Below are 205,751 nucleotides of genomic sequence, written 5' to 3' on the forward strand. Positions count from 1 at the left end.
CTCGTAGACACCGAGCCCCGCAAGTTCGGGGCGGTCAAGAAGGACGTCAGACATATTTACCTCTTCTGCCACCCCGGCAACCCGGATATTAGTCCGGTCATCCCGAGCCGGACTCCGTGAGGAGACCGGCTGAGAACGAGTTGTGAGGACGGCTCAGGTGCGCACCGCTGAGAGATCAAAGACAATCAGGGCCACGCCGTGCTGCGTCGCGGTCATCTGGACCGCGCGCATAAAAAAAACGGGAACACTTCACCCTAGGCTTCAGGGTTTCATCTGGCTACACTTCGGCTCGTTTTGGCGGGTCACCGGCAGGTCGTCGAGGGGTCGTCGGGGAGGCGCGGGCACGCAACGGATGCCGGCGGCAGTCTCCGGGGTTCGCAGAACGGCCGCGGGAGCTTAGAGTGTCTGAATACTCGCGCAGGCGAAACGCTCAAGCGGAGCGGTCCCGACGCGTCCATGCAGCGTGAAGTCCGAGGAGTCTCATGACCGACACCATTGCCCCCATCGCACCGGCCCACGGCGTCGGCCTGACTGACGCTGCCGCGCTGAAGGTGCGCAGCCTGCTTAGCCAGGAGGGTCGCGAAGACCTGAACCTGCGCGTAGCCGTGCAGCCCGGAGGCTGCTCCGGCCTGATCTACCAGCTCTACTTCGACGAGCGCATTCTCGAGGGCGACGTCGTCGTGGACTTCGACGGCGTCGGGGTCGTGCTCGACAAGATGAGTGTGCCGTACCTCGAGGGTGCCTCGATCGACTTCGAGGACACCATCGCGAAGCAGGGCTTCACGATCGACAACCCGAACGCCGGCAGCAGCTGCGCCTGCGGCGACTCCTTCAGCTAGAGTCGCCGCCGCCGTGCCTGGCCTTCCGGCGCCGGTCGCGGAGGCTGGCGCACGGGAGAACCTGCGCCCACTTTCCGAGCTGCGCCGCGGCCGTCAGCGCTGGGGCTGCCCCGGTGTCAGCGGGCGCCGACGACCATCCACTTCGCCGCCCGGGCGCGCAGCCCGAGCGTCACCCCGCGTGCGCCGAGGTAGCCGAACGCGAACGCCGCCATCAGCCAGGCCAGTCCCGCTGGTCCCGACGGCGCCAGCAGCAGCACCGCGACGGCCAGCGGCACGAACGCGGCCAGGTTCACCAATCCGGTCAGGGCCAGGTAGCGCGCGTCGCCGGCACCGATCAGCACTCCGTCGAGCACAAAGACCACCCCGCCGAGCGGAACGGATAGCCCGAGCACGATCAGGGCCGCCGGCAGCAGGTCGCTGACCTCGGTCGCGTTCGTGAACAGTCGGCCGAGCACGCCGCTCGCGGCGATCACCAGCAGCCCGAGCGCGGACCCGCTGAGCACGCCCCATTCGAGGCAGCGCCTGAGCACCGCGCGCACCTCGGCCAGGTTGCCGGCGCCGAGGCCCCGGCCCACCAGCGCCTGTGCCGCGATCGCCAGGGCGTCAAGGGCGAACGCGAGCGTGGCAAACAGGGTCATCGCGATCTGGAAGGCGGCCAGCTCGGGAGAACCGAGGCTCGTGGCCACGAAAACCGCGAGCAACATGGCCGCACGCAGGCTCACCGTGCGCAGGAACAGCCAGCCGCCGGATGCCGCGCCCCGCAACATCCCGACCCGATGCGGGCGCAGCGGCGCACTCTCGCGGCGGGCGTGGCGGCCGACGACGGCAAGATAGACCGCGACCATCGCCCACTGTGCCACGACTGTGCCGAGGGCGGATCCGACGATGCCGAGTCCCAGGCCGTAGATGAACACCGCATTCAGCAGGATGTTGACCGAGAACCCGATCCCGGCCACCCACAGCGGGGTGCGGGTGTCCTGCAGCCCGCGGAGCAGCCCGGTCGCCGCGAAGACGAGCAGCATGGCAGGCAGTCCGAACATCGATGGGCCCAAGTAGCTGACGGCCGCGGCGGTGACGGCGGGCTCGGCGCCGAACGCGCCGACGAGCAGGGGGGTGGCGAACCAGCCCGCAATCGCGAGCAGCACACCGAGGCCGAGGGCCAGCCAGAGTCCGTCGATGCCGACGGCGACCGCACGGCGGCGGTCACCGGCCCCCAGCCAGCGGGCCACCGCGGGCGTGGTGCTGTAGGCCAGGAAGACCATCAGGCCGATGATCGTTTGCAGCACGGCGCCGGCCAGGCCGAGTCCGGCCAGCGGAACGGCGCCGAGGTGCCCGACCATGGCGGAGTCGGCGAGCAGGAAGAGCGGTTCGGCGATGAGCGCGCCGACGGCGGGAATGGCGAGGCGCAGGATCTCGCGGTCGATGGGCTGCGGGCGGAGCACGGTGATGGTGATGCCAAAACTCTAGTTCAGCCCCTCCGCACCCGGTGTCCGCTTCCGGTGGTCGAGCCTGTCGAGACCCGGCGAGCCAATCTCCGCGCTGCCAGACAAGACTTCGAAACTAATGCTATAAAGTGTCCATAATAAGTGACAGAGACTCGACTACCTGTATGACATCAGGTACCCTCGTACCATGACGAACCTCGCGGATGACCTCAGTCGGGCGGCCGACGCCGTCGCCCTGCTGGGCTCCTCGATCAGGCCGGCATCACCGCCCGGGAGAAGCAGGCCCACGACGACCGCTCCCTGAAGGTCTACCGGCTGAGCAATGGCAACGTGCGCCTGAACGGGCTCTTCGCCCCCGAAGACGGCGAGTTCGTGCTCTCCACCTTCGACTCCATCACCAGCCCCCGCCGCGGCGGAGTGCGCTTCGTCGACCCGGAACGCGCCGCCTGGGCCCAAAAAATGCAGGACGACCCGCGCAGCACCGAGCAGATCAACGCGGACTCCCTCGTGCAGCTGCTCACAATCGCCGGCGAAGCCGACCCCGGCCGGGTCTTCGGCGGACGCCGCCCCTCGGTGCGCGTGATCGTGACCGAGAAAGCCCTCACAGCCGAACCCGCCGAGCCGGGTGCCGCCGAACCCGCCGCTCACGGGCAGATCGAAGGCAACCCGGTCCCCATCTCGCAGGAAACCATCGACCGGGTGCTCTGCGACACCGGCACCCGCGGCACCAAGTTCGACGACATCGGCCAAATCATCAACGTCGGCCGTGACGAACGACTCTTCACCGAGAAACAACGCGCCGCGATGGGAGTGCGCGACGGCGGATGCCGGTGGGTCGACTGCGACCGATCACCAGCCTGGACCGAAGCCCACCACATCAACGACTGGCTCACCGACAGCGGAGACACCAACCTCGCCGACGGAGTACTGCTCTGCCACCCGCACCATCTACTGCTGCACAACCAGCACTGGAAGATCACCCGCACCGGAACGCAACACTGGCTGCGGCCACCGGTGGAGAACGATCCGGAGCAGACACTGATCGCGCTGCCGAGCAAGGCGGTGGGGCTGTAGCTCCGGGTCTCGGCGCGCTCGACCAGCGAGCCGGGAGGTCCACCGCCATCCGTGTGCACACCCGATAGGTCTCTACCAGCTCGGCCACTGTCACAGCGAATAGGGTGGAGGCATGACTGACCAGGGGACCGCATCCGGAATCGACCGCGACGAACTTGACCTCGAGGTGCGTCCGCAGGACGACCTCTTCCGCCATGTGAACGGCAAGTGGATCGCCCGCAGCGAGATCCCGGCCGACAAGGCCCGCTGGGGCTCGTTCTACCTGCTCGCCGAGGAATCGGAGAAGGCCGTCCGGGAAATCATCCTCGAAGCCCAGACCGCCGCCCCCGGCACCGAGGAGCGCAAATTCGGCGACCTCTATGCCAGCTTCCTGGACGAGGACCGCGTCGAAGAGCTCGGAGCGACCCCGCTCGCGGCCGATCTCGCCATCGTCGACGCCGTCACCTCCATCCCCGAGCTGCTCGGCACCCTCGGCCGCCTCGAGCGCGCGGGCGTGCCCGGCGCCTTCGGTCTCTTCGTCGACAACGATCCGGGGGACCCCGAGCGCTACCTCGTCTTCGTCGAGCAGGGCGGGCTCGGCCTCCCCGACGAGTCCTACTACCGCGACGAGAAGTTCGCCGCGATCCGGGAGTCCTACCAGGCGTTCCTGACCCGGATGTTCGGCCTCGTCGGCACCCCGGATGCCGCCGGTCGCGCCGAGCGCGTGTTCCTTCTCGAAACCGAGCTCGCCACTCACCACTGGGACAAGGTGCGCTCGCGCGACAGCGAGAAGACCTACAACCTCAAGACCTGGGGTCAGGTCACCGCGTTGGCCGCCGGCGCCGACCTGCACCTTTGGCTTGACGGGCTTGACGGCCCGGCCGGTGCTCTCGACGAGGTTGTCGTGCGCCAGCCCAGCTTCGTGACCGGTCTGGCGGAGATGCTCACCGAGGACCAGCTCGAGGGCTGGAAGGACTGGCTACGGTGGCAGATCATCCGTTCCAGCGCCGCGTTCCTGTCGAGCGATTTCGTCGAGTCCAGCTTTGACTTCTACGGTCGCACCCTGACCGGCACTCCCCAGTTGCGCGAGCGCTGGAAGCGTGGCGTCTCGCTCGTCGAGGGGGCGCTCGGCGAGGCCGTCGGGCGCATCTACGTCGAGCGGCACTTCAAGCCCAGCGCGAAGGCGAGCATGGACATACTCGTGGCCAACCTGGTCGAGGCCTACCGCCGGAGCATCACCGAACTCGACTGGATGACCGCGGAGACGCGCGCCCGTGCGCTCGACAAGCTCGAGAAGTTCACCCCCAAGATCGGCTACCCGGTCAAGTGGCGGGACTACTCGACCCTTTCGGTCGACCCGGCCGACCTGATCAAGAACGTGCGCGCCACGAGCGAGTTCGAGTTTCAGCGGGAATTGGGCAAGATCGGCAACCCGCTCGACCGCGACGAGTGGTTCATGACCCCGCAGACGATCAACGCGTACTACAACCCGGGCTTCAACGAGATCGTCTTCCCGGCCGCCATCCTGCAGCCGCCGTTCTTCGACGATGCCCGCGATTCCGCCTCCAACTACGGCGCGATCGGCGCCGTCATCGGCCACGAGATCGGCCACGGCTTCGACGACCAGGGCTCGAAATACGACGGCACCGGGCTACTCACCGATTGGTGGACCGAAGATGACCGCACGGCCTTCGAAGAACGCACCGGCTCCCTGATCGAGCAGTTCAACGAGCTCGCCCCGCATCAGGTTCCCGACCACCACGTGAACGGCGCACTCACCATCGGCGAGAATATCGGCGACCTCGGCGGGCTCTCCATCGCTTGGAAGGCCTACCTGATCTCGCTGGACGGCCAGGCGCCGCCCGTGATCGACGGACTCACCGGCACCCAGCGCTTCTTCCTCTCCTGGGCACAGGCCTGGCAGCTCAAGATGCGTGACGAGGAGGCCGTCCGCCTGCTCTCGATCGACCCGCACTCGCCCAACGAATTCCGCTGCAACCAGATCGTGCGCAACATCGACGAGTTCTATACGGCGTTCGGCGTCACCCCGGACGACGCTCTCTGGCTGGACCCGGAAAAGCGCGTTACGATCTGGTGACCTCAGCGCGACCGTAAGCCCGTGTCACCGGGGTCGAGCAGCCCGAATCTACGTAAGGACCTGCCCACTGTGGCCATGCCATCCCAGGACTCAGAGCGCCGGTCTCGCCACTCCTCGGCGCGCCGCGGCAGGCACGGCGGCGTGGACGCCACGGCGAACTTCAGCCGCGGGTTCCAGGCGCTCGGTGACCTCGCGGTCGACGGGGTGCAGGTCTCGGCCCGCGCCACCGATTTGGTCACCGGCCGGGTGCTGTTCTCCGTGGACGACCACGTGGTCATGCCCACCGCCGGCATCGGCACGGTGCTTCTGCTGATCGAGGTCGCCGCCCGGCTCCGCGACGCCGACTTCGGCGCGTACACGATCCTCGATCGCACCGTGTCCGATTCGGTCGCCGGATCCGGCCTCTGGCAGCACCTGCAGGCTCCCTCGCTGCCGATCGCCGACCTCGCTGCGCTGATCGGTGCCATCAACGACAACCTGGCCACCAATGTGCTGCTCCGCGCAGTCGGCCTGGACGCGGTGCGGTCCCGCGCCGAGCAGCTCGGACTCAGCCGCACCGCCCTGCTCGACCTTGTGCGCGACCGGCGCGGTCCCGATGACGCGCCTCAGCTCTCGGTCGGCAGCGCCAAGGAGCTCACCTGGCTGTTCACGGCGCTGGCCCGGGGGGAGGTCGTCGATGCGGAGGCGAGTGAGCGCGTGCTCGGCTGGCTGTCGCTCGGCGCCGACCTGTCCATGGTCGCCAGCGCGTTCGGGCTCGACCCGCTCGCGCATCGGTCCGGAGATCACGGCCTCCTGCTGGTCAACAAGACCGGAACGGATGCCGGCGTGCGCAGTGAGATCGGCATTCTGCGCGGCCCGCGCGCCGGGGTGACCTACATGGTCTCGATGTCCTTCGCGGACACCCGCCTCTCGTCCCGGCTCGCGGTGCTCGACGGGATGCGCGCGGTCGGCCTCGACCTGCTGGAATACGTGCACTGACCGGCGCCGCCGGTGAAAACAGGAAAACAGGGCTGCCCCCGCGAAGGAATCCTTCGCGGGGGCAGCCCTGGGCGATGGTGGCGCACCCGCTCAGCAGCACCGACCCTGGGGGTTGATGTCCTGGCGGTCGGTCTGGTCGCGCCAGAATTCGCGTTCCGTCATCATCACTGGTCCGGAGCAGGCGGCGGCATCCGGGTCATGAATCGATTCGTCGTGGGCCTCATGGTGGGCCTTGTACTTGTCGTAGGCGTCTTCACCCATGACCCCCCTCATGAACCAGGCGAAGCTCTTCGCGCCGTGGCGGACACTGGCGAGCAGATTCATCGGCGGGTCGTCCTCCCTGCCTTGTCCAGCTTGGCCTGGGCGATCTGGGTGTCCCAGCGTGCGGCCAGCTTCTTCTCTTCCGGAGTGGCTACGAAGCCGGACGGGGCGAACATCTGCGACGCCACCGCGTCATCCTCGTTGGTGCCGAAGCTGCGGGACTTGTAGGACTTCCAGGTGGCTTGCACGGCGGTGACCATCACGATGATGGCCAGCACGACGAACAGGATCGAAAGGACGCCCTGCACCATCGTGTTGCGCACGACCGCCTCCATCGCCTCGACGGTCTTCGCCGTGCCGAAGCTGGTGAGTCCCTCATCCAGAGCGTTGGAGAACGCTCGATTCTGGGCGAAGTAGCCCACGGCGGGAACGGTCGAGAAGATCTTCAGGAACGACGCGTAGATGGTCACGACGGCGGCGAAGGTCAGCGGCAGCGCCACAACCCAGAGGTACGTGAACAGCCCTCGCTTGGCCACGATCGCCAGGCAGACGGCCAGGGCGATGGCCGCCAGCAGCTGGTTCGCGATTCCGAACAGCGGGAACAGGGTGTTGATGCCACCGAGCGGGTCGGTGACGCCCATCACGAGCACGGCACCCCAGGCGGCGACCATGATCCCGGTCGTGACCCAGGCGCCCGGGCGCCAGGAGGTGTTCTTGAACTTCGGGAAGAAGTTGCCGAGGCTGTCCTGCAACATGAACCGGGCCACGCGGGTTCCGGCATCGACGGCGGTCAGGATGAACAGCGCCTCGAACATGATCGCGAAGTGGTACCAGAACGCCATCATCCCCGAGCCGCCCACAAGCTGGTGCATGATGTTGGCGAGGCCGACCGACAGTGTCGGGGCGCCGCCGGTGCGGGACACGATGGTCTCCTCGCCCACGTTCTTCGCGGTCTCGGTGAGCATCTCGGGGGTCAGGTTGACACCGGTCAGTCCGAGGCTGTTCACGAATGTGACAGCACCCTCAACGGTGCCGCCGGTCAGGGCCGGAGAGGAGTTCATGGCGAAGTAGATGCCGCGGTCGATCGACAGCGCGGCGACGAGCGCCATGATGGCGACGAATGATTCCATCAGCATTCCGCCGTAACCGATGAACCGGGTCTGGCGTTCCTTCTCGATCAGCTTCGGTGTCGTGCCGGAGGCGATCAGGGCGTGAAAGCCGGACAGGGCGCCGCAGGCGATGGTGACGAAGAGGAACGGGAAGAGCGAGCCGCTCACCACGGGGCCGCCGCCGTTCACGAACTCGCTGGCGGCCGGGGCCGAGATCTCGGGGCGGACGATGATGATGGCGATTGCCAGCATCCCGATCGTGCCGATTTTCATGAAGGTGGACAGGTAGTCCCGGGGGGCCAGGAGCAGCCAGACCGGAAGGATGGCGGCCACGAAGCCGTAGACGATGATGCCGATCGCGAGGGGCAGCGGTTCAATGGCGAAGAAGGTTGAGCCCCACTCGGTGTCCGCGATCATGCCACCACCGATGATGGCGGCCAGCAGCAGGATGAAGCCGATGATCGAGACCTCGGTGACCCGGCCCGGGCGGAAGAAGCGCAGGTAGACGCCCATGAACAGGGCGATCGGAATGGTCATCGAGACCGAGAAGACGCCCCAGGGGCTGTCCGCGAGGGCGTTGACGACGACGAGGGCGAGGATGGCCACGATGATGACCATGATCGCCAGAGTCGCGACGAGGGCGGCCGTGCCGCCCACCTTGCCGAGCTCGTCCCGGGCCATCTGACCCAGGGAGCGTCCGCCGCGGCGCATTGAAAAGAACAGCACCATGTAGTCCTGCACCGCGCCGGCAAGCACGACACCGACGATGATCCAGATCGTGCCGGGCAGGTAGCCCATCTGGGCGGCCAGCACGGGGCCGACGAGCGGTCCGGCGCCGGCGATCGCGGCGAAGTGGTGACCGAAGAGAACCCGGCGGTCCGTGGCCGCGAAGTCTTTGCCATCGGCCTTGTACTCGGCCGGCGTCGCGCGCCGGTCATCGGGGTGCAGCAGGTGCTTCTGGATGTAGTTGGAGTAGAAACGGTAACCGATCAGGTACGTGCAGACGGCGGCGAAGACGAACCAGATGGCGTTGACGGTCTCGCCGCGAACGACGGCGAGCATCACCCAGCTCAGCCCGCCGAGCAGCGAGATGCCGCCCCAGATCCCGATCTTCAGGGGGGTCCAGTGGGCTTCCTCGGCGTCGTGGGTGGTCTGGTCGAGAGCAACGGGCAACAGGAGGGGATCCCGGTCCAGCTCCTCACCCCGCTTGGCTGAATCGTGTGGCGTTCGGGGCTTGGTGCCCATGATCTCTCCTTTGAGGTACCCGCAAGGACTGCGGAAATCCTTAGCAAGGCTAACAGCTTGGCGGCACCTTCCGGACGGACGCCTAAAATGGACGGAGCGCCGGGCGGCTTCTGCCTGTCCTGTGTGCTTTCCAGATCCCCCGCCCTCTCGACCATTGGAGCCCCGTGGCCGCCCTCTCCCGCCTCGATTCCGTCATCGCCCTTGCCCGCCACCGCGGGTTCGTGTTCCAGGCCGGTGAAATCTACGGTGGGTCCCGGTCTGCCTGGGACTATGGGCCGCTGGGCGTGGAGCTCAAGGAGAACATCAAGAAGCAGTGGTGGCGCTTCATGGTCACCAGCCGCGACAACGTGGTGGGCCTCGACTCCTCGGTGATCCTTCCCCGCAAGGTGTGGGAGGCATCCGGTCACGTCGAGGTCTTCAGCGACCCGCTGGTCGAGTGCACGAGCTGCCACAAGCGCTTCCGCGCAGACCACCTCGAGGAGGAATTCGAGGAGAAGAAGGGCCGCCCGCCCGAGGGCGGCATCGACGGCATCCCCTGCCCGAACTGCGGAAACCGTCATATTTGGACCGAACCGCGCGCTTTCTCCGGCCTGCTCAAGACCTACCTCGGCCCGGTCGACGACGAGGCCGGCATGCACTACCTGCGCCCCGAGACCGCGCAGGGCATCTTCGTGAACTTCGCCAACGTGCTGCAGGCTGCTCGCATGAAGCCGCCGTTCGGCATCGGCCAGATCGGCAAGAGCTTCCGCAACGAGATCACCCCGGGAAATTTCATCTTCCGTACCCGCGAGTTCGAGCAGATGGAGATGGAATTCTTCGTCGAGCCGGGCACGGATGAGACGTGGCACCAGTACTGGATCGACCAGCGCCTGAAGTGGTATACCGGCCTCGGCATCAACGTCGACAACCTGCGCCTGTTCGAACACCCGGCCGAGAAGCTCTCGCACTATTCCAAGCGCACCGTGGACATCGAGTACCGCTTCGGTTTCAGCGGCAGCGAATTCGGCGAGCTCGAGGGTGTTGCCAACCGAACCGACTTCGACCTCAGGACGCACGCGGAGGCATCCGGCAAGGATCTGTCCTACTTCGACCAGACGAAGAATGAGCGCTGGGTTCCCTACGTGATCGAGCCGGCGGCCGGACTGACCCGCTCTCTGATGGCGTTCCTGGTAGACGCGTACCACGAGGAGGAAGTGCCCAACGCGAAAGGCGGCGTCGACAAGCGCACCGTGCTGAAACTCGACCCGCGCCTGGCGCCGATCAAGGTCGCCGTGCTGCCGTTGTCCCGCAACGAGGCGCTCTCGCCGATGGCCAAGTCCCTCGCGGCGCGGCTGCGCGAGTCCTGGAACGTGGACTTCGACGACGCCGGCGCCATCGGCCGCCGCTACCGCCGCCAGGACGAGATCGGCACCCCGTACTGCGTCACGGTCGACTTCGACTCGCTCGAGGACCAGGCCGTCACCGTGCGTGACCGCGACACCATGGCGCAGGAGCGCGTGCCGCTCGACAAGCTCGACGCCTACCTGGCCGAGCGCCTCCGCGGCGCATAGCCGAGTCTGCCGGCCGCGCGCTACCGGCTGGGGCCGGGGGTACCGCTGGCGGTACCGGTGGGGTGCTGGTGCAGGGGGTACCGCTGGCGGTACCGGTGCCGGTGGGGTGCTAACTCAGGAGAAGTCCCGCGGGCGAGCTTCGGCGGTCCCGGAACGGCGGCACCGCGGCGACCGGACACACCGGTTTTCCTGAGTTGGCCCCACAGGTGGAGGGAGACGGATACCTAGCGAGCCGCCGCCGCACGAGTTCAGGGGCGGGCGAGCTCGATCAGGGTAACGCCGCCCGGCGTGGCCGGGTCACTCATGGCGGCGAGGGCGGCGGGCGCCTCGGCCAGGCTGAGGCGGCGGCCGATCAGGTCCTGCGGGCGCAGCCGGCCGGAGGTGACCAGGGCCAGCAGGGCCGGATAGTCGCCCGCGGGCATCCCGTGGCTGCCCATCACGGTCAGTTCGCGGGCGATGACGTCGCCGAGCGGAAGCCGTGGGTCTTCCGCCAGCAATCCGATCTGGACGTGGCGTCCCCGGGTTGCCAGTGAACGGATGGCGATGCCCACCGTGCTCTCCCGGCCGAGCGCCTCGACGCTGACCTGCGCACCCGCACCCGCATCCGTGCCCCTGCCTGTCACCGAGCGGATCCGCGCCACCACCTCATCGTTCGAGAGCCCGGCGGAGTCCACCGTGAAGGTCGCGCCCACTCGCGCGGCCGTCTCACGGGCCGCGGCACTGATGTCCACGGCGATCACGGTCGCACCGAGCGCCGCGCCGATCATGACCGCGGAGAGACCGACGCCGCCGCAGCCGACCACGACGAGGGTCTCGCCCGCCTGCAACCGGGCCTGATGCACGAGTCCGCGATAGGAGGTGGCGAAGCGGCAGCCGAGCAGTGCGGCGGCGCCGGCATCCAGTCCAACGGGAATCGCGATCAGGTTGACGTCGGCGTTGTGCAGGGCCACCCGCTCCGCATAGGAGCCCCAGTGGGTGAAGCCGGGCTGGGTCTGGTTGCGGCAGACCTGGCCGTTGCCGTCCCGGCACTCCGGGCAGTCGCCGCAGGCGCAGACGAACGGCACGGTGACGCGCTGGCCCACGGCGAAGCGGCGCACCTCGGGCCCCACGGCGTCGATCACGCCGACGAGCTCGTGGCCCGGAACGTGCGGCAGGGCGATGCCGGCGTCGTGCCCGAGCCAGCCGTGCCAGTCGCTGCGACAGAGGCCGGTGGCCTCCACTCGCACGACGACCCCGGACGCGGACGGCACCGGGTCAGGAACCTCCCGCAGCTCGGGTACGGCACCGAACGCGTCGAACCAGACGGCTCTCACCCGCGGATCCCGGCCGTGCTGTGCACGCTCGCACCGTGCAGGCTCGCACCGTGTGCGCTCGCACCGTGCGGGGCCAGGCCGCCCACCGTCAGGATGCCACGGGGCCGATATCGGCGACCGTGGCCGCGGTCCCGGCGGCGGGCAGCTCAACCTGGACTCCGAACAGGGCATCGAGTCCGGTCAGGAATGCGGCCTGCTCGCCCGCTCGGGCCAGCTCGCGGGATCGCACCATCGGGGTGTGCAGAAGCACGCCGGCCAAGTGGCGCAGGGCCGCCTCGGTCTGCTCGCTGTTGTCGCCGCGGTTGCGCGCCCGTTCGATCTCACCGTCGAGGAGGTCGAAGACGTAGCTGCGAAGGGCCACGACGGCCGGGGCGAGGCTCTGCTCCTCGGCAACCGCGGAGAACTTGCGGGCGGCGCGGCCCACGAGCAGTCGGGCGTCGCTGGTGGCGTTGAGCTCCTCGAGCGGCGCGTGGATGCGGATGGTCTCGAGGTCGAGCAGCTCGACGCCGGCCAGGTCGGTGACGTCCGGGTCGACGTTGCGCGGCAGACCCAGGTCGATGATGAGCCGGCGCGGGATCTCGGTCGGGGCATCCGTCATCGGGCAGGAGGGCAGTGTGCGCGCTTCGGCGGCCGGGAGCTGCAGGGAGAGTGCGCGGCCCGAGTGGAGCAGGGCCGCGTCGATCACGTGGGTGTCGGCGGTCGTGCAGGTGAGGATCAGGTCGGCCTCGGCGGCTTCGATGGCGAACGCCGACTCGGCGACGGCGGTGATCTGATGCGAGGTGGCGAACTTCTGAGCGCGGCCCGAGGGGGAGTACACCCGCACGTCCTCGGCGCCGAGGTCCCGCAGCGCGGCGAGGGAAGCCCCCGCGTAACGGCCCGTGCCGACCAGGAGCACGCGGGTCTGGGCCCAGTCCGTGATGCGGCTTTCGGCCAGTTCGAGGGCCAGGCGCACGAGTGAACGTCCCGCGGCTCCGATGCCGGTGCGGTTCTTGACGCCCCGCGAGGTCTGCGACGCACGCTGGAAGAGGCGTTCGAGTTCGGGGCTGGTGGTGCGGGAGAGCCGGGCCTGCTCGAGGGAGCGGCGCACCTGGCCGGCGATTTCGCCCTCGCCGACGACCACCGATTCGAGGCCGCTCGTCACGGCGAAGAGGTGCTCGGCGACGCCGCTGCCGTGCACCAGGTCCAGGGTGTTCCGCAGAACGTCGACGGCCACGCCGGTGCTCGCACTGACGCCGTCGATGGCGGCGTGCACGGCCGAAAGTGGGGAGGAGCCGAGCGGTTCGTCGAGGTCGAGGTAGGCCTCGAACCGGTTGCAGGTGGCCACGACCACGGCACCGACCAGGGCCGGGTGCCGCTCGAGAATGCCACCCGCCGTGTCGTTCGCACCGACAGACAATTTCTCCAGCACGTCGAAGCTGGAGTTCTTATGGCTGGCGGACAGGCAGATCAACACCAGACGAGTCTACGACCTGTGGCTGAGGGCCCGAATCGCCCGAGTGTCGGAAGTTTGACAGAATCTAGATAATGAACCTCGACGCGCAACACCCACTCGCAACCGGACTCACGGCCGATTCACGTCTCATCCGCGCCTACCAGGGCACCAGGCCAGACGTCACCCCCGTCTGGTTCATGCGCCAGGCTGGCCGTTCGCTGCCCGAATATCGCTCGCTGCGGGTCGGTACGCGCATGCTCGACGCCTGCCTCGACCCGGAGATGGCGAGCGAAATCACGCTGCAGCCGGTGCGCCGCCACAACGTCGACGCCGGCATCCTCTTCAGCGACATCGTCATTCCGCTCAAGCTCGTGGGCGTCGACGTCGAGATCGTCGCAGGCACCGGCCCCGTCCTCGGCACGGCCGTGCGCACGGCGAAGGATGTCGCGGAGCTCACTGCTCTCGACCCTGCCGTGCTTGAGGGGAACCTCGCCCCGATCACCGCGGCGGTCGCGCGCACAGTCGCCGAGCTCGGCTCGACGCCGCTGATCGGATTCGCCGGGGCCCCGTTCACGCTGGCGGCCTATCTCGTGGAGGGCGGTCCGTCGAAGGACCACATCAACGCTCGCACGCTCATGCATGCGGACCCCGACGCCTGGGCCACCCTGATGGAGTGGACGGCCGAGGTCACCGGACGATTCCTGCGCGCGCAGGTTCTGGCCGGCGCCAGCGCCGCCCAGCTATTCGACTCCTGGGCCGGCGCGCTCTCGCTGGCCGACTACACGCGCTTCGTCGCTCCTGCCTCCACCGCGGCGATCGCCCACGTGCGCGACCTCACCTATGGCGAGGGCGCCGCGGGCACAGATGCCGAGGGCGTCGCATCCGTGCGCCGCAACGTGCCCGTTGTGCACTTCGGAGTGGGCACGGGCGAGCTGCTCAGGGAGATGCACGGGGTGGGCGCCGACGTCGTCGGAGTCGACTACCGGGTGCCGCTCGATGAAGCCAACCGTCGCCTCGGCGGACTGGTCCCGGTGCAGGGCAACGTCGATCCGGCGCTCCTCGCGGCACCGTGGCCGGTGCTCGAAGCGCATGTCCTCGACGTGCTCGAGCGTGGGCGCACGGCACCGTCCCACGTGCTGAACCTGGGCCACGGCGTTCCGCCGATGACCGACCCGAACGTGCTGACTCGCCTGGTGGCCTTCGTGCACGAGGTCACCGCGGTCTCCGCCGGCCCGGCCGCCGCCGTCCCGGAAGCCCCGGCCGCCGCGCCGTCCGCGTCCTGACAATCGCACGCAGGCTCAGGGGGCGCGAATGAAAGACGTCATCGTCATCGGTGGAGGGGTGGCGGGCCTGATCGCCGCCCGAGCCTGCGCCCGGGTCGGACTCAGCGTGACCGTGCTCGAAGCCACCGGTGTGCCGGGCGGAGCACTCGGCAGCCACCAAGTGGCCGACCTCACCCTCGACAGCGGTGCCGAGAGCTTCGCCGTGCGGCGCGACGCGGTGGCCGAGTTCATCGCCGACCTCGGTCTGTCCGACGAGGTTGTCGCGCCGAACCCCGCCGGCGCGTGGCTGCACCTGCCCGACGACCGCGTGCCGAATGGTTCGGTCAGCGTTCCGCTGCCCAAGGCCGGCGTGCTCGGCATCCCCGGTTCTCCGCTCGCCGACGACGTGCGCCGCGTGATCGGCTGGAGTGGCGCCTGGCGCGCCTACGCGGACCGGCTGATGCCGGTGTTGACGATCGGCCGGGAACACAGCCTGGGTGAACTCGTGCGCAAGCGCATGGGGCGCCGCGTGCTCGAACGGCTCGTCGAACCCGTGACCGCGGGGGTGTACTCGTCCGCGGCCGACGATCTCGAGATCGACGTCGTGGCCCCGGGCCTCAACTCCGCCCTCACGGTGACGGGTTCGCTCTCCGGGGCCGTGCTGTCGTTGCGCTCCGGCGCCCCGGCCGGCTCGAACGTGGCCGGGCTCCGGGGCGGCATGTTCCGGCTCGTGACCGCTCTGGTGGCCGACCTCGTGTACTTCGGCGCCGAGATCGTGACGGATGCCCCGGTCACCGCATTGCAGCGCTCCGGCACCGAGGACGCGCCCACCTGGACGGCCACCTGCGCGGCACCGGACACGGCGGCGGACGCAGACGCGCCGGCAGCCCCGGCGCCGGAGACCACCCTCGACGCCCACTTCGTGATCATCGCGACTCCAGGCGCGCAGGCGCTCGGCCTACTGGCCGGCCTGAGCCCGGCCCATGCGGCGCTCGCCGAACTCGACTGGCCGCAGCCGACGGCGATCGAGCTGGCCACGATCGTCATCGACGCCCCGGAGCTCGACCTGCACCCGCGCGGCACCGGCGTGCTGGTCGCGGCCGCGACCCCCGGGGTCACCGCCAAGGCGCTCACCCACGTGACCGCGAAGTGGGACTGGCTGGCCGAGGCCGCCGGACCGGGCCGACACGTCATCCGTCTGTCCTACGGTCGCGCCGGCCAGGACAGCCCCACCGCCGGTCTTCGCGATGACGAGCTCCTCGCGCTGTCCCTGGCGGACGCCCGCACGATCCTGGGCGTCGACCTCGACGCGACCGCCGTGCGCGGTTTCGCGCGCACGGTCTGGGGCGATGCCCTCTCGCCCGCGACCGTCGGCGCACCCGAGCGGGTCGACCAGGTGCGCGAGGTCGTGGCCGCCACCCCGGGACTCGAACTCACGGGTGCGTGGCTCGCCGGCACCGGCCTGGCCTCGGTGATCCCGGATGCCGTCGCCGCGGCCTCCCGCACCCGGCAGGAGGCCCTCGGCATCTGATCGCCGGGTCACCGGCCGTGCCGACCTGCTCTTATCCCTAATGGGGGATACTCTGAGGGATACGTGCACCTTGAGGAATGGAGTGACAATGCGGGGAAAGCTTCTGTTCATCACGGGTGGACTCGTCGGATACGTCCTCGGCGCGCGCGCCGGGCGCAAGCGCTACGACCAGATCGTGGCCGCGGCAGACAACGTATGGAACGCGCCGCCCGTTCAGCGCCGGGTGAACGAGGCTCGCGACTTCGCGCTCGAGCGGGTCGGGGATGTGCCGTCGGCACTCCTCGAGACCGGCAAGAAGATCGCCTCGGCCCTGCAGTCCAAGGCGTCCAAGACGTCCGGGACCAGTTACACCGTGCCGACGCCGGCGACCGCAGCGCCGACCGCACCGACGACGGTCGCCGACGACACCACCACGAAATAATCACCGCGACACTCCGAACGAAGGGGAAACTGTGAGAAACAGCGAATTCAACCCGAAGAGCCGGAAATCGACGTTCGACCTTCTCGGTGAGCTGCCCGGTCAGATCATCGCCCTGGTCAAGGCCGAACTCGACGCGGCTAAGGCGGAGTTCGCCGGTAAGGCCAAGAACATCGGGCTGGGCATCGGGCTCTTCGTCGGGGCGGCCCTGTTCGCGTTCTTCGCGGCTCTGGTGCTGGTCGCCCTCGCGGTCATCGCGCTCGCCCTCGTCCTGCCGCTCTGGCTCGCGACCCTGATCGTGGCGGTCGCCCTGTTGCTGCTCGCGCTCCTGTTGGGGCTGGTCGGCAGAAACCGGCTGCAGGCTGGAACGTCATCGGATCCGGACGGCGTGACGGAAAGCATCCGTCGCGACGTCGACGCCCTCAAGGGAGTTGGCAAATATGAGCACTGAAGTGAACACGACGACACATGAGGCCGTCCGCGGGAGCGTCGCAGCTGTCACGGTTGAGGCCGTTCCGCGCACCAAGACCGAGTTGCGCGCCGAGGCCGCCCGTGCCCGCGTCGAACTCGCGCAAACGCTCGACGCGATCGAGTACAGGCTCAACGTGCCGAGGCAGTTGCGCGTACGCTCGCGCCTGGCCAACGTGCGCCTGCGCGAACTCGGCGAGAAGAATCCCCTCGCACTGGCCGGCATCGTCCTGGGCGCGGCCACGGCCGCGGTGGGCGCCATCTGGCTCGGTGTCAGGGCCGTGCAGCGCCGCTGAGGCCAACGGAAGCCGGTACCCGACCGCGCAATTTTGGCTCTCGCGGCAAAGGAGTAGAGACTAGTAGTTATGACTCACCCGGCTGCCGGAGAGGCAGTAAACCCACCTCACTCCACCACCTCTGCCGAGACCCACGGAACGACTGACGCGCCAGACGCGTCGCCGCAGGGTTTCACGCTCTTCGCTGTGCTGCGCAAAGATCCGAGCAACCCGGACGACCTCGACGGCCACGATGTGCCCCGAGCCGTCCTGGAGCTCGACGACGTCATCGGTCTGGTTGAGGCCGAGGGCGTCACCGTCCGCGGCTTCTATGACGTCTCCGGGCTCCGCGCCGACGCCGACGTGATGATCTGGACCCACGCACCGGAGGCCGAGACCCTGCAGTGGGCCCACCGCCAGCTGCGTCGTAGCCGCCTCCTCAAAAGCCTCCTGCCGACCTGGAACGCCATGGGCGTGCACCGCGACGCCGAGTTCAACAAGAGCCATGTGCCTGGGTTCCTGCGCGGAGTGGAGCCGAAGGGCTGGCTGACCCTCTACCCGTTCGTGCGCAGCTACGAGTGGTACCTGCTGCCGGAGGCCGAGCGCAGCGCCATGCTCGCCGACCACGGCCGCAAGGGCGCGGCCTTCCGCGGAGCCATCGCCAACACCGTCTCCTCGTTCGCCCTCGGCGACTACGAGTGGCTGCTGCCGATCGAAAGCGACGAGCTCACCGAGCTCGTCGACCTGATGCGCGAACTGCGCAACACCGAGGCGCGCCGCCACGTGCGCGAAGAGGTCCCGTTCTACACCGGCCGCCGCATCTCGACGGCCGAACTGGTGGAGGTTCTGCAGTAATGACTACCTACGATGCCATCCTGCTCGCCGGCTTCGGCGGCCCCGAGGGTCAGGACGATGTGATCCCGTTCCTGCGCAACGTCACCGGCGGGCGCGGCATCCCCGAGGAGCGCCTCGAAGAGGTCGCCAAGCACTACCGCCATTTCGGCGGGGTCAGCCCGATCAACGACCAGAACCGTGTGCTTCGCGCCGCGCTCCAGGCCGAACTCGAACGCCGCGGCATCAACCTGCCCGTGCTCTGGGGCAACCGCAACTGGGCACCCTACCTGCGCGACACCATCAGCGAGGCCAACGACAACGGCCAGACCCGGCTCCTGGCCATCGCCACCAGCGCCTACAGCTCCTACTCCGGCTGCCGCCAGTACCGCGAGGACTTCGCGGCCGCGCTGACCGCGACCGGGCTGGAGGGCGTGGTGCACATCGACAAGGTGCGCCAGTTCTTCGACCACCCCGGATTCGTCACCCCGTTCGTGACCGCCCTCCAGAAGGGGCTCGCGGATGTCGTGGCCCAGGTCCCCGGAATCGACCTGGCCACCGAGGTCGAAATCCTGTTCTCGACCCACTCGATCCCGATGACCGACGCCAACAAGAGCGGCCCGGCCGAGCGCGGCTTCGGCGAGGGCGGCGCCTACGCGGCGCAGCACCTCGCCGTCGCCCAGAAGGTCATGGTCGGGGTGGACACCCCGTGGCAGCTGGTCTTCCAGTCCCGCAGCGGGCCGCCCACCATGCCGTGGCTCGAGCCCGACATCAACGACGCCATCGCGTTGCTGCCGGAGCGGGGCATCCGTGCCATCGTCATCGTGCCGCTCGGCTTCGTCAGTGACCACATGGAGGTCATGTGGGACCTCGACAACGAGGCCACCGAGACCGCCGGGGACCTCGGCCTGGTGTCCGTGCGGGTGCCGACGCCCGGCGTCGACCCGGCCTTCGTGAGCGGGCTCATCGACCTGGTTGAGGAGCGCATGAACGACACCCCCGCCGACGCTCGTCCGCACGAGACCGACCTCGGACCCTGGTACGACGTCTGCCGCCCCGGTTGCTGCGAGAACGTGCGCCTGGGCTTCAAGCCGGCCGTCGCCGGGATGGCTCCGTGAGCCTGATCCGCGTCGGAACCCGTGGCAGCGCGCTCGCCCTGGCGCAGACCACTGCGATTGCGAACCGCATCGCGACCGCGTCCGGCTCCGAGGTCGAAATCGTCACGGTCACGACGCACGGCGACACCTCCCGCGAGTCTCTGTCAAGCCTGGGCGGCACGGGCGTCTTCGCCAGCGCCCTGCGGGAGTCGCTCCTGGCCGAAGAATGCGACGTCGTCGTGCATTCCTTCAAGGATCTGCCGACGGCCGCCTACCCGGGCCTCCGAATCGGCGCCACCCCGAAGCGGGCGGATGCGCGCGACGTGCTCTGCGCCCGCGAGGGGCTGAACCTGACCACGCTGCCCGAGGGCGCGCGAGTCGGCACAGGGTCACCGCGCCGGGCCGCCCAGCTGCGATCGCTGCGCCCGGACCTGGACGTCGTGGACATCCGTGGCAACGTGGAGACCCGTCTGAACCGTGTGGCCGAGGGCGACCTCGACGCCGTCGTGCTCGCCGCCGCGGGCCTCAGCCGGCTGGCGCTGCTCGAGTCCGTGGACGGCGAATACCTGGAACTGTCGGATTGGCCGACCGCTCCCGGCCAGGGCGCGCTCGCGCTCGAGGTGCGCGACGGGAAGCTCGACCGTACTCTCGCCACGGCCCTCACTGCGATCAATCACTCGACCAGCCAGACCACCGTCATGGCCGAGCGTCTGGTGCTGGAGCGGCTCGAAGCCGGCTGCGCCGCGCCCATCGGCGCCATGGCCGCGATCGACGACGGGCTCCTGTTCCTCACCGCCACGGTGTACAGCCCGGACGGCTCCCGCAGCGTCGTGAGCTCCCATGCCGCCACCCCCGACTCCCACTCCATTGCGCACCTGGCCGAAGCCGCGCAAGACGTGTCCAACCGTGTTTCGTTTGACCTGCTCGCCGGCGGCGCTGCCGACTTCGCCCCGATCAAGGTGACTTCGTGATGAACTCGCGTTACAAGACAAAAGCCAGCCTCGCCAAGCCGCTCACCGGCTGGCGGGTTCTCGTGCCGCGCGGCGGCCCGTGGGGCGACCACGTCGCCGCCGACCTGCGTTCCAAGGGCGCCCAGCCGATCGTGGCCCCCATGATCAACTTCGCCCCGACCGACGACGCCCCCGCGCTCGAGGCCGCCCTGGCACGCCTCGCGGCGGGCGACTTCGACTGGATGACCGTGACCAGCGCCACGACCGTTGACGTTCTGTCGTCGCACCGTGCCGTCGTGGCCGCGTCCACGCGCATCGCGGCGGTCGGCGAGACAACGGCCGCGGCTCTGATCGCGGCCGGTTACCGGGTCGACATCGTCCCCTCCGAAGACAACTCGGCCCGCGGACTCCTCGAGGAGTGGGAAACGGCCACCTCGGGCCAGGTGCCGCTGCGCATCCTCACTCTCCGCTCGGAAATCGCCAAGCCGCTGCTGACCGAGGGGCTGCGCCGGATCGGCCACGACGTCGAATCGGTCGTCGCATACCGCACCATCGGCGTCCCGGTCGACCAGCGCGTCGTCGCGGACGTCGCGGCCGGCACTGTCCAGGCCCTGCTCGTCACCTCCGGAAGCGTGGCGCAGCAGGTGCAGGACCAACTCGGGCCGATCCCCGAATCGACCGTGGTGGCCTGCATCGGGCCGCGCACGGCGCGGGATGCGGCGGCCATCGGCCTGCGCGTCGACGTCGTGGCCGATTCGCCCAGCGCCGAGTCCTTGATCCAGGCCCTGGTGCACGTCGCCCAATCCCGCTGACGGTTCGCGCACGCCCGGCCCGGCGACGTAGCATTGACGGGTGATAAACCCCGTCATCCGCCCGCGACGGTTGCGCACCACTCCCGCGCTCCGTCGCTTGGCCAGCGAAATCCGTCTGCACCCCTCCGAATTGGTTCTTCCGATGTTCGTGCGGGAGGGCAGCGGCGACCCGATGCCGATCCAGTCGATGCCCGGGGTGGTTCAGCACACCATTGACAGCGCCCGGCGGGCGGTGACCGAGGCCGCGGGAGCGGGCATCGGCGGCGTCATGCTCTTCGGGGTGCCGACCGTGCGCGACGCCGTCGGCTCCGGGGCGACCGATCCCGACGGCATCCTCAACGCCGCCACCCGCGCGCTGGCCGACGAGGTCGGCGACGCCCTCGTCGTGCAGACCGACCTCTGCCTCGACGAGTTCACCGACCACGGCCACTGCGGATTGGTCGGCGCAGACGGCAGCGTCGACAACGATTCCACCCTCGAGCGCTACTGCGACATGGCGCTCGTGCAGGCGGCCTCCGGCTCGCAGCTACTCGGCCTGAGCGGAATGATGGACGGCCAGGTTGCCGCCGTGCGCCAGGCGCTCGACCAGAACGGCTACGTCGATACGGCCGTGCTCGCCTACTCGGCCAAGTACGCCTCGGCCTTCTACGGTCCCTTCCGCGACGCGGTGGAGTCAACCCTCGACGGTGACCGGCGCAGCTACCAGCTCGACCCGGCGAACCGCCGGGAGGGCGTGCGCGAGGCCCGGCTCGACATCCAGGAGGGCGCCGACATCGTGATGGTGAAGCCCGCCGGCAGCTATCTCGACGTGCTCGCCGAGGTCGCCGCCGTCAGTGACGTTCCGGTCTGGGCCTACCAGGTGTCCGGTGAATACGCGATGATTGAGGCCGCAGCCGCCCACGGCTGGATCGACCGCCGCCGGGCCGTCGAGGAGTCCGTGCTCAGCATCCGTCGCGCCGGAGCGGACGCCGTGCTCACCTACTGGGCGGTCGAACTGGCCACCTGGTTCAACGAAAGACAGGCCCGATGATGTCCCGCAACGACGATCTCTTCGCCCGCGCGCAGCGAGCCATCCCCGGCGGAGTGAACTCACCCGTTCGGGCCTTCCGGTCGGTCGGGGGCACCCCGCTGTTCCTGGTGAAAGCGAAGGGCGCCTACGTCACCGACTCGGACGGGCGTGAATACGTCGACCTGGTCAGCTCCTGGGGCCCGGCCATCCTCGGCCACGCCCACCCGGAGGTCGTGCAGGCGGTGCAGGATGCCGCCGCGCTCGGCCTGTCCTTCGGTGCCTCTACGCCCGGCGAGACCATCCTGGCCGAACTGATCGAGGAACGCGTCGGCGCGGTCGAGAAGCTGCGCCTGGTCTCGACCGGCACCGAGGCCACCATGACGGCCATCCGTCTGGCCCGCGGTTTCACCGGTCGCGACCTGCTGATCAAGTTCGCCGGGCATTACCACGGTCACTCGGACGGACTGCTGGCTCAGGCAGGGTCCGGCCTGGCCACGTTGGCCCTGCCCGGCTCGGCCGGGGTCACGGCAGCGACGGCCGCGCAGACCCTCGTGCTGCCGTACAACGACCTGGATGCCGTACGAGTCGCCTTCGAGGCGCACCCGGGCCGGATCGCCGCCGTGATCACCGAGGCGGCGGCGGCGAACATGGGTGTCGTGGCTCCCGACGCCGGCTTCAACGCCGCGCTCACCGCCCTCGCGCACGAGCAAGGCGCGCTCCTCATCATCGACGAGGTCCTCACCGGCTTCCGGGTGCATCCGGCCGGCTACTGGGGACTGGACACCGTGGGCCAGGGGCAGGCGGACTACACGCCGGACCTGTTCACCTACGGCAAGGTCATCGGCGGAGGCCTGCCGGTGGCGGCCCTCGGCGGTCGCGCCGACGTGATGGACTTCCTGGCTCCGAACGGCCCGGTCTATCAGGCCGGCACGCTCTCCGGGAACCCGGTGGCGGTCGCCGCCGGCATCGCCACCTTGCGGGCCCTGGACGAGAGCGTCTACGAGCGCATCGACGCCACCGCGCTGCTGCTCTCCGAGGCCGTCTCCGCCGCCTTCTCGGCCGAGGGTGTCGCGCACAGCGTGCAGCGGGCCGGCAACCTGTTCAGCTTCGTATTCGGTGCCGAAGCCGCCGCCAGCGCGCCTCGGAACTACGCTCAGGTGCAGCGCCAGGAGACGTTCCGCTACGGTCCGTTCTTCCACTCCATGCTGGATCAGGGCGTTTCGCTGCCGCCGTCCGTGTTCGAGGCCTGGTTCGTCTCCAACGCCCACGACGAGCGCGCGGTCGGCTGGATCCTTGACGCCCTCCCTGCCGCAGCGAAGGCCGCGGCCGCCGCGACCCCGCAGGTGTGACCCGCAGGTGTGACCCGTACACCCGGGAGTTATTCCTTTGTGAGGTTCCGACAGGTGGATTTCGTCCCGGAACAGGCAGACTAGACGCATGGCTTCCCTCCGCGTTCACCCTGACCGGCTTGAGATCCACCTCACGAAAGCGGAGAAGACCCTCGCCCTGCGGCGCGAGGACATCGTCGTGCCGCGCGGGAACATCCGTTCGGTGACGATCACGGATGACCCGTGGATCTGGATCCGCGGGATCCGTTCTCCCGGGGTGGGCCTGCCCCTGGTGGTCGCGGTGGGCACCTGGAAGTTCCGCGGCGGCAAGGACTTCCTGGCGATCAAGCGCAAGCGCCAGGCGGTCGTGATCGACCTCATTGACGACGAGTTCTCCCGGGTGATCCTGACCACCAACCACGCCCCGGACCTGATCGCGTCGCTCAAGCTCGGCGGTTGACCGTCCCACTGGTCGAGCACGTCCGCTGTCGAACCGATTCGACGGAGATTCTACCGATTCCGGACTGAGACGGATGTTTAGGGCCTGTTTTGAGCAAAATCTCGGCTCCCCTGCTGTATCCGTCGAATTCGTTCGGGACGACGTTAAGCCGCAGCGGCAGCGGCAGCGGCAGCGGCAGCCGCAGCCGCAGCCTCGGAGTCGCGTGCTAGCGGCGCACGTCGACGACGGTTCGACCGTGCATGGTGCCCGCGAGGATGCCCGCGGCGGCATCGAAGCTCGCCTCCAGCGGGATCACCTGGGTGAGGTGGTCGAGCAGGCCCAGGTCGAGGTCCGAGGCGAGGCGCTGCCAGGCCTCCTCGCGCTGGGCGAGCGGAGCCTCGACCGAATTGATCCCGATCAGGCTGACGGCGCGCAGGATGAAGGGCATGACCGTGGCCGGAAGGTCGGCCCCCTGGGCCAGGCCGCAGGAGGTGACCACTCCGCCGTAGTTCGTCTGGGCGAGGACGTTGGCGAGGGTGGCGCTGCCGACCGAATCGACGGCCCCGGCCCAGCGCTGGCCCTGCAGCGGTTTGCCGGCCTCGCTGAGGGTGCGGCGATCGACGAGTTCGACGGCACCGAGCCCGCGCAGGTAGTCCCCGAGCTCATCGATGCGGCCGGTTGACGCGTGCACCTGGAAGCCGCGGGCGGCGAGCAGTGCCACGGCGACGCTGCCGACCCCGCCGGCAGCGCCGGTCACGAGCACGGCACCGGACTCCGGCGTGACCCCACCCCGTTCGAGGCCAAGCACGGACAGCATGGCGGTGAACCCGGCCGTGCCGATCGCGGCGGCCCGCACGGCGCTGATACCGTTAGGCAGCCGCACCAGGGAGCCCCCCGACACGCGGGCCCGTTCGGCCAACCCGCCGTGGTGCGTCTCGCTCAGACCGGCCCCGTTGAGGATGACCTGGTCTCCGGCCGACCAGCGCGGGTCGGCGCTCTGCTCGACCGTTCCGACCAGGTCGATCCCGGCGACCAGGGGCCAGGCGCGCACGACCCCGGGGCGGCCCATCAGGGCGAGCCCGTCCTTGTAGTTGATGCTTGAGTACTCGACCGCGATGGTGACGTCGCCGGCCATCAGGAAGCCGTCGTCAACCACGCGAATGGCCGCGCTCTGCGTCTTCCGGCCCTCGGCATTTTCGATGCGGTCGACGACGATGGCCCGGAACTCAGTCTCAATACCCATGCGTCGAGACTACGCGGGCGTTCGGGTCAGGTGGTCAGGTGACGTCGCGCTTCCAGCTGACCGCATAGCCGATCACGGTCGCGGCGAGCATGTAGGCCAGGAGGACGAGCCCGCCCTGCCACCACTCGAGCAGCGCCGCCGGGGTGCCTCCCGGCGCGGCGAGGGTGAAAAAGCTCGCGCCGACCAGGGCATCGGAGGCGGCCCCCGGCAGGTAGTTGCCGATCCCTCGCGTCACGTCGGTGAACAGGGATGCGAAGCGCAGCAGCGGTTCGACGAACTGGGTGAAGGCGAGCACGATGACGATCGACGCTACTTGGCTATGCACGAGCACGCCGAGGCCCACACCGATGGTCGACCAGATGGCCATGGCGAGCACCGTGCGGCCGATCAGCGCCCAGGTAGCGCTATCGGCCAGCAGCGGGTCGACGTCGAACGCGTTGATGACGAGCGCGCCGACGCCGACGGATGCGAGCAGCGCGACGACCCCGAAGACCGCGCCGACCACGAAGAGAGCGATCGTCTTGGCCCCGAGCACCTGGGCCCGCCTGGGATTGGCGAGGAACGTGGGGGTGAGGGTCTGGTGCCGGAATTCGCCCGTGGTGGCGAGGGCCCCGAGCAGAACCGGGAAGACATAGCCGACGGATGACGCGAAGCTGTAGATCAGGGGTGGGAGGCTGCCGAACCCGGCGAGTCCCTGGGATCCGGTACCGGCGGCATCCGGGCTGATCGCGCCGCTCTCGATCCCCGCGAACAGCGCCGAGAGGCCGCCGGCGAGCAGGGCGATATAACCGAACATGACCGCGGCGAGGACCCACCACAGGCGCGTTGTGCCGAGCTTGGCGAACTCGGCACCGAGGGCGCGGCTGAAGGACGTCATCGCGACTCGCCTCCGTTTCCGTTTGCGTGGCCGTTCACGAGGGCGAGGAATGCCTCCTCGAGCCCCTTCCTCTCCCGGTGCAAAGCGCTGAGTTCCACGCCGGCCGAGAACGCGATGTGGCCGATCAGGGCCGGGTCGGGCGCAGCGGCGAACAACCCGGTGCGCCCGGTGGAAAACTCGATGCCGGCCTGGCTGAGGGCGGCCTCAAGAGCAGTGCGGTCGGGGGAGTCGACCAGGATGCGCGGCGCCGCCTCGGTCTCGAGGCTCGACAGGGTGCCTCGGTGCACGAGGGCTCCGTCGGCGATGATGATCACGTCGTCGACGCTCTGCTGCACCTCGGAGAGCAGGTGGGAGCTGACCAGGACCGTGCGCCCCTCGTCGGCCATGGTGCGGAGGAAGCCGCGGATCCATTTGATCCCCTCCGGGTCGAGCCCGTTGATCGGCTCGTCCAACACGAGCACGCCGGGGTCGCCGAGCAGGGTGAAGGCCAGGCCGAGCCGCTGCCGCATGCCGAGCGAGAAGCCGCCGACACGCTGGGCGCCGTGTGCGCCGAGGCCGACCGTGTGCAGCACCGCGTCGATGCGGGCGGAGGGCAGCCCCGCCGCGATGGCGTAGACCGCCAGGTGGTTCCGGGCACTGCGGCCGGGATGGAAGCTGGCTGCCTCCAGGGCGGCCCCGACGGTCTGCAGCGGGCGCGGCAGGTCACGGTAGCGGATGCCGTCGATGGTGGCCGTGCCGGACGTGGGCGCGACCAGCCCGAGCAGCATGCGCAGCGTGGTGGTCTTTCCGGCGCCGTTGGGGCCGAGAAAGCCGGTGACCCGGCCGGGCTCCACGGTGAAGGACAGGTTGTCCACCGCGGTGACGTTGCCGAACGTCTTGGTGATGTTGCTGAACTCGATGACCGCGCCGACCGGCATCCGTTCCCCCTTCGTTGCTGGTAGTCCCGCGCTGATAGTCGATCTCTGGGATCTGGTTCCAGCCTAGGGGCGGAGACGACCGGGTCAGGTGACGCGGAGGAAGACGCTCAGTGCGGCGAGCAGCCGGGCCACCTCATCGACGGTGTTGTAGGGGGCGAGGCCGATCCGCAGGCCGCCACGGTCGCCGAGTCCGAGGTGCCGGGAGGCTTCGAGGGCGTAGAACGAGCCGGCGGGGGCGAGGATGCCCTGCTTGCACAGGTGGCGGGACGCATCCGCGGTGTCGTGGCCGGTGAACGTGACCAGCACGGTGGGTGTGCGCACGGCAGCCCTCGAGTGCAGTCGCGCCCCCGGCAGCTCCGCCAGGCCGGCCTCCAGTTTGCCGCGCAGGGTCTCCTCGTGGTGTTCGAGAGCCTGGGACGAGCGGATCAGGCGCTCCCGCCGAGAGGCCCCGGCCGGCGCGGCGTCGCCGAGGCCGGCGAGGAATTCGACGGCAGCCGTGACCCCCGCCATCGTCTCGTAGGGGAGCGTGCCCAGCTCGAAACGCTCGGGCACCTGGTCGCTCGAGGGCACCAGCTTGTCGGGATATATCGTTTCGAGCAGCGCGGGCGCGGAAGCGAGAATCCCGCAGTGCGGACCGAAGAACTTGTAGGCCGAGCAGACGAAGAAGTCCGCTCCCAGCGCCGCGACGTCCACCGACGCGTGCGGCGTGTAGTGCACGCCGTCGACGTAGAGGAGCGCGCCGACGGAATGTGCGAGCCGGGCGATCGCCGCCACGGGCGGGCGGGTGCCGATCAGGTTGGAGGCGGCGGTCACGGCTACCAGCCGGGTGCGCTCGCTGAGGACCGCGGCGATGTCCGGGACGCTCAGCTCACCGGTGGCCGGGTCGAAGTCCGCCCAACGCACCGTGGCGCCGGCCCGGTCGGCGGCCTGCATCCACGGGCGGATGTTCGCGTCGTGGTCGAGCCGGGTGACCACGACCTCGTCGCCCGGGCCCCATCCGGCGGACAGGGCGTTCGCCAGGTCGTAGGTCAGCTGCGTGGCGCTGCGTCCGTAGACGATTCCGCGTTCTTCGGCGCCGAGCAGATCCGCCATGGCGCTCCGGAACCCGGTGACGGCGTCCTCCGCGTTCTGCTGGGAGGTACTTCCGGTTCCCCGGATCGAGAGCGGACCGGTCAGCGTCGACGCGATCGCGGAACCGACCGCCAGAGGGGTCTGGGTGCCGCCCGGGCCGTCGAAGAAGGCCGTGCCGGTGGCGAGGGCGGGAAAGCTGGGTCGGATCGTCTGCGCATCAAAGGTCACAGTGCATCCAATCACAGCCCCGCCTCCTGCCCCGGGGAAGTAGCATGTCGGCATCTGCGAGAGGGCGCACCGCGGCCGGTCAGGCCCGGGTGTGCGCGTCAGCGTGGGCGGTGGCGTGGGCCGCGCACGCCGGGGCCTTGGCAGCGACGCAGCCCGGGCAGACGACGAGCTGTTCCCGGCAGGAGGGATCTCGGCAGTTGAGCAGATTCTTCGTCGGTTCACCGCACACCAAGCAGCGCCCGATCATGGCGGTATGGTCGCTGAAGTCCAGCGACATCCGCTGGTCGAAGACGTAGAGCGAACCGTTCCAGAGGCCGTCGTCGCCGAAGGCCTCGCCGTAGCGCACGACGCCGCCGTCAAGCTGGTAGACCTCGCCGAAGCCGCGCTCCTTCATCAGGGAACTGAGCACCTCGCAGCGGATGCCGCCGGTGCAGTAGGTGACGACGGGCTTGTCCTTGAGGTGGTCGTACGTGCCGCTCTCCAGCTCAGCCACGAACTCGCGGGTGTTGGCGACATCCGGCACGATCGCGTTCTGGAAGCGGCCGATCTCGGCCTCGAACGCGTTGCGGCCGTCAAAGAAAACGACCTCGTCGCCTCGCTCACCGACGAGGGCGTGCAGCTCGGCCGGGGAGAGCTTGGCGCCGCCGCCGACCACGCCGCCGGCGTCGACGCGCAACTCGCCGGGTGCGCCGAAGCTCACGATCTCATCCCGCACCTTCACGACCAGCCGGGGGAAGTCGAGGCTCAAACCCTGCTCATCGAGCCCGGTGCCCTCGCTCCACTTGACGTCGAGATTCTTGAACGGGGCGTAGTCCCGAGTCTTGCGCAGATAGCGCTTGATCGCGGGAAGATCGCCGCCGACGGTGCCGTTGAGGCCGTCGGTGGAGATCAGGATTCGCCCGCGCAGGCCCAGCGATTCGCACAGGTCTCGCTGCCAGAGACGCACGGCCTCGGGGTCGGCCAGCGGGGTGAAGACGTAATAGAGCAGGATCTTCGGAATAGCCACCGCGCCATTTTACCGAGTTCGCCAGCTGGTAATCGGCTGATATCCGGGTGGGTGCTTGGGTGGGGGGCGCGGGCCGGGTGGCCGGCTGGCTAAGCTTCTGGCAACCAATTGGAGGCCCAATGGCCCAGAACGATCCTCTCGCCCGGTTCGGCGCTGTACCGCTATTCACGCTGACGAGCACGGACATGACCGACGGAGTGCCCCTCACCGCGGCGCAGTACGGCACCGGCTCCGGCGGCCGGAACCTGTCCCCGCACCTGGAGTGGTCGGGATTCCCGGCCGACACGAAGAGTTTCGCGGTGACCCTGTACGACCCGGACGCTCCGACCGGGTCCGGATTCTGGCATTGGGCGGTCGTCAACCTGCCGGCCGACTGCGTGGCCCTGCCCGCAGACGCCGGCGCTCCGGGCGGCCGGCTGCTGCCGAGGGGTGCCGTGACCCTGCCCAATGAAGGCCGTCAGTCGGCTTTCGTCGGCGCGAGCCCTCCGGCCGGCACCGGCACGCACCGGTACCAGTTCATCGTGCACGCGGTCGATGTGGCCCGGCTCGACATCGACCCGGACTCCACGCCGGCCGTGCTGGGGTTCAACCTGCACTTCCACACCCTGGCGCGCGCGGTGCTCGAGGCCACGGGTGTGCACGGAGGAGCCGCCCACAACCCCTGAGCTGAGGTCTTCCGAGGTTGTCCACGGGCGACAAGGCGCCGCTGACGGAGTACGCGGCCAGCCAGGCGGTCAACGGCATGATCGTCGTCAACGCGAACTACCGGATGGCGACGCGCTTCCAGCTGAAGCACATGTTGGACGACGGCAACGAGGTGTTGCGCTGGGTGGCCCGCCACATCGAGGAGTTCGGCGGGGATCCCCACCGGATCGCGCTCGAACATCGCCGACATCTCGGTGATGTTCGAGCGCGGATTCGTGCTGAGCCTGAATCTTCTGCGGATGCTGCTGCCGGAGCGCGGCCGCGGGGTCGTGCTGCGTACCGCGGCCCGGTTCATGTCCCCGATCGAGTGGCTCGAGCGCAGGTTCCCGCCGGAGTTCGTGACCACCTCGGAGCGTGACCACTTCTACCGGGCGAACCTCAATTTCATCGCTGCGCTGCGCCGGCGCTCCATCGCGGTCGACGCGCTGATCTACGACCGGAAGCAGACCAACACGCGCCACACCTGGCAGCAGGACGCCGCACATCCGGAATCGCAAGAGGTCTACCGCCGCCTGGGTGCCTTCGTGCGCCGCGTCGCCGGGGTGCCGCTCGCGGCCGTCGCAACCGTCGCCTAGAACGTTCATGGCGCACCCTGTGGAAGCCGGCGCATGTTCTACGGTCCGCCAGCTTCCACCGGGTGCGCCGCGACGGATGCGGGCCGCAGAGAAACCTTCGGACATCGGCTCACCGGGTCCGACAGGCCCGACTTTCGGGGCCGATATCGGAACCGCGGTCGACCACCGGGGGCAAGGTCAGGCTTGGGCGCCCGTGGCGGCGAGCACGCCGCCGAGGCCGATCATCATGACGCCGCCGCCCGCGGAGAGGTGCTCCATGCGGCGGGGGGACGAGGCGAACCAATCGCGGGCCGAGCCTGCTGCGAGGGCCCACACGCTGTCGCCGAGCAGGGCAAGCAGCACGAACACAAGGCCCAGGGTCAGCAGCTGCAGCGGGACGGCCCCGGCCGAGTAGTCCACGAACTGGGGCAGCACGGCCACGAAGAACACGATCGACTTGGGGTTGCTGATCCCCACGACCGATCCCTCGGCCAGCAGGCGCCACTTCGTCTTCGGCACGCTGCTCAGACCGATGCTCCGGGCGGCCGCGTGCCGGTGCCGGATGGCCTGCACGCCGAGGTAGACGATGTACGCGGCGCCGGCGAACTTGATCGTCGTGAACACCACGATCGACCCGGTCACGATTGCGCCGAGGCCAAGCGCGACGGCCGCGACCGCCGGGATCAGCCCGAGGGCGTTGCCGAGCACGCTCAGCAGGCCGCCGAGGCGTCCGAGCGCCAGGGACCGCCCGATCACGAACAGCACGGTGGGTCCGGGCAGCACGATCAGGGCGACGGATGCCAGCGCGAACGTCAGCAGGTTGGGCAATGGGACCATATACGAAAGGTTAACCCGGCCGGGAGTCCGGGGCATCCGCTGTCGCGAGTGTGCCTGGTCCGGTCGAGAGTGACCCGCGGAACGGGCACGCTCAACCGGAGGCACTGTGGTAATCGTGCAGGTTCCGGTCGTGCGGGCCCGGATGCTTGTGGCTCGCGGCAGCAGAATGCGCCCCGGCACCGCCGGTGGCTAGCCTCTCAAGATGCACATGCTCTGGCGCACCCTCCTGCACTCCGTCCTCTCCCGCTTCGGCCCGCGCCTGGGCCACTACGACGTGGCCAGCACCCGGTTCATCACTTTGCCGACCGACCAGGACATCCTTCGGCATATGAACAACGGCGTATACCTGTCGATCATGGACATCGCCCGCTTCGACATGCTGCACCGTACCGGCATCTGGGCGATCTTCCTGAAGCGCGGCTGGTACCCGGTGGTGGTGTCGGAGACGATTAGTTTCCGCAAGTCGCTGACCCTCGGCCAGAAGTTCACGGTGGAGTCGCGCATCCTGGGCTTCGACGAGAAGGCCGTCTACGTGGAGCAGCGGTTCGTGCGGCCGGACGCCGACGGCACCCCGGAGATCTACGCGCAGGGCTTCATCCGCGGACGGTTCCTGAAGCGCAGCGGAGGGGTCGTGGGCATCGACGAGCTCGTCGACGCCGTGGGCGCGGTGCCCGAGGACGTGACGGTGCCGGCCTGGCTGCTCGAGTGGAGCGCGGATGTCGCGATGCCCGCCACCCGCGCCGCCGCCCCCAGCCACTGGACCTGAGTGGGAGCGCCACGCGCCGTGTCTGCCGTGTCAGCCGAGCCCAGGGTCCTGCGGCACCCTCGCCCGTAGCCCGAACGAATTCGACGGAGATTCTGCCCGAATCAACCCGAAACAGTACGGAAATGCAGTTTTACCCGAGAATCTCCGTCGAATTGGTTCGACGCCGGGTCTGGCGTGGCGCCTGTGCTGACCAGCGTCCACGCGGGCGACCAGCGTCCACGCGGGGCGATCAGCTCTGATCCTCCGCGAGCGACACAACCAATCGATCAGGACTAGACGGTGGGTTCGGTGGCCTTCTTGGGCGGGATGAGCTCACTGTAATACTCGACGTGGGGCTTGTAGTGGGTCCGGGCGGGTATCGGCTGGCCGGTGCGCGCCGCAACGAGACGGTCGAAGTAGTAGTCCCAGAACGGGCCGACGGTGGCGGCCTCCGCGGCGGAGTGCAGGCGCTGGCCGAAGGTGAGGGTGGTCATCCCCGCCCCCTCGACGAGGTGCAGAATCACGTGCCGGGCGGCGGCACCCTCGCCGATGTCGGCGGTGAACCGCTTCGGCGGGATGCACTTGATAATGCTCACGTACTCCCACTCGGCATCCGCTTCGTCCAACTTGAATCGCACGGCGCCGGTCTCGGGAGCGCCCGTGTAGGTTCCGATCCAGCCGTGGAGACCGGCGGACCGGCTCACGCTCGCCCACACGTCGTCCTTCGACGCGCTGAAGAGCCGGTCGAGCATGAGGTACAGACCGTCTTCGCGATAGGCAAGGCGTCCGGTTGGCTTGAATGACATGCGAACCTCCACGGTGAGTGAGGCACGGGCCTCAGTACAAAACTATGCCCTTCTCCGGGCGGGGATCAACAGCCACGCCCTCCGGCCGGGACCCGGCGCCTACCCCTCGAGCACCGCCATCGCCGCATTGTGACCGCCGATGCCGCTGACGCCGCCGCCGCGTCTGGCGCCCGCCCCACAGATCAGAATCCGCGGATGCTCCGTCGCCACCCCCCAACGCTCGGCCGCGGTGGATCGCGGCGCGTCGTCCTCGAGGAACGGCCATTCCAGAGGACCGTGGAAGATGTTGCCGCCGGGGAGGTTGAGGGCGTGCTCCAGGTCGAGCGTGGTCTTCGTCTCGATGCAGGGCCGGCCGGCGGCATCGCTCAGCAAGAGGTCCTCGATGGGTTCGGCCAGAACGGAATTCAGCGACGCCAGAACGGCGGCTTGCAGCCGGTCGCGGCTGACGTCGTTGTTCTCCTCGGTGAGCCAGCGGTGCGGGGCGTGCAGCGCGAACACCGTGAGGGTCTGCGCGCCGGCGGCGACGAGCTCGGGGGAGAGGATGCTCGGGTCGCTGAGCGAGTGGCAGTAGATCTCGCAGGGCAGCAGCTCGGGGAAGCCGTCGTGGTCGGCCTGGTCGTAGGCGCTCTCCAGCTGCGTCAGGGTCTCGTTGATGTGGAAGGTGCCGCCGAACGCGGCCTCGGGGGACACGTCCTCGTCGCGCAGCAGCGGCAGTCGGCGGAGCAGCAGGTTCACCTTGACCTGCGCGCCCTCCGGTTTGGCGTCGGGCCCCGCGCTCGGCCCGGCACTCGGGCCGGCACCCGGCTCGACGTCGGGGCGCACGGATGCCGGCGCGGCCTCGCCGAGGAGACCCCGCAGCACCCACGGGGCGACGTTGGCGAGCACGTGCCGGCCCTGAACGACCCGCAGGGCGCCGCCGTGCCGGTAGCTCACCTCGCCCTCCGGCGTGACGCCGGTGACCTCGGCCTCCGTCACGATCCGGGCGCCGGCCTGCCGGGCGGCCTTCTCCAGCTCGCCGGAGACGGCGCCCATGCCGCCGACCGGCACGTCCCAGTCCCCGGTCCCGTTGCCGATGACGTGGTACAGGAAGCAGCGGTTCGCGTCGAGCTCCGCGCTGTCCAGCGACGTGAAGGTGCCGATCAGGCCGTCGGTGGCGACCACCCCGCGCACGAGGTCGTTCTGGAAGCGATCACGGAGCGCGCCGCCGAGCGGCCGCTCGAAGAACTGCTCCCAAAGCATGTCGTCTCCGAGCAGGGTCCTGGCCTCCGAGCGCGTGGGCAGCGGCTCGCAGACGGTGGGGAAGAGCGCCCGGGCAACGCTCTCCGTGTCACGGTAGAAGGCATTCCAGGCGGAAAAATCGGCGGCCGCGCCGACCCGGTCGAAGCTGGCGCGGGTGGCCGGCTCGTCGCCGCGGTCGACCAGGAGTCCGGTTCGGGTGTCGGCCGGATCGGGGGTGTACGAGGAGTACCGGCGCCGGGCCAGCCCGATCTCGAGACCGAGCTCGTCGATGATTCGCTGCGGGAGCAGGCTGACCAGGTAGGAGTAGCGCGAGAGCCGCGCGTCGACGCCGGGGAAGGCCGGGGCGGAGATGGCCGCGCCTCCGACGTGTTCGCCTTGCTCGAGTAGGAGAACGCTTTTGCCGGCCAGGGCCAGATAGGTGGCGGCCGTCAGGCCGTTGTGTCCGCCGCCGATGATCACGACATCGTGTGTGGGTTCGCTCATGCACCGAGACTACTCAGGAACCGAGACCAGCCCGGGGCGTCGGGCCCGCGCAGCTTGCCCGCCCGGCCGGGTCAGTCGGCACGTTCGAGCGCGCCGAGCTCGTCGGCGTCGCCACTCATCGACCAGGTGCCGACGAGCCGGTTGCAGCCGTCGGTGCCGGTGGAGCATCCGGTCAGGCCCAGCGCGAGGGCGACGGCGGCGAAGGCGAGCACAGCGGTTGGCTTCGTCATGGTGGGGCTCCGTTCACGGGTGTCGACGCGAGCCGCCGGACGCGCCCGTTCAACGATCAAAGCCGGGGAAGGTCAGCCTGTCACCGGGGCGGCTACCAGTTCCACGGCGCGGGCCAGGGCGTCGCGCACGGCGAGCACGCCCGGTCGGCTGGCACTCGAGCGCCGGGCCGAGGAGAAGACGGTGCGTAGCGGCCCGCCGGGCAGCTCGACACCGCGGACGGTCGGCATCTTCCCGGCCCAGATCAGGTCCGGCAGGATGCCGACGGCATTGCCGGATTCGATCAGGCGGATGTGCGCGATCAGGTCGGCCGTCTCGAACCTCACGTCGGGCTCGAATCCCGCCGACCGGCAGAGCTGGGTCGCCCAGTGCCGTGAGGCGGTTCCCTCCGGCTCCATCACCCAGGGCAGATCGGCGGCGTCGGCGAGCGACGCTGCCGCCGCGCGGCCGCCGCGCGAGGGCGGAACGGCCAGCCGGAGCGCATCCGTCGCCAGGTTCACACGGTCCAGGTCAGGCCAGTGCACCCGGGTGTGCCCGGGATACTGTTCGGCGAGCACGAGGTCGAAATCGCGCGCAGACACCTCGAACAGGCCGCGCTCCGGCTCGCGCTCGGTGACCTCGACCCGCAGCTCGGGGAACTCCTCGGCGAGCAACGTGAGGGCCTGAGGGATGAGGGCGTGCGCCGCGGACTGGAACAGGGCCACGCGCACCGTGCCGGACACGGTCGTCAGCGACGCGGTCATCTCCGCCTCGGCCAGTTCCAGCCGTTCGAGCAGGTAGGTCGTGTGCAGCACCAGAACCTCGGCCTGCGGGGTGAGCCGCACCCGGCGCCCGACCTTCTGCAACAGGGAAACCCCGGCCTCTTTCTCCAGTAGCGCAAGCTGCTGCGACACGGCGGACGGGCTGTAAGCGAGGGCCTCAGCGACTCCCGCCAGGGTGCCGCGGATCTTGAGCTCGTGCAGCAGACGCAGTCGGCGCACATCCAGCATCCGTCACCCTCCTCGATCGTCTCAATACTGATCATAAATGCTAATCAATATCGATCATAAAGATTCGCTTTTGCTAAAGGAACGGAAACCTCACACTGAGAGCAGCCGTCCGCCGTGAACGAAAGAACTAGCCTCGTGACCATGACCAACTCCACTCCATCCGTGCAGCACGATCTCAGCGCCGATGTGGTCGCCCTCGTGCAGAAGTGGCTCGCCGAGAGCGCCACGATCCCCGCCGACCTGTCGGCCCAGCGCCTCGCCGGCGTGCTGAAAGACCCGAACGGGCTCGACTTCACCGTGGGCTTCGTCGACGGCGTCATGCGCCCGGAAGACCTCATGGTCGCCGGCTACAACCTGCAGAAGGTTGCAAAACAGGCGCCCGGCTTCCTGCCCTCCTACCTGCGCGCGGCCATCGGCCTCGGCGGCGTGCTCGGCCCGGTGGTGCCCTGGGTGGTCATCCCCGCTGCGCGAAAGGTGCTGCGCCAGATGGTCGGGCACCTGGTCGTGGACGCCACGCCCGAGAAGCTCGGTCCGGCGATCGCCCACCTGCGCGAGTCCGGCAACCGGCTCAACATCAACCTGCTCGGCGAGGCCGTGCTCGGGGAGAAGGAGGCGCTGCGCCGCCTCGAGGGAACCCGCGCCCTGCTGGCCCGCGACGACGTGGACTACGTCTCGATCAAGGTCTCCTCCATCGCCAGCCAGCTGTCGATGTGGTCCTTCGACGAGGCCGTCGACCGCGTCGTCGAACGCCTGACCCCGCTCTACGAGCTGGCGGCGGGGGGCGGTTCGACCACCGGGGGCGGCTCCACCACCGGGGCCAAGTTCATCAACCTCGACATGGAGGAGTACCGCGACCTCGACCTCACCATCGCGGTGTTCGAGCGCATCCTCGACCAGCCTCAGCTGCTGCACTTGGAGGCCGGCATCGTGCTGCAGGCCTATCTGCCCGACGCCCTCGGGGCCCTGCAGGGTCTTACCCACTGGGCGCAGGGCCGCCGGGCCGCGGGCGGAGCCCCGATCAAGGTGCGCGTCGTCAAGGGCGCCAACCTGGCGATGGAACACGTCGACTCGGCCGTGCACGACTGGCCGCTGGCGACCTACTCCACCAAGCAGGACAGTGACACGAACTACAAGCGCGTGCTCGACTGGGCCTTCACCCCGCAGAACACGGATGCCGTCAAGATCGGCGTCGCCGGCCACAACCTCTTCGACGTGGCCTGGGCCCATCTCCTGGCCACGAAGCGCGGCGTGGACGACCGGGTCGAGTTCGAGATGCTGCTGGGCATGGCCACCAGCCAGGCCGAGGCCGTGAGCCGCGACGTCGGCCGCCTCCTGCTCTACACGCCCGTCGTGAACCCGGCCGAATTCGACGTGGCCATCAGCTACCTGATCCGCCGCCTCGAGGAGAACGCCAGCCAGGACAACTTCATGTCGGCGGTGTTCGAGCTGACGAGTTCCCCGCAGCTCTTCGACCGCGAGAAGGAGCGGTTCCTGGCCTCTCTCGCGGGCCTCGACGCGGTCGTCCCACAGCCGAACCGCCGCCAGGACCGTACCCAGGTCACCCAGCTCGATGCAGCCGGCCGCGGCGAGGTACCCGCAAGCGAATCCGGCGATGACGAGGATGAATTCGGCGACGAGTCCGGCGTCGGGCTCACCGCAGCCGTGCTCGGGCTCACCCGCGGCTCGGTCGAGAGCCTGCCGCACCCCGGTTTCCACAACGAACCCGACACAGACCCGTCCCTGCCCGCGAACCGGGCCTGGGGTCGTCACATCCTGAGCCGGGTCGAGACCTCCACGCTCGGGCTGGACGCCATCCGTGACGCCCGGGTCAGCGACCCGGCCGAGCTGGACCGCCTGATTGAGGCCGCGGCGGCCTGCGGCGCCGCCTGGGGGCAGCGCACCGGAGCGGAGCGCGCCGCAGTGCTTCACCGGGCCGGGCTCGCGCTCGCCGCGAACCGCGACCGCCTGATCGAGGTGATGGCCGCCGAAACCGGTAAGACCATCGCCGAGGGTGACCCCGAGGTCAGCGAGGCGATCGACTTCGCCCACTACTACGCCGAACGGGCCCGCGACCTCGACGCCGTGCAGGGCGCGATCTTCGTGCCCTCGAAGCTGACCGTGGTCACCCCGCCGTGGAATTTCCCGGTAGCCATCTCCGCCGGCGGCGTGCTCGCCGCCCTCGCGGCCGGCTCCGGCGTCATCGTCAAGCCCGCCAAGCTCGCCCAGCGTTCCGGCGCGGTCATGGTCGAGGCGCTCTGGGAAGCCGGCGTGCCGCGCGACCTGCTCGTGCTCGTGGACCTCGCCGACCGGGAACTGGGTACCCGCCTGATCTCGCACCCGGCCGTCGACCGCGTCATCCTGACCGGGGGCTACGAGACCGCGCAGCTGTTCCGCAGCTTCCGCGAGGACCTGCCCCTCCTGGCCGAGACAAGCGGCAAGAACGCCATCATCGTCACTCCCTCCGCCGACCTCGACCTCGCCGCCGCCGATGTCATCAAAAGCGCCTTCGGGCACGCCGGGCAGAAGTGCTCGGCCGCGAGCCTGGTCATCCTGGTCGGATCGGTCGCCAAATCGGAGCGCTTCATCAGTCAGTTGACGGATGCCGCGACCTCCCTGCGCGTCGGCCGCCCCTCCGACCCGGTCACCCAGATGGGCCCCATCATCGAGCCGGCCGAGGGCAAGCTGCGCCACGCCCTCACCACGCTCGGCGTCGGCGAAAAGTGGCTGGTCGAGCCCCAGCAGCTCGACGAGTCCGGCACCCTCTGGTCGCCGGGCATCCGCACCGGGGTGCTGCCCGGCTCCTACGTGCACCTGACCGAGTTCTTCGGGCCCGTGCTCGGAGTGATGCACGCCCGCAACCTGGCGGAAGCCATCCGTTTCCAGAACGCGGTCGACTACGGCCTCACCTCGGGGCTGCACTCGCTCGACCCGGCCGAGCTGACCGAATGGCTGGACACGATCGAGGCCGGCAACCTCTACGTGAATCGTGGCATCACCGGCGCGATCGTGCAGCGCCAGCCCTTCGGCGGCTGGAAGCGCTCGGCCGTGGGACCGGGCACCAAGGCCGGCGGCCCGAACTACCTGTACGGGTTCGGCAGCTGGGTGAGCGAAGCCGGCCGCAACAGCTCGACGCTCCACCTGCGCGGCCTCGACCAAACCGTCACCGCCCTGATAGAGGCGGCGCAGACCGTGCTCGACTACGCGGACTTCGACGTGCTGCGCCGGTCGGCGCTGAGTGACGCGCTGGCCTGGCGCGACGAGTTCGGCGCGGTCAGGGACGTCTCAGACCTCGGTCTCGAACGCAACCTGTTCCGCTACCGCCCGCTGCCCGTCACCGTGCGCCTGACCGAGGCCGGCACCCTCGCCGACCTGCTGCGCGTGATCATTGCCGCGACCCTGTCGACGGCGTCGTTCGAGGTCTCCAGCGCCATCCCGGTGCCGCCGATGGTGCGCAACGTGCTCGCCGAGCGCGAGATCGCGGTCTCGGTCGAGAGCGACGACGAATGGCTGCAGCGGGCCGAGGCCGGTGGCATCCGCACCAGCCGGGTGCGCCTGATCGGCGGGGACCGCCTGACAGGGGCGCAGGCGGAGGCCTCCCGCCTGGCCCACGCGCTCGGCGGCAGCCCGGACATCGCGGTGTACGCACACCCCGTCACCCAGGCCGGCCGGGTCGAGCTGCTCCCGTTCCTGCGCGAGCAGGCGATCTCGATCACGGCGCACCGCTTCGGCAACCCGAGCACACTCTCCGAGGGGATCATCTAGGGGCCGGGCTGCGGCCCGTGCGACGGCGGTCGACCACAAGGCTAAAATAGGACTTTGGTGGCCGCAGTCTGCGGTCGACTGCACCAGCAGGAGTGCGGACAACGATCAGGCTTCTGGTGCACAATGATCGAGGCGCGGCTGACCACTGCTGCAATTCGACAGGGGATCCACAGTTGGACGGTAACGCAACGACGACGCACCGCAATGTCGCCCTGCTGTCGGTGGCGACCGAGCTCGCCCCGCAGGTCACGACCTCGGTGGACATCGATCGTCGCCTGCAGCCGGCCCTCAAACGGCTGAAGCTGCCGAGCGGCCTGCTCCAGCGGGTGGCGGGCGTGCACGAGCGCCGCAACTGGGCGCCCGGCCAGGCCTTCGACGACGCGGCCGTCGCGGCCGGCACGCGCGCCCTGGCCGCCGCCGGCATCCAACCGGGCCAGGTCGGCCTGATGATCAACACCTCGGTGACCCGCAAGCACCTCGAGCCCTCGGTGGCCGTGCGCATCCACCACGGCCTCGGCCTGCCCTCCTCGGCCACGAACTTCGACATCGCGAACGCCTGCCTCGGTTTCGTCAACGGCATGACCCTGGCCGCACAGCTGATCGACTCCGGCCAGGTGCAGTACGCCGTGATCATCGACGGGGAGGACGCCGACGAGATCCAGACCAACACGATCGAGCGCCTCGGCCGCCCGGACATCAACCGCAAGGACTTCATGAGCGAGTTCGCGAGCCTGACGCTCGGCTCCGGCGCGGCCGCGGCCGTGCTCGGTCGGGCCGACGCGCATCCGGAGGGGCACCGCATCCTCGGCGGCGTGACCCGCGCCGCCACCGAGTTCAACGGCCTCTGCGTCGGCAGCGTCGACGGCATGTTCACCGACGCCAAGGCGCTGCTCAAGGGTGGCATGGAGCTCGTCGTTTCGGCCTGGACCGAGGCCAAACGCGACTGGAACTGGTCGGGCATGGACCGGTACATCCTGCACCAGGTGTCGGATGTGCACACCGACGCGATCGTGAAGGCGACCGGGCTGGACCGCAGCCGGGTGCCGCTCACCTACCCGCTGTACGGCAATGTGGGGCCCGCGTCGATCCCGATCACCCTGGCCGAGGAAGCCGCGCGGCTCAGGACCGGCGACCGGGTGCTGCTGATGGGCGTCGGCAGTGGCCTGAACACGGCCATGATGGAACTCGCCTGGTGAAGCGCGGCTCTGCCCCCGTGTCCTACCGTCTCCCGCGCGCCGCGGCGACGCCGGCGCCCGCGTCCCTGCCGCCGGCCGGCCTGTCGGGGCTCGATGCCGCGTTCTCGCGCCTGGTGCCGGTCGTGTCGACCGCCTCCGGGCATCCGGTCACCCGCACCTGGCACCTGCTCGACAACGCGGAGCGTCTCGCCGAGCTGGGCGTCACCCCCGTGGGCACGGTGCTCTGCGTGCACGGTAACCCCACCTGGTCCTACCTGTGGCGCGAGTTCGTCACGGCGGCGACGGATGCGGCCTGTCACGGCGGCGAGGCCTGGCGCGTCATCGCCGTCGACCAGCTCGAGATGGGCTTCTCCGAGCGAAGCGGCGCGGTGCGCCCGCTCGCCACGCGCGTGCGGGACCTGGGCGAGCTCACCGACACCCTCGGCCTGGCCGGCCCGGTGGTCACCTTCGGTCACGACTGGGGCGGGTCGATCTCGCTCGGCTGGGCCGTCGACCACCCGGACGTGCTCGCCGGGGTCATGCTGCTGAACACGGCCGTGCACCAGCCGAGCGATGCGCCGGTGCCGGCCCCGCTGCGGCTGGCCCTGCGGAGCAGCGTGCTCGGCTCCGGCACTGTGGCCACGCCGGCGTTTCTGGAGACGACACTGGCACTGGCGCACCCGCCGCTTCCGGCCGCGGTGAAGCAGGCGTATCGCGCGCCCTACCGCGGCGCGGCCCGCCGCGGCGGGATCGGCGCGTTCGTCGCCGACATCCCGGTGCATGGCGCACACGAAAGCGCGGCCGAAATCGCCCGCATCTCCGGCGGCATCCGCGACCTGACCGTACCGGCCCTGATGCTCTGGGGCCCGACCGACCCGATCTTCAGCGATCGCTACCTCGACGACCTCGTGGACCGCCTGCCGCACGCGGACGTGCATCGCTTCGAGGGTGCCGGGCATCTCGTCATGGAAGACGTCGACTACGCCGCGGCCGCCCTGACCTGGCTCGGCGACCGCGCGGTGCCTGCCGCTGCAATCGCCGCTGCCGCCTCCGCCGCTTCCTCCGCTGCCCCTCAGGTTGCCGTTTCGGTCGAACAGGGTGTGGACGGCTGGGCGGCCGGCGAGCGGCATCCGCTCTGGCACTATCTGGACGAACTGCAGAACAGCGACGAGACCGCGCTGATCGACATGGCCCCGCCCGGGGGCGGCGCACCCCGCGTCGTCAGCTGGCGCCTGCTCTCCCGGCGGGTGCGGCAGCTCGCCTGCGGCCTCGATCGTATCGGCGTGCGGAAAGGCGACCGGGTCTCGCTGCTCGTTCCACCCGGCGCCGACCTGACCGCGGTGCTCTACGCCTGCGTGCGGATCGGCGCGGTCGTGGTGGTCGCGGATGCCGGCCTCGGCCTACGCGGGCTGACCCGCGCCGTGCGCGGCGCGCGCCCCGACCACGTGATCGGCGCCGTCCCCGGGCTGCTCGCCGCCCGGGCCCTCGACTGGCCCGGCCAGAAGATCTCCGTGGCGCGGTTTCCCCGCGCCGCCATGCGCGCCCTCGACATCTCCGCCACCCTCGCCGAGCTGATCGCGCTCGGCGGGGACGAGCAGCTTCCGCCGCCGCCGGAACCCGGAGACACTGCCGCCGTGCTGTTCACCTCCGGCTCGACCGGGCCGGCCAAGGGCGTCGTCTACACGCACGGCCAGCTCGCCGCGGTCAGCCACGCGCTGTTCGCGCAGTACGGCGTGGGCCGCGGCACCGGCCTGGTGGCCGGCTTCGCCCCGTTCGCGCTGCTCGGCCCGGCCCTCGGCGCCCGCTCGGTGACCCCGGACATGGACGTGACGAAGCCGAAGACCCTGACCGCCGCATCCGTCGCCGCCGCGGTCGCCGCCATCGACGCGACCGTGGTATTCCTGTCGCCGGCCGCGCTGGCCAACGTCGTGGCCACCGCCGGCAGCCTGACCGCCGCCGACCATGTCAGCCTCGCCGGCGTGTCGAGCTTTCTCTCCGCTGGTGCCCCCGTCTCCGAGCCACTGCTCGCGGCCGCGGCCCGGCTGATGCCGTCGGCCTCCGCGCACACGCCCTACGGCATGACCGAGGGGCTGCTGATGGCCGACATCTCGCTCGACGGCATCCGCGAGGCGATGGCCACGGCGACCACGCCGGGGGTCTCGCCGTCTGCCTTGTCCTCTGCCGCGACGGCGACGGATGCCCCGGCCGGCCCCGGCGGGGTCTGCGTCGGCCGCGCGACGGCGACCACGCGCATCCGCACGAGCGCCCTCGACGCCCAGGGGCACGCCACCGGCGAGCTGTCGGAGGCCGCCGGGGTCACCGGCGAGATCGTGGTCTCCGCGCCGCACGTCGAGGACCACTACGACCGCCTGTGGCTGACCGACCGGGCCGCCCGCAGCGGCGCCGTGCCCGGTGAACGCTGGCACCGCACGGGCGACGTCGGGCACTTCGACGACGCCGGACGCCTCTGGGTGGAAGGGCGCCTGCCGCATGTGATCACGACGGCGACCGGCGTCGTGACCCCGGTCGGTCCCGAGCAGCGCATCGAGTCCGTCGCAGCGGTGGCCCGGGCCGCCGTCGTCGGGGTTGGGCCGACCGGCACCCAGCAGGTGGTCGCCGTGGTCGAGACCCGCACGCCGACCCGCCGGGTCGCGCTGGCCGACCCCGGGCTGGCCGCCGCCGTGCGTGCCGTCGCGGGGCTGCCGCTGGCCGCGGTGCTGGTCGTGCCGCACCTGCCCACGGACATCCGTCACAACTCGAAGATCGACCGCACCCGGCTGGGGCGCTGGGCCGGCGGCATCCTATCCGGCGCGCGGATGACCCGCCCGTGAGGCGCCTCTCGCGTCACGCGCAGGCTGCGCCCCTCCGCTGCCGGCACGCCACGCGCGCAGCGACGCAGCACCCGCGCAGCACATTTTCGCCGACGGTGCTGCCGTGAGGGTGCTTGTCACCGGGGCCAGCGGCTTCCTCGGCCGGGCCGTCGCGGCCGAGATCGCGGCCGCCGGACACGAGGTGCGAGCCTTCCAGCGGCGCCCGTCGGGCGTGCCCGGCGTGACCGACCTACTCGGCTCGGTCACCGCGCCCGCCGAGGCCCGGCGCGCCGTCGCCGGAATGGACGCGGTCGTGCACCTGGCCGCCAAGGTGTCCCTGGCCGGCAGCCCGGCCGAGTTCGCCGCCGTGAACGTGGGCGGCACGCGCACCCTGCTGGCCGCGGCCGCGGATGCCGGAGCCTCCCGCTTCGTCTTCGTGTCGTCGCCCTCGGTCGCCCACACCGGGGCATCCATTGTCGGCAGCGAAGCCGAGCCGGCCGACCCGGCCGAAGCCCGCGGTCCCTACGCCCGCACCAAGGCCGAGGCCGAACTGGTCGCCCTCGCCGCGGATTCGGCCGCCCTGCGCGTGGTCGCCGTGCGGCCGCACCTGGTCTGGGGCCCGGGAGACACCCAGCTCGTGGCCCGGATCGTCGAGCGCGCCCGCGCCGGACGCCTGCCGCTGCTCGGCCACGGCGCCGCCCTGATCGACACCACCTACATCGACAACGCCGCCACGGCCATCGCGGCAGCCCTCGATCAGGCCGACGCCGTGCACGGCCGCTCCTACGTGATCACGAACGGGGAGCCGCGGCCGGTCGCCGAACTGCTCGCGGGCATGTGCCGGGCCGCCGGCGTGCCGGCGCCGGCCTGGCGGGTCCCGGCCGGAGTTGCCCGCGGTGCGGGGGCGCTGATCGAGGCGGCCTGGCGCATCCGTCCGGGCGCCGACGAGCCGCCGATGACCCGGTTCCTGGCCGAGCAGCTCTCGACCGCGCACTGGTTCGACCAGCGCCGCACCCGGTCCGAGCTGCGGTGGACGCCCGCGGTGAGCCTCGATGAGGGCTTCCGCCGCCTCGCCGCCTCGTACGACGGCTAGCTTTCTCGGGCACTGGCGGCCTCAACGGATGCCCAGGGCCGTCCGTGCGATCGCCAGCGCCCCTTCCGCGCGCTGACGGAGCCCAGTCGTTGACGGATTCCGATCACCGGGGCCTGCCGGGCGCGGCGGCTCGCTAGGCTCGTCACGTGACCTGGCCCCGCGACCTCCCCGCCCAGCTGGCCGGACTGGCGCCGACCCTGCTCGGGATCGCGCTGCTCATCGCGATCGTCACGCTGGTGCTGCGCGGCTACCGGGTGCCGCATCCGTTCGCACCGGCCCTCGCCGTGCTGCGCGGCGCCCTGCAGCTCGCCGCGATCAGCCTGATCCTCAGCGGCATCATCTCCGACCCGTTCTGGGTCGGCGTGGGTCTGGCGGTCATGTTCACCGCTGCGGTCGGCACGGTCACCCGCCGGATCGGCGCCACCCGGCGGCACGCGGCCTGGGTGGCCGCCTCGATGGGCCTGGGCGTGATGGTCACCCTCCTCGTGGTCTTCGGCACCGGCGCGCTCGAGTTCACGCCGCGCTACGTGTTGTCGTTCGGCGGCATCATCATCGGCAACGCCATGTCGATCGCCACGCTCTCCGGCCGGCGCTTCACCGAGGGCGTGACCGAGCACTGGGAGGAGGTCGAGGGCTGGCTGGCCCTCGGCGCCACCCCGCGCCAGTCCACCCGAGAACTGGCCTGCCGCGCGGTGTACTTCGCCCTGATCCCCTCGACCGACCAGACGAAGACCACCGGGCTGGTCACGCTGCCCGGAGCCTTCGTGGGAGCGATTTTCGGTGGAGCCTCGCCGCTCGAGGCAGGGCGGTTCCAGATCGTGGTGCTTGCCGGCATCCTCTGCGCCGGATCGATCGCGGCGGTCGCCCTGATCCACCTGCTGGCCCCCGTGACCCGGCGCCCCGTCCCGGTGCCGGGCTAGCGACACGCGCCGCGCTGATGTCCTCGGCGCCGGCCGGTCCGATCCTGCTGGGAGCCGGGCGGCTACTCGGCGGAGCGGTGAATCAGCCGGGAGAGCACGATCGCGCTGCGGGTGTGGTCCACGTTGGGTGCCAAACGCACCTTTTCCAGCGCCGCCTCCAGACCGGGGATGTCCCGGGCCCGGATGTGCACGATGGCGTCGGCGCTGCCCGTGACGGTTCCGGCGTCCACGACCTCTGGCACCCCGGACAGGATGCGCAGTAATTCCTCGGGCGCCACGGTGCCGCGGCAGAACAGCTCGACGTAGGCCTCGGTGCTCATGCCGTCGATGGCCGGATCCACCTGGATGGTGAAACCGCGGATGACGCGGTCGGCCACGAGCCGGTCGACTCGGCGTTTCACGGCCGACGCCGAGAGTCCGACGACCGAGCCGATATCGCCGTATCCCGCCCGGGCGTTCTGGCGGAGCAGGTCGAGAATGCCACGGTCGAGGTTGTCCATGCCGAGAGTCTAGGGGGCATCGTTGCGCTGGCGCACTCATTAACGCAGAAAACCCGCGCCCGATAGCGCAATTCACTGGATAGCTGCGCCGTGGCGAGCGGACCAGCGGGCGGACGTGCGGCATCCGTCATCGCCCGTTGTGGCGGAAAACTGCGTGAGGGGCCGGACGCGCGCACGTTTTCGGCGCAGAGTGGGGTGCACATCCGATTCGTGCTGTGTGAGACTAAGCATGGCGTCTCTGCCCAGGCGTTTCGTGCCGGCAGAGCTCTCGTGAGTGACCTGGTCCGCCATCCACCCCGCCAGCCGACCTCACCCGAAGGGGGCGGATGGCCGCCGAAGGAGTCACCATGTCGACCAACCTCACCGCCCCGAACCTGGACGAGCTCGTCTCGCCGGCCCTTCCCGTGCGCACGCCCGTCAAGCGCACCGTGCTGATGTGCAAGCCCGAATTCTTTTCCGTCGTCTATCGCATCAACCCCTGGATGGATCCCGCCATCCCGACGGACACCGCGCTCGCCGTCGCCCAGTGGCAAACGCTTCACGACACCTATGTCGGCCTCGGCTTCGACGTGCACCTGATCGAACCCGTCGACGGCCTGCCGGACATGGTCTACGCGGCCAATGGCGGATTCGTCATCGACAACATCTCCTACGGCGCGGCCTTCACCTACGCCGAACGCCAGCCGGAAGGTCCGGCCTACATGGACTGGTTCGGCGCCAACGGCTTCGACGTGCGCGTGCCGGCGGAGATCAACGAGGGCGAGGGTGACTTCCTGCTCGTGGGCGACGTGATCCTCGCGGGCACCGGGTTCCGCAGCGCCTCGAACAGCCATGAAGAGGTGTCGGCGATCTACGGCCGCCCCGTGATCACGCTCAACCTGATCAATCCGAGCTTCTACCACCTCGACACGGCCATCGCCGTGCTCGACGCGTCGCCGGCCACGGGCAACGGCGAGATCGCCTACCTGCCGAGCGCGTTCGACGAGCCGAGCCTGGCCATCCTGCGCGAGCGATTCCCGGACGCCATCATCGTCGCCGAGGAGGACGCGGCCATCCTCGGCCTCAACTCCTATTCCGACGGCTACAACGTGGTCATCGCCGCGCGGGCGAAGGGCTTCGAGGCCCAACTGCGCGCCCGCGGCTTCAACCCGATCGGGGTCGACCTGTCCGAGCTGCTGCTCGGTGGAGGAGGCGTGAAGTGCTGCACCCTGGAGCTGCGCCGATGACCGACCCGATGACCGACCAGGCCACCGCCCCGGCCGCCGCGCTCGGACAGGCCGCGTATATCGCGCTGGAAGACGAGCACGCGGCCCACAATTACCATCCGCTGCCCGTGGTCGTCGCGTCCGGCGACGGCGCCTGGGTGACGGATGTCGACGGCCGCCGCTACCTGGACTGCCTGGCCGCGTACTCCGCGGTCAACTTCGGCCACTCCAACCCGCTCCTGTTGGACGCCGCTCGCGAGCAACTGGGCCGCATCACGCTCACCAGCCGCGCCTTCCACAACGACCAGCTCGGCCCGTTCGTGACCGCGCTCGCCGAGCTCTCCGGCAAGGACATGGTCCTGCCGATGAACACGGGCGCCGAGGCGGTGGAGTCCGGCATCAAGGTGGCCCGCGCCTGGGGCTATCGGGTCAAGGGCGTCGCCGCCGGGATGGCGAACATCATCGTGGCCGGGGAGAACTTTCACGGCCGCACCACCACGATCGTCAGCTTCTCCGACGACGAGTCGGCCCGTAAGGATTTCGGGCCGTTCACGCCGGGGTTCCGCACGGTTCCCTACGGAGACGCCGCGGCCCTCGAGGCTGCGATCGACGCGAACACGGTCGCGGTGCTGCTCGAGCCCATCCAGGGCGAGGCCGGCATCGTCGTGCCGCCGGCCGACTACCTGCCGGCCGTGCGCGAGATCACGAACCGCCACAATGTGCTGTTCATCGCCGACGAGATCCAGTCCGGCCTCGGCCGCACGGGAGCGACCTTCGCTTGCGACCTGGTGGGCGTCGTTCCTGACCTCTACCTGCTCGGCAAGGCACTCGGCGGCGGCATCGTGCCGGTCTCGGCGGTCGTCGGCAATCGGGACATCCTCGGCGTGCTCCGCCCCGGCGAGCACGGCTCGACCTTCGGCGGCAACCCGCTGGCGGCGGCCGTCGGCCTCGCCGTGGTGAAACTGCTGGCCACCGGCGAGCAGCAGGAGCGCGCGCGCGTTCTCGGCGCCCGCCTGCACGACGGGCTGACCGGGTTGATCGGCCAGGGCGTCGTGGCCGTGCGTGGCGCCGGCCTCTGGGCCGGCATCGACATCGACCCGACGCTGGCCCCCGGCCGGGTGGTCTGCGAGGCCCTCTTGGCCCGCGGCGTGCTCGCGAAGGACACCCACGGCTTCACCATCCGGTTGGCCCCGCCGATCGTGGTCTCCGAGGCCGACCTCGACTGGGCGGTCGAGCAATTGGCAGCCGTGCTCGCAGAGCTCGCCGCCGCGTAGCCGAGCCGCCGAGTTATCCCGCTTGTGCCGAGTTGACCCGCTGGAACGGGTCAGCTCGGCACAAACGCCGACACTCGGCGAGGTGCGGCCGGCCGGGTGGCCACGACACTACACGCCGACGGATGCCGCCACCGGCTGCGCGATGCGGCCGAGGCGTGCGAGCTGGGTGACGTGGCCCGGCTCGAGCTCCTCCAGGCTGTTCACGCCGAGCAGTCGCATGGTGCGGGAGACCTGCTCGGAGAGGATCTGGACGGCCCGGTCGACGCCGGCCTCGCCGCCGGCCATCAGGCCGTAGAGGTAGGCGCGGCCGACCAGGGTGAAGCGGGCACCGAGGGCAACGGACGCGACGATGTCGGCGCCGCTCATGATGCCCGTGTCCAGATGCACCTCGTATTCGCTGCCGACCTCGCGCACGACGTTCGGCAGCAGGTGGAACGGGATCGGGGCGCGGTCGAGCTGGCGCCCGCCGTGGTTGGAGAGGATGATGCCGTCCACGCCGAGGTCGGCGAGCGTGCGCGCATCCGCCAGGCTCTGTACGCCCTTGACGACGATCTTGCCGGGCCACTGCGCCTTGATCCAGGCCAGGTCCTCGAAGGTGACGGTGGGGTCGAACATGGTGTCGAGCAGGTCGGCGACTGTGCCGCTCCAGCGGTCGAGGCTGGCGAAGGCGAGCGGTTCGGTGGTGAGGAAGTTGATCCACCACTCCGGCCGCGGCAGTGCGTTGATGACCGTTCCGGCGGTCAGGGCCGGCGGGATCGAGAAACCGTTGCGCTTGTCGCGCAGGCGCGCGCCGGCCACGGGCACGTCCACAGTCACCAGCAGGGTGTCGTAGCCGGCCTTCGCGGCCCGGTCCACGAGCGCCATCGAGCGGTCGCGGTCCTTCCACATGTAGAGCTGGAACCAGTTGCGCCCGTGGGGGTTCGCGGCCTTGACGTCCTCGATCGACGTGGTGCCCATGGTCGACAGGGAGAAGGGGATGCCGGCCCGGGCCGCGACGTGGGCGCCCGCGATCTCACCCTCGGTCTGCATCATCCGGGTGAACCCGGTCGGGGCGATTCCGAAGGGCTGGGCCACGGGGGCGCCGAGCACGTCCCAGCCCGTCGACACGGCCGACACGTCCCGCAGGATCGACGGGTTGAACTCGATGTCCTCGAAGGCCTGGCGGGCACGGCCCAGCGACAGCTCGGCCTCGGCGGCGCCGTCGGTGTAGTCGAACGCGGCCTTGGGGGTGCGCTTCTTGGCGATGTCGCGCAGGTCGTAGATGGTGAGCGCGCCCTCGAGGCGGCGCTTCTTCGCGTTCAGCTCGGGGGTCTTGAAGTGCATCAGCGGGGCAAGGTCTTTGATCTTCGGGATGCGTCGTTGAACCATGGTCGAAGGGTCCTTTCTATCGGGCCACCGGGTGCCCGTTGGCATCCGTGTGGTCGTTGGCGAAGAGGTCGGGCAGGTGGTTGGCAAGGTGGGTTTCGGCGTAGTAACCCGCGATATGGGACTGCACGAGGCTGCGGGCGGCCGGGGGATCGCCGGCCTCGATCGCGCCGAGGATCGCGCGGTGTTCGGTGCGGAGACGGGCGGAGGTGTCGGGCCAGGAAGTGAGGCTGGTCGCGCCCGCCCGCACATAGCCCTCGATGGCACTGCGCAGCCCCGCCATCGTGGCGGTCACGACCTGGTTGCCCGATGCGGTGGCCAGGGCCAGGTGGAACGCGGCGTCGAGGGCCAGGAATTCCCCCTCGGTCAGCGCGGGAGACTCCATGGCGCAGAGCAGCAGCTCGGGCGTCGTCAGGTCGGGGTGCAGGGAGGCGTTGGCGTCCATGGTGGAACTGGCCTGGGCGGATGCCTCCGCCAGCTCGGTCACGACCGAGGCCTCGAGCACCAGCCGGGTCTTGACCACGTCAGAGACGGGGAACCCCTGCGCCGCCACCTGCAGACGCATCAGCGCCGACATGCCGCCGCCGGGCAGGGCCACGATGATCGCACCCGCCGTGGGCCCCGACCCGGCGGACGTGCGAAGCAGCCCGAGCACTTCGAGCACCCGGATGGCCTCGCGCACGCTGGACCGTCCGACGCCCAGCTCGGCGGCGAGGGCCCGCTCGGGCGGAAGATGGTCACCCGGGCGTAGTCGCCCACTGAGGAGATCCAGCTCGATGTTCTGCAACACGACTTCCCAGGCACGGCGTTCGATGCTCATGGGCTCCTCCTCGACGTTGGGGTGGCATGCGGTGTGCCCGGCGGGGATCATGCGTCGGGCGGTGTGGTCTGACCACACGCTACACGACGCGCCCGATGCGCACCAGCGCCCGGGGCGCATCCGTCACCGGGTATACGCCGCCGGCACCTTCAGGCCGCACTCAGGCTGGTCAAGTCCGCGGTCTCGTTCACCGTCCACGGGACGACCGGGAGGCCGAGGCCGCCCAGGTTCGGGCTGGATTCGGGCTGCCCGACGCCCGGTCAGGAATCCCCGCTCGATCGGGCCCCCAGGGTCAGATCCGGGGCGATTTGCCGGGTGAGGTTCAGTGACGCCCAGTCGAAGCTCTGCAGGACTGACCGATCCGACTGCCGGGGGTGTTCGCCTGCTCAGGGAAGCCCGGCGACTGCTGGTAGCCGCAGTCCAGGGTGCGGATCTCGGCCAGGCTCAGGTCGCGCACCCGGTCGTCGGCATAGGGAAAGGCCGAGTCGCCGGGGAACGCGGGAGCGGCGTCGGCGCATTTGCTGGACGTCATCACGTCGTCGTGCCACACCACCACCTGGTTGGCACTGGACAAATGGGTGTCCAGCTCGAGTGTGCTCACACCCAACTCGGGAGACCCGGCGAAGGCGGTCAGTGATTCCTCGGTCCACTGGCCGCGGCCGCCGCGATCAGGATTGAGCACATTGCGTGGTTCCCCTGGAGTTGCGTGAACCGGCGGCAGTCCGCCTCCGGTTCTCCACGCTGCGAACCGGACGTGGCCGGGGTGGAGAGGTCGTTCCGAGCGCTGACCGGGCCTGGTCACGGCGGCGGGCTCCGTGCGAACGCAGAGGATCTCAGATGAAGAGCAGCACGATGCCGAGCACGCCGGACGCGGCACCGATGCCGAGCAGGATCAGGCCGGTCAGGCGCAGTGCCCGGCCCTCGGCCTCCGGGGTGTGGGTGCGACACCGGGAGGGGGTGCGGAGGCTGAACCAGACCGGCACGTCGTCGCCGGGCGCGAGCCCGTGCGTCTCGTGTGTGTTCGCCGGGCACTCGTGCACCTCGCCGTCACGGTCGAACCAGCGGATGACCGTTCCGGCCCGGGAGGACGCGATGACGCCATCCGTCAGTACCCAGCGACCCTTCACACCGCGCGCGACGAGACCGGCCGCGAAGAGTGCCCCGCCGACGGCCAGGCCGATCAGGGTCAGCACCTCGCTGAGGAGGGAAACGAGCGAGAAGGTGTCCACGTTGCCCCTTCCCGGTCGTCGTAACGGTACGGGCAAAATCGTACCGTGCCCTCCGGGCCGGATGCCGCGACCCTGCCGATGCCCCCAGGTCTGGGGGCACACGGTAAGGTCAAGCAATGAGCTCGGTTGTTGAACAATCTCCCACCCGTGACGACCGAAGCTTCCTCGGACAGCCTCGCGCCCTCGCCAACGTGTTCGGCGTCGAGATGTGGGAGCGGTTTTCGTTCTACGGGATGCAGGGCATCCTGCTGCTCTATTTGTACTACTCCGCGGCCGACGGCGGCCTCGGGATCCCGCAGGCCACCGCGGCAGGCATCGTGGGGGCCTACGGCGGCGGCGTTTACCTGTCGACCATTCTGGGAGCCTGGGTGGCCGACCGCCTGGTGGGCTCGGAGCGGGTGCTCTTCTGCAGCGCCATCGTGATCGCGGTGGGGCACGTGGCACTCGCTCTCCTGCCGGGCCTCGGCGGCGTGGCGACCGGGCTCATCCTGATCGCGCTGGGCAGCGGCGGGCTCAAGGCCAACGCGACCAGCGTCGTGGGCGCGCTCTACGCCAAGGACGACCCTCGGCTCGACGCGGGCTTCTCGCTCTTCTACCTCGGCATCAACCTGGGTGCCTTCTTCGGGCCGGTCCTGACCGGCCTGCTGCAGACGACCCTCGGCTTCCACTACGGGTTCGGGCTCGCCGCCGTGGGGATGGCGATCGGCCTGGTGCAGTACTCCTTCGGCCGCAAGCGCCTGCCGGCCATCGTGCACGAGGTGCCGAACCCGCTGCCGGCGTCGCGCCACGCCGGCTACCTCTGGGCCGCGATCGCAACGACCGCCGTGATCGTGGTGCTGGTCCTGCTCGGCGTGATCACGGCATCCGGCCTGGTCACCATCGTTATCGCGCTGACCCTGATCGCCACGGTCTGCTACTTCGTGGTCATCCTGCGCAACCGTCAGATCACCGCCCTCGAGCGCAAACGCGTCTACGCGTTCATGCCGCTGTTCGTGGCCAGTGCCGCGTTCTGGTCCCTCTCCCAGCAGCAGTTCACGGTGGTGACCATCTACACCGACGAACGGCTCAACCGCGACGTGTTCGGCTGGGAGCTGCCGGTGTCGTGGGTGCAGTCGTTCAACCCGGTCTTCATCATCCTGCTCTCGGGTGCCTTCGCCGCGCTGTGGACGCGCTGGGGTTCCCGTCAGCCGTCCACCCCGGTCAAGTTCGCGTTCGGCACCGCGCTGATGGGTTCCGCGTTCCTGCTGTTCCTCCCGTTCGTCGACGGCGGCCCGAATTCGACGCCACTGCTCGCGATGATCGCGATCCTGTTCGTGCTCACGGTGGCGGAGCTTCTGATCGGACCGGTCGGCCTGGCCGTCACGACGCGGCTCGCCCCGGAACCCTTCAAGACCCAGATGGTCGCGCTGTTCTTCCTCTCGATCGCCCTGGGCACCGCGGTGTCCGGCTGGCTCGCCGAGTGGTACACATCGGTGTCGGAGACGGTCTACTTCAGCGTGATCGGCGGGGTCGCGATCGTGCTCGGGCTGTTGCTCGCACTGATCGCCCGACCGATCCTGCGGCTGATGAACGGCGTGCGCTGACCGGCATCCGTCAGCCGAGTGGATGCCAAGCGATTCGTTGTGTTGCGCCCCACAGGCTCAGAGCTGGCTGCACCGCGCGGACTCTGTTCAGCAAGGGGGGCGCGGTGTCCGGTGTTGAACCAATTCGACGGAGAATCTGAGCGAAACCTGCTTTTTCGGGCCTTATGGCAACGATTTGGGCAGAATCTCCGTCGAATTCGTTCGGGGAGAACTACCGCCAGGCTCGTCGGGTCTCACTCCGCTAGCGCGTCGCCGTGGCCTCGACGATCGCGATTTCGCGGGTGGCGGTCTCGGCGGTGCGGCCGTCTCCGTCGTGGTGCACCCGCATTCGTGGGGTCATGCCCCGGCGGAACCGTACCCGCAGGCTGCGGTAGCGCACCATCCAGAAGAGCACCGCCCCGGCCGCGAGGAGGCCCGAGAGCGCGGCCACGCCCAGCGCCCAGCGCGGGCCGAACTGGTCGGCTACCCAGCCCACCAGGGGCGCCCCGAGTGGCGTGCCGCCGGCGAAGATCGCCATATAGAGCGCCATCACCCGGCCGCGCATGGCCGGCCGCGTCGTGGTCTGCACGTAGGCGTTCGCGGTGGTCATCAGGGTCAGCGAGGACAGGCCGACGAAGGTCAGGGAGATCGCGAAGGTCAGGTAGTTGGGCATCACCGCGGCCACAGCGCAGGACAGGCCGAACGCGAAGGATCCGACGATGACCAGACGCAGCCGCGGCCGGCCGCGACGGGCGGCCATCAGCGCGCCCGCGACGGAGCCGATGGCCATGATCGAACTGAGCAGCCCGAACTCGCTGGCACCCATGCCGAACTCGACCGTGGCCATCGTCGCCGTGAAGATCGCGAAGTTGAAGCCGAAGGTGCCCACCAGGAAGACGGTGATCAACACGACGATGATGTCTGGCCGGCGGGACACGTACCGGAAGCCAGCCATCAGCTGTCCCCGCTCGCGGGTGGCCCGCGGCTGCGGCCTCAGCTGAACGGTGCGCAGAAGAGTCATCGCGAGCACCGTCGCCGCGAACGTCGCCGAGTTGATCATGAAGACCCAGCCGGCGCCGACGGCGACCGTGAGCAGCCCCGCGGCGGCCGGTCCGATCAGCCGAGCGCCGTTGAACGATGCGGAGTTGAGGGCCACGGCGTTCGGGAGGTCGTTGTCGGAGACCAGCTCCGACACGAAGGTCTGGCGGGCGGGGGCGTCGATCGCCGCGACGATCCCGAGGCCCAGGGCGAAGAGGTAGACGTGCCACAGCTCCGCGACTCCGGTGACGGTGATCACACCGAGGCCGAGGGCGAGCAGGCCCATCAGGGTCTGCGTCAGGATGAGCAGTCTGCGCCGGTTGAACCGGTCCGCGATGAGGCCGGACCAGGGCATCAGCACGAGCTGGGGCCCGAATTGCAAAGCCATCACGATGCCCACCGCGGTGGCGTTGTAATCGGTCAGTTCGGTCAGCACGATCCAGTCCTGGGCCGTGCGCTGCATCCAGGTTCCGATGTTCGACACGAGGGCCCCCGCGAACCAGATTCGATAGTTCGGGATGCTCAGGGAGCGGAACATGTTGTTCAACTGTTGGCGAGTTCCTTCATGATGTCGACGGCCTCGGTGAGGATCCGGCGCTGGTCGGGGCTGAGCGTGACGATGCGCTGGGCGAGCCAGGCATCCCTGCGTTTGCGCGTCTCCCGCATCAGGGTGCGCCCCTGGTCGGTCACCGTGAGCACCACCTTGCGGCCGTCGTCTGCAGAGCCGGCCCGGTTCACGAGGCCAGCCTCGACCAGCGCGTTGACCGTGCGGTTCATCGACGGCGGCGTGACCCGCTCGCGTTCGCTGAGCTCGCGGAGGGTGAACGGGCCATGGAAAAACAGGGTGCCGAGGGCCGAGAACTGGCTCGAGCTGAGCTCATTGTCGGCCTTCTCCTGCCGCAGGCGGCGGGCCAGCCGGCCGTTGGCCAGCCGGAAATCGTGACTCAACTCGGCTACCGTCGCACGTCGACCAGGGGAGACCTCCGGCGCAAGCACGTGAGATGTCGGTGAAGATTCCATAGCTACCCACCCTAACCACTTAGCCTCGCTAAGTATTCCCTGCTCGCAGCCTAGTTCAGGATCGACGGCAAAGAACCGGAATCCAGAGACGCGCGGGGCGAGTCCTGCCAGACTGGCCTCGTGCCTACCTACACGGATGACTTTGGCGTCTCGATCACGTATTTCACCTGGCCGGTCGATCGCCCGCGGGCCATCGTGCAGCTCGCTCACGGGGTCGGTGAGCATGCGCAGCGGTATGCGGAGCTCGCCACCCGACTGAACACGGCCGGCTACACGGTCTACGCCGACGACCACCGCGGCCACGGCCAGACCGGAGTGCACCAGTATGACGGCGACCTGTCCCGCCTCGGCCGCCTCGGCCCCGGCGGACTGCGCGCGGCAGTGGCCGGCGTACGCCAGCTGAGTGGGATCATCCGCGCCACTCACCCTGACCTGCCGCTCGTGCTGCTCGGCCACAGCTGGGGGTCCTTCATGGTGCAGATGATCGTCAATGCGCACGCCGCCGACTACGACGCGGTCGTGCTCAGCGGCACGGCCTACCGGATGCCCGGCTACCTGGACAGCGGCGACCTCAACCGCCGACACAAGCACCTCGGCGACACCGGGGTGGAGTGGCTCAGCCGCGATCCAGAGGTGGCCCGCGCTTTCATCGCCGACCCGCTCACGACCACGACCCCGCTGGCCAAGCTGTTCGGGCTGCGAGAGGCGGCGCGCCTCTTCGGCAGGCCGGGCCGCGACCTGCCGCCGGGCCTGCCGCTGCTCATCCTGGTCGGCGGTGACGACATCGTGGGCGGGGAGCGCAGCGCTCGCAGGCTGGTTCGGGCCTATTCCGGGCGGTCGGGACTTCGGGACATCCGGGTCATCACCTACCCCGGTGCCCGCCACGAGGTGTTCAACGAGACGAACCGTGAGGATGTCTTCGACGACCTGATCGGGTGGCTGGCCAAACGTTTTGCCGTGCGCGCCGATTAGGCTGGCGTCATGCACGGTGAATATAAAGTTCCAGGCGGCAAGCTCGTCGTCGTCGATCTCGATGTCGTTGACAACACGATCGTCGACTTCCGGCTGGCCGGTGATTTCTTCCTCGAGCCCGACAGTGCGCTCGGCGACATCAACGCGGCCGTGAACGGCCTGTCCGCCGACAGCGACGCGGTCAGCATCGCCGCCGCAGTGCGCGCCGCGCTCCCGGCCCATGCCACGCTGCTCGGGTTCTCGCCCGAATCGGTGGCGGTGGCCATCCGTCGCTCCCTCGCCCAGGCCAGCGGCTGGCGCGACTACGAGTGGCAGCTGATCCACACCAAGGCTGTCGCTCCCGTCATGCAGATGGCGCTTGACGAGGTGCTCGCGATCGAGGTTGGCGAGGGGCGCCGCAACCCCACGATGCGGATCTGGGAATGGACGGAGCCGGCCGTCGTCATCGGCAGCTTCCAGTCCCTGAAGAACGAGGTCGACCCAGTCCAGGCCGCCAAGCACGGCTTCACCGTCGTGCGCCGGATCAGCGGCGGCGGCGCCATGTTCATGGAAGCCGGCTCGGTCATCACCTACTCGATCTACGCACCGACCGACCTCGTTCAGGGCATGACGTTCGCTGACTCCTATGCATTCCTCGACGAGTGGGTGCTCACGGCGCTCAAATCCCTCGGCATCGACGCTTACTACCAGCCGCTGAACGACATCACGAGCCCCAAGGGCAAGATCGGCGGGGCCGCGCAGAAACGTCTCGGCAGCGGCGCCGTGCTGCACCACGTCACCATGAGCTACGACATGGACGGCGACAAGATGGTGCAGGTGCTCCGCATCGGCCGGGAGAAACTCAGCGACAAGGGCATCACGAGCGCCGCGAAGCGCGTCGACCCGCTGCGCAGCCAGACCGGCCTCAGCCGGGATGCGATCATCGACCGGATGAAGGCGACCTTCACCGGGCTCTATGGCGCCGTCGCCGGAGAGATCACCGAAGCGGAATATGCCAGGGCGACCGAGCTGGTAGAGACCAAGTTCGGCACCGAGGAGTGGATCGGGCGGGTTCCCTAGGCCACGGGGCCGTCAATACGCGGGCTACCGTCCGCGCGTGAGCAGGTCCTGGTACTCGGCGTGCAGGTCGATCCAGCGCACAACGTAGGGGCACACCGGCACGACCGTGAGCGTGGTGCGGGTGCGAACATCGTCGAGCGCCTGCTCGACGAGGATGCCCGCCAGACCTTCGCCCCGGTGCGCCGGGTCCACCTCGACGTGGGTGAACAGCACATCCTGGCCGGCGACCTCGTAGTCGGCGAAGCCCACGGTGGTGCCGGCGAGCTCGAGCGTGTACCGGGCCAGGGCCGGTTCGTGACGGAATACGACCGAGTCGGATTCCCCGGTCGTTTCCGGGGATGCTGCATCTGGTGTCATCCCCTCAGCGTAGGCTGCCTGACACAATGAAGGAATGCCGATCGCGTGGTCTCCCTCCTCCCCCAGCCGTGTTGTCCACGCGAACAACCTCGAGGTTCTGCCGCAGCTGCCCGACGCGGCCTTCACGCTGATCTACCTGGACCCGCCGTTCAACACGGGGCGCAAGCAGAACCGGCAGACCACGACGTCGGTGCGCGCACCGGCGAGCCCGGTATCCGTCGCCCTGGGTGCGGACGCCGCGGGCATCATCACCGGCTTCAAGGGCCAGCGGTACGAGCGGATCAAGGGTGACCTGCTCGGCTACGACGACCAGTTCGAGGACTATTGGGCCTTCCTCGAGCCGCGCCTGATCGAGGCCTGGCGCCTCCTGTCCGATGACGGCACCCTCTACCTGCACCTCGACTACCGCGAGGCGCACTACGCCAAGGTGTTGCTCGACGCCCTCTTCGGCCGGGACTGCTTCCTGAACGAGCTGATCTGGGCCTACGATTACGGCGCGAAGTCGAAGAACCGCTGGCCGACCAAGCACGACACGATCCTGGTCTACGTGAAGAACCCGGCCCGGTACTACTTCGACTCGACCACGGTCGACCGCGAGCCCTATATGGCGCCCGGTCTGGTCACCCCCGAGAAGGTCGCGAAGGGCAAGCTGCCGACGGATGTCTGGTGGCACACGATCGTGTCGCCCACCGGCAAGGAAAAGACCGGGTATCCCACCCAGAAGCCCGTCGGCATCCTGCGCCGTATGATCCAGGCGTCCAGCCGCGAGGGGGACTGGGTGCTCGACTTCTTCGCCGGCAGCGGCACGACGGGTGCGGTTGCCGCGGCCCTCGGCCGCCGCTTCGTGCTGGTGGACCAGAACCCCGAGTCGATCCAGGTCATGCGCACGCGCTTCGCGCTGCTGCCCGCGGTGGAGTTCCTGCCCGGCGGATTCGAGCCGGCCGTGCCCGAGCCGGCCGCGCCCGAGCCGGCCCAGCCGGCGCTGTTCGATTTCGGCGCCGACCGGCCCGGGGCAAGGCTGGGAGCATGAGACTTCGCATTTTCACCGAACCGCAGCAGGGTGCCTCCTACGACGACATCCTCGCCGTGGCCCAGGCCGCGGAGACGCTCGGCTTCGACGCGTTCTTCCGTTCCGACCACTACCTCGCGATGGGGGACACGGCTCCCGTGCTGCCGGGGCCGACGGATGCCTGGACCACCCTGGCGGGCCTCGCCCGGGAGACCCGGCGCATCCGCCTCGGCACTTTGGTCTCGTCGGTGACCTACCGTCCGCCGGGGATCCTCGCGATCCAGGTGGCGCAGGTCGACCAGATGTCGGGCGGGCGGGTCGAGCTCGGCCTCGGCACCGGCTGGTTCGAGCAGGAACACCTGGCCTACGGCATCCCGTTCCCGGCCAGGCGGTTCGGCATGCTCGAGGAGCAGCTGGAGATCGTGACCGGGCTCTGGGAGACCCCGGTCGGCGACCGCTACAGCTTTGCCGGCGAGCACTACACGCTCGTCGACTCGCCCGCCCTGCCCAAGCCCGTGCAGGCCCGCATCCCGGTGATCGTGGGCGGTGGCGGCGCCAGGCGTACCCCGGCCCTGGCTGCCCGCTTCGCCACCGAGTTCAACCTGCCGTTCCCGGATTTCGCGGATGTCCCGGCCAAGTTCGCCGGCGTGCGCGCTGCATGCGCGGCCATCGGTCGCGATCCCCGTGAGCTGGTGTACTCGGCGGCGCTGATCGCCGTCGCGGGCGCGAACGAGGCAGACTTCATTCGCCGGGCCGCGGCCGCGGGCCGGGAACCGGCCGAGCTGCGGGCGCACGGCGTGGCCGGCACGGCGTCCGAGGTCGTGGACCGCCTCGGCGCCCTCGCCCACGACGGGGTCGAGTGCGTCTACCTGCAGATCATGGACCTGTCCGACCTCGGCCACTTGGACTTCATCGCCCGCGAGGTCATGCCTCAGCTGGCCTGACCGCCCTGCCCGTCCTGCCGGTCCCGCCGGTATTGCCGGTGCGCGGGTGCTGCGCCGCTACGCTGCCGGCGCGCCACGCGCGCAACGGCGCAGCACCCGCACCGGGGAAGCCGCGCGTGTCACGCCGACTCGCGTAGTACCAAACGGGTCGGCATGAGGGTGCGGTGCGGCATGCTCTCGTCGGCGGCGAGCCGGCGCAGCAGAATGTCCGCCATCGCGTAGCCCATTTCCTCGGAGGGCTGGCTCACCGTAGTCAGCGGCACCGGGCCGCTCGTCGCGGCCGGGCTGTCGTCGAACCCGACGATGGCCACGTCGCCGGGCACAGAGCGGCCGAGCTCACGCAGCACATCCACCGCCCCGGTGGCCATCAGGTCGCTCGCCACGAAGAGGCCGTCGATGTCGGGGCACCGCTCCAGCAGCCGGCGGGTGGCTGCCGCGCCACCGGCGGCTGTGAAGTCGGCGAGTTCGACGGCATCCGCGGGCAGCCCGGCCCGCTCCAGCGTGCGCTCGAACCCGGTGAGGCGGTCGATGCCGGCCGGCATGTCCACCGCGCCGGCGATCGAGCCGATGCGGCGGCGCCCGATGTCGACGAGGTGCTGGGTGCCCGTCTCGGCACCCGCCGCGTTGTCGACGTCAACGAAGTAGGCGGCGAGGTTGTCCGCGTTCGACGGCCGGCCGCCGAAGACCACCGGCATGGTCTTGTCGAGTTCGGCCACGAAGTCGTCGCCGGTGTGGTGCGAGATGATGAGCGCTCCGTCGACGTTGCCCGAGCGCAGGTAGCGCAGAGTCTTGTGCCGTGGGTCGCTCGACGCAACGAGCAGGTTGAGCGTGTAATCACTTTGGTCGAGTCGGCGGGTGATGCCCTGCACGACCGCGGCGAAGTAGGGATCACCGAAGAACCGGGTCATATCCTCAGGCACGACCAGGGCCACGGCCTCGGTCTGCCGGCTCGCGAGCGAGCGGGCCGCCCGGTTCGGAACATAGTTGAGCTGGTTGATGGCGTCCGTCACCGAGGCGACGATCTCTGGGCTGACCCTGGTGGACCCGTTCACGACCCGGCTCACGGTGGCCCGGGAAACCCCGGCCACCTCGGCCACCATTTCCAGGGTGGGCTGCGAAGGACGGACCTGGCGCACACTCGTTATCATGACGCCATTATATTTTGCCCGCATCCCTCGCGGTTCCGGTTCAGGAGAGGGCGCGGTTGCGGATGATCTCGGCGTAAGAACGTCCGCTGTCCTTGACGGTGCGCTCCTGGGTCTCGTAATCGACCCGCACGATGCCGAAGCGCTTCTCGTAGCCCCAGGCCCACTCGTAGTTGTCCATCAGCGACCAGTAGAAGTAGCCCTTGACGTCGACTCCCTCATCGATCGCGTCAAGGATGGCGCCCAGGTGGTCGGTCAGGAATTCGGTGCGCCGGGCATCCGGAACACTGCCGTCCGCGGCGACGACGTCGTCGAACGCCGCGCCGTTCTCGGTGACGTAGAGGCTCGTGCCGGTCGGGGCGGCGTAGTCGGTGTTCACGCGAACGAGCAGTTCGCGTAGCCCGTCGGGCTGCACCTCCCACTCCATGGCGGTCAGCGGCAGCCCCTGCGGGTGGTCGTAGACGCCGTCGGCCGCCGGGAACGGCGACCGGGTGGGGCGGTCGGTCGGGGCCTGGGCGAGCAACGGATGTTCGGCCGGGCGATCACTGACCAGGTCGCCGTGGTAATAGTTCACGCCGAGGGTGTCGATCGGCTGGTTGATCTGGGCCAGGTCTCCCTCGTGGATGAAATCGGTCAGCCCGTACTCGGCCACGTCCTGGAGCACATCCTCCGGGTAGAAGCCGCGGAAGACCGGGTCGAGGAAGATCCGGTTGAACTGCCCGTCGATGCGGCGCGCGGCATCCACGTCGCCCGCATGCGTCGGATCGACCGGCTTGGCGACGGTGAGGTTGAGCGTGATGCCGAGCTCGAGCTTCGAGTCGCGTTCGCGCAGCGCCTCGACGGCGAGGCCGTGCCCCAGGAGCAGGTGGTGTGCGGCGGCCAGGCCGTCCCGGGGGCTCTGCCGCCCGGGCGCGTGGGCGCCGGCGGTGTAGCTGAGGAAGGAGGAGCACCACGGCTCGTTGAGAGTGGTCCACACGCCCACGCGGTCGCCGAGGGTGTCGTGCACGGTGAGGGCGTAGTCCCGGAAGCGTGCGGCGGTGTCGCGGTTGGTCCAGCCACCCTTCTCCTCGAGGGCCTGCGGCAGGTCCCAGTGGTAGAGGGTCAGCCACGGCTTGATGCCGGCGCCGAGGAGCTCGTCGACCAGGCGGGAGTAGAAGTCCACGCCCTTCGGGTTGACCGGCCCGCCGTCGGGACGCACCCGGGCCCAGGAGGTGGAGAAGCGGTAGGTCTGCAGCCCCAGGTCCTTCATCAGGGCGACGTCGCCCTGATAGCGGTGGTAGTGGTCGCAGGCGACGTCGCCGTTGTCGGCCTTGAGGACAGCACCCGGCACGCGGCTGAACGTGTCCCAGATGGAATCCGTGCGGCCGTCCTCATGGGCGGCGCCCTCGATCTGGTAGGCGGCCGTCGCCGCCCCGAAGAGGAACTCGGGCGGGAAGGAACGAACGTGTGAGGTCATACCCATATTCTCGGTGATTGTTTCGAGTGTTCCGAACGAGGTCATCCCTTGACCGCGCCCTGCATGATTCCGGCCACGAGCTGCTTACCCAGGAAGATGAAGACCAGGATCAGCGGGATGATCGAGAGCACCACGCCGGCCAGCACGAGCGAGTAGTCGACGTAGAAGGCGGCCTGCAGCTGCTGCAGTGCAACCGGGAGGGTCGGGTTGCCGGGGCCGAGCACGATGAACGGCCAGAAGAAGTTGGTCCAGGTGCCGATGAACGTGAACAGGGCGAGCATCGCCGCGGCCGGGCGGGCGGCCGGGAGACCGATGTGCCAGAAGCTGCGGATCATCGACGCTCCGTCCATGCGCACCGCCTCGATCAGCTCGTCGGGCAGTGCGTCGCGCAGGTACTGGGTCATCCAGAACACGCCGAACGCGGTCACCATGGCGGGCGCGATGACGGCCCAGAGGCTGCCGGTCCAGCCGAGCCTTGACATGACGATGAACAGGGGCACGACGCCGAGCTGGGTCGGCACGGCCATGGTCGCGATCACGAAGATGAGCAGACCTTCCCGGCCGCGGAACTTCAGCTTGGCGAAGGCGTAGCCGGCGAGCGTCGAGAACATCACGACGCTGAGCGACACCACGGACGACACGATGATGCTGTTGCCGAGCGCCGTCCAGAACGGGATGCTGTCGATGACCGTGGCCGCGTTGGCGATGAAGTTACCGCCCGGGATCCACATCATCCCGTTCTGGTTCAGCGCGGAGGCATCCTGGCTGCCGATCAGGAACGACCACCAGATCGGGAAGGCCGAGCCGAGGATAACCGCGATCAGGATGCCGTAGACCCAGAGGGACGGCCGACGGTCGTGCCCGCCGATGATGGTCTTGCTCATGAGATGCCTTTCGCGCGGACGCGCAGCTTGCGGTCGCCGGTGCCCGCGATGCGACGGGTGATGAGGAAGTTGATGACAGCGATGAGGATGATGATCAGGAACAGGAGCCAGGCCACGGCGGACGCCCGGCCGAAGTTGCGCTGGTTCCAGCCGAGTTCGTAGATGTACAGGGTGAGCGTCTGCCACTGGCGACTGGCTCCGCCCTGGCCGACGTTGTCGAACATGCGTGCCTCGTCGAAGATCTGCAGCCCGCCGATCGTCGAGGTCAGGATGACGAAGATGATGATCGGTCGCAGCAGCGGCAGGGTGATCGACCCGAAGGTGCGCCAGCGGTTGGCGCCGTCGATGATGGCGGCCTCGTAGTAATCGCGCGGGACGGCCTGCATGGCGGCGAGGAAGATAAGGGCGTTGTAACCGGTCCAGCGGAAGTTCACCATTGTGGCGATGGCGAGGTGGCTGGGGATCACGTCGACGTGCCAGCGCACGGGCTCGAGGCCCAGGCTCATGATCGCGCTGTTGATCAAGCCGAACTTGTCGCCGAAGAGGTCGTTGAAGATGAGTGCGACGGCGACCGGGGCCACGACGTAGGGAAGGAGCACGCCCATGCGCCAGAAGGTCTTTCCGCGCAGGTTGAAGTCGAGCACGGCGGCGATGCCGAGCGCGACGATGATCTGGGGGATGCTCGAGAGCAGGAAGATGCTGAAGGTGTTGCGCAGGGAGTTCCAGAAGTATCCCTGGCTCAGCACCGTGACGAAGTTCTCCAGGCCGACGAAGTCGCCCTGGCCGCCGATGAGGTTCCAGTCGTGCACCGACACCCACGCCGTGTACAGCAGCGGGAAGAGGCCCATGACGGCGAAGACGAGGAAGAAGGGGGAGATGTAGAGGTAGGGCGAGAAGCGCACATCCCAGCGGCTCAGTGTGTGGCTGAGGGCGATGCGGCGGATGCTGCGGGCATTCACCTCGACAGCGGCAACGGTAGTCATGAAAGTCCTTCGGTGGTTGAGCTTGTCGAGGCCCGGGTGAGCCGGTCGAGACCGGGGTCGGGCCGGCCGGGACCAGGTGGTCTCGACAGGCCCGACCGGTGGGATGGTGCTGGTTAGCCGAGCGACTCGACGTCGGTGACCCACTGAGCCCACGACTCGTCAGCCGTCATGGTGCCGTCTTCGACGCGGGTGAGCGCCTGCTGCATGGCGTCGTTGATCGCGAAGTAGAACTCGCCCTTGTACGGGGTCACGTCGACAGCGGCGGCGCGGTTGGCAAGGATCTCACCGGTCGGCGCGTTGTTGAAGAACTCGTTCGTGGCGCCGAGGAGTTCGTCGCTCTCGAGGGCTTCGAGCTGGCTCGGAAACGTGCCCTTGGACGCGAACGCCTTGAGCTGCTGCTCCGGGGCGGTCAGCCAGGAAGCGAGCTTCTGGGCCTCGGCCTGGTTCTTGGATTGCTCGGGAACGGTCAGGTACGAGCCGCCCCAGTTGCCGCCGCCGCCGGGGAACGTGTCGGCGATGTCCCAGCCGGCGACGCCTTCAGCGTTGCCGGAGATCACGCCGAGCATCCAGCCCGGGCAGAGCATCGTGGCGAAGCCGTCGTTCTGGAAGCTGGCGGTCCAGTCGTCGCTCCACTGTCCGAGGTGCGCGGACAGCGTGCTGCTGGCCTCGAGCACGCTCGTGTAGGCCTTCTTCACCTCCGGGTTCCCGGTGGCGATGATGGTGCCGTCTTCTTCTTCATAGGCGTTGGGGATCTGGTTGACGACGCCCTGCCAGGTGGCTCCGGCAGAGTCGAACCACGGCACGTTCGTGCCGGCAGCAGCGAACTTCTCACCGGCTGCGTAGTAGCTCTCCCAGCTGGTGCCGAGGAGTGCGGCGACCTCGGCGCGGTCGGTCGGAAGACCGGCGGCGGCGAACAGGTCGGAGCGGTAGCAGACGGCTTCCGGACCGATGTCGGTGCCGTAGGCGATCAGGCGGCCGTCGGCATCCGTCGCGGCCTCGGTCTTCCAGTCGAGCCAGCGCTCGTCGACGTCGTCAGAGGCGAGGTCGATGAACTGGTCGGAGTATTGGAGCAGTTCCGGCAGCCAGTCGACCTCGATGGCCTCGATGTCGCTCAGGCCGCTGCCTGCGGCGAGACGGGTCGTGAGGTTGTCGCGGGCCTCGTTGGAGGTGGCAGCCTTCTTGTGCGTGATGGTGACGTTCGGGTTGGCCTTCTCGTACTCGGCGAACAGGTCGTCATAGCCGAATTCGTTGAACGTCGCGACGGTCAGTTTGACGTTTTCGTCGGTCGACTGCTCTCCGCCGGCGTTCGCTGAACAACCGGATAGAACCAGTGCGAAGGATGCTGCTCCGGCGACTGTTACTGCAAGTGTGGTGCGCGGGAAACGCTTCACGGTCACTCCCTTGTGTGCGTGCTGATGGGTGGATGCAAGGTCGCTCTCATTGTGCCGTGAGAGCGCTCTCACGTGGTGGTGCTTACGTTAGTGCGCGCATCGATGGTTTGTCAAGAGAGCGCTCTCTCCTGGCTCGGCGGTCAGAGTCCGTCTTGGTCCGGTACGGTCACCGTGAGGGAGCGCACCCGGCCGTCGCGGCGGAAGACGCTCGCGCTCACGTCGGCGTCGAGCGTGCCGCCGGGACCGGGCACCTGGGCGCCGTCGGCGAGGTGTGCGACCATCTCGAGCGGGCCGCCGTGGTGGAACACGACCGGGACCTGACAGAACGTGAACGCGAGCGTGTCCGCGGGCAGCTCGACGCTGTGCTGCTCGCCGAGGACATCCCGGTAGGCGAACGTGCCGGGAGCCGTGGTCCACTCGCCGGCCCGCAGCAGGGTGGGCCGCAAACGGATGCGACCGCCTTCGACCCGCAGGCCGAGCTCGCCCAGGCGGGTGAGCACCTCCTCTTTGACCTGCCCGGTCATCCCCGGCTGCCGGGCGCCCTGGCCGGCGGGCGTGTGCGAGTAAGGATCGGTGGGGAACGCACCGTAGGTGAGCGGATCCTTGCGGTAGCCGATGCCGGCACGCACGTCCTCGTACGCCGCCATCAGCCCCTGGATCGAAGTTTCATCCGCCTGCTCGGCGACGGCCCGGTCGAGTGTCTCCTGCACCGCGAGCAGCAGCTTCGCGACCATGTGCCAGTAGATGCTGCCGAGGCCCTCGTAGGCGAAGAACGAGCCGGAGCGCCCGGTGAATTCCGCATGCCGGAAGACTTCCTCGAAGATGGTGAGCAGTTCGGCCCGGTCCTGTTCCACGGCGCCCTGCAGCGTCGGGTCGGCGCTGAGCCGGTCGAGCGCCTCCGAAACGCCCCTGGCGTTTCGGATGTGGGCGGCGAAGTGCAGGTCGCCCTGAACATCCCGCACAACTATGCTGCGGTCGCCGGCAGCGATGAGGCGCAGGGCGAGAGGGCAGTCGGCGGCCCGTGCCGCACTGAAGGTGTTGCGGGCGAGGAAGGACGAAAGGTCCTTGTCGGGATAGAGGATGTAGCTGTGCTGGTCGGCGCGGTACAGCCGGCTCGTGCGCAGGGCACCGAGCAGGTCCAGCGTCTCTTCCGGGCCGAGCAGGCCGGAGGAAAGGATGGCGACCTGGCCCTCGAGCATCTCCGCGAGCCGACGCACATCGGCCCCATCGTCCCCGAACTCCAGCACGTTGTAGGAGTGCACGAGCCCGTCGTCCCGCCGGTTGGCGTGCAGGCCGGACTCGATGAAGCGCCGAGCCAGATCGAGCAGCTCGGCGACGTCTCCCGCGGCGACCGTCGACCGCTCCCCATCGAACCCCGCGTAGACCCGCTCGCGATAGGAGGTCCCTGCCTCGCCCAGGCCGTCCATCACGGCCCGGCGGCGAGTGGAATCGAACCCGCCGGCCAGGCCGTCCGCATGCTCGAAGAGCACGTCGCGCACCGCGGTGAGCAGTCCGGCGAGCTCGCTCGAGAGCTCGACGTCGACCGTCAGGAGGTCCTGCACGAAGACGAGGTAGCGGCGCAGATAGGCGAGGGTGACCACCGACAGGCCACGGCCGACGAGCGCGTTGTTGGCGTCGTTCCATTCCGGGCGCTGGGTCGTCATCCAGATGCCGCCGTCCGGCACCAGATTGACGAGCTTGGCCAGCAGGAGCAGCAGCACCTTCTCGGCCAGCGTTACCCGCACGAGGTCGCCGTCGGCACCGTGCACGAGCCGACCGTCCGAGCCCTCCTCGGCGACCCGCCGCGTGATCGTGCGCTGCCGCTCGTCGTCGAAGGTGATGGTGTTGTACGGGTCCGTGAGGATGTCCGCATAGGCGGCGATCCGGTACGGCACGTCGGCGTGGGTGAAGGCCGCCCGGTTGATGAGCGCGTCGAGGCGCCCCGGGTGGAATCGGCGGGAGGTCTCGAGCAACTTGAGCAGGTAGATGATCTGGTGGTCGCTCCAGTAACCGATGTTGGCCCAGGGGTCTTCGGGCTCGGGGACCTCCCAGTCGATGCCCTCGCGAGAGATCCGGTACGGGTTGTAGCCGTCGGCGGTCGTGGCGTCAAGGAAGATCGTGACCATCGACTCCACGTATTCGGGGAATGACCAGGCCAGCGCCTCCCAGTTCTGGAAGATGTCCCGCCAGTTGCCTTGGTATTCCAGGCGACGGATGCCACTCTCGTCTTTCAGAACGATCCGGAACTGATTCCACGGCCGGCTCGGATCGCCGTGCCGGCGGCTGAACGTGAGCGGCAGGTATTCCGTGGCGAGGCGCCACAGGTCTACGTCGCCGTACTCCTGGGCGATGGCGATGAGTTCGTCGGAGCGCAGCCGCTCGGGCAGCGCCGCCAGCACGCCGGCGCAGCGCTGGGCGGTCGACTTACTCCGCTGAATGATGAACGCCCGCACGTCGCTCAACTCCACCGTGTAGCCCTCGGCCGGAACGCCGCCGCGCATCGTGTTGAAAAGCACGTTGGCGGTGTGGTGGATGGTCGCGAGCTCGTCGCCGCTGTGCTGGGCGGCGTCGGTGGCCGCGAGGATCGTCTCCAGGTCGGACCGGGTGCCGACGATGTCGGCCGCGAGCTCCTCGGCGAGCCCGGCAGGATCTCGCAGCTTCTCGCGCAGGGCGACGACATCGGCCGCGTCCTGGTTGACGTCGGCGACGATCTGCCAGCGCTGCGTGCTTCCGGGGGCCAGCGTGATCCGCGCGTGCACGAGGTAAGCGCCGCGCTGGCCGCGGACATCCGTCTCGGCGGTGATGCCCCGGCCCCGGGCGAAGGCAGCCACCTGGCTGATCGAGAGCAGGTGCTCGGCGTTGCCCAGCCCTACCTGCCAGGCCACGTTGGCCTGCAGCGACTCGCTGGGCTCGGCGAGGTCGGAGAGCGTCGCGTTCAGCGTCAGCAGCCCGAGGCCCGTCGAAGAGTCGAGTTCGGCCCGCTTGTAGGCGTCCAGCAGCACGCTCAGCTCGTTCTGCGTCTTCTTGAGGGCTCCGGCGGGAAGGATGTTCACCAGGCCGTCGAGGAGGTCGACGTCGAGCGTTTCGCCGAGCTGCTCGCCGGTGAGCTTCTGGTCGGTGAGCGAGGTCAGGGCGCAGCTGCGCACGACGCCGAAGCGGGCACTCGTCTGCCAGGTCACGCGCAGGCGCAGGCCGAGATCCGGGCGGGTCTCCTCGAAGACCAGGGTCGTGCCGAGGGCGTCCTTGTACAGCGTGCGCTGCACGGCCTGATCGCCGGGACGCACCTCCGCGAACGGCTGCCAGTGAATCCCGGTCCCGTCGGGGCGTCGAACGAGCAGCACGCTGAGCCCACCGGTTCGGCCGCCGCTCTCGGTGACCTTGTCGTCGGTGTAATACGGGAACAGGGCCCGATCGGCGTCGACCCGTCCTGCCGTCAGGCCGCCCGTGCTCGAGATGAAGAGCCAGACGTTGCTCGCGCCGACAAGGGTCATGAAGAACGGCGGCATCTGGTCGTAGGCCTCGATCCGGTAGAACCGGCGCCCGTCCAGATCGACCGGTCCGCCCCGGACGGTGCCCTCCGCAGGGTCAGTGCCATCTGCGGGGTCGAACGGGATCTCGCCCCGGCCGGTGGGCTGAATGATGGTCTCGAGGGGCATGCGATTCTCCATTGGATTCACTCCGGCGGATGTTCCGGCCGGCGAGTGCTCCACCATCTCACTGATGAGAGCGCTCTCACAGACTGCCAGACATCTACCGCGCATTCAAGCGCCGGCCCCCCGCGGTGTTGTGCGGAGGGCCGGCGCTGGGTCGGCTGAAGGTGCACCGGGTCGACCGGCGGGGGCCCGCCTGGCGGCCGAAGCCTTAGGCGAACGCGGCTACGGCAACAGCGACGGGTTCGTCGCCGGAGACCAGGTGCAGCACCCGGCGCTCGGCGGCGCCGGTCTCGATGAGTGCGGCCAGCACGGCCGCGACGTCCGCGCGGGGCACAGTCGCGCGATCTTCCGGCAGGCCGGGGCCGGCCGGGTTCAGGCGCACCAGTCCGGTTCCTGCGTCGTCGACGAGGCCGCCGGGGCGAACGATCGTCCAAGCCAGGGGCCGAGCGATCAGGTCTTCCTCGGCCGCCAGTTTGGCCTGCAGGTAGCCCAGGAAGTCCGCCGGTACATCCGCCGGGGTCTGACCGTCCCGCACCTTCTCGGTGCCGGTCGACGAGATCTGGATGAAGCGCACCACGCCGGCGGACTCAGCCGCGTCGGCCAGTCGCACGGAGCCGCCGAAGTCGACGGCCTGACGGCGCTCCTCGCTGCCGTCGGCTCCGGCGCCCGCGGCGAACACCGCGACGTCGGCACCGGCCAAGAGGTGCGCCGCCTCGGCCGATGAGGTCTTTTCGAGGTCGAACACCACCGGAACGGCTCCGTCAGCGACGAGGTCCGCCCTCTGTTCCTCCGTGCGGATCAGCCCGAGGACCTCGTGGCCGTTCTTCGTGAGCTCCCGCGTGAGCTGCCGGGCGATTTTTCCATGTCCACCTGCAATAACAATGCGCATTACCAATACAACGCCCCGACGGTCCCCACAATTCCCCAACGCCCGGACCGGGCCATCCGTGACTGCGCGCCCTGTGCGCATTCGACGGAGATTTTGCCACAAAGTGACGATTTGAGGCCTAAATGGGGCGGTAGGAGCAAAATCTCCGTCGAATTCGTTCGGGTGCTAGCGGGGCTGGGTGCGGGCCTCGCGCTCGAACTCGTCGACGTCGATCCCCGGCTCGACCAGGGCGCCCATCCTGTCGGCGGCCCGCTGCGCGTCCCGGGTCAGCTCGGCCTGCGCGGTCAGCTCGGCCGCGTTCTCGTCCGCGGCCTCCTGCAGGGCGGAGGTGTTGCGCAGCGGCGGCGCCGTGAGGAAGAAGCTCAGTACGAATGCGACCAGCACGACGGCCAGGCTCACCCAGAAGACGGTGACGGATGCGTCGTTGAAGCCGACGAGGAACGGCTCTGCGAGCCGCGGGTCGGCCGTGTTGAGGAACGAGGTGTCGCCGTCGAGGGCGCCGCCCACGCTGCCCGGGTTGGCCAACAGGGCCAGGATGCCGGTGTTCGCCGGGTCGGCCTGCACGGCCGGGTCCGTTGCAGCGTCCCTGACCCCGGAGACGATGGTCGGGTTGTCGAAGGCCGCGCCGATCGTGTCGGGGATGCGGGTGAACAGCACCGAAAAGAGCACGGCGGTGCCGAGCGTGCCGCCGATCTGGCGGAAAAACGTCGCGGCGGATGTGGCCACGCCGATATCCCGAGGGCCGACCGAATTCTGGCTGGCGATGGTGAGCGTCTGCATCAGCTGGCCGAGGCCGAGGCCGATCAGGAGCATCCCGGCCATCATGAATCCGACCGGCTTGTCGGCGGTGGCGAATGTGAAGAGCAGGAAGCCTGCCGACATGAAGGCAGTGCCGATGGTGGGGAAAACCTTGTAGCGGCCGGTACGGGCGATCAGCTGGCCGCTCACAATGGAGGAGATCATCAGGCCCGCGATCATCGGCAGCATCAGGAAGCCGCTCTCCGTCGGGGTGGCCCCGTTCACGAGCTGCAGGTAGAGCGGCACCGTCATCATGGCGCCGAACATGCCGAAGCCGACGAAGACGCCCAGGATGGTCGCCATCCTGAACGTGGACGAACGGAACAGTTTCAGCGGGATGAGCGCGTCGTCGCCCATCAGCCGCTCGGCGAGGATGAAGGCCGCGATGCTGAAGAGTCCGATCACGTAGCAGGCGATCGAGGGGATCGAACCCCAGCCCCAGGTGCGGCCCTGCTCGGCCACGAGCAGCAGCGGCGCGGCTGCAAGGATCACGGTCACCGCTCCCCACCAGTCGATGCGAACGGGCCGGGCGAAGTGGGGAACGTGTAGAAACTTCAGCACGATTGCGAGGGCGATGATGCCGATCGGGAGGTTGATCAGGAAGACCCACCGCCAGCCCGTGATTCCGAGGATCGTGTCCGAGCCCGACAGGACGCCGCCGATGAGCGGGCCGATCACGCTGGAGACCCCGAAGACGGCCAGGAAGTACCCCTGGTATTTCGCCCGCTCCCGGGGTGCCAGCATGTCGCCCATGATCGTCAGGGGGAGAGCCATCAGGCCGCCGGCGCCGAGCCCCTGGATGGCCCGGAAGATCGCGAGCTCGTACATCGAGTTCGCCAGGCCGGCCAGGAGCGAGCCGATGAGGAAGATTGTGATCGCGATCAGGAACAGCGGGCGGCGCCCGAAAATGTCGCTGAGTTTGCCGTAGATCGGCGTGCTGATGCACGACACGATCAGGTAGGCGGTCGTCACCCAGGCCTGCAGCGCCATGCCGTCGAGGTCGTCGGCGATGGTGCGCATCGATGTTCCGACAATGGTCTGATCGAGGGCGGAGAGGAACATTCCGGCCATCAGTCCGAAGATGACGAAGAGAATCTGCCGGTGGGACATCAGCGGCGGGGCGGCGAGAGCGGGAGAAGTTTGCATTGTGCGCAAAGTTACACGATGGGCAAACAATCTTCAAGCGCCTGCGGGCCGTCGGAGGCTGGGGGAACCCGCTCCGGTCTATGCTCAGCATCGTGTGGGCAGATCGGGCAGTGGGGGTCGCGCATCCGTTACGGCGGAGGCGTATCGTCGTGCTGTCCATCGCCATCTCTGTACTCGCCGCCGGTGCGGTGGCGGCCGGAGCCCTGACCGGGGAAACCGCGCCGCCCGTCGTCGGTTCCGCCGTCGCTCCGACGCTGATTGCCCGTGTCGAACCGAGCGCCACCCCCACCCCGCCTCGTTCCGCCCCGACAGGTTCCCCGGAGCCGGCCGTGATGCCTACCTTTGACCGTTCCGCGCGCTCACTCGACGACCCGGCCAGCCTCTGGGTCGTCGTTGACAAGACCCGCCCGCTGAACCCCACCGACTACGCTCCGACCGACCTCGTCGACGTCCCGGTGGCTCACGTCTGGAGCCCGCAACTTCGCCGGGAGGCGTCGGACGCAACCGTGGCCCTGTTCTCCGCGTTCGAGGCGGAGACCGGGCTGAAGCTGCAGTCCCACAGCGCCTACCGGAGCTTCGCGGCCCAGGTGATGGTCTACGACGCGGATGTCGCCGCGAACGGACAGGCGTTCGCCGACACCAGCACGGCCCGGCCGGGAAACAGCGAGCACCAGACCGGTCTGGCCATCGACATCAGCGCACTGCCCCGGATCTGTTCGCTGGATGCCTGCTTCGGCGACACCCCACAGGGGCAGTGGCTTGCCGGGAATGCCTGGCGTTTCGGGTTCCTGCTGCGCTACCCGGCCGACAAGGTGGCCATCACCGGCTACGGCTACGAGCCCTGGCACTTCCGCTACATCGGAACGGAACTGGCCACGGAGATGCACGCCACCGGAACCGCCACCCTCGAGGAATTCTTCGGGCTCCCGGCGGCTCCCGGCTACCACTGATCTCGTTCCCCAATCCCGTTTCCTGATCGGCGCAGGGCCGGTGTGTCGTCCACCCGGGCATTTCCCGGATAAGTGTGATTATCTGGGAACCGTCCCCCGAACAGGGCGTGTCTGCCACACACCCCGGTGGCACCCCGAACGAAGAGAGAAATCTGTGGTTCTGACCCGACGCTTCCGCATCGTCGCTGCCGTGCTCGTTCTGGGCGGCCTCGTGGCCGGAACGGCCGCCGTGGCCGGGGTGACTGGGGATAAACCCGTCGTCTCGGCGACTCCGACCCCGGCTGCTGACTCCACGCAAACGGCGCCGAAGGCCGATGCGGCCGCGTCTGACGCGACGGCCACAGATCGGGTCGCCCCCGCGGAGGCCGCAGAGCCGGTTCCCATCGACGCCCAGGTGCAGGCGCAGGTGAGTTACATGCTCGCCCACTGGACCGACTACAACACGGATGGCTACGGCGTCATCACCGACAACGACTGCGTCAATTTCACCAGCCAATCCCTGATTGAGCGGGGCTGGACCATGGACGACCAGTGGTACGCAGAGGGAATCGGCTCCGACTTCGACACCTCGTCACCGTGGATCAGCTCAACCGCTTTCCGGGACTACGTCGCGCAGTCCGGCCGCGCCACCGCCCTGACGGATGACCAGCGCGACCAGGTCAAGCTCGGCGACGTCGCCCAGTTCGACTGGGACAACTCCGGGGACCGCGACCACACCGGGGTCGTCACCCGGATCGAGGGGTCGGGCGACGACATCCAGATCTACTATGCCGGCCACACCGACGACACCGACTTCCGGTCGGTTGACTACGCGATCACCGAGAAGCACCCGGGCGCCACGGCGTACTACTGGAGCATTCCCTAGGTACCGAAGCACTCCCTACCGCTGATCTCCGGTCCCGACAGGCTCGACCGCCGCGGTGGTCAAGCCGGTCCGGATCAGACGCGTCAGGCGATGGCGCCGTCGACGATGGCCTTGGCCTCGATCTGCACCTGCTTCAGGTGTTCCGGGCCAGTGAAGGACTCGGCGTAGATCTTGTAAACGTCCTCGGTGCCACTCGGCCGGGCCGCGAACCAGGCGTTCTCGGTGACGACCTTGACGCCGCCGATTGCCGCACCGTTGCCGGGAGCGTGACTCAGCTTGGCGATGATCTTCTCGCCGGCGAGTTCGGTGGCAGTGATGGCGGCTCCGTCGAGCTTGGACAGCTGCGCCTTCTGGGCGGGCGTCGCGGCCGCGTCCACGCGAGCGTAGGCCGGGTCGCCGAAGTGCTCGGCCAGCTCGGCGTAGCGTTGGCTGGGCGTCTTGCCGGTCACGGCGAGAATCTCCGAGGCGAGCAGGGCCAGCAGGATGCCGTCTTTATCGGTGGTCCAGACGGTTCCGTCGAAGCGCACGAAGCTGGCGCCGGCGCTCTCCTCGCCGCCGAAGGCGACCGAGCCGTCGATCAGGCCCGGAACGAACCACTTGAATCCGACCGGCACCTCCCAGAGGTCGCGGCCGAGGAAACCCGCGACGCGGTCGATCATGGTGGAGGAGACGAGCGTCTTGCCGATCGCGGCATCCGCCCGCCAGCCTTCGCGGTGGCTGTACAGGTAGTCGATGGCCACGGCCAGGAAGTGGTTCGGGTTCATCAGCCCGCCGTCGGGGGTGACGATACCGTGCCGGTCGGCGTCGGCGTCGTTGCCGGTGACGATGTCGAACTCGTCCTTGTGGGCGGCGACGGATGCCATCACGGACGGGCTCGACGGATCCATCCGGATCTTGCCGTCCCAGTCCAGGGTCATGAAGCGCCAGGTGGGGTCGACGTGGGGGTTGATCACGGTCAGGTTGAGCTCGTAGCGGTCGCGAATCGCACCCCAGTAGCCCACGCTCGCGCCGCCGAGCGGGTCGGCTCCGATACGAATGCCGCTGGCCTTGATGGCGGCCATGTCGATGATGTTCTCAAGGTCATTCACGTACCCACCGCGGAAGTCGTAGGTCTCGACCGCGCTGGGCTCGCTCTTTTTGACATCATTGAGCCCGGCGGCGATGAGTTCGTTGGCCCGGGCGGCGATCCACGAGGTGGCGTCGCTGTCGGCCGGTCCGCCGTGCGGTGGGTTGTATTTGAAGCCGCCGTCGGAGGGCGGGTTGTGGCTCGGGGTGACCACGATCCCATCGGCCTCGTCGCTGTTCCCGGCCCGGTTGTAGGCCAGGATCGCGTGCGAGAGGGCCGGAGTAGGCACATAGTCGTCGAACTCGTCGACCAGCACGCGCACGCCGTTCGCGACGAGCACTTCGAGGGCGGTCGTATAGGCTGGCGCGCTCAGGGCGTGCGGGTCGGTGCCGATGAAGAGCGGCCCGGTGATGCCCTGCATGGCGCGGAATTCAACGATCGCCTGCGTGGTCGCGATGATGTGGTCTTCATTGAAGGCCGTGTTGAGGGAGCTCCCTCGGTGACCGGAGGTGCCGAAGGCCACTCGCTGGCCTGGCACCGTGACATCCGGTTTCAGGTCGTAGTACGCCTTCACCAGCGCTTCGACATCGACAAGGTCAGATTCCAGGGCCGCTGTGCCCGCGCGTTCGTTCATGGTGTCCAGTCTTGCACTGCAACTAGGCTGATCTGCATGTCCGAGTCGCGCAATGTCAGCTACAGCTTCCTTGGGCCGACGGGCACCTTCACCGAGGCAGCCCTCACCCAGGTCGTCGAAGCCCAGGGCAAGCCGTGGCGGGCCGTGAACAATGTCGGCGAGGCGTTCGACGACGTCGTGTCCGGCCGCAGTGTGGCCGCGATGATCGCGATCGAGAACTCCGTCGACGGTGGCGTGTCCGCCACGCAGGATGCCCTCGCGAGCGTGCCCGACCTGCGCATCATCGGCGAGTACCTGGTTCCGGTGAACTTCGTCCTGGTGGCTCGCCCGGGCACCGCGCTGGCCGATGTGAAGATCGTCAACGCGCATCCGGTCGCCTATGCGCAGTGCCGCCGCTGGCTGGAATCCAATCTGCCGCACCACGGCCACCTTCCGGCGTCGAGCAACGTGGCCGCCGCCGCGTCGCTGGTCGAATCAGGGCAGGCGGATGCTGCCATCGCCCCGCCCGGCATCGAGAAGCACCACGATGTGGTCGTGCTCGCCCGCAGTATCGGCGACAACGCCAACGCGGTCACCCGCTTCGTGCTCGTCAGCCGAACCACCACCGTGCCGCCCCGCACTGGCGCCGACAAGACCAGCCTGATCGTGGAGCTGCCCGAAGACCGCTCAGGCGCCCTGCTCGAGATGCTCGAGCAGTTCGCCACCCGGGGCGTCAACCTCAGCCTGATCCAGTCGCGCCCCATCGGCGACGCCCTGGGGCGCTACCGGTTCGTGATCGATGCCGACGGTCATATCCACGACGAACGCGTGGCCGACGCGCTGCTCGGCCTGCGCCGGTTCAGCCCCCAGGTGATCTTCCTCGGCTCGTACCCGCGGGCCGACAAGCAGCCGATCGAGTTCACCTCGCGCTACAACGACAACGTTTTCATCGGTGCGCGCGCCTGGCTGCGCGGCCTGCTCGGCGAGCCCGCGGTCTGACGGTCCCACCAGCCCTGCCCAGCCCAGCCCAGCCCAGCCCAGTCCAGCCCGGCCCGGCCCTCAGGCCGCGACGGGAACCCGCAGGACGAGGGCGGCAGGGTCGGTGCGCAGGGACACCGAGCGCACCGGGCCGAGCGCGTCGCCGTCCACCTCGAACTCCTGCGCCTCGACCAGCACGATCCGGATATCGGCGGCGTGCAGCGTCGTCAGCACCCGTGCAGTGGTCGATTCGGTTCGCTCGATGATGCGACGCCCGGCCGCCGAGCGGCGCAGAACGCCGTTCTCCCACGTCACCCGGCGCCAGATTGTGAGCCAGCCGAGCACACCCTTGGGCTGCAGCATGGCGATGTCGAGGATGCCGTCGTCGAGGCGGGCATCCGGCAGAATCTGGATATTTCCCGGCAGCAGGCCGCAATTGCCGATCAGGATGGTGCTCACGTGCGCCGGCCGGTGCGGGCGCCCGTTCAGGCTGTACCGGATCTGGAACGGCTTGACCCGGGGGAGCACGCGCGCCACGGCGTCGACGTAGGCCAGCCAGCCCACCGCCCGCTTCAGTTCGGGCCGCGTGCTCACGACCATCTGGGCGTCGATGCCGATGCCCGCCATCACGAGGAAGACGTGGTCGGCCAGGGCGCCGTCGTCGGTGCGCACGGATGCCACACCCACGTCGATCGGCTTGTTTCCGCCCGTGAAGGCAACCATGGTGGCCTCGTCAAGGTTCGACAGCGGCAGGCCCAGGTTGCGGGCCAGCAGATTGCCGGTGCCGAGGGGCACGATGGCCAGGGGCACACCGGAGCCACGGAGCACGTCGGCGATCGCGCGAATCGTGCCGTCGCCGCCCGCCACGAGCACCAGGGACGCACCCTTCGCCAGGGCGAGCCGGGCGGCTTGCCTGCCGGCGTCGTCCGCGGCGGTCGGGAGCCAGAGCGAGCCGGCCCAGTCCGACGCGGTCTCCGCGCGGGCCACGCTCGCCCGCAGGCGGTCCAGGTCGACTTTGGTGGGGTTGTAGACGATTGCCGCCCGCCGAACAACTGTCGGTTGATCGGGAGTATCCACGCGGTAAGGCTAGCAAGGTGCCGGACCATGCGCTTGTAGACTGATTCGGTGATTGATCCTGTGCTGCTGCGAGAGAATCCTGACCTCATCAAGCGTTCGCAGAAAGCGCGCGGTGCGTCGGTCGAGGCGGTCGACGACGCGCTCGCCGCCGACGCGGAGCGTCGCGCCACTATCCGGGCGTTCGAGGCGCTGCGTGCCGCCCAGAACCAGTTCGGCAAGCAAGTGGCCTCCGCGCCTCCCGCGGAGAAGAAGGCCCTCGTCGCCCAGGCACAGAGCCTCGCTGCCGACGTCAAGTCCGCCGCGGCCGCCTCGAGCGAGGCCGAGGCGCTGTTCACCGCGGTCGTGCGCACCCTCGCGAACCCCGTCATCGACGGCGTACCGGCCGGCGGTGAAGAGAACTTCGTCACCCTCCGCACCCATGGCGCCGTGCCCGCCTTCGACTTCGAGCCGCGCGACCACCTCGAGCTGGGCGAACTGCTCGGTGCCATCGACATGGCCCGAGGGGCCAAAGTGTCCGGCGCCCGGTTCTACTTCCTGCGCGGCATCGGCGCCCGCCTCGAGATCGCGCTGATGAACATGGCGCTCGACCGGGCGCTGGCGGCCGGCTTCATCCCCCTGATCACGCCCACCCTGGTGCGGCCCGAGATCATGGACGGCACCGGGTTCCTCGGCGAGCACGCCGACGAGGTCTACTTCCTCCCCGCCGACGACCTCTACCTCACCGGCACCAGCGAGGTCGCGCTCGCCGGCTACCACTCGGACGAGATCCTGGACCTGTCCGGCGGACCGCTCCGCTACGCCGGCTGGTCCACCTGCTATCGGCGCGAGGCCGGTTCGGGCGGCAAGGACACCCGCGGCATCATCCGGGTGCACCAGTTCAACAAGCTGGAGATGTTCACCTACGTGCTGCCGGAGAATGCCGAGGCCGAGCACGACCGCCTCGTCGCCCTGCAGGAGGACATGCTCCAGGCGCTCGGCCTCAGCTACCGCGTCATCGACGTGGCCGCCGGCGACCTCGGCTCCAGCGCCGCCCGCAAGTTCGACATCGAGGCGTGGGTCCCCACCCAGAACGCCTACCGCGAACTGACCAGCACGAGCAACTGCACGACCTACCAGGCGCGCCGGCTCGATATCCGTTACCGCACCGAGTCGGGCAAGACCACGCCGGTCGCAACCCTCAACGGCACCCTGGCGACGACCCGCTGGATTGTGGCCCTGCTCGAAACGCACCAACAGGCGGATGGCTCGGTACTCATGCCCGAGGCGCTGCGCCCCTGGCTGGGCGGCCTCGACGTCATTCGGCCGGTGGGCGCATGACGACGCCGACGGATGCCCCCTGGCTGGTGGCCCTCGACATCGACGGCACCACCATGCACGAGAACGGCACGATCAGCGACGGCGTCCTCGACCAGGTGCGGCGGCTCGCCGCGGCCGGTCATGAGGTCATGCTCGCCACCGGGCGCTCGTCCGCCACCACGCTCCCCGTGCTCGAGCGCCTGGACATCACCCCGCGCTTCGTGGTCTGCTCGAACGGTGCGATCACCCTGCACCGCGACCCGGCTTCCCCCACCGGGTACCGGCGCGAATGGGTCGAGACCTTCGATCCGACCGATGTGTTGATGCAGATCCGCTCGCACCTGGTCGGTGCCAGGTACGCCGTCGAAGACGAGCGCGGCTTCTACCGCTACACGGAGCCGTTCCCGGATGCCACGATCGGGCTGGATAGCGAGCACGTCGAGTTCGACGATCTGCTGCGCCAGGACGCCACCCGGGTGGTCGTCATCTCGCCTGACCACGACATGGAGGATTTTCTTCAGATCGTCGACCGGATGGGGCTGAACCGGGTGAGCTACGCGATCGGCTGGACTGCCTGGCTCGATATCGCCCCCGACGGCGTGAACAAGGCCACCGCCATGGAGCGGGTGCGCGCCGAGTTCGGGATTCCGCGGAGCCGCGTGATGGCCGTCGGCGACGGGCGCAACGACATCGAGATGCTGCAGTGGGCGTCGGTCCAGGGTCGGGGAGTAGCCATGGGGCAGGCTCCGCACGAGGTGCTCGCGGCGGCCGGCGAGATCACCGGCGCCGTTCACGAAGATGGGCTCGCGCTCGTTCTGAGCAGCCTGTAGGCGGTGCCCAGCCCGCTGCCAGCATCCTCTGGCACTGTGGTGAGCCTGCAAGCGGCTAGAATCGGTCGGTATTCGTTAGTCCGCGACCGCGTGTTATACCAGCACCGCGGGCAGCGAACCGGGAGGGCTGTCCGAGCGGCCGATGGAGCCAGTCTTGAAAACTGGTGGGCAGAGATGTCTCGTGGGTTCGAATCCCACGCCCTCCGCACCTCGATTCTGCACGACCTGCACAAACGAAGGGACCTGAGTGAGCGACGAATTACGCCCCCGCTCGACACGATCGAAGAAGCTCAGTACCATCGCCCGCCATGGCCGGCTGCGCCGCTCCAACCCGTTCGTGACCGTGGCCAAGGTGCTCGCCGCGTCACTGGCCGTGCTGCTCGTGAGTGGTGCATCCGTCGCCGCGATCGCGACCTACGATGTCGCGTCGAGTGTGCAGGAGAGCGTGCCCCTGGCCAACGAGACCGAGGGTCCCGCCCCCAAGATCGATGCGATCCCGGGCGGCGTGAACCTGCTGGTGGTCGGCAGTGACAGCCGAAAGGGTCAGGATGCCTCGTTCGGGCCGGAGGATTCCACCGGCGACCTCAACGATGTCACCATGCTGCTGCACATCTCCGAAGACCACACCAACGCCTCCGTGATCAGCTTCCCCCGGGACATGTACGTTCCCATCCCCGAGTGCCCGGACCCTGCCGGCGGCACCTTCGACGCGATGAGCAGCCAGAAAATCAACACCACGCTCACCTACGGTGGCCTGGCTTGCACCGTGCTCACGGTCGAGAAGCTCACCGGTTTGAGCATCCCCTATGCGGCAGAGGTGCAGTTCGACGGCGTCATGGCCATGTCGACGGCCGTCGGCGGCGTGCCGGTCTGTGTCGCCGAAGACATCGAAGACGAGTACACGAACACCTACCTTCCGGCCGGAATGCACACGCTCGAGGGTCTGGAGGCGCTGCAGTTCCTGCGCACCCGCCATGGCGTCGGCGACGGCAGCGACCTGACGCGGATCAGCAACCAGCAGGTGTTCCTGTCCTCCCTCGTACGAACCGTGAAGAGTGCGTCCACACTCTCCGATCCCGTCAAGGTGTACTCGCTGGCCAAGGCCGTCACGGCCAACATGAACCTGTCCACGAGTCTCAACGACGTCTCCACCCTGGCGTCGATCGCCGTGGCCCTGAAGGACATCGACCTCAGCAAGGTGGTCTTCGTGCAGGCCCCGACCGGCAATGTTGACGGCGGCGTGGAACCGATCCAGCCGGACTTCGACGACCTGTTCACCGCCGTCGAAGATGACGACTCGCTCCAATTGGCCGGAGACCCGGCTGCGGAGGACCCGGCTGCGATCCCGGATCCCGATGCCACGACCGATCCGGCCGCACCGGTCCCGGATCCGGCCGCGACGCCCCCGACCGCAGTGCTTTCCGATTCAGTCCAGGGCCAGACCGCCGGAGACGTCACCTGCTCTGCAGGCCGGTCGCTCGAGGACCAGTAGCCTCCGGGCGGCGCCCGCAGTCCTCGGTTCGTGCGGATGCCGTCAGTACCGTTATGCTTGCCTACGTGGGTTTGCGCTGCAGACACCAAGGAGACGTCGCATAGTACGGCTTAGTGCACCACCCTGCTAAGGTGGAGTACCCTTCACGGGGTACCGTGGGTTCAAATCCCACCGTCTCCGCGCTTCTCGTTCCTCCGCATCCCGGTTTTTCTCACTGGGTGCGGGGGTTTTTCTGTCCCGGAACGCACCTGTGACTTGATTCCGGAGGCTCTAACCAACGTCCGTGTCTGAGCCATTTGGTGACCCGATCCCGAAAAATCACGCCAACGTTGGTTGAGCCTGTCGAGCCCCCAACCGGTCCCCTCCCGCAGGTCGCCAGGTGCGGGTGGGGTCGTAGCAGTAGGGTGCCCGGACTTGGGGTGTGCCGCGGATCATGCGGATGTTCCAGCCGGAGGTGTCGATGCTGTGGTGGTGGTACCAGCACAACAGGACCCCGTTGTCGATCTTGGTTTTTCCGCCGCGGTGCCAGGGGGTGACGTGGTGTACTTCGCACCAGGCGGCGGGCACGGTGCAGCCGGGGATGGTGCAGCCGCCGTCGCGGGCGGCGATGGCGCGGCGTTGGGCCCGGTTGAAGAAACGATTCTCGGTGCTGAGGCTGAGGACCTCGTTGTGCGGCCCGAACCGGATCTCCTGAAATCCGCCGGCGCAGAGCGCCTGCTTCACACTTGTCAGCGAGATCGGCGCTTCGACGCCGTCGATCCAACCCACCCCATGGTCGGCGGTAAGGTCGGCCTGGTTGACGTGGATCATGACGGTGGGGGCGGCGCCGCCCATGGTCGGGGTCCCCGCGTCACGGGTGGCGGCTTCGAACACACCACGGAGGATGTCGGCGCGTTTCTGACCACCGTTACGGTCGTCGCTGAGGGCCGCGGCCTCCGCCCCCGGGATCAGCTGCCCGGCCGCCATGCGCGCCTGTTCTTCTTCGGTCGGAAACTTGGGCGCCGCGTGAGCGGAGAGGTACGTGTCGAAGATGGCGTTCATGATGCCGCGGAGCTCCGGCGTGACTCCGCCGCGGAGCGGGTAGAGGCCGTCGCGGAAGAGCCCGAACCCGACAGTGCTGCGGGCCTCGGCGACGGGCTCGTTGGGGGCGGTGCCGTCGGGATCGAGGCGAGCCTGCCACTGGCTGGCCATGCCCCGCACCAGGTCCGCAGGGAACGCGAACCCCTCCCCGGGCAGGCCGCGGGTGTCGTCGGTGACGGCGCCGGTGGCACTGGCCACCAGGGCACGTTCGGCGGTGCCGAGCTCGTCGGGCGCGACCCGGGCCGCGACCTGGTCGAGGGCCGTGACGATGTTCTCGGCCGCGTCCACGCCGAGTTCCCCGGCGGTGAGGGCGTCCGCCACGGCCGGGTAGTAGGGCGGCAACATGCTGGTGCCCGCCCGGCGCGGCGTGACGTTCTCGCCCAGGCGCACCCGCCGGTTCGCCTCCCGGGAAGAGACGCGGCTCAGACGGGTGATCAGATCGATGCCGCTGCTGGCCCCGTTCTTATACGCCAGGGACTCATGGCCCAGGATGCGGCGGGACCGCACCGAAATGTCAGCGGCGGAGGCGACCCTGGCCGCATCGACCCGGCGGCCGAGGTCTTCGACCGTGCCCAGCACCATCATCGCGTCCGCCTCGCCCAGGAGCGAGAAAGACACCGAGTCGAGCACGGCCGCGGCCAGATCACGGGCCTGCTGCAGCTGCTGCACGAGGGGTGATTGTGCACGGGGTGACTGTGCACGGGGTGCCTGCGCGAGGGGTGCCTGCGCGAGGGAAGGCACCGCCTGCGGTGAGGCGGTGGGGTGGTGCGGAGTGGGGGCTCCAGCCATACCGTAATAGTAGATGTGTACTAATGATAAGTCAATAGGTTCTGCATGAGTATAGAAAGTAATTCGGTCGGCGCGGTGCCGTGGTTGGCCGACCACGTGCATCCGTCGGTGCGCGCCTCAGGCACCGCGGGCTCCCTAACGAATTCGACGGAGATTTTACCGATTTCGAGCCCAAACGGATGTTCTGGGCCGGTTCTGAGCAAAATCTCCGTCGAATTCGTTCGGCCGGGGGCCGGCGCAGGAATGCCGGGGAGCTCAACCGGGGAGCTCAACTGGGGAGCTCACGCCGACGGGCTCAACCGCCGCTACCCGCTAGAAGTTCGGCAGGAACTCCTGCCAGACCGCCCGCCGCTCTCCTCGCGGATCCGGTTCGATGCGACCGACCTCGTCTCAGAGTCAGCCGGTCGGTTTCCGAGTAGGTCGGCCAGGTGTCGTCGGGCCGCCTTGTGCAGGCGAAGCGAAGCCAGTGCAGGCGCATCCGATCGCCCGCGTTGATGAAGAGTTCCCGCCCGCCGAGCAGGGTCATGGCCCGGGCCGTGGGGCCGTCGACGTGGTCGAACAGGGCGAACAGCTCGATTCCGTGTGTGGCGCTGATGCCCAGCGTGTGCTTAAGCCGCGGGACCAGGTCGAACCGGTACGTATAGACCGGCGCGACCCGGGAGTGGAAGTCACCGATCTGCAGGCCCGGATACCAGAACACGAAATCCCCGCCGCAGTCCGACGACGACTGTTTCGCCGGCAGGCTCGCGTAGACGGAGCGCATCGCGTCGTGCGGGCTCACCGGGGCGTGGTCGAAGATGGCCGCGATACGCGTCGGCGACTTCGGCAGGATGTCCACCCGGCCCCGGAACAGCGACCCCTCCCGCTCTTTGGTGCCGATGATCAGCGGCACCCGGTGCGCGGTCCCGTGACGGAAGGCGTCGAGCGGCCGCTCGGGCAGGAAATCCACGTCGATCACCGGGATCAGGCAGAAGGTGCCCGGGCTGGCATCCGGCGTGCGCGCCTGCAGCGCCACGGCCGCCTGGGTCAGGTCGGCTACCGCGGCGGTGGTCAGCGTGGATAAAGACCATCACCGGGCGGCCCAGCCGTCTACGCGACGCCGACGCCGGCCGAAGCACGTTGACACTCAGGCACTCCTCACTGGCCGCGGGGCCCGGAACCGCAGCTCGCCCACGGGTGGCGCAGCGTAGGGGATGCCGCGCCAGGCCGAATGCCATTGTCGTCCACGCCGCGCACGATCCCGCCGGTGACCCGCACCTGCAAGCGGCTCCGCGGGCAGGCCGACGCCACCTCGCGCGGGGTCGCGGTCATGGTGTCCTCACTTCGGGCGCGTCGACGCCGCTATCGGTACTCCGGGTTCGGCTGGAATCCGAACCGCTCGCCCTCGTCCCACTCCGCGCGGAGGTTCCCGTAGGCGGGGATGCCGCCGTTTGCCTTCAGCATTGCGGCCAGGTGCATCAGGTTCCAGGTCATAAAGGTCACGTTGCGGTTCGTGAAGTCACTGTCCGGCCCCCCGGAACCCGGGTCCAGGTAGCTCGGGCCCGGACCGATCGCGCCGATCCAGCCGACGTCGGCCGCCGGCGGAATCGTGAAGCCGATGTGCTGCAAGCTATAGAGCACGTTCGACGCGCAGTGCTTCACGCCGTCCTCGTTGCCGGTGATGACGGCCCCGCCCACCTTGCCGTAGTAGACGTACTGACCCTTGTCGTTCAGCTCCCCCGACATGGCATAGAGCCGTTCGATCACGCGCTTGGTGACCGAGCCGTTGTCGCCGAGCCAGATCGGTCCGCCGATCACGACGATGTCGGAGGCGCGCACCTTGTCGAACAGGGCGGGCCAGGCATCCGTCGCCCAGCCGTGTTCGGTCATGTCGGGGTAGACGCCCGAGGCGATGTCGTGGTCGATGGCCCGGATATTCTCGACGTGGACGCCCTGCTCGTGCATCAGGTTGATGCTGAGGTTCATCAGGCCCTGTGTGTGGCTGATTTCGGGGCTTCGTTTGAGGGTGCAATTGATGAATAGGGCCCGAAGGCCGGCGTATTCGAAGGATGCCTGGGTGTTGCGGATCGCGGTCATGGCGTCAGTTTTGCACCTGCCCCAGACCTCGTCTAGGGCCACACCGGGGCCCGCGCCCTCCGGATCGGGCCTTCGATCGGGCCGCGAGTCGGGTTAACTGGGAGAGTGATTTCCAAAGAGCATCGGGTGTTGATCGTGGCCATTCTGGCGTCGTTCGTGGCGTTCCTGGACGGCTCCATCGTCACGGTCGCGCTGCCGGCGATTTCTCGGGAATTCGGCGGCGGTCTGGTGCTGCAACAATGGGCGGTCGACGGCTACCTGCTGTCATTGGGCGCCCTGATCCTCGTGGCCGGGTCACTCTCGGACACGTTCGGCCGGGTGCGGGTGCTCCGAATCGGACTGGTCTGGTTCGGGATCACCTCGCTGGCGTGCGCGGTCGCACCCTGGGGGAGTGCGCTCGTGCTGGCCCGAGTGCTGCAGGGCGTGGCGGCGGCTCTGCTCGTGCCGAGCTCCCTGGCGCTCATCACCTCGACGTTCTCGGGGGCGGCGCAGGCTCGAGCGATCGGGGCCTGGACCGGCTGGACGGGCATCGCGGGCATCATGGGTCCGGTGCTCGGCGGCATCCTGGTGGACACGCTCAGCTGGCGCCTGATCTTCGGGCTCAACGTGATCCCCATCATGGTTACCCTGGTGCTGCTGGCCGGCCTGGACGAGCCGGTGCGCACCCGTCCGGCGGCCCCCATCGACGCGTGGGGCGCCGGCCTGGCCGCGCTCGGGCTGGGCGGTCCGGTCTTCGCCCTGATCGAGCAGGGGCGGCTGGGCTGGGCCAGCCCGGTCGTGTTCGTGCCGCTTGTCGTCGGGCTGCTGGCCTTCGCGGGGTTCCTCTGGTGGGAGGCGCGCGCGCCGCATCCGATGATGCCCCTGAGCCTGTTCAAGATCCGCAATTTCGGCGTCGGTAACATCGCTACGGTCGGTTTCTACGCCGCCCTCGGCCTCGGTTTCTTCGTGTTCACGCTCTATCTGCAGCAGGTCGGCGGCTTCTCGGCGACCGTAACCGGTTTCGCCGGCATCCCGGCGACCGCCATGCTCCTGCTCTTCGCGACCCTGTTCGGCACCCTGGCCGGCCGCTACGGACCGCGCGCGTTTATGACCGTGGGCCCGATGGTGGCAGGAGCCGGATTCCTGCTGCTACTCGGGGCGGTGCCGCCGATCGCGCTCTGGTCGCAGGTCGTGCCGGCCGTCGTCGTGATCGGCCTCGGCCTGGCCATCACCGTGGCGCCGCTCACTTCCGCGGTCCTCGGCTCCATCCGGCCCGAGCAGGCAGGCATCGGCTCGGCCATCAACAACGCCGTCGCCCGGGTGGCCGGTCTAGTCGCGGTGGCTCTGGCCGGCACGATCATCGGGACTACGCTCGACGTTCCGGGATTCCAGCGCGTGATGGTCGTCGTCGCGGGCTTGATGTTCGCCGGCGGGCTCGCCTCCTGGCTCGGAATCCGCACCTCGGGTCCGGTTCTCGCGCCGGAGCACCCCGAATAACTGCTATAGTTTTCAAGTTGTCAGAGAGTACTTAGCTCTGGGCAGCCTGCGCTCGTAGCTCAACGGATAGAGCATCTGACTACGGATCAGAAGGTTGGGGGTTCGAATCCCTTCGGGCGCACATCTGGACCCCCGCAATCAGCAGATTGCGGGGGTTTCCTGTTTGTCCGAAATGCACGGGCGTCGGCACCCGAAAAAACGCGGTCTCTCGCAGCGATAGAGTGAGAAAGTGCTCACCCGCCTGGTTCAGATCTCCCGACCGGTGCTCTGGGTCAACACCATCGGAACCACCGTCATCGCCATGTGGCTGGTCGGGGATTTGTGGCGGTGGGAGATTGTTCCGCTGCTCCTCTGGGTGACGCTGCCGTTCAACCTGCTGATCTACGGTGTGAACGACATTTTCGACCAGGAAACGGATGCCCGGAACGCCCGCAAGGGTGGCCTCGAGGGGGCCCGCATCCTCGGCTCGGAAACCCGCGCCATCGTGCTCGGAGTCGTGCTGACCAACGCGCCTTTCGTGGCGTATTTCCTCGCTACGTTGCCGGCGGCGGCGCTCGCCTGGATCGCCGCGTACATGGTGATCTTCATCTTCTACTCGGCACCCCCGCTGCGTTTCAAAGCCCGGCGCTACCTCGACTCGCTCAGTAATGCCGCCTACGCTTTCCCGCTGGTCTTCGTGCCTCTCGCCCTCGGCGAGTCACCGGTCTGGGCGGCGGCGATCGGACTCATGGCGTGGAGTGTGGCCAAGCACACCTACGACGCGGTGCAGGACATCGACGAGGATCGTGCAGCCGGAATTCAAACCACTGCCGTTCATCTCGGCGCGCGCGGCTCCGTGGTGTGGAGCGGCGCGTGGTGGGCCCTGTCCACCGCGGGTTTCGCGCTGATCAACTGGCCGGTCGCCGTGGTGAATGCGCTCATCGCCGGCTGGTTGGTGGGGTCGCTGGGGCGCAGCCCCACGCCGATGACGGCCCGCCGAATGTACCGCTACTCGATCGCGTTCCCCTACGTCGCAGGTTCCGTCGCCGGGGCCCAGCTCGTGGCAGTTTTTTTGCTCAAGGAGCTCCTATGACACGATCCCGCAGGAAGACGAACCTGACCCCGCAGCGCATCGTCGTGCTCGGCGCGGGAGTCGGCGGGCTCACGGCCGCCGCGCTGCTGGCCCGCGCCGGCCATTCGGTGACGGTGCTGGAGGGCTCCGACTGGATCGGCGGAAAGAGCCGACGACTCGAAATCGACGGGCAGCACGTGGACACCGGACCGGCGCTGGTCACCTTCCCTCTGGTCTGGGAGGAGCTGCTGGCCCGCTACGACGCGCTCGGCGCCCGCCGCTCTGTTCCCGCCGAAGCCGCCGCGGTGGCCGCGGTGACGTTGCGGAGACTGCCTGAGGTGGGCCGGTACTTCTACCGGGGAGCGGACGCCGTCCTGCCGGTGCCCGCCGGTCACCCGTGGCACGCGGCCTGGACCCGGTTCGAAAAAGAACACGGTGGCCTCGGGCCTCAACTCACGAGCATGCTGACCGCCGACCCGGCCGATCCGGCATCGCTGCCGGCCGTACGCAACGTGTTTCGGCTCTACGGCACCCGCCTGACCACGCGCAGCTTTCTCGACGGCCTGAGCTGGATGCCCGAAGGCCTGCGTGAGGTCATCGCCATCCACACCCTCAATGCCGGTGTCTCTCCCCGGCGGACCCTCGCACTGTATGCGAGCATGCCGGCGATCATGGCCAGGGACGGCGTGTGGGTTCCCGAGGGCGGTGTGAACGAGCTGCCGCTCGCATTGCACCGGCTCGCGTTGAACGCCGGCGCGGTCGTGCGCATTAGCGAGCCCGTCACAGCCGTGTCGAAAGGGCTCGTGACCACGGCGACGACGACGCATCCGGCCGACGTGATCGTGAGCGGGCTCGACCGTGGGGTGCTCGACGGGCTGCTCGGCGTGCCGCCGGTCCGGCCACGGAAGCTGTCCTGCTCCGGCGTGGCCATCTATGCCGTGCTTGAGACCTCGTTGCCGGAGGGCACCGCCACGCATTCCGTGGTGTTGCCCGACGACCCGGCCGCCCTGCACCGCAGTCTCGATGCCGGGGCTGTGCCCGAGCAGACGATGGCCTTCCTGAACTATTACCGGCCGCACGAGGTCTATGCCAACGACCGGGCCACCGTGGCGGTGCTTCTCACCGCGCCCGCTGACGGCCGCCGCTATGACCTCGACAGCCCGTGGGTGGCGCGTGAGGTCGCGCGGGTCAGCGCCGCCGTGGGCCTGGACCGGCCGATCAGCGAGCTGTTCCGTGATCACGTCGTGCTTGATCCGCGGTACTTCGCTGGCTGGGGCTCCACCGGTGGTGCGCTCTACGGCGCCACCAACCCGCTCTGGCAGAGCGGGCCGTTCCACCGCCCCGGGTACACCAGCCGGGCACGCCCGTGGCTGTGGCGGGTGGGGGCATCGGTGCACCCCGGCGGCGGTATACCGGCCGTGCTCGGCGGCGCCATGACAGCGACCCACAAGCTGATCGGCCGCCTCGACGCCCGCTGACCGAGGAGTGACGGCCGCCGGATCAGCGAACGGCCAGGTCCGGCCGAGGCAGATGCGCCGACTCGGGGCGCACATTGGCGCGATCACAGCCGAAGCAGGTCAGCACGTAGACGGGGAGGGCGCGGTGTGCGGCGTGCACCGGGTCCGGCGTCAGGCGAGCTGTCGAGTGGCAAAAAGGACACGTGATTCTCATGGCTGAAGCTCCTGATCTTGTACCCGCCACGATCTGCAACGCGTGTTTCGAAGTTGACTCAGGTGATGTGGGCGCAGTACCCCCTTGACCTGGCCGGATGCGTGTGCCGTACCCTCCGGCATTCTGTGCTAGCGAGGTTCGATGTGCTCGACCATGAAGTCCGTGCCGGGGAACAGGATGCTCTCATGCCCTTCGCTGAACCGCACGAGGTAGGGAGGTTCGCCGTCAAGCCCGCGAACCTCCACGATCTCACCGTGCCGGTCCGGTGCTTCTACCGTCTTTCCTCGGATGACGACCCGGTCTCCCTGTGCTGCATGCATGGGAATTTCCTCCTCGCGGATCACCGTACGCCCGCTCGCGCCCCCTGCACAGGGCAGCGAGACGCGGCGCGCCGGGTTCCGTCAAGGCTGGCGCAACCTGGGCGGTGCAGGTCAGTCCTCGCCATGCAGGCGATCGCAGAGGGCGGTGAGTTGCAGGAGCTCGTCGGTGCCGAGCGTGTCGCCGATGCGGTCGGTGATGGTGCCCATGTGCTGGACAGCGACCCGGCGGAACAGGTCGAAGCCGGCATCCGTCAGTTCGATCAGGGCGCCGCGGCCGTCAGTAGGGTCGGTGTGCTTCCGCACATAGCCCCGTGCGGCCAGTCGGTCGACCAGACGGCTCACGCTCGGCTGGGTCAACAGCACCTGCCGATTCAAATCGCGGAGCCGCAGGCGCCGCCCGGCGGCCCGGGACAGGTTGAACATTACGTCGTACTCGTTGAACGAGATGTCATGAGCCGGAAAATCGGCGGCCAGGCTGCGCATAATGGCAACCTGGGCACGAAACAGTGATTCCCAGGCGGCCACGGCCACGGCTCGATCGGTCACGCTGCCTCCACATATCCTTGATCTCCAAGAATAGGGACTCGGCATCGGGACGCCTCCCCCACTCGTGGGGATTTGAACAAAAAAAGAATGACGAACAAGTGGCGCTTCGTTACGCGTTCGTTATATATTCGAAGTGCGTCAACCGTTTGCTGTGGCGGAAGACGCGAAATGTGATTGCAGGACACTCTTGGTGCAAGGGAAGAGGGCCGGTCGTAGCTACTACGACCGGCCCTCTGTCACGCCATCGCCGTCGAATTGTTTTGCAGCGTCGCTCCCGGAAGGCGAGAACCGACCGCAATTTGTGGATGTTGTTCATCCCGGGCGGAGCGCCGTGCCCGGTGTTGGACCAATTCGACGGAGATTCTGGTCTGAAACTGCTTTTCGGAGTATTGCGGGGACGATTTGGGCAGAATCTCCGTCGAATTCGTTCGAGGAGAGTCGCTGTAAGGCCCCAAAAACCCCAATCGGCGAACCCTCATCGCCCACGGCGGCGGGACTCACACAGCGGGAAGCTAGAAGACGTCCGGGCTCGGCGTGCTCGATTGGCGGATCGACACGTCGGCGTGCCGGTCGAAGCGGTAGCCGACCCCGCGCACGGTGCGCACGATGTCTTCGTAGCGACCGAGCTTGGCGCGCAGGCGACGCACGTGCACGTCGATGGTGCGCTCATTCGGCGCGTCTTCCTCGTCGGAGGCGTTCCACAGCTTGGCGATCAGTTCGGCACGCTCGATGGTGCGGCCTTCGCGGAGCACCAGGTACTGCAGCAGCTCGAATTCCTTGTAGGTGAGCGCCGCGGTCTCGTTGTCGAGGATGACTCGCTTACGGGAGATGTCCACCACGACGCCGCCGAGTGCGCGGTCGGGGTCGTCTGTCACAGTGCGGTGCCGGGCCAGCGCAGTCGGGTCCTGCAGGGCGAGGCGCACGACGTCGACGTCGCGTCCACCGGCTCCGGCGGGCGCCAGTGCGACGGCGGCATGAGTCTCCGCGGTCGGCGCGATGGTTCCGGTGAGGGCTTTGAGCGCCTCGACGATGCGGCTGAGGCTGGTCCCGGCCGCGGCGGCCGTGGCCTCGTCGATGCCGACGTAGAAAACGAAGCCGCGGGCCTGAGTGCCCTCGGGCACGGCGCGGATGCGGGGTGCGGCGGGCGTCGGAACGGCCTGGCGTTCGAGGCGTGCGGCCTGGGCCGAGCGGGCGGTGTCAATGTGGGCAAGCGACATGAGAGTAATCCTTGGCTGGGGTACTGCAGGTGAACCCGACGCTGAGGAGCTGTTCCGGGTTCGAAAAAGTGCGGCCGGTGAGGCCTGGAGGGAGCGAGAGGGGCTCCGGAGTTCAACCAGCCGGCCGCGTGAAGTCAGCGGGGCGGGAACTCGGCGAGGTGTTCGCTGCTTAGCGGGACATTCGGCAACACGCACAGCAGCTGCCGGGCATCACCATGCCGGCAGTCCCGGGGGCCTCGAAGGAGGTCTGGGGGCGTGCGCTCGTTGTCATAGTTGCGAGTAAAGCCCACTGTTACGGCGTGTGTCAATTCTGCAACCAAGGATGACGCCGTGTGACACGCATCACGTTCGGTGGCTCCGCGGTGGATCGGAGAATCCACCGCGGATCGCGAAAGCATGAAAGTTTCCATGATGAAATTTGATTTCATCAAAGATTCTTGAATATGCCGGGTACTGGCGCCCGGCATGTCGCAGGACCTGCGGTGTCCGCCGCCCGACGGAATTGGTGCTCGCTAGAGCTAGACCAAACCGTAGAGGCGGTCGCCGGCGTCACCGAGGCCGGGAACGATGTATCCGTGCTCGTCAAGCTTGTCGTCGACGGCACCGAGAACGATGGTCACTTCGCGGCCCTCGAGGGCCTTCTCGACCGCGGCGAGCCCCTCAGGCGCGGCGAGGATGCAGATGGCCGTGACATCGACGGCGCCGCGGTCGAAGAGGAACTGGATGGCTGCGATCAGCGAACCGCCCGTGGCCAGCATCGGGTCGAGCACGAAGCACTGGCGGTCGGAGAGGTCGTCGGGCAGGCGCTCCGCGTAGGTGGCGGGCTGAAGGGTCTCCTCGTTGCGGGCCATGCCGAGGAAGCCGACCTCTGCCGTCGGTAGCAGTTTGACCATGCCCTCGAGCATGCCCAGACCGGCGCGGAGGATCGGCACGACGAGCGGCTTGGGGTCGCTGATCTGCACGCCGCGGGCCTCGGAGACCGGGGTCTGCACGGTCACGTCTTCGACTCGCACGCCGCGGGTCCCCTCATAAGCGAGGAGGGTCATCAGCTCTTCGACAAGTGACCGGAAGATCGGCGACGGCGTGTTCTTGTCTCGGAGTACCGTGAGTTTGTGGGTGATCAGGGGGTGGTCGGCTACGTGGACTCGCATAGGCTCAATCTACTAGTCGGGGAGGGGAACGTAGATGGGCGAGGTCGATCGCCGGCACAGCGAATGGATGCGGCTCGCGCTCTGCGAGGCCCGCGCTGCCCTCGAAACGGGGGATGTGCCCGTCGGTGCGGTGGTGCTGGACCCGTCCGGCCGTGTGATCGGCCGCGGACGCAACGAGCGCGAAGCGCTGCAGGATCCCACCGGCCACGCCGAGATCGTCGCCATCCGTCACGCTGCCGCGTCCCTGGGGGACTGGCACCTGACCGGCTGCACCCTGGTGGTGACGTTGGAGCCCTGCGTGATGTGCGCGGGCGCGATCCTGGCCGCACGGGTGCCGGTCGTGGTTTTCGGCGCGTGGGACGAGAAGGCCGGCGCCTCCGGATCGGTCTACGACGTGCTGCGTGACCGCCGGCTCAATCACCGCGCTGAGGTCTACGCCGAGGTCGACGCTGACGAATGCGGGGAACTGCTCAGGGCGTTCTTCGCGGACCCAGACCGTCGAGCCATTCGCTGAACATGGACCTGGAAGCGTTCTGCATACCGCTGGAGTAACGTTCGCGTTCGCGGCGCAGGTCGCCCACGTCGAAGCCCTCGGCGGCCACCTCCGCCTCCGAGGCCGCCAGCCACACCTCGTGCATCTCCTCGGTGACCTCCGGGTGGAACTGCACGGCCAGCGCCCAGTCTCCGATCCCGAAGGCCTCATTGCCGTACTGGGGGGACCCGGCGAGCCGTGTCACCCCGTCGGGCAGGTCGAACGTGTCGCTGTGCCACTGGAAGACGGGTACGCCGCTGACGTGCCGCAGCGGGGAGGTCGCCCCGGCCTTCGTGGGCTCCACGGAACGGTAGCCGATCTCGTTCGTCGGCCCGCGGTAGACGCGGGAGCCCAGGGCGTTCGCCATCAGCTGCGCACCCAGGCACACGCCGAAGACGGGCAGAGAGGCGCCGAGCCGCTGCGTGAGCAGGTCGATCTCGGCGTGCAGCGCGGGGAACTCGTCGGCCTCGTAGACCCCCATCTCGCCGCCGAGAACGACCAGCAGGTCGGCTTCCCGCGGGTCGAGGGCGCGCACATCCTCCTTGAGCGTGTCGACGTAGCGAATGGAGTAACCGTGCTCCCGCAGCACCGGTTCGAGGTTGCCGAGGTGGATCGTGTCATCGTGGCGCAGGACGACCGCGGTGCGGGTCACTCGCTGCCTTTGATGACGATGGTGTCGGTGGGCGGCGTGCGGCGGTTGGGGTCGAAGAACAGGTCCGGCTCGAGGTAGATGACGCGGGCCGCCGGCACGGCCTCGCGGATGCGGGTTTCGACGGTGTTGATGCCCGCTGCCACATGGGAGAAATGGCTGTCGGCCTCGAAGGCGATCTTGGCGGCGACGAGCAGTTCGTCCGGGCCGAGGTAAAGGGTCTTGAGGTGGATGATCTTGCGCGTCTCCGGACCGGCCAGGATGGCACGCTCGATGGCCGCGGCATCCGTTTTACCGGCGCCTTCGCCGACGAGGAGGCTCTTGGTCTCTACGCCGAGGACCACGGCGACCAGGACGAGCAGTACGCCGATGAACAGGGTGCCGATGGCGTCCCAGACGGGCTCGCCGGTGATGATGGTGAGGCCGACGGCGAGGAAGGCGAAGACCAGGCCGGCGAGAGCGGCGATGTCTTCGAGCAGCACGACGGGCAAGTCGGGCGCCTTCGCGTGCCGCACGAACTGCACCCAGCTTTGGTTGCCGCGCACGAGGTTCGATTCCTGGATGGCGGTGCGAAGTGAGAAGGACTTGAGGCCCATGGCGACCAGCAGCACCACGATGGGCAGCCACGGCACGTCGAGCGGGTGCGGGTCCTGCAGCTTCCGCACACCCTCGTAAAGGGAGAAGACGCCGCCGACGGAGAACAGGATGATCGACACCACGAACGCGTAGACGTAGCGTTCCCGGCCGTAGCCGAACGGATACTCCTTGTCGGCTTCCTGCTTGGCCTTGCGACCGCCGATGAGCAGAAGCACCTGATTTCCGGAGTCGGCCAGGGAGTGCACGCCCTCGGCGAGCATCGAGGAGGAACCGGAGAATGCCCAGGCTACGAATTTCGTGATCGCGATCCCCAGATTGGCGAGGAGTGCCGCCACGATTGCTTTGTTCCCGCCAGAAGTGCTCATGGGGCAATCCTAGAATGCACACCAGACGGACCCGGCACAGGGGGCGAAAGTAGACTCGTCGGATGACTTCGACTGCAACCACCACACTGCCCGCCATCGCGTTCCTCGGCGCCGGATCGATGGCGAGGGCCGTTCTGACCGGGCTGCTGAACCCGAATGTGACCGTTCTGGGCGGCATCCGGGCAACCAACCGCTCCACGGCGAAGGCCGACGAACTCGCAGGAATCCCCGGCGTCACCGCCTGGGCCACCGCCGACGAGCCCACGGCCAACCGCAAGGCCGTTGCCGGCGCGCGCATCGTGATCGTCGCCGTGAAGCCCGTCATGGTCCTCGACCTGCTGGCCGAGATCGCCGACAGTCTCGAACCGGGCACGCTCGTCATCAGTGTCGCCGCCGGCGTCACCATTGCCACGTTCGAGGCGTCGCTGCCCGAATCCGTGTCGGTCATCCGCTCGATGCCGAACACGCCGGCCCTCGTCGGCAAGGCCGTCACCGGGCTGAGCGCCGGCACGCGGTCCAGCGACACCGATCTCGAGCTCGCGAGGTCCCTCTTCGGCACCGTCGGCGACGTCCTGGTCGTGCCGGAGGAGAAGCTCGATGCCCTCAGCACCATCTCCGGGTCAGGTCCGGCCTACGTTTTCTACCTGATCGAGCAGCTCACCGCCACGGCGATCGCCAAGGGTTTCACCCCGGAGGAGGCCGCGGTCATGGTGAACGGCACCTTCCTCGGTGCGACGAGCCTGCTGGTGGCATCCGACCTGTCCCCGACGGAACTGCGCCGCCAGGTCACAAGCCCGAGCGGCACCACCGAGCGTGCCGTGTGGGAGCTGGAAAAGGGCGGGATCAAGGACCTGTTCGACCGGGCGACGGATGCCGCACTCGCCCGGGCCCGCGAACTCGCCGGCCACTAGAACTCCAGGCCATGAGAACTCCAGGCCCCTAGAACTCCAGCGACGCGAACCGCTCGATGTCGGACTCGGTGCCGGAGACGATGATCAGGTCCTGGTCGGTGATGACCGTCTTCTCGGTGGCGTAGGTGAAGGGGCGGTCGGGGCTCTTCACGCCGACCACGGTGACGTTGTACTTGCGGCGCAGCCCGGATTCGGTCAGGTTCAGGCCCCGGATCGACTTGGGCGGGATCATCTTGACCAGGGCGAAGTCGTCGTCGAATTCGATGAAGTCGAGCAGGCGTCCGGAGACGAGGTGCGCCAGGCGTTCGCCTGCCTGTGCCTCCGGGAAGACGACGTGGTTCACCCCGATGCGCTCGAGGATCGTGCCGTGCGACTTGGAGATCGCTTTCGCCCAGATCTGCGGGATCCCGAGGTCGACCAGATTCGCCGCGATCAGCACACTGGCCTCGACGGACGAGCCGACGGCGCAGACGGCGATCGAGAATTGCTGCGCGCCGATCTGGCGAAGCGCTTCCAGGGAGGTGGCGTCGGCCTGCACCGCGTGCGTGACGCGTTCGGACCACTTCTGCACGAGGACCGCGCTGTCGTCGACGGCGAGCACATCCCGTCCGAGCCGGTCGAGTTGCCCCGCGGTGGCCGCGCCGAACCGGCCGAGGCCGATCACGAGCACCGGTGCGTCGTGTTTGAAGCGGTCAGCCAACGATGGGTCTCTCTTCCGGACGGGAGAACAACTGCCTGCTCTGGCTCGCGGCGAGGGCAGCCGCGAGGGTCACTGTACCAATCCTGCCCATGAACATGGTTGCCGCCAGCACATACACTCCGGCCGGAGGCAGTTCGCCGGTCAGGCCCGTCGACAGGCCGCAGGTGGCGAACGCGGAGATCACATCGAAGAGCACCTGGTCGAACGGCGCGTTGGAGATCTGCAGGATCAGGATGCTGGACACGGCAACCGTCGTGGCGCCCCACAGCACCACGCTGACCGCGAGCCTCAGGATGTCGCTGGGGATCCGGCGGCCGAACGCTTCCATCTGGCTTCGTCCGCTGGCCTCGGCGAAGGCGGCGAGGAAGAGGATGGCAAGGGTCGTCACCTTGATGCCGCCGGCGGTCGACGCGGAGCCGCCGCCGATGAACATCAGCATGTCCGTGGCGAGCAGGCTCGCCCCCTGCAGGTCGCTGATGTCGATGGTCGCGAAGCCGCCGGACCGGGTCATCATCGACAGGAAGAGCGACTGGAAGATCGTGTCGCCCACGTTCAGCGACCCGAACGTCTTCGGGTTGTCGAACTCGAGCGCGATGTACACGGCAACGCCGGCCACGAGCAGCACCACGGTCGTGAAGAGGGTCAGTTTCACGTGCAGCGACCAGCGTCTGGGGCTATGCCAGCCCCGGACGAGGGCGTAGATCACCGGGAAACCCAGGCTGCCGAGGAAGGCGCCCACCATCAAGGCGCTGAGGAACCAGTAGTCGCTGGCGAACGGGGCCAAAGCTCCGACGTTGGGGGAGAAGCCGCTGTTGGTGAACGCCATGGCCGCGTAGTACACGCTCTGCCAGAGCGCCTCGCCGACAGGTGTCCCGACCGCGAGGATACGCGGAAAGAGCAGGATAGCCACGACCAGCTCGATTACGAAGGCGCTGATCGCGACCGTCACGAGCAGGTTGCCGACCTCGCCCAGGCGAACGGCCTGTCCTTCATTGACCGGTCCGGCATGGATGCGGGAGGGGTTTGTGTCACTGGCGGCCATCAGCCGGGCGCGCAGGCCCAGGCGCCGGGAAATGACCATTCCCATCAGGGAGGCGAGGGTCAGCACGCCGACCCCGCCGATATTGACACCGACCACCACCAGGACATTGCCGAAGGCCGACCAGTGCGTGGCCATGTCCACCGTCGCTAGGCCGGTCACGCAGATCACCGACACCGCGGTGAAGAGGGCGTCGTGCAGCGGGGTGACGATGCGGTCTGCCGTGGCGATGGGCAGGGAGAATAGGAGGGTGAACACCAGGACCAGCGCGGTGAAAACGAGGATGGCGAATCGGGACGGCGAGCTGCGGACCAGACCGTCCACTGAGTCTCGCAACCAGGCGTACCAACTGGTGGGACGCGGTGCGAAGGCGGAGTCCGCCATCCGTGTCTGCACTGAAACCTCCGACTTGCTCGCGACGAACGGCCGTCGACATGGTATCCCCCACCGGGAATGAGTAGCCTTGAGGCATGGCAGACATCTTCGGCGTGGTGGCGGATTCGACCCGACGCGAAATTCTACGCATTCTCCTCGAGCGATACAACCAATCGAACACGGCCGGCGGAGAGCTGAGCGTGTCTGACATCGTCGACAAGCTCGGCCTGAGCCAGCCAACCATCTCGAAGCACCTGAAGGTGCTGCGCGAAGCGGGCCTGGTGGGCGTGAGAGAAGCCGGTCAGCACCGGTATTACCATCTTGACTACGCGCCGCTCGAGGAAATCGAAGACTGGCTGATTCCCTTCCTCAGCGTCGACTTCGATGCCACCGCCGAGGAGCCGACCGAGGAGACCGAGGGCTTGAAGGTGGAACAGCGGGCATTCGCCGCGGCCATCGGAAAGGCCTTTGCGGAGACATCATACCAAATGGCGCATGCGGTCAAAGATGCGAAGCCCCGAAAATGGCGGAGAATCGACTAGTCGGCGGCGCTTGAGCGCCCGAATGCGCACACCGCGTCGGAGAGTGTTGTTTTTCCGGTAGACTGATATCTACCGTGTCTGTCGCGAATCCCGCGGCGAAACCAATTCTTTTGTGAGGTCCGTGTGGGTTCTGTAATCAAGAAGCGACGCAAGCGTATGGCGAAGAAGAAGCACCGCAAGCTGCTTCGTAAGACTCGCCACCAGCGTCGCAATAAGAAGTAGACGGTTCTGGACCGTTTGAAATAGCTACCGGCGTAAGCGCTAGGCCCCTGGGGTCTAGCGCTTTTTGCTTGCCCGGGTGGCGGCCGTGATGCTGCCGCGTTTGAGGATCATCACCGGCCAGTGGCGGGCTGCGGCATAGCGGCGGAGCGTGGCATCCGGATTCACGACCACCGGATTGCCGACCAGGTCCAGCAACGGAATGTCGTTGTGGGAGTCGGAGTAGGCCCAGCAGACGGCCAGGTCGACGCCGCTGCGCTCTGCCTGGGCGTTGGCGGCGACGGCCTTGCTGACACCGTGGCAGACACCCTCGGTGAGGCGGCCGGTGAAAATTCCGTCGACGGCCTCGAGCCTGGTACCGAGCGCGCCAGTGAGGCCCAGCCGTTCGGCGATGACGTCGGCCACCTCCTGGGCGGTCGCGGAGACGAGCCAGACCTCGCGCCCGGCCTTGAGGTGCGCACGGGCGACGGCGACCGTTTCCGGCCAGAGCCGCTGCAAGAGGCGGGCGTCGAAGATCTCCGTGCTGAGCGCGACGAGTTCGTCCCGGCTGTAGCCCACGACCACTTCCAGCGCGCGCTCCCGGATGCTCGCGAGGTGCATCCTGTTTTCGCCGACGTAGAGGAATCGGGCCTGTTTCCAGGCGAAGGAGAGCAGGTCCCGGCCGGTGACCAGTCGTCGCCGCCAGGCACCCACACCGAGGTGGTACAGGCTGGCGCCGCGCAGGAGGGTGTTGTCCACGTCGAAGAACGCGATTGCGGGGGCGATGGTGTCTTCGGACATGTGTGCGGTCAAGTCTAGTTGCGTGTTGCGTCGGCGAGCCAGCATAGGCTGGAGCAATGGCTACTGCACTCCTCACCCTGGTCGGCAAGCCCGGCTGTCATCTCTGCGATGACGCCCGGGATCTGGTCGGCAGCGTCGTGACCAAACTCGCCGACGACCCGTCCGCCCCCGACATCGTGCTCGAAGAGCGCTCGATTCTCGACGACGCCGAGCTGCACGCCCTGTACGTCGAGGACATCCCGGTGCTCCTGCTCAACGGCAAGGTGCACAATTACTGGCGCATCGATCCACTGCGGCTGCGCACGGCGCTTCTGGCCGTGCAATGATCCGGCACATCGTCTCCTGGCAACTAGCCCCGGCCGACCCGGTCCAGAAGGCCGCCGCCGCGGCCGGGATCGCGGTCCGCCTGGAAGGGCTCGTGGGCGTCGTCGACGAGATCCGCTCGCTGCAGGTGGGTTTCGACGTCGCCGGCGGCTCCAACTGGGACGTCGTGCTGATCGCCGACTTTGACGACCTGGACGCCGTCAACCGCTACCAGGTGCACCCCGCCCACCAGGCGGCGGGAACCTTCATCCGTTCCGTCGTATCGTCGAGGATGGCCGTCGATGTCGCCGTCTGACCGTTCGGCTACGGCCCGTTCGGCTACGGCTCGAGGCGCGTCGGGCCGCGGAACAGGTAGGTGACCTCGCGGATGCTGGCCTGGTGCAGCATCAGCATGAGTACCCGGGCGAGGCCCATGCCGAACCCGCCGTGCGACGGAACGCCGTAGCGGAAGAAGTCGAGGTAGCCCTCGATCTCCTCGGGGTCGATGCCCTTCTCCTTGGCCTGCTCGACCAAAATGTCGATGCGGTGCTCGCGCTGCGCTCCAGTGGAGATCTCGGTGCCGTTGAAGATCAGGTCATAGCTCTTGGTGATGCTCGCGTCGCCCTCGTGGCGCATGTGGTAGAACGGCCGGATGCTTGAGGCGTAGTCGGTGAGGAAGACGAACTCGTGGCCGAAGGTCTCGAGCACGTAGGCGGCGATCCGGCGTTCGCCTTCGGGGTCCATGTCGTCGTCATCGCGCGGGACCTCGTAGCCGCGGGTCTTGACGATCTCCTTGGCCTCGGCCAGCGGGATGCGCGGGAACGGTGTACTGGGCACGGTGACCTCGACCCCGAAGAGGGCCAGGACCTCGTCGCCGTGCTTCTCCTTGACGGCCGTGAATCCGGCGACAAGCAGCTCTTCGTGCAGCTGCATGACGTCTTCGTGGCTGTCGATCCAGCTGATCTCGGAGTCGACGCTGGTGAACTCGGTGGAGTGACGGCTGGTGAACGACGGGTCGGCGCGGAACGCCGGTCCGACCTCGAAGATTTTGCCGAAGCCGGCGGCCTGGGCCATCTGCTTGAAGAACTGCGGGCTCTGCGCGAGGTAGGCCTTGGTGTCGAAGTACTCCACCTCGAACAGCTCGGCGCGGGACTCGCTCGCGCTGGCCATCAGCTTCGGGGTGTGCAGCTCAATGAAGTCATTGTCGATCCAGTACGTGCGCAGTGCGTGCTCGAAGGTGGTCTGGAGGCGGAAGATCAGGTTCTGCTTGGGCTGGCGCAGATCGAGGAAGCGCCAGTCGAGGCGCTTGTCCAGATTGGAGTCGGCCGCGATCGGGGTCTCGGGGATGGCGACCGTGACGACCTCGAGGGTCGCGAGCTTGATTTCGATGCCGCCGAGCTTGACGCGCTCGTCGTGCTTGAGCTCACCGGTGACGGTGACGAAGCTGCCCTGCGACAGGGTGGAGATGGTGGTGGCCGGTTCGTCGGCGACGACAATGCCGTCGGCATCCGTGGTGCGCGGGTTCACGAGCTGCACCGCGCCGGATTCGTCGCGCAGCACGACGAACTGCACCTTCTTCTGGTCTCGGACGGTGTCGACCCACCCGGACACCGTCACGGGTCCGTTGTCGAGGGCGGCCAGGTTCTTGATCACTATGCGCTCAGTCACCGGTCAAGTTTAGCCGCACGGCTCTCGGCGTATTCGCGGGTGCCCCCTCCGTAGACTGGGAACGTGGTAGCCAGACAGGTACATCTCGTGCGGCACGGTGAGGTTTTCAATCCCGAGCGCGTTCTGTACGGACGCCTGCCCGGATTCCGCCTCTCCGATCTGGGGGCTCAGATGGCCGAGGCGGCTGCCGCCGATCTGGTGGAGCGCGGGCGCCCCGTCGCCCGCATCATCTCCTCACCGCTGCAGCGTGCGCAGGAGTCGGCCGCTCCGATCGCGGCTGCCTTCACCCTTCTGGTCGACATCGACCCGCGCATCATCGAGCCGACCAATTTCTTCGAGGGCAAACGGATGCGGGGCACGGGCGGGGCCTTGCGCGATCCCCGCAGCTGGCACGCGCTGATCAACCCGCTGCGTCCCAGCTGGGGCGAACCGTTCGACTCGATCGCGAAGCGCATGCTCGCCGCGATCGAGGATGCCCGCAACTCGGTCGACGAGGGCGACGTCGTGCTCGTCAGCCACCAGCTTCCGATCTGGATGGTGCACCGCGCCCTGGCCCGGCAGCGTTTGCCGCACGACCCGCGCAAACGCCGCTGCGACCTGTCGAGCATCACAACCCTGTCCTGGCCCGGCGGCTTCCCCGACGAGACCGGCTACTCCAACCCTGCCCTGTCGCTGCAGGTCGGCGCCTCGGACGTAGGAGCCGTATGAACCTTCGTCCCCGCGCCGCCGTCACCGCTCTGGTTGCCGTGGCGCTACTGCTGACCGGCTGCTCCGCCGACCCGCTCGCCGAACAGTACCGCGAGGGCAGCAGTAAGGGCTTCATCGCCGGTGACGGCAGCTGGACCGAGATCCCGGCCGCCGAGCGCGGCGATCCCATCTCCTGGAGCGGCGCCGACGAAAACGGCGACCCGCTCTCCAGCGAGGACTACGCCGGCGAGGTCGTCGTGGTCAACTTCTGGTACGCCAGCTGCGCGCCCTGCCGGGCGGAAGCCCCGGCCCTGCAAAAACTCAACGAGGAATTCGTCGGCACGGACGCCCACTGGGTCGGCGTCAACGTGCGGGACCAGGCCGCGAACGCGACCGCGTTCAACGAGAGCTTCGGCATCACCTACCCGTCGGTGATGGACGTCGACAACGGGAGCATGCAGCTCGCGTTCAGCGGCAGCATCCCGCCCAACGCCGTTCCCACCACGCTGGTGCTCGACCGGTCAGGCCGGGTCGCGGCCCGCATCCTCGGTGCGATCTCGGAGCCCTCCATCCTCGAAACTCTCGTGCGCGACGCGATCGCCGAGGATTCGTAGGCGTGGACAACCCCTTCGGCGAGATCGTCTTCAGCGGCCAGCTCTACCTGGCCATTCCCATCGCCGTGCTGGCCGGGCTCGTCTCGTTCGCCTCTCCCTGCATCCTCCCGCTCGTGCCCGGCTACCTGGCCTACATCGGCGGCTTCACCGACGGCAGCTCGACCCCCGCGCGCGGCGACCGCCGGGGCCGCAACCGTCTGCTGCTCGGGGTCCTGTTGTTCATCCTCGGCTTCACCCTCGTCTTCGTGCTCACCGGTGTCATTTTCGGGGTTGCCGGATTCTGGCTGAACCAGTATCGAGATGCGATCACCCGCATCGCCGGCGTCGTGGTAATCCTGCTCGGCCTGGTGTTCGTCGGCCAGTTCGGTTTCGCGCAGCGCAGCGTGAAGGCAACCTGGAGACCGGGGATGGGCCTGGCCGGCGCTCCTCTGCTCGGCGCGGTCTTCGCCGTGGGCTGGACCCCCTGCACCGGCCCCACGCTCACGGCCATCAACTCTCTCAGCCTGACCACGGGCTCTCCCTGGCAGGGGGGACTGCTGGCCCTGTTCTACGCGCTCGGGCTGGGCATCCCGTTCCTTCTCATCGCGCTCGGCCTCAGCTGGGCGACCGGAGCCGTTTCCTTCCTGAAACGGCACGTCAGGGCTATCAACCTGTCTGGCGGTCTCCTCCTCGTTCTCATCGGCGTGCTCATGGTCAGTGGCGTGTGGAACGCCTGGCTCCTCGACCTGCAAGGAACGATCGGAAGTTATGTCCCGGCCATCTGACCATTACGACGCCCCGGCCTCCGCGGGAATCGTGCAACCGCACCTCGGCTTCGCAGGCTGGCTGCGCTGGTTCTGGCGCCAGCTGACGAACATGCGCACCGCGCTGTTCCTTCTGCTGCTTCTCGCGATCGCCGCCGTGCCGGGATCCCTGGTACCCCAGCGCAGCTCCGACCCGAACGGGGTTACCCAGTACTTCGCCGACAACCCCGACCTCGCACCGCTGCTCGACACGGTTCAGGCGTTCGACGTCTACTCGTCGGCGTGGTTCTCGGCCATCTACCTGCTGCTGTTCATCTCGCTGATCGGGTGCGTCATCCCGCGCACCAAGCACCACTACCTCGCGCTGCGGGCCAAGCCGCCGCGCACCCCCGCCCGCCTGTCCCGGCTGGCCGGCTTCACGGCGCGCATCGCTCCGGCCGGCACGGATGCCCAGGCCGCCGTCGAGTCCGCCCGCAGGCTTCTGAAGACCAGCGGCTACCGGGCGGCCGTCTTCGAGAATCGCGGGGAGACCTCGGTCTCGGCCGAACGCGGCTACCTGCGTGAAACCGGCAACCTGGTCTTCCACTTCGCCCTGGTCGGCATCCTGATCACCGTCGGTTTCGGTGGCGGCTTCGGGTTCAGCGGCCAACGTGTACTGGTCGAAGGGCAGACCTTCGTGAACACCCTGCTGGCCTACGACTCGTTCAACCCCGGCCGGTTCTTCAACGACACCAGCCTCACGCCCTATAAACTCACCCTCGACAACTTCGACGTCACCTACGAGGAGGAGAACCTCAAGGCCTACGGCCAGCCGATCGACTTCACAGCAGAGGTCACCATCACCCCGCGGGGTGAGGCCGCAGAGGCCAGCCAGGTGAAGGTGAACGGGCCGGCCCGCACCGGCGGCACCGACGTCTACCTGCTCGGCAACGGCTACGCCCCCACCCTCACCGTAAAGGACCCGAACGGGGTGGTCGTCTTCACCGACTCTGTGCCGTTCCTGCCGCAGGATGCCAACCTCACCTCCCTCGGCGTGATCAAGGTTCCCGACGGGCTCGCCGAGCAACTCGGCATGATCGGCTTCTTCTACCCGACCCAGGCCACCGCGGATTCGGGGGCCTTCTTCTCCTCCTTCCCTGACCTCGAATACCCGCTGCTGACCCTCAACGTCTACTCGGGAGACCTGGGGCTCGACGCGGGCGTGCCGACGTCGGTCTACTCGCTCGACATCGACAAGATGACCCAGCTCACCGGGGGCAAGACCGGCGTGGAGTCGATCGAGTTGAAGCCGGGGGAAACCCGGGAACTGCCGAACGGCCTCGGGTCCGTCACTTTCGACGACGCCAACCCGGGGGCGCAGAACGGGGACTTCTCTGGTTCGGTGCTGCGGTTTGCCTCGTTCGACATCCACCACGACCCCACCCAGCTCTGGGTGCTGTCCTTCGCCGTTCTGGCCCTGCTCGGCCTGCTGACGTCACTGTTCGTGCCACGTCGGCGGGTCTGGGTGAAGGCCGTGCCGGAGCAGGACGGCTCGCTGCGCCTCGAATACGCGGGTCTAGCCCGGGGCGAGGACCCGGCCCTGGAATCCGCCGTCAGCGACCTCGCCGATCGGCACACGGACCTGCTGTTATCCTCCCAATCGGCCACCCCGGCATCCGAACAGAAATAGGCTGTCATCGTGAATCTCAACGAGCTCTCCATTCTGAGCCTCTACTCGGCCATGGCGGTCTACGCCCTCGCGTTCATCGCCTTTTCCTTCGACCTGGCCAAGCGCTCCGCGGCGGTCACCTCCGCCACGGCGGCAGACGCAGAGGTGCGCCGGGCCGCATCAGCGCGCGCGGAAGCGGCCGGCGCGGCGGGCGGAACCACCACCCTCACCCGCATCAGCGCTCGCATCGCGAACGACGCGGTCACCCCCTACGGCCGCTCGGCCAGCCTGCGGGTGGGCGTCTCGCTCACCGTGCTGGCGTGGCTGATCCACCTGGTGTCGGCGGTGCTCCGCGGCGTGGCCGCCGAGCGCGTCCCGTGGGCGAACATGTACGAGTTCGCGATGACGGGCACCCTGCTGATCGTCTCGGTGTTCCTGATTGTGCTGACCCGCGCCGACCTGCGCTTCCTCGGCACCTTCGTCACCGGCATGGTGCTGGTGCTTCTCGGCATCGCGGCGCTGCGCTTCTACGTCGAGGTCGCGCCCCTGCCGCCGGCCCTGCAGTCGGCTTGGTTGGTCATTCACGTCTTCGTCGCCTCGCTGGGCACGGGCTTCTTCGCACTCGGTTTCGCCCTCTCGACCGTGCAACTCCTCCAGTTCCGGCGTGAGTCGCTCCTCGCGTCCGCGAAGAGCGGTCGGCTGCGGTTCCTGGCCACCCTGCCGTCGGCGGCCACGCTGGAGAACCTGGCCTATCGGGTCACCATCATCGGCTTCATCCTGTGGACCTTCACCCTCATGGCCGGCTCGATCTGGGCCGAACAGGCCTGGGGCCGCTACTGGGGCTGGGATACCAAGGAGGTCTGGACGTTCATCATCTGGACCCTCTACGCGGGCTACATCCACGCCCGCGCGACCCGTGGCTGGCGCGGATCACGGTCCGCCTGGTTGTCGATCATCGGCTTCGCCGCCGTCATGTTCAACTTCGGCATCGTCAACGTCTTCTTCAAGGGCCTGCACTCCTACTCCGGCCTCTAGACCAGGGGTCCTCGCTCCTAACGAATTCGACGGAGATTTCGGCCGGATCGCCGCCAAACAGGCCGAAAACCCTCTTCTTGCGCAGAATCTCCGTCGAATTGGTTCAGTCGGCGAGTAGCGCGTAGCAGCGGGTCAGGCGGGCCAGCCACCAGTCACGCCGATCGTCCGCGGCTGCGTAACGCTCCAGCAGCTGCGGGTTGGGGGTCACCCGACGCACCGGGATGCCGCCGTCGACCGGCAGCAGCGGGTCGGTGGTGACATCCGCGGCAAGGAGCGACGCCGTGCCGAGTCCGCAGTCGAAGTTGAGTTCCGGAATCGCGGCGGCCAGGTGGGCGCCCATCGAGATGCCGACCGAGGTGTCGAGGGCGCTTGAGACCACGGCGGGCAGCCCGGTCTGGTTGATCAGCGCCAGGGCGGCGCGGATTCCGCCGAGCGGCGCGGCCTTGATCACGAGGATGTCGGCCGAACCCGTGCGGGCCACCAGCAGCGGGTCCTTCGCGCGGCGTACGCTTTCGTCGGCGGCGACGCCGACGTCGAGGTAGCCGGTGCGGCGGCGGATCTCGGCGAGTTCCTTGATGGTGGCGCAGGGCTGCTCCACATATTCGAGGTCGAACTCGTTGAGGGCGTGGATGGCGTGCTCCGCCTCATCGACGTTCCACAGACCGTTCGCGTCGACACGGATGCGCCCCTCCGGCCCGAGCACACGGCGAACCATGCGCACGCGTGCCACGTCGTCGGCGAGGGTCTGACCGGGGTCGGCGACCTTCACCTTGGCGGTGCGGCAGCCGGGGAACCGGGCGAGCACACCGGCGACCTCGTCGGCGGTGACCGCCGGCACCGTCGCGTTCACGGGGATGCGTCCCCGAAGCAGGGGCGGCGTGGCCTGCCAACCGAAATCGAGGGCGGCCCGCAGCCAGGTGGCAGCCTCCGCGTCGTCGTATTCGGCGAACGGGGAGAATTCCGCCCAGCCTTCCGGTCCCTCCACGAGCAGGGCCTCGCGGGTGTCGAGTCCGCGAAACCGCGTCGCCAGGGGCAGGGCGACGACGCGGGCAGTTTTGAGCAACTCAGCAAGTGGTGGCAGCATGTTCCCAGTGTGCCAGCCGGGGACTCTCCCGGGGAACGCCGGTCAGGCGGGGAACGCCGGTCAGGTCAGAGCACGTCCTGGTTGAACGCCGCGTCCACCTCGAGATCGATGTCCGGGCCGTTGTGCGGCTTGACGTTGAGAATTGCGAAGGGGATGCCCGGCGCGATCAGCAGGTAGGCGTCTTCGAAGCGCCCGCCGCCACTGTTCACCCGCAGCCAGTAGGGCTTCCCGGCCAGGAACGCGGTCTCAACCTCGGTCTGGATGGACTCCAATGACCGGCCGCCTAACGAGTACTCCGCGCCGCCGTAGACAATATCGACTCGGATCACGCTTCGTCCTTCACCAGTACTGTCGCGGGTCAATGTGGTTCCGGCACGAGCTGGAGGCCCCCGGAGGAATTGGCCGAAAGCATGAGGGCTTCGATCCATTCGCGGTTGAGGCTGGGGGAGCGCCCGCCGAAATACTTATAGGCCAGGGGTATCGCGGGATGCAGCCAGATCGTGCTGCGGCCGTCGCCGCCCTGGGGGTCGTCTCGCCACGTGAAATAGAAACACTCGCCGCGTCGCAACTTCGCCCCGATGACGACCTGGATATGGGCGAGGACCCGGTCGTCGAAATCTGCTGTCAGAGACGAGTTGTACGTGAGCTTGCCCATATATCCCCCGATAACAAAGTTCTAAGCGAGAATAGCGTGAAGTCGCCAGCACCGCTACGCTCCGTTCAGGGGGACGGCCGAGGTTTAGTCCCGCAGGTACCGCTCGAGTCGGAGAACCTTCAGCAGGGCCAGTGCGCGCTTCTCGATCTGGCGCACCCGTTCCCGGGTCACGCCCTGAACGACGGCGATCTGGTCCAGCGTTTGGGGCGCGCCCCCGTCGAGACCGAACCGGGACATCAGGATCGACCGCTCCCGCGGCGGCAGGGCACTCATGTAGAAAACGATGTCCGAAGCCCGCATGGTGAGCACGGCGTGCTCCTCGGGCTGGGCCATGCCGCGGTGGGCGGCTTGGCGGATCCACTGGGTGGCGTGAGTGGAGAATTTGTAGCCGGTCATGAAGTCGTATTTTTCGACGGCGCGGACGAGGCCGATGTTGCCATCCTGCACGAGGTCCATGATGGGCATTCCGCGTCCGGAGTAGTGCTTGGCGATGCTGTCCACCAGGCGCAGATTCGCTTCGATGAAGTGGTTCTTCGCGCGGCGGCCGTCATGGGCAAGCCAGGCCAGCTCGCGGGCCAAGGACGGGTCGTCGCCTCCGTGGAACAATTTTTCGACGGCGAACAGCCCGACCTCGATGCGCTGCGCGAGGGTCACCTCGTCGATGGCGGTGAGCAGGGGCCCCTGCCGATGCGGCGCAGGTAGTCGCCGAAGGCATCCGTCGATGTGCTGTAGCGGGAGGGAGCGGTCGACGGAGCGGAGGTGAAATTCGCTGACGCTGACGCTGACGCTGACGCCGGGGTCGGGGGCTGATTCGCGGCCGGTGGCGGTCGGGAGCTTGAGTGCTCCGGGGGCTGGGTCTCTTGCGTGGCCGTGCTCATCGCAGTGCCGTTCCTCTGGGTGCCGGACGGAGGGCGAGACTGGCCGTGGCGCGGTCAAAGGATGAGAAGTACGCTCGCTCCCGGGGGCGGCCGAAATCCGTCACTTCGAAGGCGTCGTCCACGCGCTGGATGAAGCCGACCAAGGCGGCCGGATCGCCGTCCGCGATCATCCGGTCGCTGATGCGCCATTCCGTGGGGGAGAGTTCGTTGATCCCGATATTTCTCGCGGGTGGGGTGGGGATCGTTTTTCGTGTGCCATTGTCGGCCATCACTGCCTCCGAGTATTTTTTAATAGCTCAGTACACAGGGTGGAAACGACGGCCTCAAGGGGCTTGACTTTGCCGCTCAAACGGGGATGCCAACCAGCTTCCGAGAGGCCCATGGCCAGCCGCATTCCGGCGCCGCAGGCCCGCGTAGGCTGGGTGCATGATCGAACAGGTTTCCGAAATCTTCGACCCGACCCAGTGGCAGGAAGTCGCGGGCTTCGACCGCCTCACCGACGTCACGTACCACCATGACGTGACTGGGAGGATCGCCCGGGTGGCGTTCAACCGGCCCGAGGTGCGGAACGCGTTCCGCCCGCACACCGTCGACGAACTGCACGCCGCCCTCGAGGACGCTCGCGTCAACCCGCGCATCGGGGTGGTGCTCCTGACCGGCAACGGACCCAGCCCGAAGGACGGCGGTTGGGCGTTCTGCTCGGGCGGGGACCAACGCATCCGAGGCCGGGATGGCTACAAGTACGCCGAGGGAGAGACCGCGTCCGGGATCGACACGGCACGCGGCGGCCGGCTGCACATCCTCGAGGTGCAGCGGCTGATCCGGTTCATGCCCAAGGTTGTCATCGCGGTCATCCCCGGCTGGGCGGCCGGCGGCGGGCACTCCCTGCATGTGGTCTGCGACCTCAGCATCGCCAGCGCCGAGCACGGCAAGTTCAAGCAGACGGACGCCGACGTCGGCTCCTTCGACGCCGGCTACGGCAGCGCCTACTTCGCCCGCCAGGTGGGGCAGAAGACCGCGAGGGAAGTGTTCTTCCTGGCCCGCGAGTACTCCGCGCAGCGCGCCTTCGAGATGGGGGCCGTGAACGCCGTGGTGCCGCACGGCGAACTCGAGGTGGAGGCGCTGGATTGGGCCCGCACGATCCTGACCAAGTCGCCCACCGCCATCCGGATGCTGAAATTCGCTTTCAACGCCGTGGACGACGGCCTGGTCGGCCAGCAGGTGTTCGCCGGGGAGGCCACCCGCCTGGCCTACGGCACCGACGAGGCGGTCGAGGGGCGTGACGCGTTCCTGGAGAAGCGCGACCCCGACTGGGGTCCCTACGACTGGCAGTTCTAGGCGACCATGTTCCGTCGGCTGAGGGTGGTGCCGGTCGGTGACCCGCTCGACCTGATGACCCCGTTGCGCCTCGCGCTGGCCGACACCGGCGACGCCGTGCTGCCGGTACCCGGCTGGCAGGAGGCCGCCGGGCGGCTGAGCCTGGTGCGCGTGCCCCGTCAGGTGGCCGTGGTGATCGAGACGTCCGGATCGACGGATGTGCCCAAGCGCGTGATGCTCAGCACCGACGCCCTGCTGAGCAGCGCCGCCGCCTCCAGCGTGCGCCTCGGCGGCTCCGGTCAGTGGCTGCTGGCCCTGCCCGTGCACTACATCGCCGGGGTGCAGGTGCTCGTGCGCTCGATCGTGGCCGACACCGTCCCCGTCGTGCTGCCGAGCGGCCACTTCGACCCGGCCGTGTTCGCCGCCTCAGCCGGGCGCCTCACCGAGCCGCTGCGGTTCACCGCCCTGGTCCCGGTGCAGCTGGCCCGGCTGGTCGCCGCGGCCGCAGACGACCCTCATCTGCTGGCCGCGCTACGCCGCTTCGACGGCATTCTGGTCGGCGGCCAAGCGCTGCCGTCGCTGCTCGCCGAGCGGGCCGTCGACCTCGACCTGCACGTGTTCGCCACCTACGGCTCGTCGGAAACTTCCGGCGGTTGTGTCTACAACGGCACCCCGATCGGCAACTCCGAGGTGCGCGTGGTCGATGGGCAGCTGGAGATCGCGGGCTCCGTGCTCGCCGAGGGGTACCTCGGTGACCCCCCGCGCACCAGCGACCGCTTCCTCGAGGTGCACGGGGGACGCTGGTACCGCACGGGTGACCTGGGCGAGGTGGATGCCGCGACGGGCCTCGTGCGCGTGCTCGGGCGAGCCGACAACGTGATCATCTCCGGCGGCGAGAAGGTGTCGCTCGACGCGGTCGAGCGGGTCGTCCGGTCGCTGCCGGGCTTCGGCGAGGCCGTGGCGGTGGGGCGGCCCGACGTCACGTGGGGCCAGGTCCCGGTGCTGGTCGTGCCGGCGGAACCCGGTGCGGAACCCGGTGCGGCCGGCCTCCCCGAGGACTCCCTCGAGAGAATCGGGGAAGCCGTGGCATCCGTGCTGGGCAAGGCGGCCAGGCCCGCGTGCCTCGTGCGGGTCGCGTCGATCCCGCAGCTTTCCACCGGCAAACCCGACCGTCTTGCCCTGGGCCGGATGCTCGCCGATCTCTGAGCTGCCGAGCTACCGAGCCACCGAGCCACCGGCACGTACTATGAAGGCGTGGCACACGGAGCGCGGCCGGTCAGGCCCTCACAACAGCGATTGAATCCCTCGGCAGCGACCTCTTCGGCGGCCCGGAACGGGAGGTCGGGCAACCCGGCCCGGCGGAACGCCCCCGCCGGCCGCGGCCCGGCGCGAACCGGACCGGCCACGGCAGGAGACTGGGTCTCCGGAGCACGCCTGCGCACCCTCCCGCTGGCTATCGCACCGGTGGCCCTCGGCACCGGTGCGGCGATCGTCGTGAGCGGCCCCGGCGTCTTCCATCCGGTACGAGCGGTGCTCGCCCTGATCGTGGCCCTGTGCCTGCAGATCGGCGTGAACTACGCCAACGACTATTCCGACGGTATCCGCGGCACTGACGCCAACCGGATCGGCCCGGCCCGGCTGACCGGCGGCGGAGCCGCCCAGCCCCGTGCCGTACTCACGGTGGCCCTCGCATTCTTCGCGCTCGCCGCGCTCGCCGGCCTCACCCTGGTGGTGCTGACCGGTCAGTGGTGGCTGCTGCTGGTGGGTGTCCTCGCCATCATTGCGGCCTGGTTCTACACCGGCGGACGCAAACCGTATGGCTACTTCGGTCTCGGCGAGGTCTTCGTCTTCGTGTTCTTCGGCCTTGTGGCCACCGTCGGTACCACGTATGTGCAGGTCGGCACCGTGAACACCGAAAGCTGGCTGAGCGGTGTCGGGATCGGCCTGATCGCCATGGCCGTGCTGATGGTCAACAACCTGCGCGACCTGGAGCCGGACCGGGCATCCGGCAAACGCACCCTCGCGGTGCTGATCGGGAGCATGGCGTCGCGCGTCGTGTTCTGCCTGTTCCTGCTGCTGGCGTTCGCGATCGTCGCCTTCTTCGCGGTCTTCTACCCGCTGGCCTGGCTGACGTTTTTCGTGCTGCTGCTGGCGGCGCCGGCCGGGTTGATCACGGTGACGGCGACGACCTCGACCGAACTGGTGCTGGCCCTCAAGCTGACCAGCATCTCGGCGTTGGCCTACGGGCTGCTACTGGCTCTCGCGTTCGCGCTGTAGGTCGGCATCGGCCGCCCGCGCATCGGCCCGGTCGAGGGCAGCATCCTCGGACACGGCGTCGGGGTGCGCCGACTCCGTATCGGGGTGCCGCGCCTGGTAGAGGCCCAGCGCGACCTTCTCGCGAGGCTTCCGCAAGAAGATGAAGGAGAGCGAGGCTCCGATCACAGCGGCGGCGATCGCGGCAAGCCACCACTCGATCCGGAGGAAGAGCATCACGGCGAGCGGAACGGCGAACAGGAGCACGCGGAAGACCGAATAGGACACCCAGGCGGGAACAACATTCATGGCCACAGTTTAGATCGCCGGGCTGTGCGCTCACTCACCGATCTCACGGGTGGGAGCCATACACTGTGGGAATGGTTCGCCTGTGGTTCGCTCTTGGAGTCGTCGTCGTCGTCCTCACCGTCTACGCGCTGGTGGATTGCGCGCTCCTGCAACGATCCCGGGTTCGCGGGCTACCACGCTGGGTGTGGATGTTCGTGATCGTGCTCATTCCCGTGATCGGGCCGGTACTGTGGCTGCTGATCGGCCGCGGCCGTGCCAGCACGGGCAAGATCGTGCGATCGTTCGCCCCCGACGACGACATCGACTTCCTCAAGGGTCTGGACCGGGCCACGTCCGACCAGGAACGACTCCGTGCCCTCGAGCAGGAGCTTGCCGACTTCGACGCTCCGGATCCCCGGGACCTCGGTGCGGCAGGAACCACCGACACGACAGGAACCTCCGGCACGACCGGTCAGGGCGGTAAGGGCAGTCAGGCCGGCCAGAACGGCCAAGCCGGGTTCGAGCCGAAAAAATCCGAGCCGGGCGAAGGCGACCTGCCTGGCCGGCGGGATGCCTGACATCGCGTCGAGCGGTAGCCCGGCCACAGACTTCAGCTTCTCTCTCCTGGGTGAATTCGTGCGTCTGGGCGTGCGCGACCTGGTTCTCAGCCCGGGCGCCCGGTCGCAGGCCCTTGCTTTGGCCGCCGCCGAACTGGAGCGGATCGGGCTGATCCGGCTGCACGTGCGCCTCGACGAGCGCGGCGCGGGCTTCCTCGCCCTCGGCCTAGCCGTCGAGGCCGGCCGGCCGGCGCTGGTCGTCTGCACCTCGGGCACGGCCGTGGCGAACCTCCACCCCGCGGTGCTCGAGGCGCACCACTCGGGGGTGCCCATGATCCTGCTGACGGCCGACCGGCCAAGCGAGTTGCGCGGCATCCGTTCGAACCAGACCACCGTGCAGCCCGGCCTGTTCGGTGTGGCGACGCGCCTGTGCGTGGATGCGCCCGCACCGGAGGGTGCGGCCGGCGAGCACGCCGACGCCATTGCCCTGGCCCGACGCGCGACGGATGCCGCCACCGGCGCCACCTCGCTCGATCCGGGCCCGGTGCAGCTCAACCTGGCGTTCCGGGAGCCGCTGTCGGCGCCGGTGGCGCTGACTCCCGAAGCGATCTCCGGCCCGGTCGGACTCGCCGAGTCGGCCGCGGTGCTCGCCGCGCCCGTCGTGGACGCTTCCCCGACCGAACCGGTCTTCCCGGTCACGGGCGGACCGCGTACCGTGGTCATCGCCGGCACGGGCGCCGGCCCCGAGGCCGAGGAATTCGCGCGTACCGGCGGCTGGCCGCTGCTGGCCGAGGTGTGCAGCGGCGCCCGGTTCGGCCCGAACCTCGTCTCCGCCTACCGCGAGTTGCTGCTGGCCTCCGACCTCGGCGGGCGGGTCGAGCGCGCTGTCGTGTTCGGTCACCCGACGCTCAGCCGTGAGGTGCCGGCCATGATCGTCCGCGAGGGTGTGGAGACCATTGTGGTGGCTCCCACCGGCACCGAATGGTTCAACCCCGGACACCGGGTGCGCGTATTCGCCCGCGCCGCCACCCCAGACGCCGTGGCCATCGCAGCGGCCGGCAGCCCCGAGGGGCGGGAATGGCTGGGCCGCTGGGTGATGTCCAGCCGGCACCTGTTGGCCGCGGGAGCCGCCCGCGAATCGATCCCGATCGGTGATCGCGGAATCACCCGCGAAGAGCTGGCCGCCATGCGCGCGCCGGTCACCCGGCCCATGCTCGTGGACGCCGTCTGGCGCGCCTCCTGGCCGCACGACCGTCTCGTTTTCGGTGCCTCCCGGTTGGTGCGGGTGGCCGACCGCCGCGTTCCCGGCAAGAAGATCTCCGTGCACTCCAACCGCGGCCTGGCCGGCATCGACGGCACGGTCGCCACGGCCGTCGGCATCGCCCTGGCCAGCCAGACCGGTCCGACGCCGCAGTCCACCGGGGTCACCCGCCTGGTGGTCGGCGACCTCACCCTGCTGCACGATGTCGGGTCGCTCTTGCTCACCCCGGGGGAGGCGCTGCCGCGGCTCCAGATCATCGTCGGCAACGACGGCGGCGGCACCATTTTCGACGGTCTGGAGGTGGCGGCATCCGCCCGCGCCGACGCGATCAACCGGGTTCTCTTCACCCCGCAGCAGGCCGACGTCGCCAACCTCGCCGCCGCCTACGGCTGGTCATACGGTCTGGCGGCCACCCGGAGCGACCTCGAGCGCGCGCTGACCGCGCCGCACGCGGGGCCGAGCATCCTCGAGGTTCCGCTGGTTCGCTAGGTTTGCCGGGGCGTCTGCGGGACACTGATCCTGTAACGAAGGGTGCACCGTGGCTGGACGTAGCGAGCAGGAATTCTGGGCCGGGGAACCGGGGGCGTTGCTGCGGGTGACGCCGGGGTTCCGGCTCGCGGGCGTGGACCCCGCCTCGACGCCCGGCTTCGACGGGGTGGAGAAGGACAGCGCGGATGAAGCGCTGGCCTCCGGGGCCGGCGTGCTGTCGGACCTGCAGGAGATGCTCTTCGCGAACAGTCGGTCCGGCGACCCGCGCCGCGTGCTCCTCGTGCTGCAGGCCATGGACACGGCCGGCAAAGGCGGCATCGTGCGCCACGTCGTCGGCGCTGTCGACCCCCAGGGCATCCGTCTGTACGCGTTCAAGGCGCCCACGGAGGTGGAACGGTCCCACGACTTCCTCTGGCGGGTGCGCAAACGGCTGCCCGACGCCGGCTTGATCGGGGTCTTCGACCGTTCACACTATGAGGATGTGCTGGTCGGCCGCGTACGCGCGCTGGCCCCGGCGGCGGAGATCGAGGAGCGCTACGGCCTGATCACCCGGTTCGAGCAGGAACTCGTCGACGCCGGCACGACGATCGTCAAGGTCATGTTGCACATCGGCTCCGACGACCAGAAGGAGCGCCTGGCCGAGCGGCTGGAACGCGCGGACAAGCACTGGAAGTACAACCCGGGCGACATCGAGGAACGCATGCAATGGGCCGCCTACCAGGAGGCGTACCAGCTCGCCCTCGAACGCACGTCGACCGTTGCCGCGCCCTGGTTCGTAGTGCCGGCCGAGAAGAAGTGGTACGCCCGCCTGGCCGTGCAGCACCTGTTGATCGACGCCCTGCAGCGTCTCGACCTGACCTGGCCGTCCGCGACCTTCGACGTCGAGGTCGAGAAGGCCCGCCTCGCCGCGACCTGAGTGTGTTCGTTCGGTCGAGAGTGGCCCGCGGAGCGGGCACTCTCGCCCGGAGCGGGGATCCTCGCTGCGCGGAGTCTGCGGAGGCTTCTCAGCCGAAGGCCTCCACGACGGGGCGGAACTTCATGCGGGTTTCGGCGAGCTCGCGCTCCGGCTCGGAGTCCAGCACGATGCCGCAGCCAGCGTAGGCCGTGACGCTGCCGGCGGGGCTGACCTGGGCGCAGCGCAGGGCGATTGCCCACTCGCCGTCGCCGTCGGCGCCGACCCAGCCGACCGGGCCCGCGTAACGGCCCCGGTCAAACGGCTCGAGTTCGCGGATCAGGGCGAGCGCCGTCCCGGTGGGCGTGCCGGCGACCGCGGCCGTCGGGTGCATGGCGGCGATCAGGTCGAGCGAGTTCGATCCGTCGCTCAGGGTGCCCTCGACATCCGTTGCCAGGTGCCAGAGGTTCGGCAGCTTCACGGTGAACGGGATCTCGCTGGTGATGAGGTGAGAGGTGTGCGGGCGGAGCGAGGCCAGCACGCTCTGCACCGCGAAGGCGTGTTCGTCGCCGTCCTTGGCGGAGGTGGCCAGCTGGAGGGCTGCCTCCAGGTCGGAGGCGGCATCCGCGCCCCGCGACATCGTGCCGGCGAGCACGCGGGCGTTGACCTCCCCGTGGTCGGCGCGGATGAGGGTCTCCGGGCTGGAGCCGACGAGGCCGTCGACCGCGTAGGTCCAGCAGTCGGGGTAGCCCAGCGCCAGCTCGCTGACGGCGCGGCGCAGGTCGGATTCCGCCGGCAGCCGCCCGACCAGGTCGCGGGCCAGCACGACCTTGTTGAGGTCTCCGGAGGCGATGCGGGACACGGCTTCGCCGACCGCGTCGCGGTACCCGGCGGGCGGCAGCGCGCCCGGCAGCAGGGAGATGCGGTATTCGGTGCCGAGAGGACGGCGAGCCAGGGGAATCTCCGGCGGCGTGGTGCCGGTCGGCCAGATGCGCGTCACCCAGCATCGGCCGTTGTCGCGCCCGATGACGACCTGCGGCACGATCAGCACGCTGGTCTGGGCCGAGGAGGCGTCGAAGGCGAAGGCTCCGAAAGCGAGCAGGCCCGTGCCGGTGCTTTCGATCGGGTCGGACACGGTGGCGGCGGCCGCGACGTCGCGCCAGGCGGTGGCGGCATCCGTCAGCCGGGTCGCTCCGGAGAACTCGAGCCGCAGGGCCGTGCCGATGCCGGCCAGACCCTGGTTGCGCCGCATCCAGAGCAGCGGTGCTCGGGTGTCGAGCAGAAGAATCAGTTGGCGGATGTCGGCGATGGGGGTGGTTTCAACCGTTAGAGCCTGAGCATTCACCTGCATAGCCTATGCCAGAGGCTGTGAAGAGCCCGGCGTGTCCGCGGGCAATCTAGACTGTGGGAGTGAGTAGAGCAGACCTCAATAAGCAGCCCGAGCAGGTCGCTGCCATGTTCGATCAGGTCTCCACCCATTATGACCGCACGAATGCCGTTCTCTCGGTAGGGAACGCGGCCCTGTGGCGGATGGCCGCGACCCGCGCCGTGAACCCCCGGCGCGGCGAACGCATCCTCGACATCGCCGCCGGAACGGGCACGTCCAGCGTCGCGCTGACGAAGACGGGCGCGCACGTTGTGGCCGCCGACTTCTCGGAGGGCATGATCGCGGTCGGCCGTTCACGCCACGCGGACAATCCGCAGGTCGAGTTCGTTCAGGCCGATGCCACCGCGCTGCCGTTCGCCGACAACGAGTTCGACGCCGTGACCATCTCGTTCGGCCTGCGCAACGTGGTCGAGCCCAAGAAGGCCCTGGCCGAGTTCTACCGGGTGACCAAGCCTGGGGGGCGCGTCGTGATCTGCGAGTTCTCCACGCCGCCGTTCGCACCGATCCGGCTGGGCTACTTCGCCTACCTCACTCGCGTGATGCCGATGATCGTAAAGCTCGCGTCCTCCAACGCGGAGGCGTACGACTATCTGGGCGAGTCGATCGCGGCCTGGCCGAATCAGCAGACCCTCAGTGCCTGGCTGCGGGAGGCGGGCTTCGACGCCGTCGCCTACCGCAACCTGACCTTGGGTATCGTGGCACTGCATCGCGGCATCAAGCCGACGGATGCGTCAAACGCACCGTCTTGAATCCTCCCAGATCCGATCGTTAGGCTGACAGAGTGAAACCGAGCATGCCCCTGTTCCGTCGCGGCTCATCCGTGACGAGCCAGCTCGGCCTCAGCGATCGCATTTTCTCGACCGCCCAGGACCGTGGCCTCGCCGCGGGCATCGACGGGGGAATCGACCAGGTCGAGGCCAGTCTGCTCGCCGAGGTGACCTTTGCCGACGAGATCGCGAACGTCACCAGCCGCTACCTGCTCAACGCGGGCGGCAAGCGCGTGCGCCCCATGCTGGCGCTACTCACCGCCCACCTCGGCAGCGGCAACCACGCGGACGTCATCACCGCGGCCACCGCGATCGAGATCACCCACCTGGCCTCGCTCTACCACGACGATGTGATGGACGACTCGGACAAACGCCGCGGGGTGCCGAGCGCGCAGACCGTGTGGGGCAACTCGGTGGCGATCCTGACCGGGGATCTGCTCTTCGCCCGCGCCAACCAGCTGATGGCACGGCTGGGCGAACGGGCCATCCGTTTGCAGGCCGACACCTTCGAGCGCCTCGTGCTCGGCCAACTGCACGAGACCGTCGGTGCACAGCCCGGCCAGGACCCCGTGGAGCACTACATCCAGGTGCTCGCCGACAAGACCGGGTCGCTGATCGCGGCGGCCGCCCAGGCGGGCATCATCTTCTCCGACGCCCCCTCCGAGTTCGAAAAGCCGGTGATCGCGTTCGGCGAGAAGATCGGCGTCGCCTTCCAACTCATCGACGATGTGCTTGACCTCTCCCCGCAGCCGGAGGAGACCGGCAAGGTGCCCGGCACCGACCTGCGCGCCGGGGTGGCCACCCTCCCGCTGCTGCGCCTGCGCGAGCGCGCCCCGCACGACGACGACGCCGCCGCCCTGCTCGAACGCCTCGAACGCGACGTGATGGCCAGCAACGGCGTCGCGACCGCTGCGGCGGACTCCGCGATCACCGCGCTGCGCGAGCACGACGTGACCGGGCAGACCCTCGCCGAGGCGCACGGCTGGGCGCATGACGCGGTCGAAGCCCTCGCCCCGCTGCCGGACGGCTCGGTCAAGAAGGCCCTCACCCGTTTCGCCGACACGATCGTTGAACGATCCAGTTAGACGATCAAGCTAGAAAGGCTTCCATGACCAAGTTGCGATTGGCCATTGTCGGCGCGGGACCTGCGGGTATCTACGCCGCCGACATCTTGCTCAAGGCGGAACGGAACTTCGAGGTTTCGATCGACCTGTTCGACCACCTGCCGGCACCCTATGGACTTGTGCGCTACGGCGTCGCCCCGGACCACCCCCGGATCAAGGGCATCATCACGGCCCTGCGCGATGTGCTCGACCGCGGCGACATCCGCGTCTTCGGCAACGTGCGGTTCGGTATCGACATCACCCTCGACGATCTGAAGAAGCACTACAACGCCGTCATCTTCGCGACCGGGGCCGTGCGCGACGCCGACCTGGACATCCCGGGCATCGACCTGGACGGGTCCTACGGGGCCGCCCGGTTCGTGAGCTGGTTCGACGGGCACCCCGACGTGCCGCGCTCCTGGCCGCTGGAGGACCAGGAGGTTGCCGTCATCGGCAACGGCAACGTGGCGCTCGACGTCGCACGTATGCTCGCCAAGCACGCCGACGACCTGCTGAGCACCGAGATTCCGACGAACGTCTACGAGGGACTCAAGGCATCGCCGGTGACGGATGTGCACGTGTTCGGCCGCCGTGGACCGACCTCCGTGAAGTTCACCCCGCTGGAGCTGCGGGAACTCGGCGACCTGCCCGATGTGGACATCGTCCTCTACGACGAGGACTTCAACTACGACGATGCCGCGCGGGACGCCGTGGCCAGCAACAAGCAGGTCTTCGTGATCGACAAGGTTTTGAACAAGTGGCGGGAGCGCCCGGTCGGCACGGCCAGCCGCCGCCTGCACCTGCACTTCTTCGCCAAGCCCGTAGAGATCGTCAACGACGGCGAGGGCCGGGTCGGCGCCATCCGTTACGAACGCACCACCCCCGATGGGCAGGGCGGCGTCGTCGGCACCGGCGAGATCCGCCAGCTCCCGATCCAGGCCGTCTACCGCGCCGTGGGTTACTTCGGGTCGCCGCTGCCGGGCGTTCCCTTCGACAGGAAGCACGGCGTGATCCCCAACCGGGAGGGGCAGGTTCTCTGGAAGGGCGACCCATCGTTCGGATCGAAGAGCGCCAACACGCAGCTGTACGGCGTCTACGCGACCGGGTGGATCAAACGCGGACCGGTCGGGCTGATCGGGCACACGAAGTCCGACGCCATGGAGACCGTGCGGCACCTGATCAACGACCTCGGCAACTGGTGGCGCCCGGAGTCGCCCTCGGAGCAGAGCATCGTGGACCTGCTCGACGAGCGAGGGGTGCAATACACGAACCTCGACGGCTGGCACCGGCTCGATCAGCACGAGCTCGCGCTCGGCTCCGACGAGGGTCGCGTGCGGGTCAAGGTGGTTCCCCGCGACGAGATGGTCACGATTTCCCGCGGCGTGAGGTAGACGCGCGTGGCGCCCTGGCTGTCGATTGTCGCCGGTCTGATCGGCGCCGCACTCGGGGTTTTCCTGACCGGGATTGTCGAACGGATGTTGCGCATCCGCCGCCGCTTCGCCTGGCCGGTGCGTGCCGCGGTGACCGTGTCGACCGGCCTGCTGGTCGCCCTGGTCGTGTGGGAGTTCGGGGTCGGGTGGGAGCTGCCGGCGTATCTGTACCTGGCACTGATTGCCGTGGTGCTCAGCGTCGTCGACATCAACGAGAAGCGTCTGCCGAACGCGTTGGTCTACCCCTCGCTGATCGTGCTACCGATACTGTTGACGCTCGCGGCGGCGGCATCCGGGGCCTGGCAGGCCCTGCTCGGGGCCTTCCTTGGCGGTGCCGCGCTGTTCGCGTTCTATCTCGTGCTCGCCCTGATCTCGCCCGGCGGCATTGGCATGGGCGACGTGAAGCTGGCCGCCGTGATCGGCCTTGCGCTCGGCTACCTGGGCTGGACCCCGTTTCTCGTCGGTGCTTTCGGCGCCTTCCTGATCGGCGGCCTGGTCTCGTTGGTTGCCCTGACGCTTCGCCGGGTGACCCTGCGGGGCTCCATCCCGTTCGGGCCGTCCATGCTCGCCGGGGCCTTCCTGGGCGTGCTGTTTGCCTGAATTTTCCCCCCCGGCGGGGGCCAGGACGTTCGCTGAAACGGGGCTACGGTGACGCTGTCACCGACCCTACGGCGAGTTCGCTTCACCCGAGGAGTACCTGTGTACCCGAATCTTCCTGCCCGCGGCGCGCCCGGAGACACCTCCCGCGCGGTTCCCTGAGCCACTCGAACTGACCGGCCCGAACCCGAATGACGGCCTCGCTCGCGACAAGCCCACGTCGCGGGTCATTGTCACGCCGCTTTCGGATTTCATCTAGCGCTCATTCAGCTACCCCTAAGACAGGGACCCCCCCTTTTGGGGCGTAGTGAGGTTTTCTCGACGAACGTAGCTTGTGGTCATTCGCTCGGCCGACCTGGCCGGCCCACACAGAACGGAAAACCCGAGATGAAGTTCTACACCAAAATTCAGGCCCTCATGAACAGCCTGCGCACCGACGAAGAGGGCGCCACCGCAGTGGAGTACGGCCTCATGGTCTCGCTCATCGCCGTCGTCATCATCGGCGCTGTCGGCGCAATCGGCCTCGCCCTGACGGGGATGTTCAATGGCGTTGCGGTCGACCTCGGCGGCACCCCCGGCTAACCGACGCGTGCCCGGCGGAACATGATCCGCCAGAACCCCGTGCGCCGGCGGTGGCTTGCCAAAACGAGCCGCCGCCGCCCGCACTCACCCCCGACTTTCACCCGCAACGCCAGGCCTACCCGAAGGGGCCACCAAATGATGCGTTTCCTCCATCGACGAGGCGAACGCGGCGCTGCCGCCGTGGAGTTCGCGCTCGTGCTGCCCATTCTCCTGCTGCTGGTGCTCGGCCTCATCGAGTTCAGCCGGCTCTACAACATTCAGATTTCGCTGTCCAATGCGGCCCGCGAGGGCGCCAGGAACATGGCGATTCACAACAGTCAGTCGACGGCCAAAACCGCGGCCATCGCCGCCGCCCCGTCAATCAGCCCGAGCATGTCGGGCGGCCAGATCTCGATCACGCCCGCGGCGTGTGCCGCCAACCAGGCCGTCACGGTCACCATCACCTACAGCGTGTCACTTCTGACCGGTTATTTCGGCACCACGCTTCCCCTGACCGGCAAAGGAGTCATGCTATGCGGTGGTTGAATCGTGGGCTTCGTTCCGAGCGCGGTGCGAGCGCTGTGATGGTCGGTATCCTGCTCGTGCCTCTGCTGGGGTTCGTGGCGATTGCAGTCGATGTCGGGGCCCTCTACGCGGAGCGCGCACAGCTTCAGAACGGCGCGGATGCCGCTGCCCTCGCCATCGCCCGCGATTGCCAGGACGGTGTCTGCACCGATCCGGCCGGCGCCGCCGCGCGCTTCACCAACGACAACGCGAATGACGGCGCCGCCAACGTGCTGGCACCGAGCATCAGCATGGCTAACAAGACCGTGACGGTCTCCGACAGCACCCGCGTCGCCGGCACCAATGCAGGGGCCATCAGTCACCCCTTCGCCCGGTTCATCGGCATCGACCCTACGACCGTGGGCGCGACCGCCACGGCGCAGTGGGGCGGCCCGGGGTCCGGCCCCGTGCTCGCGCTCGCGCTGTCCTGGTGCGAGTTTCAGGAGTCGTTGGCGGCGTCGGGCAAACATGTGACCATCCGCACCGACACCAACAAGATCTGCAAGCACGCTCCCTCAGCGGAAGTCATCCCCGGGGGATTTGGTTGGCTTGACAACGCCAACGCCTGCGTGGCGATCGTCAACTTGAGTCTCAACCTTGACGCGGCCGGGCAGCTCTGGGTGGGCAGCGACGCCGGCGGGAGTGTGAACACCGACTGCAAGTCGAAGCTGGAAAGCCTCAAGGGCACGACGGTGCTGGTGCCGATCTATGACCGCGTTCGTGGCACGGGAACCAACGCCGAGTATCGCATCTTCGCCTTTGCCGGGTTCACCATCACCGGCTGGAACTTCCCGTCCACCAAGGTCCTCGATCCACTGGCCCCGCTCTGCCCCGCCGCAGCCCCAACAGCTCCCAAGGCTCCCAAGGACCCCAAGGCCCCTAAACCCTGCGATGAAAGCGACAAGAGCAATAACTGGAACGGCATCCAGGGCTACTTCAATAAATGGGTCTCCATCGACGGGGCGTTCGGACTGGGCGGGCCTCAACTCAACGCAACCAGCGTCAACCTAATCAAGTAGGAGCTGCAATGAAAACCCGACTCATTGGCGCGATCCTCGCGATCGTTCTGGCCATCGTTGGCACCGTCGTGCTCACCGGTTACGTGAACAGCGCCGACGCGCGAGCAGCCGACGGCGCCGAGTTCGTATCGGTCTACCTGGTCGCCGATGAGATCCCAGCCGGCACCGAGGCGAGCGCGATCACCGACCTCATCACCGCGAAGCAGATCCCGGCCCTCGCCGCGGTGCCGGGCCGGGTGACGAAGCTGAGCGACCTGGAGGGCTTGGTGGCGGACACCGCACTGATGCCCGGCGAGCAGCTGCTCGAGTCTCGCTGGGTGACGCCCGCCACGCGGGCGGCCAGCGGAGACGTCGCACTGCCGGAGGGAATGCAGGCGGTCAGCATCGCCCTTTCCGTCGAGCGGGTGGTCGGCGGCACGATCAAGCCGGGCGACACCGTCGGCGTCGTGATTTCCGCTACCATCAAGGGCGCTGACGGCGCCGAAGACACGCCAATCAGCAGGCAGGTCTTCCACAAGGTGCTCGTCACCGCGGTACGCGAGGGAACCAGTACGCCCCCTGCCGACGGAGCGGACGCGGCAGCCGAGGCAGCCGAGACCGTCATGGTCACTCTCGCTCGGCCGACCGCAGATATCCAGAAGTTGGTTTGGGGCAAGGAATTCGGCAGCGTGTGGCTCACCATCGAGCCGAAGACGGCTGATGAGACCGGTTCAGCGGTCGTCGACGGAAGCGTCGTGTTCCAATGAGCCGCCCACGACTGAGCCCCTGGCGTGACGGGGTGCTGGGGTCGGTAGCGCAGACGGCCTCGGCCGTCGGACCCGGCGACGAAGCCCGGGATGGCAGCTCGGGCGAGATCGGGCTAGCGGATGTCACCGCACTCGACGACCGGTCGGCAGCCGATGAGCAGGAACCGTCCACCCTCGAACCCCCCACCCTCGATCCGCCCACGACCGAGGAGACTCCGGAGCCGGAGGTCATCCCGCGCCAGACCATCGCGGTGGTGGCCGCCAAGGGCGGTGTCGGCAAGACGACGATCGCGACCAACCTGGCCGTCGGCCTCGCCAAGCTGGCCCCGCTGTCGGTGGTGCTCGTCGATGCCGATGTGCAGTTCGGGGACGTGGCCATGGCCCTGTCGCTGACACCCGGACGCTTCCTGCCGGATGCCGTCACCGCCGTCGCGGCCAACGACGCCATGGTGCTCAAGGCCTACCTCACCCCGCATCCGGACGGCTACTACGTCGTGTGCGGCGCGGAGTCGCCGGCCGACGGGGACCGGGTCACCGGCGAGCAGCTCGGTCACCTGATTCGCCAACTCGCCGGGATCTTTCGGTTCGTGATCATCGACACGGCGCCCGGCCTGGGTGAACACGCGTTGGCCGCCCTCGAGGCTGCCACAGACGCCGTATTCCTCTGCGACATGTCCGTGCCGGGTGCACGCGGCCTGCGCAAGGAGCTCGCCGTTCTCGCCACCATCGGCATCATGCCGCCGGCCCGTCATGTCGTGTTGAACTTCGCCGACCGGGTGAGCGGGCTGAGCGTGAAGGACGTCGAGGCAACGATCGGTGTGCCGGTGGACGTCGCCGTTCCCCGATCGAGCCTGGTGACGCTGTCCACGAATCGTGGCATTCCGCTGCTCCAGAACGGAAAGAAAAATCCAGCGTCGGCTGCCCTCACGGACTTGGTGCGCCGATTCGACCCCAGCGCGTCACTCAAACGCGGTCGCTTGCATCGAAGGGTGGTTGTCGCATGAAACTGACCGACCGAGTGGAGGCGGCACGCCGCGATGGTCCACTGCACAAGCTCGACAAGAAGACCGGCAACGGCAACCTCTCTGCATCGAGGGCGGTGACGGACGTTGCCCTTCAACCCTCCACCGAGGCCACAGCTGCACCGGAGGCAGAGGCTCCCGCTCCGGAACCCGCGCCCATCCCGGCGCCGCCGCTTGACCCACTGGCAGAACTCAAGGAACGGGCGGCACAGGAACTCTTCGGCCGTATCGGCACGCGCCTGAACGACCCGAGCCTGAGTGAGGAACAGCTGCACTCGTATGCCAGGGCCGAACTCGGCAGCATCGTCGCCGCCGAACAGGTTCCGCTCAGTCCGGAGGAGCGCACCCGGCTGATCGCCGAGATCGGTGCCGACGTGCTCGGGTTCGGCCCGCTGGAGGCACTGCTCGCCGACGTCGGCGTGACCGAGATCATGGTCAACGGCCACGAGCAGATCTTCGTCGAGCGTGACGGCCAGCTCAGCCGCAGCGCTGCCCGCTTCACCAGCGAGGCCCAGCTGCGCCGGGTGATCGAGCGCATAGTGTCGAAGGTCGGGCGCCGCATCGACGAGTCGTCGCCGCTGGTGGACGCGCGCCTCGCCGACGGCTCGCGGGTGAACGCGATCATCCCGCCGCTCGCGGTCGACGGCTCCTCGCTCACGATCCGCAAGTTCGCGCGCGAACCTTTCACCGTGAACGACCTCGTCGGCTTCGGCACGCTGAGCGCCGAGATGGCCCAGGTGCTGGATGCCTGCGTGAAGGCCAAACTCAACATCATCGTCTCCGGCGGCACCGGAACCGGGAAGACGACGCTGCTCAACGTGCTCTCCGCCTACATCCCCTCCAATGAGCGCATCATCACCATCGAGGACGCGGTGGAGCTGCAGCTACAGCAGGACCATGTGATCCGGCTGGAATCCCGGCCGGCCAACATCGAGGGTAAAGGCGAGATCACCATCCGTGACCTCGTGCGCAACTCCCTCCGGATGCGGCCGGACCGAATCGTGATCGGCGAGTGCCGCGGTGGCGAGAGCCTGGACATGCTGCAGGCGATGAACACCGGGCACGAGGGATCGATCTCGACCGTTCACTCGAACTCGCCGCGCGACGCGATCGCCCGGCTCGAAACCCTCGTGCTGATGGCCGGAATGGACCTGCCGCTGCGCGCCATCCGAGAGCAGATCTCGTCGGCGATCGATGTGATCATCCAGATCACCAGACTCAAGGACGGCACCCGTCGGGTCACGCACGTGACGGAGGTCCAGGGCATGGAGGGTGACATCGTCACCCTGCAGGACGCCTTCGTCTTCGACTACAGTGCCGGCGTCGACGAGGCCGGACGCCTGCTCGGCCACGCGGTGGCGACCGGCGTGCGGCCCCGGTTCGCCGACAAATTCCGGGACCTCGGAATTCCGTTGTCCCCGAGCGTGTTCCAGGCCAACCTCGTCACCCGGAGCCAGAGATGAATGAGCTGGCCCTCTACGGAGGAATCGCCGCCGCGCTGATCGCCCTGTTCGTGATCGTCTTCCTGGTGATCGCACCACCACGGCCCCGGGTGCCGCTGGAACGCCGTCGAGCGCCGGGCGCGGTGGACACGTCGACCCTCACCCGGGTGACCGACCGCACGGTCGAGGCCATCGAGGGTGCGATCCTTCGTCGCGGCCGCGCGCCGTTCACCGCGGAGGAACTGGAACAGGCCAGCATCCGGATGCAGCCGTCCGGCTTCGTGCTCATGGTGCTCTCGACGTCGACCGTGCTGGCCCTGACCGGCCTGCTCTTGGGGAACGGCACCTTCTGGGCGATACCGCTCCTGGCGACCTTCGCGGCGCTCGGCCCGATCGGAGCGAAGGTGTTTCTTCACGTGCGGGCGGGGCAGCGTCGCGCAAAGTTCGCGGAACAGCTCGACGAAACCCTTGCGCTTCTGGCCGGCGGCCTGCGGGCCGGTCACAGCCTGCTGCGGGCGGTGGACGCGGCCTCCCAGGAGACGCCGTCGCCGTCGGCGGACGAGTTGGCTCGGGTCGTGAACGAGACTCGCATCGGCCGGGACCTCGGTGATGCTCTCGACAACACCGCCACCCGGATGCGGAGCGAGGACTTCCAGTGGGTGGCGCAGGCGATCGCCGTCAACCGTGAGGTCGGCGGCAACCTGTCCGAGGTGCTCGACCGGGTGGGCCACACCATCCGGGAACGTAACGAGATCCGTCGCCAGGTGAAGTCGCTCGCCGCCGAGGGAAAGATGTCAGCCTGGGTGCTGATCCTCTTGCCGATCGGGGTGTTCACGTTTCTGCTGCTGACGCAGCCGAACTACTTCGCCGGCTTCTTCGGCAGCATCTGGGGCATCGCCGCCCTGGTCGTCGCCGCCATCCTGCTCGTCGCCGGCTCATTGTGGATGATGGCCGTCGTCAAGGTCAAGTTCTAGGAGAATCCAGTGCCTTCACTCATCGCAATGCTTGCCTCGCTGGCCGTTGCCGGCGGATTCGCGGTCCTGGTCGGCATCCTCGTCGGCGGTCGCGCTGGCAAGCCGATCACCGACCTCGGGGATGCAGGTCTAAACCTCGTCGGGACGACCGCAACGCGCGTCAGACGGGGTCGAACGATGCGCGAACTAGCTCCCCGAGGGTACCTCGGGATGCTCGACCGCAGGCTGGCGCTCGCCGGTCGGCCCCCGGCCTGGACCATCGACAAGATCCTCATCGCCAAGCCGCTCGCGGGCACCGCCGGTGCGCTCCTGGCGCTCCTGTGGATCAGCGGGGACCCGGTCCCGACGCGATTCGTGCTCGGTGCGCTCCTTGTGGTTCTGTGCTTCTTCGTGCCCGACCTTCTCCTGATCAGCCGCGGGCAGGAGCGACAAGAGAAGATCCAGAACGCCCTGGCCGACACCCTTGACCAGATGACGATCGCCGTGGAGGCCGGCCTCGGCTTCGAGGCCGCCATGGCCAAGGCGGCGACGAACGGCAAGGGGCCGCTCGCGGAGGAATTCATCCGCACCCTGCAGGACATGAGCATCGGCCGCACCCGAACGCACGCCTATCAGGCGCTCGGCGACCGCACCTCGTCATCGGACCTGCGCCGGTTCACCCGGTCGGTCATCCAGGCCGACACCTACGGCATCGCGATCGCGGACGTGCTCCGGGTGCAGGCCGGGGAAATGCGCCTGCGCCGCCGTCAGCGCGCCGAAGAGAAGGCGATGAAGATCCCGGTCAAGGTGCTCTTCCCACTCATCTTCTGCATTCTGCCGGTGCTGTTCATCGTGCTACTCACCCCAGCCGTGCTGAGCATGATCGAAGCGTTCTCCTGAACCTCGCCGGAGCCGAACGCGCCCCTAACGAATTCGACGGAGATTCTGCTGTAAAAACACGCTTTGAGGCACTTCCGCGGCGAAATCGGCAAAATCTCCGTCGAATTGGTGAATGCAGGCGTGGGCCTAGCGGAAATTGACGAACTGCAGGGCCACGTCGAGGTCTTTGCCCTTGAGCAGGGCCATGGTGGCCTGCAGGTCGTCGCGGCTCTTCGAGCTGACCCGCAGCTCGTCGCCCTGGATCTGGCTCTTGACGCCCTTGGGGCCCTCGTCGCGGATGATCTTATTGATCTTCTTCGCATTTTCCTGGTCGATCCCTGCCTTCATCGAGGCCTCGATCCGAAACTCCTTGCCCGAGGCGAAGGGATTACCAGCGTCCAGGCTGCGCAGGGAGATGCCGCGCTTGATCAGCTTGGATTCGAAGACCTCGAGGATGGCCTTGACGCGCTCCTCGGAGTTGGCCTTCAGGAGCACCTTTTCGCCGCTCATCTCGATCGAGGCGCCGACATTCTTGAAATCGTAGCGCTGTGCGACTTCTTTGTGCGCCTGGTTGAGGGCGTTGTCGACCTCCATCGGGTCTACCTTGCTGACGATGTCGAACGTTGAGTCTGCCATGCCTGCAATAGTACCCAGTGGGTGCCTATTCGCCCGGCCGGGCAGTGCTGGAGCGCACGAGGAGCTCGAATGGCATGGGGGTGTTCAGGGACGAGAGCTGGTTCTGGCCCGGACGCAGCCGGTCCAGCAGGATCTCGACGGCCTTCTCGCCCTGCCCCTGCGGAAACTGGGCGATCGTGGTGAGGCCGAAGAAGTCCGCGAGTTCGTGGTCATCGATTCCGATCACGGACACGTCCCGTGGCACGACGAGGCCGAGGTCCCGTGCCGCAAGGATGACTCCGATCGCCATCTCGTCTGAGCCGGCGAATACGGCGCTCGGCCGACCGCGCGGGTTGCCAAGAAGTTGAATGGCCGCTTGGTAGCCGCTTTTCATCGTGAAGTCCGCAGGCCTGAACAATTCGGCAGCCGGAGTGATTCCGGCTGCCGTCAGGGCTAACTCATAGCCGACCCGGCGGTTGGTGGGAAGATGGAAGTCCCGGTCGACGTCCTCATTTCCGCCGATGTGTGCGATCCGTGTGTGGCCCAGGGAGAGGAGATGTTCCGTGGCGAGCCTGGCCACGGCAACATCGTCGATCGTGAGCGTGCGAACACCCTCGATCGGGCCGCCGACGCCGACCAGTGGCTTGTCGAGTGCGTGCAGGGTGGCGACTTCGGTCGTGGTCAGTTCGAGCGAAATCGCGATGACAGCATCCACTCTCTGACGCAGCAGGAAATGGTTGAACACGATGCGGCGCTCGCCTCCGCCGCCGGTCAGGCTGAACAGGGTGAGGTCAAAGCCGTTCTTCAAGAGGGATTTCTGCGCACCCTCGACAACGCTGGAGAAGAACCAGCGGTCAAGGAACGGAACGACGACACCGATGTTCTTCATCCGGCCGGAGGCGAGACTCGATGCCGTGGACGAGACGACGTAGCCGAGTTCCCCGGCGGATGCTTCGACCTTTAAACGGGTGGCAGGGGATACATGGCCGTTGCCGCTGAGTGCGCGCGAAACAGTGGCGGTAGAGACGCCCGCGTGGCGGGCGACGTCATCGATGCCTACCATGAGGTTCCTATCGGGAATGAAGTTGAGTCATCTCCGATCATATCCACCGTCCGATAGGTACCGGACGTGCCGATTTCTCACTGGGGACCAAAACCTTGTATTCTGACTGAGCGTCTCCGGTCACGTGTTTTGCATATGGTCGGGTGCGTACTGGCAAGTTACCCAAGTGGCCAAAGGGATCTGACTGTAAATCAGCCGTCTTAGACTTCGGGGGTTCGAATCCCTCACTTGCCACTCTCTCTTCCGCATCATTTAGCGTTGCACCATGACCACACGTGCCTCAGCCGGATTGCTTCGCCTCGCCCAGGACACCGCGCTCGCCGCGGGGCAAATGGCTGCCCGGCGGAGAACTGTCGGGGTGCAGGTCGCCGCGTCGAAGTCCTCCCCGGAGGACGTCGTGACCCTGGCCGACCGGGAAACCGAGTCGCTGATTCGGGCTCTCCTGGCCGACGCCCGGCCCGATGACGGTTTCTTAGGAGAGGAGTCGGCGGCCACCCGCGGCACATCCGGCCTGACCTGGGTCGTGGACCCGATCGACGGCACCGTCAATTACCTCTACGGTTTTCCGGCCTGGGCGGTTAGTATCGCCGTCGTCGAGGGTGACCCCGATCCGGCCACCTGGACCACGCTGGCCGGCGCCGTCTACAACCCGACCGGTGACGAGCTGTTCACCGCGGCAGCAGGTGACGGGGCATGGCTGGGCGTCCGCCGGCTGCAGGTGCCGACGGACGTGCCGCTGTCGCTGGCGTTGCTGGGCACCGGTTTCTCCTATCGCGCGGCCGAAAGAGAGCGGCAGGCGGACGTCGTGCGGGGCCTGATCGGCGAGGTACGGGACATCCGTCGCATCGGGTCGGCCGCACTCGACTTGTGTTCGGTTGCCGCCGGGCGGTTGAACCTCTATTACGAGCGCGGGCTGAGCCCCTGGGACCACGCGGCCGGCGCGCTGGTGGCGCGCGAGGCCGGCGCTCGAGTCGGTGGCTTCGGAGCCGACCGTGAGGGTATGGGCCTGCTCATTGCCGGGGCTCCCGACCTTTATCGGGTCTGCCAGCCCCTTCTGGCCAAACTTTTCGATGACTTCATGGCCGACGCGGAAGCGTAGGCGACTGAACCGCTTCGAACGAGACGGATGCCGCGGAAACACCGGTGACCGACGTGCTCGTGGCGGCCCGGGGAGATCGCCGGAAACGGAGGCAGTGCCCCTTTTTCGGGTGTCATTCTGCTTCGAAGAGTAGGGATAACCGGCCTCCGGGCGGTAGCCTGTACTGATTCGTTACTTTGGTTGAGGCCAAGACGACTATCTTCTTCTGTCCAATGCGCCGAAAGAACCGATCCTTTGCTCCCTCACTCCTCTAGCTCGGCTGCCTCGGTGCCGGGTGTGAGTGACCCTGAAACGAAGCCCCTCACGCGTCGCGAACTGCGCGAGCGCGAGCGGATGTCCGTCCCGGTGCTGGACATTCCAGGCTCCGCGGTCACCGACGCGCCGACCGCCGCCGATCCCGCTGGTGCCGGGCCGTCGACGCCGGACCTCGACCTTCTGGTCGCCGCGAGCCTCGCTGAACCCGAATTCGAGTCCGTGACGATCGCTGACTCGGACCGCCTGATCGCCGCGCCGGCCGCCGCCGACGCTCCGGTCTCCGACGTGGACCGGCTGCAGACGGCCATCTCCGCCGTCACGACGTCCACGGAGATCCCCTTCCCCACCCGGGCGCAGCGGCGCGCGGAACAGCCCGCCTCCCGCCCCCGCCGCGCATCGGCCCGGGAGCGCCTGGCGCCCGCCGTTCACCCGGCCGCCGCCACCGCGCCGGCACCCCAGCCCCGCACCACCGCGACGGCCCCCGCCAATCGGGTGCGCAAGTTCGCCACGACGGGCGTCACGATGGTCGCCATGGCCTTCGTCGCCCTGATGGCCGTGGCCACCTCCCTGCCGGCCGAGGCGCTGCTGTCCTCTGCCGATGTGCAGGCCGCCGCCTACAACGCGAAGCTGAGCGCCCAGGGCGAACCTGCCCAGACGCTCTCCATGACCGGCGGAGCGGACACCATCTCGGTCGAGCGTGACGGCTACGAGTCGAAGACCATCGCCGAGGTCGCAGCGGCCAGCGGCATCCGGATGGAAGCGACCTTCACGAACAACCCGAACGGCACCGTGCAATGGCCCTTCTCGGTGGGCGTGCACATCGGTGACGAGTTCGGCTTCCGCGACTGTGCGGGCTGCTCCTCCAACCACGGCGGTCAGGACTTCAACCCGGGCCTGGGCGCGCCGATCCAGTCGATCGCCGACGGCGTCGTGCGCTACGCCCAAGACGGCGAAGGCAGCCTCGGCGTGCACATGATCATCGACCACATGATCGACGGCGAGCTCGTCTCCAGTGTCTACGCGCACATGATCCACGGCTCGATGCTCTTCAAGACCGGCGACGTCATCACGGTCGGCCAGGTCATCGGCCAGGTCGGCGACACCGGAATGTCCACCGGCCCGCACCTGCACTTCGAGATCCGCGTCGGCGGCAAGGACGGCACCAAGGTCAACCCGCTCGTCTGGCTGTACGCCAACACGAACTAGTTCGACCCCGACACGGGCCAGCTGGGACTAGCCGGCCGCCTCGGCCTTGGTCTCGTCCTCAGGCTCGGTCACTGGCGCGGACTCGGGCGGGGACTCGGCGGTCCGGGCGCGGCCGATGGCCGCGAGGAGGCCCTCTGGCAGCGCCAGCTGCGACAGCCCGGCGATCTCGAGCAGGTGGGTCTCTCCGCTGCCGTCGGGCGCCATGGCCAGGACCTGGTCGTGCAGGCCCTCCATTTTCAGGTCGAGGCGATTGGCGGCATCCGCCGCCTGCTTGAGGTCGCCCACCAGATCCACCGGAACCGCCCCGTGGTACTTGTAATAGATCTTGTGCTCGAGACTCGCCCAGAAGTCCATCGCGACCGTTCGGATCTGGATCTCGACCGTGACCTCGTCGACCCGGTCGGACAGGAAGACGGGGATGTCGACGATCAGGTGCAGGCTCTTGTAACCGTTCGGCTTCGGGGCGGCGATGTAGTCCTTGACCTCGAGCACCGTGACGTCGAGTTGGCTGGTGAGCATGTCGAGAATGCGGTACGTGTCCGAGATGAAGCTGCAGGTGATGCGGATGCCGGCGATGTCTTGGATCTGGGCGCGAATGTCGTCGAGGACGAGCGGGCAGCCCTTGCGGACGGCCTTCTTCAGGATCCCGTCGGGCGTCTTTAGCCGAGAGTTGACGTGCTCGATCGGGCTGTAGTCGTGGATGGAGGCGAACTCCTCCTTCAAGATGTTGATCTTCGTCATCATCTCGTCGGTCGCGAACTTGTATGCCAGCATGAACCGGGTCAGTTCTGTCGTGAGCTCGCGAAGTTCGGCGAGATCCCCGCGCGTCGCGGCCGCCTGGTCGGCTTCGGTGTCGGTGTCGGTGTCGGTGCCGGGTCCCGGTTCGGTTCCGTGTTCGGTTCCGCCGTCGATCCCCGTGCCGGTCACTGCTACTCCTTCTATGCGCTCCCCGTTCAGGCGACGCCCTTCGATTGTCCCATGGCGGCGCTGCGGGGTCACTGATCGCGTCGCCGGGGCACGCGGCATCCGTCGCCTTCGAGCGCCGTTCTGCCCCGTGCCCCGAACGAATTCGACGGAGATTTTGCTCTAGAACTGGGTTTTGAGCTCTAAACTGGCCGTTTCGGGCAGAATCTCGTCGAATTCGTTTGGGCAAACGCCCCTGGGGTGGGGGCTAGGCGCGCAGCCAGACGGTGGTGTCGCCGGGGAGCGTGTTGCCGGGCAGCGGGCCGCTGGCGAGGAGGAGTTCGCCGGCAGGCAGAGGCACGGATGCCGCGCCCGTGTTCGCGACGACCGTCACCGCGCCGTTGCGCAGCGCCACGATCTCGTCAGCGTGGCCGTCCAACCACTCCACCGAGCCCAGCCCGAGGGCGTGCTCCCGGCGCAGGCCCAGGGCCAGCGTGTACAACTCGAGGGTGGAGCCGGCGACGCCGACCTGCGCGTCGCGGGCGAGGCCCGCCCACTCGTCCGGCTGCGGCAGCCAGCTCTCGGCCGAGGGGCCGAAGCCGTAGGAGGGAGCGGCGGCTTCCCAGGGGAGCGGCACGCGGCATCCGTCACGGCCGTAGCGCTCTCCGTTGGTGCGAAACCAGGTGGGGTCTTCGCGTGCGGAGTCGGGCAGGTGGATGACCTCGGGTAGACCCAGTTCCTCGCCCTGGTAGAGGTAGCTGGAGCCGGGCAGTGCGAGCATGAGCGCCGAGGCGGCCCGGGCCCGGTGCAGGCCGATCACGCTGTCGGGCAGGTCGGGCGTCGTCGGCCCGATACCGTGGCCCTGCAGGTTCTCGTGGTTGAGCGCGAGCCGGGAGGCGTGGCGCACGACGTCGTGGTTGGAGAGCACCCAGGTGCTCGGGGCACCAACTGCGCCGAACGCAGCGAGGGAATCGTCGATGACGCGGCGGAGGGCCGGGCCGGCCCAAGCCGTCTCGAGGTAGGCGAAGTTGAAGGCCTGGTGCATCTCGTCGGGGCGCACCCACTCGGCGACGTGGCTGAGCGGATCGACCCAGGCCTCGGCCGCGAGGATGCGGTCGCCCGGGTACTCGTCGAGGATGAGGCGCCAGTCGCGGTAGATCTCGTGTACACCGTTCTGGGCCCAGTAGGGCGCGGTTTCGGGCCACTCGGTGATGATGCCTGACCCCTCCGTCGAGGCACCGCCCATGCTGCCGCCCGCGACCGGAGGCGTGTAGTCGGGAAGACCGGTCGCTTTGATCATGCCGTGCGCGACGTCCACCCGAAAACCGTCCGCCCCGCGGTCGAGCCAGAACCGGAGCACATCGCGGAATTGCGCCTTCACCCATTCGTTGTCCCAGTCGAAGTCGGGTTGTGTGGTGTCGAAGAGGTGCAGGTACCACTGGCCGGGAGTGCCGTCCGGGTTCGTGACGCGGGTCCAGGCATTGCCGCCGAAGACGGAATCCCAGTTGTTCGGGGGAAGGTCGCCGTGTTCGCCCTGGCCATCACGGAAGATGTAATGCGCGCGCTCCTCACTGCCCTCGGCGGCGGCGAGGGCAGCTTTGAACCACGGATGCTCACTTGAGGAGTGGTTTGGCACAAGGTCAACGATCACGCGGATGCCCAGCTCGTGTGCCGTGTGCTGCAGGGTGTCGAAGTCATCGAGCGTGCCGAAGAGAGGGTCGACATCGCAATAATCGGCCACGTCGTAACCAGCGTCGTTCTGCGGTGACGTGTAGAACGGCGAGAGCCAGATGGCGTCTATCCCGAGAGCCCGGAGAGCAGGGAGACGATTGGTGATGCCGATTAGATCGCCCATCCCGTCACCGTTGGCGTCCGCAAAGGACCGAGGATAGATCTGATAGATAACTGCGGTTCGCCACCACTCTGAGCCTGTCATGAAAAGAAACCCTACGGCATTCTCGTGACTATGGAAGCGCTTGCAGGCCTGCGGGCTAAGCGCATCACCTGCTCAAGATTCAGATCCGGCTATTTCAGTTGTCAATGGTTCCGATACTTGCTATAAATGTAAACGCTTGCATAAATTTTCAATGTCCTGAGAAAGGCACACCAATGATGGTGAACATGAAAGGTCTCGTCGCTGCCGGCGCAGTAGTGGTCGCAGCGTCCCTCGCATTGTCCGGATGCTCCGGCGGGGCCTCTCCGCAGGGTGGCGAGGGCGATAAAGCCGCCGCCAACACCTTGACGGTTTGGGTCGATGCTGACCGCGGCACGGTCCTCAAAGACGCGGCGGCGGCATTCACGAAGGAATCCGGCGTCAAGGTAAAACTCATCCAGAAGGACTTCCCCAAGATCCAGGAAGAGTTCATCGCCCAGGTTCCGACCGGCAAGGGCCCCGACATCACGATCGGCGCCCACGACTGGATCGGGAACCTCGTCTCGAACGGCGTGCTCAAGCCCGTCGAACTCGGCGATACGACCGCTGACTTCCAGCCGGTCGCCGTCACCGCGATGACCTTCGAGGGCAAGACCTACGGTGTCCCCTACTCGATCGAGAACATCGCCCTCCTCCGCAACACGGCCCTGGCGCCGACCGCGCCGGCGACGTACGCGGACATGGTCGCCGCCGGCACCGCCGCCGGCACTGAGTTCCCGTTCCTCGTGCCCGTTGGACCGGAATCGGACCCGTATCACCTGTACCCGTTCCAGACCTCGTTCGGCGCCCCCGTGTTCGGCACCAACTCCGACGGCAGCTACAACGCCGAAGACCTCTCGATCGGCAACGCCGGTGGAGAGGCCTACGCGGCCTGGCTCGCATCCGAAGGCGCCGCAGGGCACCTCAGCGTGAACATCACCAACGACATCGCCAAAGAGAAGTTCAACGCCGGCGCATCGCCGTTCTTCCTCTCCGGTCCGTGGAATGTCCCGGATGCCCAGAAGGCCGGCATCGACGTCGCGATCGACCCGATCCCGACCGCCAGCAGCAACCCTGCCCAGCCGTTTGTCGGCGTGCAGGGCTTCTTCGTGAGTGCGAAGACCAAGAACGCTCTCGCTGCCAATGAGTTCCTGGTGAACTACATCGGCTCCGAAGAGGTGCAGACCGCGCTCTACGAGGTCGGCGGGCGCCCGCCCGCGCTGACCAGCGCCTTCGAGGCAGCTGCCGCCGACCCGATCACCGCCGGTTTCGGTACGGTCGGAGCAACCGCCGTTCCGATGCCGAACATCCCGCAAATGGGCAAGGTCTGGCAGTTCTGGGGCGTCACCGAGGCCGCGATCATCGCGGGCGAGGGTGACCCGGCAGCGCTGTGGCAGAAGATGACCGGCGAAATCCAGGGCGCCATCGCGAAGTAACACCGTGTGCCCGGCTTCATCAGGGGGCCGGGCACAGCGTGCTCCCTCACCGCACATCAGGCAAGGTTGCCGGCAGGCGCCAGAGAACGGACGAAGATGCCCACCCCACGAACAGGTCGCGATCGCACCGCGCGCGACAACTCGCTGGTCACCCAGTGGAGGCAATCCAAGCGGGCGGGACGAATTGCCGAGGCGGCGTCCGTCGGGATCAAGATTCTCCTGGTGAAAATTCTGCTCCTCGGTATCGTCGACGCAATCAGCGTCTACGCTCTCTTCGTGCTCTTCCTGAAACAGGACTGGGTCATCTTCGGACTCGTTCTGGCAGTCACCCTGATCGTCAACTGGATCTACTTCAGCAAAAACGCTCTGCCGGCCAAGTACCTCACCCCCGGCCTGATCTTCCTCGTGATCTTCCAGATCTTTGTTGTGGGCTATTCCGGCTACATCGCGTTCACGAACTACGGCACCGGGCACAACAGCACCAGGGCGGACGCGGTCGCATCACTCATCGCCTCCGCGCAGCAACGAGTGCCGGACTCGGTCGCGTATGACATCACCGTGATCGAGCAACTGGGTGCCTACAGCCTCCTCGTCACCGACCCTGACGGCCGGATCAGCGTCGGCGGCACCGACGCGCCCCTGCGTGAAGTCACCGATGCCGAGACGGATGCCGACGGCGTCGCCACCGCACTTCCCGGCTACACCTCGCTCAAGTTCAGCGACATCGCTGCCAATCAAGAGGTCATCGCGGCCCTCTCGGTGCCGCTCACCGACGACCCGAACGAGGGGGTGCTCCGCACCCCGGACGGCTCAAAGGCCTATCTCTACCTGTCCGATCTGGTCTACGACGAGGCCGCGAGAACGATGACGAACACCACGACGAACGTCGTCTACGCCGAGGACGGCACGGTCGGAGCGTTCGCCGCGGAGGACGGTACCGAACTGCGCCCCGGCTGGAAAGTTGAGGTCGGATTCGATAACTTTGCCCGTGCGTTCGGCACGGAATCCATTCGGGGGCCGCTGATCAACGTGACCCTGTGGACCTTTGCCTTCGCTTTCCTTTCTGTCGCCACCACGTTCGCGCTCGGGCTCTTTCTGGCGCTGGTCTTCAATGACCTGCGGATGCGCGGACGCAACGTCTACCGCGTCGTCTTGATTCTTCCCTACGCGTTCCCGGCATTCCTGTCCGCGCTGGTCTGGGCTGGGCTGCTCAACCCGCAGTTCGGCTTCGTCAACCAGGTGCTGTTCGGCGGGGCGGAAATACCCTGGCTCACAAACGAGTGGCTGGCCAAATTCAGCATCATCTTCGTGAACCTGTGGCTCGGCTTTCCCTACATGTTCTTGGTCTGCACGGGTGCTCTTCAGTCGATTCCCGGCGAGTTGCAGGAGGCAGCAACGGTCGACGGGGCGCGGCCCTGGCAGGTGTTCCGGCTGATCAAGCTTCCGCTGCTGCTCGTGTCGGTGGCCCCGCTGCTCATCTCGTCGTTCGCGTTCAACTTCAACAACTTCAACCTCATCTACATGCTCACCAATGGCGGGCCGAGAGACGTTACCGCGGGAGTGAATGTCGGTGCGACCGACATCCTCATCTCGATGGTCTACAAGGTCGCCTTCGTCGGTGCGAACCGCGACTACGGATTGGCGAGTGCGTTCTCCATCATCATTTTCCTGCTGGTCGCGATCGTGTCGATCATCAGCTTTAGGCAGACCAAGGCACTAGAGGAGCTGAACTGACATGCAGGTCAACAATCGGGAGACTAGCGACCGCATCGTCGTGAGAAATTCGTCATTCCAGTTCAAGCGCTGGTTCAAAGCAACGGGATGGCGCCACCTGATCGGCGTGTTCATGGCCGTGTTCTCGGCGTTCCCCCTTGTCTACGTGCTCTCGGCAGCGCTGCAACCCGGTGGCACCCTGATCACCGCAAATGGGCTATTCAGCGAGGTGAGCCTCGGCAGCTTTGTGACGCTCTTCAACCTGCCCCAACAGCCATACGCCGCCTGGTACGGCAATACCCTGATCATCGGAGTGATCACCTCGATCGGCACGGTTTTTTTGGGGGCCCTTGCGGCATATTCCTTCTCCCGGATGCGTTTTTTCGGTCGCCGGGGGGGACTGCTCACGCTCGTACTGTTGCAGATGTTTCCCCAACTGTTGGCTGTCGTCGCGATATTCCTTCTGCTCAACGGCATCTCTGATATCTTCCCGGCGATCGGACTGGACTCGCAGGTCGGCCTGATCATGGTCTACCTCGGCGGGGCTCTTGGGGTGAACACCTACCTGATGTACGGATTTTTCAACACGATTCCCGCTTCGATCGACGAGGCCGCCAAGTTGGACGGTGCTGGTCACGCTCGCATCTTCTTCACGATCATCCTGCGACTGGTCGCACCCATTTTGGCGGTCGTCGGCCTCCTCTCTTTCATCGGCACGACGAACGAATTCGTCATCGCGAGCATCGTGCTGATCAGCCCCGAGAATCAGACCCTCGCGGTGGGCCTCTACCAGTTCGTGTCTCAGAAATTCTCCACCAACTACTCGGTCTTCGCGGCCGGCGCCGTGCTCGCGGCCTTGCCCGTGATGGCCCTGTTCCTCTGGCTGCAGAAGTACATCGTCGGTGGCCTGACCGCCGGATCGGTGAAGTAGGGCGCGCATGCTCCCGCACCACGACGGGTCGGCCCTGTACGTCTCGAACCAGGCGCCGCGGCCGCGCGACACGGTCGGCGTGCGGGTGCGGGTGCCGGAGGCGTGGGGCGCCGTCGCATCCGTGCACGTGCGTTCGACGCCCGACCGGGAACCGCGCTTCCACGACGCCCGCCTACTCGGCGCGGCGGAGGGCTGGCGGTGGTGGGAGGCCGAGGTCGAGATCCTGAACCCGGTCAACGGCTACCGGTTCCTGATCAACCGGGCCGACGGCGGGCACTGGTGGCTGAACGCCGCCGGGGTGCATTCCTTCGAGACCGTCGACGCGGAGGACTTCAAGCTGCTCAGCCATCCGGCACCGCCGGACTGGGTCGCGTCGACCGTGATGTACCAGATCTTCCCGGATCGTTTCGGGCGTTCCACGGCCGCCGCGCTGCGCGAGAAGCCGACCTGGGCCGTGCCCGCGGCGTGGGGTGACCCGGTAGCGGCGGAGCAACCGGCCCGTTCGCACCAGTTCTACGGTGGGGACCTCGACGGCATCGTCCTGCACCTGGACCACCTCGAACGGCTCGGCGTCACCCTGCTCTACCTGACACCCGTGTTCCCGGCCGGCTCGAGCCACCGCTACGACGCGCGGAGCTTCGACGTGGTCGACCCGGCACTGGGCGGCGACGCTGCCCTCGTGCGGCTGGTCGAGGCTGCCCACGAGCGGGGCTTCAAGGTGATCGGCGACCTCACCTCGAACCACTCCGGCAACCGGCACGAGTGGTTCCGGGCGGCGCACCGTGCCCCGGATGCCGTCGAGAGCGCCTTCTACTACTGGCTCGACGACCGGCACGAGGACTACGCGTCCTGGCTCGGCGTACCCAGCCTGCCGAAGTTCAACTGGACCTCGATCGAGCTGCGCCGCCGGTTCATCGAGGGCCCGCAGTCGGTGGTGGCGAAGTGGCTGCGGGCCCCCTACCACCTCGACGGCTGGCGCATCGATGTGGCGAACATGACCGGCCGCCTGCAGGGGGAGGACCTGAACGCCCTGGTGCGGCAGACCATCCGCCGCACCATGATCGCGGAGAACCCCGACACCATCCTGCTCGGCGAATCGACCAATGATGCCTCGGACGACTTCCAGGGCGACGGCTGGCACGGCGCGATGACCTATACGACCTTCACCCGACCGGTGTGGAGCTGGCTCTCGAAGCCGCACAGCCCCTCGACATTCTTCGGGCTGCCCTACGGCACCATCCCGCTGACCGACGGGCGGGCGTTCGTGGACGCCCACCTCCGGTTCACGGCCGGCTACCCCTGGCGCACTCGCCTGGCTACAATGAACGCCCTCGACACGCACGACACTCCAAGGTTCCGCACCCATGCGATCGACGGGGGAGTGGCCGTCGCCTTCGGGCTGAGCGCGACCCTGCCGGGCATCCCGGTGGTCTTCGCCGGCGACGAATTCGGCCTGGCCGGCGACGACGGCGAGGGCTCGCGCACGCCCATGCCGTGGGATACGGCGGGTGACTCCGAGGTGGCGGCCACAATCGACCTGTACGCGGCGCTGATCCGCTTGCGCACCGCCCACCCGGCCCTGAACGGCGGCGGGATGCGCTGGGTGCACGTGGGTGCGGATGTGCTCGTCTACGTGCGCGAGTGTGCGGAGGAGTCGGTGCTGTTGGTCGCGGCCCGCGCCGCGTGCGCGGTGACACTGCCGCTCGGGTCCGTGGCAGGGGAGCCGACCCGGCTCCTGGGCGACGCCGCCGTCAGCGTGGCGGGCGGGCGCATCCGTCTGGAAACGGACGGGCCGAGCTTCACCGCGTGGGCGCTGCCGGGGGTTTCGGTGCCCGATTCCACCCCACGGTCATCGAGCCGGCCGACTTGGTGATAATATTTACCGGTTGCCGAAATTTGGCTTGGTTTTCGTTCACACGGATGCTTCGCCCCCTTAGCTCATTGGTAGAGCACTTCCTTGGTAAGGAAGAGGTAGTGGGTCCGATTCCCACAGGGGGCTCTGGCTTGGAAGCTCTTGCAGCCGACAGGTCGTGGCGGGGTAGCTCAGTTGGTTAGAGCACACGGCTCATAATCGTGGTGTCGCGGGTTCAATTCCCGCTCCCGCTACACATAAAGGCCCTTTGACCAGGAATTCTGTCGGTCACTGGGCCTTTCTTTTTGATCCGATGCCACCCAGCTCTGCTCTAGACTGAGTTTCGGGCAATGCTTCGTTGCGCGTCCAATCGGTCCCGCTTCTCGCAACATTTCGGTGAGGGACGGCCAGGAACTTGCCGAGCGACCACTGAAACGCATGTGAGCGGGATTTCCTTACGGATGGGCCAAATGCGACTCCTGCCAGAGTAGGCCGCGCAGTCCGGTTCCGAGGGGGAGGTTCCGTCGGAGTTTCCCCTAGGACGCTCCAGACGGGGTGCCGGCACCCCAACACATTGACCCCTGAAATCTACATCGCCAGGGGCCAGTGAGAGGGCGGTCGAGAGCAGGGTGTAGGGGAGCGCCGACGGGTGCCTCTTCGTAGATTTCGACCTGAGCGACGCCCTCGCACAGCGTGATTTTACCCATCGTGCACGAAGTCGTTCCGTGCGGGATGGGCTCCACGCCGCCGATGTCCCAGAGCACGATTTGGAATCGCCCGTTATCCGGGTAGTCGCGCCCAAGATTCAGGAAGGCATCGTCGTTCGAGTTGCCGCTACCGGCTAGCGGTCCGCACACATGCATGAGTCATGCCGGCATAGTTGCCAGCCTCGTTCCTCGCGAAACCGCTCCCGGGCTGGTTCTCCACGGTGGAGGCGTCGACCAGTGACCCGGCAGTGCCGTCCGAGCAAAGGCCGTCCTCGCTCAGAAGAGCGATGGCCTCTCGTCCGATGTACTGCGTCCAGGAGTCGCAGGTCTCAGGGCACGAAGCTGGCGCCCTTCGCGAACCGGGCGACCGCGCGGTCGGCGGTGGTGCGGTAGGCGACGAGGTCGTGAAAGCTCGGCTCGAGCATGGTGAAGTCGCCGCTTTCTTCGCGGCGGAAGTGCGGCTGTCCGATTCGCACGTAGAAGCGGGTGTCGCCGCTCTCGGTGACGGATTGCTGTGGCTCCGAGGCGATGAAACCTGACAGGGAGTGTTGGGTGAGAAGTGCCATGGGACTTGACCTCCTGTGATCGGGCGGATCCTCGTGATTTGCGCTCACTACGAGGTGCGCCGCACACACCTGTTGCGCGATTGGACCCTGCAAGGCGTTCCTGCGCCGTATCCGCATAAATCGTTTGACAAAGCAAAGAGAAATCAAGTCACTCCGCTTGGCTGACCGGGTGATCCGCGGGCTTGTCGTGAGTCGGCGTGCGCATCAGCGGTCCGCTGTCTGCTCGGTTCGCGGGTAGCCCCTGAGCACTGGGGCGTGCGTTCCACCTTCACCGCCTTGCGACGAAAAACTGGAGGGGCTGCGCGGAGCATGATCGCGACGCGGCGGCTCGAGCGCTGCGATGAGCGCATTCTTGGCGCGTGCTTCTCTCATCGCGCGCTGGGACTGGCTTTCAGAGGCTGCTGAGGCGGTACGCGGATCTGCTTTGCCGCCAATCCGTCATGGGAGAAACCATAGAAACTCTTAACATTATCGGTTCAAAAAAGTGTAACTTTGTTACAGGCTCGGGATGGCCCCGAGACTGCAACCCGAGGGGAGGAGGGCGCCCATGACACCCAAGAAGGACTACAGGCATGCTCCTGATCGTGGCGTCTCGACCGATGCTAGGCGTGAGCTTATCGGACCAACCACTCCGGCTCCGTCGGATGTGGTCGCGAGGCTCCGGGCGATGTTGCCTGGCCTGACCCCGGCGGAGGGCCGGATCGGGCGGGTCCTGCTGTCTGACACCACGGCGGCGTCGGCTCTGACAGTCAACGAGCTCGCCGAATGCGCGTCGACGAGCACCGCGAGCGTGGTCCGCACCGCTCGGCGTCTCGGTTTTGACGGATACCCGCAGCTCCGGCTCGCGCTGGCTGCGCAGGGTGGTGCGAACCACGACGGTGGTGTCCCGGTGGGCGCCGACATCGCCGACGGCGACCGGATCGGCGTGGTGTTGACCAAGCTGGCCGCGTTCGAGTCTGAACAGCTCCGCGCCACCGCCGAACTCGTCGATCCCGTCGCCCTGGAGAAAGTGATCAATTTGATCCGGGCTGCTCGCCGGATCGACGTGTATGGCATCGGCGCGTCTGGCCTGGTCGCGGAGGATCTAACTGCGAAATTGAACCGGGTCGGACTGGTCGCCCGGGCGTACACCGAACACGACGCGGCGATGGTCAGCGCTTCGCTGCTCGGCCCCGCCGACCTGGCCATCGGCGTTTCCCACTCGGGAGAGAACCCCGGCACCGTCGCGCCACTGCAATCGGCCCGGTCGACCGGCGCCGGCACGGTGGCCATCACTGGCGCCGCCCGCTCCCGATTGGCGGCCCACGGCGAACACGTCTTGGTCACCGCGGGTCGAGAGTTTGGCTTCCGTTCCGCAGCGATGGCCAGCCGCACCGGGCAGCTCCTGCTCGTCGACGCCATCTTTGTCGGCGTCGCACAAACGCTACCCGGTGCCCGAGCCGCGCTGGAACGCACCTACGCCGCCGTCACCTCTCATCCGGGACGAAACAAACAACCATGAATAGCTTCAACAACACCAGGAACAGGGACAACACCATGGCACTCGCCACATTGGGCACCGAGACCGCAAATGACCACACCACTGACTTGGACACGATGTCCGTCGCGGACCTGCTCACCGTGATGAACCAAGAGGACCGCACAGTCCCGGTTGCGGTGGCGGCGGCACTACCGGCGATCGAGAACGCAGTAAATGCGATTGTGGGCGCCCGCCGCCGCGGCGGACGGCTGATCTACCTAGGTGCCGGCACCAGCGGCCGACTCGGGGTGCTGGACGCCGTCGAATGCCCACCGACGTTCGGTACCGACCCCGGGGAAGTCCTCGGGCTTATCGCCGGCGGGGAGCGTGCGTTCCTCCAGGCCGTCGAAGGTGCCGAAGATGATCCCGACCTCGCGGTGAACGACCTGCGGGCAGTCGGACTCACCGTCGCTGACGTGGTCGTCGGCATCGCCGCCAGCGGCCGAACCCCCTATGTCATCGGCGGTCTGGACCATGCCCGAAGCGTTGGGGCGGCCACCGTCTCCGTCGCCTGCAATCTCGGCGCGGAGATCAGCAGACACGCCGATGTCGCCATCGAGGTCGACACCGGACCCGAGGTCCTGACCGGCTCTACCCGGCTGAAGGCAGGCTCGGCGCAAAAGCTGGTGTGCAACATGCTCTCCACCGCCAGCATGATCCGCACCGGAAAAGTCTTCCACAACCTGATGGTCGACGTCCAACCCACGAACGCCAAATTGGTCGACCGGGCCCGCCGCATCGTCAGCGACGCCACCGGGGCGGATCCGGATACCGCCGCCGCTGCAATCGATCAGGCCGGCGGACATGCCAAGACCGCCGTGGTCATGCTGCTCACCGACAGTGATTTCCCCACGGCCACCGCTCGCCTCGAACAGGCTCTCGGCGACGTCCGCACCGCCATCACGTCACCCTGAGCGAACCGTAACCCACTGCCGCGGGTCGCATCGTGTGTCACGGGCGTGCATCGCTGACGACCATAACAACTCTCGATTCGTCTGCAGTTCCCCGCACGTCATACTCCAGGAGACACCGCCATGCCCGAAAACATCCTCAGCCCCCTGCGCGGCACCGTGGTTTCGCTCGGCGATGTTCCCGACCCCGTGTTCGCCCAGGAAATCGTCGGCGGGGGAGTGGCATTCAACCCTCCCCGGAAATCGGCCCCGTGACGGCTCGTGCGCCGGTAAGTGGCACCCTCGTCCGGGTCCAGCCGCACGCCTTCGTCATCCAGTCCACGTCGGGGACCGGGATCCTGGTCCACCATGGCATCGACACGGTTCACATGAATGGCGAGGGCTTCGAGGTGTTGGCCACCGAAGGGTCCACCGTTCGCGGGCGGTGTGGCGTTGGACCTGCTTCTGCTTCTGCTTATAGCGCTGTGGCCGCAGTGGGGCAGGGATCCACCAGTGCGATGGATGGAGCGAGGATAGGCCATCTTTCCAATGGCTGAGGATGTGCTCGGCAACCCGGGTGACCAGTTCAGAATTAAGCGCCGCCAATTCCAAACCGGACACCCATCGAGTAATACTCACGCGGGGCCGGTCTGCTAGCGCACGATGTTCGTGCGGCGGGTGCTGCCGGTCCGGCGGAATTCATGCTGTTCTGCATCTTGTTCTTCGCCTGCTCGGCCTGTTCTTTCACGCTGGGAGCGTTCTTGGCCTGTTCTTTCATCTTCGGGGCTTCTTCCTCGGCTTGACGAGGTAGGACTCCCAGCGGGCCTGTATGGGCTTGATCAGGCCGCCGAGGGCGCCCTGGATGAGGGTCTTCATGCCCGCGGCAACGGCCGCGGCGATGACGATGATGATGATTGCCACGATGATCTTCGGCAGGAAAGCGATGACCCCGGCGAGCAGATCACTGACCGGGTTGGGTCCGAATACTCCGAATGCGAACTGTAAAGCGAACAACACCAGCATGTACTACAGAATCTTTGCGATGATGTCCGACGCGTCCATGGACGAGCTGGTCAAGGCCTTTTTCACACCGCCGCGCTCCATAACGCGGTCAAAGTCCACCTTTCCGGGCAGCTTCGCCAGTGTCTTGGAGATCAGCTTCGCCACGATCAAGCCGACGATCACAATGACCAGGAACAACAGAAGCTTCGGGACAAAAGTCGAGAGCAGCCAGCCCAACTGCAAGGGCGCTGGTGAATTCGTTTTGCATGTCAACCTCCAGAGTTGGGTCGCGCCGATTGGTCGGCAGGGTCACTTCGTGTGTCGCGCCTGTCCTAAGTGAAGGGGCGCGTTACGATGCGAACCGAGCGCAAGAGTGCCACACCTCAAAGACGCAGCTACCGGCCGTTTCGTCACGCTCGGCGGAAAATGGCCGTACTTCTAGCCGATGCTGGCAACCGTCACAGAGATGGTGTTGATGGGGGCAAGCGCCAAAATGGCGGGATTCGCGGCGATCGTGTCATGCACACGTCGGCACACTCCGGTGGATGACGCTGCGTCGGCGACGCCGATTCTCGCGGTCACGCTCAGGCTGGCCTTTCCCGTCGTCACGGCAACTAGTTTCGGTGCCTTTTCCCGCTGCGTAAGGGCATCGACAACAGACCCGACAATCGTGACGACGATCGGCGTGGTCGGGTACAAGGCTGTCACCCCCGCGACAGACCTTACGATAACTTCGAGATTCCCTGCGAGCTCGGCGGCATCCGTCATGGTGTTGCTTCTTCTTCGCCGTGCTCTGGCTTAGTGAGGTAGATGTCGCGAATGATCACGTCGATGCCCGCGATGGCGAGCTCGGTGTGGGTGCGTAGCGCGCCGACGAGCGTGTCTCGCAACTTGTCGGCAAGGGGGGGAATGTTCTCACCCTTGCAGGCCCTGGCATCGACCGTGACCGTGATCGGAGCTCCCAGCACAGTGAGCTCCCCGTCGAGCCGGCATCGACCCACGATGAGGTTGTCGACGGTATCGCCTGCCGCGCGAACGAGTCCGCGGACAGCTCCCTCGGTGACGAAGAGTTGCGCGTTCGGCGACGGGTGCGAGATGGGGATGTCGCGCCCGGACCGGACGTCGAGCACGATCCTGTCCGGGATGGCGGTGACCCAGTTGTCGTCTCGGGCCGGTTGCTCTTCTGCCTCATCCCGGAGCAGCGTGCTCATTGCGCCGCGCAGGCGCTCAAGGGAGGCCATCGCCATCTGGCACGCAGCCGATGTGTCGATCGACGGGTCGGTGGGCATCTTGCCTCGGTCGAGGTAGTCGCTGAGTTCGTCAATGGTGTGGCCATCAAGGAGGTCAGGTTCGTCATTTGACTCGTACCAGGCCGGGGGTGAGGCGGGCGTTTCCTAGTCGTCACCGCCAGGCCTCCATCTCGCGAATCAAAGTTTCGCGGGCGCTAGCAAGCAGCCCGCGAACGGTAGAAAGGGGTAAGTCGAGTTCCTCAGCGATCTCCGAATAACGGTAGTCCCCAAACTCTCTAGGTCCCAGCGTTGTCGTTGATCCTCCGGAAGGGCGGACAAGACTTGGGAGAGTGCCTCGTTACACGAACGCGCCTCCACTATCTGCGTCGGTGAATGGTCCTCCGATGCGGGCACGCCGACGTCGTCGAGGTTGGAGTTCTGCCGCCGCGCGCGGATTCGATCAATGCTCTTGTGGCTGGCGATGCGCATCAGCCAACTTCTTACCAGCGCAGAATCTTTCAAGGTCGATAGCTTCGCCCATGCCGTGATGAACGTGTCCTGTACGACATCGCCTTCATCGTGGCTGCAGCCCAGGTTGCGGGTCGCGTGCGCGCGTACCTACGGGCCGTGCCGTCGCACAATCACTTCGAATGCTCGAACGTCTCCGTCAACAGCGCGGTCCACCAAGGTGCGGTCGTCGGCGTGGGCCAGCAGTGCCCTGCTCTTGCTATCTGAAATGTTTGCCCCTCGATTCGCTGGGAACTGTAGCACCGGGTGTGACGAACGCGTCGTGGCATGCGTCTACATATTAAGCATTGCAATACGTCCCGTTCAGGGGACACGAACAAGGAGCCTCCCATGGCAGATCTCACCAGACCTACTCTTTCCACCGCACCGAACTCCGCCTCGGCGACCCCCGGCCGCGGCAAGACCGTGATCAACGACGCTGTGGTGGCAAAGATCGCCGGCATTGCAGCCCGTGAGGTCAGTGGTGTGCACGCTCTTGGCGGCGGAGCCGCCCGGGCGCTCGGTGCCATCCGCGATGCCCTGAACACCTCGGACGTGAGCCAGGGCATCAACGTGGAGGTCGGAGAAACTCAGGTCGCGGCCGACGTCACCATTGTCGCGGAGTACCCCATGGCCCTGCAGGATGTGGCCGAGCGGGTGCGGTCTGCCGTGATCCGTGTGATCGAAGATCTGGTTGGAATGGAGGTCACCGAGGTGAACGTGAACATCAACGACGTGTACCTGCCGACCGACGACAAGGACGAGAAGTCCGAGGCTCGGGTTCAGTGAGCACCTTGGCGAAAACGGGGGCTGTGTTCGGAGCCGTGCTTGCTCTGACGTGGCTGGTCCTTGGCTTTTGGCCATGCGTGTTCGTGGCCGCGGCCATGGCGGTCGGCGCGATCGTCGGGCGGATTATGGACGGAAAGCTGAGCGTTGCGAACCTGGTTGACGCATTCCGGGGCAAGCGGTCGTCGTCATGACAACCCTCAGTTCCGAAACAGCGGCCCGTCATACGCTATCGCCGACGGTGCTCAAAAACGGCCGGACCACCGTCTCGACTCGTGCTTTGAATCGGTTAGTGTGTGCGGTCGCGGCGGACGCTCTGGGCGTTGACCCCTCGGCGGTCGGTGCCGAGATCACCGATGATCAGGGCAACCTCGCCCTCACAGTCAGCGCCCCCATCCGGGTCGTTGCGCTCACCCGTGTGCACCGGGATCCCTCCGTCGTGACTCGCATCGGGGGCACGATTCTGGAGCGGGCCGAGCACGCCAGGCAGCACATTCATTACCGGGTGGGCGAGTTGACCGGTTCTACCCTGTCCCGGGTGACCGTGCGGCTCACCGGTGCCGACATTCGACCAGAGGGCCGCGTGCGATGACTAAGTATCGTTCCACCTACCAACGGATCAGCCGTCGCGAGCTTTACTCGCCGCGTTCGGTTGCAGCGATCACTCTCGCGATCCTGGCCATCGCCGCCTGCCTCTGGCTCATGATCGAGATCGTGTTGAACCTGCTCGGCCGGCCGGGGCTCCTCGCGACCCCCGCGGGTATGGCGGGCGCGGTCGCAGGCGTTTCCTCTGCACCGCCCGTGTTTGTGGGCGGGCTCGGCCTCACCGGCGCCCTCATCGGGCTGCTTCTCCTTGTCGTGGCTGTCACTCCTGGCCGGCGATCTCGCCATCTGCTCGAGACCGAACGGGCCGCGACCATCGTCGACAACGAGGTGATCGCATCCGCGTTGGCTCGTGAAGCGGCCCGCGTCGCTGGGTTGGCCCCAGACAACGCGCGGGTCACCGTGACCCCCCGTAGCGCCACCGTGCACCTCACTCCTACCTCTGGAACGGCGATCGATCAGCAGGCGGTGCTCACGGCCGTGCGCGAACAGATTGAGGCTTTTGGATTGCTGCGTTCCCTGCACGCGAAGGTCGTTGTTGTCTCCACGGGGAGGGTGGGCGGATGAACTCCACCAATCGCATCCTCAACCGCATCTTTGTTTTCCTGGTCGGACTCCTCGTCTTGACCGGTGGCGCGACCCTGGCCCTGGTGGCACTTGTTCCGCTCGTCCGCGACAGCTGGACGAACGCAACTCGTGTTGGCATCGATAGGGCAACCCGGTGGCTTCAGGCCGCCCCCTTTCCCGAATCCTTGATCCCGGTCAGCGGCAGCTGGTTATGGCTCATCGTCCTCGCCGCTGGAGTGCTGCTCATCGCGGTGCTGGTCACCTTCTGCCTGCGTCAAGGCCAAGGGCACACCGGCCGGATCGTCTCACTAAACGGAAAAACCAGCAGTGGCGCGGTTGTCATCGAGTCGAGAGTGGCCGAGCACGCCATCCAAGATGCTCTCACAAACCGACCGGAACTTGTTGCCTCCCACGTCTCCACCTACCGCGTCAAGAACCAGTCAGCACTGAAGGTGGCCATCACCTGCCGCCGAGGAATCTCACCTCGGGAAGCCAGCCGGATTGTCAACGAGGTGCTCTTTTCCTTCGATAATCTCCTCGGCCTACAGCTCCCCGCCCTCGTGCAGATTAGCGGCGGCTTCCGCGCGCGAACGACCAATGCCGCCCGCATCCGCTGATGACTCACCGGCTCACAGAAGTCATCTGACGGCGGTCAGCCGTGCTCCCTCAACCGGCAACATCCACCGATTTTCGATAGGGAGTCACGCCTTGACGAACCAAAACGACAACCCAAGGACGAAATACATCACCGGCGGCAACCCCAAGCAGGAACAGAGTCAACCCGGCCTGACCGAGGCGACTAAGCCCCGCCCGGATCGTGGCGAAGACACCTACCATGGCGCCGGAAAACTTGTCGGGAGGCGGGCACTCATCACAGGCGGCGACTCAGGCATCGGCCGGGCCGTGGCCATCGCCTACGCCAAAGATGGTGCCGATATTGCGATCTCCTACCTGCCTGACGAACAGACGGATGCCGAATTCACGGCAGAGCAGATCCGGGCCGCCGGCCGCACCGTCCTGCTCATCCCGGGCGACATCCGCGAGGAAACCCACTGCGTCAACCTCGTAAAGGATACCGTGGCAACCCTCGGCGGCTTGGATATCCTGGTGCTCAACGCCGCCTACCAAAAAAACCGGAACGGTCCAGAAAACCTGTCAACGGCAGAATTCGACCGGGTCTTCAAAACCAATCTTTATGCGACTCTGTGGATCGCGCGCACCGCCATCCCGCACCTCTGGCCGGGAGCATCGATCATCTCCACGTCATCAATCCCGGCATCGAGCCCCGCACAGGTGTTGATCGACTATGCCATGACCAAAGCCGCACTCGTAGCGTTCACACGGGCGCTCGCCCAAGAATTAGGCCCAGCCGGGGTTCGGGTCAACGCAGTCGCGCCCGGGCCAGTCTGGACGCCGCTTATCCCCGTAACTTCATGGCCAGACAAGCTGTCCACTCTCGGTCGGGAAACCCCACTGGGCCAGGCAGGACAAACAGCCGAACTCGCCGCCGCCTACGTTTTCCTAGCCTCACCCGAAGCGTCCTACATTTCAGGCTCCGTAGTGCCCATAACGCGCAGCCGCAGTTTCTAAGAGTCGAGCGAAAACTCGGACCCTGTGGCGCACGCGCTACACGCAAGTCTACGAAAGAGCCCAGCCGTATTCCTGCTTCTAACGAGGATCGCGGCAATTGTGCGGATAGCCAAGTCAGCGAGATTGATTCAGCGGACACGGGATTACGCGGTTTTTTTTGAGGCTCCTGACTCTTCCGTGGGTCGGCTCCGGCCGGCTATTGTCGCTCCGAACACTTCGGCCACCGCCGTCCTCGCGATAGTTACGGTCGCACAGGCGTTACCCGCCACATACGGCGCACCCGTGTGGTTCCGACAGGGTCGTGGCCTGCCTGACTCCGTTACTGAGGGACTACAACTTACGGTTTCAAAATAACTACATCAACTGCAAAATGGTCCACTCGTTTAAGTGCATCAGAGCCACACCTGATCTCCCCGGTGACCAGTGCGCAGCAGCGCAGCAGAGATTTCAGCCTGGGGATTGTCGAAACCTGCCGTCAACAACGCAGACGAGTGGTGAAAATAATTACCTCTTGACTCCTAAGCCTGTGAAAGCTATTTTCATATTACGACATAATTTTGTAGCCCGGGTTCTCCATCCCGCTAGGAGCCCCGTGCAACCCCGCACTTTGCTCGAAAGGACATCAGTCATGGCCGACTCACGAGTCATCGCAGACCAGTTGCTCATTGGTCTGGGCGGCGCCGAGAACATCATCGACGTCGAGAAATGTATGACCCGATTGCGTGTCGGCGTCCGTGACCAGGATCGAGTCGATGTCGCCGCACTGCGTGCGATCGCCGGGGTGCTCGCCGCGCTGCCCGGCGATAACTGCCAGATCGTGCTAGGCCCGGGTCTGGTCGACCGGGTGGCCATCGACGTGGAGTCGGCCCTCAGCGCCGCCCGCGCGGAAGGGTCGGCTGCCTCCTCGGCCGCTCAGCTGGCCGACAAAGGTGCGGCCATCCGGCAACAGAACAAGCAGCGCAACAACACCCCGGTCAAGAACGCTCTGAGGCGCATCTCCAACATCTTCGTCCCACTGATCCCCGCGCTGATCGCCTGCGGACTCATCGCCGGCATCAACGGAATCCTGACCAACCTGGCCACAAGCGGCCAGGTTCCGTGGTTGGCCACCCTGTCTCCGATCTTCAGCGTCATGTCCAGCGGGTTCTTCGCCCTACTCGCCGTGTTCGTTGCGATGAACGCTGCCAAAGAGTTTGGCGGCACACCCATCATCGGCGGCGTTATCGGGGGAATCATTGTGGCTCCTGGAGTCGCAAACATCGTCGTCTGGGGTCAGCAACTGGCCCCCGGCCAGGGAGGGGTTCTCGGCGCCATGGCCGCCGCCATCCTGGGCGCCTACGTCGAGCGGTGGGCCCGCAGATGGGCGCCCGACGTGCTCGCCTTGTTCATCGTGCCCACGTCGACCGTGCTGATCGCCGGCCTCGCCGCCCTGTTCCTACTGATGCCGGCCGCCGGCTGGGTGTCTATCCAGATCGGTATCGGCGCCACCTGGCTGCTGAGCACTGCGGGTGTCTTCGCTGGCTTCGTCCTCGGCGGGCTGTTCCTGCCGTTGGTGATGACCGGGTTGCACCAAACACTCACCCCAATCCACACCACCCTGATCGAACAGGTCGGTTACACCACCCTGCTGCCGGTCCTGGCCATGGGCGGCGCCGGCCAAATCGGTGCCGCCATCGCCGTGTTCTTCAGGCTCCGCCGCAACACCAGCATCGGACGTACCATCAAGAGTGCACTGCCCGCAGGATTCCTCGGCGTTGGCGAGCCACTCATCTACGGCGTCACCCTGCCGCTGGGCCGCCCCTTCATCACCGCTTGCATCGGCGGCGCATTCGGCGGCGCAGTAATCGGCCTATTCGATCAGCTCGGCTACACCGTCGGCGCGATCGCCATCGGCGCCAGTGACGTCTCGCTGTTCCCACTGCTCCAGGGCAGCCAGGGCTGGGGCGCCGCCGCACTCGGCTACGCTTGCGGCCTGATCGTCGCCTACACCGTGGGATTCTTCGCCACCTGGTTCTTCGGGTTCACCCGCGACCAGCTGGTACGCCTGAACACCGACGACACTATCGACGCAGGATTGGTGCCCGCCGACGACGTCCCAGAGGGGACGGACGACCCCGCCGATCAGATCCCCACCCTGGCCGGCTCCCACCACCGCTCCTGAAATCTCAGCTCTCGCCTACTTCGAACACCGCCCCCGACGTACTCTCAGGGGCAGGCGTTGTGTTGCCGCCCACCGCTATCTCCCAGGGTGGTACAAGAACCGAGTGAGATTGCGGGTGTCGCAGGCGCGAAAGCGAATTCCGCGGCCGAGCGATTCATAGGCGGTCTGACTTGTCGCGACCAGGCTCACCAGGTATCCGCACTCGGCGATGTGCCGCGAGTCGGGTGCACAGTTAGCTCTCGCTCCCATCACCTCGAGCACCTGCCGGCGGATCTGCCCTGCGGAATAGGCCACGGCGCCGTGTGCGTCGGGGACCGCACAGCCCGTGATGATCAACAGCCTCACAGCACCAGTCTGGGCGGGCGCTATAAACAGCCCAAGGCCCCCACCAGACCTAGCACCACCCAAACACGCCACTGGTGGACCCGGCGGCGTAGCTTTGGCCGTGGTTAGTGGACACAGGGTTATCCGGCTTGAACGAAGACCTCATTCTGGTGAGGAGACTTACCCCAGGCGCGTGGACGAAGTGGGGATGCTCATTCCGTTATCCGATCAGTGGTGGGAAGCCAGGCGATCATTGTGGTGATCGCGCCGACCGCGGCCACGGCGATGCTCACTATGCGCCACGGCAGCGGCAGGATGGGGGAGCCGTGTTCGGAGACAACCGCCGCAAAAATTAGCAGCGCACTACCCACGCAGAAGGTGGCCGCGCACCACCACCGAGACCACCATGCTTTGCGCCATGCGCCAACGGACGCGATCGCCCACCCGACCACCCCGACCGCGAAGATGCTGTACAAGAAAATCCAGGGAACAATCGGGTCAGGGATCTTGCCAAACGGTTCGTAGAGCTCCTGGACGTGGGCGGCAATACTGTCACTACTCACTTGGTCGACAGCCATCAAGATGAGGGCCACTACCGTCCCAGCCAATCCCATACCAACACAGATCGACAACGCGACCTGCCGCGATGCCGTGCGTTCCGTCTTCATAACACCCCATTCGACAGTGACTATCAGTTGATTGTGACTATATAAAATTATGGCACTGCAAGTCAAATGCAAGTCACTAGTAGTATCATGGGGAGATGGCATTAGGATTGCGGGATCGCAAGCGACGCGCGGCGATGCGTCACATTCAACAGATAGCGTTGGACTTGTTCGACGAGCGTGGCTTCCAGCACGTAATAGTCGAGAACATTGCAGAAGCTGCCGAGGTTTCTCCTTCTACGGTCTACCGATACTTCGGCACCAAGGAAGGGATCGTCCTTGCCGATGACTTCGACACCCTGAGCGAGGCCGAACTTGCTGCTGTCATCGACAACACTGACCTACTCGGCACGGTGCGCGCCATCGTGGCTCGGTTTGAGCCATCACCTGATCAGCACATCCCGGAGGGGAGCCTTGCGCGTCGACGCATCCGTTACTTCTTCGACGAACCATCCGTCCGCAGGTCTTCCTACGAGATGCTGGCCAACGCAGTCGATCGGATCGCTCCAATCCTCGCCGCATCCGGTGGACTCACCACCTCGGAAGCCCATATCAAGTCGTCTGCCTTAGTCTTCGGCTACTTCTCCGCACTTGAACAATGGCACCGCAACCCGGCAGGCCGCTCAATCTCGAGTGCACTCGGTGACGCACTCGGAGTCCTAAGCCGCCTATAACGACGCGAGACGCGGTGCCCGCGAACGCGGGTCCCTACGGTTGTGCTGGCGTAGCCGCCATCATTTAGAGCGATATCACTTTACAATCTCTGTGCCGCGAAGCAGCTCCACCGGGAAATGGCTCCGACGGCTGCGCCGCTATTTCGTCGCGTTCCGAAAGGGCATGAGCTTGGTTGTGCAAGGTGCTGTCTCCGTGCCGGGGCCGGGGACAGGGAAGCTCAGCGTGGAAGCGGGGCCACTGTCACGCCGGAGCTTGGACTGAGACTATTCCTAGGTGACCTCATCCCAACGGGGGCTTGAATACCCAGCGGGGTGGGGGAAAAGTGAGCTCATGAGGCGAATCTCCTCCAGCGGGGCATCTTTCCTCACCGCTGATGCCCTCTCCGGCGCACTTTTCCACCTCGTCACCGCCCTCGGCATTAGTCAGACAACCGAATCACTCAACCTGCCCACGGTCAATATCACCGGGAAACGATCTTCGTGAAACTAATCGTGGGGCCCATGAGCGAGCTGATCAGCGTCCCCGAGATCTCCCTCTGGGACGAACCGGACATCAGCGAAGTTCTCGCATTCTTCCAAGGCCGCATTCCTGAAGACCTGACCAAGACTGTCTCCGCGAATGGAATCACCTACGCGACCTCGCCCAGGTGCTGCCACCGGTTCTCCGGGCTCAGCAGTCCCGCGCCCACCAGATCGAGCGCGGAACGGTGATCGGCCCGGTTCGTGCTGGCTCGCGGATACCGCGGCCACAACCGCTCACCCGGCGTGCTCGCCTCAAACAACGGCCGGCTCGATACATGCGGGCGCCGCGGCCGAGATCTGGGCGTTGACATCATGTTGGTCAGTGCGGCTTGCCACCACGCCCACACCTCCCGCTCGATCCGATACCGCTCCGCCCGAGCCAACAGGGTTCCCAGCACGTTGAGCTGCAGGGCCGCCTGGTTCCGAAGATATCGGGTGCATCAACATGCGACGAACCTTCCGCGCATCACGGGGGCCCTGTCGAAGTACACGAATCTGTTGGAAGAGCCTCCTGATCATGCCAGTGGCCGCTCTCGCGGCGGTTTGGCCACCAAGATTCATCAGCTTTGCGACGGAAAAATGCGCCCGCTTGTGGTTCTTCTGGGCACCGGGCAGGGATTCGCCAATGCTCACGGAGATTATGGCTTCGCTCAGCGTCGACCGGATCGGCCCGGGACGGGCCCGCACTCGACCCGACCGGGTGCTGGCAGACAAGGCCTACTCGGCCAAAGCGCACCGGGCCATGCTGCGAAAACGCAATATCCAGGTCGTCATTTCGGAACGCTACGACCAGATTCGTAGCGCGGGGTCGATTGATTGAATCGGAACGATTGTGATGATTGTGTCGCGGGTTCAATTCCCGCTCCCGCTCCCAGAACGTATGACGAAGGCCCTGCCTCAGGCGGGGCCTTCGTCGTTTCCCGACGCGCGTAGCAGTCGCACGTGGCAGTCGCTCGATTCAGTCGCACGGGTCACGCGCGGCTGCGGGTCACGAGCGAATCCGCGAACGCCGAAACCAGCAGCACCACGGAGCCGGCACCCAGGCTGAACCCGGCCGTCACCGTGCTGATGACCCCCGGGTCCGCCGGTGCGGGTGTCGTGAGGTAGACCAGGGACATCACCCCGGCGGCCCCGCCGACCAGGGCCAGCAGGCTCTGCCGCACCAGCCCGGTGAGCAGCCGCCGGTCGTTCTGGTCCGCGAGCAGCCGCACATTGACGTTGAGGTTGCCCATCTCGAGGGCCTGCCCGATCTGGTCGAAACGCCGGGGGAGCCGGCGCACGCTGGGCAGCAGAGCCAGAAGCTCGGTGGTCAGGAGTTCGCGCACGTTGGCCGGCGCCATCTGGTCGCGGATCTGTACGCTCGCCAGCCTGCGGGACTCCTCGAGCAGGTCGAACTCCGGCATGCTGGAGCGCAGGGTGCCCTCGAGCACCGCGAACGCCCGCGCCGCCGCTACGAACTCGGCGGGGATTCCCACGCCGTACCGGGTGAGGATAGCCACCAGGACATCCACGGTCAGCACGCTGACCCGCGCGCCGGGCCCCAACTCGAACGTGATGAACGCGCTCAGCTCGCGGCGGAACGCCTTCTCGTCCGCACCGTCCCGCAGCGGGGCGACTTTGAGGAGCCCGTCGGCGATGAGCTGGGTGTCGGACTGGAGGAAAGCGATCAGCAGCTCCTGGATCGTCTCCCGCAGCTGCAGGTCGAGCCGGCCCACCGATCCGAAGTCGACTAGCGCGGGGGTGCCGTCGGCCAGCAGCATGATGTTGCCGGGGTGCAGGTCGGCGTGGAAGACGCCGTCGAAGACGATCTGGCGCACGAAGGCGCTGAGCACGGTGCGCATGGCGGCGCCGAGCTCGGCCCGAGGCGCGTCGGACGTCTCGTTCAGGTCGCTGAACGTGTCGCCGACCAGGTACTCCATCACCAGCACGCGATCGCTGGACAGAGACTCGAACAGCTCGGGGAAACGCAGGTCGCCGGCCCGCGGGCCGCGCAGCTGGAGGGCGCGCATGGCCGAGAGGTTCAGCGCCTCCAGCCGGAAGTCCAGTTGGCGCACGAGGTCGGCCGCATAGTCCTCGGCGACCGCCTTGATGCCCAGAGTTCTGGCCTGCGGAGACGTCAGGCTCATCAGGTTCGTCACCCGCACGGCGATGGCGACGTCGCGCCGCAGCTCCGGCACGATCCCTGGCCGCTGCACCTTGACGGCCACCACAGTGCCGTTCATCAGGGTCGCCCGGTGCACCTGGCCGATGGAGGCCGCGGCGATGGGGTCGGGATCGAAGCTGGCGAAGACGCCGGCGAGGGGTCCGCCGAACTCCTCCTCCAGCATCCGTTCGACCTCGCCCCAGGGGGCAGGCTTCACGCTCTGCTGAAGCGTCGCGAGGGCCCGGGCGAATTCCGGGGGCAGGAAGTCGGATCGGGTGGAGAGCAGCTGGCCCATCTTGACGAAGGCTCCACCGGCCTCCTCCAGCGCGGCCCGCAGACCCTCGGCCTGCACGGCGCGAACGGCTGCCCCGCTCGGGTTGGTCGTGAAGTCGAGCCGCCGCACCGGCAGCAGTCCATTCTTCCGGGCGATACGCACGAGTTCGGCGAAGCGGCGGCCGCGCTGCAGGAAGGGCCGCGGGGGAGCCGGGCGGCTCCGCTCGGTGGCCAGAGTCAGTTTCGGAAGGGTGATGCCGCGTGCGCCGGCCACTGTTTCAGCTCTCTTGTCGCGCGCCGGCCGGAGTGGCGGGCGATCAGGACTTCAGCATGCCCGGTCAGGATGGGAGACGGGTGCGAACCGGGTGGCACGAGGGGGCACGGACAGATCTCGGCAGGGCTCGGCCGGTCGCCCTCGGTGCCGTGAGCCGCACCGCCGCGGGAGTACTCTGGCGACGTGAAAACCTACACCGCCGCCCAGATGCGCGAGGCCGAGACTCCCTTCCTGGCCGAGGGCGTGCCGCTGATGGAGCGGGCATCGGCCGCGCTCGCCGCGGAGACGGCGGCCCTGCTCGAGGAGCTGCTCACGGAAAGCGGGGGAGTGCCGGACGCGCGGGTGCTGGTGCTGGCCGGTGCGGGGAACAACGGCGGCGACGCCCTGCACGCGGCCGCGCTGCTGGCCGCGCAGGGTGCCTTGGTGACCATCGTGCCCACGTCGGCACAGCTCCACGACGGCGGCCTCAGCGCTGCCCTGGCGGCCGGGGCGGCGCTGCTGCCCCTGGCTGAAACGGATGCCGCTCTCGCCCGAGTGGCGCGGGTATCCGCCGTGATCCTCGACGGCATCCTCGGCACCGGCACGAGCACCAGCCCGGCGCTCCGCGGGCGGGCTCGTGAGGTGGTGGCGGCCATCCTTCCCGCGCTGCACGACCCCGGTGCGCCCCTCGTGGTGGCGGTGGACTCGCCCAGCGGGATCGGCGTCGACGACGGCGCCGTGCCGGACCCCACCGTGCTGCCCGCGCACCTGACGGTGACGTTCGGAGGCTGCAAACCAGGTCTGCTGCGGGAACCCGCGGCGAGCCTGGCCGGACGAATCGTCGTGGCCGACATCGGCATCGGCGACGAGCTCGAACGGATCGCGGCCCGGGATCGCGGGTAAGTTCTCTCTCTGCTGTTTCCACGGTCGGCGCCGTTGCGTATCCGCACCCGGAGCATCAATGGACGGTAGTCATTTCCTCCCGCCCAAAGGCACTGAGGGGGGCCGATACCGTGATCACAGTTCCGCCCGCAGGGTTCGTCGCCGTCTTCGGTATGCTCCAGACCCCTGCCGGGCTGTGGCTGTTCCTGCTGGTCCCCATCTGGTTGGTGTGGGAGATCCCCGCGATGGTCAGGCATCAGCAGTTCACGTTCGATGTGCAGCGAGACAGGGCGCAGCTCGTCGACTGGTGAGGCGACGCATCCGTCGCCCGTCCCCGCTCTCGCGGGGTAGGGTGTCCGCTGGAAGACCTCGGCGTCATTGACCATGCCGGTGAGTCGGACATCCTCTCAACGCAGCGGTCATTCCGTGCGGGAGCCGGCCACCGCTCGCAGCTCGCCCAGCACCCGGCGCACCGACGCCCGCAGCAGCGTCTCGGGGCGGCTGAGAACGTCGATCTGGCGGCCGACCCGCAGGTCGTCGATCGGCAGCAGCACCAGGCCGGACCCTGGCGCCGGGGCCATCGTGTACCGGGGCAGCAGTGCGATCGCGGACCCCGAAGCGACCACGGAGGCCGCCACGAAGAACTCGTTGATGCGGTGCTCGATCCGTAGGGGGTGCCCGGCGCTCGCCGCGACGACATTCACCGCCTCCGCGAGCGGGAAGCCCGGGTGCCCGGCGATCCAGGGCTCGTCGGCGATGTCGGCGACCGACACCGACGACCGACCGGCCAGAGGATGTCCGACATGCAGCGCCACATCCAGCGGTTCGTAGAGCAGCGGGGTGACCGTGACCCGTTGCGGCCAGAGGGGATCGTGCGGCAGCCGGTGGGCGATGACGAGGTCATAGTCGGCGACCAGTGCCGGGAAATCCTGCCGTGCGACATCCTCGTCGCCGCACCGGATTGGCGTCCCGGTGGGTCCGGCCGGACTGGCCAGTCGCGAGATCAGAGGCCCGAACCAGGCCAGCCCAGCGCTGTGGAACGCCGACAGGCTCACCGGCGCGGCCGGCTCTTCGTGGAAATGTGCCACCGACTGCTCGGCGGCGGCCATCGCGGTGGACACGCTGGCGGCGGCGGTAGCGAGAGCCGTGCCGGCGGGTGTCAGCACAAGCCTGCGCCCGCGTCGTTCGGTCAGCGCCACGCCCGTGCTGCGCTGCAGCGCGGACAGCTGCTGCGACACCGCCGACGACGAGACGAACAGCGCGCGGGCCACCGCGGCGACGCTGCCGCGCTCGCCGAGTTCCCGCAGGATGAAGAGCTGATGCAGATCCATAAGCAAACACTAAAGTGTTAGTTCAGAATTGGTGATCTGGACTTAACGGATGCCGCCCGGCAGCATTGGCCCATGACCTTCCTCCCGCGGCTCGGACGTTACCGCATCGACGCCGTCCTGCTGCTTGTCGCGCTGGTCTGGGGTGGCAGCTACCTCGCCGCCAAGGTGCTGACCGAGCAGGCGAGTGTGGGCGCCGTGCTCGCGCTGCGCTTTCTGGTGGCTGCGCTGGCGCTGCTGCTGATCTGGGCGTTGAGCCGGCCTCGGCGGCCGACCCGCGCCGAGCTGGCCGGGGGCGCGCTGCTCGGGCTCACCCAGGCGGCGATTCTCTGGTTGGAGACGGCCGGCGTGGCCGTGACCTCGGCCACCAACGCGGGCCTGATCATCAGCTTGACGATCATCCTCACCCCGATCCTCGAGTCGGTCGCGGCGCGCAACTGGCTACCGCGTTCGTTCTTCGTGGCTGCGGTGCTCGCGGTCGTCGGGGTAGCGCTGCTCGTTTCCGGCAATGGTTTTCGCGCCCCGAACCCTGGCGACCTGCTCATGCTCGCCGCAGCGCTCGTGCGCGCCCTGCACGTCACCATGGTCGGCCGGGTGACCCGCGCCGACGACGCCGGCCGCCGGCCCGGGACGCTCACGATCACGCTGGTGCAGGCCGCCGTGGGTGCCCTGGCGTTCACCGCAGCGGATGCGCCGGGAACACTTCGGGCGATCGGCGCCTTCGGTCCGGCCGCCTGGCTCGGGGTGCTCTACCTCGGTCTGGCCTGCAGCGTGTTCGCGTTCCTGGCCCAGACCTGGGCGATCCGGCACACCTCGGCCGCGCGGGCCAGCCTGCTGATGGGCACCGAACCGGTCTGGGCGGTGGTCGTGGGGGTGAGCCTCGGCAGTGAGAACCTCGGCCTGGTGGCGGTGCTCGGGGCAGGCCTGATCATCGCGGGCACCTCGTGGGGACAGCGGGTGGAGCAGGGGCACCGACTACGGGCGGCGGCCGACGTGCTCGCGGTGCCGGCCCGGTCACATCCGTCGCCCGCGGCCATCGGCTGAAGCCGGGTTCGGCTGCAGCTCAGCGAGCGCGCGCGCTCGCCTGCATTAAATCCAGCCCGAACGAATTCGACGGAGATTTTGTCTGAGACGGTCTCAAACCCTCTGAAACAGCGCCTTGATGAGAAAATCTCCGTCGAATTGGTTCGACGCTACACACGGCGCTCCGTGATGAACGGCGTACACGCGCGGTGGGATTACGGGCGGAAGACGGCCTGGGCGACCACCAGGTCCTGCCAGGACATGCCGGAGCTCGTGAAGACGCGGGGACGCGACTGGTCGACGGCGACCGTGCCGGTCAGGATGTCCCGCATCGGCACCAGGGAATCGGCCTGGATCACGCCCTCCCGGAGCGGGATCAGCACGTCGCCGCCCTCCCGCAGCGCGACCTGGCTGTCTTCGACGACGACCTGCGCGCGTCCGATCAGCTCGCTGGAAAGCTCACGGGCGTCGGGCTCGTGCGACCCGACCGCCACCGTGCAGGAGTTCCGCGGCACTAGGGACCCGTCGAACAGCGGGGTGCGGGCGGTGGTGGCGCAGACGATGAGCTGAGCGTCGGCCACGGCGCCGGGGGTGCCGGTCTGCGCGGGCAGCCCGCCCGCCCGCACCTGCTCGGCCAGTGCCTCGGCGCGGCCCGGGTGCCGGCCGACCACGGTGACCCGACCGACCCGGCGGATGGCGCGCATCGCCTCGACATGCCCGCGCGCCTGGGGTCCCGCGCCGAACACCACGAGGTGCTCCACCTCGGCGGGCGCGAGCAGGTCGGCGACGGCCGCCGACACCGCCGGGGTGCGCAGGGTCGTCAGTGCGATGCCGTCGAGCAGGGCGACCGGGCTGAGCGTGACAGCATCCATCAGCAGGTAGACGCCCTGGATGCGTGACCGGCCGAGCTGCGGGTTGCCCGGCGCGACGGTGGCGATCTTGACGCCCACGAACTCCGCGGACTGCGACGGCATGAGCAGCAGCTGGCCCCGGTCGAGGGGCAGGATGCTGCGGCTGAAATCAAGCCCCGGGTCGAGCCCAGCCCGCACGGCGACCTGCAGGGCGCGCGCCGCGGCGCCGACGCCGACGCGGGCGAAGATCTCGTCGGCGGAGATCCACGAGGTGGGTGCATCGGAAGCCATGCTCCGACTTTACGTGTCGGAGTGTGGGGGCAGGTCACCCCGATGATGTCCTGCCCCCGACGAGGGGTGCTTCGCTCCGGTCTCATACGGACCCTGCAATCAGGGACTAAGGACCGGTGTTCGGGGAGCCACCCTGCCTGTGTTGAAGCGTACGACGATGCCGCGCCCGGCGGAAGGGTCTGGACAAACGCGGCCGCATTTGGTTTCGCGGGCTGACTCGGGGTGACGCGGGGTGACACAGGCCGGCTCGGGCTAGCGCCCCGAACGAATTCGACGGAGATTTTGCCAGAGTTGCTCCTCAACGCGCCTAAAAAGCAGTTCTGCACGAGAATCTCCGTCGAATTGGTTCAATATCGATGAGGACTCACTCACCTAGGCTTGGTGCGACAGGGTTGTTGGCAGGGGCAAGGGAGAGTGCGAATGACTGAGCAGAACCTGACTGAGCAGAACCTGACTGAGCAGAGCCTGACTGAGCAGAGCCTGACTGAGCAGAGCCTGACTGAGCAGAACCTGACTGAGCAGAACCGGGTGGTCGTGGTCGGCGACGCACTCATCGACGAGATGCTGAGCCCGGGGTCCCGCCTGGAGTTCCCCGGCGGCGCCGCCCTCAACGTGGCCGTCGGCCTGGCCGTGCTCGGTGTGCCGACCACCCTGATCGCCATGGTCGGCGACGACGCCGACGGTGCCCGGCTGCGCGAGTTCCTCGCCGCGCACGACGTGACGTTGGTCGCCACACCCGGGCCGTTTGGCAGCTCCCGCGCTACCTCCGACCGCACCGACGGCGAGCCCACCTACGCCTTCAACGAGGCCGCACGGAAGCGCCGCATCGAGTTCGGCCCGGCCGAGCGCGCAGCCCTGGACACCGCCCGCCTCGTGGTCGTGAGCTGCTTCCCTTTCGATGACACGGCCCAGACGGATGCCTTCATCGCCGCGGTCGCGGAGCCGGAACGCCGCCTCGTGATCGACCCGAATCCGCGTTCGGGCATGCTCGCCGACGGCGACCTGTTCGTGGCGAACTTCGAACGAATCGCTGCCCGGAGCCTCCTCACGAAGGTGGGGGACGAGGACGCCGAGCTGCTCTACCGCAGCACCCTCGAAGAGTTGCGGGAGCGGCTGCTGGCTGCCGGCACGCAGACGGTGCTGGCCACGGCCGGGCGCGCGGGGGCATCCGTTGCCTGCGGCGCCGATCTGCGGGTCAGCGAGCCGATCGCCTTGCTTCCCGGCGCCGTCGTCGACACCATGGGCGCGGGCGACGCCACCCTCGCCGGGGCCGTGCAGACCATGCTGACGAGGGGCGTGCCCACGGATGCTGCGGGCTGGCAGGCCCTGCTGGCCGACGCCATGCTGATCGCGGCCGCCACCTGCCGCCGGGAGGGTGCCCTGCTGCGCGTACCCACCGCGGGTTAGGCGTCGCTGGCCGGTCTAGGCGGCGCCGGCCGGCTTGACCGCCCGCACAATGGCGCCGTGCATCCCGTCGGTCACCTCGTGGGTCAGGGTGACGCCCACCTGCTCGAAGCCCGCGGCGGCGAGCAGGGACTTGTACTCCGTGATCGAGAGCGCGCCGGCGATGCAGCCCACGTGGGAGCCGCGCTCGGCCCGCTGGGCGGGAGCGAGGTGGTTCTCGGCCACGACGTCGGACACTCCGACGCGGCCGCCGGGCCGCAGCACGCGAAACATCTCGCCGATCACGGCGGGTTTGTCCGTCGACAGGTTGATCACGCAGTTGGAGATGACGACGTCGACGCTGCCGGAGCCTAGTGGGATCTCCTCGATCGTGCCTTTCAGGAACTGGACGTTCTGCGCCTGGGCTGCGGCCGCATTATGCCGGGCAAGGTCGAGCATCTCGTCGGTCATGTCGAGGCCGTAGGCGAACCCGGTGGGGCCGACCCGGCGGGCGGAGAGGAGCACGTCGATGCCTCCGCCCGAGCCGAGGTCGAGCACGGTTTCGCCGGCCTGCAGGTCTGCGACCGCCGCGGGGTTGCCGCAGCCGAGGCTCGCCAGCAGGGCCGCGCCCGGGAGGTCCGCGGTCGACGCGTCGTCGTAGAGCGCGGAGCCGAAAACCAGGCTCTCGTCGATGGCGGCCGGTTCGCAGCAGCCGGCGGCAGGCGTCTCGGTGAGCAGCGACCGACGCCCCTCATTCGTAACCGAGACGGCCACGCTCGCGTAGCGGGCCCGCACCTCTTCGCGCACCGGGTTACTATTCTCGCTCATGGCGTTCTCCCTCGACTGGGACCTACATACATTGATGACTATCGATGCAATCTACCGCCGAAAATCGATCGCCGTCAATCCACGCGCGTGAGGGGACGCAAATCGACTCTCCCGGGCCGGATGCGGGCCCGACGCGGCAGCCTGGTCGCGGCGCGGGCGCCCCTTCCGGAAAGATCAGCCGACATCGACCGGCTCCAGGGTGGGCCGCTTGGGCGGGCGGCCGTCTCCGGAGGAGCGTCCGGTGAGCCGGCGTCCGATCCACGGCAGCACGAACTCGCGGTAATACGCGGTCGTGCTCTGCACCTGCTCGTCGGCCGCGGCGGGCGCATCCAGCCACTCCACCGGAACCGGCACCCCCAGCTCGGCCAGCACGTTTGTGGCCACCCGGGTGTGCCCGAGCGCGTTGAGGTGCAGTTTGTCGACCGACCAGAACCGCTTGTGCTCCAGCTCGGAGTCGGCCCAATTGTCGACGAGCGTGACGCCCGGCCGGTCGAAGGCGGCGCGCGCGGCATCCGCCAGCTGATCGCCACGCCGGCGCATCAGGTTGCCGAGCGGCAGGTGGTGCGAGGGATTGCCGCCGCTGAGCACCAGCACGTGCACGCCCTGCGTCTCGGCCCGGTCGACGACCTTCCGCATCAGGTCGACCACATAGGGGATCTCGACCCGCGGCCGCATCACGTCGTTGCCGCCGCCGCAGATGCTGAGCAGGTCGGGGCCGAGCGCGAGCGCGGACTCCAGCTGCTCCGCCACGATCGGGCCGAGCAGCCGACCGCGCACGGCGAGGTTGGCGTAGGAGACGGGGTGGGTGGATGCCGCGGCGAGCCCGAGCGCGACCAGGTCGGCCCAGCCGCGCACCTGGCCGCCCGGCAGGTCGTCACCGACGCCTTCGGTGAAACTGTCGCCCATGGCCACAAAGCGATGGAACATCCGGACCCCCCGTCTCGGTACTGCGTGTGTGTCCCGGTTCCGGGCTCGGCTACGCGCTCGGGTGGGTGTGCCGGGTTCCGTGGGTCTGCTCGGTGCCCTGGCCCTGCTCGACCGCAAGGTTCCACCGTGCGTTGAGCACGTCGCGGGCCTGCTGGGCCGCGCGGCGCACCTCTTTGTCGGGGTCGCGCAGACGCTGCACGATGGTGGCGAGGTGGTCGGCGGTGCCCTGGGCGGCCAGCGCGTGCAGGGCCGCGGCGCGCACGCGCGGAACCTCGTCGGTGGTCAGGCGCACCAGCTTGGGCGCCACCTCGAGGCCGCGCAGCAGGACGACCTTGGCGCACATCTCGCGCACCCGCCAAGCCTGGTTGTTCATGCCGACGACGATGTACGGTGCCGCCGAATCGCCCCAGACGTAGAGCAGCGCACGGGCACCCCACAGCTCGGGCCAGTAGAGGGCGGGGGCACCTTCGAGGATGCCCAGGGCGTGGCGTCCGCCGGCGTAGAGCAGGAAGTCCTTGCCGGCGTTCTTGGCGCGGAGTAGCGCGACGGAATTGTCGATGACGGCCTGTTCGCCATAATGCGCGACGGCCGCATGGATGCGTTCGGCCGTGGGCAGGTCGATGGGAAGGTCGGGATGTGGCTCTAATTTGTTAGGCATGACGTGTCTACGCTAGCAAGCGGGCGTGTCGCAGGCCAATGCCGGACTGTCAGGCGGGGCGTTCCGGGGAGGCAAACGTGCGCTCGAACCCGGTCGCGTTCTCGTAGATCCCGTAATTGCCGATCTCCCGGTAGCCGAGGCGCCGGTACAGCGCGAGCGCCTCCGGCTGCGCGTGGCCCGTCTCCAGGCGCAGGTGCCGGTAGCCGAATTGCTGCGCCACCTCCTCGAGGGCGGCGAGCAGGGCCACGGCGTGGCCCTGCCGGCGGTAGGCCGGGTTGGTCCACATCCGTTTCACCTCGCCGGTCGTCTCGCTCAGGCGACGGATGCCGCCACCCGCCACCGTCACGCCCCCATCGAGCAGCACGAGGAAGGTGCCGCTCGGCGGGGCGAAGGCATCCGCCGGCACGTCGTGCACCGAGTCGCCGTCGCCGTAGCGCTCGTCATACTCCCGCGCCAGGTCGGCCAGGAGCGGGACCACCTCAGGGTCACCCAGACGCACGCGCTTGATCTTCACACCAGCCAGTCTGCCCGATGGCGCCGTCCCCGGCCGAGGCCGGTAAACTCGGCCTGTGTCTGTCAACCCCGAACTGCAGGGCCGGGTCTTCCCGCCCGTCGCCCCCTATCTCGTCGGCCGGGAGAAGGTGCGCGAGTTCTCCCGCGCGGTCTTTGCCACGAGTCCGATCAACCTCGACCCGGAGGCCGCGCGCGCCGCGGGCTACGCCGACGTCGTCGCCCCGCCCACATTCGCCGTGGTCGTTCAGGAGGCCACCCTGGCGCAGCTTCTGGCCGTCCCGGATGCCGGCATCGACTTCACCCGCGTCGTGCACGGAGACCAGCGGTTCACGTTCAGCCGCCCGATCGTGGCCGGTGACGAACTCACCGCCACGCTCCACGTGGCCGGCGTAAAGAGCCTCGGCGGCCACTCCATGGTGACGGCCGTGTCAACCATCGTCGACGCCGCCGGCGCGCACGTCGTGACCGCGACCTCCACCCTTGTCGTCAGGGGAGACGAATGACCATCATCGCTACGCCCCGCCTCGCTGACCTGACCGTCGGAGACGTCGTCGCCGAGGGCACGTTCCCGCTCACGCGCGACTCCCTCGTGCACTACGCCGGGGCATCCGGAGACTTCAACCCCATCCACTACCGCGACGACGTGGCCGTGTCCGTGGGACTGCCCGGCGTGCTCGCGCACGGCATGCTCACCATGGGCTTCGCCGTTCAGCCGGTCGTCGCCTGGGTCGGCGACCCCGGCCGCATCGTGGACTATCAGGTGCGGTTCACCCGCCCCGTGCTCGTGCCGGCCGACGGCGCGGCGGTCGTGACCGTGGTCGCCAAGGTCGGCGCCATCGACACGGATGCCGGCGTCGCCCGCATCGACCTCATCGTGTCGTCGGGCGAGGTGACTGTGCTGGGCAAGGCGCAGGCACGCGTGCGCCTGGTCTGAGTGGTCGTTCCCGATGACGAGCCCCGCTGCCTCCGCGCCGACCTTTGCCGACCTGACCACCATGGGCGTCGGCGGCCCTGCCGCCCGGATGGTGTCGCCCGCCACCGAGCAGGACCTTGTCGACCAGACCCTGATCGTGTGGGCCTCGGGCGATGAGTGGCTGCTGCTCGGCGGCGGATCGAACACGATCGTGGCCGACGAGGGCTTCGACGGTACGGTGATCCGGGTGCTGACCCGCGGGGTGGACGTTGTCTCGGCTTCCTCTCCCGCGTCCCCTTCGCCGTCTGATCACCCGGACCGGCTGGTGCTGCGAGTGCAGGCTGGCGAGCCCTGGGACGAGCTGGTGGCCTACACCGTGGCGCAGGGCTGGTCCGGTATCGAGGCACTCTCCGGCATCCCCGGTTCGACCGGGGCCTCCCCGGTGCAGAACATCGGCGCCTACGGCCAGGAACTCGGCAACAGCCTGGCTGCCATCGACTTCCTCGACTACGACAGTGGCGAACGGCGACGGATGGAGGCTGGCGAGCTCGAACTGGGCTACCGCACCTCGGCTCTGAAACAGGGGCTCCGCGGTCTGGTGATCGCGGTCGAATTGAACCTGCACGACACGCAGAGCGAGGCATCCGTTCTCGGCGGCGCGCTCAGCCGGCCGGTGTCCTACCCGCAGCTTGCGACCGCACTCGGCGTGCAGCTGGGCGATCGGGTGCCGCTCGCGCAGCTGCGGGGCGCCGTCCTGGCCCTGCGCGCGGGGAAGGGCATGGTGCTCGACCCGAATGACGCTGATACCCGCAGCGCCGGCTCCTTCTTCACCAATCCGATCGTGTCGCTGGCGTTTTCGCGCACATTGCCGGACGCCGTGCCCCGCTGGCCGCTCGGCGAGCAGGAACTGCCCGACCGGGTGATCCCGCTCGACGAGTATGCCGGCGTCGGACCGATCCCCGGGGAGCGGTCCGTGCCGCTCGTGAAGCTGAGCGCCGCCTGGCTGATCGAGCACTCCGGGATCTCGCGCGGCTTCCGGCTGCCGGGCTCCCGCGCCGCGATCTCCAGCAAGCACACCCTTGCGCTGACCAACACTGGCGGGGCCACCGCCGACGAGATCGCGCAGCTCGCCCGGCTGGTGGAGGCTCGCGTGCAGTCCGAGTTCGGCGTGATCCTGCAGCCCGAGCCCGTGCTCGTCGGCCTCGACGCCTAGCGCGGCCCGCGCCGCTCTCGCGGGCCTGAAGCCGTCAAACCGGGGTGTGAGCGCGGGCGGGGGCGTCAGCCGGCGCGGCGGAGCGCGGCGATGATGCCGACCACGATTAGCAGGAGTCCGATCACAATCACGCCGCCGAGCAGCCAGAGCGTGGGATCGGCGGGAGCAGGTACCAGCACCCCGAGCAGCACGTAGCCGGCCAGGGCGAGCAGGATCACTCCCCAGACGATCGTGCTGAACAGCGGGCGGCGGAGAAGTCGCATGGATGCCTCGGGGTACGCCGGTTCGGCGGCGGCGGCGGTCGGGGCCGCGGCGCGGGCCGTCGGCACCGGCGCGACCGGAAACGGCGGGTCCGAGGCGAGAAACGCCTGTGCCGTCGCTGGCGGCTCGACGGAGGGCTCCATCGCGTAGTCAGGGATGGGGCTCGGACAGGCGACCGTGTGAGCCGGGGCTGCACGGGTGGTCTCAACCTCCACCTCGTGACCGCTCTCCCCATGGCCCTCGGGCTCGGCGGGCGCGGGGTCAGGTGCTGCCGTCACGGACGTGACGGCATCCGTGGGCTGATCGTCGAGCGGCCGGGCGAACGGCGGGTTCGGCGGCTCGTTCGGCGGCTGGTTCGGGTCGGGGGTCGTGGTCATCAGGGTTCCAGACGCGAGGGGCCGACGACAGTGACCTGGCCGAGCGCCGTCCAGACGCGGACGCGGGCCACGGTGCCGGTGCCGTCGTCGTTGAAGGTACGCGAGTCAGAGTAGAAGGCGCCGCCCTGCTGCACGGCGACCGAGCCGCCGACGTAGTCGATCCTGCCGGCCAGCGCATTCGTCTCCACCAGCACGGCCCGGCCGCGGGGCAGGATCAGCTCGGTGACGCCCACGCCCATCCAGATATCGATCGTGCGGTCCTCCACGCTCGCCGCGTTGAGGGCCGTGAGATCGATGGTGGCCCGGCCGGAGAGCACGGCATACCCCGGGGGAGCAGCGTCGGCATCGGCGCTGACCGTCCAGACCGGGATGCCGACCAGGAAGAACGCGGTGCCGCTCGGGAATAGGCCCAGCAGCACCAGGGCCACCGCCGCAAGGAAGGCGAACCCACCCAGGGCGCCGCTCTGCTTTCCGCGAATGCCCGACACGATGATGCCAACGGCCAGCACCCCCAGCGTGACGGCCAGGCCCAGCACCAGTGCGGCATCCGACCAGTTGCCGCCCGACCACACACCGGCGGCGACCGCGCCGCAGAGCAATGCCGACCCGAGCACGATCGCGCTGAAGCCGGCCCCGGGGCGAAGGTCGCGCCAGGAGCCGCGTCCGGGTGGTGGCGCGGCAGGGCCGCCGACGGTGACGGCGCCGCCGGCTGTGCCGGCTGTCCCGGAGCTGCCCGCTGCTTCGGCGGGCTGCATGGCCCCGAAAGCGACACCGGCCCCGATGCCTTCCGCGGCGGTGCTGTGCGGGTACCCGCCGGCCGGCGCCGTGGTGCGTCGGGCCAGGAAGAACACCAGCCAGATGAGCCCGATCGTCACCCCGACGCTCCAGCCCACCGCGAGTGTGGTCGCCAGCCAGTCGGGCAGCACGGCCGCCGGGCTCTGCCACCACAGGCTGCGCGTGTAGGAGGCAGAGCTGATGCCCACCAGCGCGATGATCCCGATCATGACGGGCGGAAAGACGCCGCGAACGGCCTGTTCGGCATGGATGCGACCGGTCGGGCCGGGCAGGAGAGCCCAGCCGACCGCGCACGTGAACAGAACCGGACCGCCGAGGACGCCCAGCGCGATGGTCACAACTCGCACCAGCGTGGGGTTCAGCCCAGCTCGCAGTGCGACTCCGCCGCAGACGCCGGCCAGCCAACGGTCGCTCCCGCGCACGATCCCCGTGGAACGGATTGCGGCGAAGAAGTCGTTGCTCCCGTCGGAGGGGGTGGGGGGAGTGCCGGGCCCCGCGGCCGACGGCGTCGTCTGGCTCTCGGGTGCGTCGGTCATGCTGCCAGTGTGCTCGCGGTGGCCCGAGCCGACAATGCCGGGTGTCGTTCGGTGAGTGAGCCCTGATGGCTGCGGGCGATGGGGGTTCGCGGCTCGGGGTTCCGAGGTCGTTGTTCTGGAGGCCGACGCAGGCGTGCAGTGGACCGCGACGCGGGATGGACGTGCGCTGCAAACGCCATGTCGGTCGAGTCTGGGCCCTGCCGCAACTCGTCCCGAACGAATTCGACGGAGATTTCACTCTGAACAGCGCGTTTGGGCTCAAAAATGGGTGTTTGGCCCAAAATCTCCGTCGAGTTGGTTCGAGGCCGGGCCCGGTGCTCATCCTGTGATGAACAGTGTCCACGCGGTGCGGTCAGCTCTGACCTTCCGTGAGCGACACAACAAGCCGTTCAGGAGTCACGCTCCTAGGTGTCCTTGCGGATCCAGCGAAACGTGACCCGGCTGAGCACCAGCCCCACCACCAGCCAGATGAGCAGGCTCAGCGCGATCAGCGGAAAGTCCCGGGAACCGCTCTGCTCAAGGTTCGCGAAGCTGTCGGGCAGGAACACTCCGCGCATGCCCTTCGCCATCCACTTCAGTGGGAATACGATGGCCGCGTTCTGCATCCAGTCGGGCAGCAGGTAGAACTGCAGATAGACGCCGGAGATGAACTGCAGGATCGGCACGATGGGGATGACCAGCGGCAGCGGAATGCCGACGATCAGGGCGGCGGTGTGATGACTGAGGAAGGCGCCGGGTGGTATCCGTCGCAGGATAGCGGTGCGGCGCTCGAGCGTGGACAGGGTGCCGGAGATTGTCCACAGCCCCGGCCGAGCGACAGGAAGGGGGGAGCAGAAGGGCCCCTGACCCCCCAAGCTGTCGGTTCACCGGCGAGCCGTTTGGCGCGCTGCGCTAGGCGAACAGTCGCTGGAGGCGCTGCACGCCCTCGAGCAGGGCCGCGTCGCCGAGCGCGTAGGAGAAGCGCAGGTAGCCGCTGGGGCCGAACGCCTCGCCGGGCACGACGGCCACCTCGGCCTGGTCCAGGATAAGATCGGCCAGCTCCAGGGAGGTGGTCGGGGTGACGCCGCCCCAGGTGCGTCCGAGCAGGCCGGTGACGTCGGGGTAGACGTAGAACGCCCCCTGCGGCGTCGGCGTGACGATGCCGGGGATCGTGTTCAGCTCGGCGACGATGACCTGTCGGCGACGGTCGAAGGCATCCCGCATGGCGATCGCGGCATCCTGAGGGCCGTTGAGTGCGGCGATCCCGGCGCGCTGGGAGATGTTCGACACGTTCGACGACAGGTGCGACTGCAGGTTGGCGGCGGCCTTAATCGCGTCCTGCGGGCCGACCATCCAGCCGAGCCGCCAGCCGGTCATCGCGTAGGTCTTGGCGACGCCGTTGACCAGGATGGTGCGGTCGGCCAGCGCGGGGACGGCCTCGACGATCGAGATCGCACGCACGCCGTCATACGTGAGGTTCTGGTAGATCTCGTCGCTGACGATCCAGAGGCCGTGTTCCTCGGCCCACTCGCCGATGGCCTTCGTCTGCTCGGGGGAGTAGACGGCTCCGGTGGGGTTGGACGGCGACACGAACAGCAGCACCTTGGTGCGCGGCGTGCGCGCCGCCTCGAGCTGCTCGACGGTGACGAGGTAGCTCTGGTCACTGCCGGCGAAGACGTCGACCTGCACGCCGCCGGCCAGCCGGATCGACTCCGGGTAGGTGGTCCAGTACGGCGTGGGCACGAGCACCTCATCGCCCGGGTCGAGCAGCGTGGCGAAAGCCTGGTAGACGGCCTGCTTGCCGCCGTTGGTGACGACCACCTGGCTGGGCGAGATCGCCAGGCCGCTGTCACGGAGCGTTTTGGCCGCAATGGCCTCGCGCAGGTCGGGCAGCCCGGCCGCCGGAGTGTACCGGTGGTTCTTCGGGTCGCGGACCGCCAGTAGGGCGGCTTCGACGATGTGCTCCGGGGTGGGGAAATCAGGCTCGCCCGCGGCGAAACTGATGACCGGCCGGCCGGCGGCCTGCAGGGCCTTCGCCTTGCCGTCCACCTTGAGGGTCGCGGACTCCGCAATGGAGCCGATTCGGGTAGAGATGCGCTTGGATTCGTGGGCCACGCTTCGAGCATACGGGGCTGCCTCGTTCTGCTGGGGCTGTCTCGGCTTTACAGTGGCCCCCGGGTGACCTAGACTCGACGAGGTAATTCAATTCTGCCAAGCTTTTTTGCGCCCGCTTGTCGGTTCGTTCCGGGGTCCGAGTGTCTCGAGGTAGTTTGAATTTCGTTCCATAGGGTGGTGGCTCAATTGGTAGAGCAGCGGTCTCCAAAACCGCAGGTTGCAGGTTCGAGTCCTGTCCGCCCTGCAAGTCGGTGGCATTCCGTCGGCACATGAAAGGTGTAATCAGGTGGCCCGAAAAGTTGTCGACGAACCCAGTGAGGAAATCGTCGCAAACGCGAAACTTGCGCTCGATTCCAAGCGCGGTCCTTTCGCTCGGATGTCCCTGTTCATCAAGCAGGTCATGGCGGAGCTCCGCAAGGTCGTCACCCCCACCCGCAAAGAACTCCTCAGCTACACGGGTGTGGTGCTGGTATTCGTTGTCATCATGATGGCCATCGTTTCCGCCTTCGACTGGATGTTCGCGCTCGCCGTCACGTACGTGTTCGGAACGCCGGGCGGGTAGGCAACTTCCGGTGCCGCATCCGCTCCCAGCGGTCGCAGCCACGCATCAATGAAGAAGAGTCACTGCAGAATTCAGGGCAAACGCTGTTTGGGTCACGGTTTCGTGCCCACGCAATAGAAAAGGATTGAAATTTAGTGACTGACACGAATCACGACGATGTCGACTGGGCCACCGCCGCCGAGCAGTCCTCCACCGAGGACGAGGCGCAGGAGGGCAACACCCTCGCCGCTGAAGAAGACTCCGTAGAGGCTGCCGAGCAGGTCGCCGTGCACGTGTTCGACCCGAGCATGGGCGTCGAAGTCAACCTCGACGCCGCGCTCGACGCGTTGGTCGAGCCCGCTGACCCCGACGCCGACGCTCTCGTCGACGAGGCCCTCGACATCGATTCCGACGACGAGGCCGAGGCCGCCGTCGAGGCCGTGGAAGACGAAGACGAAGTGGCAGTCGAGGCTGAAGAGGCAACGGATGTCGGTGCCGAGCCCGCCGAGGACGAGACCCCCGAAGACCCCTACGAAGAATTCCGCAAGGAACTGCGCTTCCAGCCCGGCAAGTGGTTCGTCATTCATTCCTATGCCGGCTTCGAACGCCGCGTGAAGTCGAACATCGAGAACCGCAAGCAGTCGATGGCCATGGAAGATTTCATCTACCAGGTCGAGGTTCCGATGGAAGACGTCGTCGAGATCAAGAACGGCCAGCGCAAGATGGTCACCCGGGTGCGCATCCCCGGCTACGTGCTCGTTCGCATGGACCTCAACGAAGACAGCTGGTCCGTGGTGCGTCACACGCCCGGCGTCACCGGATTCGTCGGCAACGCGCACAACCCCACGCCGCTTCGCTTCGAGGAAGCCTTCGGCATGCTGAAGAGCCTCGTCGAGATCCAAGACGTCCCCACCGCCAAGACCGGCGGACACGGCGGCAAGGTCCCTACCCGCGCCCTCCCGGCCGAGATCGACTACGAGATCGGCGAGACGATCACGATCAAGGAAGGCTCGTTCGCGGGCCTGCCCGGATCGATCAGCGAGATCAAGGCGGAAAGCGGCAAGCTCATCGTGCTGGTTTCCCTCTTCGAGCGCGAAACCCCGGTCGAGCTCAGCTTCGACCAGGTCACCAAGCTCTAAAGGGACTGAACACCCTCCCCACGGATTCAAGTTCACCGGGGCCCGTCCGGGCCACCGGGAGAGCGGCCCCTGGCTGCTCGTCATTACAAAGTAAGGAAGAACAATGGCACCGAAGAAGAAGGTAACCGGTCTGATCAAGCTTCAGATCAAGGCCGGCGCCGCCAACCCCGCACCGCCCATCGGGCCGGCGCTGGGTCAGCACGGCGTCAACATCATGGAATTCTGCAAGGCGTACAACGCTCAGACGGAATCCCAGCGCGGCAACGTCATCCCGGTAGAAATCACCGTCTACGACGACCGTTCATTCACTTTCATCCTGAAGACTCCGCCGGCGGCGGAGCTCATCAAGAAGGCGGCCGGCGTCGCCAAGGGCAGTGGAACCCCGCACACCGTCAAGGTTGCGAAGCTCACCCAGGCCCAGGTCCGCGAGATCGCCGAGGCCAAGATGGTCGACCTCAACGCGAACGACCTCGACGCAGCGTCGAAGATCATCGCCGGCACCGCCCGCTCCATGGGCATCACGGTCGAGGCCTAACCACCTCCCCCAGGCATTCCGCCACCAGCAGTACGTGGAAGAGCCAGCCAGGCTCGCACCACACTCTCAATTTCGTTTTACAGGAGATTCAACATGGCACAGAAGTCAAAGGCCTACCGGGCCGCGGCCGAGAAGATCGACGCAGACAAGCTCTACACCCCGACCGAGGCCGTCACCCTGGCCCGGGAGACCGGCTCCGCGAACTTCAACTCGACCGTCGAGGTCGCGCTCAAGCTCGGCGTCGACCCTCGCAAGGCTGACCAGATGGTTCGCGGTACCGTGATTCTTCCTCACGGCACCGGTCGCACCGCCCGCGTCATCGTCTTCGCAACGGGCCCCGCGGCCGAAGCGGCAATCGCTGCTGGTGCCGACGAGGTCGGTGGCGACGAGCTCATCGAGAAGGTGGCCGCCGGCTACACGTCGTTCGACTCCGCCGTCTCGACCCCGGAGCTCATGGGCAAGGTCGGTCGTCTCGGTAAGGTTCTCGGCCCGCGCGGACTCATGCCGAACCCGAAGACCGGAACCGTGACGCCTGACGTCGCGCGCGCCGTGTCCGACATCAAGGGCGGAAAGATCGCGTTCCGCGTCGACAAGCACGCCAACGTGCAGTTCGTCGTCGGCAAGGTGTCCTTCACCGCCGAGCAGCTGAATGAGAACATCAGCGCCGCTCTCGAGGAGATCGTTCGCCTCAAGCCCAGCTCCTCCAAGGGCCGTTACATCATGAAGGGTGCCGTTTCGACCACGTTCGGCCCCGGCATCGCTCTCGATGTGAACAGCATCTAGTCAGTTCCACCGCAGCCCGGCTGCACCAGGAAGGGCCCGTCAAAAGACTGGGCCCTTCCCTCGTTAACGGATGCTCACTCGCTGGCCATCGTGGGGCGTGCGTCTCTGCGTGCGGGGTCGTCCCGATCGGTGTTCTGCGGGTGCGCGCGAAGCATCGCGGCGACCGCGATCGCGTCGCCCTCCGGCTGGTGCGAGGTGGTGTGCGGCTTCGCGATGAAGAGGTACAGCAGGCCGCTGCCCATCACTACAGCCAAACCGATCAGCACGATCCAGTCGTCGAGGAACACCCCGGTCGTGCCCGGGCGCGCCAGCAGGATCATGGCGGAGATCCCGTAGGCCAGGGCGATGATGTTCACGATGAACCCGAGAGGTCCCAGGCTGAACGGCCCGGCCGGACGCCACCCCTTGAACCGCTGGCGGAGCGCGGCCAGAACCACGGCCTGGAACGCGACATAGATGCCGAGCACCGCGAAGGCCGTGATCTGGGTCAGGATCGTGCTGCCGCCCAGGTAGATCACAACGCAGAGCAACAGCGGGATCGTGGACGCGACGATCAGTGCGTTGACCGGCACTGCCGTGCGCGGGGACACCTGGCCCAGCCAGGTCTTGCCGGGGACCATCCCGTCTCGTGCGAAAGAGAAGATCAGGCGGCTGGCCGCGGCCTGCAGGCTGAGCACGCAGGACAGGAAGGCCGTGATCGCCACTATGAGGAACAGCGTGGCACCGACCGTGCCGAGGGTCGCGTCCAGGATCGCGGGGATCGGGTCGATGTCTGTCCCGTCGACCACGGCCTGCAGGTCCGGCGCGGCCAGGACGTACCCGCCGAACGAGAACAGGGCGGAGACGCCGCCGACCAGGATGGTGAGGATCATGGCCCGGGGGATACCTCTGGCCGGGTCGGGCACCTCCTCGGCCACGTCGCCGCAGGCTTCGAAGCCGTAGAACAGGAACAGTCCGGCAAGCGCGGCCCCGAGGAACGCGGTGGCGTAACTGCCGTCACCCTCGACGCCCAGGGTGTCGAAGAAGACGCTGAACTCCTGCTTGCGCTGGAAAAGGAGTAGGTAGAGGCCGAGACCGATCACGCCGATCAATTCGGCAGCGAGCCCGATCCGGGCCGCGCGGGCCAGCATCTTCGTGCCGGAGAAGTTGAACGCGAAGGCCACGACGAGAAAGAGCACCGAGAGCCCGAGCGTGACCTCTTTGGTGACGGGCGCGTTGATCAGGCTGGCGAGGAACCCGCTGCCGAATTCCGCGACGGCGGTGATTGTGACGAGCATCGCCCAGACGTAGACCCAGGCGGTCATCCATGCGTACCTCTTGCCCCAGAGACGACGTGTCCACGGGTAGATACCGCCCGCGATCGGGTATTGGGACACCACCTCGCCGAAGACCAGTGCCACCAGCAGCTGGCCGGTGCCCACGATCACCAGCCAGAAGATCGAGGGTGGCCCGCCCGTGCTCAGGGCCAGGGCGAACAGCGAGTAGACGCCGACGAGCGGCGAGAGGTAGGTGAAGCCAAGGGCGAAATTGCCCCAGAGCGACATCGAACGATGGAAGGTGTCTTCGTAGCCGAGGGCCTCGAGGTGCTCGGCGTCGCCGAGCCCTTTCCTCTGGGATGACGCGTGTGATGACATGGGAACCTTTCCGATCGAGCCGGAGAGCGAGAATGTGCTCACCATAGTGCTGTGCGCGAGCAAACGCACGGAACCGATGGATCCAACTTTCACCGAGAGTTCCCGTTCGCAGTTCCTGTCTCCGGGTCACGACCCGCCCGGTAGGATCGGAGTCAGAGCGGCCACTGGCGGAGTCCTGTGGTCCGAGTCGACGGGGACAGAGGTGGGTCGTGCCGCAGGACGCAACCGGGCAGCCGTTGGCGGGCCTTCGGGTCGCGGATTTCTCCCGGGTACTGGCCGGCCCCTACGCCACCATGATGCTGGCCGACTTCGGCGCTGATGTGATCAAGATCGAGAGCCCGGTCGGCGACGACACCCGGCAGTGGCTGCCGCCGGTCGACGCGCAGGGGGACTCCACCTACTTCGGGTCGGTGAACCGCAACAAGCGCAGCGTCGTCTGCGACCTCGGCACCGATGCGGGACTGGCCGTGGCCCGGCGACTCGCCGAGACCGCCGACGTCGTGGTGGAGAACTTCCGGCCCGGCGTGATGGACCGGTTTGCTCTGGGCTTCGAGCAGCTGCGGGCCGTCAATCCGAGCTTGGTCTACTGCTCGATCACGGGCTTCGGCGCGGGGGCCGGCGCCCGCCTGCCCGGCTACGACCTGCTCGTACAGGCTGTCGGCGGGCTGATGAGCGTCACCGGTCGCCCAGACGAAGAGCCGAGCAAAGTGGGGGTGGCCCTCGTGGACGTGCTCTCCGGGCTCAACGCGGTCAGCGGCGTCCTACTCGCCCTGCGTGCGCGTGATGCGACCGACGCGGGCGGGACCGCCGGCCACCGGGTGGAGGTGGACCTGCTGACCACCCTGCTCTCCGCACTGACCAACCAGGCCGCGGGCACCCTCGCGACCGGGCAGTCACCGACCCGGATGGGCAATGCGCACCCGAGCATCGCGCCGTACGAGCTGTTCGACGCCGCCGACCGGCCGCTGGTGATCGCGGTGGGCAACGATCGCCAGTTCCGCACCCTGGTGCGACTGCTCGGGGCTCCCGCCCTGGCCGACGACGACCGGTTCCGCGGTAACGCCGACCGGGTGCGGCACCGCACGGTGCTGAAAAAGTTGATTGAGGACCGGCTCCGGCCCGAGCCCGCGGCGCACTGGGTGGGCGTTCTGACCGATGCCGGTGTGCCGGCCGGCCAGGTCAACACCCTCGACGAGGCGTTCGCCTTCGCCGCCGCGCTGGGGCTCGACCCGGTGGTGGAACTGGGTGCGGCCGGCCGCACCAGCCGCCAGGTTGCCAACCCCATCCACCTCGCCGGCCGCCCGGCCGCCTACCGCCTGTGCCCGCCGCGGCTGGGCGAGCACGAGGGCGCCGACTGGCTCGCCCCGTCCCCGACCGCTGCCCCAGGGCGAGCCCCCGTACCAGCCCCCGTACCAGCCACAGATCTCGCTCGTGTTCCGCCGACCCCCAAAGGACTCTCGTGACCGCCGCAGGCCGCCCCACCCCGCTTGTGCCCAGCCCGCTGGTCGACACCGTCTTCGACCTCGATGCCCTGCTCGAGCCGGAGGAGATCGTCTGGGCGCGCGCGGCGCGCGCTTTCGCGACCAACCGCATCCTGCCGACCATCGAGGACGACTTCGAGGAGAAGCACTTCCGGGCCGAGCTGATCCCTGAACTCGGGGCGGCCGGGTTCCTCGGCATGCACCTCACCGGGTACGGCTGCGCCGGCGCGGGGGCGGTGAGCTACGGGCTGGTCTGCCTCGAGCTGGAGGCCGCTGACAGCGGCTGGCGCACTTTCGTCTCGGTGCAGGGCTCGCTGGCGATGTCGGCCATCCACAAGTACGGGTCTGCGGAGCAGAAGCAGCACTGGCTGCCGGGCATGGCCGCCGGCCAGCTCGTGGGCTGCTTCGCGTTGACCGAACCGACCGGCGGCAGCGACCCGGCCGCGATGGCGACCACCGCCACCCGGGGCGCCGACGGCTGGGTGATCGAGGGTGCCAAACGCTGGATCGGCCTGGCCAGCATCGCCGACGTCGCGATCGTCTGGGCCCAAACGGATGCCGGTGTGCGCGGCTTCCTGGTTCCGACCGACAGTATCGGTTTCACCGCCATCCCCATCGGCAAGAAGCTTTCGATGCGTGCGTCGATCCAGTGCGATGTGCACCTGGACGCCGTGCAGGTGCCATTCGATGCGATCCTGCCCGGTGCCGCTGGGCTGTCCGGGCCGTTCGGCTGCCTCAACGAGGCGCGCTTCGGCATCGTCTGGGGGGCCATGGGCGCCGCCCGCAGCTGCCTCGACGCCGCCATCCTGCGCGCGAAGACCCGTGAGGTGTTCGGCAAACCGATTGGGGCTACCCAGTTGATCCAGGCCAAGCTCGCCGACATGCTCGTGGAATACGAGAAGGGGGTGCTGCTGGCCCTGCACCTCGGTCGGCTCAAGGAGCGCGGCACGCTGACCCCCACCCAGATCAGCATCGGCAAGCTCAACAGCGTGCGCGAGGCGATCCAGATCGCCCGCGAGGCCCGCGTCATCCTCGGCGGCGACGGCATTACCAGCGAATTCCCGGTGATGCGCCACCTGGCGAACCTGGAATCGGTGCGCACCTATGAGGGCACCGACGAAATCCACCAGCTCGTGCTCGGGCGGGCCCTGACCGGCCTGAACGCGTTCTCCTGAGGCCGCGATGTGACATAGTGGCAAGCAGATTGGCTGTCGGGCCGATCGACGGGGGAGGAGCACAGTGGGGGTGACGGGGGGACAGACCGTGTTCGCGAACCTGCGTGCGCGCATCCTCTCGGGGGAATTGCCCGCCAGGGCCACGCTGCGGGAGACGGTGCTAGCCCAGGAACTCGGCGTCAGCCGCACCCCCGTGCGCGAGGCGCTGCGCCGGCTCGACGAGGCCGGCCTGGTGGAGTTCGTGCCGAACCGGGGTGCCACGGTCGTGGAATGGACCACCGAGCAGATCTGCGAGACGTATTTTCTTCGCGCGGCTCTCGAGAGCAGGGCGGCGGGCCTCGCGGCGGCGCGGATCGAGCCGGCCGACCTCGACCGGCTGGCCATCCTGATTGACGCCATGGAGGAGTTCGTGCGCGCAACCGACGCCGAGGGCATCGGCCGGCTGGGCGTGCTCAACGCCGAATTCCACCGCATCATCGTGGCCGCGTCGGGCGTCACCCAGCTGATGGCCCTGGCCGCGTCCGTCGGCCGCGCCCCGATGATGGCCTCGCTCTTCCGCCGCGACGCCGCCGTCTTCCGGGCCGGCAGCAACCACCACCACCGCGACATCCTCACGGCGCTATGGTCGGGAGACGCACTCTGGGCCGAGGTCGCCATGCGCTCGCACATTCTCGCAGCGCGCAACGCGGTGTCGTCGGGTCGGTCCGGATCGGGGACGGAACCGGCCTAACCGGAACCGGTCAGCCGCGCGCGTAGCGGGCCGCCTCGAGCAGGCTGTGGGTGTGCGGATGCCGCGGTGAAGCGAGGATCTCGGCCGCCGAAGCCTGCTCGACGACCCGTCCCGCCTCCACGACCGCCACTCGGTCGCAGATGGCGGCCGCCAGGCCGAGGTTCCGGGAGACCACGATGATCGACAGTCCGAACTCCTGGAGGAACCCGCGGCAGAGCACCAGTGCGGAGGGCTCGCCCGCAGCCTCGACGGCGCGCGTCGGCTCGTCCAGGATCAGGACGTCCGGGGGCTGTGAGAGCGCGGCCGCGATCGTCACCTGGAGCAGCGCGGTCGGTTCGAGCTGGGTCGGAACCACCAGCGACGTCGCCTGCGGATCCGGCAGCCCGACCTTCTCGAGGAGTTCCAACGCACGCCGAGCGGCATCCGTTCGGGACAGACCCCCTGTCCGGCGCAGGGTTCGGGCGAGCTGGCGGCCGATGACCTGGTCCGGGGCCAGGCCCGTCGGCGCGGCAGGGGAAGTGAGAGAGATTTTCGTGTCGCGCAACCGGTTGAGGGCGCGCCGCGATGCCCGGACGAGCTCGATACCGTCGATCAGGATGGAGCCGGCCGCGATCACCGCCGGTTCGGGCAGCCGGCCCGGGATGGCCAGAGCGATCTCGCGTGCCCCGGAACCGGTGACACCGACCAGGCCGATGACCTCACCCCGCGCCACCGAGAGGGAGATGCCCGTGGCCAGCACCGGGGCACCCGTCTGGGTGCTCTCGGTAATCTGCAGACCGCGCACGTCGAGCAGTGCCGTGGCGCGGAATCCGTCGGAGGGGACAGGCTCATCGTCGGCCGACGTCGGGGCCGACGGGCGGGAGAGCAATGAGGTTCGCCGGGGGATTGCCAGGAGGAGAGGAAGGTCTTCACGACTCATCCCTCCGTTCCGACTCGATCCAGGGGGTTTTACTGTATGCAATCTTCTCGAATCCCGGTGCGCACTATGCCATATTTCTCTGAGTTGGCCCCTGAATCGGGGGGCACTGTTGCATACAACCGTGGTGTCTTGTGGGGAGAAGATTCCGGCAACACCGGGCCGCTACGAGCCCAGCATGGTTGACCTCGTCGAGGGCTATGGTGGACCGCAGTCTTGCGGGCTGAGTGGCTGGACGCGCTGGACGGGGCGCGCCCCGGGCCGGGGATGAGATGTTCCCCGAGCTCACCTCGCTCACGGCCCGTCCCGCTGGCCGCGGTGCCCCGCGTGATCGAGCAGGAGGAGCGGCCCACGGTCGAGTCCGGCGTCAGCCGCGGCGAGGCGCGGCACTTCTGCAGCCTGGAGCAGGGAGACATGACCGCACGGTTGCTGGCCAACCCGGTCGTTGACCGAGGCCAGCGGGCCTTCGGGGACGACCATCCGGCGCTCCGTCGGGGGCCTACGAGGCCGGCTGTTTCCGCGGTCGGTGGCCTTGTTCATCTCGCGGGCGGAACAATGCCTGCGCGAGATGGAACCGCACACCGACCGCGTCGGTGTGACCGAGGGTCGCAACGGGTGCTGGGTCAGATCCGCAGCCAGCTGGAATACCGGCCGATCATGGACCTCCTGAACGACCTGTCGAATCAGATGGACATCGTGCAGGAGGCCACCAGCACGGCCTTTGAGGTCATCGGCGACCGCTATCTCCTGATCAGCGCCGTCCCGACCTGAACCGGGGAGGCCTGAGCCGCGCCGCGGCATCCGTTGCCTCGGACCCACGGATGCCGTGGCTCACCCACCCCGCCCGTCGAACCAATTCGACGGAGATTTTGAAGATGGAGCGCTCTCCCAACGTGGTTTAAACCGTTTTGAGCCAAATCTCCGTCGAATTCGTTCGGGCCGCGGACGCTGCCAGGGTTCCGAGCGCGCTGAGCGCCCCGAGCGCTATCGAGCCCTACGAGTCGAAGCCGAGGCCCAGCGCGTCGAGCGTCTTCAGGATGATGTTGCGGCGGCCTCGGTTGTGGTCGGCGCGGTCGAGTGACCAGCGCGTGGTCTGGATGCCCATCGAAGCGAGGGGCTCCGGTGGGAACGGGAGTGGCCGCCCGCGCACCATCTCCAGCTGCGTGCGCTCGGTCCTGCGCTCCGCCAGTTGGTCGAGCATGACCTTCGCCGCGAAGTGCGTCGCGGCCACGCCTAGACCGGTGAACCCGGCGGCGTAGCTGATCCGTCCGCCGCGGGCCGTGCCATAGAACGCGCAGAACTGGGTCGACGTGTCGATGGCGCCGGCCCACTGGTGGCTGAAACGCAGCCCGGCCAGCTGCGGAAATGTGGTGAAGAAGTGGCCGGCCAATTGTTGGAAGCTTTCCGGCCGGTTCTCATAGCCGCTCCGCACTCGGGCTCCGTAGTGGTAGATCGCGTCGTAGCCGCCGAAGAGTATGCGGTTGTCTGCGCTCAACCGGTAGTAGTGGAACTGGTTGGCCAGATCGCTCAGTCCCTGCCGCTTCTGCCAGCCGATGGCGGTGAGCTGATCGGGCGACAGCGGCTCGGTCATCAGCACGTAATCGTAGACCGGCACCGTGGACAGGCGGTTGCGGGCCAGCAGCGAAGGGAACACGTTGGTCGCCAGCGCGCTCTTCGTCGCCCGCACCACACCCGACTCGGTGCGGAGCCGGGTGCCCTGCGCCGGAGTGAGTCCCTGCGTGTCCAGGTTCTTCACCGGGGTGTGTTCGAAGATCTCGACCCCAAGTTCGGTGGCGACCCGGGCGAGCTCGGTAGCCAGCCGACCCGGGTGCACGAGCGCGTTGCTTCGCTTGTGCCAGATGCCGGCCAGGTACGTGGGGGAGCCGACCTCGGCGCGCAGGGCCGCGGCATCCAGGAACACGCTGTCGGTTCCGGTCGGTTCCTCGCGCAGCCAGTCGACCTGGTGCTCCTCGACGGCCAGGTCGATGGCGCCGGTGCGCTCGAAGTCGCACTTCAGCCCGAGCTCGGTGACGGCCCGCTCGATCTCGTCGAGGTTCTTGAGGCCGAGTTCGGTGAGCCGGTCGATCTCCGTCGGCCAGCGGCGTCGGCCGTTCTCCTCGCCGTGGGTCAGGCTGGCCTCGCAGAAACCGCCGTTGCGGCCCGACGCAGCCCAGCCGATCGTGCGCGCCTCGAGCAGCACCACGCGAGCACCCGGGTTCTCCTGCTGAGCGAGCACGGCAGTCCAGAGTCCGAGGTAGCCGCCGCCGACGATGGCGAGATCACAGTCGAGGTCGGCCGTGAGGGTCGGATAGCCGGTCTGCGGAGACACGTCGTCCAGCCAGAACGGCGCGGAGCGGGTGTCGGCGAGGGCGCCCGCGATGACGGATGCGGCGGGCCTGGCCCGCTCGAAAATGGTCGTGCCCACGGATCGTCCTTTGTTCGGCGCGGCTCTGCTACTCGTTCATCATCTCAGGCGCGGTCCCCGTCGGCCATGCGCCCGCCCCGCTCTCATCTCACCGGCGCGTGCGACTCCAGGAACTGGAACACCTCGGTCTGGTCGACGCCGGGAAAGGTGCCCGTGGGCAGGGCCGCGAGCAGGCTGGTGGGCGTGCGCGCGGCCGGCCAGGACTGCCCGGACCAGCGCTCCGAGAGCTCCTCGGGCGCGCGGCGGCAGCACGACTCGTCGGGACAGGTGGACACGGCCCGGTTGTTGGTTTCGCGGCCACGGAACCATTTCACGTGCGTGAACGGCACGCCCACACTGACGGAGTAGTCGCCCTCTTTGGCCTTCTCGATGCGCGAGGTGCACCAGAAGGTACCGCTCGGGGTGTCGGTGTACTGGTACCAGGGGCTGAACCGGTCGGCGACGTGGAAGACGGTGCGCGCGGTCCAGTTGCGGCAGACCGTCGAGCCCTCGACCGCGCCGAGCGCGTCGCTCGGGAAGCGCACCGAATCGTTTTCGTACGCCTTGATCATGGTGCCGGACTCGTGCACCTTCATGAAGTGCACCGGGATGTCGAGCCGCGCGGTGGCGAGGTTCGTGAACCGGTGCGCCGCCGTCTCATAGGACACCGCGAAGGCGTCCCGCAGATCCTCCATCGAGATACGTCGCAGGTTCTTCGCCTCGGTGAGGAGTTTCACGGTGTCTTTTTCGGGCAGCAGGATGGCCGCGGTCAGATAGTTGGTCTCCACCCGCTGAGACAGAAATTCCGCATAGTTTCCGGGCTCCTCGTGTTCGCAGAGTAGGGTGGCGAACGCTTGCAGAATGGGGGAGCGGGAGTCGCGGGACGCCGACTGCTCGGTGGGCAGGTAGATGCGCCGGTTGCGCTTGTCCGTCACCGAGCGGGTCGAGTTCGGAAGGTCGCCCACGTAGTGCAGCGAGTAGCCGAGATGGGTCGCCATGTCGGCCACCACCTGGTGGGAAACCGGCCCGCCGGTGTGGCCGACCGCGGCGAGCAGGAGCTGCGCCTGTGCCTCGAGCTCGGGGAAGTAATTGTCCCTGGCCCGCATGGTGGCTCGCAGCTCCACGTTCGCTCGCCGGGCCTCCTCCGGGGTCGCCGCCCGCTCCCGGTGTAGGCGCAGGATCTCGTTGTGCAGGCTGAGCAGTGTCTGCAATGTTTCGTCGCTCGTTCCCCGGCCAACGCGGATATGCGGCAGTCCGAGGGCGGTAAACACGGGGCCCCGCTGAGCGCGCTCGACGGCGATTTCCAGCGCCGCCCGCTCGGACGGGGCATCCGTTTTCAACAGGTCGTCGACCGTGGTGCCGAGCGCGGTCGCGATGGTGCGCAGCATCGACAGGCGCGGCTCGCGCTTGCCGTTCTCGATCATCGACACCTGAGAGGGTGCCCGGTCGATGGCGGCCGCAAGGGCGTCCAGAGTCATGCGCCGGTTCGTGCGCAGTTCACGGATGCGCCGCCCCAGGGTGAGCGCATCGAGCCCTGCCTCCTCGGGAGGAGCCGCGGACAGGGAGGAGCGGAAGGCGGGATCGACGGTGACCATGCCCCATGCTCACATACTCCGGGGATAACTTCTCGTAGCCAGAAGAAATGCTGTTCTTCTGTTATGCCGGCGACGGCGTGACCGGGTCTCCTAGTCCACAGTGGGAATCAGGCAAGCAATGGCGCTTTCCCCAGGCGGCGCCAGTCACGCAGCCCTCCCCGTTCAACTTCCGAAGGAGCTCAGCCCATGAACACCCCGCCCCTGGCGACATCCGACCAGGTCCAGGCCGCCAGTCTGACCACGAACACCGGCAGTTTTGCCACCATCGAACCGCACCTCGAGATCACCGGCGATCTCGGTCCGCGCTATGAGGAGATCCTCACGCCGGAGGCGCTGGTATTCCTGGCCGAGCTGCACGACCGGTTCGCCGGTACGCGGCAGGACTTGCTGGCGACTCGACTGCGCAAGCGCGTGGATGCCTCCAATGGGCGCGACCCGGGATTCCTCACCGAGACCGCGCACATCCGTCGTGACCTCACCTGGACGGCTGCCGGTGCGGGTCCCGGGCTGGTCGACCGCCGGGTGGAGATCACCGGGCCGACCGACCGCAAGATGGCCATCAACGCGCTGAACTCGGGCGCGAAGGTCTGGCTGGCCGACCAGGAAGACGCCACCAGCCCCACCTGGGCGAACGTCGTCGAGGGCCAGCTGACCCTGTTCGACCACGTGCGCGGTCAGCTGAGCTTCACCAGCCCGGAGGGCAAGCAGTACGCCGTCACCGGCGACGCCACCGGCGCCACGCCCACCATCGTGATGCGCCCGCGCGGCTGGCAGCTGGTGGAGAAGAACCTGACGTTCGTCGACCGCGCGAACCGCCGGACGAACGCGTCCGGCAGCCTCGTCGACTTCGGGCTGTACTTCTTCCACAACGCGCAGCACCTGATCGAGGGCGGCAGCGGGCCGTACTTCTACCTGCCGAAGCTCGAGAGCCATGTCGAGGCCCGTCTCTGGGACGATATCTTCAGTCACTCGGAGGACCGCCTCGGCATCGAGTACGGCACCATCCGGGCCACCGTGTTGATCGAGACGATCCAGGCCGCCTTCGAGATGGAGGAGATCCTCTACGAGCTGCGTGACCATTGCGCAGGCCTGAACGCCGGACGTTGGGACTACATCTTCAGCATCATCAAGACGTTCCGCACCCGCGGGAGCCGGTTCGTCTTCCCCGACCGCAAGCAGATCACGATGACCGTGCCCTTCATGCGTGCCTACACCGAGCTGCTGGTGTCGACCTGCCACCGGCGCGGTGCGTATGCCGTCGGCGGAATGAGCGCGTTCATCCCGAACCGGCGCGACCCGGAGGTGACCCGGCGTGCCCTCGAGGCGGTGGCCGCCGATAAGAAGCGCGAGGCCACCGACGGCTTCGACGGCACCTGGGTGGCGCACCCGGACCTCATCCCGACGGCCCAGGCCGAGTTCGACCGCGTGCTCGGCGACCAGCCGAACCAGCTGCACCGCACCCGCGCCGAGGTGAGCGTCACGGCCGCCCAGCTGCTCGACGTGGAGTCCGTCGGCGGGCAGATCACCGAGGCCGGCGTTCACGAGAACCTCACGATCGGGTTGCGCTACATCGAGTCCTGGCTGCGCGGCGTCGGCGCGGCGGCCATCGACAACCTGATGGAGGACGCCGCGACCGCGGAAATCTCCCGCTCACAGATCTGGCAGTGGATCCACCTGGGCTCGATCACCGCCGAGGGCATCCGGATCGACGGAACCTGGGTCGAGGAACAGCTCGTCGACGTTTACGAGGCACTCGAGCGCACGCCCGGAGACCGGTTCGACGACGCGCTCGAGGTGTTCCGGGCATGCGCGCTCGAGCCCGAGTTCCCGACGTTCCTCACCGTGGGAGCGTACGCCCGTTACCTGTAGCTCCTGGCCGCGTAAGCGCGCACTCAGCCCGTTCAGCACTACTGAGGGGGCATCGTGCGCGCTCTCGCATGCAGTGGTGGGCTGGTGGGGGCGTCGATAAGCTGGATCGGTGATCGAGATTCGCACGGCGACGGCGACGGATGCCGCGGCGCTGGCCGAGCTGGCCGTCGCCACCTTCGCGCTCGCCTGCCCGCCACACACCTCGGCCGAGGCCATCGCCGCGTTCCTGCGTGACGTGCTCGCGGAGGGCAACTTCGACGCCTACCTGGCCGACCCGGACCGGCTGATTCTCGTGGCCGAAGTGGCCGGGGAGGCCGGGGCGGCCGGGGTCATGCTCGGCTACACGATGCTCGTATTCGCCGAGCCGGCCGATGACGATGCGCGGGCGGCAGCCACGATCCGACCCACGGCGGAACTGAGCAAGTGCTACCTGCGCGCCGAGACGCACGGCCGCGGGGTGGCGGCGGCCCTGATGAACGCGACCATGGACGCCGCCCGGGCGCGGGGCGCGGCCGGCAACTGGCTGGGCGTGAACCAGGAGAACGCGCGGGCCATTCGCTTCTACGAGAAGAACGGGTTCGTCACGGTCGGCGAGAAGCGCTTCCTGGTGGGCGAACGGTACGAGGACGACTTCGTGTTGGAGCGGGCGCTCTAACCGGTGCCCTCCGCCCCGGCCGCGCGGGCCGCGATCGACTGCTCCTTCATCCCCTTGATCTGTTCGTAGGCGGCGAGGGCCGCCCGTCTCGTCTCGCCGAGGTCGACGATCGGAGCCGGGTAGGCATCCGTGCCGTATTCCGGCACGTTCTGACGGATGTACTCCGCGTTTGGATCGAACTTCTTCGCCTGCAGCTCCGGGTTGAAGACCCGAAAAAAGGGGGCGGCGTCGGCGCCGGACCCGGCCACCCACTGCCAGCCGAACGGGTTGCTCGCGGCGTCGGCGTCGACGAGGGTGTCCCAGAACCACTGCTCTCCGAGCCGCCAGTCGATCAGCAGGTTCTTGATCAGGAACGATGCCGTCACCATGCGCACTCGATTGTGCATGCTGCCGGTGCGCCAGAGTTCTCGCATGCCGGCGTCGACGAGCGAGATCCCGGTGCGGCCGCGCTGCCAGGCTTCGAGCACGCGCTGGTCAAGTTTCGGCCAGGGGAAAGCGTCGAATTCGGGCCGCAGGTTGACGGTGGCGAGGGTGGGGTTGGTGAACAGCACGTGGTAGCTGAACTCCCGCCAGCCGATCTCGGTAAGGAATCGGGTCGCACTGGCCTGGGCGGGCCCGGTGAGGCCGATCCGGGCCCGCTCGGTTGCATGCCAGATCTGGAATGGACTGATCTCGCCCCAGCGCAGGTGCGGCGACAGACGCGAGGTGACCGCCTGGGCCGGCTCGTCGCGCTCGTCGCCGTACCGGGTGAGGGACTCGCTCAGGAAGGTCTCGAGCAGGCGGTGAGCGGAGTCCTCGCCGGGCTGCCAGGCGCCCCGCAGTCCGGCCGCCCAGTCGGGCCGGGTCGGCAGGAGGCCCCAGCCGTCGAGCGCGTCGGAGGGGATCTCTCCGGGGAAGCCGGGGATCGACTCGGGTGCGGGGTAGGGTGCGCGCGGCGGCGGGCCGGCCGTGCACGCCCGCCAGAAGGGGGTGAACACCGAGTAGGTGCCCCCCTGGCCGGTCTGGATCGTCCACGGCTCGAACAGGAGCGCGCCGGCAAAGCTGCGGGCCTCCGTTCCGGCCGCGGTGAGGCCCGACTTGATCCGGGTGTCCACCTCGCGCTCGGCGGCGCCGTAGCGACGGTTCCAGAATACGGCGTCGGCGCCGACGGATGCCGCGAGCGCCATGATCATGTCCTCGGCCGGCCCCCGGCGCAGCGTCAACCGGCCGCCCAGGCGTTCCAGCGAGTCGGCCAGCGCTGTCACGCTCCCGTGAAGCCACCACCGGGCCGCGCCACCGAGCGGCCGGACCGCAGGGGACTCCTCGTCCAGCACGTACACGGCCACGATCGGCTTGCCGCGTTCGAGCGCGGCCTGCAGGGCCGGGTTGTCCGCGAGGCGCAGGTCGTCGCGGAACCAGACGAGGGACGGGCCGTCGCCGCTCACGAGCGAGGCCCGGCAGAGTCGGAGCCGGAGTCCGCAGAGGAGCCGGTCGGGTCATCCGTCACCCGCAGCACGATCTTGCCGCGTGTGTGTCCCTCCTCGATCAGGCGGTGCGCCGCCGCGCCTTCTGCGAGGGGGAACACCCGGTCCACGTGCACCCGCACGGCGCCGTCGTCGATGAGTTCGGTGATGACGTCGAGGGTGTGCCCGGAGGGCGCCACCTTGAATCCGGTGGCACGGATGCCCGCGGCCGCGGCCTCCTCCGCCATGGTCGGCCAGCTTCCGGTCGGCGCGTTCACCAGGATTCCGCCGGGGCGCAGCACGCCGAGCGACCGAGTGCCGGTGTTGTCGTGAACATTGCCGACCAGGTCGATCACCGCGTCCAGCCCGGAGAGCACCTCGTCGAACCGGGTCTGGGTGTGGTCGATGACGACGTCGGCGCCGAGCTCTCGCAGGAAATCAAGGTTGCGGGTCGACCCGGTCGCGGTCACGTGGGCGCCGAAGGCCTTGGCAAACTGCACGGCGAAATGGCCGACCCCGCCGCTGCCGGCGTGAATGAGCATCCGTTGCCCGGGAGCCGCCGCGGCCAGGTCCACGACCATGCCCCACGCGGTGAGCGCCGCCACCGGTACGGCAGCCGCCTCGACGTGGCTGAGTCGCACGGGCTTGCGGGTGACGTTCAGGCTGGAGACGGTCACCAGCTCGGCGTAGCTGCCGGGGGTGCGGGGCACGCGGGCGATGCCGAAGACCGCGTCGCCGGGCTGCAGCGGGAACGCCTCGTAGGGCGCGCTGACCACGACGCCGCTGAAATCGAGTCCGAGCACGGCCGGGTAGCCGCGGATGGCCTTCGTGACGCCGCCGCCGGCCCTGGTTTTGGTATCGATCGGGTTGACTCCGGCGGCGACGACCCGCACGAGGAGTTCATCGAAAATCGCGATCGGGGCGTCCACCTCGGCCAGGTGCAGCTCGTCGGCCGGGCCGGGGCGGTCGATCACGAGGGCGCGCATGGTCGGTGAGTGATTCGTGGCGTTTCCCATCTGCCCATTCTCTCGTGGGTTGCGCGCCGCCGGGGCACAACCGGGACAAACCGGCACATCCCGGTGTCCCTCGAATTGGGGGTGCAAGAGGCCGAATCTGGTGGCGGCGAGGTCTGGCTGGAAGGGGGGCCAGGCGCATAGTCTGTCCACATAAAGGGGGACCGACCCCGGTGTGTGGAAGAGTCCCTGGTTTCCCGCATCCGGTCTCTCTTGGGTTCGGTTCATCCCCCACCGAGCCAGTACTCAGCACTCCGCCCGGCTCATCTGAAAAAGTCGTACCGCACCCGAAGTGGCGCGAACTTGCTCGATCAGTAGTGGCGTGACGCCGAGGGGAAAGCCGCCTGCGACACCCGGCAAGCGGCTTTCCCGCGGGCATCCGCGCGCTGCGAAACCGGTGGACGACCGGTGGACGACCGGTCAGGCCTGCGCGGGCGGTGGACCCGAGGTGGTCTGCTGGTTGAGCAGGGCGATCAGGTTGTTGGCGTACCCCACCAGGATCGCGATCTGGTCTTCGTCACGGTCGATCCACCGGCACTCGGGCTCGGCATTCACGGGGACGAAGTCCTGGTGCTGTTCCCAGACGAGCAGGGTGCGTTCGGCGCCGAGCACGTACTGCTGCCACCACACCTGACGCAAGTACGAGCGCGGGATGCTGCGCCAGGCCTTGCTCGTCGTCTTGATCTCGGCCAGTTCAAGGCCGCCGGCACCCTGGCCTGAACCGGTGCCGACGCCGTCGGGGGTGGCCAGGTGCCGCCGGTGGTGGGCCGCGTGGAACAGGGCCGTGCTGGGCTCGATGCCGTAGCGGCCGAGCACCCAGGCCGCGATCTCGGGCTCCCGGGCGCGCCCGTGGTCCGTGAAGCTGTTGCCGTTGAAGCTGCTGCCGTTGAGCTTGTCGTAGACGGCGGTCTGCAGCGATTTCGGGGTGGCGAGCTTGGCGACATCCGTGGCCGTGATCCCCTGGGCGCGGGCCCGCAGCCAGGTCACCCGGTCGGTGGAATCGGCAACGATGCGCCGGAGGTGCGCCGCGGCGACCAGGGGCGCCACCGGCCGGGCATCGACGGGCGACGGATGCACCTCCTCATCGAACAGGGAGAGCAGCTGGTTCGTCACTGTTCCATTGTGCCTGTTCGCCGGGCCTGCCCACGCCGGGCGGCATCAGCCGTCGCGCTATGGCTGCGGGGCGACAGCGGACGGATGACGGTTTCGCGTCACAGCAGAGACCAAGACTGCGCATAGCCGATTCATAGCCAACATTCGGATACTGGTAATCATGAGCACTAGCGAGAACGAGCGAGTGGTCCGCGCACCGCGCCTGACCAGGGCGGACGGCAGCGCCATCCGGGTGCTCGTGGTCGACGACGAACCCACGCTGACCGATCTGCTCCAGATGGCGCTGCGCTATGAGGGCTGGGAGGTGCGCACGGCCGGCGAGGGGCGTCAGGCGCTCACGATCGCCCGCGAATTCCGGCCGGATGCGATCGTGCTCGACATCATGCTGCCCGACCTCGACGGCCTGCAGGTGTTGCAACGCCTGCGGTCGGACGGCCACGAGACGCCCGAGCTCTTCCTCACGGCCAAGGACTCCCTCGACGACCGGCTCAAGGGGCTGACGGCCGGCGGCGACGACTACGTCACCAAACCGTTCAGCCTTGAAGAGGTCGTCGCCCGGCTCCGCGGGCTCATCCGCCGGTCCACCCTCACCGTGGCCGACTCCCTGGATCCCCGCATTTCGGTCGGCGACCTCACCCTCGACGAGGACAGCTACGAGGTGTTCCGCGGGGGAGACGCGATCGAGCTGACCGCCACCGAATTCGAACTGTTGCGCTTCCTGATGCGCAACCCCCGGCGGGTGCTCAGCAAGGCCCAGATCCTCGACCGGGTGTGGACCTATGACTTCGGCGGCAAGTCCTCCGTCGTCGAGATCTACATCTCCTATCTGCGCAAGAAGGTCGACGCCGGCCGCGTGCCGATGATCCACACGGTGCGCGGCGCCGGCTATATGTTGAAGACCGCTTCGTGACCCCGAATTCTCCCCGCGAGCCGGGCGCTCGCCGGCGACGCGCGCCGTGGACCCTGCGCCGGCGGCTGGTGCTCGCCGTCGTCGGCCTCCTCGCCCTGGTCAGTATTGGTATCGGGATGGTCAGCGTCGCCATTCTCCGTGCCTCCCTGATCGACGGCCTCGACCAGCAGCTGCAAAGCGCGTCGGACCGGTCAGGCGCCGTGATCGACGTGCGCCGGGATGCGGACGACGAGGGCGGCAACGGGGCACTCTTCACACCGACGGCGCAGATGATTCTGTCCGGTCCGGCCCAGCAGCCTGGAACGCTGGCCCTGGTCTACGACGGCTCGACCGTCACGGCCGGCTACACGGAGGAGGAGAGCGGCGAGATCGCCAAGCTGACCGGTGAGCAGGTGCAGTTGCTGGCCGAACAGATGCGGGAATCGACCGCGGTGACGGTGCATCTCGGCGAAGACGCCGGCAGCTACCGGGTCAGGGCCGACACGACCCGCAACGGCACCCTTTACCTGGTGGGCCTGCCGCTCTCCGGGGTGCAGAACACGGTCACCCAGTTGGGCATCATCATTGCGGTGGTCTCCCTGGTCGGCATCCTCATCGTCGCGATTCTGGCCACCTGGATCGTGCGGCTCGCCCTGCGCCCGTTGGTGCGCGTGACCGAGACGGCGGCGCGGGTGTCCGAGCTCCCCCTGGACCGTGGGGAGGTCTCGCTCGTCGACCGGGTACCGGCCGCCGACACCGACCCCCGCACCGAGGTCGGCCGGGTGGGATCGGCGCTGAACCGCATGCTCGACCACGTGGACGTGGCGCTCGAAACACGTCAGGCCAGTGAGCGCAAGGTGCGCCAGTTCGTCGCCGACGCCAGCCACGAGCTGCGCACGCCGCTGGCCTCGATCCGCGGCTACGCCGAACTCACCCGCCGCTCCGACCAGGAACTGCCGCCGGACGCGCTGCATTCCCTGGGGCGGATCGAGTCGGATTCTGTGCGGATGACCGGCCTGGTCGAAGACCTGCTGCTCCTCGCCCGTCTCGACGAAGGCCGGGAGCTGGTCAGCGGCCCGGTCGACCTGACCAGCCTGATCGTGGACGTCGTCAGCGACGCCCACGCCGCCGGCCCGGGACGGGTGCTGGGCCTGGAGCTGCCCGACGAGCCGGTGGAAATCGTCGGTGATGCCGCGCGGCTGCACCAGGTGTTCGCCAACCTGCTCGCCAACGCGCGCATCCACACGCCCCCCGAGACCACGGTCGACGTGGCCCTCGCGCGCCAGAACGACCGCGTTATCCTGACAGTGACGGATGACGGCCCCGGCGTCCCCGAGAACCTCCGGGCCACACTGTTCGAGCGTTTCGCCCGCGGCGACAGCACGCGCTACCGGGGAACGGGCAGCACGGGCCTCGGCCTGGCCATCGCCCACGCGGTCGTGGCCGCGCACCAGGGCGAGATCGAGGTCGAGAGCCGCCCCGGTTTCACGTGTTTCCGCGTCTCCCTCCCCGTCGCGCTCGCCTGACCCCGTCCCGTGCCGGTGCGTGGTCTGCCCGGTTCGCCATGCGAATTCGACGGAGATTTTGCTCCAGAACAAGGTTTTGAACCCGAAACCGGCCATTTCGGGCAAAATCTCCGTCGAATTGGTTCAGGGTCGGGTTCAGGAGTCGCAGGCGGGCAGCGGGCAGCAGGCAGCGGGAGGCGGGTTCGGGGATGCAGTGAACGGATGCCGATTTGCACCGGCCTCCACCATCCCGTATCGTGGGCGAAAGCCAAAGACCGCCGGTTATTGCCGTGTAGAAATGCACTGGCAATCGAAGGTTCATTCACGTGAACGGCCCGCGCAGGATTCGAAGTCAGACTGCATTCACTGGAATGCGTTCCCAGCTCCGGCGCCTGCGCCGGAGCTTTTTTCATGTCTGCTCCCCGGGCTACCGGCACATGAAACCAAGAGGAGCGCCATGGCGAACAAGGAAGCAACGGTCGCCGAGCTTACGGAGAAATTCCAGAGCTCGACCGCCGTTCTGCTCACCGAGTACCGCGGTCTCACTGTTGCGCAGCTCAAGTCGCTGCGCGTTTCCATCAGTGCGGACGCCACGTACGCCGTGGTGAAGAACACGCTGACCAAGATTGCGGCGAACAACGCCGGCATCACGTCGTTTGACGACGAGCTTGTCGGTCCGTCCGCAATCGCATTCGTTCACGGAGACCCTGTCGCCGTTGCGAAGACCCTGCGTGCCTTCACCAAGGCAAACCCTCTCCTGGTAGTGAAGGGTGGTTACTTCGACGGTAACCCGCTCACCGCCGCAGAGGTAGGCAAGCTCGCCGACCTCGAGTCCCGCGAAGTGCTGCTGGCCAAGCTGGCCGGCGCATTCAAGGCCTCGCTGTTCGGAGCCGCATATCTGTTCAACGCACCGCTGTCGAAGGCTGTTCGCACCATCGACGCGCTGCGTGAGAAGCAGGAGTCCGCGAACTAGGCATCTGCCTGGCATCGCGGTGAGTAACTAAGAAACTATAGGGAGAAAAATCATGGCAAAGCTTTCCACCGAGGAATTGCTCGAACAGTTCAAGGGCCTCACCCTCATCGAACTCTCCGAGTTCGTCAAGGCGTTCGAGGAGACCTTCGAGGTCACCGCCGCTGCACCGGTCGCCGCTGCCGGCGCTGCCGGTCCCGCCGCCCCCGTTGAAGAGGTCGAAGAGCAGTCCGCTTTCGACGTCATCCTCGAGGCTGTCGGCGACAAGAAGATCCAGGTCATCAAGGTTGTGCGCGAGCTCACCAGCCTGGGCCTCGGCGAGGCCAAGGCCGTCGTCGATGGCGCGCCGAAGGCCGTCCTCGAAGGCGTTTCCAAGGAAGCCGCTGAAAAGGGCAAGGCTGCTCTCGAAGCTGCCGGCGCCACCGCCGTCCTCAAGTAGTCGGGGCCCCGCGAGGGGTTCTCTGCTTCTCGTAGAGGCGTGACGGCCCAAGCCGTCCACACAGAGAAGGCGTCGCATCCATCGGATGCGGCGCCTTCTGTCGTTATGCCCGTTCCGTCAGGCCCGACGCACGGTGTCAGCCCCCGTGGGTGAGACGTGGGCCGCTGGTGCTCGAGCGGATGACCAGGTTCGTGGGCAGCCGGGTCAGGTGATCCTCGTCGCCGTGCTGAGCGGGGTTCTCCAATTCCGTCAGGAGGGCCTGCACCGCGAGCCGGCCCTGTGTGCGCGGGTGCTGCTCGAGGGTGGTCAGACGGAACATATCGGCATACGGATGTCCGTCGATCCCGATCACGGACAGGTCGGCCGGCACCTGGATACCCAGTTCCCTGGCGGCGACGATCAAACCGATCGCGATCTCGTCGCTCGCGGCGAAGACCGCGGTGGGGCGGGTGCGCGGGTCGCCGAACACGGCGAGGCCCACCTCGTAGCCGCCCGGCATCGTGAACTCGCAGGCGTAGAACAGGCCCGAGCGTTCGGTGGGCAGGCCGGCGGCGCTCATGGCGGCGTAGAAACCGGTGAGCCGGTTGCTGTGCACCTGGAAGTCCATCTCGTCTTCTTTGCTGCCGCCGATGTGCACGATGTCCGTGTGCCCCAGGCTGAGCAGGTGCTCGGTGGCGAGCCGGGCCGCGGCAACGTCGTCGATGGCGATCGTGTCCACGCCGCGGATGGGTCCGCCGATTCCGACCAGCGGGCGGCCCAGACGGTGCAGCAGGGTGACCTCCTCATCGCTGAGCGCCACACCGACCGAGATCACTCCGTCGAAGCGTTTGCGCGCGAGGAAGTACTCGAAGACCCTCTCCCGTTCGGGTGAGGGTGCCGGCAGGTTGTAGAGGGTCATGTCGTACCCCTTGTCCAGCAGCGCCTGTTCCATGCTCTCCAGAACCTCGGAGAAAAACCAGCGGCTGATGAACGGGATGATCACGCCGATGCTCTTGGTTCGGCCGGTGACGAGGCTGGCCGCGTTGGGTGAAGCGACGTAACCGATCTCCCTGGCTGCAGCGATGACCTTGATCCGGGTCCGCTCCGACACATAGCCACGACCGCTCAGGGCACGGGAGGCTGTGGCCTTCGCGACGCCGGCGAGGCGTGCGACATCCGCAATTGCGCTCATTCCAGCCTCCGCCCTTGGACCCGTTTCCAACACTGTACAGCTCTGGCAGGCCCGCTGGAACCGGTTCCATTATATCCGCCGGAATGCGACACGTCCCGCGGGACGAACTTTCGAAGGTGTCGTGGCGGGAGTGCGATCTTTGCCATTCCGTGACAAATCTGGTCTTGCGATTCGGCCCGGCGTACCGTACCTTGTGGTGTGGAACCGGTTCCTTATCTGATCGTTTTCGGCACAGAAGCTGTTCCTGCAGCACCTGGGTGTTTGTCCGGGGATATCCCCGGCGCATCTTCATCAAACTCAACGAGGAGGAAAAATGCGGTCATTCCACCGCCGAATCACAGCACCCATTGCCATTGCGGCGATCGCCGGTCTGACCTTGGCCGGCTGTTCCGGTGGCCCCGGCAGCACGAACACCGACTCAGGAGCTGAAGGCGACGGCGTCGTCTCCGTCTACGGCACCATCGGTGACACCGAGGCCAAGCTCCTCGAGAAGTCCTGGGCTGCCTGGGAAGAAGAGAACAACATCGACATCCAGTACGAGGCGTCAAAGGAGTTCGAGGCTCAGATCGCCATCCGCGCCCAGGGTGGCAGTGCTCCCGACATCGCGATCTTCCCGCAGCCCGGACTGATGGCCGACCTTGCCAGCCGCGACTTCCTCAAGCCTGCCCCGAAAGCCGTCGAAGACAACGTCGACGAGTTCTGGTCCAAGGACTGGAAGGCCTACGGCACCGTCGGGGACACGTTCTACGGCGCGCCACTGATGGCCAGCGTCAAGGGCTTCATCTGGTACTCCCCGGCTAAGTTCACCGAGTGGGGTGTCGAAGTTCCCGAGACCTGGGACGAACTCCTCGCCGTGACGAAGACCATCCAGGAGAAGACCGGCAGCGCCCCGTGGTGCGCCGGATTCGGCTCGGGCGACGCCACCGGCTGGCCGGGCACGGACTGGGTCGAAGACCTCGTCCTGCGTCAGGCCGGAGCGGAGACCTACGACAAGTGGGTTGCCAACGAGATCCCGTTCACGGACCCCGCAATCAAGGCCGCCTTCGACTCCGTCGGAGAGATCCTGCTGAACCCTGCCAACGTCAACGCCACGTTCGGTGATGTCCGCTCGATCAACAGCACCCCGTTCGGTGACGTGGCCACGCCGCTCGCCGCAGGAACCTGCGCGCTGCACCACCAGGCATCCTTCTTCGACGGCTTCATCACGGATGCCGGCGGAGAGGTCGGTCCCGACGGTGACGTCTGGGCTTTCATCACCCCGGCCGAAGAGGCCGGCAGCCAGGCCGTGACCGGTGGTGGCGAGATTGTCGCCGCATTCGCGGATGACGCCGACACCCAGGCCGTTCAGACGTACCTCTCCAGCGACGACTGGGCGAACAGCCGGGTGAGCCTCGGTGGAGTCATCAGCGCCAACTCGGGTCTTGACCCGGCCAACGCGAAGAGCCCCATCCTGCAGGAAGCCATCAAGATCCTTCAGGACCCGGAGACCACCTTCCGCTTTGACGCCTCCGACCTGATGCCCGGCTCCGTGGGCGCCGGCACCTTCTGGAAGGGAATGGTCAACTGGATCAACGGAGCCCCGACCGACGAGGTTCTCACCAGCATCGAAGCCGGCTGGCCCTCCAGCTAGTTCAATTCGGAACCAGCTCATCTAACAGCACCACAACCGTGCGGGTCGTCCTCCTGAAAAGGGGCGACCCGCACTCCCCTGCTGGTGTACCGTGGCGGTAGTTTTCCGCCCCACCAGCAAACTGTGAGCCCGCAGTCGTACTCGAGAGGTTTCATATGTCGGCGTTCCTTGCCTGGCTGGCTGACTTGCCGCCCCTGGTCCAAGTCCCCATCATCATCCTCGCGTTCGTCGCCCTGGTGGCCGCGATCCTGTTCGTCGTCGAGATAGCCCCGCGCAAGGGCACCGGCTACACCGTCATCCGTCTCGCCGTCTGCGTCGCCGCCCCGCTGCTCATCCTGCTCGCCGCGGGATCGTACTGGTGGGCCATCGCCGCGGCCGCCGTTCTCGGCGGAGTCTTCTTCATCGTCGACTACCGCTCACGCTCCGGCGCCGGCTACCTCTTCCAGCTCTTCGGCTTCCTCGCTCCGGCCATCCTGCTCCTCATCGTCGGACTCATCATCCCGACCATCCAGACAACGGTGCAGGCGTTCATGAACTCCCGCGGAACCGAGTTCATCGGCCTCGACAACTTCGTCTGGGTGTTCACCCAGCCGGAGGCCATCCGCACGGTGCTCAACACGATCGTCTGGGTGCTCATCACTCCGCTCGTGTCTACGATCGCCGGCCTGGCCTATGCGGTCTTCATCGACAAGAGCCGCGGCGAGAAGTACTTCAAGATCATGGTCTTCATGCCCATGGCCATCTCTTTCGTCGGGGCGTCCATCATCTGGCGCTTCGTCTACACGGCCCGGCCGGCCGACCAGAACCAGATCGGCCTGCTCAACCAGGTTGTGGTGTGGTTCGGCGGCCAGCCCGTCGACTTCCTCGCCAACGCACCCTGGAACACGGTCTTCCTGATCGTCGTGCTGATCTGGGTGCAGACCGGATTCGCCATGGTCGTGCTCTCCGCCGCCATCAAGGGCGTGCCTGCCGAGCAGATGGAGGCCGCCGAACTCGACGGCACCAACGCCTGGCAGAAGTTCACCAACGTCACGGTGCCCGGCATCCGCGGCGCCCTCGTCGTCGTGTTGACGACGATCTCCATCGCCTCCCTCAAGGTCTTCGACATCGTCCGGACCATGACCGCAGGCGCCAACGACACCAGCGTCATCGCGAACGAGATGTACACGCAGTTCAAGAACTTCGAGCAGGGCCGGTCCGCCGCCTTCGCCGTGATCCTGTTCCTGCTCGTGCTCCCGATCGTCGTCTACAACGCCCGCCAGATTCAGAAGCAGAGGGAAATCCGATGAGCGCGATTCTTCCGGTTGAGCTCCCCGTCGACAAGAACACCAAGAGCCAAACTCGCCGAGGCGAGCGCCGTCAGGAGTTCGTGGCGGCCAAGCGCACCAAGAAGCGGTTGACCAGCCGAGGCGCCACGATCGCGGCGCTCGTGATCGCCGTGCTCTGGACCGTTCCGACCTTCGGGCTCTTCGTCTCCTCCTTCCGCCCGGCGCAGGAAGTACGCACCACCGGCTGGTGGACGCTCTTCTCGAACTGGGGTCTGACCATCGACAACTACAGCGATGTGCTCCAGGCCGGCAACAGTCAGCTGAATCTGGCCGGTGCGTTCATCAACTCGATCGCGATCACCCTGCCGGCCACACTGCTGCCGCTGATCATCGCCAGCCTCGCGGCCTACGCATTCGCCTGGATCGACTTCCGCGGCAAGAACGTGCTGTTCATCGCGGTTTTCGCGCTGCAGATCGTTCCGCTGCAGATGGCCCTCGTGCCGCTCTTGCAGTTCTTCTCGCGGGGTGAGGTCTTCGGCTTCCCGGTGGTCTCCTCGATCAGCGACGCCGGCGGCTACTCGCAGGTGTGGATCGCGCACACGATGTTCGCCCTGCCGCTCGCCATCTACCTGCTGCACAACTTCGTGTCGGAGATTCCCGCCGACGTCATCGAGGCGGCGCGGGTCGACGGCGCCGGTCACGGGCAGATCTTCTTCCGCATCGTGCTGCCGCTGACCATGCCGGCGATCGCATCCTTCGCCATCTTCCAGTTCCTCTGGGTCTGGAACGACCTGCTCGTGGCGCTGATCTTCGCCGACGGTGCGGTGGCGCCGATGACCAAGCTGCTGGCCGAGATCACCGGTACCCGCGGCCAGGACTGGCACCTGCTCACGGCCGGCGCGTTCATCTCGATCCTGGTTCCGCTGATCGTGTTCTTCTCCCTGCAGCGCTACTTCGTGCGCGGCCTGCTGGCCGGTTCGACGAAGGGCTAGCCGCATCAGCGACTGTGCCCGTTCCGCCGCTGGCGCCCACCCGGGCCGCCGGTGTTCGGAACGGGCACATTTGTGTGCCGCGCGGGAGTTTAGAGTGAATTCATGAGTGGAATGCACGGTGGCGGCGGCGGTCGACGGGGGCGGGTAAGCGGCGCAGATGTCGTGGCGCAGCGGGCCGAGAACGCCGAGGCCCCGCGCATCCCGAATTTGCTTCGCCGGATCATCGGCCTGTTCGCGCCGCACCGCGCGAAGCTCACGGTCACCGTGGTTCTCGTATTCATCAGCGCGGCGCTCTCCGTCGTGCCGCCCCTGCTCGTGCAGCGGGCCTTCGACGAGGGGCTCTTCCCGCCCGGCGGCAGCCCGGACGTGCAGCGTCTCGCCGTGCTCGTGGGGGTGATGATCGCCATCTATTTGGGGACGCAGTTGCTCGGCGTCTGGCAGGCCTGGCTCACCGCCACGGTCGGCAACTCGGTGATGGGTGCCCTGCGGGTGCGGCTGTTCACCCACTTGCAGGCGATGGAACTGAGCTTCTTCACGCGAACGAAGACGGGCGTCATCCAATCCAGGCTGCAGAACGATGTCGGCGGCGTCGCGAGCGTGCTCACCAACACCATCTCCAGTCTGCTCGGCAACGCCGTGACCGTGATCGCGGCGCTCGTCGCGATGCTCCTGCTGAGCTGGCAGCTGGCGATCGTCGCCATCATCCTGATGCCCGTACTCGTCTTTGCCCAGCGCCGGGTCGGCCAGGTGCGGGCCCGCATCGCGTCCAGGACGCAGGAGTCGCTCTCGGACATGACGGCGATCACGCAGGAGACGCTGAGCGTATCCGGCATCCTGCTCTCGAAAAGCTTCACCCGCCAGAAGACCGAGATCCATCGGTATGCCGACGAGAATGCCAACCAGGTCGAGTTGCAGATCAGCCAGCAGATGAGCGGCCAGTGGTTCTTCGCCACGGTGAGCATCTTCCTCTCCAGCATCCCGGCGATCGTCTACCTCGTGGCCGGTCTGCTGATGGGCAGTGGAACGACCGACATCACGGCGGGCACGATCGTGGCCTTCACGACCGTGCAGTCACGGCTGCTGTTCCCGCTGCTCGGCCTGATGCGCGTTGCCCTCGACCTGCAGACCTCAAGCGCCCTGTTCGCCCGCATCTTCCAGTACCTCGACCTCCGGCCCGCGATCCGCGACGCCCCCGACGCCGCCCCCGTGCCGGCCCGCGGCGAGGCCGTCGGCCGGGTCGCCTTCGACGGGGTCACCTTCGCCTACCCGGATGCCGGCGCGGAATCGCGCCCCACCCTGGACGACGTCTCCTTCACGATCGAGCCGGGCCAGTTCGCGGCCTTCGTCGGCCCGTCCGGGGCAGGCAAGACCACCGTGTCCTATCTCATCCCGCGCTTCTACGAGGCCTCGGCCGGGCGGGTACTCTTCTCCGGCGTCGAGGTGCAGGGCCTCCAGCAGCAGTCCCTCGTCTCCCACATCGGCATCGTCAGCCAGGAGACCTACCTCTTCCACGCGACCATCGCCGAGAACCTCCGCTACGCGAAACCGGAGGCGACGGATGCCGAGCTCGAGGCCGCGGCCCGGTCGGCGAGTATCCACGACACGATCGCATCCTTCCCCGCCGGCTACGACACCCTGGTGGGGGAGCGCGGCTACCGGCTCTCCGGCGGCGAGAAGCAGCGCATCGCCATCGCGCGGGTGCTGCTCAAGGACCCCGAGGTGCTGATCCTCGACGAGGCCACCAGTGCCCTGGACGCCATCTCCGAGCGCGTCGTTCAGGCGGCCCTGGACACCGCTTCCCGCGGGCGTACGACCATCGCCATCGCGCACCGGCTGTCGACCATCGTGTCCGCCGACGTCATCTTCGTCGTCGACGCCGGCCGGATCGTAGAGAGGGGCACCCACGCCGAACTGCTCAAAGACGATGGCGTCTACGCGCGGCTGTACTCGGAGCAGGTCACGTCGCCGACGCCCACGGCCCCCACTCCGCTCACGCCGATAGAGTTGACCCGGCTCGAATCCGTGACGAAGAACCCTCGATGAAGGACTCTCGATGAAAATTGCCGACACCGTTCTCGACCTCATCGGTGACACCCCCCTGGTCAGGCTGCACAAGGTGACGGCTGACGTCAGCGCCACCGTGCTGGTCAAGCTGGAGTACCTGAACCCGGGCGGCTCCGCGAAGGACCGCATCGCGGTGCGCATCATCGATGCCGCCGAACGGGACGGCTTCCTGCTTCCCGGCGGCACCATCGTCGAGCCGACCTCGGGCAACACGGGCGTCGGCCTCGCTCTCGTTGCCCAGCAACGCGGCTACAAGTGCGTGTTCGTGCTGCCGGACAAGGTGGGCGAGGACAAGCGCAACGTGCTCACGGCCTACGGCGCGGAGATTGTGGTGACCCCGACATCCGTCGCCCCCGACCACCCTGACTCCTATTACAGCGTGTCCGACCGGCTGGCCCGGGAGATCCCGGGGGCTTTCAAGCCCAACCAGTACTTCAACCCGAACGGCCCGCTCAGCCACTACGAGACGACCGGGCCCGAGATCTGGCGCGACACCGACGGCACGATCACCCACTTCGTCGCGGGCGTCGGCACCGGCGGCACCATCACCGGTACCGGACGGTACCTGCGCGAGGTCTCGGGAGAGAGCGTGCGCATCATCGGCGCCGATCCGGAGGGCTCGGTGTACTCCGGTGGCACCGGCCGGCCGTATCTGGTCGAGGGCGTGGGCGAGGACTTCTGGCCGGGCGCCTACGACCCGGAGGTCGTGCACGAGGTGATCGCCGTCTCCGACGCCGACTCCTTCGCGATGACCCGCCGGCTCGCCCTCGAAGAGGGCATTCTGGTCGGAGGTTCGAGCGGCATGGCCGTCGTCGCCGCCCTGCGCGCGGCGAGAACCCTCGGCGCCGACGACACCATCGTCGTGCTGCTGCCCGACGGCGGGCGCGGCTACCTGGGCAAGATCTTCAATGACGGCTGGATGCGCAGCTACGGTTTCAGCAACGCGCCCGCCGGGCACACGGTCGGCGACCTGCTCTCGTCCAAGACCGGCGCCCTGCCGCCGTTCGTCTACGTGCACCCCAGCGCCACGGTGCACGACGCCATCGGAGTCATGACCGAGGCCAGCGTCTCCCAGGTGCTGGTGCTCACCGAAAAGCCCCCGGTGGTGATGGGCGAGGTCGTCGGCGCGGTCGACGAACGCCGGCTGATGGAACTCGTCTTCTCCGGCGAAGCGAAACTGGCCGACCGCGTCGGCGAGTTCGTCGGCGACTCCCTCCCGCTAATCGGGGTGAACGAGCCCGTCGCGGCCGCGCGCGCCGCCTTCGCCGGCCACGATGCGCTCCTCGTCACCGACGGCGGCAAACCCCTCGGCGTCATCACCCGCCACGACCTGCTCACCTACCTGAGCGCCTGAACAGCATGACTAAGGACGAATCAATGGCTCGCACACGAAACTTCGACACCATCGCCATCCACGCGGGGCAGGAATTCGACCCGACGACCGGCGCCGTGATCCCGCCCATCTACCAGACGTCCACGTATGTGCAGGAGAGCATCGGCCACCTGCGCGGCGGCTACGAGTACAGCCGCGGCGGCAACCCGACCCGCACCGCGCTTGAGACCCTGCTGGCCGCGCTGGAGGGCGGAAAGCACGGCCTCTCCTTCGCCAGCGGGCTCGCCGCGGAGGACACCATCCTGCGCGCGCTGCTCGCACCGGGCGACCACATCGTGCTCGGCAACGACGTCTATGGCGGCACGCACCGGCTGATCAACCGGGTGCACGGTGCCTGGGGCATCCTCAACTCCACCGTGGAGATGAGCGACCTCGCCGCCGTCGAACAGGCCATCATCCCGGGCGAGACGAAGATCCTCTGGGTGGAGACGCCCAGCAATCCATTGATGAAGGTCTGCGACATCGCCGCTCTGGCCCGGATCGGCCACCGCTTCGGCGTGACCGTGATCGTGGACAACACGTTCGCCTCGCCCGCGCTACAGCAGCCGCTGGCCTTGGGGGCGGACGTCGTCGTGCATTCCACCACGAAGTACCTCGGTGGCCACTCCGACGTGCTCGGCGGCGCCCTGATCATCAACGACGACGAGCTCGCCGAGAAGGCCCAGTTCCTGCAGTTCGCCGCCGGCCCCGTCTCGGCCCCGATGGATGCCTGGCTCACCGTGCGCGGAATCAAGACCCTCTCGGTGCGGATGGACCGCCACTGCAGCAACGCCCAGGCGATCGCCGAGCACCTGCAGGGCCACCCGGCGATCGACCGGGTCTACTACCCCGGCCTGCCGACGCACCCGGGCCACGAGCTGGCGAAGAAGCAGATGAGCGGCTTCGGCGGCATGCTGTCGATCTCCTTCGTGGGCGGCGTGGCCGCGGCGCGTTCCTTCGCCGAGGCCACGCAGCTGTTCCAGCTGGCCGAATCGCTCGGTGGCGTGGAATCGCTGGTCAACTACCCCTCCGAGATGACCCACGCATCGGTTCGCGGCACTGAACTCGAAGTAGCGGACAACATCATCCGTCTGTCCGTGGGCATCGAAGGCGTCGCCGACCTCATCGACGACATCGACCGGGCGCTCGCGGCCGTCTAGGCGGATAAATCCGTACAGCCGCGGCGGCCCTGGCTGCCGTGGCTGATGCGGCATCGCCGCTCAGGGAGATTACCTCCGCTTCGAACGAATTCGACGGAGATTTTGGCTCTCCTGCTTCATCTGTGGGTGTTTCGGAGCGCCTTAACGGCCGCACGCCGCTTCCTGTCTAGGTTTCTGACTGTCTAGGAACAGAAACTCAAGG

The 205,751-nt window shown here is 67.8% G+C and carries 202 protein-coding genes, 8 tRNA genes and 2 pseudogenes; 126 read left to right on the top strand and 86 right to left on the bottom strand.

The annotated features are described in order from the left end of the window. Positions 1–482: 482 nt before the first annotated feature. Entirely contained in the window at positions 483–839 is a 357-nt protein-coding gene (gene erpA / locus E3O54_RS03705) for an iron-sulfur cluster insertion protein ErpA (RefSeq protein ID WP_104099952.1), read from the top strand. Between the two features lie 116 nt (positions 840–955). On the opposite strand, the gene E3O54_RS03710 is transcribed toward erpA, so the two are convergent. Further along, positions 956–2,287 carry an MATE family efflux transporter gene (locus tag E3O54_RS03710; protein ID WP_233191240.1) on the bottom strand — a complete coding sequence of 444 codons (1,332 nt, stop codon included), beginning with the start codon at positions 2,285–2,287 and terminating at the stop codon, positions 956–958. Between the two features lie 297 nt (positions 2,288–2,584). Here E3O54_RS03710 and E3O54_RS03715 point away from each other — a divergent pair, with 297 nt between their 5' ends. The 3 genes from E3O54_RS03715 to E3O54_RS03725 all read left to right on the top strand — a co-directional run bounded on the left by E3O54_RS03715 (position 2,585) and on the right by E3O54_RS03725 (position 6,413). Next, positions 2,585–3,358 (top strand): DUF222 domain-containing protein, encoded by a 774-nt coding sequence (locus E3O54_RS03715; RefSeq protein ID WP_241976745.1) that lies wholly within the window; start codon positions 2,585–2,587, stop codon positions 3,356–3,358. Between the two features lie 112 nt (positions 3,359–3,470). Then, complete coding sequence (locus tag E3O54_RS03720; protein WP_134400978.1) at positions 3,471–5,435, top strand: M13 family metallopeptidase; 1,965 nt, start codon at positions 3,471–3,473, stop codon at positions 5,433–5,435. A 69-nt stretch (positions 5,436–5,504) separates the two neighbouring features. Then, entirely contained in the window at positions 5,505–6,413 is a 909-nt protein-coding gene (locus tag E3O54_RS03725; protein ID WP_134400979.1) for a serine hydrolase, read from the top strand. A gap of 90 nt (positions 6,414–6,503) precedes the next feature. Here E3O54_RS03725 and E3O54_RS03730 read toward each other — a convergent pair whose 3' ends face one another. Beyond that, the gene (locus E3O54_RS03730) at positions 6,504–6,737 is read right to left on the bottom strand and encodes a YbdD/YjiX family protein (RefSeq protein WP_104099947.1); all 234 of its coding nucleotides are present in this window, start codon (positions 6,735–6,737) and stop codon (positions 6,504–6,506) included. Then, complete coding sequence (locus E3O54_RS03735; protein ID WP_104099946.1) at positions 6,734–9,028, bottom strand: carbon starvation CstA family protein; 2,295 nt, start codon at positions 9,026–9,028, stop codon at positions 6,734–6,736. The genes E3O54_RS03730 and E3O54_RS03735 overlap by 4 nt, the downstream gene beginning before the upstream one ends. A 164-nt stretch (positions 9,029–9,192) precedes the next feature. Here E3O54_RS03735 and E3O54_RS03740 point away from each other — a divergent pair, with 164 nt between their 5' ends. After that, positions 9,193–10,578 (top strand): glycine--tRNA ligase, encoded by a 1,386-nt coding sequence (locus tag E3O54_RS03740; RefSeq protein WP_104099945.1) that lies wholly within the window; start codon positions 9,193–9,195, stop codon positions 10,576–10,578. Between the two features lie 248 nt (positions 10,579–10,826). Here the strand turns inward: E3O54_RS03740 and E3O54_RS03745 are convergent, their stop codons facing one another. After that, complete coding sequence (locus E3O54_RS03745) at positions 10,827–11,891, bottom strand: alcohol dehydrogenase catalytic domain-containing protein (RefSeq protein WP_134342522.1); 1,065 nt, start codon at positions 11,889–11,891, stop codon at positions 10,827–10,829. 88 nt (positions 11,892–11,979) lie between these two features. Beyond that, complete coding sequence (locus tag E3O54_RS03750) at positions 11,980–13,344, bottom strand: glutamyl-tRNA reductase (RefSeq protein ID WP_134400980.1); 1,365 nt, start codon at positions 13,342–13,344, stop codon at positions 11,980–11,982. A 71-nt stretch (positions 13,345–13,415) separates the two neighbouring features. Here E3O54_RS03750 and hemE point away from each other — a divergent pair, with 71 nt between their 5' ends. The 12 genes from hemE to E3O54_RS03810 all read left to right on the top strand — a co-directional run bounded on the left by hemE (position 13,416) and on the right by E3O54_RS03810 (position 23,764). Then, positions 13,416–14,606 carry a uroporphyrinogen decarboxylase gene (gene hemE, locus E3O54_RS03755; protein ID WP_104099942.1) on the top strand — a complete coding sequence of 397 codons (1,191 nt, stop codon included), beginning with the start codon at positions 13,416–13,418 and terminating at the stop codon, positions 14,604–14,606. Between the two features lie 28 nt (positions 14,607–14,634). Then, on the top strand, positions 14,635–16,116 hold the full coding sequence (locus E3O54_RS03760; RefSeq protein ID WP_134400981.1) for an NAD(P)/FAD-dependent oxidoreductase: 1,482 nt from the start codon (positions 14,635–14,637) through the stop codon (positions 16,114–16,116). Positions 16,117–16,204: 88 nt separating this feature from the next. Then, the gene (locus tag E3O54_RS16490) at positions 16,205–16,537 is read left to right on the top strand and encodes a hypothetical protein (RefSeq protein WP_174720183.1); all 333 of its coding nucleotides are present in this window, start codon (positions 16,205–16,207) and stop codon (positions 16,535–16,537) included. Between the two features lie 31 nt (positions 16,538–16,568). After that, on the top strand, positions 16,569–16,985 hold the full coding sequence (locus E3O54_RS03770) for a phage holin family protein (RefSeq protein ID WP_166784747.1): 417 nt from the start codon (positions 16,569–16,571) through the stop codon (positions 16,983–16,985). Further along, on the top strand, positions 16,975–17,298 hold the full coding sequence (locus E3O54_RS03775; RefSeq protein ID WP_104099939.1) for a DUF3618 domain-containing protein: 324 nt from the start codon (positions 16,975–16,977) through the stop codon (positions 17,296–17,298). The genes E3O54_RS03770 and E3O54_RS03775 overlap by 11 nt, the downstream gene beginning before the upstream one ends. Positions 17,299–17,367: 69 nt before the next feature. Continuing rightward, positions 17,368–18,132, top strand: a complete 765-nt coding sequence (gene hemQ / locus E3O54_RS03780; RefSeq protein ID WP_104099938.1) for a hydrogen peroxide-dependent heme synthase — start codon at positions 17,368–17,370, stop codon at positions 18,130–18,132. Then, positions 18,132–19,226 carry a ferrochelatase gene (locus E3O54_RS03785; protein WP_104099937.1) on the top strand — a complete coding sequence of 365 codons (1,095 nt, stop codon included), beginning with the start codon at positions 18,132–18,134 and terminating at the stop codon, positions 19,224–19,226. The genes hemQ and E3O54_RS03785 overlap by 1 nt, the downstream gene beginning before the upstream one ends. Continuing rightward, a complete protein-coding gene (gene hemC / locus E3O54_RS03790) occupies positions 19,223–20,176 on the top strand; it encodes a hydroxymethylbilane synthase (RefSeq protein ID WP_134342526.1) in 954 nt (317 codons plus the stop codon). The genes E3O54_RS03785 and hemC overlap by 4 nt, the downstream gene beginning before the upstream one ends. Then, entirely contained in the window at positions 20,176–20,967 is a 792-nt protein-coding gene (locus tag E3O54_RS03795; protein WP_134342572.1) for a uroporphyrinogen-III synthase, read from the top strand. Before hemC ends, E3O54_RS03795 begins: the two co-directional genes overlap by 1 nt. Before the next feature lie 43 nt (positions 20,968–21,010). After that, the gene (hemB, locus tag E3O54_RS03800; RefSeq protein WP_370247314.1) at positions 21,011–21,997 is read left to right on the top strand and encodes a porphobilinogen synthase; all 987 of its coding nucleotides are present in this window, start codon (positions 21,011–21,013) and stop codon (positions 21,995–21,997) included. After that, positions 21,997–23,325 carry a glutamate-1-semialdehyde 2,1-aminomutase gene (gene hemL / locus E3O54_RS03805; RefSeq protein WP_134401036.1) on the top strand — a complete coding sequence of 443 codons (1,329 nt, stop codon included), beginning with the start codon at positions 21,997–21,999 and terminating at the stop codon, positions 23,323–23,325. Before hemB ends, hemL begins: the two co-directional genes overlap by 1 nt. An 88-nt stretch (positions 23,326–23,413) precedes the next feature. After that, on the top strand, positions 23,414–23,764 hold the full coding sequence (locus E3O54_RS03810) for a hypothetical protein (RefSeq protein ID WP_104099932.1): 351 nt from the start codon (positions 23,414–23,416) through the stop codon (positions 23,762–23,764). A gap of 205 nt (positions 23,765–23,969) precedes the next feature. Here the strand turns inward: E3O54_RS03810 and E3O54_RS03815 are convergent, their stop codons facing one another. The 5 genes from E3O54_RS03815 to E3O54_RS03835 form a co-directional block, all read right to left on the bottom strand. Continuing rightward, positions 23,970–24,986, bottom strand: a complete 1,017-nt coding sequence (locus tag E3O54_RS03815) for an MDR family oxidoreductase (RefSeq protein ID WP_134342528.1) — start codon at positions 24,984–24,986, stop codon at positions 23,970–23,972. A gap of 34 nt (positions 24,987–25,020) precedes the next feature. Next, positions 25,021–25,863, bottom strand: a complete 843-nt coding sequence (locus E3O54_RS03820; protein WP_134342529.1) for an ABC transporter permease — start codon at positions 25,861–25,863, stop codon at positions 25,021–25,023. Then, complete coding sequence (locus E3O54_RS03825) at positions 25,860–26,780, bottom strand: ABC transporter ATP-binding protein (protein WP_104099929.1); 921 nt, start codon at positions 26,778–26,780, stop codon at positions 25,860–25,862. The genes E3O54_RS03820 and E3O54_RS03825 overlap by 4 nt, the downstream gene beginning before the upstream one ends. Before the next feature lie 84 nt (positions 26,781–26,864). Beyond that, complete coding sequence (locus E3O54_RS03830; protein ID WP_104099928.1) at positions 26,865–28,079, bottom strand: cysteine desulfurase-like protein; 1,215 nt, start codon at positions 28,077–28,079, stop codon at positions 26,865–26,867. Positions 28,080–28,158: 79 nt separating this feature from the next. Continuing rightward, positions 28,159–29,085: a rhodanese-related sulfurtransferase gene (locus tag E3O54_RS03835; protein WP_134400982.1), complete on the bottom strand. Its 927-nt coding sequence runs from the start codon at positions 29,083–29,085 to the stop codon at positions 28,159–28,161. Positions 29,086–29,204: 119 nt separating this feature from the next. Between E3O54_RS03835 and E3O54_RS03840 the strand changes: the two genes are divergently transcribed. Both E3O54_RS03840 and E3O54_RS03845 read left to right on the top strand, forming a co-directional pair. After that, positions 29,205–29,750 carry a YbhB/YbcL family Raf kinase inhibitor-like protein gene (locus tag E3O54_RS03840; RefSeq protein ID WP_104099926.1) on the top strand — a complete coding sequence of 182 codons (546 nt, stop codon included), beginning with the start codon at positions 29,205–29,207 and terminating at the stop codon, positions 29,748–29,750. Between the two features lie 237 nt (positions 29,751–29,987). Then, positions 29,988–30,365: a hypothetical protein gene (locus E3O54_RS03845; protein ID WP_241976749.1), complete on the top strand. Its 378-nt coding sequence runs from the start codon at positions 29,988–29,990 to the stop codon at positions 30,363–30,365. A 177-nt stretch (positions 30,366–30,542) separates the two neighbouring features. On the opposite strand, the gene E3O54_RS03850 is transcribed toward E3O54_RS03845, so the two are convergent. Beyond that, positions 30,543–31,181 (bottom strand): LysE family translocator, encoded by a 639-nt coding sequence (locus tag E3O54_RS03850; protein WP_134400983.1) that lies wholly within the window; start codon positions 31,179–31,181, stop codon positions 30,543–30,545. Between the two features lie 202 nt (positions 31,182–31,383). Between E3O54_RS03850 and E3O54_RS03855 the strand changes: the two genes are divergently transcribed. Next, the gene (locus tag E3O54_RS03855; protein ID WP_104099923.1) at positions 31,384–31,947 is read left to right on the top strand and encodes a thioesterase family protein; all 564 of its coding nucleotides are present in this window, start codon (positions 31,384–31,386) and stop codon (positions 31,945–31,947) included. A gap of 272 nt (positions 31,948–32,219) precedes the next feature. Here E3O54_RS03855 and E3O54_RS03860 read toward each other — a convergent pair whose 3' ends face one another. From E3O54_RS03860 to E3O54_RS03870, 4 genes are all read right to left on the bottom strand, one after another. Beyond that, positions 32,220–32,732 (bottom strand): hypothetical protein, encoded by a 513-nt coding sequence (locus E3O54_RS03860; RefSeq protein ID WP_104099922.1) that lies wholly within the window; start codon positions 32,730–32,732, stop codon positions 32,220–32,222. Between the two features lie 99 nt (positions 32,733–32,831). Then, the gene (locus tag E3O54_RS03865; protein ID WP_134400984.1) at positions 32,832–34,454 is read right to left on the bottom strand and encodes an NAD(P)/FAD-dependent oxidoreductase; all 1,623 of its coding nucleotides are present in this window, start codon (positions 34,452–34,454) and stop codon (positions 32,832–32,834) included. A gap of 71 nt (positions 34,455–34,525) precedes the next feature. Next, a complete protein-coding gene (locus E3O54_RS16200; RefSeq protein WP_166785361.1) occupies positions 34,526–34,684 on the bottom strand; it encodes a hypothetical protein in 159 nt (52 codons plus the stop codon). Positions 34,685–34,756: 72 nt separating this feature from the next. Then, positions 34,757–35,671, bottom strand: coding sequence for a LysR family transcriptional regulator (locus tag E3O54_RS03870; RefSeq protein ID WP_104099920.1), 915 nt, complete (start codon positions 35,669–35,671; stop codon positions 34,757–34,759). Between the two features lie 141 nt (positions 35,672–35,812). On the opposite strand from E3O54_RS03870, the gene E3O54_RS03875 reads away from it, so the two are divergent. The 5 genes from E3O54_RS03875 to E3O54_RS03895 all read left to right on the top strand — a co-directional run bounded on the left by E3O54_RS03875 (position 35,813) and on the right by E3O54_RS03895 (position 45,431). After that, positions 35,813–39,433 carry a bifunctional proline dehydrogenase/L-glutamate gamma-semialdehyde dehydrogenase gene (locus tag E3O54_RS03875; RefSeq protein WP_104099962.1) on the top strand — a complete coding sequence of 1,207 codons (3,621 nt, stop codon included), beginning with the start codon at positions 35,813–35,815 and terminating at the stop codon, positions 39,431–39,433. Positions 39,434–39,606: 173 nt separating this feature from the next. After that, the gene (locus tag E3O54_RS03880) at positions 39,607–40,629 is read left to right on the top strand and encodes a 3-oxoacyl-ACP synthase III (RefSeq protein WP_104099919.1); all 1,023 of its coding nucleotides are present in this window, start codon (positions 39,607–39,609) and stop codon (positions 40,627–40,629) included. Further along, complete coding sequence (locus E3O54_RS03885; protein ID WP_241976737.1) at positions 40,626–43,439, top strand: alpha/beta fold hydrolase; 2,814 nt, start codon at positions 40,626–40,628, stop codon at positions 43,437–43,439. The genes E3O54_RS03880 and E3O54_RS03885 overlap by 4 nt, the downstream gene beginning before the upstream one ends. Before the next feature lie 103 nt (positions 43,440–43,542). Next, positions 43,543–44,511, top strand: a complete 969-nt coding sequence (locus tag E3O54_RS03890; RefSeq protein ID WP_134400985.1) for an NAD(P)-dependent oxidoreductase — start codon at positions 43,543–43,545, stop codon at positions 44,509–44,511. Between the two features lie 146 nt (positions 44,512–44,657). Continuing rightward, positions 44,658–45,431 (top strand): ABC transporter permease, encoded by a 774-nt coding sequence (locus E3O54_RS03895; RefSeq protein WP_174720184.1) that lies wholly within the window; start codon positions 44,658–44,660, stop codon positions 45,429–45,431. Positions 45,432–45,493: 62 nt separating this feature from the next. Here the strand turns inward: E3O54_RS03895 and E3O54_RS03900 are convergent, their stop codons facing one another. Beyond that, on the bottom strand, positions 45,494–45,931 hold the full coding sequence (locus tag E3O54_RS03900; RefSeq protein ID WP_104099917.1) for an Lrp/AsnC family transcriptional regulator: 438 nt from the start codon (positions 45,929–45,931) through the stop codon (positions 45,494–45,496). A gap of 347 nt (positions 45,932–46,278) precedes the next feature. Here E3O54_RS03900 and ddaH point away from each other — a divergent pair, with 347 nt between their 5' ends. Then, the gene (gene ddaH, locus E3O54_RS03905) at positions 46,279–47,157 is read left to right on the top strand and encodes a dimethylargininase (protein ID WP_134342537.1); all 879 of its coding nucleotides are present in this window, start codon (positions 46,279–46,281) and stop codon (positions 47,155–47,157) included. Between the two features lie 8 nt (positions 47,158–47,165). Beyond that, positions 47,166–48,410, top strand: a complete 1,245-nt coding sequence (gene rocD, locus E3O54_RS03910) for an ornithine--oxo-acid transaminase (protein ID WP_104099958.1) — start codon at positions 47,166–47,168, stop codon at positions 48,408–48,410. 108 nt (positions 48,411–48,518) lie between these two features. On the opposite strand, the gene E3O54_RS03915 is transcribed toward rocD, so the two are convergent. The 4 genes from E3O54_RS03915 to E3O54_RS03930 all read right to left on the bottom strand — a co-directional run bounded on the left by E3O54_RS03915 (position 48,519) and on the right by E3O54_RS03930 (position 51,824). Continuing rightward, positions 48,519–49,778 (bottom strand): alpha-hydroxy acid oxidase, encoded by a 1,260-nt coding sequence (locus tag E3O54_RS03915; protein ID WP_134400986.1) that lies wholly within the window; start codon positions 49,776–49,778, stop codon positions 48,519–48,521. Between the two features lie 16 nt (positions 49,779–49,794). Next, entirely contained in the window at positions 49,795–50,595 is an 801-nt protein-coding gene (locus E3O54_RS03920) for a FadR/GntR family transcriptional regulator (protein ID WP_104099915.1), read from the bottom strand. 322 nt (positions 50,596–50,917) lie between these two features. Next, on the bottom strand, positions 50,918–51,277 hold the full coding sequence (locus E3O54_RS16775) for a glycerophosphodiester phosphodiesterase family protein (protein ID WP_233191235.1): 360 nt from the start codon (positions 51,275–51,277) through the stop codon (positions 50,918–50,920). Positions 51,278–51,428: 151 nt separating this feature from the next. Beyond that, complete coding sequence (locus tag E3O54_RS03930; protein ID WP_104099914.1) at positions 51,429–51,824, bottom strand: sortase; 396 nt, start codon at positions 51,822–51,824, stop codon at positions 51,429–51,431. Positions 51,825–51,940: 116 nt separating this feature from the next. On the opposite strand from E3O54_RS03930, the gene E3O54_RS03935 reads away from it, so the two are divergent. Beyond that, positions 51,941–53,407 (top strand): peptide MFS transporter, encoded by a 1,467-nt coding sequence (locus E3O54_RS03935; protein WP_134375169.1) that lies wholly within the window; start codon positions 51,941–51,943, stop codon positions 53,405–53,407. A 241-nt stretch (positions 53,408–53,648) separates the two neighbouring features. Here the strand turns inward: E3O54_RS03935 and E3O54_RS03940 are convergent, their stop codons facing one another. Both E3O54_RS03940 and E3O54_RS03945 read right to left on the bottom strand, forming a co-directional pair. After that, positions 53,649–54,962 (bottom strand): MFS transporter, encoded by a 1,314-nt coding sequence (locus E3O54_RS03940; RefSeq protein ID WP_134342539.1) that lies wholly within the window; start codon positions 54,960–54,962, stop codon positions 53,649–53,651. A 5-nt stretch (positions 54,963–54,967) separates the two neighbouring features. After that, complete coding sequence (locus E3O54_RS03945; RefSeq protein ID WP_233191233.1) at positions 54,968–55,372, bottom strand: MarR family winged helix-turn-helix transcriptional regulator; 405 nt, start codon at positions 55,370–55,372, stop codon at positions 54,968–54,970. 192 nt (positions 55,373–55,564) lie between these two features. Between E3O54_RS03945 and E3O54_RS03950 the strand changes: the two genes are divergently transcribed. Further along, the gene (locus tag E3O54_RS03950; protein ID WP_104099911.1) at positions 55,565–56,416 is read left to right on the top strand and encodes an alpha/beta fold hydrolase; all 852 of its coding nucleotides are present in this window, start codon (positions 55,565–55,567) and stop codon (positions 56,414–56,416) included. A gap of 9 nt (positions 56,417–56,425) precedes the next feature. Further along, entirely contained in the window at positions 56,426–57,475 is a 1,050-nt protein-coding gene (locus E3O54_RS03955) for a biotin/lipoate A/B protein ligase family protein (RefSeq protein WP_104099910.1), read from the top strand. A 24-nt stretch (positions 57,476–57,499) separates the two neighbouring features. Here the strand turns inward: E3O54_RS03955 and E3O54_RS03960 are convergent, their stop codons facing one another. Beyond that, entirely contained in the window at positions 57,500–57,832 is a 333-nt protein-coding gene (locus E3O54_RS03960) for a GNAT family N-acetyltransferase (protein WP_104099909.1), read from the bottom strand. A gap of 34 nt (positions 57,833–57,866) precedes the next feature. Here E3O54_RS03960 and E3O54_RS03965 point away from each other — a divergent pair, with 34 nt between their 5' ends. After that, positions 57,867–58,862 carry a site-specific DNA-methyltransferase gene (locus tag E3O54_RS03965; protein WP_134375165.1) on the top strand — a complete coding sequence of 332 codons (996 nt, stop codon included), beginning with the start codon at positions 57,867–57,869 and terminating at the stop codon, positions 58,860–58,862. Continuing rightward, a complete protein-coding gene (locus E3O54_RS03970; protein ID WP_134400987.1) occupies positions 58,859–59,785 on the top strand; it encodes an LLM class F420-dependent oxidoreductase in 927 nt (308 codons plus the stop codon). The genes E3O54_RS03965 and E3O54_RS03970 overlap by 4 nt, the downstream gene beginning before the upstream one ends. A 119-nt stretch (positions 59,786–59,904) precedes the next feature. On the opposite strand, the gene E3O54_RS03975 is transcribed toward E3O54_RS03970, so the two are convergent. The 8 genes from E3O54_RS03975 to E3O54_RS04010 all read right to left on the bottom strand — a co-directional run bounded on the left by E3O54_RS03975 (position 59,905) and on the right by E3O54_RS04010 (position 72,130). After that, on the bottom strand, positions 59,905–60,933 hold the full coding sequence (locus E3O54_RS03975; protein ID WP_104099906.1) for a LacI family DNA-binding transcriptional regulator: 1,029 nt from the start codon (positions 60,931–60,933) through the stop codon (positions 59,905–59,907). A 40-nt stretch (positions 60,934–60,973) separates the two neighbouring features. Next, on the bottom strand, positions 60,974–62,386 hold the full coding sequence (locus E3O54_RS03980; protein WP_134400988.1) for a GH1 family beta-glucosidase: 1,413 nt from the start codon (positions 62,384–62,386) through the stop codon (positions 60,974–60,976). A 41-nt stretch (positions 62,387–62,427) separates the two neighbouring features. Beyond that, on the bottom strand, positions 62,428–63,270 hold the full coding sequence (locus E3O54_RS03985) for a carbohydrate ABC transporter permease (protein WP_104099905.1): 843 nt from the start codon (positions 63,268–63,270) through the stop codon (positions 62,428–62,430). Further along, positions 63,267–64,253, bottom strand: coding sequence for a carbohydrate ABC transporter permease (locus E3O54_RS03990; RefSeq protein ID WP_104099904.1), 987 nt, complete (start codon positions 64,251–64,253; stop codon positions 63,267–63,269). The genes E3O54_RS03985 and E3O54_RS03990 overlap by 4 nt, the downstream gene beginning before the upstream one ends. A 113-nt stretch (positions 64,254–64,366) precedes the next feature. Then, a complete protein-coding gene (locus E3O54_RS03995; protein WP_104099954.1) occupies positions 64,367–65,644 on the bottom strand; it encodes an ABC transporter substrate-binding protein in 1,278 nt (425 codons plus the stop codon). Between the two features lie 140 nt (positions 65,645–65,784). Further along, positions 65,785–69,300: a hypothetical protein gene (locus E3O54_RS04000; RefSeq protein ID WP_134400989.1), complete on the bottom strand. Its 3,516-nt coding sequence runs from the start codon at positions 69,298–69,300 to the stop codon at positions 65,785–65,787. Between the two features lie 205 nt (positions 69,301–69,505). Beyond that, positions 69,506–70,186: an NAD(P)H-binding protein gene (locus tag E3O54_RS04005; RefSeq protein ID WP_104099902.1), complete on the bottom strand. Its 681-nt coding sequence runs from the start codon at positions 70,184–70,186 to the stop codon at positions 69,506–69,508. A 165-nt stretch (positions 70,187–70,351) separates the two neighbouring features. Then, complete coding sequence (locus E3O54_RS04010; RefSeq protein ID WP_233191231.1) at positions 70,352–72,130, bottom strand: MDR family MFS transporter; 1,779 nt, start codon at positions 72,128–72,130, stop codon at positions 70,352–70,354. A gap of 149 nt (positions 72,131–72,279) precedes the next feature. Between E3O54_RS04010 and E3O54_RS04015 the strand changes: the two genes are divergently transcribed. Together E3O54_RS04015 and E3O54_RS04020 are read left to right on the top strand one after the other, a co-directional pair. Beyond that, positions 72,280–73,080 carry a M15 family metallopeptidase gene (locus E3O54_RS04015; protein ID WP_233191229.1) on the top strand — a complete coding sequence of 267 codons (801 nt, stop codon included), beginning with the start codon at positions 72,280–72,282 and terminating at the stop codon, positions 73,078–73,080. Positions 73,081–73,234: 154 nt separating this feature from the next. Further along, a complete protein-coding gene (locus tag E3O54_RS04020; RefSeq protein WP_134400990.1) occupies positions 73,235–73,945 on the top strand; it encodes an amidase domain-containing protein in 711 nt (236 codons plus the stop codon). Positions 73,946–74,028: 83 nt separating this feature from the next. Here E3O54_RS04020 and pgm read toward each other — a convergent pair whose 3' ends face one another. Further along, positions 74,029–75,645, bottom strand: a complete 1,617-nt coding sequence (gene pgm, locus E3O54_RS04025) for a phosphoglucomutase (alpha-D-glucose-1,6-bisphosphate-dependent) (RefSeq protein WP_104099899.1) — start codon at positions 75,643–75,645, stop codon at positions 74,029–74,031. Positions 75,646–75,681: 36 nt separating this feature from the next. On the opposite strand from pgm, the gene pheA reads away from it, so the two are divergent. Beyond that, positions 75,682–76,623, top strand: a complete 942-nt coding sequence (gene pheA / locus E3O54_RS04030; RefSeq protein ID WP_104099898.1) for a prephenate dehydratase — start codon at positions 75,682–75,684, stop codon at positions 76,621–76,623. 60 nt (positions 76,624–76,683) lie between these two features. Here pheA and E3O54_RS04035 read toward each other — a convergent pair whose 3' ends face one another. Beyond that, positions 76,684–77,679, bottom strand: a complete 996-nt coding sequence (locus E3O54_RS04035) for a diacylglycerol kinase family protein (RefSeq protein WP_104099897.1) — start codon at positions 77,677–77,679, stop codon at positions 76,684–76,686. Between the two features lie 48 nt (positions 77,680–77,727). Here E3O54_RS04035 and serS point away from each other — a divergent pair, with 48 nt between their 5' ends. From serS to E3O54_RS04060, 5 genes are all read left to right on the top strand, one after another. Continuing rightward, positions 77,728–78,996, top strand: coding sequence for a serine--tRNA ligase (gene serS / locus E3O54_RS04040; protein ID WP_134400991.1), 1,269 nt, complete (start codon positions 77,728–77,730; stop codon positions 78,994–78,996). Further along, positions 78,993–79,805 carry an HAD family hydrolase gene (locus E3O54_RS04045; RefSeq protein WP_104099895.1) on the top strand — a complete coding sequence of 271 codons (813 nt, stop codon included), beginning with the start codon at positions 78,993–78,995 and terminating at the stop codon, positions 79,803–79,805. Before serS ends, E3O54_RS04045 begins: the two co-directional genes overlap by 4 nt. Positions 79,806–79,926: 121 nt before the next feature. Next, a tRNA-Ser gene (locus E3O54_RS04050) sits at positions 79,927–80,011 on the top strand. Between the two features lie 41 nt (positions 80,012–80,052). Beyond that, positions 80,053–81,297: an LCP family protein gene (locus tag E3O54_RS04055; RefSeq protein ID WP_104099894.1), complete on the top strand. Its 1,245-nt coding sequence runs from the start codon at positions 80,053–80,055 to the stop codon at positions 81,295–81,297. An 89-nt stretch (positions 81,298–81,386) separates the two neighbouring features. Beyond that, positions 81,387–81,477 (top strand) — tRNA-Ser (locus E3O54_RS04060). A 138-nt stretch (positions 81,478–81,615) separates the two neighbouring features. On the opposite strand, the gene E3O54_RS04065 is transcribed toward E3O54_RS04060, so the two are convergent. From E3O54_RS04065 to E3O54_RS04085, 4 genes are all read right to left on the bottom strand, one after another. Beyond that, positions 81,616–83,166, bottom strand: coding sequence for an HNH endonuclease signature motif containing protein (locus tag E3O54_RS04065; RefSeq protein ID WP_166805192.1), 1,551 nt, complete (start codon positions 83,164–83,166; stop codon positions 81,616–81,618). 295 nt (positions 83,167–83,461) lie between these two features. Further along, on the bottom strand, positions 83,462–84,181 hold the full coding sequence (locus E3O54_RS04070) for a carboxylesterase family protein (protein ID WP_166785395.1): 720 nt from the start codon (positions 84,179–84,181) through the stop codon (positions 83,462–83,464). A 111-nt stretch (positions 84,182–84,292) separates the two neighbouring features. Further along, the gene (locus tag E3O54_RS17275) at positions 84,293–84,445 is read right to left on the bottom strand and encodes a carboxylesterase family protein (protein ID WP_134342576.1); all 153 of its coding nucleotides are present in this window, start codon (positions 84,443–84,445) and stop codon (positions 84,293–84,295) included. Between the two features lie 62 nt (positions 84,446–84,507). Continuing rightward, positions 84,508–85,242, bottom strand: a complete 735-nt coding sequence (locus E3O54_RS04085) for a flavodoxin family protein (RefSeq protein ID WP_104099160.1) — start codon at positions 85,240–85,242, stop codon at positions 84,508–84,510. A 105-nt stretch (positions 85,243–85,347) separates the two neighbouring features. On the opposite strand from E3O54_RS04085, the gene E3O54_RS04090 reads away from it, so the two are divergent. The 4 genes from E3O54_RS04090 to E3O54_RS04105 all read left to right on the top strand — a co-directional run bounded on the left by E3O54_RS04090 (position 85,348) and on the right by E3O54_RS04105 (position 89,247). Beyond that, entirely contained in the window at positions 85,348–86,718 is a 1,371-nt protein-coding gene (locus E3O54_RS04090; RefSeq protein ID WP_134400994.1) for an MFS transporter, read from the top strand. Positions 86,719–86,766: 48 nt separating this feature from the next. Continuing rightward, positions 86,767–86,839, top strand: a tRNA-Arg gene (locus E3O54_RS04095). 108 nt (positions 86,840–86,947) lie between these two features. Further along, positions 86,948–87,790: a UbiA family prenyltransferase gene (locus tag E3O54_RS04100; protein WP_104099158.1), complete on the top strand. Its 843-nt coding sequence runs from the start codon at positions 86,948–86,950 to the stop codon at positions 87,788–87,790. Further along, the gene (locus E3O54_RS04105; RefSeq protein WP_134400995.1) at positions 87,787–89,247 is read left to right on the top strand and encodes an NAD(P)/FAD-dependent oxidoreductase; all 1,461 of its coding nucleotides are present in this window, start codon (positions 87,787–87,789) and stop codon (positions 89,245–89,247) included. Before E3O54_RS04100 ends, E3O54_RS04105 begins: the two co-directional genes overlap by 4 nt. 321 nt (positions 89,248–89,568) lie before the next feature. Here E3O54_RS04105 and E3O54_RS04110 read toward each other — a convergent pair whose 3' ends face one another. The 4 genes from E3O54_RS04110 to upp form a co-directional block, all read right to left on the bottom strand. After that, entirely contained in the window at positions 89,569–89,760 is a 192-nt protein-coding gene (locus E3O54_RS04110; RefSeq protein ID WP_134400996.1) for a DUF1918 domain-containing protein, read from the bottom strand. A gap of 111 nt (positions 89,761–89,871) precedes the next feature. Beyond that, entirely contained in the window at positions 89,872–90,351 is a 480-nt protein-coding gene (locus E3O54_RS04115; RefSeq protein ID WP_134400997.1) for a MarR family winged helix-turn-helix transcriptional regulator, read from the bottom strand. Between the two features lie 467 nt (positions 90,352–90,818). After that, on the bottom strand, positions 90,819–91,523 hold the full coding sequence (locus E3O54_RS04120) for a winged helix-turn-helix domain-containing protein (protein WP_134400998.1): 705 nt from the start codon (positions 91,521–91,523) through the stop codon (positions 90,819–90,821). Positions 91,524–92,041: 518 nt separating this feature from the next. Then, positions 92,042–92,674 (bottom strand): uracil phosphoribosyltransferase, encoded by a 633-nt coding sequence (upp, locus tag E3O54_RS04125; RefSeq protein ID WP_104100677.1) that lies wholly within the window; start codon positions 92,672–92,674, stop codon positions 92,042–92,044. A 34-nt stretch (positions 92,675–92,708) separates the two neighbouring features. Here upp and tadA point away from each other — a divergent pair, with 34 nt between their 5' ends. Then, positions 92,709–93,188 (top strand): tRNA adenosine(34) deaminase TadA, encoded by a 480-nt coding sequence (gene tadA / locus E3O54_RS04130; RefSeq protein WP_104100678.1) that lies wholly within the window; start codon positions 92,709–92,711, stop codon positions 93,186–93,188. On the opposite strand, the gene E3O54_RS04135 is transcribed toward tadA, so the two are convergent. Next, positions 93,145–93,858, bottom strand: a complete 714-nt coding sequence (locus E3O54_RS04135; RefSeq protein ID WP_104100679.1) for a glutamine amidotransferase — start codon at positions 93,856–93,858, stop codon at positions 93,145–93,147. The two genes, tadA and E3O54_RS04135, sit on opposite strands and share 44 nt — an antisense overlap. Continuing rightward, entirely contained in the window at positions 93,855–94,817 is a 963-nt protein-coding gene (locus E3O54_RS04140; RefSeq protein ID WP_104100680.1) for a cation diffusion facilitator family transporter, read from the bottom strand. Before E3O54_RS04140 ends, E3O54_RS04135 begins: the two co-directional genes overlap by 4 nt. A 62-nt stretch (positions 94,818–94,879) precedes the next feature. On the opposite strand from E3O54_RS04140, the gene proC reads away from it, so the two are divergent. Further along, positions 94,880–95,728 (top strand): pyrroline-5-carboxylate reductase, encoded by an 849-nt coding sequence (gene proC, locus E3O54_RS04145; RefSeq protein ID WP_104100681.1) that lies wholly within the window; start codon positions 94,880–94,882, stop codon positions 95,726–95,728. Between the two features lie 28 nt (positions 95,729–95,756). Here the strand turns inward: proC and E3O54_RS04150 are convergent, their stop codons facing one another. Together E3O54_RS04150 and E3O54_RS04155 are read right to left on the bottom strand one after the other, a co-directional pair. Beyond that, positions 95,757–96,428 carry a TrkA family potassium uptake protein gene (locus E3O54_RS04150; protein ID WP_104100682.1) on the bottom strand — a complete coding sequence of 224 codons (672 nt, stop codon included), beginning with the start codon at positions 96,426–96,428 and terminating at the stop codon, positions 95,757–95,759. Continuing rightward, entirely contained in the window at positions 96,421–97,851 is a 1,431-nt protein-coding gene (locus E3O54_RS04155) for a TrkH family potassium uptake protein (protein WP_104100683.1), read from the bottom strand. Before E3O54_RS04155 ends, E3O54_RS04150 begins: the two co-directional genes overlap by 8 nt. Before the next feature lie 86 nt (positions 97,852–97,937). On the opposite strand from E3O54_RS04155, the gene E3O54_RS04160 reads away from it, so the two are divergent. Beyond that, on the top strand, positions 97,938–98,384 hold the full coding sequence (locus tag E3O54_RS04160) for a helix-turn-helix transcriptional regulator (RefSeq protein ID WP_104100684.1): 447 nt from the start codon (positions 97,938–97,940) through the stop codon (positions 98,382–98,384). Positions 98,385–98,507: 123 nt separating this feature from the next. Beyond that, positions 98,508–98,606: a 30S ribosomal protein bS22 gene (locus E3O54_RS04165; protein ID WP_003792170.1), complete on the top strand. Its 99-nt coding sequence runs from the start codon at positions 98,508–98,510 to the stop codon at positions 98,604–98,606. A 54-nt stretch (positions 98,607–98,660) separates the two neighbouring features. Here E3O54_RS04165 and E3O54_RS04170 read toward each other — a convergent pair whose 3' ends face one another. Further along, positions 98,661–99,383 (bottom strand): HAD family phosphatase, encoded by a 723-nt coding sequence (locus E3O54_RS04170; RefSeq protein WP_166805193.1) that lies wholly within the window; start codon positions 99,381–99,383, stop codon positions 98,661–98,663. A 56-nt stretch (positions 99,384–99,439) separates the two neighbouring features. Between E3O54_RS04170 and E3O54_RS04175 the strand changes: the two genes are divergently transcribed. Beyond that, positions 99,440–99,709: a glutaredoxin family protein gene (locus E3O54_RS04175; protein ID WP_104100686.1), complete on the top strand. Its 270-nt coding sequence runs from the start codon at positions 99,440–99,442 to the stop codon at positions 99,707–99,709. Further along, positions 99,706–100,002, top strand: coding sequence for a Dabb family protein (locus E3O54_RS04180; protein ID WP_104100687.1), 297 nt, complete (start codon positions 99,706–99,708; stop codon positions 100,000–100,002). Before E3O54_RS04175 ends, E3O54_RS04180 begins: the two co-directional genes overlap by 4 nt. A gap of 23 nt (positions 100,003–100,025) precedes the next feature. Here the strand turns inward: E3O54_RS04180 and aspS are convergent, their stop codons facing one another. Further along, on the bottom strand, positions 100,026–101,339 hold the full coding sequence (gene aspS, locus E3O54_RS04185) for an aspartate--tRNA(Asn) ligase (protein WP_104100688.1): 1,314 nt from the start codon (positions 101,337–101,339) through the stop codon (positions 100,026–100,028). Between the two features lie 78 nt (positions 101,340–101,417). Between aspS and E3O54_RS04190 the strand changes: the two genes are divergently transcribed. The 5 genes from E3O54_RS04190 to ccsB are packed head-to-tail and all read left to right on the top strand — an operon-like array spanning position 101,418 to position 106,081. Continuing rightward, complete coding sequence (locus E3O54_RS04190) at positions 101,418–102,062, top strand: histidine phosphatase family protein (RefSeq protein ID WP_134401000.1); 645 nt, start codon at positions 101,418–101,420, stop codon at positions 102,060–102,062. Continuing rightward, on the top strand, positions 102,059–102,655 hold the full coding sequence (locus E3O54_RS04195; protein ID WP_134342558.1) for a TlpA disulfide reductase family protein: 597 nt from the start codon (positions 102,059–102,061) through the stop codon (positions 102,653–102,655). The genes E3O54_RS04190 and E3O54_RS04195 overlap by 4 nt, the downstream gene beginning before the upstream one ends. 2 nt (positions 102,656–102,657) lie before the next feature. After that, positions 102,658–103,419 carry a cytochrome c biogenesis CcdA family protein gene (locus tag E3O54_RS04200; protein ID WP_134342559.1) on the top strand — a complete coding sequence of 254 codons (762 nt, stop codon included), beginning with the start codon at positions 102,658–102,660 and terminating at the stop codon, positions 103,417–103,419. Further along, positions 103,403–105,067, top strand: coding sequence for a cytochrome c biogenesis protein ResB (locus tag E3O54_RS04205; RefSeq protein WP_134401001.1), 1,665 nt, complete (start codon positions 103,403–103,405; stop codon positions 105,065–105,067). Before E3O54_RS04200 ends, E3O54_RS04205 begins: the two co-directional genes overlap by 17 nt. Before the next feature lie 51 nt (positions 105,068–105,118). Beyond that, positions 105,119–106,081, top strand: a complete 963-nt coding sequence (gene ccsB, locus E3O54_RS04210) for a c-type cytochrome biogenesis protein CcsB (protein WP_134401038.1) — start codon at positions 105,119–105,121, stop codon at positions 106,079–106,081. 103 nt (positions 106,082–106,184) lie between these two features. Here the strand turns inward: ccsB and E3O54_RS04215 are convergent, their stop codons facing one another. The 5 genes from E3O54_RS04215 to E3O54_RS16205 form a co-directional block, all read right to left on the bottom strand. Further along, the gene (locus E3O54_RS04215; protein ID WP_134401002.1) at positions 106,185–107,165 is read right to left on the bottom strand and encodes an o-succinylbenzoate synthase; all 981 of its coding nucleotides are present in this window, start codon (positions 107,163–107,165) and stop codon (positions 106,185–106,187) included. Between the two features lie 65 nt (positions 107,166–107,230). Beyond that, positions 107,231–107,494, bottom strand: coding sequence for a hypothetical protein (locus E3O54_RS04220; RefSeq protein ID WP_104100694.1), 264 nt, complete (start codon positions 107,492–107,494; stop codon positions 107,231–107,233). Between the two features lie 29 nt (positions 107,495–107,523). Then, on the bottom strand, positions 107,524–107,820 hold the full coding sequence (locus E3O54_RS04225) for an ATP-dependent DNA ligase (RefSeq protein ID WP_104100695.1): 297 nt from the start codon (positions 107,818–107,820) through the stop codon (positions 107,524–107,526). A gap of 84 nt (positions 107,821–107,904) precedes the next feature. Then, complete coding sequence (locus E3O54_RS04230; protein WP_166805194.1) at positions 107,905–108,474, bottom strand: sigma-70 family RNA polymerase sigma factor; 570 nt, start codon at positions 108,472–108,474, stop codon at positions 107,905–107,907. A 220-nt stretch (positions 108,475–108,694) separates the two neighbouring features. Beyond that, positions 108,695–108,967, bottom strand: coding sequence for a hypothetical protein (locus E3O54_RS16205; RefSeq protein WP_166805195.1), 273 nt, complete (start codon positions 108,965–108,967; stop codon positions 108,695–108,697). 157 nt (positions 108,968–109,124) lie between these two features. Between E3O54_RS16205 and E3O54_RS04235 the strand changes: the two genes are divergently transcribed. The 3 genes from E3O54_RS04235 (at position 109,125) to E3O54_RS04245 (ending at position 112,292) form a co-directional block, all read left to right on the top strand. Beyond that, positions 109,125–110,036 carry a 1,4-dihydroxy-2-naphthoyl-CoA synthase gene (locus tag E3O54_RS04235; protein ID WP_104100698.1) on the top strand — a complete coding sequence of 304 codons (912 nt, stop codon included), beginning with the start codon at positions 109,125–109,127 and terminating at the stop codon, positions 110,034–110,036. Between the two features lie 6 nt (positions 110,037–110,042). Further along, positions 110,043–111,221 carry an AMP-binding protein gene (locus E3O54_RS04240; RefSeq protein ID WP_206750343.1) on the top strand — a complete coding sequence of 393 codons (1,179 nt, stop codon included), beginning with the start codon at positions 110,043–110,045 and terminating at the stop codon, positions 111,219–111,221. A gap of 90 nt (positions 111,222–111,311) precedes the next feature. Beyond that, positions 111,312–112,292, top strand: coding sequence for a 1,4-dihydroxy-2-naphthoate polyprenyltransferase (locus tag E3O54_RS04245; RefSeq protein ID WP_134342563.1), 981 nt, complete (start codon positions 111,312–111,314; stop codon positions 112,290–112,292). Here the strand turns inward: E3O54_RS04245 and E3O54_RS04250 are convergent. Continuing rightward, positions 112,266–112,577 carry a DUF4229 domain-containing protein gene (locus E3O54_RS04250; RefSeq protein WP_104100699.1) on the bottom strand — a complete coding sequence of 104 codons (312 nt, stop codon included), beginning with the start codon at positions 112,575–112,577 and terminating at the stop codon, positions 112,266–112,268. The two genes, E3O54_RS04245 and E3O54_RS04250, sit on opposite strands and share 27 nt — an antisense overlap. Before the next feature lie 71 nt (positions 112,578–112,648). Here E3O54_RS04250 and E3O54_RS04255 point away from each other — a divergent pair, with 71 nt between their 5' ends. Genes E3O54_RS04255 through E3O54_RS04265 form a run of 3 tightly spaced genes read left to right on the top strand, consistent with a single transcriptional unit; the run spans position 112,649 to position 115,779 of the window. Then, entirely contained in the window at positions 112,649–113,134 is a 486-nt protein-coding gene (locus tag E3O54_RS04255) for a PLD nuclease N-terminal domain-containing protein (RefSeq protein ID WP_134401004.1), read from the top strand. Then, positions 113,127–114,863: a 2-succinyl-5-enolpyruvyl-6-hydroxy-3-cyclohexene-1-carboxylic-acid synthase gene (gene menD, locus E3O54_RS04260; RefSeq protein WP_104100701.1), complete on the top strand. Its 1,737-nt coding sequence runs from the start codon at positions 113,127–113,129 to the stop codon at positions 114,861–114,863. Before E3O54_RS04255 ends, menD begins: the two co-directional genes overlap by 8 nt. A gap of 49 nt (positions 114,864–114,912) precedes the next feature. Next, positions 114,913–115,779, top strand: coding sequence for a PPK2 family polyphosphate kinase (locus E3O54_RS04265; RefSeq protein ID WP_104100702.1), 867 nt, complete (start codon positions 114,913–114,915; stop codon positions 115,777–115,779). Positions 115,780–115,867: 88 nt separating this feature from the next. Here the strand turns inward: E3O54_RS04265 and E3O54_RS04270 are convergent, their stop codons facing one another. Further along, positions 115,868–117,100 carry an isochorismate synthase MenF gene (locus E3O54_RS04270; RefSeq protein WP_233191371.1) on the bottom strand — a complete coding sequence of 411 codons (1,233 nt, stop codon included), beginning with the start codon at positions 117,098–117,100 and terminating at the stop codon, positions 115,868–115,870. A gap of 65 nt (positions 117,101–117,165) precedes the next feature. Here E3O54_RS04270 and ubiE point away from each other — a divergent pair, with 65 nt between their 5' ends. The 12 genes from ubiE (at position 117,166) to E3O54_RS04330 (ending at position 128,246) form a co-directional block, all read left to right on the top strand. After that, entirely contained in the window at positions 117,166–117,891 is a 726-nt protein-coding gene (gene ubiE, locus E3O54_RS04275; RefSeq protein ID WP_104100704.1) for a bifunctional demethylmenaquinone methyltransferase/2-methoxy-6-polyprenyl-1,4-benzoquinol methylase UbiE, read from the top strand. A 32-nt stretch (positions 117,892–117,923) separates the two neighbouring features. Next, complete coding sequence (locus E3O54_RS04280; RefSeq protein WP_370247281.1) at positions 117,924–118,994, top strand: polyprenyl synthetase family protein; 1,071 nt, start codon at positions 117,924–117,926, stop codon at positions 118,992–118,994. A gap of 23 nt (positions 118,995–119,017) precedes the next feature. Further along, complete coding sequence (locus E3O54_RS04285; protein WP_134401005.1) at positions 119,018–120,403, top strand: FAD-dependent oxidoreductase; 1,386 nt, start codon at positions 119,018–119,020, stop codon at positions 120,401–120,403. Positions 120,404–120,409: 6 nt separating this feature from the next. After that, complete coding sequence (locus tag E3O54_RS04290; protein WP_241972953.1) at positions 120,410–121,042, top strand: A24 family peptidase; 633 nt, start codon at positions 120,410–120,412, stop codon at positions 121,040–121,042. A gap of 384 nt (positions 121,043–121,426) precedes the next feature. Further along, positions 121,427–121,621, top strand: a complete 195-nt coding sequence (locus tag E3O54_RS04295; protein ID WP_104100708.1) for a Flp family type IVb pilin — start codon at positions 121,427–121,429, stop codon at positions 121,619–121,621. A 180-nt stretch (positions 121,622–121,801) separates the two neighbouring features. Then, entirely contained in the window at positions 121,802–122,146 is a 345-nt protein-coding gene (locus E3O54_RS04300) for a TadE/TadG family type IV pilus assembly protein (RefSeq protein WP_241972954.1), read from the top strand. After that, positions 122,134–123,183: a TadE/TadG family type IV pilus assembly protein gene (locus E3O54_RS04305; protein WP_134375457.1), complete on the top strand. Its 1,050-nt coding sequence runs from the start codon at positions 122,134–122,136 to the stop codon at positions 123,181–123,183. Before E3O54_RS04300 ends, E3O54_RS04305 begins: the two co-directional genes overlap by 13 nt. An 8-nt stretch (positions 123,184–123,191) precedes the next feature. Beyond that, positions 123,192–123,929 carry a Flp pilus assembly protein CpaB gene (gene cpaB, locus E3O54_RS04310; protein WP_166790081.1) on the top strand — a complete coding sequence of 246 codons (738 nt, stop codon included), beginning with the start codon at positions 123,192–123,194 and terminating at the stop codon, positions 123,927–123,929. Then, on the top strand, positions 123,926–124,933 hold the full coding sequence (locus E3O54_RS04315) for an AAA family ATPase (protein ID WP_104100710.1): 1,008 nt from the start codon (positions 123,926–123,928) through the stop codon (positions 124,931–124,933). The genes cpaB and E3O54_RS04315 overlap by 4 nt, the downstream gene beginning before the upstream one ends. Further along, the gene (locus E3O54_RS04320) at positions 124,930–126,414 is read left to right on the top strand and encodes a CpaF family protein (RefSeq protein WP_134401007.1); all 1,485 of its coding nucleotides are present in this window, start codon (positions 124,930–124,932) and stop codon (positions 126,412–126,414) included. The genes E3O54_RS04315 and E3O54_RS04320 overlap by 4 nt, the downstream gene beginning before the upstream one ends. Further along, positions 126,411–127,367, top strand: a complete 957-nt coding sequence (locus E3O54_RS04325) for a type II secretion system F family protein (RefSeq protein WP_134401008.1) — start codon at positions 126,411–126,413, stop codon at positions 127,365–127,367. The genes E3O54_RS04320 and E3O54_RS04325 overlap by 4 nt, the downstream gene beginning before the upstream one ends. A 9-nt stretch (positions 127,368–127,376) precedes the next feature. Continuing rightward, a complete protein-coding gene (locus tag E3O54_RS04330; RefSeq protein ID WP_241972956.1) occupies positions 127,377–128,246 on the top strand; it encodes a type II secretion system F family protein in 870 nt (289 codons plus the stop codon). 126 nt (positions 128,247–128,372) lie between these two features. On the opposite strand, the gene E3O54_RS04335 is transcribed toward E3O54_RS04330, so the two are convergent. Both E3O54_RS04335 and E3O54_RS04340 read right to left on the bottom strand, forming a co-directional pair. Then, positions 128,373–128,861, bottom strand: a complete 489-nt coding sequence (locus E3O54_RS04335; protein ID WP_104100714.1) for a YajQ family cyclic di-GMP-binding protein — start codon at positions 128,859–128,861, stop codon at positions 128,373–128,375. Between the two features lie 25 nt (positions 128,862–128,886). Continuing rightward, positions 128,887–129,903, bottom strand: a complete 1,017-nt coding sequence (locus E3O54_RS04340) for a LacI family DNA-binding transcriptional regulator (protein ID WP_104100715.1) — start codon at positions 129,901–129,903, stop codon at positions 128,887–128,889. A gap of 152 nt (positions 129,904–130,055) precedes the next feature. On the opposite strand from E3O54_RS04340, the gene E3O54_RS04345 reads away from it, so the two are divergent. From E3O54_RS04345 to E3O54_RS04355, 3 genes are all read left to right on the top strand, one after another. Then, positions 130,056–130,137 (top strand) — tRNA-Tyr (locus E3O54_RS04345). A gap of 31 nt (positions 130,138–130,168) precedes the next feature. After that, positions 130,169–131,002 carry an inositol monophosphatase family protein gene (locus E3O54_RS04350; RefSeq protein WP_134401009.1) on the top strand — a complete coding sequence of 278 codons (834 nt, stop codon included), beginning with the start codon at positions 130,169–130,171 and terminating at the stop codon, positions 131,000–131,002. 276 nt (positions 131,003–131,278) lie between these two features. After that, positions 131,279–132,463: a M23 family metallopeptidase gene (locus E3O54_RS04355; protein WP_134401010.1), complete on the top strand. Its 1,185-nt coding sequence runs from the start codon at positions 131,279–131,281 to the stop codon at positions 132,461–132,463. 27 nt (positions 132,464–132,490) lie between these two features. On the opposite strand, the gene E3O54_RS04360 is transcribed toward E3O54_RS04355, so the two are convergent. Together E3O54_RS04360 and E3O54_RS04365 are read right to left on the bottom strand one after the other, a co-directional pair. Continuing rightward, positions 132,491–133,390 (bottom strand): GTP pyrophosphokinase family protein, encoded by a 900-nt coding sequence (locus tag E3O54_RS04360; protein ID WP_370247288.1) that lies wholly within the window; start codon positions 133,388–133,390, stop codon positions 132,491–132,493. A gap of 244 nt (positions 133,391–133,634) precedes the next feature. Then, positions 133,635–135,302 (bottom strand): glycoside hydrolase family 13 protein, encoded by a 1,668-nt coding sequence (locus E3O54_RS04365; RefSeq protein ID WP_104100718.1) that lies wholly within the window; start codon positions 135,300–135,302, stop codon positions 133,635–133,637. Positions 135,303–135,475: 173 nt separating this feature from the next. Here E3O54_RS04365 and E3O54_RS04370 point away from each other — a divergent pair, with 173 nt between their 5' ends. From E3O54_RS04370 to E3O54_RS04395, 6 genes are all read left to right on the top strand, one after another. Then, positions 135,476–136,714 (top strand): maltose ABC transporter substrate-binding protein, encoded by a 1,239-nt coding sequence (locus E3O54_RS04370; RefSeq protein WP_104100719.1) that lies wholly within the window; start codon positions 135,476–135,478, stop codon positions 136,712–136,714. Between the two features lie 96 nt (positions 136,715–136,810). Continuing rightward, positions 136,811–138,448 carry an ABC transporter permease subunit gene (locus tag E3O54_RS04375; protein WP_134372042.1) on the top strand — a complete coding sequence of 546 codons (1,638 nt, stop codon included), beginning with the start codon at positions 136,811–136,813 and terminating at the stop codon, positions 138,446–138,448. 1 nt (position 138,449) lies between these two features. Further along, positions 138,450–139,358, top strand: coding sequence for a sugar ABC transporter permease (locus E3O54_RS04380; RefSeq protein ID WP_104100721.1), 909 nt, complete (start codon positions 138,450–138,452; stop codon positions 139,356–139,358). A gap of 7 nt (positions 139,359–139,365) precedes the next feature. Next, a complete protein-coding gene (locus E3O54_RS04385) occupies positions 139,366–141,231 on the top strand; it encodes a glycoside hydrolase family 13 protein (RefSeq protein WP_134401011.1) in 1,866 nt (621 codons plus the stop codon). A 54-nt stretch (positions 141,232–141,285) separates the two neighbouring features. Continuing rightward, a tRNA-Thr gene (locus tag E3O54_RS04390) sits at positions 141,286–141,357 on the top strand. Between the two features lie 33 nt (positions 141,358–141,390). After that, a tRNA-Met gene (locus E3O54_RS04395) sits at positions 141,391–141,464 on the top strand. A gap of 782 nt (positions 141,465–142,246) precedes the next feature. Here E3O54_RS04395 and E3O54_RS04400 read toward each other — a convergent pair. Beyond that, positions 142,247–142,483 (bottom strand): hypothetical protein, encoded by a 237-nt coding sequence (locus E3O54_RS04400; RefSeq protein WP_134401012.1) that lies wholly within the window; start codon positions 142,481–142,483, stop codon positions 142,247–142,249. A 547-nt stretch (positions 142,484–143,030) separates the two neighbouring features. Between E3O54_RS04400 and E3O54_RS04405 the strand changes: the two genes are divergently transcribed. From E3O54_RS04405 to E3O54_RS17280, 4 genes are all read left to right on the top strand, one after another. Next, the gene (locus E3O54_RS04405) at positions 143,031–143,984 is read left to right on the top strand and encodes a MurR/RpiR family transcriptional regulator (RefSeq protein WP_134342506.1); all 954 of its coding nucleotides are present in this window, start codon (positions 143,031–143,033) and stop codon (positions 143,982–143,984) included. Next, entirely contained in the window at positions 143,981–144,916 is a 936-nt protein-coding gene (gene murQ / locus E3O54_RS04410; protein ID WP_198411428.1) for an N-acetylmuramic acid 6-phosphate etherase, read from the top strand. The genes E3O54_RS04405 and murQ overlap by 4 nt, the downstream gene beginning before the upstream one ends. Positions 144,917–145,036: 120 nt before the next feature. After that, entirely contained in the window at positions 145,037–145,168 is a 132-nt protein-coding gene (locus E3O54_RS04415; RefSeq protein ID WP_134401013.1) for a PTS glucose transporter subunit IIA, read from the top strand. After that, positions 145,165–145,449 carry a PTS glucose transporter subunit IIA gene (locus E3O54_RS17280; protein WP_166805196.1) on the top strand — a complete coding sequence of 95 codons (285 nt, stop codon included), beginning with the start codon at positions 145,165–145,167 and terminating at the stop codon, positions 145,447–145,449. Before E3O54_RS04415 ends, E3O54_RS17280 begins: the two co-directional genes overlap by 4 nt. A 217-nt stretch (positions 145,450–145,666) precedes the next feature. Here E3O54_RS17280 and E3O54_RS16595 read toward each other — a convergent pair whose 3' ends face one another. The 6 genes and pseudogenes from E3O54_RS16595 to E3O54_RS17290 all read right to left on the bottom strand — a co-directional run. Beyond that, the gene (locus E3O54_RS16595) at positions 145,667–145,909 is read right to left on the bottom strand and encodes a hypothetical protein (RefSeq protein ID WP_198411429.1); all 243 of its coding nucleotides are present in this window, start codon (positions 145,907–145,909) and stop codon (positions 145,667–145,669) included. Between the two features lie 9 nt (positions 145,910–145,918). Further along, on the bottom strand, positions 145,919–146,137 hold the full coding sequence (locus E3O54_RS16600; RefSeq protein WP_198411430.1) for a hypothetical protein: 219 nt from the start codon (positions 146,135–146,137) through the stop codon (positions 145,919–145,921). 195 nt (positions 146,138–146,332) lie between these two features. Continuing rightward, positions 146,333–146,662, bottom strand: coding sequence for a hypothetical protein (locus E3O54_RS04430; protein ID WP_104100727.1), 330 nt, complete (start codon positions 146,660–146,662; stop codon positions 146,333–146,335). Continuing rightward, positions 146,659–147,183, bottom strand: a complete 525-nt coding sequence (locus tag E3O54_RS04435) for a hypothetical protein (protein ID WP_241976739.1) — start codon at positions 147,181–147,183, stop codon at positions 146,659–146,661. Before E3O54_RS04435 ends, E3O54_RS04430 begins: the two co-directional genes overlap by 4 nt. A gap of 112 nt (positions 147,184–147,295) precedes the next feature. After that, positions 147,296–147,430, bottom strand: coding sequence for a sigma factor-like helix-turn-helix DNA-binding protein (locus tag E3O54_RS17285; RefSeq protein ID WP_369827963.1), 135 nt, complete (start codon positions 147,428–147,430; stop codon positions 147,296–147,298). Positions 147,431–147,486: 56 nt separating this feature from the next. Next, a pseudogene (locus E3O54_RS17290) lies at positions 147,487–147,717 on the bottom strand (RNA polymerase sigma factor); the annotation flags it as partial. 264 nt (positions 147,718–147,981) lie between these two features. On the opposite strand from E3O54_RS17290, the gene E3O54_RS04445 reads away from it, so the two are divergent. From E3O54_RS04445 to E3O54_RS04475, 7 genes are all read left to right on the top strand, one after another. Continuing rightward, positions 147,982–148,419, top strand: coding sequence for an Asp23/Gls24 family envelope stress response protein (locus tag E3O54_RS04445; RefSeq protein ID WP_104100729.1), 438 nt, complete (start codon positions 147,982–147,984; stop codon positions 148,417–148,419). Between the two features lie 23 nt (positions 148,420–148,442). Continuing rightward, complete coding sequence (locus E3O54_RS04450; RefSeq protein ID WP_347232577.1) at positions 148,443–148,610, top strand: DUF2273 domain-containing protein; 168 nt, start codon at positions 148,443–148,445, stop codon at positions 148,608–148,610. Positions 148,611–148,708: 98 nt separating this feature from the next. Continuing rightward, positions 148,709–149,008, top strand: coding sequence for a hypothetical protein (locus E3O54_RS04455; RefSeq protein WP_241976740.1), 300 nt, complete (start codon positions 148,709–148,711; stop codon positions 149,006–149,008). Beyond that, positions 149,005–149,586, top strand: a complete 582-nt coding sequence (locus E3O54_RS04460) for a DUF6286 domain-containing protein (protein ID WP_104100731.1) — start codon at positions 149,005–149,007, stop codon at positions 149,584–149,586. Before E3O54_RS04455 ends, E3O54_RS04460 begins: the two co-directional genes overlap by 4 nt. Further along, a complete protein-coding gene (locus E3O54_RS04465; RefSeq protein ID WP_134401016.1) occupies positions 149,583–150,203 on the top strand; it encodes a hypothetical protein in 621 nt (206 codons plus the stop codon). The genes E3O54_RS04460 and E3O54_RS04465 overlap by 4 nt, the downstream gene beginning before the upstream one ends. 91 nt (positions 150,204–150,294) lie before the next feature. After that, positions 150,295–151,176 carry an SDR family oxidoreductase gene (locus tag E3O54_RS04470; protein ID WP_241976741.1) on the top strand — a complete coding sequence of 294 codons (882 nt, stop codon included), beginning with the start codon at positions 150,295–150,297 and terminating at the stop codon, positions 151,174–151,176. A gap of 628 nt (positions 151,177–151,804) precedes the next feature. Next, positions 151,805–153,337 carry a PTS transporter subunit EIIC gene (locus E3O54_RS04475; RefSeq protein WP_104100734.1) on the top strand — a complete coding sequence of 511 codons (1,533 nt, stop codon included), beginning with the start codon at positions 151,805–151,807 and terminating at the stop codon, positions 153,335–153,337. Between the two features lie 536 nt (positions 153,338–153,873). Here the strand turns inward: E3O54_RS04475 and E3O54_RS04480 are convergent. Beyond that, the gene (locus tag E3O54_RS04480) at positions 153,874–154,329 is read right to left on the bottom strand and encodes a hypothetical protein (RefSeq protein WP_104100736.1); all 456 of its coding nucleotides are present in this window, start codon (positions 154,327–154,329) and stop codon (positions 153,874–153,876) included. Positions 154,330–154,424: 95 nt separating this feature from the next. Here E3O54_RS04480 and E3O54_RS04485 point away from each other — a divergent pair, with 95 nt between their 5' ends. From E3O54_RS04485 to E3O54_RS04500, 5 genes and pseudogenes are all read left to right on the top strand, one after another. Beyond that, entirely contained in the window at positions 154,425–155,000 is a 576-nt protein-coding gene (locus E3O54_RS04485; protein ID WP_134342501.1) for a TetR family transcriptional regulator, read from the top strand. Between the two features lie 331 nt (positions 155,001–155,331). Then, positions 155,332–155,484, top strand: a complete 153-nt coding sequence (locus E3O54_RS16210; protein WP_158250256.1) for a hypothetical protein — start codon at positions 155,332–155,334, stop codon at positions 155,482–155,484. 17 nt (positions 155,485–155,501) lie between these two features. Next, a complete protein-coding gene (locus tag E3O54_RS04490) occupies positions 155,502–155,711 on the top strand; it encodes a hypothetical protein (RefSeq protein WP_134401017.1) in 210 nt (69 codons plus the stop codon). 243 nt (positions 155,712–155,954) lie between these two features. Next, positions 155,955–156,315, top strand: a pseudogene (locus E3O54_RS17295) (IS5/IS1182 family transposase); the annotation flags it as partial. Positions 156,316–156,323: 8 nt separating this feature from the next. Next, positions 156,324–156,396: transfer RNA gene (locus E3O54_RS04500), tRNA-Thr, on the top strand. A gap of 97 nt (positions 156,397–156,493) precedes the next feature. On the opposite strand, the gene E3O54_RS04505 is transcribed toward E3O54_RS04500, so the two are convergent. Then, positions 156,494–158,212 carry an AarF/ABC1/UbiB kinase family protein gene (locus E3O54_RS04505; protein WP_134342498.1) on the bottom strand — a complete coding sequence of 573 codons (1,719 nt, stop codon included), beginning with the start codon at positions 158,210–158,212 and terminating at the stop codon, positions 156,494–156,496. Positions 158,213–158,395: 183 nt separating this feature from the next. Here E3O54_RS04505 and E3O54_RS04510 point away from each other — a divergent pair, with 183 nt between their 5' ends. Beyond that, positions 158,396–159,094: an NAD(P)H-hydrate epimerase gene (locus E3O54_RS04510; RefSeq protein WP_241973028.1), complete on the top strand. Its 699-nt coding sequence runs from the start codon at positions 158,396–158,398 to the stop codon at positions 159,092–159,094. Between the two features lie 110 nt (positions 159,095–159,204). Beyond that, complete coding sequence (locus E3O54_RS04515) at positions 159,205–159,384, top strand: hypothetical protein (RefSeq protein WP_104100741.1); 180 nt, start codon at positions 159,205–159,207, stop codon at positions 159,382–159,384. Between the two features lie 108 nt (positions 159,385–159,492). Here E3O54_RS04515 and E3O54_RS04520 read toward each other — a convergent pair whose 3' ends face one another. Next, a complete protein-coding gene (locus tag E3O54_RS04520) occupies positions 159,493–160,404 on the bottom strand; it encodes a LysR family transcriptional regulator (RefSeq protein WP_134342497.1) in 912 nt (303 codons plus the stop codon). 72 nt (positions 160,405–160,476) lie between these two features. Between E3O54_RS04520 and E3O54_RS04525 the strand changes: the two genes are divergently transcribed. After that, a complete protein-coding gene (locus tag E3O54_RS04525) occupies positions 160,477–161,445 on the top strand; it encodes a DMT family transporter (RefSeq protein ID WP_104100743.1) in 969 nt (322 codons plus the stop codon). Between the two features lie 194 nt (positions 161,446–161,639). On the opposite strand, the gene E3O54_RS04530 is transcribed toward E3O54_RS04525, so the two are convergent. Next, positions 161,640–162,566: an ornithine cyclodeaminase family protein gene (locus tag E3O54_RS04530; RefSeq protein ID WP_134401018.1), complete on the bottom strand. Its 927-nt coding sequence runs from the start codon at positions 162,564–162,566 to the stop codon at positions 161,640–161,642. A 420-nt stretch (positions 162,567–162,986) separates the two neighbouring features. On the opposite strand from E3O54_RS04530, the gene E3O54_RS04535 reads away from it, so the two are divergent. Then, positions 162,987–163,973: a carbohydrate kinase family protein gene (locus tag E3O54_RS04535; RefSeq protein ID WP_134401019.1), complete on the top strand. Its 987-nt coding sequence runs from the start codon at positions 162,987–162,989 to the stop codon at positions 163,971–163,973. Between the two features lie 15 nt (positions 163,974–163,988). Here the strand turns inward: E3O54_RS04535 and arsM are convergent, their stop codons facing one another. The 4 genes from arsM to E3O54_RS04555 all read right to left on the bottom strand — a co-directional run bounded on the left by arsM (position 163,989) and on the right by E3O54_RS04555 (position 166,876). Beyond that, complete coding sequence (gene arsM, locus E3O54_RS04540; RefSeq protein WP_104100746.1) at positions 163,989–164,777, bottom strand: arsenite methyltransferase; 789 nt, start codon at positions 164,775–164,777, stop codon at positions 163,989–163,991. A 174-nt stretch (positions 164,778–164,951) separates the two neighbouring features. After that, entirely contained in the window at positions 164,952–165,704 is a 753-nt protein-coding gene (locus tag E3O54_RS04545; RefSeq protein WP_104100747.1) for an SGNH/GDSL hydrolase family protein, read from the bottom strand. A gap of 49 nt (positions 165,705–165,753) precedes the next feature. Continuing rightward, on the bottom strand, positions 165,754–166,362 hold the full coding sequence (locus E3O54_RS04550) for a HEAT repeat domain-containing protein (RefSeq protein ID WP_104100748.1): 609 nt from the start codon (positions 166,360–166,362) through the stop codon (positions 165,754–165,756). A gap of 49 nt (positions 166,363–166,411) precedes the next feature. Continuing rightward, positions 166,412–166,876, bottom strand: a complete 465-nt coding sequence (locus tag E3O54_RS04555) for a GNAT family N-acetyltransferase (RefSeq protein ID WP_158250258.1) — start codon at positions 166,874–166,876, stop codon at positions 166,412–166,414. Between the two features lie 55 nt (positions 166,877–166,931). Between E3O54_RS04555 and E3O54_RS04560 the strand changes: the two genes are divergently transcribed. From E3O54_RS04560 to E3O54_RS04570, 3 genes are read left to right on the top strand one after another with little or no spacing between them, the layout of a single operon-like run. Further along, entirely contained in the window at positions 166,932–167,378 is a 447-nt protein-coding gene (locus E3O54_RS04560) for a MaoC family dehydratase N-terminal domain-containing protein (protein WP_104100749.1), read from the top strand. Next, on the top strand, positions 167,375–167,809 hold the full coding sequence (locus tag E3O54_RS04565; RefSeq protein WP_104100750.1) for a MaoC/PaaZ C-terminal domain-containing protein: 435 nt from the start codon (positions 167,375–167,377) through the stop codon (positions 167,807–167,809). Before E3O54_RS04560 ends, E3O54_RS04565 begins: the two co-directional genes overlap by 4 nt. A 13-nt stretch (positions 167,810–167,822) precedes the next feature. Continuing rightward, positions 167,823–169,001, top strand: a complete 1,179-nt coding sequence (locus tag E3O54_RS04570) for a UDP-N-acetylmuramate dehydrogenase (protein ID WP_104100751.1) — start codon at positions 167,823–167,825, stop codon at positions 168,999–169,001. Between the two features lie 65 nt (positions 169,002–169,066). Here E3O54_RS04570 and E3O54_RS04575 read toward each other — a convergent pair whose 3' ends face one another. The 4 genes from E3O54_RS04575 to E3O54_RS04590 form a co-directional block, all read right to left on the bottom strand. Next, the gene (locus E3O54_RS04575) at positions 169,067–169,639 is read right to left on the bottom strand and encodes a hypothetical protein (protein ID WP_104100752.1); all 573 of its coding nucleotides are present in this window, start codon (positions 169,637–169,639) and stop codon (positions 169,067–169,069) included. Continuing rightward, entirely contained in the window at positions 169,639–170,970 is a 1,332-nt protein-coding gene (locus tag E3O54_RS04580) for a PspC domain-containing protein (RefSeq protein ID WP_104100753.1), read from the bottom strand. The genes E3O54_RS04575 and E3O54_RS04580 overlap by 1 nt, the downstream gene beginning before the upstream one ends. Before the next feature lie 404 nt (positions 170,971–171,374). Continuing rightward, positions 171,375–171,824: an ABC transporter permease gene (locus E3O54_RS04585; RefSeq protein ID WP_134401020.1), complete on the bottom strand. Its 450-nt coding sequence runs from the start codon at positions 171,822–171,824 to the stop codon at positions 171,375–171,377. Positions 171,825–171,861: 37 nt separating this feature from the next. Then, positions 171,862–173,064: a pyridoxal phosphate-dependent aminotransferase gene (locus E3O54_RS04590; protein ID WP_134401021.1), complete on the bottom strand. Its 1,203-nt coding sequence runs from the start codon at positions 173,062–173,064 to the stop codon at positions 171,862–171,864. Between the two features lie 171 nt (positions 173,065–173,235). Between E3O54_RS04590 and E3O54_RS04595 the strand changes: the two genes are divergently transcribed. From E3O54_RS04595 to rplA, 5 genes are all read left to right on the top strand, one after another. After that, positions 173,236–173,308 (top strand) — tRNA-Trp (locus tag E3O54_RS04595). Positions 173,309–173,350: 42 nt separating this feature from the next. After that, positions 173,351–173,626, top strand: a complete 276-nt coding sequence (secE, locus tag E3O54_RS04600; RefSeq protein ID WP_104100756.1) for a preprotein translocase subunit SecE — start codon at positions 173,351–173,353, stop codon at positions 173,624–173,626. Between the two features lie 134 nt (positions 173,627–173,760). Then, positions 173,761–174,744, top strand: coding sequence for a transcription termination/antitermination protein NusG (gene nusG / locus E3O54_RS04605; RefSeq protein WP_134401022.1), 984 nt, complete (start codon positions 173,761–173,763; stop codon positions 174,742–174,744). Positions 174,745–174,847: 103 nt separating this feature from the next. Continuing rightward, positions 174,848–175,279 carry a 50S ribosomal protein L11 gene (gene rplK / locus E3O54_RS04610; protein ID WP_104100758.1) on the top strand — a complete coding sequence of 144 codons (432 nt, stop codon included), beginning with the start codon at positions 174,848–174,850 and terminating at the stop codon, positions 175,277–175,279. A gap of 93 nt (positions 175,280–175,372) precedes the next feature. Next, positions 175,373–176,062 carry a 50S ribosomal protein L1 gene (gene rplA, locus E3O54_RS04615; protein WP_104100759.1) on the top strand — a complete coding sequence of 230 codons (690 nt, stop codon included), beginning with the start codon at positions 175,373–175,375 and terminating at the stop codon, positions 176,060–176,062. A gap of 74 nt (positions 176,063–176,136) precedes the next feature. Here the strand turns inward: rplA and E3O54_RS04620 are convergent, their stop codons facing one another. Beyond that, positions 176,137–177,696, bottom strand: coding sequence for an APC family permease (locus tag E3O54_RS04620; protein ID WP_104100760.1), 1,560 nt, complete (start codon positions 177,694–177,696; stop codon positions 176,137–176,139). Positions 177,697–177,905: 209 nt separating this feature from the next. Here E3O54_RS04620 and E3O54_RS04625 point away from each other — a divergent pair, with 209 nt between their 5' ends. The 3 genes from E3O54_RS04625 to E3O54_RS04635 all read left to right on the top strand — a co-directional run bounded on the left by E3O54_RS04625 (position 177,906) and on the right by E3O54_RS04635 (position 181,082). Then, positions 177,906–179,159, top strand: a complete 1,254-nt coding sequence (locus tag E3O54_RS04625) for a CaiB/BaiF CoA-transferase family protein (protein ID WP_174720185.1) — start codon at positions 177,906–177,908, stop codon at positions 179,157–179,159. Positions 179,160–179,197: 38 nt separating this feature from the next. Beyond that, entirely contained in the window at positions 179,198–180,352 is a 1,155-nt protein-coding gene (locus E3O54_RS04630) for an acyl-CoA dehydrogenase family protein (RefSeq protein WP_134401046.1), read from the top strand. A 70-nt stretch (positions 180,353–180,422) separates the two neighbouring features. After that, positions 180,423–181,082, top strand: a complete 660-nt coding sequence (locus E3O54_RS04635) for a GntR family transcriptional regulator (RefSeq protein WP_134401023.1) — start codon at positions 180,423–180,425, stop codon at positions 181,080–181,082. 10 nt (positions 181,083–181,092) lie between these two features. Here E3O54_RS04635 and E3O54_RS04640 read toward each other — a convergent pair whose 3' ends face one another. Together E3O54_RS04640 and E3O54_RS04645 are read right to left on the bottom strand one after the other, a co-directional pair. After that, positions 181,093–182,001 carry an ATP-binding cassette domain-containing protein gene (locus E3O54_RS04640; protein WP_134401024.1) on the bottom strand — a complete coding sequence of 303 codons (909 nt, stop codon included), beginning with the start codon at positions 181,999–182,001 and terminating at the stop codon, positions 181,093–181,095. Between the two features lie 291 nt (positions 182,002–182,292). Further along, positions 182,293–182,478, bottom strand: a complete 186-nt coding sequence (locus E3O54_RS04645; protein WP_134401025.1) for a hypothetical protein — start codon at positions 182,476–182,478, stop codon at positions 182,293–182,295. 135 nt (positions 182,479–182,613) lie between these two features. Between E3O54_RS04645 and E3O54_RS16220 the strand changes: the two genes are divergently transcribed. Continuing rightward, entirely contained in the window at positions 182,614–182,769 is a 156-nt protein-coding gene (locus E3O54_RS16220) for a hypothetical protein (RefSeq protein WP_166784755.1), read from the top strand. A 223-nt stretch (positions 182,770–182,992) separates the two neighbouring features. On the opposite strand, the gene E3O54_RS04650 is transcribed toward E3O54_RS16220, so the two are convergent. Together E3O54_RS04650 and E3O54_RS04655 are read right to left on the bottom strand one after the other, a co-directional pair. Next, positions 182,993–184,423, bottom strand: coding sequence for an FAD-binding oxidoreductase (locus E3O54_RS04650; RefSeq protein WP_134401026.1), 1,431 nt, complete (start codon positions 184,421–184,423; stop codon positions 182,993–182,995). Positions 184,424–184,506: 83 nt separating this feature from the next. Then, on the bottom strand, positions 184,507–185,997 hold the full coding sequence (locus E3O54_RS04655; RefSeq protein WP_134401027.1) for a helix-turn-helix transcriptional regulator: 1,491 nt from the start codon (positions 185,995–185,997) through the stop codon (positions 184,507–184,509). Between the two features lie 186 nt (positions 185,998–186,183). On the opposite strand from E3O54_RS04655, the gene aceB reads away from it, so the two are divergent. After that, a complete protein-coding gene (aceB, locus tag E3O54_RS04660; RefSeq protein ID WP_134401028.1) occupies positions 186,184–187,866 on the top strand; it encodes a malate synthase A in 1,683 nt (560 codons plus the stop codon). A 109-nt stretch (positions 187,867–187,975) separates the two neighbouring features. Further along, complete coding sequence (locus tag E3O54_RS04665) at positions 187,976–188,521, top strand: N-acetyltransferase (RefSeq protein WP_134401029.1); 546 nt, start codon at positions 187,976–187,978, stop codon at positions 188,519–188,521. Here E3O54_RS04665 and E3O54_RS04670 read toward each other — a convergent pair. The 3 genes from E3O54_RS04670 to E3O54_RS04680 all read right to left on the bottom strand — a co-directional run bounded on the left by E3O54_RS04670 (position 188,518) and on the right by E3O54_RS04680 (position 192,053). Continuing rightward, positions 188,518–189,945 carry a deoxyribodipyrimidine photo-lyase gene (locus tag E3O54_RS04670; protein ID WP_134401030.1) on the bottom strand — a complete coding sequence of 476 codons (1,428 nt, stop codon included), beginning with the start codon at positions 189,943–189,945 and terminating at the stop codon, positions 188,518–188,520. The two genes, E3O54_RS04665 and E3O54_RS04670, sit on opposite strands and share 4 nt — an antisense overlap. After that, the gene (locus tag E3O54_RS04675) at positions 189,942–190,979 is read right to left on the bottom strand and encodes an NADP-dependent oxidoreductase (RefSeq protein ID WP_241976743.1); all 1,038 of its coding nucleotides are present in this window, start codon (positions 190,977–190,979) and stop codon (positions 189,942–189,944) included. The genes E3O54_RS04670 and E3O54_RS04675 overlap by 4 nt, the downstream gene beginning before the upstream one ends. A gap of 417 nt (positions 190,980–191,396) precedes the next feature. Further along, on the bottom strand, positions 191,397–192,053 hold the full coding sequence (locus E3O54_RS04680) for a YqaJ viral recombinase family protein (protein ID WP_369827964.1): 657 nt from the start codon (positions 192,051–192,053) through the stop codon (positions 191,397–191,399). 196 nt (positions 192,054–192,249) lie between these two features. Here E3O54_RS04680 and E3O54_RS04685 point away from each other — a divergent pair, with 196 nt between their 5' ends. The 4 genes from E3O54_RS04685 to rplL all read left to right on the top strand — a co-directional run bounded on the left by E3O54_RS04685 (position 192,250) and on the right by rplL (position 195,892). After that, entirely contained in the window at positions 192,250–192,999 is a 750-nt protein-coding gene (locus E3O54_RS04685) for a response regulator transcription factor (RefSeq protein WP_134401031.1), read from the top strand. After that, a complete protein-coding gene (locus tag E3O54_RS04690; RefSeq protein ID WP_241976744.1) occupies positions 192,996–194,504 on the top strand; it encodes a cell wall metabolism sensor histidine kinase WalK in 1,509 nt (502 codons plus the stop codon). Before E3O54_RS04685 ends, E3O54_RS04690 begins: the two co-directional genes overlap by 4 nt. A 436-nt stretch (positions 194,505–194,940) precedes the next feature. Then, positions 194,941–195,456 carry a 50S ribosomal protein L10 gene (gene rplJ / locus E3O54_RS04695; protein ID WP_104100771.1) on the top strand — a complete coding sequence of 172 codons (516 nt, stop codon included), beginning with the start codon at positions 194,941–194,943 and terminating at the stop codon, positions 195,454–195,456. Positions 195,457–195,508: 52 nt separating this feature from the next. Beyond that, complete coding sequence (gene rplL / locus E3O54_RS04700; RefSeq protein ID WP_104100772.1) at positions 195,509–195,892, top strand: 50S ribosomal protein L7/L12; 384 nt, start codon at positions 195,509–195,511, stop codon at positions 195,890–195,892. 136 nt (positions 195,893–196,028) lie between these two features. Here rplL and E3O54_RS04705 read toward each other — a convergent pair whose 3' ends face one another. Further along, positions 196,029–197,063 carry a LacI family DNA-binding transcriptional regulator gene (locus tag E3O54_RS04705; RefSeq protein ID WP_134401032.1) on the bottom strand — a complete coding sequence of 345 codons (1,035 nt, stop codon included), beginning with the start codon at positions 197,061–197,063 and terminating at the stop codon, positions 196,029–196,031. Positions 197,064–197,376: 313 nt separating this feature from the next. Between E3O54_RS04705 and E3O54_RS04710 the strand changes: the two genes are divergently transcribed. From E3O54_RS04710 to E3O54_RS04735, 6 genes are all read left to right on the top strand, one after another. Next, positions 197,377–198,693: an ABC transporter substrate-binding protein gene (locus E3O54_RS04710; protein WP_104100774.1), complete on the top strand. Its 1,317-nt coding sequence runs from the start codon at positions 197,377–197,379 to the stop codon at positions 198,691–198,693. Positions 198,694–198,848: 155 nt separating this feature from the next. After that, on the top strand, positions 198,849–199,982 hold the full coding sequence (locus E3O54_RS04715; RefSeq protein ID WP_134342291.1) for a carbohydrate ABC transporter permease: 1,134 nt from the start codon (positions 198,849–198,851) through the stop codon (positions 199,980–199,982). Then, entirely contained in the window at positions 199,979–200,953 is a 975-nt protein-coding gene (locus E3O54_RS04720; protein WP_134401033.1) for a carbohydrate ABC transporter permease, read from the top strand. Before E3O54_RS04715 ends, E3O54_RS04720 begins: the two co-directional genes overlap by 4 nt. Positions 200,954–201,055: 102 nt before the next feature. Further along, positions 201,056–202,996 carry an ABC transporter ATP-binding protein gene (locus E3O54_RS04725; protein ID WP_134371982.1) on the top strand — a complete coding sequence of 647 codons (1,941 nt, stop codon included), beginning with the start codon at positions 201,056–201,058 and terminating at the stop codon, positions 202,994–202,996. 10 nt (positions 202,997–203,006) lie between these two features. After that, on the top strand, positions 203,007–204,371 hold the full coding sequence (locus E3O54_RS04730; RefSeq protein WP_134401034.1) for a cystathionine beta-synthase: 1,365 nt from the start codon (positions 203,007–203,009) through the stop codon (positions 204,369–204,371). A 23-nt stretch (positions 204,372–204,394) separates the two neighbouring features. Beyond that, a complete protein-coding gene (locus tag E3O54_RS04735) occupies positions 204,395–205,549 on the top strand; it encodes a cystathionine gamma-synthase (RefSeq protein WP_134401035.1) in 1,155 nt (384 codons plus the stop codon). Positions 205,550–205,751 lie beyond the last annotated feature (202 nt).

Source organism: Cryobacterium sp. TMT2-4, from assembly GCF_004402575.1.
GTDB lineage: Bacteria > Actinomycetota > Actinomycetes > Actinomycetales > Microbacteriaceae > Cryobacterium > Cryobacterium sandaracinum.

Coding starts and splice junctions, on each gene's coding strand:
- E3O54_RS03900 (WP_104099917.1), bottom strand. CDS start 45,931: ATGGACAACCTCGACCGTGGCATTCTCGACCTGCTCCGCCAGAACGCC.
- E3O54_RS03970 (WP_134400987.1), top strand. CDS start 58,859: ATGAGACTTCGCATTTTCACCGAACCGCAGCAGGGTGCCTCCTACGAC.
- E3O54_RS03855 (WP_104099923.1), top strand. CDS start 31,384: ATGCACATGCTCTGGCGCACCCTCCTGCACTCCGTCCTCTCCCGCTTC.
- E3O54_RS04005 (WP_104099902.1), bottom strand. CDS start 70,186: ATGCGCATTGTTATTGCAGGTGGACATGGAAAAATCGCCCGGCAGCTC.
- E3O54_RS03940 (WP_134342539.1), bottom strand. CDS start 54,962: ATGTTCCGCTCCCTGAGCATCCCGAACTATCGAATCTGGTTCGCGGGG.
- E3O54_RS04400 (WP_134401012.1), bottom strand. CDS start 142,483: ATGGCACTTCTCACCCAACACTCCCTGTCAGGTTTCATCGCCTCGGAG.
- E3O54_RS04225 (WP_104100695.1), bottom strand. CDS start 107,820: ATGGGCAAGCTCACGTACAACTCGTCTCTGACAGCAGATTTCGACGAC.
- E3O54_RS04350 (WP_134401009.1), top strand. CDS start 130,169: ATGACCACACGTGCCTCAGCCGGATTGCTTCGCCTCGCCCAGGACACC.
- E3O54_RS04460 (WP_104100731.1), top strand. CDS start 149,005: ATGACTAAGTATCGTTCCACCTACCAACGGATCAGCCGTCGCGAGCTT.
- E3O54_RS04315 (WP_104100710.1), top strand. CDS start 123,926: ATGAGCCGCCCACGACTGAGCCCCTGGCGTGACGGGGTGCTGGGGTCG.
- E3O54_RS03730 (WP_104099947.1), bottom strand. CDS start 6,737: ATGAATCTGCTCGCCAGTGTCCGCCACGGCGCGAAGAGCTTCGCCTGG.
- E3O54_RS04475 (WP_104100734.1), top strand. CDS start 151,805: ATGGCCGACTCACGAGTCATCGCAGACCAGTTGCTCATTGGTCTGGGC.
- E3O54_RS04045 (WP_104099895.1), top strand. CDS start 78,993: ATGACGACGCCGACGGATGCCCCCTGGCTGGTGGCCCTCGACATCGAC.
- E3O54_RS03820 (WP_134342529.1), bottom strand. CDS start 25,863: ATGACGTCCTTCAGCCGCGCCCTCGGTGCCGAGTTCGCCAAGCTCGGC.
- E3O54_RS04575 (WP_104100752.1), bottom strand. CDS start 169,639: ATGACCACGACCCCCGACCCGAACCAGCCGCCGAACGAGCCGCCGAAC.
- E3O54_RS04305 (WP_134375457.1), top strand. CDS start 122,134: ATGCGGTGGTTGAATCGTGGGCTTCGTTCCGAGCGCGGTGCGAGCGCT.
- hemE (WP_104099942.1), top strand. CDS start 13,416: ATGAACCTCGACGCGCAACACCCACTCGCAACCGGACTCACGGCCGAT.
- E3O54_RS04520 (WP_134342497.1), bottom strand. CDS start 160,404: ATGGATCTGCATCAGCTCTTCATCCTGCGGGAACTCGGCGAGCGCGGC.
- rplA (WP_104100759.1), top strand. CDS start 175,373: ATGGCACAGAAGTCAAAGGCCTACCGGGCCGCGGCCGAGAAGATCGAC.
- E3O54_RS04240 (WP_206750343.1), top strand. CDS start 110,043: ATGTTCCGTCGGCTGAGGGTGGTGCCGGTCGGTGACCCGCTCGACCTG.
- E3O54_RS04735 (WP_134401035.1), top strand. CDS start 204,395: ATGGCTCGCACACGAAACTTCGACACCATCGCCATCCACGCGGGGCAG.
- E3O54_RS03980 (WP_134400988.1), bottom strand. CDS start 62,386: ATGACCTCACACGTTCGTTCCTTCCCGCCCGAGTTCCTCTTCGGGGCG.
- E3O54_RS04720 (WP_134401033.1), top strand. CDS start 199,979: ATGAGCGCGATTCTTCCGGTTGAGCTCCCCGTCGACAAGAACACCAAG.
- E3O54_RS03840 (WP_104099926.1), top strand. CDS start 29,205: ATGGCCCAGAACGATCCTCTCGCCCGGTTCGGCGCTGTACCGCTATTC.
- E3O54_RS03865 (WP_134400984.1), bottom strand. CDS start 34,454: ATGAGCGAACCCACACACGATGTCGTGATCATCGGCGGCGGACACAAC.
- E3O54_RS04375 (WP_134372042.1), top strand. CDS start 136,811: ATGCCCACCCCACGAACAGGTCGCGATCGCACCGCGCGCGACAACTCG.
- E3O54_RS04465 (WP_134401016.1), top strand. CDS start 149,583: ATGAACTCCACCAATCGCATCCTCAACCGCATCTTTGTTTTCCTGGTC.
- E3O54_RS03990 (WP_104099904.1), bottom strand. CDS start 64,253: ATGACTACCGTTGCCGCTGTCGAGGTGAATGCCCGCAGCATCCGCCGC.
- E3O54_RS04160 (WP_104100684.1), top strand. CDS start 97,938: ATGGCAGACATCTTCGGCGTGGTGGCGGATTCGACCCGACGCGAAATT.
- E3O54_RS04010 (WP_233191231.1), bottom strand. CDS start 72,130: ATGCAAACTTCTCCCGCTCTCGCCGCCCCGCCGCTGATGTCCCACCGG.
- E3O54_RS04085 (WP_104099160.1), bottom strand. CDS start 85,242: ATGACCGCGATCCGCAACACCCAGGCATCCTTCGAATACGCCGGCCTT.
- E3O54_RS03860 (WP_104099922.1), bottom strand. CDS start 32,732: ATGTCATTCAAGCCAACCGGACGCCTTGCCTATCGCGAAGACGGTCTG.
- E3O54_RS16210 (WP_158250256.1), top strand. CDS start 155,332: ATGAGGCGAATCTCCTCCAGCGGGGCATCTTTCCTCACCGCTGATGCC.
- E3O54_RS04295 (WP_104100708.1), top strand. CDS start 121,427: ATGAAGTTCTACACCAAAATTCAGGCCCTCATGAACAGCCTGCGCACC.
- E3O54_RS04205 (WP_134401001.1), top strand. CDS start 103,403: ATGTCCCGGCCATCTGACCATTACGACGCCCCGGCCTCCGCGGGAATC.
- E3O54_RS04405 (WP_134342506.1), top strand. CDS start 143,031: ATGACACCCAAGAAGGACTACAGGCATGCTCCTGATCGTGGCGTCTCG.
- E3O54_RS04415 (WP_134401013.1), top strand. CDS start 145,037: ATGCCCGAAAACATCCTCAGCCCCCTGCGCGGCACCGTGGTTTCGCTC.
- E3O54_RS04115 (WP_134400997.1), bottom strand. CDS start 90,351: ATGCCGAGTCCCTATTCTTGGAGATCAAGGATATGTGGAGGCAGCGTG.
- rplK (WP_104100758.1), top strand. CDS start 174,848: ATGGCACCGAAGAAGAAGGTAACCGGTCTGATCAAGCTTCAGATCAAG.
- E3O54_RS04530 (WP_134401018.1), bottom strand. CDS start 162,566: ATGGCTTCCGATGCACCCACCTCGTGGATCTCCGCCGACGAGATCTTC.
- E3O54_RS03785 (WP_104099937.1), top strand. CDS start 18,132: ATGACTACCTACGATGCCATCCTGCTCGCCGGCTTCGGCGGCCCCGAG.
- E3O54_RS04365 (WP_104100718.1), bottom strand. CDS start 135,302: ATGACAGGCTCAGAGTGGTGGCGAACCGCAGTTATCTATCAGATCTAT.
- E3O54_RS04710 (WP_104100774.1), top strand. CDS start 197,377: ATGCGGTCATTCCACCGCCGAATCACAGCACCCATTGCCATTGCGGCG.
- ccsB (WP_134401038.1), top strand. CDS start 105,119: ATGGCGGTCTACGCCCTCGCGTTCATCGCCTTTTCCTTCGACCTGGCC.
- E3O54_RS04235 (WP_104100698.1), top strand. CDS start 109,125: ATGATCGAACAGGTTTCCGAAATCTTCGACCCGACCCAGTGGCAGGAA.
- E3O54_RS03775 (WP_104099939.1), top strand. CDS start 16,975: ATGAGCACTGAAGTGAACACGACGACACATGAGGCCGTCCGCGGGAGC.
- erpA (WP_104099952.1), top strand. CDS start 483: ATGACCGACACCATTGCCCCCATCGCACCGGCCCACGGCGTCGGCCTG.
- E3O54_RS03845 (WP_241976749.1), top strand. CDS start 29,988: ATGTTCGAGCGCGGATTCGTGCTGAGCCTGAATCTTCTGCGGATGCTG.
- E3O54_RS04175 (WP_104100686.1), top strand. CDS start 99,440: ATGGCTACTGCACTCCTCACCCTGGTCGGCAAGCCCGGCTGTCATCTC.
- rocD (WP_104099958.1), top strand. CDS start 47,166: ATGACCGACCAGGCCACCGCCCCGGCCGCCGCGCTCGGACAGGCCGCG.
- murQ (WP_198411428.1), top strand. CDS start 143,981: ATGAATAGCTTCAACAACACCAGGAACAGGGACAACACCATGGCACTC.
- E3O54_RS03720 (WP_134400978.1), top strand. CDS start 3,471: ATGACTGACCAGGGGACCGCATCCGGAATCGACCGCGACGAACTTGAC.
- E3O54_RS04620 (WP_104100760.1), bottom strand. CDS start 177,696: ATGTCATCACACGCGTCATCCCAGAGGAAAGGGCTCGGCGACGCCGAG.
- E3O54_RS03735 (WP_104099946.1), bottom strand. CDS start 9,028: ATGGGCACCAAGCCCCGAACGCCACACGATTCAGCCAAGCGGGGTGAG.
- E3O54_RS04120 (WP_134400998.1), bottom strand. CDS start 91,523: ATGTCGCTTGCCCACATTGACACCGCCCGCTCGGCCCAGGCCGCACGC.
- E3O54_RS04170 (WP_166805193.1), bottom strand. CDS start 99,383: ATGTCCGAAGACACCATCGCCCCCGCAATCGCGTTCTTCGACGTGGAC.
- E3O54_RS03815 (WP_134342528.1), bottom strand. CDS start 24,986: ATGGGTATTGAGACTGAGTTCCGGGCCATCGTCGTCGACCGCATCGAA.
- E3O54_RS04535 (WP_134401019.1), top strand. CDS start 162,987: ATGACTGAGCAGAACCTGACTGAGCAGAACCTGACTGAGCAGAGCCTG.
- E3O54_RS04195 (WP_134342558.1), top strand. CDS start 102,059: ATGAACCTTCGTCCCCGCGCCGCCGTCACCGCTCTGGTTGCCGTGGCG.
- E3O54_RS04250 (WP_104100699.1), bottom strand. CDS start 112,577: ATGAATGTTGTTCCCGCCTGGGTGTCCTATTCGGTCTTCCGCGTGCTC.
- arsM (WP_104100746.1), bottom strand. CDS start 164,777: ATGAGCGAGAATAGTAACCCGGTGCGCGAAGAGGTGCGGGCCCGCTAC.
- E3O54_RS04255 (WP_134401004.1), top strand. CDS start 112,649: ATGGTTCGCCTGTGGTTCGCTCTTGGAGTCGTCGTCGTCGTCCTCACC.
- E3O54_RS04215 (WP_134401002.1), bottom strand. CDS start 107,165: ATGCTGCCACCACTTGCTGAGTTGCTCAAAACTGCCCGCGTCGTCGCC.
- E3O54_RS04645 (WP_134401025.1), bottom strand. CDS start 182,478: ATGGTCGTCCCCGAAGGCCCGCTGGCCTCGGTCAACGACCGGGTTGGC.
- pgm (WP_104099899.1), bottom strand. CDS start 75,645: ATGAACGAACGCGCGGGCACAGCGGCCCTGGAATCTGACCTTGTCGAT.
- E3O54_RS04550 (WP_104100748.1), bottom strand. CDS start 166,362: ATGCCTAACAAATTAGAGCCACATCCCGACCTTCCCATCGACCTGCCC.
- E3O54_RS03960 (WP_104099909.1), bottom strand. CDS start 57,832: ATGACACCAGATGCAGCATCCCCGGAAACGACCGGGGAATCCGACTCG.
- E3O54_RS03870 (WP_104099920.1), bottom strand. CDS start 35,671: ATGCTGGATGTGCGCCGACTGCGTCTGCTGCACGAGCTCAAGATCCGC.
- E3O54_RS03850 (WP_134400983.1), bottom strand. CDS start 31,181: ATGGTCCCATTGCCCAACCTGCTGACGTTCGCGCTGGCATCCGTCGCC.
- E3O54_RS03875 (WP_104099962.1), top strand. CDS start 35,813: ATGACCAACTCCACTCCATCCGTGCAGCACGATCTCAGCGCCGATGTG.
- E3O54_RS03975 (WP_104099906.1), bottom strand. CDS start 60,933: ATGATAACGAGTGTGCGCCAGGTCCGTCCTTCGCAGCCCACCCTGGAA.
- E3O54_RS04685 (WP_134401031.1), top strand. CDS start 192,250: ATGAGCACTAGCGAGAACGAGCGAGTGGTCCGCGCACCGCGCCTGACC.
- tadA (WP_104100678.1), top strand. CDS start 92,709: ATGGGCGAGGTCGATCGCCGGCACAGCGAATGGATGCGGCTCGCGCTC.
- E3O54_RS16200 (WP_166785361.1), bottom strand. CDS start 34,684: ATGACGAAGCCAACCGCTGTGCTCGCCTTCGCCGCCGTCGCCCTCGCG.
- E3O54_RS16490 (WP_174720183.1), top strand. CDS start 16,205: ATGCGGGGAAAGCTTCTGTTCATCACGGGTGGACTCGTCGGATACGTC.
- E3O54_RS04640 (WP_134401024.1), bottom strand. CDS start 182,001: ATGAGTCGTGAAGACCTTCCTCTCCTCCTGGCAATCCCCCGGCGAACC.
- E3O54_RS03915 (WP_134400986.1), bottom strand. CDS start 49,778: ATGGTTCAACGACGCATCCCGAAGATCAAAGACCTTGCCCCGCTGATG.
- E3O54_RS04445 (WP_104100729.1), top strand. CDS start 147,982: ATGGCAGATCTCACCAGACCTACTCTTTCCACCGCACCGAACTCCGCC.
- E3O54_RS04430 (WP_104100727.1), bottom strand. CDS start 146,662: ATGACGGATGCCGCCGAGCTCGCAGGGAATCTCGAAGTTATCGTAAGG.
- E3O54_RS04105 (WP_134400995.1), top strand. CDS start 87,787: ATGACACGATCCCGCAGGAAGACGAACCTGACCCCGCAGCGCATCGTC.
- E3O54_RS04000 (WP_134400989.1), bottom strand. CDS start 69,300: ATGCCCCTCGAGACCATCATTCAGCCCACCGGCCGGGGCGAGATCCCG.
- E3O54_RS04325 (WP_134401008.1), top strand. CDS start 126,411: ATGAATGAGCTGGCCCTCTACGGAGGAATCGCCGCCGCGCTGATCGCC.
- E3O54_RS03825 (WP_104099929.1), bottom strand. CDS start 26,780: ATGCCGGTCGGCGCGGTCATCGAGTTCAGCAACATCACCAAGACGTTC.
- E3O54_RS04565 (WP_104100750.1), top strand. CDS start 167,375: ATGACCATCATCGCTACGCCCCGCCTCGCTGACCTGACCGTCGGAGAC.
- hemQ (WP_104099938.1), top strand. CDS start 17,368: ATGACTCACCCGGCTGCCGGAGAGGCAGTAAACCCACCTCACTCCACC.
- E3O54_RS04285 (WP_134401005.1), top strand. CDS start 119,018: ATGACCAAGTTGCGATTGGCCATTGTCGGCGCGGGACCTGCGGGTATC.
- E3O54_RS03965 (WP_134375165.1), top strand. CDS start 57,867: ATGCCGATCGCGTGGTCTCCCTCCTCCCCCAGCCGTGTTGTCCACGCG.
- E3O54_RS04380 (WP_104100721.1), top strand. CDS start 138,450: ATGCAGGTCAACAATCGGGAGACTAGCGACCGCATCGTCGTGAGAAAT.
- rplJ (WP_104100771.1), top strand. CDS start 194,941: ATGGCGAACAAGGAAGCAACGGTCGCCGAGCTTACGGAGAAATTCCAG.
- E3O54_RS04435 (WP_241976739.1), bottom strand. CDS start 147,183: ATGCCCACCGACCCGTCGATCGACACATCGGCTGCGTGCCAGATGGCG.
- cpaB (WP_166790081.1), top strand. CDS start 123,192: ATGAAAACCCGACTCATTGGCGCGATCCTCGCGATCGTTCTGGCCATC.
- pheA (WP_104099898.1), top strand. CDS start 75,682: ATGTCCGAGTCGCGCAATGTCAGCTACAGCTTCCTTGGGCCGACGGGC.
- E3O54_RS04485 (WP_134342501.1), top strand. CDS start 154,425: ATGGCATTAGGATTGCGGGATCGCAAGCGACGCGCGGCGATGCGTCAC.
- E3O54_RS04570 (WP_104100751.1), top strand. CDS start 167,823: ATGACGAGCCCCGCTGCCTCCGCGCCGACCTTTGCCGACCTGACCACC.
- rplL (WP_104100772.1), top strand. CDS start 195,509: ATGGCAAAGCTTTCCACCGAGGAATTGCTCGAACAGTTCAAGGGCCTC.
- E3O54_RS04525 (WP_104100743.1), top strand. CDS start 160,477: ATGACCTTCCTCCCGCGGCTCGGACGTTACCGCATCGACGCCGTCCTG.
- menD (WP_104100701.1), top strand. CDS start 113,127: ATGCCTGACATCGCGTCGAGCGGTAGCCCGGCCACAGACTTCAGCTTC.
- E3O54_RS03795 (WP_134342572.1), top strand. CDS start 20,176: ATGAACTCGCGTTACAAGACAAAAGCCAGCCTCGCCAAGCCGCTCACC.
- E3O54_RS04705 (WP_134401032.1), bottom strand. CDS start 197,063: ATGAGCGCAATTGCGGATGTCGCACGCCTCGCCGGCGTCGCGAAGGCC.
- E3O54_RS04340 (WP_104100715.1), bottom strand. CDS start 129,903: ATGGTAGGCATCGATGACGTCGCCCGCCACGCGGGCGTCTCTACCGCC.
- E3O54_RS03810 (WP_104099932.1), top strand. CDS start 23,414: ATGGCTTCCCTCCGCGTTCACCCTGACCGGCTTGAGATCCACCTCACG.
- E3O54_RS04155 (WP_104100683.1), bottom strand. CDS start 97,851: ATGGCGGACTCCGCCTTCGCACCGCGTCCCACCAGTTGGTACGCCTGG.
- E3O54_RS04320 (WP_134401007.1), top strand. CDS start 124,930: ATGAAACTGACCGACCGAGTGGAGGCGGCACGCCGCGATGGTCCACTG.
- E3O54_RS04335 (WP_104100714.1), bottom strand. CDS start 128,861: ATGGCAGACTCAACGTTCGACATCGTCAGCAAGGTAGACCCGATGGAG.
- E3O54_RS04110 (WP_134400996.1), bottom strand. CDS start 89,760: ATGCATGCAGCACAGGGAGACCGGGTCGTCATCCGAGGAAAGACGGTA.
- E3O54_RS03760 (WP_134400981.1), top strand. CDS start 14,635: ATGAAAGACGTCATCGTCATCGGTGGAGGGGTGGCGGGCCTGATCGCC.
- E3O54_RS04580 (WP_104100753.1), bottom strand. CDS start 170,970: ATGACCGACGCACCCGAGAGCCAGACGACGCCGTCGGCCGCGGGGCCC.
- E3O54_RS04675 (WP_241976743.1), bottom strand. CDS start 190,979: ATGGGAAACGCCACGAATCACTCACCGACCATGCGCGCCCTCGTGATC.
- ddaH (WP_134342537.1), top strand. CDS start 46,279: ATGTCGACCAACCTCACCGCCCCGAACCTGGACGAGCTCGTCTCGCCG.
- E3O54_RS16205 (WP_166805195.1), bottom strand. CDS start 108,967: ATGGCCGACAATGGCACACGAAAAACGATCCCCACCCCACCCGCGAGA.
- E3O54_RS04655 (WP_134401027.1), bottom strand. CDS start 185,997: ATGGTCACCGTCGATCCCGCCTTCCGCTCCTCCCTGTCCGCGGCTCCT.
- E3O54_RS03985 (WP_104099905.1), bottom strand. CDS start 63,270: ATGAGCAAGACCATCATCGGCGGGCACGACCGTCGGCCGTCCCTCTGG.
- proC (WP_104100681.1), top strand. CDS start 94,880: ATGACTTCGACTGCAACCACCACACTGCCCGCCATCGCGTTCCTCGGC.
- upp (WP_104100677.1), bottom strand. CDS start 92,674: ATGCGAGTCCACGTAGCCGACCACCCCCTGATCACCCACAAACTCACG.
- E3O54_RS04385 (WP_134401011.1), top strand. CDS start 139,366: ATGCTCCCGCACCACGACGGGTCGGCCCTGTACGTCTCGAACCAGGCG.
- E3O54_RS03935 (WP_134375169.1), top strand. CDS start 51,941: ATGAGCTCGGTTGTTGAACAATCTCCCACCCGTGACGACCGAAGCTTC.
- E3O54_RS04370 (WP_104100719.1), top strand. CDS start 135,476: ATGATGGTGAACATGAAAGGTCTCGTCGCTGCCGGCGCAGTAGTGGTC.
- aceB (WP_134401028.1), top strand. CDS start 186,184: ATGAACACCCCGCCCCTGGCGACATCCGACCAGGTCCAGGCCGCCAGT.
- E3O54_RS03955 (WP_104099910.1), top strand. CDS start 56,426: ATGCACGGTGAATATAAAGTTCCAGGCGGCAAGCTCGTCGTCGTCGAT.
- E3O54_RS04140 (WP_104100680.1), bottom strand. CDS start 94,817: ATGAGCACTTCTGGCGGGAACAAAGCAATCGTGGCGGCACTCCTCGCC.
- E3O54_RS04490 (WP_134401017.1), top strand. CDS start 155,502: ATGAGCGAGCTGATCAGCGTCCCCGAGATCTCCCTCTGGGACGAACCG.
- E3O54_RS04715 (WP_134342291.1), top strand. CDS start 198,849: ATGTCGGCGTTCCTTGCCTGGCTGGCTGACTTGCCGCCCCTGGTCCAA.
- E3O54_RS04545 (WP_104100747.1), bottom strand. CDS start 165,704: ATGTTCCATCGCTTTGTGGCCATGGGCGACAGTTTCACCGAAGGCGTC.
- E3O54_RS04725 (WP_134371982.1), top strand. CDS start 201,056: ATGAGTGGAATGCACGGTGGCGGCGGCGGTCGACGGGGGCGGGTAAGC.
- E3O54_RS04065 (WP_166805192.1), bottom strand. CDS start 83,166: ATGGCTGGAGCCCCCACTCCGCACCACCCCACCGCCTCACCGCAGGCG.
- hemL (WP_134401036.1), top strand. CDS start 21,997: ATGTCCCGCAACGACGATCTCTTCGCCCGCGCGCAGCGAGCCATCCCC.
- E3O54_RS04180 (WP_104100687.1), top strand. CDS start 99,706: ATGATCCGGCACATCGTCTCCTGGCAACTAGCCCCGGCCGACCCGGTC.
- E3O54_RS04480 (WP_104100736.1), bottom strand. CDS start 154,329: ATGAAGACGGAACGCACGGCATCGCGGCAGGTCGCGTTGTCGATCTGT.
- E3O54_RS04730 (WP_134401034.1), top strand. CDS start 203,007: ATGAAAATTGCCGACACCGTTCTCGACCTCATCGGTGACACCCCCCTG.
- E3O54_RS03920 (WP_104099915.1), bottom strand. CDS start 50,595: ATGAGCATCGAACGCCGTGCCTGGGAAGTCGTGTTGCAGAACATCGAG.